This is a genomic window from Brevibacillus parabrevis (genome assembly GCF_022701015.1).
In the GTDB taxonomy this organism is placed as follows: Bacteria; Bacillota; Bacilli; order Brevibacillales; family Brevibacillaceae; genus Brevibacillus; species Brevibacillus parabrevis.
Genome location: NZ_CP064090.1, coordinates 5,544,434 through 5,775,119, shown reverse-complemented (window position 1 = coordinate 5,775,119; position 230,686 = coordinate 5,544,434). Strand labels below are relative to the sequence as shown.

202 protein-coding genes, 1 tRNA gene, 1 pseudogene, 1 riboswitch and 1 other annotated feature (2 of these 206 cut by a window edge) are annotated in these 230,686 nt (G+C 51.6%); of the genes and pseudogenes, 160 read left to right on the top strand and 44 right to left on the bottom strand.

Annotated elements, in window-relative coordinates:
* From IRJ17_RS26480 to IRJ17_RS26415, 14 genes are all read left to right on the top strand, one after another.
* A protein-coding gene (locus IRJ17_RS26480; protein WP_242772424.1) for an MDR family MFS transporter crosses the window boundary here: on the top strand, window positions 1-583 show its end. Its footprint begins 941 nt before the window's first position; the window shows 583 of its 1,524 coding nt (coding positions 942-1,524); the start codon falls outside the window, past its left edge; it ends in the stop codon at window positions 581-583.
* Window positions 584-596: 13 nt separating this feature from the next.
* Entirely contained in the window at window positions 597-1,115 is a 519-nt protein-coding gene (locus IRJ17_RS26475) for a PadR family transcriptional regulator (RefSeq protein ID WP_242772422.1), read from the top strand.
* 94 nt (window positions 1,116-1,209) lie between these two features.
* Complete coding sequence (locus tag IRJ17_RS26470) at window positions 1,210-1,500, top strand: DUF3817 domain-containing protein (RefSeq protein WP_122962782.1); 291 nt, start codon at window positions 1,210-1,212, stop codon at window positions 1,498-1,500.
* 114 nt (window positions 1,501-1,614) lie between these two features.
* The gene (locus tag IRJ17_RS26465; RefSeq protein ID WP_122962783.1) at window positions 1,615-1,812 is read left to right on the top strand and encodes a hypothetical protein; all 198 of its coding nucleotides are present in this window, start codon (window positions 1,615-1,617) and stop codon (window positions 1,810-1,812) included.
* Window positions 1,813-1,890: 78 nt separating this feature from the next.
* Window positions 1,891-2,817: an ADP-ribosylglycohydrolase family protein gene (locus tag IRJ17_RS26460; RefSeq protein ID WP_242772420.1), complete on the top strand. Its 927-nt coding sequence runs from the start codon at window positions 1,891-1,893 to the stop codon at window positions 2,815-2,817.
* 174 nt (window positions 2,818-2,991) lie between these two features.
* The gene (locus tag IRJ17_RS26455) at window positions 2,992-3,510 is read left to right on the top strand and encodes a DUF2179 domain-containing protein (protein WP_122962785.1); all 519 of its coding nucleotides are present in this window, start codon (window positions 2,992-2,994) and stop codon (window positions 3,508-3,510) included.
* 192 nt (window positions 3,511-3,702) lie between these two features.
* Window positions 3,703-4,431 (top strand): amino acid ABC transporter ATP-binding protein, encoded by a 729-nt coding sequence (locus tag IRJ17_RS26450; protein WP_122962786.1) that lies wholly within the window; start codon window positions 3,703-3,705, stop codon window positions 4,429-4,431.
* A 33-nt stretch (window positions 4,432-4,464) separates the two neighbouring features.
* Window positions 4,465-5,319 carry a glutamate ABC transporter substrate-binding protein gene (locus IRJ17_RS26445; RefSeq protein WP_122962787.1) on the top strand — a complete coding sequence of 285 codons (855 nt, stop codon included), beginning with the start codon at window positions 4,465-4,467 and terminating at the stop codon, window positions 5,317-5,319.
* An 83-nt stretch (window positions 5,320-5,402) separates the two neighbouring features.
* On the top strand, window positions 5,403-6,056 hold the full coding sequence (locus tag IRJ17_RS26440; protein ID WP_063228395.1) for an amino acid ABC transporter permease: 654 nt from the start codon (window positions 5,403-5,405) through the stop codon (window positions 6,054-6,056).
* Window positions 6,057-6,069: 13 nt separating this feature from the next.
* Window positions 6,070-6,720, top strand: a complete 651-nt coding sequence (locus IRJ17_RS26435) for an amino acid ABC transporter permease (protein WP_122962788.1) — start codon at window positions 6,070-6,072, stop codon at window positions 6,718-6,720.
* 80 nt (window positions 6,721-6,800) lie between these two features.
* Entirely contained in the window at window positions 6,801-8,069 is a 1,269-nt protein-coding gene (locus IRJ17_RS26430) for a sensor histidine kinase (protein ID WP_122962789.1), read from the top strand.
* A 3-nt stretch (window positions 8,070-8,072) separates the two neighbouring features.
* Complete coding sequence (locus IRJ17_RS26425; RefSeq protein ID WP_122962790.1) at window positions 8,073-8,990, top strand: response regulator; 918 nt, start codon at window positions 8,073-8,075, stop codon at window positions 8,988-8,990.
* Between the two features lie 149 nt (window positions 8,991-9,139).
* Window positions 9,140-10,645, top strand: coding sequence for a dGTP triphosphohydrolase (gene dgt / locus IRJ17_RS26420; RefSeq protein ID WP_173596029.1), 1,506 nt, complete (start codon window positions 9,140-9,142; stop codon window positions 10,643-10,645).
* A gap of 12 nt (window positions 10,646-10,657) precedes the next feature.
* The gene (locus tag IRJ17_RS26415; protein ID WP_122962792.1) at window positions 10,658-11,383 is read left to right on the top strand and encodes a nucleotidyltransferase family protein; all 726 of its coding nucleotides are present in this window, start codon (window positions 10,658-10,660) and stop codon (window positions 11,381-11,383) included.
* Window positions 11,384-11,501: 118 nt separating this feature from the next.
* On the opposite strand, the gene IRJ17_RS26410 is transcribed toward IRJ17_RS26415, so the two are convergent.
* From IRJ17_RS26410 to IRJ17_RS26395, 4 genes are read right to left on the bottom strand one after another with little or no spacing between them, the layout of a single operon-like run.
* Window positions 11,502-12,227, bottom strand: coding sequence for an ABC transporter ATP-binding protein (locus tag IRJ17_RS26410; protein ID WP_122962793.1), 726 nt, complete (start codon window positions 12,225-12,227; stop codon window positions 11,502-11,504).
* A gap of 4 nt (window positions 12,228-12,231) precedes the next feature.
* Window positions 12,232-13,038 (bottom strand): ABC transporter permease, encoded by an 807-nt coding sequence (locus IRJ17_RS26405; protein ID WP_122962794.1) that lies wholly within the window; start codon window positions 13,036-13,038, stop codon window positions 12,232-12,234.
* Between the two features lie 27 nt (window positions 13,039-13,065).
* Window positions 13,066-13,653 (bottom strand): nitrous oxide reductase accessory protein NosL, encoded by a 588-nt coding sequence (locus tag IRJ17_RS26400; RefSeq protein WP_122962795.1) that lies wholly within the window; start codon window positions 13,651-13,653, stop codon window positions 13,066-13,068.
* Window positions 13,650-15,038, bottom strand: a complete 1,389-nt coding sequence (locus tag IRJ17_RS26395; protein WP_242772418.1) for a right-handed parallel beta-helix repeat-containing protein — start codon at window positions 15,036-15,038, stop codon at window positions 13,650-13,652. The genes IRJ17_RS26400 and IRJ17_RS26395 overlap by 4 nt, the downstream gene beginning before the upstream one ends.
* Before the next feature lie 281 nt (window positions 15,039-15,319).
* Between IRJ17_RS26395 and IRJ17_RS26390 the strand changes: the two genes are divergently transcribed.
* Window positions 15,320-15,631 carry a hypothetical protein gene (locus IRJ17_RS26390; RefSeq protein WP_122962796.1) on the top strand — a complete coding sequence of 104 codons (312 nt, stop codon included), beginning with the start codon at window positions 15,320-15,322 and terminating at the stop codon, window positions 15,629-15,631.
* 93 nt (window positions 15,632-15,724) lie between these two features.
* On the opposite strand, the gene IRJ17_RS26385 is transcribed toward IRJ17_RS26390, so the two are convergent.
* Window positions 15,725-16,255, bottom strand: coding sequence for a peroxiredoxin (locus IRJ17_RS26385; protein WP_122962797.1), 531 nt, complete (start codon window positions 16,253-16,255; stop codon window positions 15,725-15,727).
* 213 nt (window positions 16,256-16,468) lie between these two features.
* On the opposite strand from IRJ17_RS26385, the gene IRJ17_RS26380 reads away from it, so the two are divergent.
* On the top strand, window positions 16,469-18,067 hold the full coding sequence (locus IRJ17_RS26380; RefSeq protein ID WP_122962798.1) for an FMN-binding glutamate synthase family protein: 1,599 nt from the start codon (window positions 16,469-16,471) through the stop codon (window positions 18,065-18,067).
* On the opposite strand, the gene IRJ17_RS26375 is transcribed toward IRJ17_RS26380, so the two are convergent.
* Window positions 18,047-19,291: a copper amine oxidase N-terminal domain-containing protein gene (locus tag IRJ17_RS26375; RefSeq protein ID WP_122962799.1), complete on the bottom strand. Its 1,245-nt coding sequence runs from the start codon at window positions 19,289-19,291 to the stop codon at window positions 18,047-18,049. The two genes, IRJ17_RS26380 and IRJ17_RS26375, sit on opposite strands and share 21 nt — an antisense overlap.
* Before the next feature lie 273 nt (window positions 19,292-19,564).
* Between IRJ17_RS26375 and IRJ17_RS26370 the strand changes: the two genes are divergently transcribed.
* The 21 genes from IRJ17_RS26370 (at window position 19,565) to IRJ17_RS26270 (ending at window position 41,666) form a co-directional block, all read left to right on the top strand.
* The gene (locus IRJ17_RS26370) at window positions 19,565-21,655 is read left to right on the top strand and encodes a TerD family protein (RefSeq protein ID WP_122962800.1); all 2,091 of its coding nucleotides are present in this window, start codon (window positions 19,565-19,567) and stop codon (window positions 21,653-21,655) included.
* A 180-nt stretch (window positions 21,656-21,835) separates the two neighbouring features.
* A riboswitch (cobalamin riboswitch) is annotated at window positions 21,836-22,057 on the top strand.
* A gap of 270 nt (window positions 22,058-22,327) precedes the next feature.
* Entirely contained in the window at window positions 22,328-22,867 is a 540-nt protein-coding gene (gene cobO / locus IRJ17_RS26365; RefSeq protein ID WP_173598470.1) for a cob(I)yrinic acid a,c-diamide adenosyltransferase, read from the top strand.
* Window positions 22,867-23,973, top strand: coding sequence for a threonine-phosphate decarboxylase CobD (gene cobD, locus IRJ17_RS26360; protein ID WP_242772416.1), 1,107 nt, complete (start codon window positions 22,867-22,869; stop codon window positions 23,971-23,973). The genes cobO and cobD overlap by 1 nt, the downstream gene beginning before the upstream one ends.
* Window positions 23,974-23,978: 5 nt before the next feature.
* Window positions 23,979-24,509 carry a bifunctional adenosylcobinamide kinase/adenosylcobinamide-phosphate guanylyltransferase gene (gene cobU, locus IRJ17_RS26355; protein WP_229049938.1) on the top strand — a complete coding sequence of 177 codons (531 nt, stop codon included), beginning with the start codon at window positions 23,979-23,981 and terminating at the stop codon, window positions 24,507-24,509.
* Complete coding sequence (cobS, locus tag IRJ17_RS26350; protein ID WP_173596038.1) at window positions 24,506-25,246, top strand: adenosylcobinamide-GDP ribazoletransferase; 741 nt, start codon at window positions 24,506-24,508, stop codon at window positions 25,244-25,246. The genes cobU and cobS overlap by 4 nt, the downstream gene beginning before the upstream one ends.
* Window positions 25,243-25,848, top strand: coding sequence for a histidine phosphatase family protein (locus tag IRJ17_RS26345; RefSeq protein ID WP_173596039.1), 606 nt, complete (start codon window positions 25,243-25,245; stop codon window positions 25,846-25,848). The genes cobS and IRJ17_RS26345 overlap by 4 nt, the downstream gene beginning before the upstream one ends.
* A gap of 13 nt (window positions 25,849-25,861) precedes the next feature.
* Window positions 25,862-26,821 carry an adenosylcobinamide-phosphate synthase CbiB gene (gene cbiB / locus IRJ17_RS26340; RefSeq protein WP_173596040.1) on the top strand — a complete coding sequence of 320 codons (960 nt, stop codon included), beginning with the start codon at window positions 25,862-25,864 and terminating at the stop codon, window positions 26,819-26,821.
* 87 nt (window positions 26,822-26,908) lie between these two features.
* On the top strand, window positions 26,909-28,693 hold the full coding sequence (gene cobJ / locus IRJ17_RS26335; protein WP_173598468.1) for a precorrin-3B C(17)-methyltransferase: 1,785 nt from the start codon (window positions 26,909-26,911) through the stop codon (window positions 28,691-28,693).
* Between the two features lie 50 nt (window positions 28,694-28,743).
* Window positions 28,744-29,769 carry a sirohydrochlorin chelatase gene (locus IRJ17_RS26330; protein ID WP_242772413.1) on the top strand — a complete coding sequence of 342 codons (1,026 nt, stop codon included), beginning with the start codon at window positions 28,744-28,746 and terminating at the stop codon, window positions 29,767-29,769.
* A 13-nt stretch (window positions 29,770-29,782) separates the two neighbouring features.
* Window positions 29,783-30,550 (top strand): precorrin-6A reductase, encoded by a 768-nt coding sequence (gene cobK, locus IRJ17_RS26325; protein ID WP_122962809.1) that lies wholly within the window; start codon window positions 29,783-29,785, stop codon window positions 30,548-30,550.
* A 57-nt stretch (window positions 30,551-30,607) separates the two neighbouring features.
* Window positions 30,608-31,258 carry a precorrin-8X methylmutase gene (locus tag IRJ17_RS26320; protein WP_063228372.1) on the top strand — a complete coding sequence of 217 codons (651 nt, stop codon included), beginning with the start codon at window positions 30,608-30,610 and terminating at the stop codon, window positions 31,256-31,258.
* A 4-nt stretch (window positions 31,259-31,262) separates the two neighbouring features.
* Complete coding sequence (locus IRJ17_RS26315; RefSeq protein WP_173596044.1) at window positions 31,263-32,399, top strand: cobalt-precorrin-5B (C(1))-methyltransferase; 1,137 nt, start codon at window positions 31,263-31,265, stop codon at window positions 32,397-32,399.
* On the top strand, window positions 32,362-33,591 hold the full coding sequence (gene cbiE, locus IRJ17_RS26310; protein WP_122962811.1) for a precorrin-6y C5,15-methyltransferase (decarboxylating) subunit CbiE: 1,230 nt from the start codon (window positions 32,362-32,364) through the stop codon (window positions 33,589-33,591). Before IRJ17_RS26315 ends, cbiE begins: the two co-directional genes overlap by 38 nt.
* Window positions 33,588-34,301: a precorrin-2 C(20)-methyltransferase gene (cobI, locus tag IRJ17_RS26305; RefSeq protein WP_063228369.1), complete on the top strand. Its 714-nt coding sequence runs from the start codon at window positions 33,588-33,590 to the stop codon at window positions 34,299-34,301. The genes cbiE and cobI overlap by 4 nt, the downstream gene beginning before the upstream one ends.
* Window positions 34,298-35,077, top strand: coding sequence for a precorrin-4 C(11)-methyltransferase (gene cobM / locus IRJ17_RS26300; protein ID WP_063228368.1), 780 nt, complete (start codon window positions 34,298-34,300; stop codon window positions 35,075-35,077). The genes cobI and cobM overlap by 4 nt, the downstream gene beginning before the upstream one ends.
* Window positions 35,074-36,216: a cobalt-precorrin 5A hydrolase gene (locus IRJ17_RS26295; protein ID WP_173596047.1), complete on the top strand. Its 1,143-nt coding sequence runs from the start codon at window positions 35,074-35,076 to the stop codon at window positions 36,214-36,216. Before cobM ends, IRJ17_RS26295 begins: the two co-directional genes overlap by 4 nt.
* The gene (locus tag IRJ17_RS26290) at window positions 36,213-37,592 is read left to right on the top strand and encodes a cobyrinic acid a,c-diamide synthase CobB (RefSeq protein WP_122962813.1); all 1,380 of its coding nucleotides are present in this window, start codon (window positions 36,213-36,215) and stop codon (window positions 37,590-37,592) included. The genes IRJ17_RS26295 and IRJ17_RS26290 overlap by 4 nt, the downstream gene beginning before the upstream one ends.
* Complete coding sequence (locus IRJ17_RS26285; protein ID WP_122962814.1) at window positions 37,585-39,102, top strand: cobyric acid synthase; 1,518 nt, start codon at window positions 37,585-37,587, stop codon at window positions 39,100-39,102. Before IRJ17_RS26290 ends, IRJ17_RS26285 begins: the two co-directional genes overlap by 8 nt.
* A complete protein-coding gene (gene cobT, locus IRJ17_RS26280) occupies window positions 39,099-40,151 on the top strand; it encodes a nicotinate-nucleotide--dimethylbenzimidazole phosphoribosyltransferase (RefSeq protein WP_173596049.1) in 1,053 nt (350 codons plus the stop codon). The genes IRJ17_RS26285 and cobT overlap by 4 nt, the downstream gene beginning before the upstream one ends.
* The gene (gene cobA / locus IRJ17_RS26275; RefSeq protein WP_122962815.1) at window positions 40,148-40,936 is read left to right on the top strand and encodes a uroporphyrinogen-III C-methyltransferase; all 789 of its coding nucleotides are present in this window, start codon (window positions 40,148-40,150) and stop codon (window positions 40,934-40,936) included. Before cobT ends, cobA begins: the two co-directional genes overlap by 4 nt.
* A 73-nt stretch (window positions 40,937-41,009) precedes the next feature.
* The gene (locus tag IRJ17_RS26270; RefSeq protein WP_173598463.1) at window positions 41,010-41,666 is read left to right on the top strand and encodes a precorrin-2 dehydrogenase/sirohydrochlorin ferrochelatase family protein; all 657 of its coding nucleotides are present in this window, start codon (window positions 41,010-41,012) and stop codon (window positions 41,664-41,666) included.
* Between the two features lie 39 nt (window positions 41,667-41,705).
* On the opposite strand, the gene IRJ17_RS26265 is transcribed toward IRJ17_RS26270, so the two are convergent.
* Window positions 41,706-42,011 carry a hypothetical protein gene (locus IRJ17_RS26265; protein WP_242772411.1) on the bottom strand — a complete coding sequence of 102 codons (306 nt, stop codon included), beginning with the start codon at window positions 42,009-42,011 and terminating at the stop codon, window positions 41,706-41,708.
* 85 nt (window positions 42,012-42,096) lie between these two features.
* Between IRJ17_RS26265 and IRJ17_RS26260 the strand changes: the two genes are divergently transcribed.
* Together IRJ17_RS26260 and IRJ17_RS26255 are read left to right on the top strand one after the other, a co-directional pair.
* Window positions 42,097-42,789 (top strand): hypothetical protein, encoded by a 693-nt coding sequence (locus IRJ17_RS26260; RefSeq protein WP_122962818.1) that lies wholly within the window; start codon window positions 42,097-42,099, stop codon window positions 42,787-42,789.
* A complete protein-coding gene (locus IRJ17_RS26255; protein ID WP_173596052.1) occupies window positions 42,779-43,345 on the top strand; it encodes a peroxiredoxin family protein in 567 nt (188 codons plus the stop codon). The genes IRJ17_RS26260 and IRJ17_RS26255 overlap by 11 nt, the downstream gene beginning before the upstream one ends.
* Window positions 43,346-43,446: 101 nt before the next feature.
* Here IRJ17_RS26255 and IRJ17_RS26250 read toward each other — a convergent pair whose 3' ends face one another.
* Window positions 43,447-44,676, bottom strand: a complete 1,230-nt coding sequence (locus IRJ17_RS26250; RefSeq protein ID WP_122962820.1) for a cation:proton antiporter — start codon at window positions 44,674-44,676, stop codon at window positions 43,447-43,449.
* A 2-nt stretch (window positions 44,677-44,678) separates the two neighbouring features.
* The gene (locus IRJ17_RS26245) at window positions 44,679-45,176 is read right to left on the bottom strand and encodes a cation:proton antiporter regulatory subunit (RefSeq protein ID WP_173596053.1); all 498 of its coding nucleotides are present in this window, start codon (window positions 45,174-45,176) and stop codon (window positions 44,679-44,681) included.
* A gap of 260 nt (window positions 45,177-45,436) precedes the next feature.
* Between IRJ17_RS26245 and IRJ17_RS26240 the strand changes: the two genes are divergently transcribed.
* From IRJ17_RS26240 to IRJ17_RS26185, 12 genes are all read left to right on the top strand, one after another.
* Entirely contained in the window at window positions 45,437-45,691 is a 255-nt protein-coding gene (locus IRJ17_RS26240) for a hypothetical protein (RefSeq protein ID WP_063228359.1), read from the top strand.
* A 244-nt stretch (window positions 45,692-45,935) separates the two neighbouring features.
* A complete protein-coding gene (locus IRJ17_RS26235; protein ID WP_122962822.1) occupies window positions 45,936-46,682 on the top strand; it encodes a stalk domain-containing protein in 747 nt (248 codons plus the stop codon).
* A 173-nt stretch (window positions 46,683-46,855) separates the two neighbouring features.
* Complete coding sequence (locus tag IRJ17_RS26230; RefSeq protein WP_122962823.1) at window positions 46,856-47,536, top strand: response regulator transcription factor; 681 nt, start codon at window positions 46,856-46,858, stop codon at window positions 47,534-47,536.
* On the top strand, window positions 47,526-49,010 hold the full coding sequence (locus IRJ17_RS26225; protein WP_242772409.1) for a HAMP domain-containing sensor histidine kinase: 1,485 nt from the start codon (window positions 47,526-47,528) through the stop codon (window positions 49,008-49,010). Before IRJ17_RS26230 ends, IRJ17_RS26225 begins: the two co-directional genes overlap by 11 nt.
* Window positions 49,007-50,377: a sigma-54 interaction domain-containing protein gene (locus IRJ17_RS26220; protein WP_173596054.1), complete on the top strand. Its 1,371-nt coding sequence runs from the start codon at window positions 49,007-49,009 to the stop codon at window positions 50,375-50,377. Before IRJ17_RS26225 ends, IRJ17_RS26220 begins: the two co-directional genes overlap by 4 nt.
* A 233-nt stretch (window positions 50,378-50,610) precedes the next feature.
* Window positions 50,611-51,540 carry a S66 peptidase family protein gene (locus IRJ17_RS26215; RefSeq protein ID WP_173596055.1) on the top strand — a complete coding sequence of 310 codons (930 nt, stop codon included), beginning with the start codon at window positions 50,611-50,613 and terminating at the stop codon, window positions 51,538-51,540.
* The gene (locus tag IRJ17_RS26210) at window positions 51,537-52,751 is read left to right on the top strand and encodes a M20 metallopeptidase family protein (protein WP_242772407.1); all 1,215 of its coding nucleotides are present in this window, start codon (window positions 51,537-51,539) and stop codon (window positions 52,749-52,751) included. The genes IRJ17_RS26215 and IRJ17_RS26210 overlap by 4 nt, the downstream gene beginning before the upstream one ends.
* 100 nt (window positions 52,752-52,851) lie before the next feature.
* Complete coding sequence (locus IRJ17_RS26205) at window positions 52,852-53,304, top strand: Dps family protein (protein WP_122962828.1); 453 nt, start codon at window positions 52,852-52,854, stop codon at window positions 53,302-53,304.
* Window positions 53,305-53,483: 179 nt separating this feature from the next.
* Window positions 53,484-53,975, top strand: coding sequence for an RNA polymerase sigma factor (locus IRJ17_RS26200; RefSeq protein WP_242772405.1), 492 nt, complete (start codon window positions 53,484-53,486; stop codon window positions 53,973-53,975).
* Window positions 53,966-54,952 carry a hypothetical protein gene (locus IRJ17_RS26195; RefSeq protein WP_242772402.1) on the top strand — a complete coding sequence of 329 codons (987 nt, stop codon included), beginning with the start codon at window positions 53,966-53,968 and terminating at the stop codon, window positions 54,950-54,952. The genes IRJ17_RS26200 and IRJ17_RS26195 overlap by 10 nt, the downstream gene beginning before the upstream one ends.
* Window positions 54,953-55,107: 155 nt before the next feature.
* Window positions 55,108-56,040: a type I pantothenate kinase gene (gene coaA, locus IRJ17_RS26190; RefSeq protein ID WP_229049841.1), complete on the top strand. Its 933-nt coding sequence runs from the start codon at window positions 55,108-55,110 to the stop codon at window positions 56,038-56,040.
* A 32-nt stretch (window positions 56,041-56,072) separates the two neighbouring features.
* Complete coding sequence (locus IRJ17_RS26185) at window positions 56,073-56,513, top strand: 2-thiouracil desulfurase family protein (protein ID WP_122962830.1); 441 nt, start codon at window positions 56,073-56,075, stop codon at window positions 56,511-56,513.
* A gap of 122 nt (window positions 56,514-56,635) precedes the next feature.
* Here the strand turns inward: IRJ17_RS26185 and IRJ17_RS26180 are convergent, their stop codons facing one another.
* Window positions 56,636-58,159, bottom strand: a complete 1,524-nt coding sequence (locus IRJ17_RS26180) for a glycine betaine uptake BCCT transporter (RefSeq protein WP_242772399.1) — start codon at window positions 58,157-58,159, stop codon at window positions 56,636-56,638.
* A 97-nt stretch (window positions 58,160-58,256) separates the two neighbouring features.
* On the bottom strand, window positions 58,257-59,126 hold the full coding sequence (locus IRJ17_RS26175) for a LysR family transcriptional regulator (RefSeq protein ID WP_122962832.1): 870 nt from the start codon (window positions 59,124-59,126) through the stop codon (window positions 58,257-58,259).
* A gap of 144 nt (window positions 59,127-59,270) precedes the next feature.
* Here IRJ17_RS26175 and IRJ17_RS26170 point away from each other — a divergent pair, with 144 nt between their 5' ends.
* Both IRJ17_RS26170 and IRJ17_RS26165 read left to right on the top strand, forming a co-directional pair.
* The gene (locus IRJ17_RS26170) at window positions 59,271-60,563 is read left to right on the top strand and encodes an NCS2 family permease (RefSeq protein ID WP_122962833.1); all 1,293 of its coding nucleotides are present in this window, start codon (window positions 59,271-59,273) and stop codon (window positions 60,561-60,563) included.
* Between the two features lie 203 nt (window positions 60,564-60,766).
* Window positions 60,767-61,243, top strand: coding sequence for a hypothetical protein (locus IRJ17_RS26165; RefSeq protein ID WP_122962834.1), 477 nt, complete (start codon window positions 60,767-60,769; stop codon window positions 61,241-61,243).
* A 732-nt stretch (window positions 61,244-61,975) separates the two neighbouring features.
* On the opposite strand, the gene IRJ17_RS26160 is transcribed toward IRJ17_RS26165, so the two are convergent.
* On the bottom strand, window positions 61,976-62,521 hold the full coding sequence (locus IRJ17_RS26160; protein ID WP_242772396.1) for a hypothetical protein: 546 nt from the start codon (window positions 62,519-62,521) through the stop codon (window positions 61,976-61,978).
* An 827-nt stretch (window positions 62,522-63,348) separates the two neighbouring features.
* On the opposite strand from IRJ17_RS26160, the gene IRJ17_RS26155 reads away from it, so the two are divergent.
* On the top strand, window positions 63,349-63,789 hold the full coding sequence (locus IRJ17_RS26155) for a GNAT family N-acetyltransferase (RefSeq protein WP_173596057.1): 441 nt from the start codon (window positions 63,349-63,351) through the stop codon (window positions 63,787-63,789).
* Window positions 63,790-63,941: 152 nt separating this feature from the next.
* Here the strand turns inward: IRJ17_RS26155 and IRJ17_RS26150 are convergent, their stop codons facing one another.
* On the bottom strand, window positions 63,942-65,000 hold the full coding sequence (locus tag IRJ17_RS26150) for a hypothetical protein (protein ID WP_122962835.1): 1,059 nt from the start codon (window positions 64,998-65,000) through the stop codon (window positions 63,942-63,944).
* Between the two features lie 357 nt (window positions 65,001-65,357).
* Between IRJ17_RS26150 and IRJ17_RS26145 the strand changes: the two genes are divergently transcribed.
* The 8 genes from IRJ17_RS26145 (at window position 65,358) to IRJ17_RS26110 (ending at window position 78,513) form a co-directional block, all read left to right on the top strand.
* Window positions 65,358-66,038 carry a queuosine precursor transporter gene (locus IRJ17_RS26145; protein WP_122962836.1) on the top strand — a complete coding sequence of 227 codons (681 nt, stop codon included), beginning with the start codon at window positions 65,358-65,360 and terminating at the stop codon, window positions 66,036-66,038.
* Window positions 66,039-66,208: 170 nt separating this feature from the next.
* Window positions 66,209-71,740, top strand: a complete 5,532-nt coding sequence (locus tag IRJ17_RS26140; RefSeq protein WP_242772394.1) for a chitobiase/beta-hexosaminidase C-terminal domain-containing protein — start codon at window positions 66,209-66,211, stop codon at window positions 71,738-71,740.
* Window positions 71,741-72,015: 275 nt separating this feature from the next.
* Window positions 72,016-72,747, top strand: coding sequence for an IclR family transcriptional regulator (locus tag IRJ17_RS26135; RefSeq protein ID WP_173596059.1), 732 nt, complete (start codon window positions 72,016-72,018; stop codon window positions 72,745-72,747).
* A gap of 19 nt (window positions 72,748-72,766) precedes the next feature.
* On the top strand, window positions 72,767-74,155 hold the full coding sequence (locus IRJ17_RS26130) for a hydantoin-5-propionate amidohydrolase (RefSeq protein WP_122962839.1): 1,389 nt from the start codon (window positions 72,767-72,769) through the stop codon (window positions 74,153-74,155).
* A 2-nt stretch (window positions 74,156-74,157) separates the two neighbouring features.
* Window positions 74,158-75,513 (top strand): MmgE/PrpD family protein, encoded by a 1,356-nt coding sequence (locus IRJ17_RS26125; protein ID WP_242775337.1) that lies wholly within the window; start codon window positions 74,158-74,160, stop codon window positions 75,511-75,513.
* 7 nt (window positions 75,514-75,520) lie between these two features.
* On the top strand, window positions 75,521-76,726 hold the full coding sequence (locus IRJ17_RS26120; protein WP_242772392.1) for a Zn-dependent hydrolase: 1,206 nt from the start codon (window positions 75,521-75,523) through the stop codon (window positions 76,724-76,726).
* Between the two features lie 114 nt (window positions 76,727-76,840).
* Window positions 76,841-77,044 carry a DUF3311 domain-containing protein gene (locus IRJ17_RS26115; RefSeq protein WP_122962842.1) on the top strand — a complete coding sequence of 68 codons (204 nt, stop codon included), beginning with the start codon at window positions 76,841-76,843 and terminating at the stop codon, window positions 77,042-77,044.
* The gene (locus IRJ17_RS26110) at window positions 77,041-78,513 is read left to right on the top strand and encodes a sodium:solute symporter family protein (RefSeq protein WP_173596062.1); all 1,473 of its coding nucleotides are present in this window, start codon (window positions 77,041-77,043) and stop codon (window positions 78,511-78,513) included. The genes IRJ17_RS26115 and IRJ17_RS26110 overlap by 4 nt, the downstream gene beginning before the upstream one ends.
* A 71-nt stretch (window positions 78,514-78,584) precedes the next feature.
* Here IRJ17_RS26110 and trpS read toward each other — a convergent pair whose 3' ends face one another.
* A complete protein-coding gene (gene trpS, locus IRJ17_RS26105) occupies window positions 78,585-79,568 on the bottom strand; it encodes a tryptophan--tRNA ligase (protein WP_242772389.1) in 984 nt (327 codons plus the stop codon).
* Window positions 79,569-79,635: 67 nt separating this feature from the next.
* Window positions 79,636-79,900 (bottom strand) — a binding site (T-box leader).
* Between the two features lie 133 nt (window positions 79,901-80,033).
* On the opposite strand from trpS, the gene IRJ17_RS26100 reads away from it, so the two are divergent.
* The 5 genes from IRJ17_RS26100 (at window position 80,034) to IRJ17_RS26080 (ending at window position 85,147) form a co-directional block, all read left to right on the top strand.
* Window positions 80,034-80,624 (top strand): TetR/AcrR family transcriptional regulator, encoded by a 591-nt coding sequence (locus IRJ17_RS26100; RefSeq protein ID WP_173596064.1) that lies wholly within the window; start codon window positions 80,034-80,036, stop codon window positions 80,622-80,624.
* A gap of 12 nt (window positions 80,625-80,636) precedes the next feature.
* Window positions 80,637-81,173, top strand: coding sequence for an HXXEE domain-containing protein (locus tag IRJ17_RS26095; RefSeq protein WP_242772387.1), 537 nt, complete (start codon window positions 80,637-80,639; stop codon window positions 81,171-81,173).
* A 72-nt stretch (window positions 81,174-81,245) separates the two neighbouring features.
* Window positions 81,246-82,544 carry a helix-turn-helix domain-containing protein gene (locus IRJ17_RS26090; RefSeq protein WP_173598449.1) on the top strand — a complete coding sequence of 433 codons (1,299 nt, stop codon included), beginning with the start codon at window positions 81,246-81,248 and terminating at the stop codon, window positions 82,542-82,544.
* A 130-nt stretch (window positions 82,545-82,674) separates the two neighbouring features.
* On the top strand, window positions 82,675-83,904 hold the full coding sequence (locus IRJ17_RS26085) for a Zn-dependent hydrolase (RefSeq protein WP_173598448.1): 1,230 nt from the start codon (window positions 82,675-82,677) through the stop codon (window positions 83,902-83,904).
* A gap of 58 nt (window positions 83,905-83,962) precedes the next feature.
* Window positions 83,963-85,147 (top strand): M20 family metallopeptidase, encoded by a 1,185-nt coding sequence (locus tag IRJ17_RS26080; RefSeq protein ID WP_122962850.1) that lies wholly within the window; start codon window positions 83,963-83,965, stop codon window positions 85,145-85,147.
* A gap of 78 nt (window positions 85,148-85,225) precedes the next feature.
* Here IRJ17_RS26080 and IRJ17_RS26075 read toward each other — a convergent pair whose 3' ends face one another.
* From IRJ17_RS26075 to IRJ17_RS26055, 5 genes are read right to left on the bottom strand one after another with little or no spacing between them, the layout of a single operon-like run.
* On the bottom strand, window positions 85,226-85,696 hold the full coding sequence (locus IRJ17_RS26075) for a DinB family protein (RefSeq protein ID WP_122962851.1): 471 nt from the start codon (window positions 85,694-85,696) through the stop codon (window positions 85,226-85,228).
* Window positions 85,697-85,724: 28 nt separating this feature from the next.
* Complete coding sequence (locus IRJ17_RS26070) at window positions 85,725-86,231, bottom strand: HugZ family pyridoxamine 5'-phosphate oxidase (RefSeq protein WP_122962852.1); 507 nt, start codon at window positions 86,229-86,231, stop codon at window positions 85,725-85,727.
* 25 nt (window positions 86,232-86,256) lie between these two features.
* Window positions 86,257-87,036 carry an ABC transporter ATP-binding protein gene (locus tag IRJ17_RS26065; protein WP_122962853.1) on the bottom strand — a complete coding sequence of 260 codons (780 nt, stop codon included), beginning with the start codon at window positions 87,034-87,036 and terminating at the stop codon, window positions 86,257-86,259.
* Window position 87,037: 1 nt separating this feature from the next.
* Entirely contained in the window at window positions 87,038-88,033 is a 996-nt protein-coding gene (locus tag IRJ17_RS26060; protein WP_122962854.1) for a FecCD family ABC transporter permease, read from the bottom strand.
* A gap of 19 nt (window positions 88,034-88,052) precedes the next feature.
* Window positions 88,053-89,060 (bottom strand): helical backbone metal receptor, encoded by a 1,008-nt coding sequence (locus IRJ17_RS26055; RefSeq protein ID WP_173596069.1) that lies wholly within the window; start codon window positions 89,058-89,060, stop codon window positions 88,053-88,055.
* A 246-nt stretch (window positions 89,061-89,306) separates the two neighbouring features.
* Between IRJ17_RS26055 and IRJ17_RS26050 the strand changes: the two genes are divergently transcribed.
* The 8 genes from IRJ17_RS26050 (at window position 89,307) to IRJ17_RS26020 (ending at window position 101,177) form a co-directional block, all read left to right on the top strand.
* A complete protein-coding gene (locus tag IRJ17_RS26050) occupies window positions 89,307-89,996 on the top strand; it encodes an ABC transporter ATP-binding protein (protein WP_122962856.1) in 690 nt (229 codons plus the stop codon).
* A 4-nt stretch (window positions 89,997-90,000) separates the two neighbouring features.
* Window positions 90,001-91,137, top strand: coding sequence for an efflux RND transporter periplasmic adaptor subunit (locus tag IRJ17_RS26045; protein ID WP_229049842.1), 1,137 nt, complete (start codon window positions 90,001-90,003; stop codon window positions 91,135-91,137).
* An 18-nt stretch (window positions 91,138-91,155) separates the two neighbouring features.
* Window positions 91,156-94,032: an ABC transporter permease gene (locus IRJ17_RS26040; RefSeq protein WP_242775335.1), complete on the top strand. Its 2,877-nt coding sequence runs from the start codon at window positions 91,156-91,158 to the stop codon at window positions 94,030-94,032.
* 4 nt (window positions 94,033-94,036) lie between these two features.
* Window positions 94,037-94,900 carry an ABC transporter ATP-binding protein gene (locus IRJ17_RS26035; protein WP_242772384.1) on the top strand — a complete coding sequence of 288 codons (864 nt, stop codon included), beginning with the start codon at window positions 94,037-94,039 and terminating at the stop codon, window positions 94,898-94,900.
* 160 nt (window positions 94,901-95,060) lie between these two features.
* The gene (locus IRJ17_RS26030; protein WP_242772381.1) at window positions 95,061-99,854 is read left to right on the top strand and encodes a polymorphic toxin-type HINT domain-containing protein; all 4,794 of its coding nucleotides are present in this window, start codon (window positions 95,061-95,063) and stop codon (window positions 99,852-99,854) included.
* Between the two features lie 11 nt (window positions 99,855-99,865).
* On the top strand, window positions 99,866-100,237 hold the full coding sequence (locus IRJ17_RS26025) for a hypothetical protein (RefSeq protein WP_242772378.1): 372 nt from the start codon (window positions 99,866-99,868) through the stop codon (window positions 100,235-100,237).
* Window positions 100,238-100,477: 240 nt separating this feature from the next.
* Window positions 100,478-100,597, top strand: coding sequence for a CPCC family cysteine-rich protein (locus IRJ17_RS28380; RefSeq protein WP_353772870.1), 120 nt, complete (start codon window positions 100,478-100,480; stop codon window positions 100,595-100,597).
* Window positions 100,598-100,769: 172 nt separating this feature from the next.
* Window positions 100,770-101,177, top strand: coding sequence for a hypothetical protein (locus tag IRJ17_RS26020; RefSeq protein ID WP_242772375.1), 408 nt, complete (start codon window positions 100,770-100,772; stop codon window positions 101,175-101,177).
* 811 nt (window positions 101,178-101,988) lie between these two features.
* On the opposite strand, the gene IRJ17_RS26015 is transcribed toward IRJ17_RS26020, so the two are convergent.
* A complete protein-coding gene (locus tag IRJ17_RS26015) occupies window positions 101,989-102,564 on the bottom strand; it encodes a hypothetical protein (protein WP_122962862.1) in 576 nt (191 codons plus the stop codon).
* 599 nt (window positions 102,565-103,163) lie between these two features.
* Window positions 103,164-103,760, bottom strand: coding sequence for a MerR family transcriptional regulator (locus IRJ17_RS26010; RefSeq protein WP_242772372.1), 597 nt, complete (start codon window positions 103,758-103,760; stop codon window positions 103,164-103,166).
* A gap of 290 nt (window positions 103,761-104,050) precedes the next feature.
* Between IRJ17_RS26010 and IRJ17_RS26005 the strand changes: the two genes are divergently transcribed.
* Complete coding sequence (locus IRJ17_RS26005) at window positions 104,051-104,245, top strand: hypothetical protein (protein WP_122962864.1); 195 nt, start codon at window positions 104,051-104,053, stop codon at window positions 104,243-104,245.
* Window positions 104,246-104,412: 167 nt separating this feature from the next.
* Window positions 104,413-105,108 (top strand): metal-dependent hydrolase, encoded by a 696-nt coding sequence (locus tag IRJ17_RS26000; protein WP_122962865.1) that lies wholly within the window; start codon window positions 104,413-104,415, stop codon window positions 105,106-105,108.
* Between the two features lie 82 nt (window positions 105,109-105,190).
* Here IRJ17_RS26000 and IRJ17_RS25995 read toward each other — a convergent pair whose 3' ends face one another.
* A complete protein-coding gene (locus tag IRJ17_RS25995; RefSeq protein WP_122962866.1) occupies window positions 105,191-105,415 on the bottom strand; it encodes a hypothetical protein in 225 nt (74 codons plus the stop codon).
* Between the two features lie 158 nt (window positions 105,416-105,573).
* Between IRJ17_RS25995 and IRJ17_RS25990 the strand changes: the two genes are divergently transcribed.
* Window positions 105,574-106,032 (top strand): TspO/MBR family protein, encoded by a 459-nt coding sequence (locus tag IRJ17_RS25990; protein WP_242772370.1) that lies wholly within the window; start codon window positions 105,574-105,576, stop codon window positions 106,030-106,032.
* A 19-nt stretch (window positions 106,033-106,051) separates the two neighbouring features.
* Here IRJ17_RS25990 and IRJ17_RS25985 read toward each other — a convergent pair whose 3' ends face one another.
* Window positions 106,052-107,350: an amidohydrolase gene (locus tag IRJ17_RS25985; RefSeq protein WP_242772368.1), complete on the bottom strand. Its 1,299-nt coding sequence runs from the start codon at window positions 107,348-107,350 to the stop codon at window positions 106,052-106,054.
* Window positions 107,351-107,566: 216 nt separating this feature from the next.
* On the opposite strand from IRJ17_RS25985, the gene IRJ17_RS25980 reads away from it, so the two are divergent.
* The 10 genes from IRJ17_RS25980 to IRJ17_RS25935 all read left to right on the top strand — a co-directional run bounded on the left by IRJ17_RS25980 (window position 107,567) and on the right by IRJ17_RS25935 (window position 117,761).
* Window positions 107,567-108,424: a MurR/RpiR family transcriptional regulator gene (locus IRJ17_RS25980; RefSeq protein WP_122963250.1), complete on the top strand. Its 858-nt coding sequence runs from the start codon at window positions 107,567-107,569 to the stop codon at window positions 108,422-108,424.
* A gap of 20 nt (window positions 108,425-108,444) precedes the next feature.
* Window positions 108,445-109,482 carry a serine hydrolase domain-containing protein gene (locus IRJ17_RS25975; protein ID WP_173596079.1) on the top strand — a complete coding sequence of 346 codons (1,038 nt, stop codon included), beginning with the start codon at window positions 108,445-108,447 and terminating at the stop codon, window positions 109,480-109,482.
* Between the two features lie 60 nt (window positions 109,483-109,542).
* The gene (locus IRJ17_RS25970; protein ID WP_173596080.1) at window positions 109,543-110,841 is read left to right on the top strand and encodes an ABC transporter substrate-binding protein; all 1,299 of its coding nucleotides are present in this window, start codon (window positions 109,543-109,545) and stop codon (window positions 110,839-110,841) included.
* An 84-nt stretch (window positions 110,842-110,925) separates the two neighbouring features.
* Window positions 110,926-111,858, top strand: a complete 933-nt coding sequence (locus IRJ17_RS25965) for a carbohydrate ABC transporter permease (RefSeq protein WP_122962871.1) — start codon at window positions 110,926-110,928, stop codon at window positions 111,856-111,858.
* Window positions 111,859-111,902: 44 nt separating this feature from the next.
* Window positions 111,903-112,727, top strand: a complete 825-nt coding sequence (locus IRJ17_RS25960; protein WP_242772366.1) for a carbohydrate ABC transporter permease — start codon at window positions 111,903-111,905, stop codon at window positions 112,725-112,727.
* Window positions 112,714-113,688 (top strand): N-acetylglucosamine kinase, encoded by a 975-nt coding sequence (locus tag IRJ17_RS25955; protein WP_242772364.1) that lies wholly within the window; start codon window positions 112,714-112,716, stop codon window positions 113,686-113,688. The genes IRJ17_RS25960 and IRJ17_RS25955 overlap by 14 nt, the downstream gene beginning before the upstream one ends.
* A gap of 8 nt (window positions 113,689-113,696) precedes the next feature.
* Window positions 113,697-114,599, top strand: coding sequence for an N-acetylmuramic acid 6-phosphate etherase (gene murQ, locus IRJ17_RS25950; protein ID WP_242772362.1), 903 nt, complete (start codon window positions 113,697-113,699; stop codon window positions 114,597-114,599).
* A 147-nt stretch (window positions 114,600-114,746) separates the two neighbouring features.
* Complete coding sequence (locus IRJ17_RS25945) at window positions 114,747-116,159, top strand: PAS domain-containing sensor histidine kinase (RefSeq protein ID WP_173596082.1); 1,413 nt, start codon at window positions 114,747-114,749, stop codon at window positions 116,157-116,159.
* A gap of 33 nt (window positions 116,160-116,192) precedes the next feature.
* Window positions 116,193-116,519 (top strand): DUF3870 domain-containing protein, encoded by a 327-nt coding sequence (locus IRJ17_RS25940; RefSeq protein ID WP_063229137.1) that lies wholly within the window; start codon window positions 116,193-116,195, stop codon window positions 116,517-116,519.
* A 27-nt stretch (window positions 116,520-116,546) separates the two neighbouring features.
* Window positions 116,547-117,761 (top strand): sensor domain-containing diguanylate cyclase, encoded by a 1,215-nt coding sequence (locus tag IRJ17_RS25935; RefSeq protein ID WP_122962876.1) that lies wholly within the window; start codon window positions 116,547-116,549, stop codon window positions 117,759-117,761.
* Here IRJ17_RS25935 and nhaC read toward each other — a convergent pair.
* Window positions 117,758-119,110: a Na+/H+ antiporter NhaC gene (nhaC, locus tag IRJ17_RS25930; protein ID WP_173596083.1), complete on the bottom strand. Its 1,353-nt coding sequence runs from the start codon at window positions 119,108-119,110 to the stop codon at window positions 117,758-117,760. The genes IRJ17_RS25935 and nhaC overlap by 4 nt on opposite strands.
* 356 nt (window positions 119,111-119,466) lie before the next feature.
* On the opposite strand from nhaC, the gene IRJ17_RS25925 reads away from it, so the two are divergent.
* The 14 genes from IRJ17_RS25925 to IRJ17_RS25860 all read left to right on the top strand — a co-directional run bounded on the left by IRJ17_RS25925 (window position 119,467) and on the right by IRJ17_RS25860 (window position 135,264).
* Window positions 119,467-120,390 (top strand): NAD(P)/FAD-dependent oxidoreductase, encoded by a 924-nt coding sequence (locus IRJ17_RS25925; protein ID WP_242772360.1) that lies wholly within the window; start codon window positions 119,467-119,469, stop codon window positions 120,388-120,390.
* A 28-nt stretch (window positions 120,391-120,418) separates the two neighbouring features.
* Entirely contained in the window at window positions 120,419-120,667 is a 249-nt protein-coding gene (locus tag IRJ17_RS25920) for a glutaredoxin family protein (RefSeq protein ID WP_122962878.1), read from the top strand.
* A 72-nt stretch (window positions 120,668-120,739) separates the two neighbouring features.
* Window positions 120,740-121,294, top strand: a complete 555-nt coding sequence (locus IRJ17_RS25915; protein ID WP_173596084.1) for a peroxiredoxin — start codon at window positions 120,740-120,742, stop codon at window positions 121,292-121,294.
* 512 nt (window positions 121,295-121,806) lie between these two features.
* Window positions 121,807-124,041, top strand: a complete 2,235-nt coding sequence (locus tag IRJ17_RS25910; protein ID WP_242772358.1) for a hypothetical protein — start codon at window positions 121,807-121,809, stop codon at window positions 124,039-124,041.
* A 24-nt stretch (window positions 124,042-124,065) separates the two neighbouring features.
* Entirely contained in the window at window positions 124,066-125,253 is a 1,188-nt protein-coding gene (locus IRJ17_RS25905; RefSeq protein ID WP_242772355.1) for a HEAT repeat domain-containing protein, read from the top strand.
* A 17-nt stretch (window positions 125,254-125,270) separates the two neighbouring features.
* Window positions 125,271-126,707 (top strand): glycosyltransferase family 2 protein, encoded by a 1,437-nt coding sequence (locus IRJ17_RS25900; RefSeq protein ID WP_242772352.1) that lies wholly within the window; start codon window positions 125,271-125,273, stop codon window positions 126,705-126,707.
* 2 nt (window positions 126,708-126,709) lie between these two features.
* Entirely contained in the window at window positions 126,710-127,501 is a 792-nt protein-coding gene (locus IRJ17_RS25895) for a response regulator transcription factor (protein ID WP_122962883.1), read from the top strand.
* A 22-nt stretch (window positions 127,502-127,523) separates the two neighbouring features.
* Complete coding sequence (locus IRJ17_RS25890) at window positions 127,524-128,885, top strand: nucleotide sugar dehydrogenase (protein ID WP_122962884.1); 1,362 nt, start codon at window positions 127,524-127,526, stop codon at window positions 128,883-128,885.
* Window positions 128,886-128,919: 34 nt separating this feature from the next.
* On the top strand, window positions 128,920-130,752 hold the full coding sequence (gene glmS / locus IRJ17_RS25885; RefSeq protein WP_242772350.1) for a glutamine--fructose-6-phosphate transaminase (isomerizing): 1,833 nt from the start codon (window positions 128,920-128,922) through the stop codon (window positions 130,750-130,752).
* 57 nt (window positions 130,753-130,809) lie between these two features.
* Window positions 130,810-131,016 (top strand): hypothetical protein, encoded by a 207-nt coding sequence (locus IRJ17_RS25880; RefSeq protein ID WP_122962886.1) that lies wholly within the window; start codon window positions 130,810-130,812, stop codon window positions 131,014-131,016.
* Window positions 131,013-132,035 carry a bifunctional UDP-N-acetylglucosamine diphosphorylase/glucosamine-1-phosphate N-acetyltransferase GlmU gene (gene glmU / locus IRJ17_RS25875; protein WP_122962887.1) on the top strand — a complete coding sequence of 341 codons (1,023 nt, stop codon included), beginning with the start codon at window positions 131,013-131,015 and terminating at the stop codon, window positions 132,033-132,035. Before IRJ17_RS25880 ends, glmU begins: the two co-directional genes overlap by 4 nt.
* Window positions 132,035-132,955, top strand: a complete 921-nt coding sequence (locus tag IRJ17_RS25870) for a hypothetical protein (protein ID WP_242772348.1) — start codon at window positions 132,035-132,037, stop codon at window positions 132,953-132,955. Before glmU ends, IRJ17_RS25870 begins: the two co-directional genes overlap by 1 nt.
* 5 nt (window positions 132,956-132,960) lie before the next feature.
* Window positions 132,961-134,640 (top strand): hypothetical protein, encoded by a 1,680-nt coding sequence (locus IRJ17_RS25865; RefSeq protein ID WP_122962888.1) that lies wholly within the window; start codon window positions 132,961-132,963, stop codon window positions 134,638-134,640.
* Window positions 134,641-134,721: 81 nt separating this feature from the next.
* On the top strand, window positions 134,722-135,264 hold the full coding sequence (locus IRJ17_RS25860; RefSeq protein WP_122962889.1) for a hypothetical protein: 543 nt from the start codon (window positions 134,722-134,724) through the stop codon (window positions 135,262-135,264).
* 215 nt (window positions 135,265-135,479) lie between these two features.
* On the opposite strand, the gene IRJ17_RS25855 is transcribed toward IRJ17_RS25860, so the two are convergent.
* From IRJ17_RS25855 to IRJ17_RS25825, 7 genes are all read right to left on the bottom strand, one after another.
* On the bottom strand, window positions 135,480-136,148 hold the full coding sequence (locus tag IRJ17_RS25855; protein WP_122962890.1) for a hypothetical protein: 669 nt from the start codon (window positions 136,146-136,148) through the stop codon (window positions 135,480-135,482).
* Window positions 136,149-136,558: 410 nt separating this feature from the next.
* A complete protein-coding gene (locus IRJ17_RS25850; protein ID WP_122962891.1) occupies window positions 136,559-137,404 on the bottom strand; it encodes a hypothetical protein in 846 nt (281 codons plus the stop codon).
* Between the two features lie 105 nt (window positions 137,405-137,509).
* On the bottom strand, window positions 137,510-137,992 hold the full coding sequence (locus tag IRJ17_RS25845; RefSeq protein WP_122962892.1) for a GNAT family N-acetyltransferase: 483 nt from the start codon (window positions 137,990-137,992) through the stop codon (window positions 137,510-137,512).
* 5 nt (window positions 137,993-137,997) lie between these two features.
* Window positions 137,998-139,311, bottom strand: coding sequence for a YheC/YheD family endospore coat-associated protein (locus tag IRJ17_RS25840; protein ID WP_173596093.1), 1,314 nt, complete (start codon window positions 139,309-139,311; stop codon window positions 137,998-138,000).
* A gap of 42 nt (window positions 139,312-139,353) precedes the next feature.
* Window positions 139,354-140,730, bottom strand: coding sequence for a YheC/YheD family endospore coat-associated protein (locus tag IRJ17_RS25835; RefSeq protein ID WP_122962894.1), 1,377 nt, complete (start codon window positions 140,728-140,730; stop codon window positions 139,354-139,356).
* Window positions 140,731-140,732: 2 nt separating this feature from the next.
* A complete protein-coding gene (locus tag IRJ17_RS25830) occupies window positions 140,733-141,824 on the bottom strand; it encodes a YheC/YheD family endospore coat-associated protein (RefSeq protein WP_122962895.1) in 1,092 nt (363 codons plus the stop codon).
* Between the two features lie 5 nt (window positions 141,825-141,829).
* A complete protein-coding gene (locus IRJ17_RS25825; RefSeq protein ID WP_122962896.1) occupies window positions 141,830-143,263 on the bottom strand; it encodes a YheC/YheD family endospore coat-associated protein in 1,434 nt (477 codons plus the stop codon).
* A 93-nt stretch (window positions 143,264-143,356) separates the two neighbouring features.
* On the opposite strand from IRJ17_RS25825, the gene IRJ17_RS25820 reads away from it, so the two are divergent.
* The 3 genes from IRJ17_RS25820 to IRJ17_RS25810 all read left to right on the top strand — a co-directional run bounded on the left by IRJ17_RS25820 (window position 143,357) and on the right by IRJ17_RS25810 (window position 146,888).
* The gene (locus IRJ17_RS25820; protein ID WP_242772345.1) at window positions 143,357-144,514 is read left to right on the top strand and encodes a DUF445 domain-containing protein; all 1,158 of its coding nucleotides are present in this window, start codon (window positions 143,357-143,359) and stop codon (window positions 144,512-144,514) included.
* Between the two features lie 214 nt (window positions 144,515-144,728).
* The gene (locus IRJ17_RS25815) at window positions 144,729-146,039 is read left to right on the top strand and encodes a DRTGG domain-containing protein (RefSeq protein ID WP_063229161.1); all 1,311 of its coding nucleotides are present in this window, start codon (window positions 144,729-144,731) and stop codon (window positions 146,037-146,039) included.
* A 210-nt stretch (window positions 146,040-146,249) separates the two neighbouring features.
* Window positions 146,250-146,888 (top strand): DUF2087 domain-containing protein, encoded by a 639-nt coding sequence (locus IRJ17_RS25810; RefSeq protein WP_122962898.1) that lies wholly within the window; start codon window positions 146,250-146,252, stop codon window positions 146,886-146,888.
* A 241-nt stretch (window positions 146,889-147,129) separates the two neighbouring features.
* Here the strand turns inward: IRJ17_RS25810 and IRJ17_RS25805 are convergent, their stop codons facing one another.
* Window positions 147,130-147,441, bottom strand: coding sequence for a YtpI family protein (locus tag IRJ17_RS25805; protein WP_242772342.1), 312 nt, complete (start codon window positions 147,439-147,441; stop codon window positions 147,130-147,132).
* A gap of 177 nt (window positions 147,442-147,618) precedes the next feature.
* Between IRJ17_RS25805 and IRJ17_RS25800 the strand changes: the two genes are divergently transcribed.
* The 9 genes from IRJ17_RS25800 (at window position 147,619) to nrdJ (ending at window position 161,127) form a co-directional block, all read left to right on the top strand.
* A complete protein-coding gene (locus tag IRJ17_RS25800; protein WP_242772339.1) occupies window positions 147,619-151,047 on the top strand; it encodes a DNA polymerase III subunit alpha in 3,429 nt (1,142 codons plus the stop codon).
* A gap of 168 nt (window positions 151,048-151,215) precedes the next feature.
* Window positions 151,216-152,460: an NADP-dependent malic enzyme gene (gene ystJ, locus IRJ17_RS25795; RefSeq protein WP_122962902.1), complete on the top strand. Its 1,245-nt coding sequence runs from the start codon at window positions 151,216-151,218 to the stop codon at window positions 152,458-152,460.
* Window positions 152,461-152,558: 98 nt separating this feature from the next.
* Window positions 152,559-153,230, top strand: a complete 672-nt coding sequence (locus IRJ17_RS25790; RefSeq protein WP_122962903.1) for a FadR/GntR family transcriptional regulator — start codon at window positions 152,559-152,561, stop codon at window positions 153,228-153,230.
* Window positions 153,231-153,312: 82 nt separating this feature from the next.
* Window positions 153,313-153,495: a glutamate decarboxylase gene (locus tag IRJ17_RS25785; protein ID WP_122962904.1), complete on the top strand. Its 183-nt coding sequence runs from the start codon at window positions 153,313-153,315 to the stop codon at window positions 153,493-153,495.
* Between the two features lie 21 nt (window positions 153,496-153,516).
* Complete coding sequence (gene accD / locus IRJ17_RS25780; RefSeq protein WP_122962905.1) at window positions 153,517-154,461, top strand: acetyl-CoA carboxylase, carboxyltransferase subunit beta; 945 nt, start codon at window positions 153,517-153,519, stop codon at window positions 154,459-154,461.
* Window positions 154,428-155,384 (top strand): acetyl-CoA carboxylase carboxyl transferase subunit alpha, encoded by a 957-nt coding sequence (accA, locus tag IRJ17_RS25775; RefSeq protein ID WP_063229170.1) that lies wholly within the window; start codon window positions 154,428-154,430, stop codon window positions 155,382-155,384. The genes accD and accA overlap by 34 nt, the downstream gene beginning before the upstream one ends.
* A 311-nt stretch (window positions 155,385-155,695) precedes the next feature.
* On the top strand, window positions 155,696-156,655 hold the full coding sequence (gene pfkA / locus IRJ17_RS25770; protein ID WP_122962906.1) for a 6-phosphofructokinase: 960 nt from the start codon (window positions 155,696-155,698) through the stop codon (window positions 156,653-156,655).
* Between the two features lie 45 nt (window positions 156,656-156,700).
* Window positions 156,701-158,455, top strand: a complete 1,755-nt coding sequence (gene pyk / locus IRJ17_RS25765) for a pyruvate kinase (protein WP_122962907.1) — start codon at window positions 156,701-156,703, stop codon at window positions 158,453-158,455.
* 410 nt (window positions 158,456-158,865) lie between these two features.
* On the top strand, window positions 158,866-161,127 hold the full coding sequence (gene nrdJ, locus IRJ17_RS25760; RefSeq protein ID WP_122962908.1) for a ribonucleoside-triphosphate reductase, adenosylcobalamin-dependent: 2,262 nt from the start codon (window positions 158,866-158,868) through the stop codon (window positions 161,125-161,127).
* A 30-nt stretch (window positions 161,128-161,157) separates the two neighbouring features.
* Here the strand turns inward: nrdJ and IRJ17_RS25755 are convergent, their stop codons facing one another.
* Together IRJ17_RS25755 and IRJ17_RS25750 are read right to left on the bottom strand one after the other, a co-directional pair.
* The gene (locus IRJ17_RS25755) at window positions 161,158-162,270 is read right to left on the bottom strand and encodes a GerAB/ArcD/ProY family transporter (RefSeq protein WP_173596097.1); all 1,113 of its coding nucleotides are present in this window, start codon (window positions 162,268-162,270) and stop codon (window positions 161,158-161,160) included.
* 11 nt (window positions 162,271-162,281) lie between these two features.
* Complete coding sequence (locus tag IRJ17_RS25750; protein WP_122962910.1) at window positions 162,282-162,515, bottom strand: hypothetical protein; 234 nt, start codon at window positions 162,513-162,515, stop codon at window positions 162,282-162,284.
* A gap of 138 nt (window positions 162,516-162,653) precedes the next feature.
* Between IRJ17_RS25750 and IRJ17_RS25745 the strand changes: the two genes are divergently transcribed.
* Complete coding sequence (locus tag IRJ17_RS25745; protein WP_122962911.1) at window positions 162,654-163,085, top strand: acyl-CoA thioesterase; 432 nt, start codon at window positions 162,654-162,656, stop codon at window positions 163,083-163,085.
* Window position 163,086: 1 nt separating this feature from the next.
* A complete protein-coding gene (locus IRJ17_RS25740) occupies window positions 163,087-163,482 on the top strand; it encodes an FxsA family protein (RefSeq protein ID WP_122962912.1) in 396 nt (131 codons plus the stop codon).
* A gap of 88 nt (window positions 163,483-163,570) precedes the next feature.
* Here the strand turns inward: IRJ17_RS25740 and ytvI are convergent, their stop codons facing one another.
* On the bottom strand, window positions 163,571-164,701 hold the full coding sequence (gene ytvI, locus IRJ17_RS25735; RefSeq protein ID WP_173596098.1) for a sporulation integral membrane protein YtvI: 1,131 nt from the start codon (window positions 164,699-164,701) through the stop codon (window positions 163,571-163,573).
* A gap of 369 nt (window positions 164,702-165,070) precedes the next feature.
* Between ytvI and citZ the strand changes: the two genes are divergently transcribed.
* From citZ to IRJ17_RS25675, 12 genes are all read left to right on the top strand, one after another.
* Window positions 165,071-166,183, top strand: a complete 1,113-nt coding sequence (citZ, locus tag IRJ17_RS25730; protein ID WP_063229179.1) for a citrate synthase — start codon at window positions 165,071-165,073, stop codon at window positions 166,181-166,183.
* Window positions 166,184-166,333: 150 nt separating this feature from the next.
* Window positions 166,334-167,617, top strand: a complete 1,284-nt coding sequence (gene icd, locus IRJ17_RS25725; protein ID WP_122962914.1) for an NADP-dependent isocitrate dehydrogenase — start codon at window positions 166,334-166,336, stop codon at window positions 167,615-167,617.
* 54 nt (window positions 167,618-167,671) lie between these two features.
* Complete coding sequence (mdh, locus tag IRJ17_RS25720) at window positions 167,672-168,610, top strand: malate dehydrogenase (protein ID WP_122962915.1); 939 nt, start codon at window positions 167,672-167,674, stop codon at window positions 168,608-168,610.
* Window positions 168,611-168,873: 263 nt separating this feature from the next.
* On the top strand, window positions 168,874-169,569 hold the full coding sequence (locus IRJ17_RS25715) for a response regulator transcription factor (RefSeq protein WP_122962916.1): 696 nt from the start codon (window positions 168,874-168,876) through the stop codon (window positions 169,567-169,569).
* A gap of 14 nt (window positions 169,570-169,583) precedes the next feature.
* Window positions 169,584-171,347 carry a two-component system histidine kinase PnpS gene (gene pnpS / locus IRJ17_RS25710; protein WP_173598435.1) on the top strand — a complete coding sequence of 588 codons (1,764 nt, stop codon included), beginning with the start codon at window positions 169,584-169,586 and terminating at the stop codon, window positions 171,345-171,347.
* Window positions 171,348-171,440: 93 nt separating this feature from the next.
* The gene (phoU, locus tag IRJ17_RS25705; protein WP_063229184.1) at window positions 171,441-172,097 is read left to right on the top strand and encodes a phosphate signaling complex protein PhoU; all 657 of its coding nucleotides are present in this window, start codon (window positions 171,441-171,443) and stop codon (window positions 172,095-172,097) included.
* 188 nt (window positions 172,098-172,285) lie between these two features.
* Window positions 172,286-173,374, top strand: coding sequence for a PRK06851 family protein (locus IRJ17_RS25700; RefSeq protein WP_122962919.1), 1,089 nt, complete (start codon window positions 172,286-172,288; stop codon window positions 173,372-173,374).
* Between the two features lie 65 nt (window positions 173,375-173,439).
* Window positions 173,440-174,378, top strand: coding sequence for a VanW family protein (locus IRJ17_RS25695; RefSeq protein WP_122962920.1), 939 nt, complete (start codon window positions 173,440-173,442; stop codon window positions 174,376-174,378).
* A gap of 142 nt (window positions 174,379-174,520) precedes the next feature.
* Window positions 174,521-174,949 (top strand): MarR family winged helix-turn-helix transcriptional regulator, encoded by a 429-nt coding sequence (locus IRJ17_RS25690; RefSeq protein WP_122962921.1) that lies wholly within the window; start codon window positions 174,521-174,523, stop codon window positions 174,947-174,949.
* 9 nt (window positions 174,950-174,958) lie between these two features.
* A complete protein-coding gene (locus IRJ17_RS25685; protein ID WP_122962922.1) occupies window positions 174,959-175,618 on the top strand; it encodes an efflux RND transporter periplasmic adaptor subunit in 660 nt (219 codons plus the stop codon).
* A 6-nt stretch (window positions 175,619-175,624) separates the two neighbouring features.
* Window positions 175,625-176,854 carry an efflux RND transporter periplasmic adaptor subunit gene (locus tag IRJ17_RS25680; RefSeq protein ID WP_122962923.1) on the top strand — a complete coding sequence of 410 codons (1,230 nt, stop codon included), beginning with the start codon at window positions 175,625-175,627 and terminating at the stop codon, window positions 176,852-176,854.
* 13 nt (window positions 176,855-176,867) lie between these two features.
* On the top strand, window positions 176,868-178,442 hold the full coding sequence (locus tag IRJ17_RS25675; protein ID WP_122962924.1) for a DHA2 family efflux MFS transporter permease subunit: 1,575 nt from the start codon (window positions 176,868-176,870) through the stop codon (window positions 178,440-178,442).
* A gap of 63 nt (window positions 178,443-178,505) precedes the next feature.
* Here the strand turns inward: IRJ17_RS25675 and IRJ17_RS25670 are convergent, their stop codons facing one another.
* Together IRJ17_RS25670 and IRJ17_RS25665 are read right to left on the bottom strand one after the other, a co-directional pair.
* Entirely contained in the window at window positions 178,506-178,646 is a 141-nt protein-coding gene (locus tag IRJ17_RS25670) for a hypothetical protein (protein ID WP_167470232.1), read from the bottom strand.
* Window positions 178,609-179,553, bottom strand: coding sequence for a DMT family transporter (locus IRJ17_RS25665; protein ID WP_122962925.1), 945 nt, complete (start codon window positions 179,551-179,553; stop codon window positions 178,609-178,611). Before IRJ17_RS25665 ends, IRJ17_RS25670 begins: the two co-directional genes overlap by 38 nt.
* Window positions 179,554-179,681: 128 nt before the next feature.
* On the opposite strand from IRJ17_RS25665, the gene IRJ17_RS25660 reads away from it, so the two are divergent.
* Complete coding sequence (locus IRJ17_RS25660) at window positions 179,682-180,440, top strand: N-acetylmuramoyl-L-alanine amidase family protein (RefSeq protein ID WP_122962926.1); 759 nt, start codon at window positions 179,682-179,684, stop codon at window positions 180,438-180,440.
* Here IRJ17_RS25660 and IRJ17_RS25655 read toward each other — a convergent pair.
* Window positions 180,418-181,215, bottom strand: coding sequence for a divergent polysaccharide deacetylase family protein (locus IRJ17_RS25655; protein WP_122962927.1), 798 nt, complete (start codon window positions 181,213-181,215; stop codon window positions 180,418-180,420). The two genes, IRJ17_RS25660 and IRJ17_RS25655, sit on opposite strands and share 23 nt — an antisense overlap.
* A 140-nt stretch (window positions 181,216-181,355) precedes the next feature.
* Here IRJ17_RS25655 and polA point away from each other — a divergent pair, with 140 nt between their 5' ends.
* The 5 genes from polA to IRJ17_RS25630 all read left to right on the top strand — a co-directional run bounded on the left by polA (window position 181,356) and on the right by IRJ17_RS25630 (window position 187,321).
* The gene (polA, locus tag IRJ17_RS25650; RefSeq protein WP_122962928.1) at window positions 181,356-184,004 is read left to right on the top strand and encodes a DNA polymerase I; all 2,649 of its coding nucleotides are present in this window, start codon (window positions 181,356-181,358) and stop codon (window positions 184,002-184,004) included.
* 59 nt (window positions 184,005-184,063) lie between these two features.
* Window positions 184,064-184,891, top strand: a complete 828-nt coding sequence (gene mutM, locus IRJ17_RS25645; protein ID WP_122962929.1) for a DNA-formamidopyrimidine glycosylase — start codon at window positions 184,064-184,066, stop codon at window positions 184,889-184,891.
* Between the two features lie 21 nt (window positions 184,892-184,912).
* On the top strand, window positions 184,913-185,521 hold the full coding sequence (gene coaE, locus IRJ17_RS25640; protein WP_122962930.1) for a dephospho-CoA kinase: 609 nt from the start codon (window positions 184,913-184,915) through the stop codon (window positions 185,519-185,521).
* Window positions 185,518-186,081 (top strand): lytic transglycosylase domain-containing protein, encoded by a 564-nt coding sequence (locus IRJ17_RS25635; protein ID WP_122962931.1) that lies wholly within the window; start codon window positions 185,518-185,520, stop codon window positions 186,079-186,081. The genes coaE and IRJ17_RS25635 overlap by 4 nt, the downstream gene beginning before the upstream one ends.
* Window positions 186,082-186,274: 193 nt before the next feature.
* Entirely contained in the window at window positions 186,275-187,321 is a 1,047-nt protein-coding gene (locus IRJ17_RS25630) for a glyceraldehyde-3-phosphate dehydrogenase (RefSeq protein ID WP_242772336.1), read from the top strand.
* Window positions 187,322-187,442: 121 nt separating this feature from the next.
* Here IRJ17_RS25630 and IRJ17_RS25625 read toward each other — a convergent pair whose 3' ends face one another.
* On the bottom strand, window positions 187,443-188,573 hold the full coding sequence (locus tag IRJ17_RS25625) for an HD-GYP domain-containing protein (RefSeq protein ID WP_122962933.1): 1,131 nt from the start codon (window positions 188,571-188,573) through the stop codon (window positions 187,443-187,445).
* A 137-nt stretch (window positions 188,574-188,710) separates the two neighbouring features.
* Between IRJ17_RS25625 and nrdR the strand changes: the two genes are divergently transcribed.
* The 3 genes from nrdR (at window position 188,711) to dnaI (ending at window position 191,744) form a co-directional block, all read left to right on the top strand.
* Window positions 188,711-189,199: a transcriptional regulator NrdR gene (gene nrdR / locus IRJ17_RS25620; RefSeq protein WP_122962934.1), complete on the top strand. Its 489-nt coding sequence runs from the start codon at window positions 188,711-188,713 to the stop codon at window positions 189,197-189,199.
* Window positions 189,200-189,350: 151 nt separating this feature from the next.
* Window positions 189,351-190,790 (top strand): replication initiation and membrane attachment family protein, encoded by a 1,440-nt coding sequence (locus IRJ17_RS25615; RefSeq protein WP_122962935.1) that lies wholly within the window; start codon window positions 189,351-189,353, stop codon window positions 190,788-190,790.
* Between the two features lie 15 nt (window positions 190,791-190,805).
* Window positions 190,806-191,744, top strand: coding sequence for a primosomal protein DnaI (dnaI, locus tag IRJ17_RS25610; protein ID WP_122962936.1), 939 nt, complete (start codon window positions 190,806-190,808; stop codon window positions 191,742-191,744).
* Between the two features lie 120 nt (window positions 191,745-191,864).
* Here dnaI and IRJ17_RS25605 read toward each other — a convergent pair.
* A pseudogene (locus tag IRJ17_RS25605) lies at window positions 191,865-192,356 on the bottom strand (YdcF family protein); the annotation flags it as partial.
* A 205-nt stretch (window positions 192,357-192,561) separates the two neighbouring features.
* Between IRJ17_RS25605 and IRJ17_RS25600 the strand changes: the two are divergent.
* From IRJ17_RS25600 to IRJ17_RS25575, 6 genes are all read left to right on the top strand, one after another.
* Complete coding sequence (locus IRJ17_RS25600) at window positions 192,562-195,186, top strand: Ig-like domain-containing protein (RefSeq protein ID WP_242772333.1); 2,625 nt, start codon at window positions 192,562-192,564, stop codon at window positions 195,184-195,186.
* 103 nt (window positions 195,187-195,289) lie between these two features.
* The gene (locus IRJ17_RS25595; protein ID WP_173598433.1) at window positions 195,290-196,375 is read left to right on the top strand and encodes an ankyrin repeat domain-containing protein; all 1,086 of its coding nucleotides are present in this window, start codon (window positions 195,290-195,292) and stop codon (window positions 196,373-196,375) included.
* 350 nt (window positions 196,376-196,725) lie between these two features.
* Window positions 196,726-196,801 (top strand) — tRNA-Ala (locus IRJ17_RS25590).
* A gap of 368 nt (window positions 196,802-197,169) precedes the next feature.
* Window positions 197,170-197,742, top strand: coding sequence for a MarR family winged helix-turn-helix transcriptional regulator (locus IRJ17_RS25585; protein ID WP_063229206.1), 573 nt, complete (start codon window positions 197,170-197,172; stop codon window positions 197,740-197,742).
* Window positions 197,732-198,691 (top strand): alpha/beta fold hydrolase, encoded by a 960-nt coding sequence (locus IRJ17_RS25580; RefSeq protein ID WP_242772330.1) that lies wholly within the window; start codon window positions 197,732-197,734, stop codon window positions 198,689-198,691. Before IRJ17_RS25585 ends, IRJ17_RS25580 begins: the two co-directional genes overlap by 11 nt.
* Before the next feature lie 622 nt (window positions 198,692-199,313).
* Window positions 199,314-199,748, top strand: a complete 435-nt coding sequence (locus tag IRJ17_RS25575) for a DoxX family protein (protein WP_242772328.1) — start codon at window positions 199,314-199,316, stop codon at window positions 199,746-199,748.
* 393 nt (window positions 199,749-200,141) lie between these two features.
* On the opposite strand, the gene IRJ17_RS28375 is transcribed toward IRJ17_RS25575, so the two are convergent.
* Window positions 200,142-200,282, bottom strand: coding sequence for a tyrosine-type recombinase/integrase (locus IRJ17_RS28375; protein ID WP_373926295.1), 141 nt, complete (start codon window positions 200,280-200,282; stop codon window positions 200,142-200,144).
* A 313-nt stretch (window positions 200,283-200,595) separates the two neighbouring features.
* Between IRJ17_RS28375 and IRJ17_RS25570 the strand changes: the two genes are divergently transcribed.
* The 12 genes from IRJ17_RS25570 to IRJ17_RS25515 all read left to right on the top strand — a co-directional run bounded on the left by IRJ17_RS25570 (window position 200,596) and on the right by IRJ17_RS25515 (window position 221,388).
* Window positions 200,596-200,928, top strand: a complete 333-nt coding sequence (locus IRJ17_RS25570; protein ID WP_242772327.1) for a hypothetical protein — start codon at window positions 200,596-200,598, stop codon at window positions 200,926-200,928.
* Window positions 200,929-201,341: 413 nt separating this feature from the next.
* A complete protein-coding gene (locus IRJ17_RS25565; RefSeq protein WP_217021890.1) occupies window positions 201,342-202,322 on the top strand; it encodes a DUF6602 domain-containing protein in 981 nt (326 codons plus the stop codon).
* On the top strand, window positions 202,319-203,920 hold the full coding sequence (locus tag IRJ17_RS25560) for a hypothetical protein (RefSeq protein ID WP_242772326.1): 1,602 nt from the start codon (window positions 202,319-202,321) through the stop codon (window positions 203,918-203,920). Before IRJ17_RS25565 ends, IRJ17_RS25560 begins: the two co-directional genes overlap by 4 nt.
* Window positions 203,917-206,118, top strand: a complete 2,202-nt coding sequence (locus tag IRJ17_RS25555; RefSeq protein WP_242772325.1) for an RAMP superfamily CRISPR-associated protein — start codon at window positions 203,917-203,919, stop codon at window positions 206,116-206,118. Before IRJ17_RS25560 ends, IRJ17_RS25555 begins: the two co-directional genes overlap by 4 nt.
* The gene (locus IRJ17_RS25550) at window positions 206,115-207,536 is read left to right on the top strand and encodes an RAMP superfamily CRISPR-associated protein (protein WP_242772324.1); all 1,422 of its coding nucleotides are present in this window, start codon (window positions 206,115-206,117) and stop codon (window positions 207,534-207,536) included. The genes IRJ17_RS25555 and IRJ17_RS25550 overlap by 4 nt, the downstream gene beginning before the upstream one ends.
* On the top strand, window positions 207,533-208,186 hold the full coding sequence (csx19, locus tag IRJ17_RS25545) for a type III-D CRISPR-associated protein Csx19 (RefSeq protein WP_217021894.1): 654 nt from the start codon (window positions 207,533-207,535) through the stop codon (window positions 208,184-208,186). Before IRJ17_RS25550 ends, csx19 begins: the two co-directional genes overlap by 4 nt.
* The gene (locus IRJ17_RS25540; protein ID WP_242772322.1) at window positions 208,164-210,125 is read left to right on the top strand and encodes a TIGR03986 family type III CRISPR-associated RAMP protein; all 1,962 of its coding nucleotides are present in this window, start codon (window positions 208,164-208,166) and stop codon (window positions 210,123-210,125) included. The genes csx19 and IRJ17_RS25540 overlap by 23 nt, the downstream gene beginning before the upstream one ends.
* 1,328 nt (window positions 210,126-211,453) lie before the next feature.
* Window positions 211,454-212,956 carry a TIGR02677 family protein gene (locus tag IRJ17_RS25535; protein WP_242772321.1) on the top strand — a complete coding sequence of 501 codons (1,503 nt, stop codon included), beginning with the start codon at window positions 211,454-211,456 and terminating at the stop codon, window positions 212,954-212,956.
* On the top strand, window positions 212,949-214,100 hold the full coding sequence (locus IRJ17_RS25530; protein WP_242772319.1) for a TIGR02678 family protein: 1,152 nt from the start codon (window positions 212,949-212,951) through the stop codon (window positions 214,098-214,100). The genes IRJ17_RS25535 and IRJ17_RS25530 overlap by 8 nt, the downstream gene beginning before the upstream one ends.
* A gap of 31 nt (window positions 214,101-214,131) precedes the next feature.
* Window positions 214,132-218,220 carry a TIGR02680 family protein gene (locus tag IRJ17_RS25525; protein WP_242772317.1) on the top strand — a complete coding sequence of 1,363 codons (4,089 nt, stop codon included), beginning with the start codon at window positions 214,132-214,134 and terminating at the stop codon, window positions 218,218-218,220.
* Window positions 218,210-219,607, top strand: a complete 1,398-nt coding sequence (locus IRJ17_RS25520; protein WP_242772315.1) for a TIGR02679 domain-containing protein — start codon at window positions 218,210-218,212, stop codon at window positions 219,605-219,607. Before IRJ17_RS25525 ends, IRJ17_RS25520 begins: the two co-directional genes overlap by 11 nt.
* A gap of 704 nt (window positions 219,608-220,311) precedes the next feature.
* Window positions 220,312-221,388 (top strand): D-alanine--D-alanine ligase family protein, encoded by a 1,077-nt coding sequence (locus IRJ17_RS25515; RefSeq protein WP_242772313.1) that lies wholly within the window; start codon window positions 220,312-220,314, stop codon window positions 221,386-221,388.
* Here the strand turns inward: IRJ17_RS25515 and IRJ17_RS25510 are convergent.
* The 3 genes from IRJ17_RS25510 to IRJ17_RS28370 form a co-directional block, all read right to left on the bottom strand.
* Window positions 221,381-223,837, bottom strand: coding sequence for a hypothetical protein (locus tag IRJ17_RS25510; protein ID WP_242772311.1), 2,457 nt, complete (start codon window positions 223,835-223,837; stop codon window positions 221,381-221,383). The two genes, IRJ17_RS25515 and IRJ17_RS25510, sit on opposite strands and share 8 nt — an antisense overlap.
* A gap of 44 nt (window positions 223,838-223,881) precedes the next feature.
* A complete protein-coding gene (locus IRJ17_RS25505) occupies window positions 223,882-224,436 on the bottom strand; it encodes a tyrosine-type recombinase/integrase (protein ID WP_242772309.1) in 555 nt (184 codons plus the stop codon).
* A 149-nt stretch (window positions 224,437-224,585) separates the two neighbouring features.
* Window positions 224,586-224,810, bottom strand: a complete 225-nt coding sequence (locus tag IRJ17_RS28370; RefSeq protein ID WP_423751939.1) for a site-specific integrase — start codon at window positions 224,808-224,810, stop codon at window positions 224,586-224,588.
* Between the two features lie 377 nt (window positions 224,811-225,187).
* Here IRJ17_RS28370 and IRJ17_RS25500 point away from each other — a divergent pair, with 377 nt between their 5' ends.
* The 5 genes from IRJ17_RS25500 to IRJ17_RS25480 form a co-directional block, all read left to right on the top strand.
* Window positions 225,188-226,027, top strand: a complete 840-nt coding sequence (locus IRJ17_RS25500) for an Ig-like domain-containing protein (protein WP_242772307.1) — start codon at window positions 225,188-225,190, stop codon at window positions 226,025-226,027.
* A gap of 483 nt (window positions 226,028-226,510) precedes the next feature.
* Window positions 226,511-227,326: a MerR family transcriptional regulator gene (locus tag IRJ17_RS25495; RefSeq protein WP_242772303.1), complete on the top strand. Its 816-nt coding sequence runs from the start codon at window positions 226,511-226,513 to the stop codon at window positions 227,324-227,326.
* Between the two features lie 30 nt (window positions 227,327-227,356).
* Window positions 227,357-228,556, top strand: coding sequence for an MFS transporter (locus tag IRJ17_RS25490; protein WP_242772300.1), 1,200 nt, complete (start codon window positions 227,357-227,359; stop codon window positions 228,554-228,556).
* Window positions 228,557-229,196: 640 nt separating this feature from the next.
* A complete protein-coding gene (locus IRJ17_RS25485; RefSeq protein ID WP_242772298.1) occupies window positions 229,197-230,243 on the top strand; it encodes a helix-turn-helix transcriptional regulator in 1,047 nt (348 codons plus the stop codon).
* Between the two features lies 1 nt (window position 230,244).
* On the top strand, window positions 230,245-230,686 hold the 5' end (the start) of the coding sequence (locus tag IRJ17_RS25480) for an ABC transporter substrate-binding protein (protein WP_242772296.1). The gene runs 554 nt beyond the window's last position; 442 of the gene's 996 nt are visible here — the first part of the coding sequence; the start codon lies at window positions 230,245-230,247; its stop codon lies off the right edge, out of view.

Below are 230,686 nucleotides of genomic sequence, written 5' to 3'. Positions count from 1 at the left end.
CAGCCAGGTCGGCGGTTTTCTCACGACGAAAACGAGCTTCCGCAACATCATGCTGCTGTCAGCGGTCTTTTTCGTACCGGGATTGTTTCTGCTCAGCACCTTGTCGCCTGACATGGCTCGCTCTACGGTGACGATCTTCATGACGATTACCGGATTTGGCGTCGGGTTCAATTTCTCGGTTCTCGGGATATCCGCGATTCATGGCTTCGACATGCGTCAACGTGGATCGGCCAGCTCGACGAACTCTTTTTCACGTTCGCTCGGCATGACGCTGGGGATTACGGTGTTTGGCATTTTGCAGCGCAACCAGTTTGAAAATGGCATGGCTTCTGCTTTCTCCGGTCAAGGTGCAGCTGGTGCGATCACCGATCCGCGCGCGATTTTGACGCCGGAAGCAAGAGCTGCGATTCCGGCTCCCGTGCTGGAAAAAATGACGGACATTCTTGCTTCTTCCATCGCTCACACGTTTTTGTGGGCGCTTGTTCCCGCTCTACTCGCGGTCGTCTTTATTTTGCTGATGGGCAATGAGCGAGTGGTAACGTCGGGAAAAAAGGCTCCGCAAGCCAAGCCTGAACGCGGGTAAGAGGGGAGTAGCCATGAGTTTGAAATTGCTTATTTTAGGGCTGCTGATGGAAGGGGAAAAGCACCCGTATGAAATCCAGCAGCAGGTGAAGACGCGAGGAATCGATTGCTACGTCAAATACGCCAAAGGCTCACTCTACTACGCCATCAATCAGCTTGAAAAGGGTGGGATGATCGAGATTACGCAAGTCATTCGCGAGTCTAACCGCCCGGATAAGACAATGTATCGCATCACCAAAACAGGGGAGGCGGAGTTTCAGGAGCTGCTTTTGCAGGAAATGCGCAAGCCGATGCAACTCACCAATCCGATTTATACAGCTCTGACCTTCGCCTCTCATGGCGATCCCGCAAAAATGGGGGAAGCTTTGGCCGTGAACATCCAGGAGGTGCAACGGCTTGCTGCCTTGCTCGAATCGATCATGGAGCAGCAGCTGAATTGGGGGGCGAAGACGATCCTGATTGGGGCGATCGAGCATTTGCATGCCGAGGTGCGCTGGATGGAACGCATTCGCGAACAATCATGGGGCCGCTGATTTTGAATTTATTATGAACAATGGACAATTCTCATCATTTAGATAGTTTTTCGTTTATAATGATGATAATTACAAGCAAGGATGGTATCCGCCCATGATGAATACCGCACTCGGACGTTTTCGCGTTATCGGCATTATTGAAGGAATTTCGTATCTGGTGTTGCTGTTGATTGCGATGCCGCTCAAGTACTACCTCGATTTTCCGGACGCAGTAAAAGTCGCAGGCTCATTGCATGGCTTGTTTTTTGTCCTCTATATTTTGGCCTTGGCTCATGTTACATTTAAGGACAGATGGTCCATTTTGAAGGTAATCGTGGCGTTTATCGCGTCTCTGTTGCCGTTCGGCAATTTTGTTCTGGATGCACGATTGAAAAAAGAGCAATAAAACAACAAAGAGCGCAGAGGAAAGGCGGGTCATCGTACCCGTCTTTGCTGCACCAGCAGATAAGTTCAATCGTAGGTGGGTTGTCTATATTTACCACGACGGGGGAGGATCTGTGTGGAGACCAGGATTTTGGCAGGTGTTCTTTTGTGGGATAACGAAGGGCAGTATGTGCTGGAAACCGTGATGGAGAATCGGTACAAGCTGGTAATGCCGCAGATTATTACCTTCACGCAAAGCGACGAGAAGGTGGCGTCTGACGAGCTGGACGAGCAGCATGTCGGCAAGAGTGTGATTGCCAGATGTTTTGTCTGAAGGAGGTAGGGTAGGCAAGAGCCTATTCTGACCTGCTGATAAATAGATTGATAATTCTGTTAAAAGGTGGTGTTGGCTATGGAACTGCGTGAGCGTTATGCAGGCAGTTTGCTCGGTTTGGCAATAGGGGATGCGCTTGGAGCGACGCTGGAATTTCGCAAGCCAGGCACGTTTGAGCCGCTTACGGAAATGATCGGCGGAGGGCCGTTTGATTTGCAGCCGGGTCAATGGACGGATGATACTTCCATGGCGCTGTGCCTGGCGGAGAGCCTGAGCGAGACGGGGAGGTTCGATCCAGAGGATCAAATGAACCGTTACTTGGCCTGGTATCGCAAAGGGTACATGAGCTGCAAGGATCACTGTTTTGACATCGGCAATGCGACAAAGGAAGCGCTGTGGCGGTATGAACAGACAGGACAGCCATACAGCGGATCGACAGACCCGAGGACGGCTGGAAACGGTTCGATCATGCGGCTGGCTCCTGTAGCGCTCTTTTTCGCAGGCGAGCCGAGGCAAGCCATCGACATGTGCGCCCAAAGCTCGCGCACGACACATGCGGCAGCCCAAGCGGTAGATGGCTGCCGTTTTTTGGGTGCGCTGTTGCTGGGAGCTTTGCAGGGCGTGCCAAAAGATCAATTGCTGGCGGGAGCCTATTCGCCTGTCGAGAATTTGTGGGCAGAGGAACCGCTTGATCCCGGCATTGCCCGCGTCGCTCTTGGTTCGTACAAAGGCAAAGCAGAGACGGAAATCAAAGGATCAGGGTACGTGGTAGAGTCGCTGGAAGCAGCGCTGTGGGCTTTTTGCACGACAGACACATTTGAGGCGGGCTTGTTTCGCGCTGTCAATCTCGGTGATGACGCGGATACGACCGGGGCTGTTTACGGTCAATTGGCAGGAGCCTACTACGGAGTCGAGGCACTGCCCAAGCGAATGCTCGATTTGCTGGCCAAGTGCGAGCTGATCGAGCAGATGGCTGACAAGCTGCTGGATCGGCGGGCAAACTGAGCAAATCTACCCAATTCTTTTGGTCATTAAGCTGTTTTGGGCTGTTGGTGAAAGGCGGCTCGCTGGGAAATTTTAAGCGTCCTTTTCCAGCTAGATTTTGCACGGCACATCGTTTATATTCGAGACGTGATTGGAAAACAGCAATGACCCGGTCTGGGTGGGGGTAGGGGAGAAATGGGCTTCGAGTTTGTGTGGATCATCATCGGGATTAACATTTTGTACGTGTCTTTTTTTACGCTGAGACTGTTGATGGTGATCAAAGGGTACCGCGTGTTGGCTTCGCTCCTGGCGATGGTGGAAGTGTTCGTGTATTTGAAAGGACTGGCGATTGTTCTGGATAACCTGGACAATCCGGTCAACCTCGCCGCTTACTGTATCGGGTGGGGAATGGGCGTGTACATCGGCAGCAAGATCGAGGAATATTTGGCCCTGGGCTATGTGACGCTCCAGGTGGTGGTCGATTCTGTCGATCTGGACGTTCCGGTGAAGCTGCGGGAACATGGCTTTGGCGTCACTTCCTGGGTAGCGGAAGGCCGCGATGGGCATCGGCTCATGATGCAAGTGCTGACCAAGCGCAGCAACGAAAAAAAACTGTGGCAGCTCATTCAGCAGATCGCGCCTAAAGCTTTTGTCATTTCTTTTGAGCCGAAACACTTGAAGGGCGGTTTCTGGGTGAACCGTCTGCGGGGATAAGGCGATCCAAAAACGAAGCCAGTTGACTTTTGTGCCGGGCAGGCATGGGGGCAACTGGCCTTTTTTGTGCTTAAATTCCGTTCACAATTTAGAAAATTATAAAGAGAAATAAAATTGATTTGTATTTTTCTGTAGATTCGGGTAGTTCGCCTTTACGATACAAACTATGAAAGAGAGCAAGGGGGGATCTGGTTGATCAGTTTTCATCAAGTCAACAAACATTACGGAAGCTTCCACGTCCTGAAAAACATCGACCTGCATATCAACCAGGGAGAGGTTGTCGTCGTCATCGGCCCGTCCGGTTCGGGGAAGAGTACGATGGTTCGTTGCATCAACAGATTGGAAACGGTTACAAGCGGAGAGCTTTTGGTGGACGGCGTAAAAGTAAACGACAAAAATACCGACATCAACAAGCTGCGCCGCGATATCGGCATGGTGTTCCAGCACTTCAACCTGTATCCGCACAAGACTGTTCTGGAAAACATCACGCTTGCGCCGATCAAAGTATTGGGTGTCTCCAAACAGGAAGCAGAAGAAACGGCGCTCTATTACTTGGAGAAGGTAGGGATTCCGGAAAAGGCGGAAAAATTCCCGACCCAGCTCTCCGGTGGGCAGCAGCAGCGCGTAGCGATTGCCCGTGGACTGGCGATGCGTCCGAAAATCATGCTGTTCGACGAGCCGACCTCAGCGCTCGATCCCGAGACGATCGGGGAAGTGCTGGACGTCATGAAGACGCTTGCAAAAGAAGGGATGACGATGGTCGTTGTCACGCACGAAATGGGCTTTGCCCGCGAGGTGGCCGATCGCATCGTGTTCATGGACCAGGGAACGATTTTGGAAGAAGCGACACCGCAGGAATTTTTCGCAAGTCCGCGTGAAGAGCGCGCGCGTCTGTTCCTGAGCCGAATTTTGAATCACTAGCCATTCACATAAAAAGAGATGAGGGGTAATCAAATGAAAACAAAAAACGTCTGGAAAAAAATTGCGGGAATGGGTCTTGTCTTGATGCTTAGCGCAACTGCTTTGGCAGGCTGTGGCGGGGCCAAGTCGGAGGGAGGAACCGCTTCGACTGGCGCTGGTGCGGCAGCTGGTACCGGAACATTGGCAAAAATCAAAGAAAGAGACAAGTTTGTCGTCGGCGTCAAGTACGACCTGAACCTGTTCGGTTTGAAAGATCCGGCGTCCGGCAACGTAGAAGGCTTCGACATCGATATCGCCAAAGCGATTGCGAAAAAAGTGCTCGGCGACGAAAACAAAATCGAGCTGAAGGAAGTAACCTCCAAAACGCGCATCCCGATGCTGAAAAACGGGGAAATTGACGCAATTATCGCGACGATGACCATTACCGAGGACCGCAAAAAAGAAGTAGACTTCTCCGACGTGTACTTCCTGGCTGGACAGTCTTTGCTCGTGAAAAAAGACAGCCCGATCAACGGACTCAAAGACCTGCAAAAAGGGATGAAAGTGCTGACAGCCAAAGGCTCCACTTCTGCGAAAAACATTCGCGCCAGCGCGCCTGATGTAGAAGTGCTCGAATTTGAAAACTACGCAGAAGCCTTCACAGCGCTCAAGGCTGGACAAGGCGATGCGCTCACTACCGATAACGCTCTCCTGTACGGAATGGCGAAGCAAGATCCGAACTACCGTGTAACAGAAGAAACGTTCACCGAAGAGCCGTACGGTATCGCGATCAACAAAGGCGACGCCGAGTTTGTCAAAGCCGTCAACGACCTGCTGAAAGAAATGAAGGAAAACGGCGAATACGACAAGATTTATGAAAAATGGATCGGGGAAAAACCAAAAAAATAAGCGGTTCTACTCCATGACGGATGAGCGGTTCACTTCGCCGCTCATTCCCTTATTTTCTTACGACTAGGGGGATCGCTACAGCTATGATCGATTTTTCCATCTTGTTTGATCATTGGGATATGTACCTCGAAGGCTTCTGGAACACGGTGCAAGCCAGCCTGCTCGCTCTCGTCGGGAGCTTTGTTTTGGGAACGCTTTTTGCGATTTTTCGGATTTCGCCGATTCGCCCGCTCAACTGGATCGGAACGGCTTACGTGGAGTTCGTCCGCAACATTCCGCTGATTCTCGTCGTGTTTCTGTTCTTTGTCGGTCTGCCTGCCATGGGCATTTTGCTGGCGCCATTCGTAGCCGGGACGCTTGGACTGACGGTGTACACCGCAGCATTCATTGCGGAGACTATCCGCGCCGGAATTTTGGCTGTACCAAAAGGGCAAATGGAAGCAGCACGTTCCTCGGGACTTACGTACGGACAGGCGATGCGCTACATCATTTTGCCGCAAGCGATCAAGGTCGTCATCCCGCCGATGGGCAACCAGTTTATCAACCTGGTGAAAAATTCCTCGGTGCTTGGCGTTATCGCGGGTCTTGATTTGATGTACTTCGGGGATTTGATCTCTGCCGACACATTCGTGACGTTTGACGTTTACATTTTTGTCGCTATCTTTTATTTGATTTTGACACTTCCGTTGAGCATGCTCGTCAGCTATTGGGAGCGACGCTTGGCTGGAAGCCGCTAAGGGAGGGGAAAACATGGACTTTATCGGAGCATACGCGCCCAGTCATTTGACCTTCCTGCTCGAAGGTTTCTGGCTTACTTTGCAAGTTGCCTTTTTAGCGATTGTGTTCAGCTTTGCTATCGCGATCGTCGTCGGGGTTCTGCGCTACGCCAATATTCCCGGTGTTTCCCAAGCTCTGGCTACAGTCGTCGAGCTGATCCGCAACCTGCCGCTCTTGTTGATTATATTTTTCACGTACTTTGCTTTGCCGGAAGTCGGCATCAAGCTCGACAAGTTTTATGCAGCTGTCCTTGCACTGGTCATCTTTGAAGCGGCGATGCTCTCGGAGATCGTGCGCAGCGGTTTAAAATCGGTGGAAAAAGGGCAAATTGAGGCTGCGCGTTCATCGGGCCTTACCTACGTGCAAACGCTGTGGCACATCATTTTGCCGCAAGCTTTGCGAAGAATGGTTCCGCCGATCGTCAGCCAGTTCATCTCGCTGCTGAAAGACACGTCGCTCGCCGTCGTAATCGCCCTGCCAGAGCTGATGAACCACGCGCAAATCATCAACGGGCGCAACGTCAACTACGTGATCCCGACTTTCCTGCTAGTAGCGGTCATGTACTTCGTCGTCAATTACGCCTTGTCGATCGTGTCCAAACGACTTGAAAACAAACACGCTTGATGCAAAAGCATCTGTTCGGATCTCCAGTTCTTAGTAAAATAGGAATGGGAGATCTTTTTGCGTAGGAAAGGGGGGAATCTATGCGCGAGCGCCTGTTGGTCCTCATGATTATTATGCTGGCAACGGCCTTTTTCGGAGAGATGAAGGTCAATCCGCTTGGAGGATCGTTTCGCTTCTCGCTGGGGATTGCTGCTTTTTCTTTCGGTCTGCTCTGGTTTTCATCCGTACCTGTGATCACGACAGGCTTTTTAACCGGGACGTTCATCCTCGGCTTTCGGGTCGGCATGGACATGCTCATGGGCTACGGCCCGTGGCTGGAAAGCGTGTATGATCACCTTCCCTCTGCGTTTTACTATTTCAGCTTTGCCATTTTGTTCCGGGTGCTGCGGGCAAGAAACTACGTGGAATTTCCGCTGAAAATGGGGCTGATCGGAGCTTCTGTCGACTTTGCTTCCAATCTGGTCGAATTGCAGGTGCGCGAGTTTTTGAACGGTTTTCCGCCGCTTACGTGGCAAGGCTTTTTCATGCTCTTGTTCTTCGGCGTATTGCGCAGCTTTTTCGCTGTCGGTCTGTACAACAGCGTCTCGATCCGGCAAATTCGGGCGGTTGGCGAGGTGCGCCAGCAAGAGCTGGAACGGCTGCGGATGATCAATACTGAGCTTTACGAAGAGGCGTTTTACTTGCGCAAATCGATGACGCAACTGGAGGACATCACCCGTGAAAGCTATCGGTTGTACAGGCGGCTGCTGACGTCGCAGCATGCCGAATCTCCTACGGCTTTGACGATTGCCGAGCATGTGCACGAGGTAAAAAAAGACTCGCAGCGCATTCTCGCAGGTATTTCCAAGCTGATCAATCAGGAGGGACTGGCTCCCCAGATGCCTGTCGGCGAATTGTGCGAGCTGGTGATGCGAGCGAATCAGAAGTATGCGGAGATGCTCGGAAAAGAAATCGAGTTTGCCTGGAGCTGTCAGGTCAGCCTGGCGACCAATCAAATTTATGCGCTGTTGTCTGTGCTGAACAATTTGGTGGCGAATGCCGTAGAAGCAATCGACGGATCGGGTAAAATTGAATTGAACGTCAGACTGGAAGGACGGCAAATCGTCTTTCAGGTGCTGGATACCGGGCCGGGAATCTCGCAGGATGAACGGGAGTGGGTGTTTGAACCGGGCTATACGACGAAATACGACGCGCAGGGCAACGCATCCACCGGGATTGGCCTGACACATGCTAGAGGCATCGTGCAGAGCTTGCAGGGACAGTTGCACATTTTGCGCGATCTGGGAGAGTGGACTCATTTTGAAGTGCGGATTCCGACTCATCAATTGCTGAGAGGGGAGGGAGGATAACCGATGATACGTTTCTTTTTGATTGAAGACGATGCCGTAGTGCGGCGCATGCTGGAGCGAATCATAGCGGACAGCGGCCTGGGCGAGATCGTCGGCCAGGCAAGCGATGGCAACTGTGTCTCCATCGATCAGCTTTACGGAGTAGATGTCGTCCTGATCGATTTGCTCATGCCTGGGCTGGATGGCATCCAGACGATCAAGAAGTTGCAAGCGGAAGGGTTCGCGGGCCGGTTCATCATGGTTTCTCAGGTGGAGAACAAGGAGATGATCGGAGAGGCTTATTTGCAGGGGATTGATACGTTTATCCAGAAGCCGATCAACCGCCTGGAGGTCATCGCAGTGCTCAAAAGGGTGTCTGATTACTTGACGCTGGAAGCCTCTTTGCAATCTATCCGCAAGTCGTTGCAAATTCTTGATGTCAAAGGAAAAGAGCAGCCGACGGGCGGGCTGAAAGCTCATTCCTCCGACGAGGAGGGCCTGGCGCAAAAAGCGAGACAACTGTTGTTGCAGCTCGGGATCGCAAGCGAGGCGGGGGCGCACGATTTGCTCGTCATCATGGGCTGGCTGGCGCAAAACGATCGGGAAGTGGACAAACTGCGGGATTTGCAACTGAAGGAGCTGTACACGCAAATTTTGCTCAAGTTGCACGGCAGCCTCGACGAGCAGGCGTTGACCAAAGAGGTACGGGCGATGGAGCAGCGGATTCGCCGCATGGTGCTGCAAGCGTTTACGCATTTGTCCTCGCTCGGTTTGACGGATTACGCGAACCCGACTTTTGAGCATTTTGCCCCGCGCTTGTTTGACTTCCAGGAAATTCGCCAACGGATGCAGGAGCTGGAAGCCGGAGAAAAGACGACGAAATGCCGCATCAGCGTGAAAAAGTTTTTATCTGTTTTTTATATGGAAGCGAAGGCGATTTGAGTAAGCGAGGATAAGAACAAACGAACGGAAGAGTAGGTAACTCTAGTTGGTTTTTAGGAAAAAAGTAATATTTTTTGTTTGTATAAAGAGACAAAAATACCAAATAATGCGTTTTTGTGTAGTAAAATAGAGAAGGGAGGGATGAGTAGATGCAGAACAGCACATTAATGCAGTGGGAACAACTATTGAGCGGAGTTCGCTTGCGAGATCGACAGGTAAAAGATCGCACAAAGGATAATGAATACGATTTGCGAAATGACTTTGATGATGATTATAGCCGATTGATTATTAGCTCAGCAGTTCGCAGATTACAAGATAAAGCGCAAGTTTTCCCTCTTGATAACAGTGACTTTGTGCGCACTCGCTTAACGCATTCTCATGAAGTGGCGACAATTGGTCGATCACTGGGCATCAGTGTGGAAAAGTATCTTTCGAAACGAAAACCGCAGGCATTTAAAGAGGAGTCTGTTGGAAAACTGAGCGCGCTATTGGCCGTTGCTGGTCTTGTGCATGATTTGGGTAATCCGCCATTTGGTCATTTTGGGGAAGCAGCGATTCAAACTTTCTTTCGGGATTGGTTTGAAAACGAAAAAAATCTCAGGCAACTGGCTGAGGGGAATTCGCAGTATGCAAAGCAGATGCAGGCTGATTTTGAACACTTTGAAGGAAATGCGCAATCGTTCCGCCTGTTGACCAAGCTGAATGGATTAGTGGATGAATATAGCTACAATCTAAGCGCCGCTTCTTTGGCAAGCATTTTGAAATATCCCCGTTCTTCGTTGGAAGGGAACAAAAGCAGAGCAGAGCGCAAAGCACAAGATCTCGGCGTTTCTTACAAAAAATTTGGATACATGACTTCGGAGCAGGAACGTTTTGAGCTAGTTCGCCAATATACCGGAATTATGGATAAACGCCATCCTGTCACGTTTTTGTTGGAGGCGGCCGATGATATTGCCTACTCAGCAGCGGATATTGAAGATGGGTGCAAAAAGAAAGTATTGGACTATTCGATCATTACAGATGTGTTCGCAGAATTTTTCAAAACAGAAGACGATAGAAAGCTTCTCGATTCCTTTGTAAGTGACTTTAAACAAAATACAGAGGAGCGGCGTTCAGACCGTTTAGACAATGCGGTGCAAAAGCTGCGGATTAAGGCGCAGGGAGCCATGATTCATGGAGTAGTGGAAAGCTTCCTCAAATTGCATGACCGCATCTTGAACGGCGACTTTGATGAGGAGATTTTGGAAAATTCGTCAGCAGCGAAGGTTCGGGAAGCTTTCCGAGCGCTTGCAGAGAATTATATTTTTCCGAATCGGGACATTATTACACGCGAGTTGGTAGGGGGAAAGGTGATTCGCGGATTGCTGGAAATATTCGTTTGCTCAGTGAGTACAGATAGCATCTACCAGCTAGCTGAACTGGAGAAGAATATTTTCAAAATCAATGATGAATTTGCCTACTCCGAAAAAGGCAAGAATTTCATGCTGATCTCTGATAATTATCGCTATCTCATGCAGCGCTACCCCTTTTCGCTGCAAGTTGATAAACAGCCAAGTTTGTATGATCGGTTATTGCTAGTGACGGATTTTGTTTGTGGCATGACTGACACTTATGCGTTAGAATTGTATCAAAAGCTATCAGGCATCAAATTGTAAGGAGGGCTACTTATGGGCAGTGCATGGAGATGCGCTCACGAAGACTACAATCAGACAGGCATGATCCTAAAAAGGATTGAACTGTTAAGAGAAGTCAGCCCACAAGTAGACCGCTTGCTACATGACCTTAGCTCCTACGGTAATTTGATTTTGATTGGTGGGGCTGTACGGGATCTGGCTGAGAGCAGAACACCACGGGATTATGACATAATTGTGGATGCTCCTGATACGAGGTTTGCCGAAGCTTTTTCCAGCTTTTCCTATAAACAAAATCGGTTCGGGGGATATAAGCTTAAGGTTGACGGCATTGAATTCGACATATGGGGAATCCAAAGCAATTGGGCTTTTCGCGAACGCTTATTAGCGCCGAACTTTGAGAATATATCTAAAGGGGTCTTTTTCAATTTCGATGCAGTAAGTTTTCATTTGCAATGGCAGAACCTTGATTGCACTTATTTCATGGAAGCGATAAATAGCAGAGTGCTTGATATTTTGCTTGATGATGAGGTCGTATGGAAAAACCCTACTCCAGAGGTTAATGTTGTTCGCGCTTGGAAGATTCACAAGACACGCGGATTGCAGTTTTCCGATCGGTTAAGGAATTATATCAGGGAGTGGGCTGCTACCGCTGACAATCCGCAAGAGAGACTTGTCGAGGCAGAACGAAAGCATTATGGGGATGGAAGTCAGCTATCGTACGATGATTATTCGCAACTGTTATCGCATGTTAAAGCTTAGCCTGAAAAAAAAGAAGTCAGTCGGCGGGATCAACCGTTGACTGGCTTCTTGCGTTTGGACGATAGCTGCGAATGAACAGCGGTGTCACTATCATGTCTGACTGTATGTTCTTCTTTGGCTATGAATGCGCCCGAGACACCAGCTCCGCGAACGCACCGTACAGCCCGACATTGCCGTACTGCTCCTGGTACTGATCAATCGTGTCGTCGCGGACGATTTGTCCGTTCATGAGGAAAATCGCGCGGTCAGCCACGGCGTCAGCTACTTGAAGCTGGTGAGTGGAGAAGATGACCGACTGTCCCGCCAGGCGCAGCTCGCGCACGAGATCGACGAAGGCGTCCATCCAGTAAGGGTCGAGGCCGTTTGTCGGCTCGTCCAGGACGACCAAGGCCGGTTTTGCCAGGATCGCCTGGGCGAACAGCAGGCGTTGCTGCATGCCTTTGGAAAAATGCGAAACGCGCTTGTTGCGGGCATCGTGCAGACCGACGGCTTTCAGCATCCTGTCGGCATCTTCTGCGGTCCGATTGCGCAACGCTGCGTAAAACTCCAATGTCTCGCGTGCAGTCAGACCAGCCGTGAAGGAGAAATGATCAGGCATGTAGCCAATCTGCTGCAAATAGTCGACGCGCTGCTCCTCCCAGCTCATGCCGTTGAGCTGAATCGTGCCTGTAGTGGGACGGAGAATGCCTACCAGCATGCGCAGGATCGTGCTTTTTCCCGCTCCGTTTCCGCCGCACAGAGCGACCACTTCGCCAGGCTCGATGCGCAGGCTGAAAGGATGGACAATCGTTTTGTCGTTGATCGTCTTGCTTACCTGATCGACGGTAAGGCCGAATGTTTGCATCGTGTTATCTCCTTTCCCATGCCCGGGTAGCGATAAACAGCGTAGCGCTAATCCACAGCAGACAGAGTGCGACGAAGCAAACGTCGCCGAGCGCCGAGTCGATCCAGTAAATCCACTTGTAGTATTCCGGCCCGAAAATGGCACCGCCGCCAAGCCGGGTCACAGAATAGACGCGGACAAATTCAGCTGGATTGAAAAAAGTCACGATTTGCAGCAAGGGCTTGATCCATGTGTACGGCACGAAGCTGAGCAAGGAAATCAACAGCGTCGGCCAGGCCAAGATGTAGAAAAACCAGATGCTGACGCCCATGGTCAAAGCTTGCCAGCGATTCCGGCACAGAGCGCCAATCAGCATGGCGATTCCTAAAAATAAAAGGATCAGACAAATCGAGAAGACGAGCAGGAACAGCAGGGTGGAAAAGGCAAAGCTTTTGCCGAGCAAAAGTCCAGCCACCCCGGAGATGCCGTAGCCAAAGCTGACGATGGCAATCAGGACGAGCGCCTGGCCGACGTATTTGCCGATGAGAAACGACGAGGTCGTCATCGCGTAGGTCGAGAGCAGTTGCCAGCTACCTTCCTCTTTCTCCGCAGTCAGGGAGAAAGAGGAGAGGAGCATCGTCATCAGCGGCAGCAAATACAAAATCAGATTGAGCATGGTGCCTGTCGTATACGTGTAGCCTTTCATGTAGGACTGCGACTGGATCACCAGCAGCCCCAGGCTAAACAGGGAAAACAGAGCCATGAAAGAGTAGGCCCATGGATTGCGGAAACCTACCTTCACTTCCCTTTTCGCAATCAGATTGATGTGCAAGGCTCGCCACTTCCTCTATTCGTGGTATTAGTGGTGTGTAGTCGTTGGCGTGCTTGTGCCATTGCCGTGTGCTGGGGCAGGAGTGCTCTCCGTACCGCCGGATTGATGTCCGCCCGAAGAATGTCCGTCTTTTTTCATATGCTCGCTCATGCTGCGTTCCCACGTGTGGCTTTTCAGGCCTTCCGCGTTCATGACGACGCCTTTCTTTTGTTCCGCCACGAATTTGTCCGCTTCCGCTTTGTCTTTGAACGAGTAGATACCGTAGCTCATTGGCGTTTTAAATTCTTTGTCGTAGGCAAAAGTTGCCGTATCGGCTTTTGTCCACTCTGCCGTATAGTAGTCGCGAACGTATTGCATGGCGACTTCGTCTGTTCCGTGTTCTTTCGTCCATTCATGCAAGCAGCCGATATCGTCGAACTTCAGCGCTTTGCCGTCTTTCAAAATGATTTCTGTTGCGTTGTGGTCGTTCGGCACGTGCATGTGGCAGAGGTCACATTTGTCTACGCCTTCCGCGATGTCTACAGGCTGTGCTTCTTCTTTTCCGCAGCCGACCATGAGCAGGCTGATTCCTGCGATTGCTCCCAGTGTGGTTACCCATTTTTTCAATTTCATCATGATTTCTTCACTCCTACGTATATGAATGTACAGCTTCCCAGTAAAAGAATGAGGCCAAGTATGCCAGCACCCCAGCCGCTGGTCGTTTGGGCATCGGCTGCCAAGACAGCGGATGTCGGCATCAGCGGCGAGTTGTCCCGAATCGGACTGCCTGCGCCGTTTGTGAACAAATTTTCCAGAAACACGAAGCCCGGCGACTGGAAAAACAGCTGATAGGCGGGAACGGCGTCAGTCAGGCCGAGGTAAAACGGGTTCATTTCGTACGGCAGATCGCTGATATGATCGCCGTCTACGTCAAGACCGAGCAAGTTGTCCCAATAGTTGCCGTTTATGTTGTCAGTGGCGCTGTCCTGGGCTTGCGCCGCGATGACATTGGAGATGAACTGGTTGTTCGTCCACGTGTTTTGCGAAGAGGACGTGAGCTGCATTCCGACGAAATTGAGCGCCAGTTGATTGCCTTTGACGGTAATCCCGGTCGAGCGCTCCAGGTACAGTCCGACCCGGTTCCCTTCGATGCGGTTGTCCGTGATGAGCGAATTTTGCACATCGTACAGCAAAATGCCTTGGGAGTTCGGGTTTTTCTGCTGCTTCAAAAATTGGTTCCCGATGACTGTGGCTTCGCTTGTTTCCATCAGCATGGCGCCCGTCACATTTTCGCTGCCGGTATTGTTTTTCAAAGTTGTATTCGTGGTGCCCATCAGGTGATAGCCGTAGCGCGACTTTTCCACCCAGTTTTGCTCCAGCTGATTGCCGCTGCTTTTCTCCAGGTAGATTCCGTCAAAGACGTTCGTCACCTGATTGTCGGTCAGGCGATTGTCATTCGAGTCGTACAGGTCGATGCCGTTTCCTTTTTGAGCCTGGACCGTCACCTTTGGCTTGCTTTGGCTTTTGGACAGATGAGCGCTGTGATCGTGGCCGGCATCACTCGTACTGCCCCTGTCTTTTACCTTGCCGATGACGAAAACTTTGTGCAGCGTATTGGAGTTGGCCCCTCGCAACTGAACGCCCGTTCCCATCGTATCCACGGTGACTTTTTCCAGCAGATTGCGGTTGCCCTTGACGATAATCGAGGCATCCTCGCTGTTGATTCTCCTGTCCACCACCGTAATGCCTTGCAAGGTAACGTCGTCTGCCGCGATGATCAAGGCAGCTTCCTCGCTCGGGTTGGTCAGCTTGACGTCTCCGTCTGCCACCAGTTTGAGCGGCTTCGTAATGCGAATCGGCCCTTCGTATTTGCCTTCCGGTATCGTGATAGTTTCGCCTGGTGCCGCCCGGTCGATCTGTGCTTGCAAGGAGTCTGCGGACTCTTCCGCCAGCGCTGTGAGGGCAGCAGGCATGACAAGCGCGATTGCCAAGGAAGCAGACAGCAGTTGGCGAAGCGCCATTTTTTTGTTCCTAGTACGAGTCAGGGTACGTTCCCCCCTTTGTAATGAGAGCTCTCGATAATTCCTCCTGAGGGAAGGGGCTGCCAGCTAAGACTAGGATAGCAGTCCCGATTCATTTGCGTATGACTCAAACGGGCTATAAAAGGTGTCAAAAATCGCAACGATTATAAAAAATGGAAGGGACTTGATCCGAAAGCGGAGGTGCCGGAAAGGCTGGAAAAGGGCAGCGAAAGCGGTCATACTAGCTAGGAAGAATACAGGAGCGAAAAGGAGGGCGGGGCATGGACGCGACGATCGAAAAAGCACTGCGCCAGACGCTGGATGCGTGGGAGCGGATGAAAAGAAGCCATGAGGATGACGCCGAAGATGACGCCAACCAGTTCGAGGCGTCGTTTTACAAGCTGATGGATGCGATTCGCGGCTGGTTCAATGAGCTGCCAGCAAAGCCCGAATCGCTGGAAGACGCGCTGCTGCTTCCCGATTTGGCAGAGGTCGCCGACCAGATGCCGGGCGAAATCGTGCTGAACTTCGAAACGGAGCTGGAGCTGATCGTGGACGGGCAAATACGCGTGGACGACGAGAAGTACGATTAGGCTGTTTGTTCGCCAAAAAGAAACCTCGACCGGAGCTGTCAACCAGCTCATTCGGTCGAGGTTTTTCGTTGCCTGTCAGTTGCTGTATGCCTGTTAAGAGATCGTTTTTTGCCCTGGCTTCCAGTCCATCGGACACAGGCCGCCGGATTGCAAAGCTTCAATGACCCGCAATGTCTCATCTACGCTTCGGCCCACTTTGGAGTTGGAGACAACCGCATACTGCAAGATGCCTTCCGGGTCAATGATGAAGCTCGCCCGCAGGGGTGCTTTGGTCGCTTCATCGAGCACGCCGTAGCTGTTGGTCGCTTCTTTGCTGTAATCAGAAGCCAGCGGGAACGACAGCGGCCCGATTCCGTCGCTTGCTCTCATCCAGGCTTTGTGCGTATGCACACTGTCTCCGCTGACGCCGAGCACTTCGACGTTCAGCTCACGGAACTCGTCAATTCGGCGATTGAGACTGAGAATTTCGGTCGGGCATACTTTGGAAAAATCAAATGGATAAAAAAATAGCAGCAGCCACTTGCCGCGGTAATCGACCAAGCTTTTCGGAACAGGGAAGCCGTTGTCAAACGTCACGGTGTCCATCGTAAAATCGGGTGCGGGAAGTCCAATGCGTGCGCTCATCGAGAATCTCCTCGTTTCTGTAGGCATGATGTATGGTTCTGCTATCAAATTATCATGAATGATATTTATAATCAATATCATTTGAAAGTTACTTTAAATAATATTTTGCACAAAAACAGGAGCGGAATTGCCCTAAACCGCCGTACTGTATGAGAGGAAGGATCAGGTAGCATCCTAATGAACGAAGATGCTCAATGCCGGAGGGGAAACAAGATGCAGTCGATACTTTTGATCATAGTGCTCGTGGTGGTGGTACTGCCGCCGCTTGTCTTTTTCGGATATATGTACGCCTTGTCCAAACAGCCGAAGCATTCGATTATCCGCTCGCACCCGTTTTTGGGCTGGGTGCGCTATTTGCTGGAAAAGCTCGGGCCGGAATTTCGCCAATACTGGTTTGACAACGACACAGACGGCAGACCGTTTTCCCGCGCTGATTTCGTCGGGTTGGTCTACGCGGCGAAATACCGCACGGATCTCATCTCGTTTGGCGGCAGACGAGATTACGAAAAGCCGGGCTTTTACTTGTCCAACGCCATGTTTCCCAAGCTGACGAGCGAGCTGCGGGTAGACAACGAGCAAGTGCTTGTGGGCAAAAAGTACGTGATTACAGATGAGGGCCTGTTCACTCGCCAGGAAAAGTTCATCGAGGAACAAGTGAAGCCGTGGCTGCTGGCTGATCAGGATGCGATTGTCGTGGGAGAGCGCCGCGAACACCCGTGGCGGCTCAAAGGCATGTTCGGGGCATCTGCCACATCGTACGGGGCGGTCGGAGAAAACTACATTTTGTCTACGGGAAGCGGAGCCAAAATGGCGGGCGGCTCCTGGATCAACACAGGAGAAGGGGGCGTGGCGGAAGTCCACCTCGCTACAGGCGCGGATATCGTCGCACAGATCGGGCCAGGCATGTTCGGATACCGCGATGACGAAGGGCGATTCTCGATCGAGGAATACAAGCGCAAGGCGAGTCAGCCTGCGATCAAAGCGTTTGAACTGAAATTTCATCAAGGGGCAAAAATACGGGGCGGCCATCTCGAAGGCTCCAAGGTGACAGAAAAGGTGGCGGCAGCGCGGCTGGTGCCTGTGGGCAAAACGGTCAATTCCCCCAACCGTTTTGCGTTTCTGACCAAACCAGAGGAAGCTCTCCGGTTTGTCGGCACGTTGCAGGAAGCGGGCGGAAAACCAGTGGGAATTAAAATCGTCGTCGGTGACGCCAAAAGGCTGGAGCCGCTGTTCGCCAAAATGACCGAGCTGGATATTTACCCCGATTTCATTACGGTTGACGGCTCGGAGGGAGGTTCTGGCGCGACTTTCAAAGCGATGGCGGACGGGATGGGGCTGCCGCTCTATCCTGCGCTGCTCATCCTCGACGATGTGGCGCGGACATTCGGCGTGCGTGACCGCTTCAAAATTTTTGCGTCCGGCAAGCTGATCACGCCTGACAAAGTGGCGATTGCTCTCGCCTTAGGGGCGGACGCTGTCAACTCCGCGCGCGGCTTCATGATGGCGAACGGCTGCATCATGGCGATGCAATGCCATACAGGCAAGTGTCCGACCGGAATTACGACCACGGACGCCAAATACCAGGAGGCGCTCGCCCCGGAAGAAAAGCAGTGGCGGGTCATGAACTACATTTTGCAGTTGCGCGAAGGCTTGTTTTCGCTCGCCGCAGCCTGTGGACTGGAAAGCCCGCGTGATTTTACGCGCGAGCATGTCGTCTACACGAATGAAAGCGGCCAGAGCGTGCGGGTAGCGGATTTGTTCCCGTATCCCGAGCCCGAGCAGCCCGGACACTCAGAAGCTGTCTTGCTTTAGTTTCGTCCAGTGGTTGTAGTCATGAATGGCAAAGCCTGCGTAGCTTGCGTGCTGAGCGAGCTTTTCCTTGGCGAGCTGAAGCTCTGTTTTCAGCACATGTGTCGGCAGCGAATGAAAAGTCGTATGGGCACCTTCCGCGCTGGGGGCGGTTTCGATTCCGACGATGACCTGCTTGCCCAATGTGCCCGCTTCCCGCAAAATCGGCTGGGCATTGGCGATGATTCCGTCATTGCCCAAAGCGGAGTTGCGGTAATCCATGATGACCACCGCATCGGCTTTTTCCAGCATCCACGCACTCAAACTGTAGCGGGTGTCGGGAACCTTGACCTGATGCAGCCAAAAAGGAATGTCCAGCGTAAGCCGCAGACCGTTCGCTTTTGTTCTGCGCTCGATCAGGCGTATGCTGTCCATCCAGTTGCTGACGACCCGTGTCTGATCGCTTTTCCATTCGGGAAGCACGTACGGTTCAATGTCAAAATGCAGCCCGGAAAACCTCTCCTCAGGGGCGACAGCCGCATTGTAGGCTTCGACCCAGTCGATAAAAGCCTCGATCTGGCTGTGGCCGGAAGGAAAAGCCCATCCGGGGCGGCCGTTCAATGCTTCTACTTTGATTTGCCTTTTTTGCGCTTTTTGCATGAACGATTGGTATACAGCTTGCGGAATGTCCTTGTCGATTTGCAAGTAAATGCTCGTCACTTGCTGTTCCGCGGCAAATTCAATCATTCGCTCCTGTTCCTGACCGCTCAAAAGCAAGGACGCATCCCACAGCCACGTGCTGTGCTGCTTTGGAGCGGCTGTCGCGATAACAATCAGATTGCGCTCGGCGTTCCAATCGATCCGGGCGTCAAATGATTCGCTGATAAAACGGAGCGGCACCATTGTCCGGCCATTGCGGAGCGCAGCTGCCGTATCCAGCTGGACTTGCTTGCCGTTCACGTGCGCAATGCTTTGACCGACCGTCAGCCTGATCGTGGTTGTCGCGTTTTGCAGCGTAACCTGTCCGGTTTTTGCATCCCATTGCGTGCGCAGCCCGAGCTTTTCAGCCACGAATCTGACGGGCACCAGCGTACGTTGCGAGCGTGCGTCTACATACGGCTGGACGTCGGGAAAGGCGACAGCTTGCCCGTTTACCGTGACGTCGACGGGCTGTGCGCAGACAGGAGTGCCGAAGGAAACAGCGCTTTGCAGTACAGCCAGCGCCATGATTTGCTGAATTTTTTTCATCTGTCATGTCCTCAATGTTTTTCATTTCAGGCAGGTGCTGTCTTATTGTACTATGGGGTTGTTTTCCAGTGCCTGATCGAAAGGATGCAAGGCCAAACAGACCGCCTGTGAAGAAACTCCTATTTTTCGGGAGAGCCTTTACAACCTATGGCAAACAGGATAATATGTATAAAAATGACAAAAGGAACAAAAAAATCAGGCTATTGTACACCTTCCTTCTACTCAACTTGGATATTAGGGGTACTGCTTTCCTGATTTTTTTTATTGCTGCCGATGAAAAATCAAATCTACCTTCGCCGGAAAAACAAACTGATTGTGAAAGCGGGACAGCATGAATTGCCTGTCTCTTACTTGGCTGCGGCCTTGCGCAATATGGAGAGCTTGGGCTACACGTTTTCCCTGGAGCTGATCGAGCGAATCCGCACGCTGTCCGAAGCGGAATTTTTCCCGCTCTACTCGGAGGTAGTGAGAGTTTTAAAAGACATGGTCGGTGCCTCCAGGCGCTTCAAGCCTTTTTATCCGAATTTCCCGCGCCAGGTCATGGAAGCGAGCGACGGGGAACTGTACCTCCAGGCGATTATCCATTACTTGACGTGGCAGCTTCCCGTGCATGAAGTGAAAAAGCGGCTGCCGCTCCTGAAAGAATCCCGTTTGAAAGTGATTCAACTGGGAACGGACGAAGAGCTGCTGCAAATAGGCATGAACATGCTGCGGGCGAACAGCTCGCTCTCCGCTCAGGACAAGGAAGACTTGAAAGGCTTGATTCACGGTTGCAAAGGGATTGCGGAAGCTTTGCCGCCGGAAATCCCGCACAAGGAAAATGCCGCTGTCGTGGCGAGCGTGTTGCTTCGGGCCGACAAAATGCCGCCTGACTTTTTTGCGAAGTATTGCAAGACGTCAACAGATGTTCTGCGACTGGCGACGGCTCTGTCCGACGGGGATGTCAGCCTGGCTGCCCCTGCGAAGTTTCGCAAGTTCAGACGGGCCGAGCGCAGGCTGTTGCTTCGATTGCTGGAAGCAAGCCCGAACCTGGCGGAAGACATGCAGCGCTATAAAAACCGCTGGATTCGCCTCGGGGAGATTTTGCATCCTTTTGAATACAAAGACCGTTATCCGCGGGCAGCGGAAGCGTTTGATATTTTGCGCAACAATCGGCGCATCGAGACTTTCAACAGTCAGGTCGAGCTGGCGATCCTGGCGTGCGATATAAAAGAAGCGACCAGATTGCTGATGCAACGGCCAGGTGAATTTGCCCGACGGCTGGATCACATGCTCCGCTTGACGGAAGCGGGCGATCAGGTGTTGCGCTCCTTTGAGCAGATAGCGACTTCTGTATCGACCCCCGTCCTTTTGCAGGTGATGAATCACTTTGACAAGCGGGAGCGATACGGTGAGTGGCGAACGTTCTTTCCAAAAGGAGAAGTGGCAAAAGTACAGGCGATCCCCAATATGCTTCCGCAGCTGGCGGATGAACAGCGCGCGCGTGCAGCCGGGATATGTCGCGAGGTATTGATTCGGCGCTTTTCTGCCTTGCCTACTCTCGGAAAAGTTTATATCGACCCGCAATTGCACGAGCAACTGGTGCCTTTTTCCCAAAGATCGGCAAGCAAGGCGTTGCGCACGATAGCGCGCGGCTCCAGACTGCCGATCCCCGAGGGGAGCACGATCCGCTTTTTCACCTGGTGGAAGGAAGGGATCGTCAACGATGTCCCTACCGGGCGGGTAGATATCGATTTGTCCGCTGTCCTGTATGACGAGAAGTGGACGTACATGGAGCATGTGTCCTACACCAATTTGCGGTCCGCGAAGTATCGCGCCTGCCATAGCGGCGATGTCGTACAGGCGCCGAACGGAGCGTGCGAGTTCATCGATGTCGATATCGAGTCAGTGCTTCGATACGGCGGGCGCTATGTCGTGATGTCACTGAACTCGTTTACGAGCCAGCCGTATTGCGATTTGCCGGAGTGCTTCGCAGGCTGGATGATCCGCAGTCAGCCCGAGTCCGGCGAAGTTTTTGAACCGTTGACAGTTCAGGATAAAGCCGACATCGCTGCCCGTTCGACGATCTGCCTCCCGGTCATTCTCGATCTGGCAGAGCGAAAAGTCATTTGGACGGACATCGCGCTGCGTTCGCATCCGCGCTTCGTCAACAACGTAGAGGCAAATGGCGGCGGTATCGAATGGATGGGCCGCGCGCTGACGACACTTGTGAAGCCGACCTTGCACGAGCTGTTCACCCTGCACGCACAGGCGAGAGGGACGATTACCGACCGGATGGAGGAAGCAGACACGGTTTTTTCCATGGAAGAGGGGATTACCCCGTTTGACATGGAAGTGATCTTGGCTGATTTCCTCGCTGGTTAATGATGGGAAGTTTAAAAGTCAGCTCAGGCTGGCTTTTTTCGTTGTTTGCAAGAATCGCTCCCTCGGATTTTCCGTGTTTTTCCATTTTCCCTCTCCGATTTGCAGCTTTTGCTTGAATCCACGGTAGCATTTGCTATTATTAAAACAAGTGAGTGTTATTGAAATGAATGAACGACATTTGAATAGGATAGAAAACAGGTCCTTGTGTTTTTGCGAGTGCTTATTTCGTGAAAGACAGGGTTAAAAGGGAAGTTTGGTGAAATGCCAACGCGGTCCCGCCACTGTAAAAGAGTAGCTCTTCTTCCTGGCAACGGCGCCATCCACTGCCCCACTACGAGGCGGGAAGGAGAAGAAGAGTGATGATCCTTGAGCCAGGAAACCTGCCTGTTTTGGTGTATGCACTGTTTTCCTTCGGGTCAAAGGAAGAGGTGAGGATTGTTTTTGTCAGCTATCCGCGCTTTGTTTTCCTTCTAGATTTTGGAAAACAAAGCGTTTTTTTGTGCGCCTGACAAGCAATCGCTGACACTTTTTGGACTGGACAATGGGGTCCCCGAAAAGTACCTGAAAAGGGCTGGAGAAAACTATCCTTTTTAGGTAACTGACGGGGGCCCTGAAAAGTATGTAGGGTCAAAATGACAGCAAGGTCTTCACTTCAATCTGGGGGTGTGCGTTGTGAGCAATAAACGTGGACTGTTTTTGGTCTATACCGGAGACGGAAAAGGAAAGACGACAGCAGCGGTGGGCTTGGCTGTACGGGCGACCGGGCGGGGAAAAAAGGTGATTATGATTCAGTTCATCAAGTCGCCTGAGCGGACGTATGGAGAGAAAATCATTTTTGACAAGCTCGGCATCGAGATCGTGCAAAAGGGCGTAGGCTTTACGTGGACGAAGACGCCAGAGGAGCATCGGGAAGCGCTCAAGGAGGCGTGGGCTTTTGCCCGGGAAAAGCTGTCTTCGGGAGCGTATGACGTCGTGATTTTGGACGAGCTGAACAACGCGCTGGCGATCGATCGTTTTCCCATTGACGATGTGCTGCCGCTGTCGGATGTTTTGGAAGCGATTCAAAACAGGCCGAGCCATGTGCATCTGGTCGTGACGGGGCGGAGCGCCAAGCAGGAAGTGATGGACATGGCTGATCTGGTGACAGAAATGAAGCCGCTCAAGCATTACTATGACGAAGGAATACCAGCAGTGCTGGGGGTAGAATTTTAATGAACGTGCTGGAAACGTATGGTCACGGTGGCGACTTGCTGACCGCCTCGCAACGCTTTGGCGTAAAGCCTGGAGAGTTTCTCGATTTCAGCGCCAATATCAATCCGCTCGGCATGCCGGAACGGGTCAGGGACATGCTGCTGGATTCGCTGTCTGCGGTGTTGCGCTATCCGGACCCGGGACACCGCGAGTTTCGCCAGGCGCTGGCGAAGCGTCTCGGACTGCCGGAAGCATATCTTTTGCCAGCCAATGGAGCGGCGGAAGCGATGGCTTTGGCGATTCTCGGGCTGCAACCAGAGACAGTCGGCGTCGTGTATCCGTGCTTTTCGGAATATGCAGAGCTTTCCGAGCAGTTTGGCGCGCGTGTCATTGGTTGCTACGGAAAAGCAGAGAACGGCTACAAGCCGGATCGCGCCGAGCTGTACAAGCTGTTTGAACAGGCTGATCTCGTATTTGTCGGCTCGCCGAACAACCCGACCGGGATCTTGTACGAGCCGCAGGAGCTGTTGCAAATGGCGGACTGGGCGGCAGAGACAGGCACCTGGCTGGTCGTGGACGAAGCTTTTCTCGATTTCGTGGCGGAAGAACGGCAGTTTACGCTGGCGAGTCGCCTGGAGAGCTTTCCATGGGTCATTTTGATGCGGTCGATGACGAAAATGTATGCGATTCCCGGCCTGCGTCTGGGATACGCGATCGCCCATCCAGACGTGATCGCCAACATGCGGCAAAAGCAAGTGAGCTGGAGCGTGAATGCGCTGGCCCTTTTGGCGGGGGAACTGTGCCTGATAGAGCAGGAGTACGAGCGAAAAACCCGCAGCCTGATCGCCGAAGAGCGGGCCAAATTGCTCGACTTCGTCGGCAAGGAGCTGGGATGGCAAGTGTGGCCGGGAGAGGCGAACTTCTTGCTCGTTCGCTCGCCGGGGGAGCTGCCGGCGGCCCAGTTGCAAGAATGGCTTGGCAAAAAAGGGGTGCTGATCCGCAATTGCGCGATGTATCCCGGACTGACTGCCCATGACGTGCGCATCGCGGTTCGCGGAAGTGCGGAAAATGCTCGCCTGATGGCGGTCTTGCGCGAGGTGCGGGATGAAAGGGGCGGCAAGCGTTGAGTCTGGTGTTGGTGACAGGCGGCGTTCGCTCCGGCAAGAGCCGCTTTGCCGAAGAGCTGGCCGAACAGGCTGGCGAGCGAGTTCTTTACGTAGCAACGGGGCAAGCCTGGGACGAAGAGATGAAGCAGCGGATCGAGCGGCACAAAGAGCGCCGTCCAAGTCAATGGGGAAGCGTCGAGGTAGGGGAGCGGCTTTGCGACTACGAGAGCGTTGCATCAGGCTACGGGGTCGTGCTGATTGATTGCTTGTCGACATGGGTGAGCAATCGGCTGATGAGCGTCGAGGAAGCGCAGTGGCGCAGCCAGGAGCATACCGAAGCGCTTTTGCAGGAACTGGAGGCGTGGCTTGCCCTCGTCAGCCGCTCCCCGCAAAAAGTGATCGCAGTCACCAGCGAGGTCGGCTTGGGCGGAGTGGCGATGAATCGGCTGGGCAGATGGTTCGCCGATGTGCTCGGGGATGTCAATCAACAGAGTGCACGGCAGGCGGATGCCGTCTACGCGGTAATGGCCGGAATCCCGTGGAGGATCAAAGGATGAATGCATTTTGGCACGCGATTGCCTTTTTTACGCGGATTCCCGTCCCGTGGCTGCGCCCATCCGATGAGGCGTGGAAAAAAAGCGTCAACTGGTATCCGGCTGTCGGGCTGGTCATAGGTATTTTGCTATGGGGTGTCCACCAGGCAGGGCTTTCGCTCTTCAGTCCGTGGCTTGCCGCCGTGTTGACGCTCGTCGTCTGGGTGTACATCACAGGCGGACTGCATCTCGACGGCTGGATGGATTTGGCGGACGGATTGGGCAGCAGCAGGCCAAAAGAACAAGTGCTTGCGATCATGAAGGACAGCCGCGTGGGTGCTTTTGGCGTGCTGGCGGCGCTTTTGCTACTGCTGCTCAAGGCGGGCGCTTTGGCAGAGCTGACACATCCAGGCTGGGGGCTGCTCCTCGTTTTTGTTCCCGCAGCGGCGCGGACCCATGTCCTGCTTGCCATTCGGTTCTGGCCGTACTTGTCGGCGGATAAAGGGATCGGCAAAGGCATCAGCGCCGGATTGTCGCTGTGGGCGATCGTCATCGGCTATGTGGCTTTGCTCGCAGCTGGCTGGCTGGCAGGCGGCTGGCAGGTCGTCGCGGCGATCGCTGGATCGTGCTTGTTCGCTCTGCTGTTCTGTCGTTCGGTTGCCCGCAAGCTGGGCGGGCTGAACGGGGATTGCTACGGGGCTGTCATCGAGAGCAGCGAGGCGGTCATGCTGCTTGTACTGGTCGGGAGTTGGTGGTTATGAGGTGGGTCTGGATACGCCATGGCGAGACTGACAGCAATCGGGAACACAGATATCTCGGGCATAGCGACGTCCCTTTGAACATAGATGGAAAAAGGCAGGCGAGTGAACTGGCAGAGCGCTTGTCCCGCCAGATCGAACGGCCTGATGCGCTCTACGCCAGCGATTTGCTCCGGTGCCTGGAGACGGCCCAACCGCTGGCCGACGTATGGGATGTGCCGATCATCTCTGTTCCGGCTTTGCGGGAGCTGTCTTTTGGCGACTGGGAGCTGCTGACCTACGACGAGCTGATGCAGGCGGATTGCGAGCGGGCTACGCGCTGGTACGACGATCCTTTTCACTGCTGTCCGCCCAACGGGGAAAGCCTGCAAGCGCTGGGCCACCGCGTAGACGGCTGGTTGTGCAAGCTGATGGATCGGCAACAGCGGGAACCAAACGAAACGACCGTATTGGTTGCCCACGGCGGAGTGATTCGCTGGTTCCAGGCGGCATGGCTTGCAAAAGATCCGCGCCAATACTGGCAAGTAGACGGGCTAAAGCACGGAGAAGCGCTGTTTGCGGAGTGGGATGGGCAGCGCTGGCACAGACAAAGGCTGGGAAGCTAAAGAGAGGGACAACATGACGGAAGTGTGGGTATTGTGCGCGGCATACTTGATTGATCGGGTGGTAGGCGACCCGCGCAGCTTGCCGCATCCGGTGGTGATCATCGGATGGTGGATCACGCGGCTGGAGCGTGTCATTCGCGCGGTCGTCAAGCGGGAATCGCATTTGAAGCTGGCGGGAATCTTGTTTCCGCTCCTGATCGTGTCAGGCAGCTATGCCGCCGTCTGGCTGATTTTGTGGGTGGCTGCTCTCGTGCATCCACTGCTCGCGTGGGTGGTTGGAGCCTGGCTCATCTCCACGACGATCGCGACAAAAGGCTTGGCGGACGCCGGGCTGGAGATTGCCCGCCATCTGCTGGCAAATGACATGGCGGCGGCAAGGCGCTCCTTGTCGATGGTGGTAGGGCGTGACACGGATCAGCTCGATGAGCCGGAAATTTGCCGGGGGGCGGTGGAGACGGTAGCGGAAAACATCGTGGATGCGATTGTTTCCCCGCTGATCTACGCCGCATTGGGCGGTGCGCCACTGGCGATGGCTTATCGGGCGGCCAACACGCTTGATTCGATGGTCGGCTACAAAAATGAGAAGTACAAAAACTTGGGCTGGGCGTCCGCGCGTTTTGACGACGTGATGAATTACATACCAGCTCGCCTGACCGCGCTGCTTTTGGTCATGGCAAGCTGGTTGCAACGACTGGACTGGAGACAGTGCTGGGCGATGATCAAAAGAGACGCGCACCTGCATCCAAGTCCAAACAGCGGATTGCCGGAAGCGGGGGTGGCTGGCGCACTTGGCGTACAGCTTGGGGGTCTTAACTACTACCAGGGTGTGCCGTCCAATCGGGCAAGGCTCGGGGACCCGCATCGGCCGTTGGCTGCTGCCGATATCACGGCAACCATTCGTCTGATGTATCTCACTTCCTTGCTGTGCCTGCTTTTATGTTTGGGGATTGCAGCAGTTCTGACACTTGTCTAGCCGGATGATGAGCGAAAAGACACCGTAAGAGTAAGACCATATAACGCCTGCATGCGACACGTATGCGATGGAAAGGGGAGGGGCCGTATGAGCGGCAAGTTGTTTGTGATCGGGTTTGGCCCGGGAAGTTTTGAACATATCACCAAGCGTGCGCGGGAAGCCCTGCAAGAATCTGACGTCATTATCGGTTACTCGACGTACGTGGATTTGATCCGCGGACTTTTGACCAATCAGGAGATCGTCAGCACCGGGATGACCGAGGAAGTGACGCGTGCGCGCGAAGCCGTGCGCCAAGCGGAAGAGGAAGGCAAAAAAGTAGCGGTGATCTCCAGTGGAGACTCCGGCGTTTACGGGATGGCGGGTCTGGTCTACGAAGTGCTGGTCGAGAAAGGCTGGACAGAGGCGACTGGCGTTCCGATCGAAATCGTTCCGGGCATTTCGGCGATCAACTCCTGTGGCGCTATTCTCGGTGCTCCGATCATGCATGACGCCTGCACGATCAGCTTGAGCGACCACTTGACGCCATGGGAGCTGATTGCCAGACGGATCGATGCAGCCGGGATGGCTGATTTCGTCATCGCCTTGTACAACCCGCGCAGCGGTCGACGCACGCGCCAGATTGTGGAGGCGCAGCGCATCCTTTTGCAATACCGTTCGCCTGATACACCTGTCGGAATCGTGAAAAGCGCCTACCGCGAGCGCGAGACGGTCGTGGTGACGACACTTGCGCAAATGCTGGAGCACGACATCGGCATGTTGACGACGGTCATCATCGGGAACTCTTCGACGTTCGTGTACGATGGCAAAATGATTACGCCGCGCGGCTACCAGCGCAAATACACGCTGTCGGCAGACGAACAGCCGCTCAAACCGCATCAACGGCTGCGCGTGGAAAATGAACCGTGGTCATTGGAAGCAGGCGACGAAAGCGTGGGCACGACTGCCCCAAAGACAGTAGAGCCAGCAAGTGAGCGACCTGTGCTGGCGACTGATGTGGAAAGTCCGTCGGCTGCTGGTCAAGCCGGACTAGCCGGAAGTGCAACGAGTACGGCTGTCCTGGAAGCTCCTCCGGTGGAACAGGCAGCGCAAACGGTTGCTCACCAGGCAGAGCGCTCGCCGCTCGATTGGGCCATGCAAGCGCTGAGTGCCGTCAATACGGCAAAAGGCATCGAAACGAAGCCTGCCCAAACAAGCGCTGTTCGTACGGCTTCATCGTTTCAGCCGGAAATGATTTTTGAGTTCGCCGTCAGTCCCGGTGTCGCCAACAAAAAAATCACGCCGATGCAGATGATGGCGATCGCCGAAGTCGCAGGAGAAAAAGGCGAGATCGAATATACCCCGCACCACCAGATCATCATGCGTGTGCCGACTGCTGATCCGGAAAGTGTGACCAGCCGTTTGCGCGAGCTGGGGCTTATCCTCAGCCCGATCGGGGATGTGTTGCAGGTGAAGGCGTGCGATTTTTGCGATGGCGAGAAAAAAGACAGCATCCCGTACGCGGAGGAGCTGCACCAGCGGCTGGGTGGCAAGGAAATGCCCAAAGAGCTGAGAATCGGCTTTAACGGCTGCGGAATGGCCTGCTATGGAGCTGTTCAGGAGGATATCGGAATCGTGTTCCGCAAAGGCAAATTCGATTTGTTCCTGGGCGCGAAAACGGTGGGACGTAACGCGCATTCCGGCATTCCGGTTGCGGAAGGCATTGATAAAGAGGCGATTGTGCCGCTTGTCGAGCGAATCGTGAACCGATTCAAAAAAGAGGCGTTTCCGAATGAGCGCTTCCACAAGTTTTTCCAACGGGTAGGCGAGCTGGAGGGGTATGCCTGGTACGAGCCTGCCAAAGCGGAAATCGAGAACGCCGCTTGCGGAGATTGACAGACGGATCAATAGGTAGCGGAGTTGACCGAAAACGAGGGGGAAACGAAATGGACGCGGTTTTATTTGTAGGACACGGAAGCAAGGACCCGGAAGGCAACGAAGAGATTCGCCAGTTTGTCGCTTCCCTTGCGCCTGAGCTGGATGTGCCGATTATCGAGACGTGCTTTCTGGAGTTTGCCAGACCAGACATGCTGCAAGGATTGAATACGTGTGTAGCGAGAGGAGCGACGCGGGTAGCGGTCATTCCGATCATCCTGTTCTCTGCGGGGCATGCGAAAATCCACATCCCGGCGGCGATTGACGAAGCGAAGGAGCTGCACCCGCACGTACAGTTCATCTACGGTCGTCCGATCGGCATTCACGAAGAAGTGATCAACATTTTGTCTACACGCATGGCAGAAGCGGGCTTCGCTTCCGGAGAAGATTACGACGATCTGGCTGTGCTCGTCATCGGGCGCGGCAGCAGCGACGCGGATGCCAACAGTGATATTTACAAAATGTCCCGCCTTTTCTGGGAGCGTTACAAGGCGCCTTTGGTCGAGACAGCTTTCATGGGTGTGACCTACCCGCTGTACGACGAGGGAGTGGAGCGCTGCCTGAAGCTTGGCGCCAAGCGCATCGTGCTGTTGCCGTACTTCCTGTTTACAGGTGTGCTGATCAAACGGATGAGCGATCAACTGGAGAAGTTCCGCGCGCAATATCCGGATGCCCAGTTTGAGATGGCCGAGTATTTCGGTTTCCACCCGTTGCTGAAAGAAGTGCTCAAGGATCGCGTCGAGGAAGCCTTGCACGGGGAAGTGAAGCTGAACTGTGACACCTGTCAGTACAGACTGGCAGCGATGGAGCATATCGACCACCATCACCACCACCATGATGACGATCACGGACATGGACATCACCACCACCATCACGGGCATCATCATGATCACGATCACCACCATGACCATGATCATCACCATGACCACGATCACCACCATGCTCACGATCATAACCATGACCACGATCATCACCATGATCATGACCACGACCATGATCACAAACACGACCACAAGCATGACCACGTAACCAAGTAGGAGGAGACACAGCATGATTCTCGTATTGGCTGGAACGAGCGACGCGCGTGAATTGGCCTTGTTGATCAAGGAAAACGGCTACGATCTGCTGACCACCGTCGTAACGGACAACGCAGCGAAAAGCATGGAGGAGGCCGGTGTGCCCGTCCAGGTCGGACGCTTGACTGCCGACGACATCCAGCAGTTGATCCAGGAGCGGGGCGTGCGCTGTGTCGTTGACGCGAGCCACCCTTTTGCGGAGGAAGCCTCGAAAAACGCGATGGCTGGCGCACAAGGAGCGGGTGTTCCGTACATCCGTTACGAGCGTGAGAGTCTGGATGCGCCAGGCAGCGAAAAGCTGATCATCGTCGAGGATTACGTGCAAGCAGCCGAGCTTGCGGCTGACAAGCGCGGCGTCATCATGCTGACGACTGGCAGCAAGACGTTGAAGACGTTCACGGATCGTCTCCTGGGCCTGCCGGACACGACATTGGTTGCCCGCATGCTGCCGCGGCTCGACAATATGCAAAAATGCGAAGAACTCGGCGTGGAGCAAAAAAACATCGTCGCCATGCAAGGGCCTTTTTCCAAAGAGCTGAACAAAGCGCTCTACGCCCACTATGGCGTGACGCTGATGATTACGAAAGAGAGCGGCAAGGTAGGCGCTTTTGACGAAAAAGTGGAAGCAGCGCTGGAAATGGGCATCGAGACAATCGTCATCGGGCGTCCGAAAATCGATTACGGCACCAAGTTTTCCGACTACCAAAGCGTGCTGAACCAGCTTAAAGAGGTCGTGCAATAACACGGCATCCCGCCTGTATAAACAAGCATCCAAACAAGTGACTGGAGGAAACCAACCATGGACTTCAAAACCGAATTTAAGCCTTTGACTGTACAACCGCAAGAGATCGAGGACATGAGCTTTCAAATCATTACCGACGAGCTGGGCGAGCACCCGTTTACAGAGGAACAATACCCTGTCGTGCAGCGCGTCATCCACGCTTCCGCCGACTTTGATCTCGGACGCAGTCTCGTTTTCCACCCGGATGCTGTCCAATCCGGTATTCAAGCGATTCGCAGCGGAAAAATCGTCGTAGCGGACGTGCAAATGGTTCAAGTCGGCATCAGCAAAAATCGGATTGAGAAATTCGGCGGCGAAGTGAAAGTATACATCTCTGACCGCGACGTCATGGAAGAAGCAAAACGCCTCAACACCACTCGTGCGATTATTTCCATGCGCAAAGCTGTGAAGGAAGCAGACGGAGGAATTTTCTGCATCGGTAACGCACCGACAGCTCTGTTGGAGCTGATTCGCATGGTGAAGGAAGGGGAAGCGAAGCCAGGACTTGTCATCGGAATGCCAGTAGGCTTCGTATCTGCGGCGGAGTCCAAGGAAGAGCTGGCGAAGCTCGACATTCCTTTCATCACCAACATCGGGCGCAAAGGCGGAAGCCCTGTAACTGTAGCGGCATTGAATGCCATCTCCATCATGGCGGAACGGTTGGGCTAAGCAGATGGCAGCCAAAGCAGCATCGGACGAAAAAGAGGCGAAACCCCTCCGCCACGGCTACACAACTGGATCATGCGCAACGGCGACGACCAAGGCTGCTTTGCTAGCGCTGATAACCCAGGAGCCGCAAAGGGAGGCTACGATCCGCCTGCCGATCGGGGAAGACGTGACTTTCCAGATGGAGAGCTGCGAGTTTTCGCCGGAAAAAGCGACAGCAGCCACGATCAAGGACGGCGGTGACGACCCGGATGCCACGCATGGGGCGTTGATTCTTTCCACTGTCGAATGGTCAGACGAGCCTGGGATTATTTTGGACGGTGGCGTCGGGGTAGGACGGGTGACCAAGCCAGGGTTGCCTGTCCCGATTGGCGAGGCCGCGATCAATCCCGTTCCGCGCAAAATGATTCGCGAGACGGCTCAGGCGGTACTCGATGAGTACGGGATAGAGCGCGGGATCAAAATCGTAATTTCCGTGCCTGCGGGCGAGGAAATTGCCAAAAAAACATTGAACGGACGACTCGGCATACTCGGCGGCATTTCCATTTTGGGGACGCGCGGAATCGTGGTGCCGTTTTCCACTTCTGCTTACAAGGCAAGCGTGGCTCAGGCGATCAACGTCGCCAAAGAAGCGGGCTGCGATCACATCGTCCTCTCCACGGGCGGAAAAAGTGAGTCGTATGGAATCGCTACCTACCCGGAGCTGTCCGAGGAAGCTTTCGTGGAGATGGGCGATTTCGTCGGGTTTGCGCTCAAGCAGTGCAAGGTCAGGAAAATGCGCAAAGTGACGCTTGTCGGCATGATGGGCAAGTTTTCCAAAGTGGCGCAAGGTGTCATGATGGTTCACTCGAAAAGCGCTCCTGTCGACTTCGGGTTTTTGGCCCAGATGGCGACGGAAGCAGGTGTTTCCCAAGAGCAAGTGGACGAAATACTGGGAGCAAATACAGCCTCGCAGGTCGGGGATATGATGGCGGAGACGCCTGCCTTTTTCGAGATCATGTGCGCCAACTGCTGCCGTGCCGCCCTGAAAGAAGTAGGCGGCGGCATCGTGGTCGAAACCATCATCATTACTATGAAAGGGTCCCTGCTGGGAAGGGTGACGATCGATGACACAAGCGATGAAAGTGATCGGGATCGGGGATGACGGACAGCAAAGCTTGCTGCCGCTGTACCGGACCTGGATCGAAGAAAGTGAGCTGTTGGTTGGAGGAGAGCGGCATCTTGGCTTTTTTCCGGAGTACAAAGGGGAAAAGCGAGTTTTGAAAGGCGGCTTGACCGCGATGGTCGAGGAACTGCGGTCAGAGACGCGCAAGACGGTCATTCTCGCTTCCGGCGATCCGCTCTTTTACGGGATCGGCAGCCTTTTGGCGAAAAAGCTCAACGTGGACATTTACCCGCACCTCAGCTCCATTCAGCTCGCTTTTGCCAAAATGGGCGAGGCGTGGCAAGATGCGACATTGCTCAGCGTACACGGCCGCAGCATCAAAGGGCTGGCGCAGCGGATGGACGGCAAGGACAAAGTCGCGCTGCTCACCGATCGGGAAAACACGCCTGCGGCGATCGCCAAGTATTTGCTGTCGTTTCAGATGACCGAATACGATGCGTTCGTGGCGGAAAACTTGGGCAGCGAAGACGAGCGGACAGGCTGGTACGCTTTGCAGGACATGGCTGACGGCGTCTTTTCCGATTTGAATGTCGTGATTTTGAAAAAGCGTCGGCCAAGCCCGGTCTGGCCGTTTGGGATTGCGGACGAGGAGTTTTCCCAGCGCAAGCCGGACAAGGGACTGATTACGAAAAAAGAAGTGCGCATTTTAAGCATCGCCCAACTGCAATTGCACGCCAAAAGCATCGTTTGGGACATCGGCACCTGCACAGGCTCCGTCGCGATCGAGGCAGCGCGAATCGCACGCGAAGGCGAAGTGTACGGCGTGGAGAAAAATGCGGACGACCTGGAAAACTGCCGCCAAAACATGGCGAAGTTTCGCACCGATCTGACTGTTGTGAATGCCCGCGCGCCAAAAGGACTGGATGAGTTCCCCGACCCGGATGCCGTCTTTATCGGGGGCAGCGGCGGAGAATTGCGCGAGCTTTTGAATATTTGCTGCACGCGGCTTCGGGCAGGCGGACGCATCGTGGTCAACGCAGCGACGATTGAGACGTTGTACGAAGCGACGCAAGCTTTTGCAGAGGAAGGCTTCGAAACATCGGTCACGCTGGCGCAACTGTCGCGCAGCAAGCCGATTTTGTCTTTGACCCGTTTTGAAGCGTTGAATCCGATCTACATCATTACGGCCTGGGCCAAGCAGGCAGAGGAACAAGGAGGAGACAGCAAGTGACCAAGATCGGAACATTGTACGGGCTGGGAGTCGGCCCTGGCGATCCAGAATTGATTACTGTAAAGGCATTCCGCCTGCTGCAGCAATCCCCGGTAGTTGCGTACCCGAAAAAACGGATGGGCAGCAAAAGCTACGCCCACCAAATTGCCGAGCTGTACGTGCAGCCGCAAGACAAGGAAATGCTCGGACTCGTCTTCCCGATGACACGCGACAAAGAAATTTTGGAGCGCGAGTGGAACAAAACGGTCGAAATCGTCTGGGAGCGTCTGTCCGAAGGCAAAGACGTCGCGTTTGTCACCGAAGGCGATCCGATGTTTTACAGTACGTTCATCCACATGATGCGCGTCATGCATGAAGAGCACCCGGAAGTGCCTGTCGTAACCGTGCCGGGCGTATCTTCGTTCCTCGGAGCTGCTTCCCGCTTCAACATGCCGCTCGCGGATGGCGACGAGCAAATCGGGATCATTCCGGCTACAGAAGACAAGGAAGCGATGCGCAAAGCGATTGAAGATCACGATACCGTCGTGTTTTTGAAGGTAGCAAAAGTGCTGCCGATGATCATCGGTTTGCTGAAAGAAATGGGACTCGCAGACAAAGCCGCTGTTGCGACAAAGGTCACTTCTTCGGAAGAAATGGTCTGGACGGACATGCGTGAACTGGAGCGGGCAGAGCTTAGCTATCTAACACTGATGGTGGTGAAAAAGGGATGAAACTGTACATAGTGGGAGCGGGTCCCGGCGACCCGGATTTGATTACCGTAAAAGGCATGAAGCTGCTGCAAAAGGCAGACGTCATTTTGTACACCGACTCGCTCGTCAACGAAGAGCTGGTTGCGCTTGGCAATCCTGATGCAGAGGTGCTGCACAGCTCCGGCATGGCGCTGGAAGAAATGGTAGAGCTGATGGTAGACCGCATCAGCAGCGGAAAAACAGTCGTGCGCTTGCATACGGGCGACCCGTCCGTGTACGGAGCGATCATGGAGCAGATCGCTTTGCTGAAAGCAAAAGGCATCGAGGTAGAGATCGTGCCAGGCGTCAGCTCCGTATTTGCGGCAGCAGCAGCAGTAGGCGCCGAACTGACCATCCCGGAGCTGACCCAGACGCTCATCCTCACCCGCGCAGAGGGGCGCACGCCTGTACCGGACAGGGAGAAGCTGCGCGCGCTTGCCGAGCATCACTGCACACTCGCTTTGTATTTGAGCGCGACTTTGACGAAAAAAGTAGTGCGCGAGCTTGTCGAGGCAGGCTGGAGCGAAGATACGCCAGTCGCTGTCGTGCAACGGGCAAGCTGGCCGGATCAGCTGATCGTGCGCACGACCTTGAGAAATTTGGACGAAGACATGGGCAAAAACGGCATTCGCAAGCACGCGATGATTTTGGCAGGCTGGGCTTTGGACCCGGATATCCATGAAAAAAGCGAACAGTACCGTTCCAAGCTGTACGATAAAACCTTCACGCACGGGTACAGAAAAGGTGTGAAAGAATGATTATCGAACTGGTTGAAGGGGAAATTCCAGCCATCCGCCAGCGCGGGGAATATGCGATCGTCGCCATCACGAAGCACGGGGTAGAGATGGCACGCGATCTGGCGCAAAAATTTCCCGGGGCAGACTTGTACTACATGAGCAAGTTCGCCCGTGGAGACGAGGAAGCTCGCGGCATCCAGCTGTTTTCCAACAGTGTGCGCATGCTGTTTCCTGCGCTTTGGCCCGCTTACAAAGGGCTGATTATCATTATTTCGCTCGGGGCGGTTGTGCGGATGATCGCTCCTTTGCTGGAAGATAAAAAGAAAGACCCGGGTGTCGTCGTCGTGGACGATCGCGGGGAAAATGTGATCAGCGTCCTGTCCGGCCACCTCGGGGGAGCCAATGAGCTGGCTCGCGAGGTAGCGGCGATCATGGGCGCTCGTCCGATCATCACGACTGCTTCCGATGTACAAAAGACGATCCCTGTCGATTTGTTCGGCCGCCGTTTTGGCTGGGAGTGGGATTCGGCTGACAAGCTGACGCCAGTGAGCGCCTCTGTCGTCAACGAGGAGCATGTAGCGGTGGTCAACGAATCAGGCGAGCGCGACTGGTGGATGCACGACACGCCGATGCCGCCGTCGATCAAGGAATACAAGACGATTGCCGAAGCGCAGGCAGCCAATCCGCATGCCGCGCTCGTCGTCTCTCACCGCTTGCTTGCGCCAGAGGAGCAGACGATTTTGGACAATGGCGTCCTGTATCGTCCGAAAGTAATCGTGCTCGGAATGGGCTGCAACCGGGGAACATCTGCCGAGGAGATCGAGGCGGTCATCAAGGAGACGCTGGATGAATTGCAGTTCTCCATCAAAAGCGTCAAGGCTCTTGCGACGATTGAACTGAAAAAAGACGAGGCTGGACTGATCGCCGTGTGCGAGAAGTACGGCTGGCCTTTTGTCTGGTATTCCCCGGAGGAACTGAACAAGGTGGAGATCAGCGATCCGTCCGAGACGGTATTCAAGTTCACGGGAGCGTACGGGGTAAGCGAGCCTGCGGCGAAGCTGTACGCAGGTGTCGACGAACTCGTCCTGACCAAGAAAAAATCGGGCAACGCCACTATTTCTGTCGCTTTAATGCCTTATCGTGAGGAGGAGCGCGTATGACGGATAACAGCCGCCGTATCGTAATCGCCGGAACGGGCAGTGGGGCAGGCAAGACGACCGTTACCATCGGACTGATGGCTGCCCTGATCCGCAAAGGCCATGTCGTCCAAGGCTTCAAGTGCGGCCCTGACTATATCGATCCCACTTACCATACAGCCGTAACAGGCAGAGCGTCGCGCAACCTCGACAGCTTCATGCTGGAGCATGAGGTGGTCAAAGAGATTTTCGTCCGCGGCAGCGAAGGCGCGGACATCTCGATCATCGAGGGCGTCATGGGCATGTACGACGGCAAGGAAGCGACGAGCGACAAAGGAAGCACGGCTGAAATCAGCATTTTGACAGCTTCGCCTGTGTTGCTCGTGGTCAACTGCCAAAGCATGGCGCGCAGCGCGGCTGCGATCGTCAAAGGCTTTCAGCTGCTCAATCCGCAGGCGAAAATCGTCGGTGTGATCGCCAACAAAGTCGGCAGCGAAGGGCACCACAAAATCGTCAAGGCGGCGATTGAGCAGGAGTGCGGGATTCCGGTTGTCGGCTATTTGAAACGGGAAAACGAGCTGGAAATTCCCGAGCGTCATCTCGGACTCGTGCCATCCGTGGAACGCGGCGAGCTTGCGCCTCTGTTTGCGAAGCTGGCAGACTTGATTCACGAAACGGTAGACCTCGATCTGGTTTGGGAACTGGCGAAAGCAGAGCCGCTGCAAGTGGAGCCAAAGCTGTTCGCGCCGCGTCAAGCGAACTACGACGTGACGATCGCGGTAGCGAAAGACCCGGCGTTTCATTTTTACTATCCGGAAAATTTGGAACTGCTGCAGGCGCACGGAGCGAAGCTGGCCTTTTTCTCGCCGCTGGCAGGAGAAGGCGTGCCGGAAGCAGCGGACGGCCTGTACATCGGCGGAGGCTTTCCAGAGGAGTTTGCTGCCGAGCTGTCGCAAAACGAGCTGGTGAAAGACTCGTTCCGCAAGGCGATTGCCAAAGGCTTGCCGACCTTGGCCGAGTGCGGCGGGTTCATGTTTTTGACGGAAGCGATTGTGACGACAGACGGCGAGAGCTTCCCGATGCTCGGGATCGTGCCCGGGAAGGTGACGATGCAGAAAAAGCTGGCCGCGCTTGGCTATCGGGAAGTGCGCGGCAAGGCAGGCAATTTCCTGATCGGCCCGGATGAACAGGCAAAAGGGCACGAGTTCCATTATTCGACTTATTCCAGCGAGCAACAGCTTCCTGCGGCCTATGAGACAAAAGGGCTGCGCGGAACCAAGCCAGAAGGCTTCGCAGAGGGCAATCTGGTCGCAGGCTACACGCACTTGCACTTTGGCTCCAATCCAGAGCTGGTGAAGCGGTGGCTGAGTCTGTGCGCGGAGGTGGCGGCTCGTGCCTAAAGCTCTCCCGCTGATGGTTCAGGGAACCAGCTCAGACGCAGGGAAAAGTGCGATCGCAACGGCACTTTGCCGAATTTTTGCGCAGGATGGCTACAAGACGGCCCCGTTCAAATCGCAAAACATGGCGCTGAACTCCTACGTCACGCTGGACGGGAAAGAAATCGGGCGGGCGCAGGGCGTTCAGGCGGAAGCGGCCGGGATTCTCGCCACGACCGACATGAATCCGATCCTGATCAAGCCGACGCGCGATTCCGAGTCGCAAATCGTGGTGAACGGCGAGCCGTACGCCAACATGAAAGCGATGGCGTATCGCCAGGAGTTTTACGAGGAAGGACTGCGGATTATCGGCGAGGCTTACGAGCGGCTCGCCGCCGCGTATGAGCGGATCGTGATTGAGGGGGCAGGCAGTCCGGCAGAAGTCAATCTCAACGATCGCGAGCTGGTCAACATGCGGGTCGCGCGACTGACGAACGCTCCGGTCATTTTGGTGGCTGACATCGAGCGCGGCGGCGTTTTTGCCAGCCTGGTCGGCACGCTGCAACTGCTCGAACCCGAAGATCGCGACCGGGTGATCGGCGTCGTCATCAACCGTTTTCGCGGCGATTTGACGCTGTTGCAGTCAGGCTTGGACTGGTTTGAGGAGTATACGGGCAAGCCTGTGCTTGGCGTGGTGCCGTTCATTCCCGACTTGTGGATCGATGCGGAGGACTCGCTGATTTTGCATCGCTACCAGGGGCAGAGAGAGACGCCGCGCGATCTGGACATCGCGGTCTTGCGCTATCCGCGCATTTCCAATTTCACAGACGTAGACCCGTTTTTTGTGGAGCCGGATTGCCGGATGCGCTTTGTGACCCGTTTGGAAGAGCTGGGCGAGCCTGACCTCATCGTGTTGCCAGGCAGCAAAAATACGCTGGAAGATTTGCAGTTTTTGCGCGAGTCAGGGCTGGCAGACGCCGTGAAACAGCTCCATGTGCAAAAAAAATCGTACGTAGTCGGTCTGTGCGGCGGCTATCAAATGCTGGGGCTGACGATTTTGGACCCGGATGGCGTGGAATCTCCGTTGCAGCAGCTTGACGGGCTGGGGCTGATTCCGATGACGACGACGATGGAGACAAAAAAGACGACGGTTTTGTCGAGGGGCGAAGCGGTGTTTGCCGGAGAGCGGCTCGAAGTGGAAGGCTACGAGATTCATATGGGCCAGTCCGCTTATGAGCAGGTGGATGCCCCCTTTATCCAGATGGGAGAGCGCACGGAAGGCTACTGTCAGGAGGAGCGCCAACTGATCGGGACGTATTTTCACGGGTTGTTTCACAACGACCGCTTTCGTACGCTGCTATTGAACGCAATCCGTGCGAAAAAAGGGTTGGAGCCAATCGTGGAGCGTCCGTCCTTCGTGGCGCTTCGCGAGCAAGGCTACGATCTGCTGGCAGATACGGTACGCCGTCATGTGCGGATGGATGTCATTGAAGAACAGATGAAGGCTTATCAGGAAAAAGAGGTGCGTATATGATGGCAGGCTTGGAAAAGCTATTTCCGGCGATTGAGCCGCGAAACCATGAGGCAAGTGAGCAAACGAGACAACATGTGGATCAGCTGACCAAGCCGCTGGGAAGTTTGGGACGCCTGGAGGAACTGGCTGTGGAGCTGGCAGGAATGACAGGAGAGACGTTTCCGGTCGTCACGCCGCCTGGCGTACTTGTTTTCGCGGCGGATCACGGCGTCGCTGCTGAGGGAGTGTCGGCCTATCCCCAGGAAGTAACGGCGCAAATGGTGCTGAACCTGGTGAACGGTGGCGCGGGGATCAACGTGTTCGCCCGGCAAATCGGCGCGATCCAAAAATTCGTGGATGTCGGCGTGGCTGTAGAGGTAGAGGCTCCCGGAGTGACCAGCAGACGTATCCGCTCTGGCTCGGGCAACATGCTGAAAGAAGCGGCGATGTCGCCGGAAGAAGCGCGGCAGTCGCTTGCGGTCGGCATCGAGCTGGCGCAGCAGATCATCGATGAAGGAGCCAAGGTGCTGATCGTCGGTGAAGTAGGGATCGGCAACACGACAGCGAGCAGCGCGATTTTGTCCGCTTTGACGGGCGCAGACCCGGATGAGATTGTCGGGCGGGGCACAGGCTTGGACGACGCTGGCTGGCAGCGCAAAAAAGCCGTTGTCCGCGAAGCGCTCGCGCTGCATCGCCCGGATGCGGATCAGCCGCTCGACGTGCTGGCAAAAGTGGGCGGACTGGAAATCGGCGCGATGGCAGGGGCCGTGATTGGCGCTGCATCCAGACGCGTTCCGGTGTTGCTCGACGGCTTTATCGCCACCGTAGCAGCACTTTTGGCGGTGCGGTTGGAGCCAGGCGTAGCGGACTACTTGATTGCCGGTCACCGTTCCCAGGAGCCGGGACATGCTTTCGTACTGAACGTACTGGGCAAACAGCCGTTGCTCGATTTGAACCTGCGGCTTGGCGAAGGCAGCGGAGCGGCAGTGGCGTTTTCCATCGTCGAGGCATCGGCACGGATGGTGCGCGAGATGGCGACTTTTGCTTCGGCGGGAGTCAGTGACCGATGAGCGGCGCGGGAAAAGTGTACCTCGTCGGCGCTGGACCTGGAGATCCCAAGCTGATTACGGTCAAAGGGCTTGAATGCTTGCAAAAGGCTGATGTGGTCGTCTATGACCGCCTGGCTAACCCTGAATTGCTCGCTTATGCGCCTGAAACGGCAGAGCGTATTTATTGCGGCAAACTGCCTGATCATCACACGATGCGCCAGGAATCGATCAATGAAGTCCTCGCGGAGAAGGCGCTGGAAGGCAAGATCGTCGTACGCCTGAAAGGTGGCGACCCGTGCGTGTTCGGACGTGCGGGAGAAGAAGCCGAGCATCTGGCTGGGCGAGGAGTCGCTTTTGAGATCGTGCCAGGCGTCACGGCGGGAATCGCGGCTTCCGCATACGCGGGAATCCCGGTGACTCATCGCGATCACGGTTCATCTTTTGCCGTAGTGACAGGTCATCTGCGCGAAGACAAGCCGGAGCTGGCTGTGGAAAAATGGCGGGCGCTGGCGAGCGGGATCGACACGGTTGCCTTTTACATGGGCGTCGCCAATTTGCCGCTGATCCGCACGCAATTGATCAAGCACGGCCGCGACGCAGAGACGCCTGTCGCTGTCATCTCCTGGGGGACGCTGCCCAAGCAAGCGGTCGTAACGGGCACTTTGGCAAACATCGAGGAACGCTTGGCAGAGAACAGCCACGTCACCAATCCGGCGATCATTTTGGTCGGCGATGTCGTGAAAATGCGGGAAAAAATCAACTGGTTTGAGGCCACGCTTGGCGTAAACGATAGTCTTGCCGAGTAAAGCGCAACGGCTGGGCGGCTAGGCTAGACGGTTTGCTGCCGCGAATATGTAGTATTGCAGGGAGGGACGGCGGATGCCGCACTATGCGATGATGGTCAATCTGGAACGTAAACGTTGCGTCGTAGTCGGTGGCGGACAGGTCGCAGAACGGAAAATCGCCAGTCTGCTTGCCGCTGGCGCGGATGTCTGCGTCGTCAGTCCCACCTGTACAGAAGCGATTCACGCCTGGGGGCAAGCGGGCAGGCTGACGCTTTGGCAGCGACCGTTTGCTTCCGCTGATGTTTCTTCTGCTGTGCTCGTTGTCGCTGCGACCAGCGATTCTGCGGTCAATCTGGCTGTCTACGAAGCGTGTCAGCAAGCCGGGTGCCCGTGGATCAATGTAGTGGATCGTCCCGACCTGTGCTCGTTTACGGTTCCGTCCGTAGTCGAGCGCGGCGACCTGACTGTGGCCATCTCGACAGGGGGCAACAATCCGGGCTTGGCGAAAAAACTGCGCCGCCAGCTGGAAGCGTGGATCGGGCCTGAGTACGAAGACTACACGCGCTTTTTGGGAACGATGCGCAAACGGGTGCTCGCGCTGGACGAACTGGACGCTGCAGGCAAACGAGCCGTTTTGGCCGAGCTTTTGGATGACCGTTTCCTGGAATGGACCCGCAGCGGGGAGGTCGAGCGAAGGGATCGGGAGGCAGAGGCGGTTGTAGCTGAATGGCTGGGCTGTGATCGATCATAGGCAAAAAAGGAACAACCTAAGTCTGATCGGGATGTCGACTTAGGTTGTTTCTTTTTGTGCGCGATCCGCGATGAGAAGCAGGCAGCTTAGCTCGTCCGAAAAAGGCAAGGAGGGATGCAGTGTTGCTTTCAGACGTCCCAGCCCTCGTTCTTTGGCGTCCTGTAGCTGCCTGGCTATGTAGCTTTTGATCCAGTCTTCACCCGGCGCGTCATAAATTTGGCTGAAATTGCTGGAATACATGTCTGAAATGTTCTCGTCCCGGTAGTGATGAACGTGGGGCACGGTCGTGCGTTTCGAGAAGGAGCAGTCAAAGCTCTCTTGCAACGCAAAAATTTGCTGAAGCATTCCATTATTCTCCTTTTCCTGATATGGTGATAGTTGGTACGTATACCCTCTAGCGTAAGTCATTTTTTTCAGGGAGGAAACCTCTTTGTGGGATGCTGTTCAAATCGGCCCGTTTTTATTGAAAATGAGCACCTTGGCCGTCATCGTTTCCATTGCGACGGGCTTTCTTGCAATCACGTTTCTTGTCAAAAAAGACAGGGCGACAAGAGGGGCGCTCACGGAGCTGCTAAGCAACGCCGTTCTCCTCGGCTTTTTGGTTTGGAAGTTCAGCTATGCGCTGTTTCATCTGGACCAAGTCGTGCAAAATCCTTCGTCGCTTTTGTATTTTTCCGGCGGCGAGCGTGGAGCCTGGCTGGCGGCGCTTGCTGTGCTGGTATATTTTTCGCTGCGTCTGCGCAAAAAATCGGTTCCGGTCGACCTCGTGGCCTGGGCGGTGGCTACTGGTTCGTTGGCTGCGACAGGCATGTATCAGCTATTGACGGTGCTGCTTGAACAAAGCGGCTTTTTGTACGATGTTCAGCAGATCGTTTTATGCCTGTTGTTCCTTGTCTGGCTCCAACGCGCGCGAAAACAGCTGAACGAGCTGGCTGTCTGGCTTATGCTGCTGATGTGGTTTGCGATTGGACAAGTGTACGTGCAGTTTTACGTTCAACCGCGCGAAGCCGCCTTCGCGGGACTTTCCTCCGAGCAGCTTGTCTACTACGGGTGCGCGCTGTTGCTGCTCTTTTTGTCCAGACGCATGACCAAACGGAAAGGTGAGAACGCAGATGAAGTTTAATCAAATAGCGGCGTTTGTCGTGTTGATCGGCTTGCTGGCGTGGGGAATTGTCGATGCCTCGATCCTGTCGCCAAAAGGGAAAAATGCCGCGACGAGCGGGCCGGGGGCGACTAGCACAGCGCAGGTCGGCACGGAAAAAGGAAACGCGGCTCCCGATTTTGAACTGCAACAGCTGGACGGCAAGAAAGTAAAGCTGTCCGATTTTCGCGGGAAAAAAGTGATCGTCAATTTGTGGGCTACCTGGTGTCCGCCTTGTCGGGCAGAAATTCCCGACATGCAGCAATACTATGAAGCAAACAAAGACAACGATGTCGTCATTTTGGGCGTAAACTTGACGACGACGGAAACAAAACCGGAAGATGTCGGCGTGTTCGTAAAAGCGTACGGCATGACGTTCCCTGTCCTGCTGGATGAAGACAAGCAAGTCACCAACGAGTACAAGGCGATCTCGATTCCGACCAGCTACATTATTGATTCGAATGGCATCGTCCAGCACAAGTACATCGGGCCGATGAGCTACGAATGGATGGAGGAGACGCTGGCAGCGATTCAGTGAGGAAGCATGGGGGCGGAAAGCGGCGAGCACGATGATGGACGGAACGGACGAAAAAGGCAGCCTGTACACGCAGCGGCTGCCTTGAATCACCTATCAATACACTATGAATCGGACTGGTTTGCAGGAGGCTGCTTGACACTGCCGCGCTCCAGTGGAAGGACGGCATTCAGCAACTGGTAGATGCGCTTTGATTCTTTCGTCAGCAAAGGGCCTAAAATGGCGAGAATCAGCACGTACAAAGCTGCGAACGGCTGGAGAATATCCATGAGTGCGCCCGCTTTTCCCAGATTAGCCATGATGATGGAAAACTCACCGCGTGAAACGATTGTCAGTCCAATGTTGGTGGAAGCTTTGGGCGGCAGCCCGGCGCTGCGTCCTGCCAAAAGTCCGGCAGCGACGTTTCCGATGAGGGTGATGACGACCGCAGCGATGGACAGCCAGACGGCTCCCCCCAATGACAGAGGATCAATCGTTAAACCGAAGCTGAAGAAAAACATGGCGCCGAAAAAGTCGCGAAATGGCAGTATCAGATGTTCGATGCGTTTCATATGTTGTGTTTCTGCTAATACGAGCCCCACGAGCAGCGCGCCGATGGCTTCAGCTACATGGATTGTCTCGGAAAAACCCGCAATCAAAAACAGGGCGGCAAACACCGTAATCATGAACACTTCGTTTGATTTGATGTTTAGCGCGCGATTCAAAAAAGGGACGAGCCTGCGGCCTACGACGATGAGCAGGAGCATGTAGCCGAGAGCAATCAGAGCGGAGGAAACCACGCCTCCGAGAGAAGTTGCTCCGCTGAGGACAAGCCCCGATACGATCGAGATGTACACTGCCAAAAAGATGTCCTCGAACATGATGATCCCAAGAATCATCTCGGTTTCGCGATTGGCTGTCCGTTTGAGATCGACCAGGACTTTGGCGACGATGGCGCTGGACGAAATCGTAGTGATTCCGGCGATGATCAGCACTTCTTTCAGCGGAAAGCCGCAGACCCAGCCAAACAGCACGCCGAGAGTAAAGTTAATGGCGATGTAGATCGTCCCGCCGATCGCGATAGAGCGTCCGGCCTTGATCAGACGCCCTACCGAAAACTCAAGGCCGAGGTAAAACAGCAGGAAAAGCACCCCGACTCTGCCCATAAATTCGATGAGCGGCGCACTGTCGATAAAGCGCAGATCGAACAGGCCGATATCGGGGGCGTGCGGACCGACGACCATCCCGACCAAAATGTAAAAGGGAACGATGGAGAACTTCAACTTGATGGAGAGGAAGCCGGCGATGGCAATCAGAGCGAGCGCCAGGCCGACTTCAAACACGATGTGCTCCAAGGTCAATCACCCCCGTTGCTGAGAATAGTCTTGAGCGCTTTCACCTGCTTTCGTTCACCTGCTACTACGAGGGTGGAGCTTGCACGAAGCACATACTCCGGTCCCGGATTGATCGTTTGTGTGTGGTCTTTTTCAATGACAGCGATGATCGTGGCACCCGTCTCCTGACGCACGTCCAGCTCGCCGATCGTCTTGCCGACGGCGCGTGAGCCAGCGTCGATTTTGTACCATTCGATCATAAGCTTGTCCAAAGCGACCTCAACTGTTTCCAGAGCGGTCGGCGTGTACGTCAGGCCGCCGACAATCGCTGCAATTTGCCGCGCCTCGTCGTCATCCAGCGTAACCATCGAGATGTTCTCATCCGGATCTTCGCGGTCAAAATGGTACATTTCCCGGCGGCCGTCATCGTGAATGACGATGACAAGCTTGTCGCCGCCTTTTGTTTCTACCTGATATTTTCTGCCGATTCCCGGCAAATCCGTCTCGCGAATCGAGAACATGCAACAACCTCCTTCTACGTCTGCCCATATGTATATAGGTAACCACTCTTATGCACGAAAGAGCGCCCTGCATGTCGCGCAAGATCATTTGGAATTATAACCATTCCGGTGTTACTTTAGTAATAATTCCGGATCATCCTTGGAAGCATTGTCGACATACGTACCCATTATCCATTATTATACACGAAGCGGCTTTCCCTTTTTGGCATAACCGAAACAAATTCGCATAGATTTGACACATTTTTTAAGGGTGATGAAGCGTGGCTAACAAGCAATATCGTTTGACAGAAGCAGAGTGGAACTTTATTTCGGACATGCGCTCCATGGAGATGGATGAGCTGCTGGACATTGTCATCGCTCTGCGCAATGAAGTGCGAGAGCTGGAAAAGAAAGCGGAAATCATCCGCGAACGGGAAAAAGAAGGCTGGGAAGCCGAATACCAGGCTGCCAAGAAGCGAATCAATCACCTTCGCCAGTTTGAGCAAGACTTGCGCAAGACGTGGCCGCATGATTAACCAGGCAGCCCGGCATGGCTGGCGCTTGCCAAAAGCATCCATAAGGAAACAGCAGAACCTGCGCTCAGCGGGTTCTTTTTTTTGTCCGATGGAATAAACTTGGAGGTGCGAAACAGGATGTCTCCGGAATTTGGCAAGGAAAAAATGCGATGTTGACATACTCTCGACACGATCAATAGGTAAAGTAAGTTATGTACATAGCGACATGATAGGAAAAAGACAACCGGGAGAAGGAGGACTTTTCATGTTCAAAAAACAGTATCTAGCAGTTTTCTCAGCGGTGGTTCTTGCGACGAGCTTGCTGCCGACTGGCTCTCAGGCAGCGACTGGAACAAAAAACTTGCAGGCAAAGTACAACAATATCAAGGTCTTGTATAATGGTGCTACTGTTCCGACTACGATCGAACCATTTATCGTAAACGGAACCACTTACATCCCGCTTCGCATGATGGCAGGCGTGTTCAACAAGGAAGTCGAGTGGAATGGCACGTCCTACACCATCACGGTAAAAGATCAGGCAGATGCGCAGCATGCAGCCGAGTTGTCCGCGCGTGACGCCCAGATTCGCACCTTGCAAAGCAAGATCGACACGCTGAACCAACAAATCTCTGATCTGGAAGACGATTTGGACGATGCGAAAAACAAAGACGATGACGACGATGTAGATGACCGTATGGACGATCTGGAGGATGCCCTGAATGACGACTACGGAGATTTCCGTGGCGTTGAATGGGATATCACCCTGAGCGGCGACGAGGATGACATCGACGTAGAAATCGCGCTTGACTTCGATGAGTACGAGGATGAACTGGATCAATCGGACTTCGAAGACCTCGTGGAAAATGTCATCGAAGACATTTGGGATGAGTTTGAAGACGCTGACGTAACAGGCGAAATCGTAGACTCCAGCAACAACGACAAAACGGAATACGACTTTGATGGCGATGCCAGCGATGAAGAAATCAGCTTCGAAGACGATGTTATCAACTAATCTTTTCTAAAGAAAAGCCTTGCTTCCCGAAAAATGGGGCAAGGCTTTTTTCCTATTTTCCAAAAACCGCAAATCCAAATATAAAAAGAAAGAGGTAAACTGATAGTATTAGGAGTACGTATTGGAAAGAGAGGAACCATGCGAGCAATCGCGAATGGGAGAAAAGGGAGCCTATGAAAAGCATTTTGTTGGTAGAAGATGAACTGGTAATCTCGCGCGTTTTGAAGGCGTACCTGCAAAAGGAAGGCCATCAGGTCTGGCAAGCTGACGATGGAATCGCCGCCATTCGGCTTTTTGACGAGAAAAAGCCGGATCTCGTTCTTTTGGATGTCATGCTTCCGGAGCGAAGCGGCTGGGAGATTTTACAGTATATTCGCGAAAAGAGCGCCTGTCCCGTGATCATTTTGACTGCGCTGGGGCAGACCGATCAAAAGCTGAAAGGGCTGAACCAGGGAGCCGATGACTATATAACGAAACCGTTTGTCGCTGAGGAAGTAGTGGCGCGGGTCAATGCTGTGCTGCGGCGGTCGGCGATTTTGGTAAAAGATCAGGAGACGCGTTTTTTCGGCAGTCTGAGAATCAACTTCCAGTCTCACCACGTAACCTTGCATGGACTGGAGCTGGTGTTTCATCCTCGCGATCTGTCGCTGCTGCTGTTTTTGGCCCAAAATCCGAATCAGACGTTCACGCGGGAACAATTGATAGATCAAGTGTGGGGAATCGACTTTGCAGGCAGCGATCGCGCTGTGGACCTCGCTATCAAGCGAGTGAGAAAAACATTGGAGAACTGGCCTGCCCAAGAAGGCGAGATCAAGACGCTCCGAGGGGTGGGGTATCAGTTCTGTGTTTACTAAAAAAAACGAGCCTGTCTCGCTGCTGCGCTACTGGACGACGCGCTACCTGCTGACGTTGGTAGTAGGACTGCTCATCGTCGGAGCGGTTTCCGCCTACTGGATCAAATACGCCGCCGTGGAGAAGCAGATTGAAGTGACCAAGCTGTTCGCCGAAGAAGTAGCGGATCGGGTCGTAGACGACGATGGCAACATTTTGGTAGGCGGCAAGCTTCATCAGACGCTGGACAATCGGCGAAAATTTATGGGGGTGGATCGCAACCTCGTTTTGTTCATCAAAGACAAGCAGGGCGAAGTGATCTACAGCCGACCGGGGATGGGCATGCTCCCTCCCGAAATTCAGAAGGTGCTTCCCGGTTTGCTCCAGCAAGCAGACGAGGCAGACAAAATTCGGCAGCCGACAGGAGATACGCTGTACGTCATCAGGAAAAATTTGGAATATAATGACGGCGTAATCGGGAAGGTCATTTTGCTGTTTCCGGAAACAGACATCAAGATCGGCAGGGAGCAGCTACAGTATTTGGTCATCATGCTCGGCAGTCTCGGCGTGCTCGGTTGGGCCGTCATCTACTTCCATTCCAGAAGGTTGTCTGAGCCGATTCAAAATGTCGTGCTGTCTGCGCGCAAAATCGTGGAGGGCAACTACGATGTGACGATTACGAAGCCGATCAAGGAGCGGGAAATTCACGAGCTGGTGTATACTTTCAAGGAGATGGCGGATCGGCTTCGTCAACTGGAAAGCATGCGCACGGAGCTGTTGGCAGGTGTGACCCACGAGTTGAAGACTCCCGTCACTTCGATTAGCGGATTGGTGCAGGCGGTTAACGACGAGGTCGTTTCGGGAGCCGAGCAGAAAGAATTTCTGGAGATTTGCCTGCGTGAAACAAAGCGTCTGCAAAAAATGGTCGAAGACTTGCTCGATTTCAACTCGTTTGCGGTCGGAGCCATTACAGTCCAGCAAGAAGAGCAAAACATCAGCAAGCTGGTCAAAGAAATTGCTTCGCAATGGCGAATCGTCCAGGAGCTGGAAGGAATCGTGTTTGAGATCGTCGTCCCGGAAAAGCAACTGCTGCTGTTTGTTGACTCTGGCCGCGTTCAGCAAATCTTGACGAATTTGTTGAACAACGCAAGACAGGCAGTAGGCAAAGCAGGCGCGCGCGGGAACATCCAATTGGTGATGTACGAGACAGAGCACGCGGTGTGCATCGATGTAAAAGACAATGGCAACGGGATTCCCGTTGAGGAGCAGCCGCTCGTTTTCGAGCGCTTTTTTCGGGGCAGCAACAAAAAAGACAAAGTGCGCGGATTGGGATTGGGGCTGTCCTACTCCCGTCTGATGGCAAAAGCGCTCGGCGGGGAGCTGGTGCTTGCATCCAGCAGTGAGCAAGGCTCTGTTTTTACCCTTGCATTGCCATTGCCCAAGCGAGCGGAGGCAGGCGCAAGCGAGCACGAGACTGGGGGTGGCAAGCGGATATGATCGATTACGAAGCCATTTTGGGGGCGCTTTTTGATATCGTGCACGTCACCGACGAAAAGGGACGGACACTGTATTGCTCCGGGCGCTACGAGGAATTTTTCGGGATTGACCCGCAGGAAATGATCGGGAAGCCTATCGAGGAATTTTATCATTTGGGCTATTTTTCTCCGACCATCACGATGCGGGTCATTCGCGACAGAAAAAAGGTGCATACGATTCAGACGACGCGCAACAACCGCAGATTGCTGGTCGAAGGCACTCCGCTGTGGGATGCGAACGGAGAGTTTTGCGGAGTCGTCAACACGTCGCTTGATATTACCGATCAGGAGCAGCTACAGCAGGTGCAGAACGAGAGGAAGTACGTCGGCGGCATTTTGCAAAGCGAGATGACCAAGGAGAACAGCAGGAAAAAAAGCAAAACGAACCTGATCTACCGCAGCCAGTCGATGGAGCAGGTGACCACGATGGCAGAAAAGCTGGCGCAGGTCGAGTCGTCGATGATTTTGCTTGGCGAGTCAGGCGTTGGGAAGGGCGTCCTGGCGAAATACATACACGAGTGCAGTCCGCGCTCAGGGAAGCCTTTTATCCACATCAACTGTGGTGCGATCCCCGAGACTTTGCTGGAGTCCGAGCTGTTCGGGTACGAAAAAGGCGCGTTTACCGGAGCGGACAAGGACGGCAAAGCAGGCTTGATCGAAAAGGCGAACGGCGGCACGCTGTTTTTGGATGAAATCGGCGAAATGCCGCTATCTTTGCAAGTCAAACTGCTCAATGTGTTGCAGGAAAAAACGATTACGCCTGTCGGCAGTGCGGTCCCGCGAAAAGTCGACGTCAAGCTGATTACCGCCACCAATCAAAATTTGCGGCAGATGGTCAAAGAGGGCAGATTTCGCGAGGATTTGTACTACCGGATTCACGTCGTGCCGCTGGAGATTCCGCCATTGCGGGAACGCCGCGAAGAAATTCCGGTGCTCGTCCATTACTTTCTCCATGTTTTTTCGGAAAAATATTGTTTGGACAGACGGCTGGCCGATGTGTGCTACCGGATTCTTGCGGAGTACGAATGGCCTGGCAATGTGCGTGAATTGGAAAATGTAGTGGAGCGGCTTGTCGTGACTTCACCGGACGTCCTCATCACGCCGAGTCAAATTCCGCGCTATATCCACGGCCACGAGGGCAGCCCTTCAGGGGGAATCAAAGTGGAGCGGGTGATGCAGATGCAGGAGGCGATGGAGGAAGTGGAGCGGCAATTGCTTGAGCGCGCCTACGAGCAGCATAAGACGACGACAAAAGTAGCGGAAGTGCTTGGCATCAGCCAGCCGTCAGCGAGCCGGAAGCTGCGAAAATGGCTATTCACGCGTGAATAAACGCTATTCAGCTGCGAATAGCACGCGAGCCGATGATTTCCGCTTTTAGCGACTCCGATATGCAACGGTGAATAGAGGAGGAGCGAATCGCGAGCAGCCAACGTATTGGCATTGTTTTTGCAATATTACGAAAGTCATCAACAGCATAGTGGCAGCGTACGCGGAGCGTGCCAAGTTGCATGCAACAGGAAGCTGTGAACGGGATCAACCATCGAAAAAGGGAGACGGGTCGGATGAACAAAGGAAAAGCGTTGCGTGCAGGAGATACGATCGGACTGGTTGCCACTTCAAGTCCGGCTACGGAAGAAATGTTGAACAAAGCGATTGCCGGGCTTGTGGAGCTTGGCTTCAAGGTAAAAGTCGGGGAAACGTGCTATGAGACGTACGGCGGGTATTTGGCCGGGACGCCGCTGCAGCGGGCTGGCGAGCTGAACGCGATGTTTGCCGATGATGAAGTGGACGGAATCATGTGCATGCGTGGCGGATACGGGGCGCCGCAAATTTTGCCGATGCTCGATTACGACCTGATTGCGCAAAATCCGAAGCTGTTTGTCGGCTACAGCGACATTACAGCGCTGCACACCGCTTTTGGGCAGCAGGCCGGGCTTGCGACTTTGCACGGCCCGATGGCGACTTCCGATATTGCACACGGGCTGGATGACTGGTCCAAACAGTATTTGCTGCGGGCGATGACGCGACCGGAGCCGCTCGGACCGATCATCAATCCGCCGGGAGAGGACGTTGTCTGTCTCGTAGAAGGGCAAGCGTACGGGCCGATTGTCGGCGGCAATCTCGCTTTGATCGCCACTTTGATGGGCACGCCTTATCAGCTGGATACGCGAGGAAAAATCTTGTTTTTGGAAGATATCGACGAGGAGCCGTACCGCATCGACCGCATGCTGACACAGATGGCGCTCGGCGGGCTGTTCAACGATTGCGCGGGCGTGGTCATCGGTACGTGGACCAACTGCGAGCCGAAAAAACGCGAAGGCTTTTCCGTGTGGGACGTCTTCCAAAACATTGTCGTGCCGTACGGGAAGCCGACCATCTGGAACGTGCAAATCGGGCACGGCGCTTTCAACATGGCTCTGCCTTTGGGCGTGGAGGCTACGCTTGACGCAACGCACGGGGTGTTGGCGATTGAGGAGAGTGTGACGGTATGAGTACAGGGCTAAACGAAGCGTTGCTGCAACGTGCACAAGAGCTGCTTCCGTGGCTGACGGAGGTTCGCCGCGATTTTCACCGATATCCCGAGTTCGGGATGGAGGAGTTCCGTACCCAGGAAAAAATCAGCGCCTACTTGAACGAACTGGGCATTCCGCATGAAAAAGTGGCGGGCACAGGTATCGTCGGAATAATCGAAGGGGCGCATCCGGGTGGTGTTGTCGGGCTTCGCGGCGATATGGATGCCTTGCCGATCTGCGAGGAAAACGCGGTGGAGTACCGCTCCCAGATCGCGGGCCGGATGCATGCCTGCGGTCACGATGCCCACATGACATGCTTGCTTGGCGCAGCGCGGCTGCTCGTAGCGCAGAAGCATCAACTGGCAGGCAGCGTGAAGCTGTTTTTCCAGCCAGCAGAAGAGACGGTAGGCGGGGCGTTGCCGATGATTCGCGAAGGCGTGCTGGACAACCCGCGTGTGGACGCCGTCTTTGGCTTGCACGTATCCCCGGAGCTTGCCGTCGGCAGCATCGCGGTCAAATACGGACAAATGAACGCCGCGTCTGACGATGTACACATCGTCGTCAGGGGAGAAAACGGGCACGGCGCCTATCCGCACAACGGAAGAGACGCGATTGTGATCGCCGCCCACGTCATCACCGCTCTGCAAACGATTGTCAGCCGAAACGTCGATCCGCGCGACTCGGCGGTGCTGTCGCTCGGCATGATTTCCGGCGGGACGGCGAGCAACGTGATCGCTTCGGAAGTGAAGCTGACCGGAACGATTCGGACGCTGGACAAAAAAGTCAGGACGATGGTGAAGGAGCGCGTGCGCGAGGTGGCAGAGCTTGCGGCGCGAAGCCTCGGCGGGGCGGCTGAGGTCGTGTTTGAGGAAGGCTACACTTCCTTGATCAACGACAGCGCCATGGTTGACCTCGTAAAGCAGTGCGGCGAGCAACTGCTGGGAACCGACAAGGTTAAGGTGAATGAGCTGCCCAGTCTGGGCGTAGAGGACTTTGCCTTTTTTGCCGAGCATGTTCCCAGTGCTTTTTACCACCTGGGCGTGCGCAATGAGCAGGCGGGCCTCGTTTATCCCGTTCACCACCCGCGCTTCGACCTCGATGAGCGCAGCCTGATGATCGGCGCAGCCATGCAAGCCTGTAACGCCATGACCTTTTTGCAAAAACAGGCGGCGCAACGCCAAGCAAAATAGCGAGGAAGCTGAATCCGTGGGACGGGTATAGGATATCGCGAGCGGCGGCACAATACAGACGCATATCTTTTTTAGGAAAGTGAAGAGAGGAGCGTCTTTCATGAGCATGACAATGAGTCGGCCCGTCACCGATGTGTTGAATAAGCAGGTTGCCAACTGGTCTGTGTTGTATGTGAAGCTGCACCATTTCCACTGGTATGTAAAAGGCCCGCATTTCTTCACGCTCCATGCCAAATTCGAGGAGCTGTACAACGAAGCCGCGACGTATGTGGACGACCTGGCTGAACGACTTCTCGCTGTCGGCGGCAAGCCTGTCTCGACCATGAAGTCCTGTATCGAGCAAGCTTCCATCAAGGAAGCGGCTGGCGGCGAGTCGGCCGATCAGATGGTGCAAGCAGTCGTGAGCGATTTCACGACATTGATCGGGGAGCTTGAAGAGGGCATCACGGCGGCGGAAGCGGCAAACGACGAAGCGACAGGCGACATGTTTTTGGGAATGAGTGAAAGCTTGCAAAAGCATGTCTGGATGCTGCAGGCGTACTTGGGAAAATAAACGAAAGCAGAAGCAAGCTGATGCCTTTGGTGTCAGCTTGTTTTTATATGAAAATATTTACAAAATAGCTGTAAGAAACAAGCAGATGTTGTATCTAACAGGAGAAGGAGGCGAGAAAGCTGAGGAATAAAGAGCTGCTATCGTCCATCTCGGTTCTCCATGCTACGGCGGAAGTCTCGTTGGAACAATTGGTTGATGACCATCTTTATCGCGTGTATCGCCTGTGTTGTTGGCTGGTCCAAGATCGGCTGGTTGCGGAAGATATCACGCAGGAAGTGTTTTTGCGTGCGTATCAGCATCTGCCGAACTTTCGGGGCGATAGTAAAGTCGAAACCTGGCTGTATCGGATTGCTGTCAATGAATGCAAAAGATATCGACGATCATGGTCATTCCGAAATTTGTTTTACCAGGCAGATCCGCTTGTTCCGGGGTTTACCGAATTGGAAGAGGAAGTCATGCAAAAAGAAGAATGGCGTCAATTGGTTACAACTGTATCCAAACTGCCCTATCGGCATCGACAAATGCTGATTCTCTGCTATTTTGAAGAGCTTAGCGCGGAAGAGATCGCAGAGGTGCTTGGCATCTCGACTGGTGCGGTGTATACGCGATTGCATCGTGTCCGCGAAAAGCTAAAGGCACTTTTGCTAAAGGAGGGAGAGGATTGGACATAGAGAAAGGACTGCGCCTGTTGGCAAAGCGCGAGCAGAAGGCATTCAAGGCGGATGCAGAACACTTGAAGCAAATCGAACAAAACATTTTCGCCCAGGTAAAGGGAAGGAAAAAAAGCGGGTCAGGCCGGATCGCAGCCATTTTGGCGTGCTCGGTTCTCATTGCCGTGACAAGTGCAGGCGTTACGAGCGAGTTTGGCCAGGAGAGCAGCAAAAATTGGTCGCAGGAAAAAGAGAGCGTTCCAGTGAGCGATTATTTCGTTCAAAGGCAGCTGGAAAGCATGAAAGAGCTGCTGTGGGTATATGGAGGGGTGAACATCGAGAAAATGTCACGTTCACCACTGGACGGTGTCTTCCTCGATGCCAAAGAAGCGCTGCTGTTAGAAGACAAGCGCAGGAAGCTTCATGTCGTTTTGTTCCCGGAAGGCTATCAGGCAGACCAAATCAAGATTAAAGAAGACTTCACGCGATCGCACGATATTACGTATACGTTCCAGAACGCCCGTTTGAAAGCAGAACGGCTGCCGCTGCGAGCCAGTGGGCCAACTTATGTGTATGCTTTTCAAAACATTCTTTTTTTGACGAACAACCTGGAATTTCAGGCAGATGTGAAGTATGCCTATGAACTTGCGCAAAAAAAAGCAGCGATGCTCCAGTCTTTTTCTCTTGAGCCGTCTGCCTTTATTTACCTCAGCAATGACAAGCAGGGTCGTATCTACGCTGATTTGGGATGGAGGGAAGAGGCGTTAAAACAAATCGCTCGCCTCTCCATGCAACCAGTTTTCGAGAACAGGCCGTACAAAGGGAGCCTTCCTTCCGTATTTTTAGCAAGGCATAATCCTACCGCAATCGTGATTTACAATGACGGAAAGGGCAGCGATCAGTCTGTTCGCTACCGTTGGGTGGAGCAAACGAAAACCTGGGAATTGGAGGAAAAACAAAGCTTGCCAGCCAAAGACTTCGCGAAACAAGAAAGGTGATATTGCTGTGGGAATGTACTCATTTTCGCAGGGGGAAAGTGTCCGTGATTTGCTTCGGGACATCCCTCTTGTTCCCAAGAGCGGCATGCTAGTGTAAACTTACTTTGTGATGAAACAAAGAAAGCACTTTCATGATGGAAAGGATGTACATTCCCATGGCATCACCCTACGTTACTTTCAACCGCGAGCAGTGGAGAGCACTGCGTGCTTCCACACCGCTAACCATATCAGATGAAGAGCTCTCCTGTTTGCAGGGACTGAATGAAAATATATCTATGACCGAGGTCGCCGACATTTATTTGCCGTTGTCCCGACTGTTGAACTTGTATGTCGGCGGCATGCAGGAGCTGTATCAGGCTACGCATACGTTTTTGGGCAATCAGGACGGCAAGGTTCCGTTTATTATCGGGATTGCCGGAAGTGTGGCTGTAGGCAAAAGCACGACGGCCCGGATTTTGCAGACGCTCTTGTCGCGTTGGCCGAACCATCCCAAGGTCGATCTGGTCACGACAGACGGCTTCCTCTACCCGAACCGCGTCCTGGAAGAGCGGGGCATCATGAAGCGCAAAGGCTTCCCGGAGAGCTACGACCTGCGCCGTTTTATCAATTTTTTGGCCGATGTGAAATCAGGGTTGCCTGAAGTCAAGGCTCCTGTTTACTCCCATCTGGTCTACGACATCGTTCCGGGGGAATGGCAAACCGTTCGCCAGCCGGATATTCTGATTGTGGAAGGATTGAATGTTCTGCAACCGCCAAAAGGCGACGAGCCGCGCATATCCGAAGTCATCGTCTCCGATTTCTTCGATTATTCGATTTACGTGCATGCAGAAGAAAAAGACATTTTGGAATGGTACGTCGAGCGCTTCAAGCTGCTGCGGCAAACGGCGTTTTCCGATCCGAACTCGTATTTCAGACGGTATGCGAGCTTGTCCGACGAAGAAGCGACAGAAGTGGCGACAGGCATCTGGACGGAAATCAACGGGGCCAATTTGGTGCAAAACATTTTGCCGACGCGAGTCAGGGCGCAGCTCATTTTGAACAAAGGGCAAGATCACATGGTGCAAAGCGTCAAGCTGCGCAAACTGTAACGAAAAGCGAATCGCAACGGGAGGGATTGCTTGTGAAAGTGATCAGTGCGTGCCTGATCGGGTGTGAATGCCGTTATGACCAGAAATCGTGCCTGGACAGCGAGCTGGAACAACTGCTGAGGGAGGGCAAAGCAATCCCTGTCTGTCCTGAGCAGTTGGGTGGTCTGCCAACTCCCCGTCCGCCAGCGGAGATTGTCGGGGGAGACGGATACGACGTGCTGGATGGCCGGGCAAAAATTATCGACAACACAGGCCGCGATGTGACGGCCGAATTTTTGGCGGGAGCACAGCAGGCGCTCAGGCTGGCGACAACTGTCGGGGCAACTTCTGCCATTTTGAAGGAAAACAGTCCGTCCTGTGGCAGTTCGTTTGTGTACGACGGCCAATTTTCGGGAAAAAAGGTGTCGGGCATCGGCTTGACCGCCGCCTTGTTCCGCAGAAACGGGATAGAAGTCCAGTCGGAGCGGGACTAAAGCGAAACAGAAGAACAAAGCGGGTGGAGAAAACTTTTGCCTGCGATGCCATGAAAAGCCCGTGTACGCAGCGATTGCTCTGTACGCGGGCTTTTTGTGCTGGCTGACTCCTCATGAGCCATTCACGATTTTTCCAGCAAGCGCTCCAACTTTCTTTGCTGTTCCTTGCGCTGCTTTTTGACAAGCTGGTCTTCTTCTTTGAGCGCTTTTAGCAAGGAGTAGCACATCAAAACCATGATGACGGCAAAAGGCAGGGCAGCGACGATCGAGGCGGTTTGCAGCCCTTCCAATCCGCCGCTGAGCAACAGTACGACGGCAATGGCCGATTGCAGGATGCCCCACGTAATTTTGACGCGATTGGACGGATTCAGCTTGCCGTCCGACGACAGCATGCCCAGGACAAAAATAGCCGAGTCCGCCGAAGTGATAAAAAAGGTGATGACCAAAAGCGTTGCGACTACGGCCAAGATGTAGCCCATGGGAAGCTGCTCCAGAGCGAGAAACAGGGCAGTGGAAATATCGTTCTGCACAGCTTGCCCGATCTGGGCCTGATCAAAAATCTCCAAATGCAGCGCGGTTCCCCCAAACACGGAAAACCAGATGAAGCTGAGCAGGCTCGGCACGAGCATGACGCAGATGACGAACTCTTTGATTGTGCGCCCTTTGGAGACACGGGCGATGAACATGCCGACAAACGGTGCCCAGGCAATCCACCAGGCCCAGTAAAACAACGTCCAGTTCGCCACCCATGTTCCTTGCGTGAACGGGGTGAGTCTGAGGCTCATGGAGACAAGGTTGTTCAAGTAGCTGCCAAGGGTGCTTGTGAAAGTATCGAACAGAAACGAGGTCGGCCCCAGGACAAGCGTGAGGAAAAGCAAGGTCAATGCCAAAATCAGGTTGGTGTTGCTGAGGTACTTGATCCCTTTGTCCAGTCCGGTCGTTGCGGACACGAGAAACAGCACGGTAATGACTACGATAATGGCGATTTGCACGAACAAATTGGAAGGCAAGCCGAACAGGTGAGTAAAGCCTCCGTTAATTTGCAGCGTGCCCAGCCCGAGGGAAGTGGCAACGCCAAAAGCAGTCGCAATGACAGCGAGCACATCAATGCCTTTGCCGATCGGGCCGTTTACTTTGTCGCCAAGCAGGGGGAGAAAAGTCGAGGAGATCAAGCCTTTTGCCCCTTTGCGGAACTGAAAGTAGGCGAGGGCAAGCGCAATGACGGCGTATATTCCCCACGGATGCAAGCCCCAGTGGAAAAAGGCGTAACGCAAGGCCGTCTGGGCGGCTTCGGTCGTTTGTCCGGTCACGCCCGCCGGGGGAGCAAAGTAGTGCGAGATCGGCTCTGCCACTCCCCAAAAAACAAGCCCGATGCCCATTCCGGCACTAAACAGCATGGCAAACCAGGTCGGCAAGGAATATTCCGGCTCGTCGTCATCGCCGCCGAGCGGAATTTGTCCATAGCGGCTAAACGCGAGAAACAGGCAAAAGATCAGAAAACCGAATGTGACGATCAAGTAAAACCAGCCAAAGTTCGTCGTGGTCATCTTCAGCACCTGCGCGGCTGCGCTGGCAAAAAGCTCCGGCGAGATAGCGCCGAACAAGACGATCAGCACCACGATCACGATAGAAATGAAAAAGGTCATACGGTTCCTCCCGGGACAGGCAATATGGCGATAGTTTATCGTCCCGCGAGATTTCCGGGATTATTCCAATGAGATGGCATTAGACATACGGCAGCCTCTATGAAAACGTCTCAATGAACCGCTTGGCGGCTTTGGACAAATGCCGCCCGGATTGCCAGACGACAGCCGCGGACGAGTAAATAGAAGTTCCCGCGAGCCTGATTCCGCGGATTTGTTCGCTCTGATGCGTCTCCCAGGCGGAGATCGGGACGATCGACGAACCGACGGAAGCGGCGACCATGCTGACGATCAGCGAGATATCCGGACACTCGCAGATGACGTGCGGCTCCACGCCCAGCCGGGAAAATTCTTTCACGATCAGATCGTAGATGCCCAGCCCGGGAAGGCTTGGCATGATCAGCGGCAACTGGGCGATTTCACGCATGTGAATCTCGCTGCGATCTGCATAGGGCGAGTCTGCCGGGACGATCAGGACGAAAGCTTCCTCTTCGAGCGGAATCATGGTGCAGTTGTTGAGCGAGTGGGGCAGCCGGACGATGGCGACCTCAATCGTGCGTCGCTCCAGCCATTGATTGAGCAACTGGGTGTCGCCTTTCCAGACTTTATACGTAATGAGCGGATATTTTTGCTGGAACAGGCGAATTTGCCCCGGCAGGCGATAGGCGGACAGAGCGCTCACCCCGATGGACAGCGTCCCGCGAATCCCTTCCCCCGTTTCTTTTACTTCGGACAAAGCTTCTTCCATTTGGTGCACGATATTCAGCGCCTGTCTGTACAGGGTGAGTCCGGCTTCCGTCAACTCCATCCGTTTTCCGGAGCGCTCCACCAGTACGACTCCCAGCTCGTCCTCCATTTGCTTGAGCTGCTGACTCAGCGGCGGTTGGGCCATGTTCAGCCGCTTTGCCGCCCCCGTAATCTGCCCTTCTTCCGCGATCGCGATAAAGTAGCGCAACTGCCGTATATCCACGTAGCTTCCTTCTTTCTGTTGTCATCTATATGATTTCGATATGAAAAGCAGATTTTCTTGATATTTTTCATATTGTTGTCGCTATGATAGCATATTTTTTACGTGAAAGTTGGAGAAGACAACGAAGAAAGAAGGGAAATATACGTGCGTACGTGGCTGGAAAAACTTTTTCACTTGCGCGCTTGCGACACGACGTTTCAAAGGGAACTTATCGCCGGATTTATCGGCTTTGTCACCATTGTCTACATTGTTGCCGTAAACGCTTCGATTTTGCAGGATGCCGGAATACCGATGGAAGCGGGCATTCTCGCAACGGTACTGACCGCTTTTATCGGCTCGCTCTTGATGGCCTTCTGGGCGAATGCGCCGATTATTCTCGTCCCTGGTATGGGAATTAACGCGCTGTTCACTTATACGCTTTGCCAGTCGATGGGGCTGTCCTGGCAAGAGGCGCTGGCAGCCGTATTCGTTTCCGGGTTGATTTTTACCGTCATCGCCTTTACCCGGGTGGCGACGATTTTGTCCAATGCGATTCCTACGTCGCTGAAAGAAGCGATTACCGTGGGCATCGGTCTGTTTTTGACCTTTATCGGGCTGCAAAAAGGCGGCCTGATCGTCACCAACCCGTCCACATTCGTGGCGCTCGGCGATTTGTCCAGCCCGCACGTGGTAGTGACGCTGGTCACGTTGTTGCTTACGCTGATCTTGTTCGTGCGCAATGTCCCGGGCAATTTTTTGATCGGGATTGCGGCGGGAACCGGATTGGGTTTCTTGCTCGGGGTTGTTTCGCCGGGTGAAGGCGGCAGCTTCTCGTTTGCGCAGTACGGGCAAGTTTTTGCTGGCATGTCGTTTTCCGCCATCTGGACTTTGCCATTCTGGATCGCCACTTTTTCGCTGGCAATGGTGATCGTGTTTGAAAATATCGGATTGCTGCACGGGCATACAGCGATGTTCGGCCAGCCGCAAAAGTTTCGCCGCTCCTTGCAAGCAAACGCCTTGTCGGCAGCCATCTCGGGGATTATGGGAACCAGCCCGACGGTCGCTACGGTTGAGACAGCCGCAGGTATCGCCGCAGGTGGGCGCACAGGCTTGACCACGCTCGTGACCGGAACGCTTCTGCTGTTCTCGCTCGGCCTGATTCCGGTCGTGAAAATGATCCCGGATGGCGCCGTTGCTCCTGTGTTGATCATCATCGGGGCGTTGATGCTGCAAAATGTGCAAAACATCAACCTGAAAGACTTTTCCGAGGGCTTCCCGGCCTTCCTGATCATCGCGATCATTCCGCTGTCCTACAGCATTGTCGACGGAATCGCTTTTGGCTTCGTGGCGTACCCGCTGATGAAGCTCGCGCTGGGCAAACGCCAGGAAGTGCCTGCTCTGCTCTACGTGATCGCCGGACTGTTTTTGCTCAACCTGATGCTGCCGATTTTGGCGTGAGACAACGATACCCTGACGTAAATAGTCGGGGTATTTTTTTGTCTCGTTTGGGCGTGATGAAAAATTGCCTTTTGATAAAGATGAAATTACATAAAAAAGAGAGCATGCCTGTGTTAAGAAGAGGTTTCTATACGATATTACTTATTTGTGATATAATTTTAAAATGTAAATTTTATACAAAAATAGAAAGCGGGTAGATTCTAATGAGAAAAATTATTTTAGTTTTTCTGATTATTATTGCTGTTGTCTTAGGATTGCTTGCTAGAGATTTGTATAACTATAATTCTGCTACTGAAGCATTAAAAAAGATAAAAGTTGAGTATGAGGAAGATGGAACTACGATTAATGAAAGGGATAAAATAAGCATAAATTTAAAAATATCAGGAGTACCTCAAACAGGAGAGACCAAAATAATTATTCATGCAGACAATAGGTACTTAGAATTAGCTCCAGAGAGTTTCAAGCAAGCCGAAGGAGTCAGTTTTGAAGGGATGAAAGGAGGATATGAAGAGTCTGTATTTTCAGTTAGTCATGATGTGGAAATTCGATTGACATACTGGAAGAAAGGAAATAACTCTGCTCCACTCACCTCAGTTTATTCTTCCTTTGTGACAGAAGTGGATAACTACATTCTGAGCGATACAATTCTTTTTAGTGATATGTATCCATTTTCCTATTAAAAAAGTTACATAACTTAAATAAAAGAAGCTAAAAGCAAAAATAGCGGTTAGGTTATATAGCCTAACCGCTATTTTTGTGCAAATAAGATTATTTAATTATTTTAATCGTGTAGTAATCACTATGCGTTATTTCTGTATAATAATTGAGTAGTAGAGAATAGGAGTTGTATTTTGATCTGTATTTAAAATAACCATTAAAATTAACTTTTTTGCTTCCAGTGCTTATTGAAGAGGGCGTATCCATAAAATATTTTACAACAAAACCTGGAGCGGATTTAGGATTAACATCAAATTTTCTTTCATCTAGGTAACCAGAAGGGGAATAGGCTGAATTCCATGTTAATTTGTAGAGTAAGTTATCTGTACCTGATCCTGTTATTGTAACATCGTGAGCTCTCACAGTAATAAATTGTGTACCCACGTATTGTCCTAAGTACATTGGGATTTGGAACTCTGTTGTTGAATTGCTAATTGGCTCTACAGTGTTAAATACAAGAGGCGCATTAGTGTATACTCTTGTTCTGAAATCAACAATATCATGGTATCCAGTGTAATCAATCCCTTCTTTTTTTAATTTTGTTTCAATGTCCTTAATTTTTGTACCCCATCTAAATGCGTAATTATTACCAGCGTCTATATGTGTTGTCTCAGGCCCTTGAATTAAGTATCTATAGCCTTCTCCAGACCCACCTTGTAAATCGCTATAATAGGAGTCTTCTTCACTAAAAGATTTTAGAGCATTATTAGATAAGCTAAGTACAATAGGTTTTCTTTCTGTTTCAATTCTATATTTTTTATCTCAGAAGAATTTCCATCAAATATAAAAGTATTTGCATTTATTGGTTCTTCATTGTTTTCCAAGTATTCATAGATGTTAATGGTTGATTTATAGTCATTGTCTGATACTTTTTCTACTATTGCTTCAAATTGAATCAAGTCATTATTAGAATCTTTTCCAATAAAATAGTAAGCTTGATCTTCAGACAATACTTTATCTAATTCTCCTATTAAATTGTAGGAAATCCCTTGTTCTAAATTCTTAATCTTGGCTGAAAACAATTTTTCATTCACGTTAAACATTCCTTTTACATCTACACCGTGTTTTTCAGTTGTTATTTCTTCCCCTGTTGCTTCATTGTACTCCGTTTCTGAAGTGATTGACTCAAGGTGACCTACTGTCCTTATATTGAAATTTTTTTCTGCTGCCATACCACTAGGTGTAACCACTAAGGAAGATACAAGAGCAAAAGCTATAACTAAACTACTTATTTTTTTCATACTTATTACCTCCTTTATAATAAGTGAAATATTACCATTAATTATTTTTGTTGTAAAATATTGTTTAGGAGTTCATTTCCAATTATTAATATTTTGAAACTTTTACTTTGGCTTTCATACGTCTCTTAATAGCTATCTTTAAAATAAATAGGGTGCATAGTTTTCTAAAGCGTTTTTCATAGATGAGTCTTTGACAGGTTCTTGAGACCTTTGGTATCAAGGGCTAGAAAAGCATAAAAAAGACTTCACCTTCTTGGAGGTTTTCAAGCGACCAAGCACGAAAACTTCGAGAAAGGTGAAGTCACTTGTGCCAATACGTAAAAGAATTAAGAAGCATTCCCCCCAAGGTGCAACGGGGCACAGCCGCGAAGCGATTTTACGGGCTTTGTTGATGGCGCCGCGCGAAGGCACTTTTTAATTTATTGCCCTTCACCTGAGATTTATCAGTGATTTACGTTTGCGTTATCAATGTGGGTTTCCCATCGATCATCCGGTTCCATCCATTGCAACATTTAGATTTGAAATGGCGTACGCAGGCGACGACAGAAACGATCTCAAATTTCACTGCCCTCATGTGATGGGAAAAGTAAAGTTTCCACACGGTTCGAACTGGTGCTCCTCATCCAAATACGGAATGGTAGTAAAAGTGAACGGCACCGATGATCTCCACAAATTTTCATTGTCACATCGGGACACAAGAAAATTGGAGGAATCTGTATAATGAACGAGCAGGTGTAGAGCGATGCAATGCCTGTTTCAAGGAAAACCTGACAGCCAATGATTTTTATGTCGGCGGCATTCAAAAAGTGAAAAAGGGGAGGAAACAAATGCTCCAGCTAAAACAAATCCATGAACTGACGGATGATGTCGCGTCCGTCATCGCAGCGAGCATTTTCAACCCGACCGAGGAAAAGCTGAACGTGCTCATGCGGCTGTACAAGTCCGACCCGAACCGGATTTTGTACGCTTTCGCAGAGGGCGAAAAGCTCGTGGCGATCATTGGACTCAAAATCAATCGCACGGAAAATACCGCCGTCATTTTACATATCGCTGTCGAAGAAGCAAAAAGAGGAAAAGGAATTGGCCGCAAACTGATTGACGAGGTATTGCAGCAGCATTCGTTTGCTGCCCTGCAAGCGGAGACAGACCAGGACGCAGTCGCGTTTTATCAGGCGTGTGGCTTTGCCGTGGAGAGCCTGGGAGAGCTGTACCCCGGGACGGAACGTTTTTTCTGTGTCAAACCAAACAGTCATGACCGTGTCGTTTGAGCGCAAGCCGTCACACCCCATTGCATAAAAAAACGCCGAGACGTTGTTCACAGAAAAAAGACACCTGCTGCACCTGATCGGGCAAAAGGTGTCCTTTTCTTTTTCATGGCTCACGAAGTCTAGAGGCTCGGCTGGCTCAGATGCTTGAAAGCTTAGCGCTTCACCAGCACGAACGCTTTTTTCACTTCATCCAGCGTCATGACCAGCGAGAGAAACTTTTTGCCTTGGTCTGTTGCCGGGTCGAATACGCTGTCCTGAGGCAAAGCAGCTGCATAGACCGTGTTGGTAGCGGGATCTTGCGCGATTTCGTAGCCGACTGGCGGCTCGTCAGGGTTGTTCAGCTTTTTCCAGTCGTTTTTGTCAAAAGCGTAGATGACGACGACAGCCGCCTGATCTTCCGTTTTGCTTGCGTTGAACTGGAAGGAAGTCACGCTTTTGGCTTCCGGCAAGTAAGGGTCTGCGTTCGGGCCTGTCCGCTCGTCAATCAGGATGTTGCCGTTCCAAGACTTTGGCGCGAGAAAAGCATACGCGGAGTCATGGCTTTTAAAAGAACCTTGGTACACTTGCTTTTCCGTTTTGGTCGGCTCGAAGTGGGCGCTCATCAATTCCCATTTGTTTTGGCTCCATTTCCATTTCGACTGGAGGTAGCCGCGAACGTCCGCATTGTAATCTCCGGTCAGGCGCTCTGTGCCTTCCAGAACGTACAGGCCGTTTTTATTGTTGTCGATCGGTTTCAGCTGGACGAATCCGCCGCCGAGCACACCTGCCTTGTTTTTATCCAGTCCAGGCAAGCTGAGCTTCTCGGCTTTACCGTTTTTCAGCGTGTAAATATAGTTGGTGGTATAGCCGCCGCTGCCGCCTGTATCAGCCGAAACCATGATTTCGCCTTTTTTGTCGTAAGTGAAATCTTGCACGGACAGCTTTGGCTCATAGCCGCTGTCTTTGAGGTCAATCGTCACGGACTTTTTCGTTTGGCCGTCTGTCACTTTGACAGTGAGATCGCTCACGTACGGGCTGTTTTTCTCCTTTTTGCCATACAAGGCGATCGTGTCGGCTTTGTTGTCGCCGGTAACGTCTGCCGTTTTTTGCGAGAGCACCTGCAAGTTTTTCGGTGCAGAGCTTGTGCTTGCGGCATCGGCAGTCAGGGCTTGTCCGGTGAAAAGCACCGAAGTGAGCACCGTTCCGGTTACGATTTTGTTCCAGTTGTTCATGATGAAAATCCTCTCCTGTCCAGATGTTTGTTCGTGGTGTGTGTGGTGAGTGAGCTCGTGTCTTGCTATGCGTTCATTATGTACGAAGCAGATAGCGAAATGGTTACAACCGGATGACATCGTGCTGACAAAGGAGTAACAGGACATGCTTGAAGGATCGTTGTCATGAAAAATAGCACGTGGAAAACGACAGCGGGCGACATGCGGCGCGGCAAGCCGGAGGGGGAGGGGGAGGGAGTGGGAACCTCGCCAAGATATCATTGCGAAAACAAGCAAATCCAAGTACAATGTTGGAATGCCCAAAAAGGGCCGCGGTTCGCAAAACTCCCGCGTTATCAAAACTAGGAGGCATTATATATGTTTAATCTTACACTTGGAGTCTTTTTCGCTCTGGTGAATTTCGGGCTGTTTCTGCTCTGCTACCGCCTGTTCGGCCGCATGGGGCTGTATGCCTGGATCGGGATGGCTACGGTGCTCGCCAACATACAGGTGGTGAAAACCATCGAAATGTTTGGACTGGTCATGACATTGGGCAACACGATTTACGCGTCGATTTACCTCGTGTCAGACCTGCTGAACGAAAAGTATGGGGAGAAGGCAGCGAAAAAGGCAGTCTGGTTCGGATTTTTTACCTTGATCGCGACGACGATCATTATGCAGCTCGTGCTTGTATTTGAGCCGCAAGAGACAGACATTTCGCAGCAATCGCTGGAGACGCTGTTCGGTTTGATGCCGCGGCTTGCGCTGGGCAGCCTGTGCGCGTATTTGCTCAGCCAGTTTGTCGACGTGAAAATTTACTCCTGGCTGAAAAAGAAATGCCCGGGCCGCAATCAGCTGTGGATTCGCAACAACGGAAGCACCTTGTTTAGCCAATTGCTCGATTCCGTTACTTTTTGCACGATTGCTTTTCTCGGCGTGTACCCGATGGAAGTATGGTGGCAAATTTTGCTGACTACCTACCTGATCAAATTTGTCGTATCGGCCGCTTCCACGCCGGTTCTCTATATCGCCCGCAGTATGAAAGTTCCGGAGGATTAAGTGAAAAGACAGAAAAACCGCCAAAGCATCGTGCTTTTTGGCGGTTTTTGTTGTGTGCATAATGGAAGGATTATACATTGTTTACATCAAATTTACATACAGTTCAGATTGATTGTTTACGATGTTCATAGCTTTCGTTTCGTATTTTGGAGAGGAGGAATGAAGAAAGAATGTCACACAAAAACCAAGGTTTTCGCCGTTTGCCCAAGCTGGCGCTAATCGCAGCTGTGGTTGCGGGCGCGGTTTTGCCGACGGGATGGCTGCCGCAGGCAAAGGCGCAGCATGCCGATCATATCGTGATCAGCGAGGTGTACGGGGGCGGAGGAAACAGCGGGTCCCATTACAAAAATGACTTTATCGAGCTGTACAACCCGACTAGCACACCAGTATCTCTTAACGGCTGGTCGGTGCAATACGGTTCTGCCAAAGGAACAGGCGCCTGGCAAAAGTCCAGTTTGACTGGCACGATTGCCCCGTATGGCTTTTATTTGGTCAAACAGGCGGCAGGCACAGGGGGCATAGCAGAGCTTCCCGCACCAGATGATACAGGGACGCTGAACTTGTCCGGCACGGAAGGAAAGGTTGCGCTGGTCAGGAGCGGAACCGTTTTGACCGGAACCGATGTGTCATCCCCTGATATCGTCGATCTGGTCGGCTTCGGAGCAGCCAATGCGTATGAAGGCGCAGCACCTGCTCCGGCTACGACGGCCTCCACCAGTGTCTCCCGCAAAAGCAACGCCGACGGCATCGCGCCAAACGGCGGAAACGGCTGGGATACGAACGATAACAGCGCCGACTTCATCGCGGGTGAGCTGACGCCAAAAAACACGGCGAGTCCGGCGGAAACTCCGCCTGCGACAGATGTCACCGAGAAGCCGAGCGGCAGAGGGCTGCTGTTTGACAACACGAATCCGGCGGCAGCCACCATTCGCGGCTATGTCCGCCCGAATGTCACGATCAAAGTATACGCAGCCCAGCCTACGGGAAGCGAAACAGCTCTGGCTGAACAAGCAGCAGACCAAGCCGGGCAAATCGATTTGACTTTTGCCAATCCCAATCCGGGGGCAACGGCTGTCTATCTCACGGCAAAAGAAGGCAGCAAACAGGAAAGTCAGGGCGCGGAACTGGTTCCAGCAGCCACAAGCCCTGCCATCGCAGTAGACAAAGTCAGTTTGCAGCAAGGGGGGCAGACAGCCGAGCTGAAGGGCCAGGCAGGAGCGGCAGCGGGCAAGGCGATTCTTCGCGCGTATGACGCTCCCGGCGGAAACAGCTTGCTGCTCGGCGGCAGTCCGACAGGAAGCGCAGCGGACAACGGGGCCTTTTCCTATTCGGTTCAAGTTCCCGATCAGCTGGAAAAAGTGTACGTGACGCAGCAGCTTGCGGACGAGCGCGGCCAGATGTTCGAAAGCGAGCCTGTAGCCGTGGCGAAGGCTGTGCTTGCGCCGAGCGCGATTGCCGAAGCGAGAGTTTTGGCCAAAGGGACAACAGCCATGATTGAAGGAACCGTCACAGCCATGTTCGAGGCAGGCGGGCAGTTCAACGTCTACATGCAGGATGACACAGCCGGGATTGTCCTGCGCGCGCCAGGACTTGCGGGCAAGATCGAGGTCGGAGACAAAATTCAGGCGATCGGAAAACTGAACGACTACTACGGGCTTGCCCAGTTGGAAGCGGCTGCCGATCAGGTCACGGTCGTAGAAAAGCAGGCAGGCGTGCCAGCACCGCAGTTGGTTACCTCGGCCGATTTTGCGGCAAGCACGGGAGAAGCAATCGAAGGCAAGCTGGTCACAGTTCACCAAGTTACGGTAAAGTCCGTACAAAGCGGAAACTACACGCTGCAAGACGCGCAGGGAAGCTTTCTGTCGCGTCCATCGCCAGCGCTTCTTTTGGAAAAGGACGTGACCTACGCCAGCATCACCGGGGTCGTCAATTACGATTATAACGAGTACAAACTTGTGCCGCGCACGGCGGCTGATCTGGTAGAGGATGCGACCACAGTGCCGACTGTGACAGCGTATCCGCAAGGGCCGCTGATCGCCGCAGGCACCAAAGTAACTTTGTCTACGTCTATGGCCGATGCGAAAATTTACTACACGACAGACGGTTCGCCGCCGACTCGCGCCAGTGCCGTCTATACAGCCCCGCTCCAGATTGATGCGGACACGACGATTCAAGCGCTTGCAGTCAAAGAAGGCTTTACGGACAGCAAAGTCGCCACGTTCCGTTACACGATCCAAAAAGACAACATTCGCATTCATGATATCCAAGGAGCTTCGCACCAATCGCCGATGGCGGACGGCACGGTAAAAGCCGTTGCGGGAATTGTCACGGCGGTCGTGAAAAGCGGCGGAACGGTCCAGGGCTTCTACATGCAAGACACAGCTCCCGACGATGATCCGCGTACATCAGAAGGAATTTATGTGTATGAGCCGAAAGCAGCCGTCAAACCGGGCGATGAAGTGAGCGTCGACGGGACTGTGAAGGAGTATGTGCAACAGAGCAGGGCGGCCACTGACCTCACGCAGACGCAGATTGATGCTGCGAAAGTCACCGTGACGAAACCGGATCAGTCCTTGCCAGACCCGATTGTGCTCGGAAAAGGAAATTACCGCTATCCAAAAAGGGTCATCGACAACGACAGTCTGGGCAAGTTCGATCCGGAGGAGGACGGCATTGATTTTTGGGAAAGCCTCGAAGGGATGCTGGTTCAGATCGACAATCCAGTCGTGGTCGGGGAGACAAAAGTTTTCTCCAACCCGGCAAGCGTTGAGTTCGTCATCATTGACGACCAGGCGCACCCCGATCAGCCGCGCACGCCAGCGGGCGGAGTTTTGCTGCAAGCAGACGATTTTCACCCTGAGCGCATTACGGTAGCGGACAAATTCGAGCCGATCTTGGATCATCCGAAGGTTGGCGACACTTTTTCCGAACCGTTGGTAGGAATTGTCGATTACAGCTTTGCGAACTACAAGCTGTATCACACCAAAACGTTTTCCGTACAGGCAGGCGAAAGCGAGCCGACTGTGACCAAACTGTCTCCGAAACCGGATAAGCTCGTGATCGCTTCCTACAACATCGAGAACTTTTCCGCCAAGACGGATTCAGACAAAATCGGGCGCATCGCGGAAACGATCGTGGAGAACATGAAAGCGCCGGATATTATCGGTGTCGTAGAGATGCAGGACAACAACGGGCCGACAGACAACGGTGAGACGGATGCTGCCAAATCGGCGCAAGCGTTGATTCAGGCCATCGGGCAAAAGAACGGGCCTGCTTACCGCTACGTCGATATCGCTCCGCAAAACAACCAGGACGGCGGCCAGCCAGGCGGCAACATTCGCGTCGGATTTTTCTACAACCCGGATCGCGTGCAACTGGCAGACGGCGCAGCGGGAACAGCAACAGAAGCGGTGCAGGTCGAGTCGCGCAACGGAGCGCCGCACCTCACACTCAATCCGGGCCGGGTCGATCCGAACAACGAGGCGTTCGCGTCCAGCCGCAAGCCGCTGGCAGCCGAGTTTGTATTCCAGGACCAATCCGTGTTTGTCATCGCCAACCATTTTAATTCCAAGGGCGGAGATGGGGCGCTGTTTGGCAAAGATCAGCCGCCGAAGCTGGTGAGTGAAGCACAGCGGATGAAAATCGCCGGCGTTGTGAACCGCTTTGTCAAACAGATTCACGCAGCAGACGCCAAGGCAAACGTAGTTGTTTTGGGTGACCTGAATGACTTCCCCTTCTCCAACCCAGTGAGAGCTTTGGCGGATGGAGCTTTGACCAACATGGTCGAGACGCTGCCGCCGGGCAGACAATACACGTATGTGTACCAAGGCAACTCGCAAGTGCTCGATCAAATTTTGGTCAGCCCGCATCTGGAATCGAACGCGAAGGTCGATATCGTGCATATCAATGCCGGGTTCACAGAGCGTCAAGGCCGGGTAAGCGACCATGATCCGGTGCTTGTGCAGCTCGATTTGCAAAATCAAGGCGAGTACGAAACGACAGCGCAGGAAGTAGCAGACAGTATCACGCGCATCGCCCAGCCAGCAGCCGGAGCGACCAGGCTCGCTCTGCCGCAAGTGCCGGCAAAATTTGCGGTGGCGATCAAGTCGTCGAGCGACACCGATGTCGTAGCGCTGGATGGCACGATCACGCCGCCGAATCGCGCGACGAGTGTAGAGCTGATTTTGCAAGTGACCAGGCTGTCAGATCAATCGACTGCCCTGACCCAAACGCTTGCGGTACAAGTGCCTGCCAAACCGACAAGCCCGTCGATTCCGCCAGTCACCCCGCCAGACACGACACCGACGCCGGAAAAGCAGAGGGAGTTGAACAAGCAAGCGGAAAACGCGATTTTGTCTGCAACCGACGAGGAAAGCATTGTGAAACAGGTGGGCCTCGTTCTCGGCAGTTTGGAAAAGCTGCTCCAATCGAAAAAGCCGGAGCCAGCGGACAAGTGGGATACAGTTTCCGATACGATTTCAACGGTGCTGGCTGCTGTAATGGAGCAGGCCGAACGTGACGTCATCCGGGAAGCGACACTGCGTGATTTGACCGAATCATTTTTGCAAAAAGCGTTTGATCCTCTTGTCAGCGAAAAAGGGGAGGACGAAGAGCTTGCCAGACTCGGGCTTGCTGCCTTGACGAACTTTGCCAAAACGGCGCTCGCCCCACTCGATGCAGAAGATATCTCAAAAGACGCGGCGAAACGCGTTCGCGTCCTGGCTGAAACGCTGCTGAAACAGGCTGGCACAATCGAGGTCGAGTCTGGAGCCGAGATCAAGGCGTCAGACGAGCAAGTGGAGGAATTGCTGGAAACGCTCGGCGATTTCCTTGTGGCAATCAAGGATGTGAGGGAAAAAATCGGCTTCACGCCTGCGTTGTTCATCCAGATCGAAGAGGAGGCAGTAGAGGCACCCGAGGAGGATGATGCCGATACAGAAGATCGCTTCCAGAGCAAACAAGCAAGGCAGGAAGAGCAGCAGATTTCACTGGATCAGCAACTGGTCGAAGTGTTGAAGAAAAAGGAGATCGGTGCAAGCCTGACCGTACCTGGCGGGGCATGGGTGGAAGTGCCGGGAGCGTATTTTGCGGCGGAACGGGCCAGAAAATTCGCCCTCTCCTTGACGGAAGCAGAAGGAAACGGGTGGCAAGGCGTTCCCAATCCGGGCGAAGCCTACCTGTTGCAAGCGTGGAGTAACGGAAAAGAACTGACCAGCCTGGGCAAAGCAGGCTTCACGCTCGGATTGCCCGCTGCAACTGACGGCGACGACAAGCGGCAAGTTTACACGTACCGGAACAAAAAGTGGAAGACGGTAACCGGAGCCAGGGGCAAGCCGATCAAGGTGACGCAAGAGGATGACATGGCTGTGTTCCCGGTGCAATCCGCTGCGGCTTACGTCGTCGGAGATGCCGCTTTGGACAAACTCGAAGTCAAGGCAAAATCGCTAAAGCTCGTACCTGGAGAGGAGCTGCAGCTTGAAGTCCTCGCTACTTACGGCGACGGAAGTTCAGAAGAAGTGACGGATGCAGCAGGAATCCAGTTCGAGTCGAGCGTGCCCGAGCAGGTGGAGGTAGACGAGACAGGACGGATTCGCGTCTTGGCAGATGCCTCTGGGGGTACAAGGGCAACGATCACGATCCAGTATGAAGGCAAGACGGTGAAGGTGTATGTGTTTGTGCGAAATGTAGAAACTAGCCAATGAGCGAAAAGCTCCTCTGTCAAACAGGGGAGCTTTTTCTTTTTTGCTGCGTACCAAACAAAACCCGCTCGTATCAAGCATTTATGGCCGGGAGAAAAGCTTTATTTTCAGGCAAATGAAAAAATGAGTTGTCTTCAGCAAACGAAGTGCGCTATAGTAAAAACATAAAATTTAATAAATGATAATCAATTATCAAATGTTGATAATGGAACAAGAGTCAGTCCTATGCTAATCTGTTAGGAGGGATATCACACTACGAAAGAAGGATACAAGATCAGATGAGTGCAGAGAAAACCTTGGACATTTTGGATTTGTTCGATTTTGACACAAGAGCGTTGAACGTACCGCAAATCGCCGAGAAGTTGGGACAGCCGCAAAGTTCTGTCTATCGTCATCTGCGTTTGCTCAAAGAAAAAGGCTATATCATGGAATCGGCCAACGGGTACTACAGCCTGGGCTACCGTTTTTTGAAGCTGGCGAAAATCGTCCGCCTGGACATGAACATAACAGCCATCGCGCAGCCTGTGATGAGGCAATTGACCAAGGAGACAGAAGAGACGTCGATTTTGCTGGTGTACTCCAACATGCAGGCGGTCTGTCTCGAAACGATTGCGTCTCATCAGCCCATCAAAGTTTCGTCGGAGCAAGGACAGATTGTTCCGTTGTACGGCGGGGCATCTTCCAAGGCGCTGCTTGCCTTTCTTGCAGAGGAGATCGTGGAAGAGCTGTACGGGAAAGGGTTTGTGCGCAAACATACCGAGCAGACGATCACCGATCTCGCCGTCATGAAACAAAATTTGGCTGAAATCAGAGAGAAGGGGTACGCCTTCTCGGATGGGGAGATCGATGAAGGCGTCGTTTCTTACGGTGTACCCATCCATGATTCCGATCAGCAGGTTGTCGCTTCTTTGAGCATTGCCGGACCTCGTGGACGGATGCTGGAAAAAGACGAAAAGGAACTGGTTGCCCATCTGATGGCAGCGGCAGAGTCGATTCAGCGCTATCTGTAAAGATAGGTGGGAGAATAGAATGGAAAAATACGATTTGGTTGTTCGCGGGAAAATGGTACGAGAAGATCAGGTGACTTTGGGACAGATTGGAGTCAAGGACGGGAAGATTGCCGTTATCGAGTCGCCGGATGCGGTTCTTGTGGCGGATAAGGTGCTGGATTTTGCCAACGCCTACGTGTTCCCGGGAACCATCGATGTTCACGTTCACTGTTTCAGCAATCCGAACGAAGGATTTATCCCGACGAGCATGTCTGCGGCAGCAGGGGGAATCACGACATTTCTGGACATGCCCTACGACCTGCCAAATCCGATTTCGAATGTAGAAATCTTTGAAAAAAAGGTAAAACAATTGGAGCAAGAAGCGGTCGTGGACATATGTCTGTGGGGCACCATTTCCAAAACGAACGGGACGGATCAGATCGTGCCGCTCGCGGAGGCTGGCGCCGTCGCTTTCAAAATGTCCACGTTTGAGACCGATGCGTACCGTTTTCCGCGCATCCCGGACCCGGAAATTATCAAGGCGATGGAGCTGATCAAAGAAACGGGACTGCGCGCAGCTTTTCACTCCGAAAATGACGAAATCATCGTCGACATGATCGAGGAGTATAAACAGGCAAACAAAGTGTACCCAAAAGCGCATAATGAGACGCGCCCGCCTGTCACCGAGACAAGCGCCGTGCTCAAGCTGATGGAATTTGCCTATTGGACAGGCGTGAAGCTGCACATCGTCCATGTCAGTCATCCGCGTACGATCGATTTGATCAATGCTTTCAAGGCGCAAGGCGTCCAGGTGACGAGCGAAACTTGTTATCCGTACTTGCTGCTGGACGTGAACGCACTGGATCAGTTCGGACCGAAAGCGAAAAACAATCCTCCGCTGCGCGAGCCAGAGGAAGTGGCAGGGTTGTGGAAGCACCTCCAGGACGGGAATATCGAACTGATTTCCTCCGACCATGCGCCATGGGGAGCCGAGCACAAAAATCCGGGCAATGACAACATTTTCAAAGCGGCATCCGGTTTGCCAGGCGTGGAGATCATGACGCCGCTGATGTTTGCTGCGACGGTAGCAAAAGGCACGATGACCCCTGTCCAGTTCGCCAAAGTAATGGCGCAGCATCCGGCAGAAGTGTTCCAGATTCCGGGCAAAGGGAAAATCGCGGTAGGCTACGATGCCGATTTTGCCGTGATTGATCCTGACCAGACATGGGTAATTGACGAGACTCGCTTCCGCTCTCATTCGAAAATGTCGCCGTTCCACGGCCAGGAAGTGAAGGGCAAAGTCATTCAGACGATTGTGCGCGGGACGACTGTGTACGACGGCGAAGAGGTCACTGTCGAGCCGGGCTTCGGTTCGTTTGTTCCCGGTTCCGCTTACAAGGGAGCGGCTGTTGGGGGGCGCAACCATTGAGCATGGAGCGATTTACAGACATGTTGAGCGAACTGCTCGACTTGCGGCCGGAAGACATCCCTGACGAGACGATCGAGCGGGCTACGTGGATGATTGCGGATACGCTGTTTGCTGCCTGCTACGGCTTCGCTTCGCCAGAGCTGAGCGCCTATTTGGAAAACGTGGCTTTTGCCGAGCGGGACGAACTGCACGCCGTTCCCGTATTTGGAACCGGATTGTATACGACGAGTGCGCAGGCAGCGATGCTGTACGGCACTGCGATCGTAACGAATGAGCTGGATGAGGGCAACCAGTTTGCAAAAGGGCATCCTGCGGCGCACATGCTCGCGCCTGCCCTGATTACCGCCCTGGAGCACAAGGCGTCAGGCGCAGAACTGATCCGTGCCTTTGCCATTGGCTATGAAGTAGCAGCGCGTCTGGCTTATGCGAGCAACATGAATGACGACATGCACCCGCACGGAACGTGGGGAATTGTCGGGGGAGCGGTTGCCAGCGGCCTTTTGCAAAAAAAGTCCAGGCAGCAAATCATCGAGGCGGCGCTGCTCGCTGCCTCGCTCCCGCTGGCAACGTCTTGGGAAGCAGCCGTCACGGGGATGACGGTTCGCAATCTGTATGCCGGGATCGGCAGTTTTCTGGCGTTGCAGGCGTGGGAGTTCCAGGCGGCCGGTTTTGCAAGCAGCGAGCATGTCGTCGACCATCTGTGGGGAACGATTTTGTCCAAAGGCATCCGGTATGAGCTGTTCCAGACGGATTTGTGGGCACCGCCCTTGTTGAACAAAAATTACTTCAAGCTATACCCGTCTTGCCGTTTTTCCCATTCCGCAATCGATGCCCTGCTTGCTCTCCAGCAAGAAATGGAGCTGCATGCAGCGCAGATCGACTTCGTGCAAGTAGAGACGTACGGTTTGGCGGCCCGCCTGGACGATCCAGATCCGGCGAACGCTTTGGCGGCGAAGTTTTCCATCCCGTTTTTGCTCTCCGTGCTCATCCACGGCCATTCGCTGTACGATTGCTTCTCTGGGGCCCTGTTCCAAGACCGTTCTGTCCGCGAGCTGGCGAAAAAAATACGCGTGACGGAAAGTGCGGAAATGACGGCGCTGCTGCCAGCCAAGCGTGCGGCGAGAGTGACGGTTGCGACGCGCGAAGGCACAACGAAAAGCGTCTACGTCGATGCGGCATCGGGGGGATTCGATCAGCCGTTTCCAACAGAATTGCTACGCGACAAATTTACCAGCATGCTCGGTCGATGGAAGGCGGATGTATCCAGCAAGATGATCGCAGAAGCCTTGCTGCTGCCAGAGCGAACGTCCGTCAGCGAATGGCTGGAGCGGATCGAAAGTTGGTCAGTGGAAGGATGAAGACAACATGACACGAATGCGCATCAACCTCGAACGGTTGAAAAACAACTTGATGGAAGTGGGCGCGGTTGCCAATGCAGGAACAGCAGGCTATACCCGGCTGGCCTACTCCGCCGAGGAAAAAAGGGCGCTTGCCTGGCTGCAAGAAAAGATGTCCGCACTGAAGCTGACGGTAAACGAAGACAGCTTGGGAAACGTGACTGGTCGGTGGGGAGCTGCGGGAGTACCCGCCATTGTGTTTGGCTCCCACCTCGATACGGTGCCAAACGGCGGATTGTACGACGGAGCGCTCGGCGTCATCGTCGGACTGGAATGTATCCAGACATTGCAGGAAGCAGGCAGCCTGCCGGAAGTGCCGCTAGAACTGGTTGGTTTTGTAGGCGAGGAAGCCAATCTTCTCGGAGGCACATTTGGCAGCAGAGCAGTCGCAGGATCAATCGAACAGTCGGAAGATTTTGACGAAAAATTGCGTCAGTTGAACTTTACATGGTGCGACGTTGCAGGCGCCAAGCGCAGTAAAGACGACTACCATTGCTATCTGGAACTGCACATTGAGCAGGGCGCCCTTTTGGAAACCAATCAAAAGCGAATCGGCATTGTGACAGCCATTGCGGGAATCCTGAGACTAGCCGTGAAAGTAAAGGGGCGGGCCAGCCACTCCGGCACGACACCGATGCATCTGCGCCATGACGCCTTGCTTGATGCGGCGCGCTTGATCCAGGAGGTCAACAGGCTCGCTGTCGCAGCGAACAGCGATATTGTGGCAACGGTTGGCGAAATAGCTATTTCGCCCAATCTGGCAAACGTCGTGCCAGGCGAAGCCGATCTCAACATTGAAATTCGCGGCAGCAACTGGGAGGAAATGAAGGGGATTGAGGAGCAGATTCGGAACTGGTCGCAAGCCAATATCGCGGCCCGGATCGAGGTGGACGTGGAAAAGCGGCCAAATGCGCTCTCGCCGCGGATTCAGGCGAACATAGAGGCAGCGTGCCAGCAACTAGGCGAGTCTTACCAGTACATGTTCAGCGGGGCCAATCACGATGCCAACTCGCTGACGGCTGTTACCGACGTCGGCATGATTTTCGTTCCCAGCAAGGACGGGGTTAGCCATCATCCGGATGAGTTTACGTCTTGGGAAGACATTGAGGCTGGAGCCAATGTCATGCTGGAAACGCTGCATTTGTTGATGAAAACATACGGACAGGCCCAATAAAAACAGTCACAGAGCAGGCGAACGGAGCGCTGGCCATTTTTACCGGAACGGCTGTAAACGACCGGACCGGGCGGCTGGTCTCCTGTTGCCTGCCACGAAAAGGGGGCTACATCGATGAAAGTGTATTATTTGCTCGGCTTGCTGCCGTTTCTGGCAATTCTTGTCGGCACAGGATTTGTCAACCGAATGGAACCATTCGTTTTCGGACTTCCTTTCCTGCTGTTCTGGTTCTTTTTCTGGACGATTATGTCCTCTGTCATCATGTGGATCATTTTCAAGCTCGATCCGATTAACAAACAAGAGGAGGAAACCGAATGAACAGCGCGATGTGGATCATCTTCGGGGCGTTACTCGTCAGTCTGTTGCTGGGCATCATGGCCCGCAGGGGAAAAGACATGAGCATGGAGCAATGGGCGATTGGCGGCAGGGGATTCGGCAGTATTTTCGTGTTCCTGCTGTTGGCGGGTGAGACGTACTCGATTTTTACCCTGCTCGGCACGAGCGGTCTGGCTTATTCCAAAGGCGCAGTCGGCTTTTATCTGATCGCTTTCACGACTTTGGGCGCGATTACGTCCTACTGGCTGTTGCCCCCGATCTGGCGGTTCGCGAAGAAACACAACCTCGTGTCCCAATCCGAATTTTTTGCCGTCAAATACAACAGTCCCGTGTTGGGCGTGTTTGTGACGATTGTCGGCGTAGTCGCCCTTGTCCCTTATATTGTTCTGTTGTTCAAGTCGATGGGTATACTGGTGTCCGCCACTTCGTACGGAGCGATTTCTCCTACCGTAGCGATCTGGATCGGGATGATCGCCTTGGTCGTTTACGTCATGATTTCCGGCATCCACGGTTCTGCCTGGACTTCCACGGTGAAAGACTTTCTGATTTTCTTTGTCATCCTGTTCCTCGGTATTTACTTGCCCGTGCATTACCATGGCAGTTTTCAACATATGTTTGAAACGGTCAGTGCGGCCAAGGAAGGGATTTTGACCTTGCCGGACAAAGGCATGAGTCTCTCCTGGTTCATCTCCACCGTAGCGATCAGCGCTTTCGGCTACTTCATGTGGCCGCATAACGCACCGACGATTTTCGCAGCCAAAAATGCGCGGACATTCCGTACCAACGCCATTTTGCTTCCGCTCTATGCGATCATGATTTTGTTCGTCTACTTTGTCGGCTTTACCGCCATCGTTCAAGTGCCTGGACTTACGGGGCCAGACGGCGATTACGCGCTTTTGCGCCTGTCGATGAAGACGTTTGATCCGTGGTTTGTGGGCATCATCGGTGCTACAGGCTTGTTGGCTACCCTCGTGCCCGGCTCCATGATGCTGATGTCTGCGGCTACGATGCTGACGAAGAATGTATACGGTTACATGTTTCCCAAGGCCGAAGGGGCCAACTCTGCCCTGATTGCCAAAAGCTTCGTGATCGTCCTGTCCCTCGTGTGCACGATGATGGCTTTGGGCGAGAACAACACGCTTGCCACTTTGTACCTCACCTCGTTCAGTTTGGTGACCCAACTGGCTCCGGCCCTGTATTGCAGCTTGATGAAGCGTAACCAGATTACGAAGCAAGGGGCGTTCCTGGGCATTTTCTTCGGGGTAGGAATCGTCTTGTACATGACGTTCACCAAAACGACCATGGCCATGCTGTTCGCGGGCTTCCCCCAGTGGATTCAGGATTTGAACAACGGGGTCTTCGCTCTCGTGGTCAACATATTCGTCATGGTTGCTGTCAGCTTCGTTACCAAAAAGGCGGCCGATGCGAAGCAAGTAACGCAGTATTCGTAGTCGCTTTTGCCAAAAGAAAACGGGTCGGGAGATATATCCCGGCCCGTTTTTTGCGTGGTTCTTGCTGTCGGTTAGCGAGCCATGCCCATCGCTGTTTCGACTTTGTGCAGCATCTCGTTGGCAGCATCATTGGCTTTTTTGGCTCCGGCAGAGAGAATGTCATCCAGCTCGGAGGAGTGGAATAGCTGCTCGTAGCGCTCCTGGATCGGACGCAATGTTTCCACCACGACTTCGGCCAGGTCGGTCTTGAAAGCGCCGTAGCCTTTGCCGTCGTACATCGCTTCGATCTCTTGCAGCGATTTGCCGGAGCAGAGCGAGTAGATGGTCATCAGGTTGGAGACAGCTGGCTTTTCTGTCTTGTCATAGCGCACAGCGCTGTCGGAATCGGTCTGCGCACGCTTGATTTTTTTCGTGATCGTAGCCGGGTCATCCAGCATGGAGATGAAGCCGCCCTGGTTCGGATCGGATTTGCTCATCTTTTTCGTGCCATCGGCGAGCGACATGATGCGTGCGCCCGTTTCCGGCAGGCGAACTTCCGGAATGGTGAAAATTTCTCCGTAACGGTTGTTGAAGCGGGTTGCCAGGTCGCGTGTCAGCTCCAGGTGTTGCTTCTGGTCTTCGCCGACCGGAACGAGGTCAGTGCCGTACAGGAGAATGTCTGCCGCCATCAGTGGAGGATACGCCAGCAGTCCGGCAGGGATCGACTCGCCGCGTCCGTCCGATTTGTCCTTGAATTGGGTCATGCGCTCCAGCTCGCCGAGGTACGCCGTGCAAAGCATGATCCAGCCGAGCTTGGCGTGGGCCGGAACTTCCGATTGGATGAACAAGGTCATTTTGTTCGGATCGAGGCCGACTGCCAGGTAGAGGGCTGCGAGACGACGAATGTTTTCGCGCAAAACAGACGGCTCTTGCGGCACAGTGATCGCATGCTGATCGACGATGCAGTAATAGCAGTTGAACTGGTCCTGCAACGGAACAAAATGCTTCATGGCGCCCAAATAGTTGCCGAGGGTCAAGATGCCGCTGGGCTGAATACCGGAAAAAATGGTTTTCATGATAGATGCTGCTCCTTTCCAAATGGGGAAATAAATGATGGAAATACAAAAAGGTCCATCCGCCCTGGACAGGGACGAATGAACCGTGGTGCCACCCTTGTTATTTTGCACAGGAAACAATCATGCGCAAAATCGCTTTGTTCCGTACCGTTTTGATACGGTGTCCTTTGTAACGTACGGACGTAACGCCAAAGCCTACTGCCGCTGCGAACAAGCCGGGTTCGGTTTGGAGCTCGGAAGCCCATTCATCATTCCCTCAACACTGATTCGCACCAACCATCAGCTCTCTGTCGTCTCGAAAAATGACTACTCTTCTTCCTCATTGCCATTAAAAAGATACCCTTTGAGCAATCATTTTACGCAGTGCCAATCAAAAAAGCAAGAGGGGATTGACAAAATAAGCCAAAAAATGTAAAAGTAACTCATGAGTTATATAACTGTTGAGTTACTTTTGGGGGTGGGGAGATGGAGGAGAGCAAATTGCCAAAAGGCGAGCAAAGCCGTGGCCGACTGCTTGCGGCGGCAGCTTCTGAATTTGCGGCGAAAGGGTTTCATCGCGCGCGGGTGAGCGACATCGTCAAGGCGGCGGGGCTGACGCAAGCTTCTTTTTACCAGTATTTCGAGAGCAAGGAAGGGCTGTACCAGCAGCTTATGGACGAATTTTTTTCCCGGCTGTGGGAGCTTGCTGACGGAGGGAGCAAGGTAACGGCGTTGGGCAAAGCAGACGTCTTCGACCAGGTGCGCGAAAATCTCGTCGCTCTGTTTGGGTTCTTTCAGGAGCGGCCCGAATTGACGCAGATTGTCCTGTATCAGGCGGAAGCAGGAGAGGAGCTGCACCGCAAGCTGGCAGCGATGGTAAGCGCCAACTTGCGGCAAAATCAGGCTGCCGGACACGTCCGCGCCGCTTTGTCGCCTGAAGTGGCCGCAGAAGCGATGGTCGCCGTATGCTACCGGCTGACGGCCCGCTTTTTGCTGACCGGGGAAAAGCCGCCCGAGCAGCTCGCCGACGAAGCCGTATGCTTTTTGGCGCACGGAATTTTGCAGGAAAAGCGATGAGGAGGATGGCGCATGGGTGAGTTGACGCATCTCATTTGGCTGTTGCTGGTTGTGTTTGTCTTTCACGATCTGGAGGAAATCATCATGGTCGAAAGCTGGCTCCGGGTGAAGCGGGAGCAGATCATGCAAAAGGTTCCCCGCGGCCTGCAAAAATGGCTGGAGCCGTCTCTGTCCATGAGTACCGCACAGTTTGCCGTGGCAGTCGCGTGCATTTTCGCTGTCCTCTCTGCTGCGGTCGTGCTTGCGGCTGCCACACTGCCACAGGGAACTTATTTGCCGTTGTTCCTGGTCTGCCTGCACGTCATGTTTCTGCATGTCTTCACCCATCTCGGGCATACAATTGCGCTGCGCACGTACACACCTGGCGTGGCAACTGCCGTGATTTTGGTTCTGCCCTACAGCGTGTACACGTATGTCCACTTGTTCGAAGCGGGTCTGGTCACATGGTCGCTCGTCTGGAGCACGCTGCCTTACTGTTTGCTGGTCGTGCCCATTTTGTACGCGGCGCACCGGATCGGGCAGGCAGCAGGCAGTCTGGTCGCCCGTTAACGGAAGGCGGTGGCTGTTTGCCGGCGCAAATTTTTGCTATTCTAGGAAAAAAGCGTGAAAGAGGGACGAGTATTGAGGCTGCGACTAGGCGTGATCGGCGCGGATGATTCGCTTGCGATCATCGAATCGGCTGTGCAGGAGTTTCCCGAGATTGAATGCTTGCCGATTGTGTATTGGAGAGAAGAAGACATTCCGGATTTGCTGCTGCCGCACCTGGACGAGGTGGACATGTGGCTTTTTTCCGGCCAGGTTCCGCATGCGATGGCGAGCCAGACGGGCAAAATCCAGGTGCCGACAGCCTATGTGCCGCACATTGGCGCGAGCTTGTACCGAACGTTGCTGCATTTGTCCCACCAGCTCGGGATTCGCGTAGACGAGGTGAGCTTCGACACGTTCACTGCGGAAGAGCTGGGACACTTTTTGCAGGAAGCGGGCATAGCAGAAGGCTTTCGCTGGCTCAAACATTACGAGGGCGCGATTTTGGCCAGTGAGCTGGCGGATTTTCACGAAAAGCTATGGCAGGAAGGCAAGACAAAGGCAGCGGTCACTTGCCTGCGAACGGCTGAGCTGGAGCTTTTGCGCCGCGGTGTCCCGGTACATCGCGTCGTGCCGACAAAAGCGGGGGTGCTGTCTGTCATCCACATGCTTTTGCGCACGCACGAGATGCTCCACTTCAAGGATACGCAGATCGCGGTGCAGATGATGGAAATCGATCCGTTCCGCGAGCTTGCGGGCGGCAATTTTTCCACGGATGAATGGCAAAATGCCGAGATCAAGACGATGGAAAAGCTCTTGCGCTACGCCAAGTATTTGCAAGGCTCGCTGAAGACGGCCGGGCCGGGGCGCTACGTGATTTTTACCACGCGCGGAAAAGTGCAGGAGGTCACGTCTGACTACGCCACGATTCCCGATCTGGAGGAGCTGTTCGGGATTCGCCCCGATCTGGTCACGTGCGGCATCGGCATCGGCAAAACGGCTTACGAAGCGGAAATTCACGGCGGCACGGCACTTCTTCACGCCAAGGAGCGGGGAGCTGGCAACTGGATGGTGTTTTTGGACGACAAAAGCGTCCTTGGACCACTGGGACGGGAGGAGCAGATCGCCTATCGCTACGACTCGGAAAAGTTGCAGGAACTGAGCCAGTTGACGTCGTTAAGCGTCATGACTTTGTCCAAGCTGGAGTCGATTTTGAAAAAGCGGGGCAAGCAAGAGATCAACGCGCATGAGTTGGCTTCGCATATGCAAATTTTGCCACGCAGCGCCCGCCGGATATTGATCGAGCTGGAGTCGAAAGGCATCGCGCAAGTCGTCGGCGAGGAGAGTCCGAATCCGCGCGGCCGTCCGCGCAAAGTGTACCGGATTTCCTTGTGATAAGTGCGTTATTTGGGAGGCGTGGCGACACGCTTTTTTCTTTTCAAAATAGACAGACTATTATACAATTAGGGACATAGCCGTAAATCAACCGTTAATAAGCGGTTGGATAAGGGAGGAGTCACTCGTCATGATCAATGCGGATCGGTTGTGGGATCGACTGGGGCAGTTGGGCAAGATTGGCGCCCAGGAAGCTGGAGGGATAACGCGGCTGTCGTTTACCCCCGAAGAGCGTGCGGCAAAAGATCTCGTAGCTTCCTTCATGAAGGAAGCAGGGCTTGACGTTCGCGAGGATGAAGTAGGCAATCTGATTGGACGCAAAGAAGGGAAAAATCCTTCGGCACCTGTTGTTTTGGTTGGCTCGCATATCGACTCCGTGCCGAATGGCGGAGATTTTGACGGGCCTCTTGGCGTTTTGGCAGGCGTGGAAATTTTGCAGACGATGAATGAGCAGGGAATTGAGACGGAGCACCCGATTGAGGTGCTTGCTTTGACGGACGAGGAAGGAACGCGGTTTGGCTACGGGATGATCGGAAGCCGGGCGATTGCCGGACTGATCAAAAGAAGCGAGCTGGAGCAGGCAGACAAGGACGGAATCACCATAGCCGAGGCGATGCGCCAGGTCGGGCTTGATCCTGACCAGACGGGCCTTGCCGCACGCGCGCCTGGCAGCGTCAAGGCGTATGTGGAGCTGCATATCGAACAGGGCAAAGTGCTGGAAAGCCGCGGTTTGTCCGTCGGAATCGTCACAGGTGTAGCGGGGCCGCTCTGGATGAAATTCATTTTGGAAGGCGAGGCAGGGCATGCCGGAGCTACCCCGATGAATTTGCGCCGTGATCCACTGGCTGCGGCCGCACGCGTGATGCTCGCCATCGAAGACGAAGCCGCCCGGACGAGAACCAGCGTCGGGACAGTCGGACAAATCCAGGCGTTTCCTGGCGGGGTCAACGTGATTCCGGGCCGGGTAGAGTTCTCGCTCGACTTGCGCGATGTGGACGAGTTGATTCGCGATGACGTAGAACGGCGCATTTGCGATCGGGCCAAGGCGATTTGCGCAGAGCGCAACGTGACGCTGAAAGTGGAGTTGTTGCAGCGGATCGCGCCAGCGGTATGCTCGGACAGCATTCAGGAGGCTGCGGCGGACGGCTGTGCAGCGGAAGGCTTGGAAGTGTTCCGACTCCCTAGCGGAGCGGGGCACGACTGCATGCAGCTGGTCGATTTGTGTCCGGTCGGGATGATTTTCATCCGCTCCAAAGACGGCATCAGCCACAATCCGGCGGAATACTCGACTATGGAGGATTGCGCGGACGGAGCGAAGGTGTTGTACCGAACCGTTTTGACTTTGGCAAAGCAAATATAGAGAGCAGGCAGGCGGACAGGCGCTCCAAAGCCGTTCGCCGGGCGAGGAGGAGACAACGATGACAGCGACAGTGACAGATTTAAACCAGGCGGCCGGAGCGGTCAAAGAGCAAGTCATAGCGTGGAGACGCTACTTGCACGAGCATCCCGAGCTGTCCTTCCACGAAGAGAAGACAGCGCAATTCGTCTATGAGACGCTTTTGTCTTTTGGCAACCTGGAAGTGAGCAGACCGACGAAAAACAGTGTGATGGCGCGGCTTATCGGCTCCGAGCCGGGAAAAGTGCTGGCGATGCGCGCGGACATGGACGCGCTCCCGATCACGGAAGAAAACAGCTTTGAATTTGTCTCGAAAAATCCGGGCGTGATGCACGCTTGCGGGCACGACGGACATACCTCGATGCTGCTTGGTACTGCGAAAATTTTGTCCGGCATGAAAGAGCAGATCAAGGGCGAAGTGCGCTTTTTGTTCCAGCACGCCGAAGAAGTGTTTCCAGGCGGTGCGGAGGAGATGGTGCAGGCAGGTGTAATGGATGGCGTGGATATCGTCATCGGGACGCACCTGTGGGCGACGATGGAGTTCGGGACAGTCGGCATTTGCCCGGGACCAATGATGGCAGCGCCTGACACGTTCTGGATCACTGTGGTGGGAAAAGGCGGCCATGCCGCGCTTCCGCATGAAACTATCGACAGCATCGCCGTTGCGGCACAGGTCGTAACCAATTTGCAGCATATCGTCTCGCGCAATGCCGATCCGCTCGACAACCTGGTGCTGTCCGTCACGCAGTTTGTCGGCGGGACTACTCACAACGTCATTCCTGGCTCGGTAGAAATTTGCGGGACGGTGCGCAGCTTTGACCAAACGTTGCGGGAGTCCATTCCCGGCCTGATGGAGCGCGTGATCAAAGGGATTACCGAAGCACATGGCGCGAGCTATCAGTTCAAGTACGAGTTCGGCTACCGTCCGGTAATCAACGATGCGGAAGTGACGCGTCTGATGGAAGAGGTCGTCGTGGAAGCGCTGGGCGAAGAGTGGGTCGAGCATATGCGTCCGACGATGGGCGGCGAAGACTTTTCCGCCTTCCAGCAAAAAGCTCCGGGCTGCTTCTTCTATGTCGCGGCCGGAAACAAGGAAAAGGGGATCACTTACCCGCACCATCATCCGCGCTTTACCATCGACGAGGATGCGCTGGAAATCGGCGTGAAAATGTTTTTGAACGCAGCCAGAAAAATCGTCATGTCCTGACGCAATTGCCAATGAAAAAATCGCCCTTTCGTCCGTTGGATCGTGACGAGGGGCGATTTTTTTGTGTAGAGCGGCGCTTTAATGCGTGCGCTCTTTTTCTTTTGCATGGAACGCTCGTTGAATTTGCGAGATTTGTCCGGCGTGGATGCCTGTGTGGTACATGAGGCGTCCCAATGCTTCGAGCGGGGTCGACGTACCGAGCGGCGTCGTCACAGGCGTCGTCCACGCTTCTTCCGACATGTTCTGCATTCCGGCAAGCAGATGGTCGTTGGAGGCTGTCATGAAATCGGCAAGCTCGCGCATGTTGGTAAATTCTTTTCCCTCGACAGGCCCGTTTTTCGTCAAAAGCTGAACGTCTGCCGGGATGCTTTGCCCGAAATACCAGTCGGCAAACATGTATTCCACCTCGGCGTTATGTCTGAGCATATAGCCGATGGATGCCGCGCCCATGCGGAGCTTCAAATCTTCTTCCGGCATGCTTTTGGCTGTTTTGTGGAATCTCTCCTGGATGGTGAGCCACAGTGTCAATGCAGTTGAATATGTAGTCATGAAAGTGCCCTCCTGTTGGCGTGAATGTCTATTTGGCTGATTGGGAATGGCCGTCCCGGTTGACGTGCACGAATTTGTCCGCGGCCAGGTCGATGTCGTACGCCTGACCAAATCCGGCAACGTAGCGGCCTTCCGATGGCTCAAGCTCGAACAGGGAGAAGTCGAGGCCGCGCAGCATATCCATCATGCTTTTGCCGAAGCGCTGTTCGAACTGGGCGAATATCTCATCATGTCCGGTGTTGCCGATGTTGCGGGCTGTGCAGACGAAGCGGGCGCGCTGGCGGGCAAACAGATTCGCTGTCTTGGATTCGTCTTCAATCAGCATCGCATCGACTCCCGGCTGTTCTTCCAGGTAACGGTAGTGATTGGCGATTTTGCTGATGTAAATATAAAAATTTCCGTTGTGCTTGACGAACGGGGCATAGGAGATAAACGGCGTTCCATGCTCGTCGATTGTGCTGAGCATGAGTGTTTTCATACCGGCCGCAAACGTCTGGTACTGAACCTTCATCGCTTCTTTGTCCATTGCTTTCATACGAGCATCCCTCGCTTTTCGTAAATTATTGTGCTTTTTTCAGGACGTGGATACGCGGGCTTTTGCTGTCTGGCGTATATTGAATTTCCGTGTCGACGCCGTAGACGCTGCGAATCAGCTCCATCGTAAAGACATCCTGGGGCTTGCCGAATACGCGAATGTCCCCGTCCTTGATGACGCAAATCTTGTCGCTGTAAGTGCTGGCGTGGTTCAGATCGTGCAGCACCATCACAACCGTGAGCTGTAATTCCTTATTCAGCTTTGCTACCAGCTCGAGTACGTCCAGTTGGTGGGCGATGTCCAAATACGTTGTCGGTTCATCGAGCAAGAGAAGCTTCGGTTTCTGGGCCAAGGCCATGGCAATCCAGGCTCGTTGGGCTTCCCCGCCGGACAGGGAAGCCAGATAGCGCTTCCGGTAGCTGTCCATGCCTGTTTGTTGCAAGGCCCAGTCGACGATTTCAAAATCGTTTGCATCGAGTCGTTCATACCACTTTTTGTGCGGAACACGACCATATCCGACGAGTTCCTCGACGGTGACATCCGAGGGACAGGAGTTGGATTGGCACAGCATGCACATGACGCGGGACAGCTGCTTCATGCTCATGCTGTCCGCCAGTTGGCCCGCGATGCGCACACAGCCGCTCTCGCAAGGAATCAGGCGCGAGATCGCTTTGAGCACGGTCGATTTGCCTGAGCCGTTTGGTCCGATGATCGAAACGATTTCCCCTTCCTCGATCGTCAGGGAAAAATCGTTGACGATTCGTTTGCTCCCGTAATTTATATTCAACGACTGTACATGTAGCACTTCACTGTCCTCCTTTTCGCATCAGGTAAAGGAAGTAGGGGCCGCCGACAATCGCCATGACGATCCCTGCCGGAATTTCGAGCGGTGCAAAAAGCGTCCGTCCCAGCGTATCCGCTACGAGCAGGACGAGAGAGCCGAGGACAAGTCCGAAAGGCAGGTTCATCCGGTAATCGGAGCCCATCAGCATGCGCGCCATGTGCGGGACGATCAGCCCGACAAAACCGACCAGTCCCACGGTCGATACGGAGATGGCAGCGAGGTAGACGGCGATCAGGGACAAGGTGAAGCGGAGCCGATTCAAGTTTTGCCCGAGATTGTGCGCGACCTGCTCGCCCAGGCGCAAGATGTTGGCGGAGCGAATGCATAACAGAGCGGCGATCCACCCGGCGACCGAGTAGGGGAGGATCGTCAGCACATCGCTCATGCTTTTCCCGGACAGGCTCCCGTTCATCCATTGCAGAGCCGCTGGCAGCTTGTCGCTGTACAAAATGGACAACAGGCCGATGACGCCGCCAAATACGGCATTGACGGCGACACCAGACAGGATGATGCGCACAGGAGTGAAGCCCCCCTGCTTTTTCCAGGCCCATATGTAAACCATCAAGGCAGCGACCCCGCCTCCGAGGATGGCAAAAAGCGGGATGAGAGCGGAATAGCCGGGCACCACCAGCATAATGAACAAAACCGTGACGGCTGCACCGCTGGATACTCCGGTCAGCCCGGGATCGGCCAGCGGGTTTTGCATGACAGCCTGCAACAGCGCTCCGGATGCGGCGAGATTGGCGCCAATCAAGAGCGCAAGGAAAACGCGGGGAATCCGAATGTCCCACAGGATGGTATGGTTGGCCTCAGTCCCTTGCCCCAGTACCGTTGTCATTGTTTCCCACAGCGATAGCTGCACACTCCCGAGCCCGACAGAGAGCAGCGTAGCCAGCAGAAGCAGCAGGCAGGCGATTCCCAACACGACTGTTTTTTTGTTTGAGTGGTTCTGGCTCACGGCAAAAGCTCCTTATTGCTTACTTGTACAGGATGTCCGCAAGCTGCTGATAGGCCGCAGGGGCGTTGACGAGAGAAGCCGTGCCGAACGTACTGAAATCAAGCGACTGCATTTTGCCATTTTTGAAGGCGTTCATTTTTTCCCAGGCGCCGTTCTTTTTCACGTCTTCTTCGAATTTTTTCGCTACAGCATTCGGATCGCCGTGCGCTACAAGCAAGATGGCATCCGGATTGGCCGCGATGATGCTCTCCATGTTCAAAGGAGCGTAGGTTTGCGTTTGTTTGAGTGTATCGGCAGCTACGTTGACAGCCCCCAGGTTGCGGGCGATGCTTCCGGCGAACGTGTTTTCATTCATGACCATGAGCGCTTCAGCCGAGCCGAACAAAAACAGCACTTTGGGAGCCGGCTTGCCCTTCGTCGCCTCGATGGCGGTTTTTTCCTGTTCCGCGATTTTGCCGAGCAGTTGTTCTGCTTTCGCTTCCTGTTTGAAAAGGCGTCCGAGCACGACTGTGGACAGCTTCAGCTCATCGAGGGAATCGACGGGCAAATAAGCGGTTGGCGTGCCCGCAGGCTTCAATTTTTTGTCGACACTGTCTTTGATGGAGCTGGGGCCGAGGACGATTTCCGGCTGGAGCTTGGCGATTTGCTCCAGGTCAGGCTGGTGCGACGTCCCGATCCGGGGCACGCTGTCCAGAGCAGCAGGCAGCTTGCTGCTGGTCGTAGGCACTCCGATCGGGGCAATGCCTAGCTCGTTCATGATTTCGGTAATCGCGACGGAGATCGTTACGACTTTGGCAGGAGAGTGACCCTGGAATTGCGCCAGCAGCTCTGCTGCCTGTTTCTCGTCCACGCTAATTGCGGCAGCCGCTTTCTCTGTTGAGGACGAGGTTGTCTGTTGTTCTGTAGCTGGTTGTTGTGCGGTTGCGCTTGAATCCTTCGCCGGTTCGGCAGGTTGCGTGTTGCTGCACCCGACTGCACTTGTCAACAGCAACGCCATCATGCCCATTTTCCATCCTGCTTGCTTCACGATGTATAGCCTCCCGTTACTTGATAATGAGAATCAATATCTTTGTCTTTTGGGATGATTATATTAGAGAATGATTACTATTATCAATAAGAATTTTGAATAGGAATAGAACTGGAAACAAAAAGAAATAAAGTAACGGTTTATTTTATTTTATATTGCTTTATTACATTTTCATGGAAAAGAAGTCATTATTTTCGTTACTATAATATTCTATCTATTTAAAAATTTATTTTCGGGGGTGTCATCGTGACTTTGATTGCAGAGACAAAAAGCGTAGAACGCATATTTGGCCGAGGGGCGGCTGCCGTTCGAGCGCTGCAAGGTGTAGAAATGCACGTGGAAAAAGGAAGATTGCTAGTTTTAAAAGGAAGATCAGGGTCAGGCAAGACGACTCTTTTAAATCTGCTGGGCGGCCTTGATCGCCCGACGTCAGGCAGCGTTTATTTCGAGGGCCGTGAAATCGGCAAGCTTCCTGATCATGCGCGCACCAAAATCAGGAAAAAGCACATGGGCTTTATTTTTCAATCGTTTGGCTTGCTTCCACTCATGTCAGCGGCGGAAAACGTCGAGTTTGGGCTGCGCCTGTCCGGAGCGTCTGCTGCGACATGGAAGGAGCGTGTTGGTGAATCTCTTGACTTCGTGGGATTGTCCAAACGGGCACAGCATCGGCCGTTCGAGATGTCCGGAGGAGAACAGCAGCGATGTGCGATTGCCAGAGCGATTGCGAGCAGGCCGACACTGCTTTTGGCAGATGAGCCGACAGCCGAGCTAGACAGCAAAACAGGGCTGCAGATCAGCCGTTTGTTTCGCCGCTTGGTGGATGAAGGCGAAATGAGCATCGTCATGACCACACACGATCCTGGGGTAATGGAGGTGGCGGATGATGTCTATGAATTGGAGGACGGTCGCATCAAGACGGTACGCGGTTCGAGGTAAGCAGATGAAGTGGCTGTATGTATCGTTGGCCGTGATGTTGACAGGCTGTTCCCTGTTGCCAAAGGAAGAGGAAGCTTTGGCGCCGCCGCTGGTGGAGCCATCTCCGATTACGTACGAGGTTGCCGAAGTGACGCAAGGATCAATCGTGAAAAGCGTCAAAGGCAACAGTACGTTTACGACCGCGAATACGGTGGAGCTATCTTTTCCCGAGACAAAAGGACTGCGCCTGAAGTCGTTTGCTGCCCAAAGCGGGGAGCGGGTGAAAAAAGGGCAAGTGCTGGCTGAGCTGGATGCCGCCGATCTGGAGCGGGAGATCGAATCCGCCCGCTACGAGGTGGAAAAAGCCAAGCTGGAGCTGCTGGATGCCCAGCGCGACAATCATTACGAAGTGGAATCGGCCAAGCTGGATGCTCTGAAGGCGGAGATGAACGCCAAGGCGAGTGAGACGAAGCTGGCCAAGATCGAGTGGGACAAGGCTCTTTTGGAGCTGGCAAAATTGCAGGACCCGCAAGAACGCAAGTACGCCGTGGAGCGGGCGAAGCTGAATGTGAAGCAAAAGCAAATGGAGCTGGACAATCTGCAAAAGCGCTGGACGCAGACCAAGCTGGTGGCGCCTTTTGACGGAATCGTCATCTTCGTCAGCAACGAGCAAGTAGGCGATGAGGTGGACGCGCACCAAACGCTCGTCACGGTAGGCGATCCGAGCAAGCTGTACGTCATTTACACTGCTCCGGAGCGAGAGGCTCTGAAAGATGTCAAGGAAGGCATGAACGTCATTATCTCTGTTAACGGCGGAGATAAAATAGAGGGAACAGTCGTACAGACACCGCTTCACGTCCCGGAAAATTTGCCGGAAGATTTGAGCAATTTGTATCAGCGAAGCTTGCTCATCTCCCCGAAAACGTTTGCGCAGGGACTGGAAATCGGAACGGGAGTCAGCATTGAGGTTATCGTGGACAAAGCGGAGCAGACACTGATTATCCCGCGAAAAGCGCTGCATGAAATAGCGGGCAGAAACTACGTGCGCGTCTTGGACGGCAAGAGCAAGAAGGAAGTGGACGTGGAGATCGGGATCATGAACCAGACGGAGGTCGAAATTCGCAAGGGTCTTGTGGCAGGCCAACTGATTATTTTGGAATAGGGGGACAATGTCGTGGCGATGGTGCAGATGATCCTGCGAAAAATGATAAATAACCGCTGGCTTGTCGGCAGTTTGCTGATCGGGCTAATCGTCGCTGTAGGATTGGTTTCCAGCATTCCTGCCTTCACGTCAGGGGTTCTCCAGCGTTTGCTCACAAAGGAGCTGGAGGAATACCAAAACAAGGTGAAGCACTTCCCTGGCGGCCTGCTCGTCTCTGTCAATTTGAACAAACCAGTGGAGAATAGCGCAGCCCTTTTCGACAATATGGCCGTCCATTTGCAAAACGAGGTAATTGCTCCGCTGGGTGTGCCTGTACTCGAACATGTCACCGTTTTGCGGACAGTCCCTTTTGACGCTGCGCCATCCCGGCTGCAAGGAACAAAGGCTGCCAGCCCCGATAGTACGCCGCTCTATTCCTTGAGTGAGCTGGAAAAGCATATGACTCTGGTCGATGGGCGAATGCCGGCTGCAACGCAAGTAGATGGCGTGCTGGAAGCGCTTGTGACGGAAAAAGCTTTGCGGGATAGAAAAATGGTCCTGGGAAGTTTGTATGAGCTGACGACAGATAAGGTAAAAGGGCTTACGGTACGAGTCAAGCCAGTTGGCGTATTCAAGGAAAAAGAGGGAAACGATCCGTATTGGTTTGTCACCGCGTCCGAATACGAAAAAGGCTTTATTTTGGACGAGCAACTGTTGCGCAGCGCTTTTTTGCAGGAAAAGAATCTCGTTATATTTGCCCAGATGTACGTGGCCATGCAGTATCAGTCGTTTCGCATTCCCGATACGGAACAGTTGCTTTCTGTCGTAGCGGGGATGGAAGCGTATTTGAAGCAGCAAGGTTTGAAGGGGGCGGAGTACGGCATCCAGTTTCCAGCAGGCAGTATCGCGAAAAAATACGAGGAGCAGGCGAAGCAGTTCAAGCTGATTCTTTGGTCGCTCTACATCCCGATTTTTCTGATGCTCGGTCTGTATTTGGTCATGGTTTCCGGCTTGATTGTGGAGAGGCAGCGCACAGAGATTGCAGTGCTCGGGAGCCGTGGAGCGAGTCGGCTGCAAATCTTTTTTATCTATTTAATGGAGATAGGCATTCTCGGATTGTGCGCTTTTCTGCTCGGGCCTTTTGTCGGGGTTCAGCTCAGCAAAATATTGGGCATTTCCAACGGGTTTCTCGAATTTGTCGATCGCAAAGGGCTGGAGATCGCCGTAAACAGCGAGGTTTTTGCTTACGCGGCGTGGACGGTGCTTGCATGTATCGGGCTTTTGCTGTTGTCGGTGTTTTTCGCTACGAGACAAAATATAGTGACGCATAAGCAAAGTCTCGCGCGAATGAGTGGCTCGGCGGTCTGGCATCGGCTTTTCCTCGATGTACTGCTGCTTGCGATATCGTGGTATGGCTGGTATTCGCACCGACTCGCCGTGGAAAACGCCGCCAAAGTGACGGAAGGGGCTTCGGACATCTCCGTAGACTTCCTGCTCTTTTTTGTGCCTGTTCTGTTTTCTCTAGGCTTTGGCTTGCTCTGCCTCCGGCTGTACCCGTGGTTGCTGCGGTTGCTGTCGTGGGCGGGGCGCTCGGTCTTTCCGCTCTCGCTGCATACTACGCTGGTCCAGGTAGGCAGGTCGCCGCGCCAGTATCATTTTCTCATGCTCTTTGTGACGATTACCGTTGCAGTCGGGATGTACAGCGCAAGCACGGCGCGGACCATTAATCAAAATGCGGAAGAGCGAATCCGCTACGGAACAGGTGCCGACATCCGGCTGAAAACCGAGTGGGAGAGCGACAAGCCACCTGTCATGGTCTTTAGGCGGGGCAACAACGCAGAGGAAGGCGAGAGCGCGGAAAAAGAGCCTGTAGCGCCTCCTGTTCAGTATATCGAGCCGGATTTTCAAGTGTTCAAAAACTTGCCGGAAGTGGAGCATGCCGCGAAGGTATACGTAAATGGACTGGCCGAGGCCGCTTTTCAGGGAGATCCGGTGTCCGATGTTACCTTGATGGGGATCGATCCAAAAGAGTTCGGACAGACGGCCTGGATCAAGCCTGGTTTGCTGCCGCACCATTTTCATGAATATTTGAACTTGCTGGCAAAAGAACCGCAGGCGATTTTGTTGTCCCGTTCGCTCGCCGACAAGCTGCATGTTGTGGAGGGGCAAACGATCCTGATGGGATGGGGCAATTCGCGCCGGGTTGAGATGGTTGTATATGCGATCGTCGACTACTGGCCGGGATGGAGTCCGGCGCCAGTCAAAAGCACGTATACAAGCAAAATGCAGGAACAGTACCTGGCTGTGGCCAACTTGCCTTTTGTCCAGGACAAGATTCGGCTGGAGCCTTATGAGGTCTGGATCAAAATGAAGGCTGGGGCATCCTCCGAGTCGCTCTACAAAAGTTTGGCCCAAGGCGGGGTCAAGCTCGCCATGCTGGACAATGCCAGGCAGCAGCTGATCACGGTGAAAAACAACGCCTTTTACCTCGGACTGAACGGCTCGCTGACGCTCGGATTTTTGCTGTCGATGCTCGTTACTTTTATCGGGTACGTGATGTATTGGGTACTGACACTGGGAGCAAGGAAATTGCAATACGGCGTGTTCCGCGCGATGGGCATGCCGTTCAGGCAGCTTTTGTCCATCCTGGCCTGGGAGCAGCTGTTGACGTTCGGCTTTGCTTTTGCGATCGGAATGGCGGCAGGCAAGCTGTCCAACATCTTGTTTTTGCCGGCACTGCGTCTCTACTTGCATGCAGACAAGCAAGTGCCGCCCTTTACCGTCGTCTCGATGCCGCAAGATGAGCAAGTGATCTATACGTTTATTGCGGTGACGCTTGCGATCGGAATCGGCATTGTAGGGTTTTTGCTGTCGCGCATGCAGATTCACCAGGCCGTCAAGCTGGGGGAGGACTAAGCAGATGATTGTGTGCGAAAACTTGGTTAAAATCTACAAGGCTAACGATCTGGAAGTAGTGGCGCTGCAAGGATTGGATCTGCGTGTGGAGAACGGGGAATTGATGGGAATTATCGGAAATAGCGGGAGCGGAAAGTCAACGCTTCTGAACATGCTGGGGGGACTGGATCGTCCCTCGGCCGGAAAGCTGTCGGTCGCGGGAGCGGATTTGTTTCGGTTGACGCCGAGAGAATTGGTGCAATATCGTTTGCAGACGGTCGGCTTTGTCTGGCAAAACAACGCGCGCAACCTGATCCCGTATCTCTCGGCTTTGCAAAATGTAGAGATGCCGATGCTGCTTCGCGGCATGCGAAAACGTGAGCGGGCGCACGAACTGCTAGAACTGGTCGGGCTGGGCCATCGCAAAAAGAACAAGCTGAGCGAGCTGTCCGGTGGCGAGCAGCAGCGAGTGGCGATCGCCATTGCTTTGGCAAACAACCCAAAGCTGCTGTTGGCTGACGAGCCGACGGGAAGCGTAGACACCCGCACAGCGGCGATCATTCTCGACTTGTTTCAGGAGCTGAACCGTTCGTTCGGTCTTACCGTCGTGATCGTGACGCACGATCTGGAGCTTGCGCGCAAGGTGGATCGCGTCGTAGCGATCCGGGACGGAAAGACGTCCAGCGAGTTGTTGCGGCGAAAAGGAACAGAAGAGGACAGCGGCGGTTCAGCAGGAGAAGAGGCGGATTCCCATGAAGAATGGGCAGTGCTTGACCAGGCTGGACGGCTGCAAATCCCGATGGAGTACCTCCAGGCGATCCAGGCAGACGGCAAGCTGCGGATCGAGTTGCAGGATGATCGAATCGTTCTCTTCCCGCCGCGGCGGTAGATTTTGGTTTGGGGGCAGGGGTTTTTTGGAAAACAGACACGTACATGTGACGTGTCTGTTTTTGATGTGAAAAGCTAATCATCTTGCACTCAGATTCATTAAGCGTATAATCAAGTTTGCATATCAATTAATTGGAAAAAGAGGAAGGGATGTGTAAGGTTTGGTTCACTTAAAACGACTTTTATGCTGCTTTGTTATGTTTTGCCTATTGCTAGAACCAATCGGTATTTTTAGCCAGCCACTCATTTTTAACAATACGGCCTTGGCTCAGGAAGTTGTTTCATCCGTCGATGAAAGCAAGACGAATCCGGGCACTGCCCCTCCGGAAGAACCTGTCCAGACTGATACAGAAGAAGAGATTGCTGATGGCACGTCATCAGAAAAAACACCCGAAGCAGAGCCTGCTAATCTTGAAGAAGAAGCCTCGGTAAAAGGGGAGTTTGCACTAGCAGCAGCTTACGATGGATCCATCACCTTATCAAAGGGTGAGTCTTATAAATTCACGAACATCCATACGAATGCCACGTACATAAAATCTAACGCAACGAGTACAAATACGTACGATTACGCCATCTACCTGCCAGACGGATCCGGTTACGATTATGATACGGATTCAAAGTCTACTTCCAGGTCCGTTCGTGCCGGTGGGCACATGGTTGTTACAGTTACCTCGTCAAACCCCGTTACTTTCACTTTTACTACCAGTCAAGTCATCTCTGAAGCGAGCACTACTCCGGCATTAGTAAAAAAAGAAGTGTCGTCAGGAGAGAGTTTCTCGTTTGTAAATACCGGGGAGGTTAACAATTCCATCAAGGTGGAAGGTGTAACAAAAGAGTTTAGTTATCAAACGTATAAAGAAGATGGTACTTTATCAACCGAAGCCTATGATTATGCTTCCAGTACCGTAACGATACCCGCAGGTGGGAAAATCATCGCTACAGTGACAGCCGACGATCCCGTTACGTTTGCTGGATATTATGACTTTAACGACGAAGAACCTGTAAGCGATGCATTACTTTTCGTAACTTTGGAAGCAGGGGAATCCTATCTTTTTGAAAATCTTGATGATACGGCTACCCACGTCATTAAAACAAACGCTTCAAACTCGTCCAGTGCCAAGAAGACATACGATTCAGCCATATATAAAGCAGATGGTAGCGCTCATGCCCAGGATGCCGATGCAACGGTTACTTCCAAAACGATCCCTGCTGGCGGGAAAATGGTCGTTACTGCCACGTCAGCTATTCCCGTTACCTTTAAGGCTTTCACAAGCTACTTTAGTGGGAAAAGAAACGATCATCCGGCATTAATCAAAAAAACACTCAAAAAAGAGGAAACCATTCAACTATTCAATACGGCAACGGAAAGCACGACCGTTTTGGTAAACGGCTCCAGCAGCAGACGCTACAGTTACCAGTTGTTAAAAAGTGATGGATCTACTTATCAACAGTCCTATGACTCTGGAAATACCTCTCTCTCCATCCCTGCTGGTGGCAAGCTGATCGCAACTACAATCAGTGATACGCCTGTTACCTTTACCGGCTATTATGATATTTTGCAAGACCTTACTTCGGCGGATTCGATCATTACGAAAACGTTGGACAATGGTCAATCTTATATTTTCGTAAATACGTCAGGTTCTAACCAAAGCATAGATACAGATGGCACCTTAAATTCGTCCGGTAAAAGAACTTTTAACTATGCCATCTATAGCGGCAGCGGGGACCCGTTATATCAGGATATTGATTCAGGCGTATCTTCCAAAGTTGTCCCTGCAGGTGGAACGATTGTCGTTACCGCAACATCAGAGTTGCCTGTAACCTTCCGGGCATTCAAATCTTATTTTATCGGGCAAGATACATCGAGACCTGCTCTATTTACACAGAAGCTCAGCAAAGGAAGCAGTATCTCGGTAACGAACATCGGCAAGGCGAATGCAGACTTGCTCACCATGAGCAGTGGAGGCAAGTTTAGTTACCAGTTGATGGAAAACAGAACGGTTACCTCTGCTCATCATAATGCCACTGTTTCCTATCGAAACATCCCTGCGAATGCAACTATTCTTGCTACAGTCACATCAGAGGAGCCCGTTACCTTTAGCGGATACGAACAAATATTTCGGCCGGAATTGCAGAGTGCCTCCTCTATCATTCAAAAGACTTTGGAGAACACTCAATCGTATGAGTTTGTGAATCAAACCGATCAGCAACAAAGTGTAGATATCCGTACCAATGGAGCAAAGTCGTTTGATTTTGTGACCTTGAATCAGGATGGGTCTATCCGTTCACAAGATATGGATGGGACCATTTCTACCATGCAAGTTCCGCCGCGTGGCAAATTGATCATTACGAATCATTCCAATGATCCACTCATGCTAGAAGCCTTCACCTCGGATTTTGTTGGCTTGGAAAGAACACAGCCTGCAATTATTAGAGAAACCGTTGTTCAAGGCCAGAACCTTACATTTAAAAACAAATCTTTGCTGGAGAGCCAACTACTGAGATACGATGCGATCAATGTGGTGGAGAGATACGACTACGAAATCTACGATAGCGCGGGTTCCCTGGTTTCCAGCGAGTTAAACTCAGCGCTTACTTCGCATCAAGTTCCGGCAGGTGGAGCGATTAAAGTAACCGTAACATCAGCAGCTCCGATCACTTTTTTTGGTTCCTACGATCATATTCAAATCGCAAATGACAGCGGCAATGAACCGCAGTTTGAGAACTTGAGTGTCGATGCATTTACGGATGTAAATAAAAATAATCGCACAGCGGCTTTCTTTAAAGTAACGCCGGACCATTCTGGTAAGCACCGGATCTTTTCGTCTCCGTATTTAAATAATGGACTTGAACAAGATACAAGACTGTATATTTATTCGGATGTAAATTTGCAGAATGAAGTGACAAGCAACGACGATCACGATGGTCCTTTTGGCACCAAATTTTCAAAAGTCGAATGGGACGCAACAGCGAATACAACATACTACGTTAAACTTGAAACAACAGCATCTGCCTTGCAGTCTCGACTTACATTTGAAGAAGACTTGGACAGCACGAGAGAAACAGCCATTCCGGCTGAATGGGATGAAATTTATACGGACAAATTGTCTTCTCCCTATGACGTTGACTACTTTGTGCTCACGGCTGAAGAAATGGCTTACATGAACCTTTATGTGACAAATAACATGCTCATCTTGGAGGACTCACAAGGAACAGAGCTTAAAACCTTCCACGCGAATGAGGAAGACACGTTGTTTGTTACAGAAGTGGCTGGGACCTACTATGCAAAAGTAGTTTGGAATAAAAGCCAGATGCAAGCCCAATTAAAGTCTGGCATTTCGCTATTGTCCACCGAAATCGGTGGAAACTATCAGGCAGGCTTTCATGGCCCAAAACGAATTTCCAGTAATTTCGCAGTGGATACAACACCAGGTTTTGAAAAATCAGTAACTGTACAATGGAGATTTTCAAATCCGCATCCAAGCGTAACGATTCAGGTAATCAAGCAGGGAAGACCTGTCTATGAAGAAACCAGAACAAACCAACCAGCAGGATACAATACGTTTAGTTGGAATGGCATCTACACAAAAGTGAATCCCGGACAACGGGCTGAAAGTGGCGTCTACTTTGTTAAAGTCGTAGCTTCCGATGCACAACAATATCAAATTCTTGTGCCAATAAGCGTTGTGAATACGAACCCGAATGAAGAGCTTGATATCCAATATTTAATCTCTCGCTACAATAGCACCATTCCAAGCGCAACGATCCGTCAAGCACAAGAGAACCTACAGGCGATGCTGTTCTACGATGGCCCGATCACGGGTGCGTACAATGAAGACTTCTTGATGTCTGTCATTGCTTTTGAAGTGATTCTGAACAGAAGCGTGCATGTTTCTCTCAACGTAAACGTTGGCGGTGGAGAAGTGCTAGAAGAGAAAGGGGAGTTAACGAATCAGTTAGTTTATTACATCCATTCAAGCAAAGCGACTGGGCGTGATAAATACGGAAAGTTTGCCGAGTTTCTCTTTAACGGAGATATAGTAATTTATGAAACTGGTGCAGCCGCGGTTCCTGTGCTTCGCTTGACCAAGAGTGGTGGAAAACTAGTCAAGAAAGCGGTTAAGACCATTGATGATCTATTTGAATGCAACTGCTTTACAGCAGGCACAAAGATTTTAACAGACGCAGGGGAGAAAAATATCGAAGACATTGAAGTCGGAGATAAGGTTCTTTCCAAGAACGAAGAAACTGGTGAGCAGGCTTACAAGGTAGTTACGCATCTGTATCGAAATGATAAGGAGATCATCTATGAACTCACTGTAGGCGACCAAGTCATTGAGACAACCGATAACCATCCGTTTTGGGCAATAGGCAAAGGCTGGGTACTGGCGGCAGACTTGAAGGTGGGGGATAAGTTACAGCAGAGTAACGGAAATACCTTGACGATTGACAACATCAAGATTGTTAAGCATGATGAGCCAGTTGAGGTATATAATTTTACTGTTGCTGACTTCCATACCTACTTTGTAAGTGACTTGGGCATTTGGGTTCATAATATTGGATGGTGTGATATAGCTAAAAGTGTTTACAACATTATGACTACCTATGTAACAAAAATTAAAAAGCTATATCCCGATGCAAAAGTTGGTTATCGAGGGTCTCTTGCAACTGGCACCAAATATTCCACTGGGGGCCCTTTTGACCCGAATGATTTTGACGTAGATGCTTTCATCGTAAGTGATAAATTGGCTTCTCAGTTTGGCCCTAACGTTGTTTTCAGGGATGCGAGAAGGTTTAAGGAATTAGGTGCTATATGTGATGACTTGGAGAAGGTATTTAAAAAATCCTTTGATGGATATCGCACGGAACCTGGAAAACCATTTACATTTAGGGTTTGGACAGAGGCAGAGTTCGAACAAAAGGTTAAACCGTATGGATACAATTTATTTAAATAGGGAGGACATGAATGGATAAATTACCTTATCTCGTGGGCGATGTTACAATAAAATCGAACTTGGAAATAGAGGAAGTAGGAAACGTTATTTCTAAGGAAATATTAGGGGGATTAAAATTTGGAGGGAAGGAGAAGAGAATTTATGATGAGGTACCAGCATTATTCATCTCATCTCCATTATTAGGTCTGAGCGTGGTATTACAAGGGTATAAAGGATTTGGTGAAACAGAAGGTTATGTATTATCAATTTTGCCAAATGACAATATATGTGATGTTGAACGAGAGGAGTTTAAACTTGATTATTATTTAACCATGCTGCTTAAAAGTGTACTTAAAAATCATAACGAAATTGAAGTGTTGGATGTAGACATAAATAGATGTTAAAGAATAAGCAATGAACAAATAATTACAAGAGGGTGGTAGCTGAATAGTTGCCACCTTCTCTATCCCCCCTTCACACCCAGTGCCAAATGAATCGGGCGGCACACTCCGAAAGAACTTAACCCTCATCACCTCCGCATGATATTCCTCTAATATGCTTGTACGTACTTAAACGCTTGAATTTTATAACCTATATAACACTTTAGGTTACACCTAGCAGGTTGATTATGGTCAGATACTACCATGATTGACCTGTTTTATGATATTTGCCCAGTATGCTTTTGGGAAGATGATGGAAGGAAGTACAGATCCAAGTTACTAGAGTTCTCCAACCACATGACACTTGCTCAAGCCCCTGTTTAGTGGACATTGAAAAAAGCACTGGGCAGCAAGCTGATGTCGATACTCAGCTGGCGTCAGCTTCTGAGTCCCTCCTGATGGTCCAAACCGACTTTAGAACAAGCACAAGTATTATCAAATGTCTTCACAAGAGTTCCGAATAAATGGAAAACAAAATAATTCCAGGAGAAAATCCATGAAACTCAAATCCATCCTTATCGACACAAATTTTTGTAACAATACGAACGGCGAACCTGCCATATCACCCGTTGTTGTTGAAACTTTTGCTTTGAAAGCCGGCGAAAAAGTAATCGTGTATCAGGATGAAGACGAATGGCAAGGGATCGTCAGGTTTGACTCTTCGCAGGAGACAGATAAACAGTGGTTTATTGAAATCGCGAACGACTCGCATCAAGAAATATCACCGGAGAGACAGCGGGGGCAAAACGAAGGTTTTCTGAATGGAAGTTGGAGCGGCAAGCTATCGACTAGAATAGAAATAGCGGAAGAAATGATTCGCGACGGATTTGACCTTGCATACGTCCATAAATACACCAAATTATCTAAAGAGCGACTGGAGATCATGCGAAATCGCTTATCATGACTAGCCCAATAACCTAACAGACAAAACAAATGACACTCTACTGCCCTTGAGCTTCCCCCTTAGAATTGACATTGGAAAAACCTTTAGGGAATCCGATGTAATTCAAGGGGGCATTATTATGGCAATCAAAAGAAAAGTGGACCGATCGGCAGATTACCGAGCATTTTGGCATTCAAGATAAAGACCGTGTAAAGAAATGGGTGAGAGAGTATCGACAATGGAGAGAGTTGGCCTTCTGGATCAGCGAAGCCGATATGTCCAAAGGGTGAAGAGGGGGAATGAGATGCTAAAAAAGTGTTTGGAAATCTGGATGCAGGAGGTGTCAAGCACAAGTACAGAACCATCAAGGAAGTAGCTGGCCATACAAGCGTCACGGCCAAATCCATAAAAAGGTGTAGGATGTCATGATGAGTAAATATATGTGTGCAGTCTGTAGTCTGTGGTTACCATGAGCTGAATTACCCGCAATGGGACAAAAATGGTTTTCCAACGCACGAAATATGCAATTGCTGCGGATTTGAGTCTGGGTTCGATGAGGATGCAAAGGACAATCCAGAGTCAATTGAAGAATATAGGAGCAGGTGGCTTCGTGAGGGGGCTAACTGGTTTAGTTCATCAAAGACAAAACCTTTGAATTGGGATTGGGCAGCACAGCTAAAAAGAATCGATGTGGATAGTTCTTAGACGTTTCTGCGAGTTTGAGATCGCACTCCATTTTCTCCACAAGCGCGAGTTCCGGTTCGGGTGCGGGGAGTTGTTGCAAGAAAAACAGACACGTGCATGTGACGTGTCTGTTTTTGCTGTGGCAAAACTATTCAATGGAAAGCTCTCTTGCTTCTATTACTGGAACAAGGGAAGAGCCGATGTTTTCGTATTTTTCGCCGTTCTTTTTGTATATATGGTTGGGAGTTGTCAGCTGATAAATTTCTTTCCCGTATAAATCTGAGTGGGTGCTTTTAAGAAAGAGTAAATATTCTCCTGCCTCCAATTTTATTTTTTCTTCTTCGACAAGAGGAAGAAATTTACCGCTTTTCTTTTGTTTCAATCCAACTGGAACGTAAAGCTCAATCATTTCGTCTTTTTTGAGAGCGTGACTGCTGTTGTTTTTGGCGGACTCTGCTACTTTGACTTCGTACACGCGTGAAATTTCATAAAGCCCTTTTTCGTCAGGCAGTTCTACTTCTACTTCCGTATATTGTTCGGGAACAAAGCCTGTCACAATCAGATCCGATTTCTTCATCAGCTTGTCTTTTTCTTTATAGGCTGGGCTTAAAGCAGTAGTTTCCTGACGATCGCTTTTTTTGTATTCGTTCAGAGCGACAACAGAACCCACTCCCAGTAATACAGCTAACATACTTGAAAGTACCGTTATGGAAAGCTTTTTCATTTCTTTTCTCCACCTGTCTTTTGGTATCTGAATAGGTCGAGTTGTGGTCAAGCCCTGTTTAGTGGACATTGAAAAAAGTCCTGGGCAGCAAGCTGATGTCGGTACTCAACTGGCGTCAGCTTCTGAGTCCCTCCTGGTGGTGCCAAACTGGCTTTAAAACATTATCAAATGTCTGCACAAGAGTGCCAAATAAATGACAAGGGATCGTCAGGTTTGACTCTTCGCAGGAGACAGATAAACAGTGGTTCATTGAAATCGTAAACGACTCGCATCAAGAAATTTCACCGGAGAGACAGCGAGGGCAAAGGGAAGGCTACCTGAATGGACGATGGAGCGGCAAGCTGTCTGCCAGAATCGAACTGGCGGAAGAGATGAAAAATACACCCAATGATCAGCAACGCGCCTGAAGCGCATGCGCAATCGCCTATCATGACCAGCCCCACAACGTAACAGTTAACGACCAAAACTAAAAACACTCTACCGCCCCTTACGCACCGAGGCGAGTCAGAGTGTTTTTGCATTTGCCTCACGAACAAATGAACGAAACCGCAGAACCGTCCCCCGCCAGCTTGCCAAGCAGCAGCTATCTACCATCACACTTAGTTCAGCCGAAACAGCTTATGCCAAATAGAAGTTTTCCGCTCGGCGTCCTGCATTTTTGCCAACTGTACCTTGGCGGCCATGATGTCGCTCATTGCTTTGGTCAGGCGGCGGTCGCGCTCCTTCAAGCTGGTGCGAATGTACGCTTCCTGCTTTTCCAGACGGGCGAGCAATGCCTGCTGGTTCTCGTCCTGTTGCTTCACGTGGAGCGCCAGTGCGTGCAGCTTTTCATCGATGGCTTCCAGTGCTTCCAGGGCGTCTTCATTTGTGGCAGGGTGAGTGACAGGAGCGAGGGCAACCGCGACAGCCGTTTCGTTTCGGGTCGTTTCCACCTGGGTTTGGCTGACGATCATTTGCGCCGCTTCTTCCTGGGGGATGAGCTGATCTTTGGTCAGCCGATAAAAGCGTTTCATGCAGGATACATCCAGCTGGCGATACTCGCGGCGGTTTTGGCTGTCCCGCAGGAACCAGTAGCCGTGCTGTTCTAAGAGCATGCTCCATTTGCGCAAGGTGCTCGCGCCAATTCCCAGCATCTCGGCGACTTCCCTGCCGCTGTAAGTCCGTTCTCTGGCAACAAGCTCAATGACGTCTCCCATGTTTACCCCTCCTGACGCAGAGTGCGTTCGTACGTTTTCTAACCCTTTTCTGTGCGCCAAAAGAGAAATCCTTTTGGAATCGTGCGACAAATTCCAGCAGCGTTCGAAACTCGTGCACGACTGTTTGTCCGGCTCTGCCAACTGGCGGAAAAACTTGTCTATCTGACGGGAAAAGCGGCAATCGGGACAAATGACGGACGGGTACAAGTACATTTTCTGTTTGTCTGTGCATCTGCTCAGTAGGGCTATGCCAAACGTACATAGGATGCTTACAGAAGGAGGGATTGACCATGGCATTCAGAGACCAGGTGAAACGATTCGAAGGGAAAAATGTAAAGGTTGAGACTGTGAATGGCAACTTTTTCGGCAAGCTGGTTGAAGTGAAATCCAGCACGATCATCCTGCGTGAACACGATAATAATCGCCGCACTATCATCCGTGATTCGAAAATCATTGCCGTTACAGAACACGACCACGATTGCTAAGCTTCCAAGGAAGTCTTGGCAAGAAAAAAGTTGTTCCTCAGGCTGTCGAGCAATCGGCGGCCTCTTCTCTTTTTGGGCAGCAACTGTTCAGGTGGATTTTATTCCCACCCCTGGACGTGGTAACATGATAGAGTACAAAACGATAATGAAAGAGGGCAGGGGATACCATGTTGGAAATCCGGTTTCACGGACACTCTTCCGTGCAGTTGACCAGTGAAGGTCATTCGATCATGATTGACCCGTTTATTTCGGGAAATCCGCTGGCAAAAACAAAGCTTGAAGACATCCACGTCCAGTACATCCTGCTGACGCACGGACATCAGGACCACATTCTCGATGCGGTGGAACTGGCAAAAGCGAACGATGCCACGATCGTTGCGACGCATGAGCTTGCTACATACCTTGGCTGGCAAGGAGTAAAAACGATTTCCATGAATCTGGGCGGATCGGTGACGCTGCCTTTTGGCAAAGTCAAAATGACACAGGCGTTCCACAGCTCGGGCGTGGTGCTCGATGACCAACAGCAAATCGTCTACATGGGCATGCCGGGCGGATTCGTATTCGAGCTGGGCGGCAAAACGATCTATCACGCGGGAGATACAGGCTTGTTCGGGGATATGAAGCTGATCGGCGATTCCCACGACATCGATCTGGCGTTTTTGCCGATCGGAGACGTGTTCACGATGGGGCCGGAGGATGCCGTGAAGGCTGCTGAGTGGATCGAAGCCGACTACGTTGTGCCGATTCATTATGACACCTTCCCGCCGATCAAGCAGGATGGAGACGCCTTTGTTGCGACATTGGCCGAAAAGGATATCAGAGGCAAAGCGCTCAAGCCGGGAGAGATTTTGCGTCTGCCGTAGCTTGAGCACTTGTTTTGCGATTGCAAAAAACCGCTCGTCTCGAAAAAGGGACAAGCGGTTTTTCTTGTTTTGCCAGGAGTTATCAGAAACCCCATTTTTGTAGCCGCATGTAGCCATAGACGCCGATCAGAGCAGCAATAGCCACGATCACTCGAAAAAGTTGTTCCGGGAAGGGCGAGACGCCAAATCTGTCTGCAAGCCCGATTTCACTGGCATCTGCTTGCCACATTACGGCTGTGACGAGCAGCACGACTGCACCAAATATGTAAAAATAGCCGATTAAGGTTACTCCGAGAGGTCTGTTCATTTGCTTGCCTCCTTTTATCAGGCAATACGCATTCTAAACTTGACGCTGAAAAAAGAGCAAGGGACTATCTTTGAAAATACGGCATGAAAATGGTAGCGACTCTCATAGACATAGAAACATAGGAAAGGCAACTTGGCAAAAAGGAGAGGGTTGTCTGAATGAGTACGCTGCATCATGTTTTGCTATTTTTCACTGTCATTGTCCTTTATTCGCTGGCGAGCTTCGCCTTTCCAGTAGGTGGGGCTTGGTATGCTTCATTAGCCAAGCCTGACGGAACGCCACCCGACTATGTGCTGGGAACGGTTTGGTTTCTTTTGCATGCGCTCATCGCCGCTTCTGTCGTTCTTTCGGTTCGGCGCAGACAAATGAACCGGGAGCTGCTTCTATTATATGGAATCAACTGGTTTTTTCATCAGTTGTTTGCGCTTTTGTTCTATGGCTTGCAGCTCCCGTTTCTTGCCGCTGTCGACACGCTCCTGATTTTGTACTCGACATGGGTCCTGATCAGAGCGATCCGTCCTCTGGACAAAATCGCTTCCTCGCTCTTGATTCCGTATTTGCAGTGGAGCGTATTTGCCATCTACTTGGCTGTTTCGTTCTGTGTGCTGAATTTGTGAGCGCTGAGCGTTGCTTGGCTTACAGTCCTTCGACGAGTCGCTTGGCCCGCACAGCGGCTTCCCGCTGGATTTCTTCCCAGGAAATGAGCGTCAGTTCGCGGTTGCGCATCAGTATTTCCCCGTTGACGATGGTCGTATCGACATCTGCTCCGGTAGCGCTGTAAGCGATGAGCGAATGCAAGTCGTGGAGGGGAGAGAGATGCGGCTTGTTCGTATCGATCAGGATGAGATCAGCCCGCTTGCCGACCTCAAGTGTGCCCACTTCGTGATCGATGCGCAGCAGCTTGGCGCTTTCAATCGTCGCCATGCGCAAAACTTGCTCGGCAGGCAGGACAGTCGGATCGCCGTAGTGCAGCTTTTGCATCCATGATGCCGCCTTGATTTCGGCAAACATGTCGAGCGTTGTGGCGCTTCCCGCTCCGTCCGTACCCATTCCGACGGTGACACCTTGCGAGAGCAGTTCCGTCACAGGCGCGATGCCGCAGCCGAGCTTGAGGTTGCTGACCGGATTGTGCGCGACACCGCCGCGCATGCCGCGAAGCCGTCCAATGTCTTCCGGATCGAGATGGACAGCGTGGGCGAGCAGGACGTGATTGTCGTGGAACACCCCAAGCTCGTGCAAATACTCGGTAGGAGTCTGGTTGTATTTTTCGCGGACTTTGACCACTTCTTCGCGCGTTTCCGCGAGGTGAATATGCAACGGGATTTGCCTGCTTCTGGCCAGGGCGGATACTTCTTGCAGCGGTTGCGGAGGGCACGTGTAAGGTGCGTGCGGCCCGAGCATCGTCGTGATTCGGCCGTCTGCTGCACCCGACCATTTATCAATCAAATCGAGGGCTTCTGTCATGCGGCGGCCGCCGTCATCTTGCAAAAAGACGAGCCCGCGAGTCAGGGAAGCTCTGATTCCGCTGTCCTGCACCGCTTCGGCGACAGCATCCATGTGCACGTACATGTCGGCAAAAGCAGTCGTGCCGGATGCGATCATCTCGGCAATGCCAAGCAACGTTCCCCAGTAGACGTCTTCTCGCGTCATGCGCGCCTCGGCAGGCAGCATTTTTTTGTCCAGCCAATCCATCAGCTTCAGGTCGTCGGAAAAAGCGCGCAACAGCGACATGCTGGCATGGTTGTGCGCGTTGATCAGCCCTGGCATGGCTATCCTATTTTTCGCCTCGATCACGGTGCCGGTGCTTGCACTCGCCTCAATCGCTTCCGCCATCCGGACGATCCGGCCATTCTCGATCAAAATGTCTCCGATCCACGGCTTTTCCTTTTCCACCATCGTCATGATGTGGCAGCCTTTAATCAGCAATGTTTTCATTTCCGCTTCCTCCTTGGTATCTTGTTCGGTTGTTAGCGTAAAGCTTCACGCCACGGCAGAGTCAAGGACGTTTTGCCGTGAAAAAAACAGCATCGGGCGGAAAAGCAGTGCTGATTTGCAGGTTTCTGTAATATTGTTTATTAGATAACAATTGACGCAGGAAATAATGCTACATAAAATGGAAGTAAGATTCGGAGGAAGAGAGCGGTGGCGCATATGTTAAACGGAGGACTTGTCAGCTTGCAGGCGATTTTGGATGAGTTGAAACCATCCGAACGCAAGGTGGCAGAGTATATAGTAGCTCACCCGGAAGACGTGGTGAAGCTGTCGGTGCAAAAACTGGCGGAGCTGAGCGGAGTGTCCGAGGCGACGATCATTCGTCTGGCTCGCTCGCTCAATATGAAAGGCTATCAGGAGTTGAAGCTGCGAATCGCGGGCGATCTGAACAAGCAGACGACTCCCACGAGCTATCAGGAAATCATGATGGAAGGCTCGGTAGAATCGATCATGCAGGCGGTCAGCTGGAACAACATCCAGTCGATCCAGGACACTCTCTCGGTTTTATCAAGCGAGGAAGTGAAGCGAGCGGTCGAAGCGCTGTCTACAGCGAGAAAAATAGATGTATACGGCGTGGGAGCTTCCGCCGTCATTGCCGATGACATCAAGCAAAAATTTTGCCGGATCAATCTGTGGTGCGAGGCGTACTCCGATTTTCACGCCCAATTGACATCGGCAGTCAATTTGACGCCAAACGATGTAGTGATCGGCATCTCCTATTCCGGGCAGACAGAAGACATCATTCAGTCGCTGACGGAAGCGAGACAGCAAGGGGCTACCGTCATTACGCTGACCAAGTTCGGCCCTTCTCCCGTAGCGGAGCTGGCCCACATTCGGCTCTTTACCAGCTCGGTCGAAAAAAGCATTCGCAGCGGAGCGATGGCATCACGCATCGCACAACTGAATGTCATCGATATTTTGTTCATGACCATGGTCAGCAGAAAGCAGGAAGAGGTCATACCATTGCTGGAAAAAACCAGGCTGGCTGTCAGCCGTACGAAGCGTTCATCCAATTGACAGCGGACGGAGGGGAAAGCATGAAGGCGATCGAAACATTGTTGCAAAGCTGGATCGACGAGAAATTGTTGCCAGGAGCCGCCCTGCGCATCGTACGGGAAGGGCGGACCTGCTTTTCTCTCGATGTTGGCGCCACGAGTGTAGCTTGCGGCCAACCGATTACAAAAGACACGTTATTCGATTTGGCGTCCCTGACGAAGGTGACGGCGACATTGCCCGCCGTGCTGCTTTTGATGCAGGACGGAAAGCTTGCGGCTGACGACCGGATTGGCGCCTTTTTTGCGGATTGTCCAGCAGATAAGGCTGAGATTACGATTGGGCAATTGCTCACGCACACATCCGGTTTGCCCGCTGATCTGGAGGTGCGCACAAGGAACAGCGACATTGACCTGCCGGGGCTTTTGTATCGCCAGCCGTTGCTTCACAAGCCAGGCGAGCAGGTCGTTTACAGCGATCTCGGCATGATCTGGCTCGGTTTGCTCATTGAAAAACTGGCAGAGAAGCCGCTGGATGAGTTTGTCACGCAGCGCGTATTTGCTCCTTTGAAAATGGAACGCACCTGTTTCCGTCCAAGCGCCAGTTGTTTTCCGAATATTGCGCAAACAGAGTATTGTTCGCTCACAGACGCGTACATCTGCGGGGAAGTGCACGATGAAAAAGCATTCGCCATGGGAGGCGTCGCAGGTCATGCCGGATTGTTTTCGACGGCTGACGACTTGTGCCTGTACGCCAAAAGCTGGCTGTACGCCGACCCTCCCTTGCTGGCAAAGCAGTGGCGCGATCAGGCTGTCCGCAATCATACGGCGTACGCCAATGGCAGTCGCGGTTACGGCTGGGAGCTGAATCAGTCGGGAACGTTGCTCAGTTGCGGCCAAAATTTTCACTCTACCAGCTACGGACATACAGGCTTTACCGGAACAAGCATCTGGCTCGATCCGGTACGCGAGCTTGCTGTCATTTTCCTCACCAATGCCGTTCACCTCGGGCGCAATCATCAGCTTAGGCAACTGCGGCCTATTCTGCATGACGCTGTCACGACCGCTTTGCAAACGGTCTGACTGGATAAAGCGGGAGCAGCAGGAAGGATCGGTTCGAAGAAAAAGGGGGAGGGTTTGCGGATGAAGCAGTTCCGTCTTCACAAGGTGGCATCTGTCTGTTTGATTGCAGCCATGGCGCTTGTCGGTTGCAGCTCGCAAGGAGGGGAGAAAGCCGCGCCAGGCACTCAGCCAGGCGCAAGTGAAGGGAGCGGACAGCAAGTGACGCTGTCCATGCATAGCTGGCGCGTCGAGGACACGGAAGGCTACAAGGCGATTATCCAAGCATTCGAGGCCGAAAATCCGAATATCAAGATCGACTTCAAGCCGTTCAAAGCGACGGAGTACAACACGATTCTCAACACAGCGCTGCAAAGCGACAGCGGGCCGGACATTCTCCAGTTGCGGCCATACGCCCCAGGCATTTCACTTGCGGAAGCAGGGTATTTGGAGCCGCTGGACAACATCGCAGGCATCTCGGCTTTCCCCAAAGACGTCCTCGCAGCAGCGACAGGCAAAGACGGCAAAGTCTACGGCGTCCCACTCTCCCTGAACTCCACGCAATTTTTCTACAACAAGAAAATTTTCGAGCAAAACGGCCTGAAGGAACCGAAAAGCTGGGATGAACTGATTGCAACGGCCAAAACGTTGAAGGAAAAAGGAATCGTTCCGATTTCGTTTGGAGCAAAAGAAGGCTGGCTGCTCTCCTTGAGTCACGGCGTCATCGCGCCAGCGAGCTACAGCGGCAGCAGTTACATCGACAAGCTGCTAAAAGGCGAGAGCAATTTGCAAAGTCCCGAGTTTCTCCAATCCATTTCACGAATGCAGGAACTCATCCCTTATTTCCCGGAAAATTATGTTGGCCTTGAGTTGAATGATATGCGCACACTGTTTGCGACAGAAAAAGCGGCGATGTTCATCAATGGCAGCTTTGAGCTGGAAGGACTGAAAAAGCTCAACCCTGACTTGCAGCTCGATTTCTTCCCGATGCCGACCAACGATCAAAAAGCAGTCATTACGACTTGGGTAGACGGCTCTTATGCGGTGAACGCCAAGTCGAAGCATAAGCCGGAAGCGTTGAAGTTCATGGAGTTTATGGCGACGAAAAAATTCGGGGAGCTGTTTGCCAACCAATTCAAGCGGATCAGTGCAGTGCCGGGCGTGTCGACTGATGATCCGTTGGTGAACAAAATGGCGGAGCTGTCCCAATCCAGCTCGACACCGTATTTGATGGTCGTTCATTTTGCCGAGGGCAAACCGACGACGAAGCAAGCGCTGGAAAATGCACTGCAAGGCATGTATTTGGGCAAGCTCACACCGGAACAGGTTGCAGAGGAAATTCAAAAGTCAGCCGCTACCTGGTTCCCTCCATTTAAAAAGTAGGCTGTGATGACAACAGGCGGGAGGCAAAGGCAGGGCAAAACTCCCGCCTGTTGATTTGTTAAGGGGGTGGAGAACATCGGTACGATGAACAGGCACACGATTCAACCGAAGGGGCGGGCTCGCTGGTTGATCCACCTGTTTCCTTTGCCCGCGCTGATCATTTACACGCTGTTTGTCCTGTACCCGATTGTGAGCGCCTTTTTGTACAGCTTGTACGATTGGGATGGGATCAAGCGCGGAGTATTTGTCGGGCTGAAAAATTTCGTCACGCTGTTTACGGTGGAGCCGTTTCATGAAATGTTCTGGAATGCTTTCGGGCACAACGTCTACTATTTTGTCATCGAGATGATCGTGCAAAACGGCATCGCCTTTGGCCTGGCTTTTCTCATCTACCGCAAAATTCGCGGCGCGGCTTTTCTCAAGATGGCGTACTTCATGCCGAGACTTCTGTCGGTTATTGTGATTGGGTTTTTGTGGAAATTGATTTTGAATCCGAATTATGGCGCGTTGAATACGCTGCTGACAGAAATCGGGCTGCAACAATGGGCCAAACCGTGGTTGGGCGACCCGGATACGGCGCTGCTCGCGATCATTTTGATCAACTGCTGGTTCGGCATCGGCTTTGCCATGCTCATATTTTTGGCGGGGCTTCAGGCGATCCCGGAGGAGCTGATTGAGGCAGCCAGGCTGGATGGCGCTACGGGCTTCCGGCTGTTGTGGAAAATCATCCTGCCGTTGTGCATGCCTGCGATTACGATTATGACCATTTTCACCTTTATCCAGGCGTTTGAAGCTTTTGAGCTGGTGTATGCGATGCAAGGCTCGATGGGCGAGCCGTTTCGGTCGACGGATACGCTTGCCGTCTATTTTTACCGATTGGCGTTTTCCAGCGCGGGCGGGGCGGGAGACGTGGCAGTCGGACTCGGTTCTGCCCTGGCTGTCGTGCTGTTTTTCATCGTCGCATCCGTATCGGCCGTCTCGCTCTACTTGATGCGCAAGCGTGAAGTCCAGCATTGAGCGATCAGGCGTGTGGCAAATGGAACGTGAAGGGAGGGATGCGGGTGAAAACGAACGTGGGCAGCAAGGCGATCTCGTATGTCGCCGCGTATGTGTTTGCATTACTGTCGCTGTATCCGATCGTCCTGATGATTCTTTCTTCCTTGAAAACGAACATGGAAATATTTTCAAGTCCCCTGTCTCTTCCCAACTCTTTCAGTCTGGATACGTATAAAAAGCTGTGGGAAGCCGTGCCTTTTGCCGACTTTTTGCTGAACAGTGTTTTCGTCAGTGGCATGTCGGTCCTGCTCATCACCGTTTTTTCCGCGATGGCGGCCTTTTACTTGTCCCGCTTTTCCTACAAATGGACGGGGGCGCTCTACTTCTTTTTCATTATCGGGCTGATGATTCCGATTAAACTGGGGATTGTGCCGTTGTTTTTGCTGATGAAAAATATCGGGCTATTAAATTCGCTCTGGTCGCTGATTCTCATCTACACAGCAAGCGGGATTCCCATTTCCGTGTTTATTTTGACAGGGTTTTTCCGGACCTTGCCTGTGGAACTGGAGGAAGCGGCGCGAATCGATGGCTGCAATCATCTTCAAGTGTTTTGGCGGGTGCTTTTGCCGTTGATCCGGCCAGCGCTTGCGACCGTTGTGATCATTAATTTCATCCACGCCTGGAACGACTTCTTTTTCCCGCTGATTTTCATTCAGGAAGAAGCGCTGAAGACGATTCCGGTGGGGATGATGGTTTTGTTCGGAGAATACGAAACAGATTGGAGTCTGCTTTTTGCCGGATTGACGTTGTCTGCTTTGCCGATGATCGTCGTATTTTTGCTGGCGTCGAAGCAGTTCATGGAGGGGTTGACCGCAGGTGCTGTCAAATGACGAAAAAAAATGGTTTATCGGGATAGATGGAGGGGGAACAAAGACAAAAGCGGCGATTTGCGATGAGCGAGGTCAGGTGCAGACGATCACGACAGGCGATTCTTCCAATCCGTTGTCGCGTCCTTGGGCTGAGGTGGAAGCGACGCTCAAACAGCTCGTCACAACCGTATGCCAAGAGGCCCGGATCAGGGATGAAGAGGTTTCGGGCCTGTTCATCGGCCTGGGCGGTGCAGATCGCCCGTTTGTTCGGGAAAAAATCGATGCTGCGTTTGCCGAGGCGTGGCAGGAGCGGTTGTTCTTTGACAACGATGTGATCCCGGCGCTTTACTCCGGGACGTGGGGGCAGCCGGGGATCGTTCTTATCTCAGGTACAGGCTCGATCGCGTGTGCGTTGACGAGCGAAGGAGTGCGGCATCGCGTAGGTGGCTGGGGCTATTTGCTCGGGGATGAAGGCAGCGGCTTTGATCTGGGAAAAAAAGCGGCCGCGGCCGTTTTGCGCGCACATGACGGGCGCGGGGAGCCGACGGTTTTAACCGAGCTGTTTCTTGCCCATTACCATGTGTCCAGTCCGGAAGAGTTGATCGCATTCATTTACGGTGACGACAACCCGCGCATGCAGCTTGCCCGGGCCAGTGAGCTGGTGGAGCAGGCGGCAAGGCAGAAGGACCGTCTCGCGAGCGGACTGATCCGGGAAGCGGCGGCTGCGTTGTGCGAACTAGCGCATACTTGCTTGAAAAAGACGCAGGAAGCGCTCCCGGTTGTCCTCGCTGGCGGGGTGCTTGCACAAGACACGCTGGTCAGACAGCGCGTGCTCGCAGAAGCTTCATTTCCGGTTGTGATCCCTGAGGTTCCGCCTGTGATCGGGGCGTTGATTGCAGCCATGACCCGCGCAGGCCACCGGGTGGACGAAAGCGTGGCAGAGCAGTTGCGAGAAAGCGGTACAGCCTTGGAGAAGAGGTGAGCCTCACCATGGATGAGAACTTGTATCAGCTTCAGACCGAAAAGCGCAATGCGGCAAGCGAGCGGCTGGATCAGATGAGTGCGCTGGAAATCGTCACTTTGATGAACGAAGAAGATCAAAAGGTCGCCTTGGCCGTGAAGCGTGTGCTGCCACAAATAGCTCAGTCCGTCGACATGATCGTGCGCTCCTTGTCCGGCGGAGGGCGGCTGCTTTACTTCGGGGCAGGTACGAGTGGCAGGCTGGGGATTCTGGATGCGGCAGAATGCCCTCCGACTTTTGGCACGGAGCCTTCTGTCGTGCAAGGAATCATCGCGGGCGGAGTCAAAGCGATGACAGAGGCGATCGAAGGAGCCGAGGATTCCCGCGAGCTGGGCTGTCAAGATGTGCAGGAAGCAGGAGTGAGCCAAAAAGATGTCGTGGTCGGAATAGCCGCCAGCGGGCGGACACCGTACGTATGGGGCGCGCTTCAGGAAGCAAAGACGCGGCAGGCGGGAACGATTTCGCTCTCCTGCAACTCTGACCCGGATATTGGCAAAAGCGCGGATATTGCGATCAATCTCGCAGTCGGCCCGGAAGTGGTGACAGGCTCGACAAGGCTCAAGGCGGGCAGCGCGACGAAGATGGTGCTGAACATGCTGACGACAGCCAGCATGGTGAAGCTGGGCAAAGTCTACCAAAATTTGATGGTCAACGTCCAGGCGACCAACCAGAAGCTGCGCGAGCGGGCCAAACATATTGTGATGCAGGCGACGGGTGTCTCGTACGCGGTTGCCGGCCGACTGCTTGCGGAAGCGGCGGGCGATGTGAAAGTGGCGATTGTGATGCAAAAAACAGGACTGGCAGCCAAGGCAGCACAAGAGCGTCTGGCGCGTGTCGGCCACAAGGTCAGAGAAGCAATCGAACTTATATAAAAGAAGATTTATGTGCATTTCGCAAACCCAAGGGTTGGAAACGACCCAGGGAATAGGGTAAAATTGGGTATGAATAGCATTTGAGAACGGTTAGGCTATTTCCGGAGTGGAGTAGCCGTTTTCTCGTCCCAGGAGGGGAGGGGCACAATGAAAGACTTGGTAGATAATGAATGCAGGAGCAGTCTTCTCTATCGCTCCTTCTTTGATCAAATGGTGCAAGCCGCTTTTTTGCTAGATCAATCAGGAAGCGTTTGCAAGGGAAATCCGGCTTGCGAAGCACTGACAGGCTTTTCAGCAGACGAGTGGGAAGGCGACCCGTTCTGGAAGCTGGCAGTTGCAGAAGAACAGGAAAGAGTGCGTCTGCAAACGCAGTGCGCGGTAAAAGGGGAGCCGAAGCCATTTTGCACCTATTTTTCCCGCAAGAATGGCCCGCCTGTTCATGTACATATTACATATGGCGAGTTTTTTTCCGAAGGGACAACGATCGGATACTACGCGATGGTGCAAAAGATGTCGCAAGCCATGGCAGAGGCCAGCGAGGTCAAACAGTGCAAAATACTGGACCTGTCTCTGGAAGCGGCTTTTGTCTATGAAAAGGGCGTGCTGCGCTATGTCAACCAGTCTGGCATCAGGCTCATCGGGGCACAGCGTTTCGAGGAACTGTTGCCGTATCCTTTCACATCCTTTTTTCATCCGCGAGACATGCCGTTGATTCGCGAGTTGCAAAAGCGGCTGGAGTGGGGAGAGACAGCGGCTCCGATCGAGGCGGAGCTGATCCGGCTGGACGGGGCGCGCATTGAAGTCGAGGTCTGCGGAACATCTGTCATGATTCAGGACAAGCTGTGCAAATACATACTCATTCGCGATATGACCGAGCGGAAAAGAGCGCATGAATTTTTGCAAAACTCGGAAAAACTGGCATTGGTTGGGCAATTGGCTGCCGGGATCGCTCATGAGATTCGCAATCCGCTGACTTCCTTGAAAGGCTTTGTGCAGCTGATGCAAGAAGATGGCATGAGAAAGCAGGAGTATTTTTCCATCATGAGCTCGGAGCTGGCCCGGATTGAGTTGATCGTCAGCGAACTGCTGGTGCTGGCCAAACCGCACGCTTCCGCCTTCGAGGTACGGGACTTGACCAACTTGATGAACCACGTCGTGACGCTTTTGGAAACGGAAGCGATCCTGCAAAAAGTGACGATTCGCATGGTCATGGAGTCGCCGCTGCCGATGGTGCATTGCGATGAGAACCAGCTGAAGCAGGCATTCATCAACTTTTTGAAAAACGGGATCGAAGCCACATCCGGCAGCGGAGAAATCGTCATCCGGCTGTGGTGCGAGAGGGACAAGGTCGTCATCCGTTTTGAGGACAATGGAGTAGGGATACCCGAGGAGCAGCTTGCTCGTCTGGGCGAGGCGTTTTTCACGACCAAAGAGTCAGGAACCGGACTGGGATTGATGGTCAGCCGCAGAATCATCGAAAACCATCGCGGGACATTACGGCTCATGAGCACCCAGGGCAGAGGTACGACGGTAGAGGTATGTTTGCCCATTATCAGTTAACAGGGCGCGAGCGGCGAAGGGGAGGACAAGCAAATGGCTGACTGGAAAAACAGAAATACGGTGCTGACAGCGGGGTTTGCCCAAATTCCCAAAGGGACGACACTGTACGAGGTGTCGACGATGGTCGGCTGTGTGCTCATCATCGACGCGGATGACGGTGTGATATGCGATGCCAGCTTTACTTTTGTGATGGACAAGACCAGTGAGTTTTTGGTCAGTTTGCTCGTGGGCAAGTCTGTGGCAGCAGGGATGCAGGAAATTACGCAGACGATTCAGGAGCGTTTCCTCGCCCCCGGCCAGGGAGCTGTTTTGCAGGCAATTCGTGCAGCTGTCGATCGATATCATGAGAAAAAATCGTAAGACTACCCAATAGTCGGAGGGTTGTTCATGCATGAAGACCACGCCGTAAAAGAAGCGTATGCAAAGCAGTTGTTGGAGCGTTACAGCGACTGGCTCAGCCGTGTGGAATCAGTAGATCCGCAGGAAATCGAGGCAGTCGCTGTCGAGATAGACGAAGTATTTTCCGCAGATGTCGGACAACTGCACAAGGAGCTGCTGGGCAAAATCAGCGCCTTGCGCGACAAAGTGTCCGAAATGATGTGGATGTCGGAGCACATGAAGATTTTGCACGACTTGAGCCACATTTTTGCGAAGACGTTTGAAGAGGACAAGATTTTGTGGAAAGCGTTCGAGCTGGTTTCGCGCGTGATGCGCACAGATGCGTTTTTCATTGCGTTTTTTGACGAGGGCGACAGTGAGATCAGGATTCCGATCAGCATCGACGACGGTGTCAATTACGGGCCGCTTGTCATTCCGTACGGACAGGCGCTCATCTCCAGAGTGATCGAGACGAAGCAAACGATCCACATCCGAACGATGAAGGGAGAGCCGAGCGAGCCGGAAATGATCCGCTGGGGCAGCCCGGAGATCGACACCAACACTTGTATTTTCGTTCCCTTGATGCTGGGGAATCAAATCAAAGGCGTGATCTCGGCCCAGTCGTATCTCGAATTTGCCTATAAAAAAGAGCACGAGGAGCTTTTGAAAATGATCGGCTTCCAGGTGGCGAGCGCGATTGAGACGGCGCGTCTGTACGATCGCATGTACCAAATGTCTTTTCAGGATGAATTGACCGGGCTTGCCAACTACCGGGCGTTTCACCGCGATTTGGAGCAGTTGCTGGGAGAAGAGGATTCGGCGGTTGCCTTGATCATGCTCGATTCGGACAGCCTGAAATCGGTGAACGATCTGTACGGGCATCATGCCGGGGATGAGCTGATCCGCAGAATTGCCCAAGCGATGCGGACGGTGGCGGACAAAAAAGAGAACGCCTATCGTTATGCAGGAGACGAGTTTATGCTGCTGTGTCCACAGGCGAGCATGAAAGAGGCGGAAGAAAAGGTGAGGGCGATTCGCGACTTTTTGCGTTTGCATCCCTTGCTTCAGGACAATTGCTGTATTCCAATCGGGGTCAGTGTCGGCATCGCCCGGTTTCCGGACGACAGCAACACGGCGGACGGCTTGAAGCGGGCAGCCGATGAGGCACTGTACCGCTCCAAGCGCAGAGGCAAAAACTGCACGACCGTGTATGCGACAGGCTAGGCTTTCGGCTGTCGCAGGGCAAAAAGGAAAGTGAGCAGCGGCGAAATCCACAGGTAGATCACATACGGCAAGTAATCGATCGTCGCTACGTGCAACGTAGAGGTGAAAAAGGCTCCGCTGACGCCCCAGGGGATGAGCGGGTTAACCAATGTACCGCAGTCTTCCAATGTGCGGGAAAGACGTCGGCCCTCGATTCCTTGCTCGGCAAACGCATCGCGGAACATTTGTCCCGGCAGCAGGATCGACAAGTATTGCTCCCCTGTCAGCACATTGACGAGGATGGAGGACGATCCGGCCAGTCCGACCATGCCTGCCGCTTTTTTGATCCGTTTGATCATGCCTGCGAACAAGGCGTGGAACACACCGCTGTATTGCAGGATGCCGCCGAGAGACAGGGCAATCAAAATCAAGGCGAGGGACCAGGTCATGGACAACAGCCCTCCCCGGTTTACGATAGAAGCAACGGCTTCGTTGGCGATCTCGCTGGCGAAGCCGTTTTGCATGACGTTCATCCATTCGACAGGGGAATGAACACCTTGCATCAGGGCAGCTGTGGCGATTCCGCTCAAAATCCCGAAGACGAGCGTCGGGAGGATCGGCTTGCGCAGGGCAGAGCAGACGAGCACGACGGCAGCAGGCAACAAAGTCGCTATGCCAAGCGAAAAGTTTTGTTCCAAAGACAACTGGATCGCTTGGATGGCATCGAGGCTCACGTTCGCGGACTGCCCTTGAACGACGAAGAAAATCGCAGTAATCGCCAGCGCCGGAATCGCGGTATGCGACATGAATTTGACGTGATTCATCAGCGAGACATTGGCGATAGCCGCAGCAAAGTTGGTCGTGTCCGACAGGGGAGACATCTTGTCCCCAAAACAGGCTCCGCAAATAATCGCTCCGGCGGTCATCAACGGATCAAGCCCAAGCGCAGTGGAGACACCCATCATCGCCACGCCGATCGTGCTGATCGTCGTAAACGAGCTGCCAGTGACAGTCGAGACAATCACGGTCAAAAAGAGGGCGCTGATCGTAAAATATTCCGGCGAAATCAAGGAAATGCCGAGGTGCAGGATCATCGGCACAGTTCCGCTCATCATCCAGACGCCGATCAAAATGCCGATCAGGCACAAAATCAGCATCGGCGCGATCGCGGTTTGAATGCCTTTGACCAAGCCTTCCTCCATCTGCTTCCAAGGCACGCCGAACAGGCGCAGCAGAGTGGCTGCCGCAATCGTGGCGGCAAAAAGCGGCATGTGTGGTTCTACTTTCCCCCAGAATAAGGCGGGAAACAGGATGCCGAATATGATCAAGAGCACCCAGAGACTTTGGGAAAAGGAAATAGTTTTGTTCATGATGGCAACTCCTTGCAAAGACTGGCAAGCAAAAGCGGACAAGCTGCACGGCTTTCCACTTTTGTGCTTTGTCGCTTTTTGGCTTTTTTGCTTTTGTGCGTTCAAGCGATAGGCTGACTTTATCCTGAATGCCCAGCTTCGTCAACGCGTTCAAATAAATTCGGAATCGCAAAATAATACGGAGTAGTAGCACATTTCTTGCGATCATAAGCCTGGCTGGCATATCGCTCCATGGGAAAAAGCTTATTTAAAATGATTACAAAAAGATATTGACTTTTACTTTATATCTAGTAAAATGAGAAATGTTCCTAGTTGATAATAATTATAATTTGGATGCGAGAAAGGGGGAGCCATACATGTATGATGTCATCATCATTGGTGGCGGTCCGGCTGGTACATCCGCTGCCATATACACAGCCCGGGGAAATTTGAAAACACTCGTAATCGACAAGGCACCCGGCACAGGTGCGCTTGCCCTGACACATAAAATCGCCAACTACCCTGGTGTAGAAGGCGAAATGACCGGAAAAGAACTGCTGGATAAAATGCGCAGACAGGCAGAGAGCTTCGGCGCTGAATTTATCCAGACGACGATTTCCGCTGTCGATGTCGAAGATGAGGTGAAAAGCATCTTCACAGCGCATGGCACTTTTGAAGCGAAGGCTGTCATCGTCGCTACCGGCTCCAAAGGCCGCAACCGGATGCTGCCAGGCGAAGAGGCGCTGCTCGGTCGCGGTGTCAGCACATGTGCGACATGCGACGGCGCTTTTTATGAAGGAAAGCATGTCGCTGTGATCGGCGATTCGGAGGAAGCGTTGGAAGAAGCGCATGCGCTGACCAAATTTGCAGATAAAATTACTTTCCTCGTACCGCGTGGCGACCTGCAAGGAGTCGAAGAAGTGCCTGAGCTGCCTAATACGGAAATCATTTTCCGCTCCCGACCTTTGGAGATTGTCGGTGAAAAGGCAGTAGAGGGCTTGCGCGTCCGCACAGCGGAAGGCAACGAAGAGCTGCTTGCGGTAGACGGTGTGTTCGTCTTTTTGTCCGGCAGCAAGCCCGGGACGGATTTTCTGGACGGACAGGTTCCGCTCGACGACGATGGCTTCATGATCCTCGACGAATACATGCAGTCTTCTGTTCCGGGCGTGTTCGGAGCAGGAGAGGTTCGCAAAACTCCGGTCAAGCAAGCTGTCGTGGCTGCGGCTGACGGAGCGATTGCGGCGATGGCTGTCGACAAGTACATCAACAAACGTTCCAAAGTGGTTCCCCAATACAAATAATCGACGACTATAAAGGAGAGATTTTCTCATGGCACAAGCAATCGTATACTCCAGCACAAACTGCAGCTTCTGCAAACAACTGAAAACATATTTGACGGAACAAAACATCGCTTTTGAAGAGCGCAACATTGACGAAAAAGAAGAATTTGCCCAAGAACTGAACCGTCTCGGCGTGATGTCCGTCCCTTTGACGGTCATCGGTGAAAAGCAAATCCTCGGCTTCAACCCGACCCGCATCAAAAAAGCGCTGGCAGCTCTGGAAGAGACTGCACAGTAATTCATCGCCGCTGTTTCGATCACTTACGCCCACTGACTATAAAAAGCGCAACAGGAAAAGGAGCGATTGATGATGACAACGCAACAAACTGTACAACTGCAAGTAGGAAAACCGGCACCAGACTTCAACATGCTCTCCACGAAAAACTTGGAGACATTGGAAGAGCGCGTGACGCTGGCTGATTACAAAGGCAAATGGCTGATCCTGTTCTTCTGGCCGTTCGACTTCACATTCGTTTGCCCTACCGAAGTCACTTCCTTCAGCGACAACATGGAAGAATTTGAGGATCTCGATTGCGAAGTGCTCGGCGTGTCCACAGACAGCGTACACACTCACCGCGCATGGATCAAAACGCCGCGCGACCAAAACGGAATCGGTCCAGTCAACTTCCCGATAGCGAGCGACTTCAACAAAGACACAGCGCGTGCGTACGGCGTACTGGATGAAGAAACAGGCGCAGCTCACCGCGGACTGTTCATTATCGACCCGGAAGGAATCTTGCGCTATCAAGTCGTTACAGACATGAACGTAGGCCGCAGCGTCGACGAAACAACTCGCGTGCTGCAAGCTCTCCAGGCAGGCGGACTGTGCCCTGCAAACTGGAAGCCTGGCATGAAAACTTTGTAATTTCGTCTGGCCAAACAGCATAAGCGTGAAAAAAGAGGCAATCTAACCGTCCTGGTAAGGCGGAGATTGCCTCTTTTTTTGCAGTCTTCCTTACCACGAAAAACAGAAGAGTAGGGCTATTCGCCGATTCGAAACGGCTTTTACAACTTTTCTCCTGTAATTTTTATGTAAAGATCAGACGATATCGGCAAAAATCAGTCATTTCCAAATAGTAGCAACCTACTATTTTTCCTGCCTTTCCCAAATGGAAAACTTCAAGCACATATACCTAATTGTCAGAAAAATATGGGTCAGATGGACGGTCGGGTTGCAGGACTTCGCACCAAAAAAAGTAGGCCGATGGGGGCGAATATGCTTTTGCATTACATTTTCATGACAAATAGGCAAAAGAGACATTAGTGAATTTCGTCTATGGGAACCGTTTGCCCCCTATGTTTACAATGACAGTGATGTTGGGCGAGAGAGCTGGCAGCCGCTCGCGGCAGCGGCAGCTTATCGGAGGTTGACGGGAATTGGAACCAAAAAAGAATAGACGCAAGCGTTGGGCGAGTCTCATGGCCCTGATGGTGATAGGCGCAAGCGCGGTGTGGTGGTTCTGGGACGCAGACCGGGTCGAGAGCATGGAGACGACGTCTGGCATCCAAATCAAGTTTCGCACAGAAGGCGATCAGCTCCAGGTATTCCAAGCGGAAAAATGGCAGCCGTTCTTTGCAAAAGGCGTCAATCTGGGGGCGTCGCTGCCAGGACATTATCCCGGAGAGCTGCCCATTCAAAAAGAAGACTACTTGCGCTGGTTCGCAATGATCGACGAGATGGGCGCGAATGTCATCCGCGTATACACGATTCACCCGCCTGCTTTTTATGAGGCGCTCGTTGAGTTCAATCGCAGCAAGACAGGATCACCGCTCTATTTGATGCAGGGCATCTGGAGCCCGGAGGAGTTGTTGATCGAGAAAAAAGACGCGTATTTGCCAGAGATTCGCGAGCAGTTTCGCCAAGAGATCAAGGACGCGGTCGGGGCTGTTTACGGCGAGGTCACTCTGCCGGAGAAGTCAGGCAAGGCGAGCGGCAAATATGCGGCGAATGCAGGCAAATACTTGATTGGCTGGCACACCGGAACGGAGTGGGACCCGGTCATGGTGCAAAACACAAACCGTTTGCACCAGAAGCTGCCGCCGTATCAGGGGAAGCATTTTAACGCCACGGCGGATGCTACCGCTTTTGAGACCTGGATCGCCGAAATGGTCGATACGGTCGCAACAGAAGAAAGCAAGTACGGCTGGCAGCATCCGATGACGTTTACCAACTGGGTGACGACCGATCCGCTGTCGCATCCGGGAGAACCGTTGCATCACGAAGATTTGGTCAGTGTGGACCCTATGCATATTCAGCCAGTGAAATGGGAGGCGGGCTACTTCGCGTCCTACCACGTCTATCCGTACTATCCGGATTTGTTCCGTTACGATCCGGCCCTGCAACAAGTGAAAAACGACGCAGGGCAAATCGACACGTACAAGGCATATTTGCGGCAATTGAAGGCGCATCACAAAAACATGCCAGTCATGGTCACGGAGTTCGGTGTCCCCGCGTCAGTCGGAATCGCTCACCTGGGCAATCTCGGACGCAATCAGGGCGGGCACTCCGAGCGGCAGCAAGGCGAGATCGACGCGGCGCTCATGCGCGAAATTCATCAGGAAGGATACGCCGGCGGCATCCTGTTCGTCTGGCAGGATGAATGGTTCAAGAAAACGTGGAACACGATGCGCTTCGAACTGCCGGAAGATCGCCGTTCCTTTTGGCTCAACGTCCTGACCAACGAGTCGTTGTTCGGCGTCCTGGGGATGTATCCGAACAAAGAAGGCGTGCTCGTCATGGATGGCGATCGTTCCGACTGGGATCAGCTCAAACCGGAGGAGAAGCAGAAGCTCGACATCCGTGTTCCCGGTATCGACGAAATCTGGATGACGCACGACGAAGGCTATGTGTATATGCTGGCGAAGCTTGCGCACCCTTTTGACCCGGAAAAAGCAAAGCTGTATTTCGGTGTCGATACGATTCAGGGAGGCAACAAGCACACGGCACAGCTGCCCGGACTTACGCTGGACGAAGGATGGGAGACGCTGATCGAGCTGGGCAAAGCCGAGGAGAGCCAGATTCAGATTGCGGCAAACTACGACTTCCACACGCGGCTTTACGGGAAACGGTACGGAATGCTTGAGGTGAAGGAAGAGGAACTGCGCGACGATTCCGGTGTATTCAAGCCGTGGAAACTCGCCGTGGGACTGGAGATGGAGCCGCCCGACAGCAAGACGTACCATCCGCTGGAAGAAGTGCTGGTCGGGAAGCTTTTGCGGGGAACGACCGATCCTGAGGACCCGCAGTACGACTCGCGGACGGCCTGGCAGGCAAAAGGCGATGTGGTAGAGCTGAGAGTGCCGTGGATGCTGCTTGGATTCACCGATCCGAGTTCGCTTGCGGTCATGAGCTACAAGGACGCTGGCAAAAGCTTTTCATCAGAGACGAGCAAAGGAATCCGGCTTTTGCCCATTCTCGTCGAGCGCTCGACGCAAAGCATTGTCGGGAAAAACGAGCTGCCTTCCCCTTATCCGGTGTCGCAGCTTCCGATCTACTCTTGGCCGACTTGGGAACAGGTAGGCTACCACGAGCGGAAAAAGCAAAGCTATTCGATCATCCAAAAAGCATGGAAACAGATACAGGCTCCCGTGACAGACAAAGCTCAACCTTAAACGTTGGACAGGAGAGTGGCAAATGTGCAAACACCTTTGGCGACAGCAATTGTTTTTGTGTACACGCTAAGCGGGATTACCGTGCTGGGATTGCTTGCCTTGTTCGCACTGAAGCTGCGAAATTTATCGGCAGAGAAGCAGGCACGCATGTGCGAAGAAAAATACCGCGATTACTTCGTCTACTTGCAAGCTTACGGCGAAGAGGAAGAACGCCTGAAGGTGCCCTACGGCGAGGTGACGCAAAAGGAAAAGCAGCTCATTCAAAAAAAGCTGTTTGAACTGATGGAACGCTTTACGGGCGTCCACAGGCAGAAATTGATCCAGCTCTGCGAAGATATGGGACTCGTTGCACACGATCTCGAACGGCTGCGGAGCGGCTGGAAATGGACGCGAGTCGACGCCGCCTACAATTTGGGGGTCATGCGATCCGGTCAGGCAGCGCCTGATTTGCTCGTTCTGTTGCAAAAAAGCGGGGCAAACGATCCGAGCCTGTTCATCTTTGCCAGGGCGATTGCCAAATGCGCCCGAGACGCGGAAGACCTGCGGCAGATGGCGGAGTATGTCGTGCGGATGAAAAAGAACGTTCACCAGCTCATCGTCGACATGATCAGCGACTCGCAGCTGGACACGACTTCGTTTTATACCGAATGGATCCGCGACAAAAATCCGGAATTGGTCAAAATCGGGTTGATCGGCTTCGCCGTGCACGCTCAGCTCGAACTGGAGCCGGGATTGTCCAGGCTGGCGCTCTCTGCTGACAAAGAGGTGCGGATCAAGGCCGTGAAGCTCATGTGCCGCGACATCCGCTATTTGAACGACCAGACGATCAAAGACTTTTTGAACCACAAAGATTGGGAAATACGCGCCTTGATCGTCAAAGCAATCGGGGCGATGCAGCTTGCGGACTATGTGCCCGCCCTGAAAAAAGCGGTTGGCGATGCCAACTGGTGGGTGCGGCATCACAGCGCCCGCAGCTTGACGCAGCTGCAAGCAAAAGGCTTTTCGGCTCTGTGCGACATATTGCGGGAAGAGGGCAGCAATCCGAAAAGCGAGATGGCTCAGCAAATCATCCAGGAAGAGCTGGAAAAAGCAGAGCGCAGCCTCGGTGGCGAGCCAAGCACAGAAAAGCTGTTGGATTACAATGAAAAGCTGCATTTGTACCGTAAGTCGTGCAAAAAAACCATTTCCACCGTTCAGGCGATGGAAGGATAAGCAGAAAGGAGGCCCGCATGAGAGAGTTTTTGCTGTACTACGGAATGTTTGCCATCTACTACGTCATGGCGATCAATTCCTTGTATTTCATCATCATGCTGTTTTCGTTCAAAAGCATCATGGGGATTTTGAAAAGCTCGATTTATTCGCGCTTCCAGGCATTGTCCGGCTCGGAGCACGTACCGCCGATTTCGATTCTCGTGCCTGCCTATAACGAAGAGCTGACCATCATTGAGAATGTGCGATCGCTGCTTGCGCTGAACTATCCGCGGTATGAGGTGATCGTGGTCAATGACGGCTCCAAGGATGATACTTTGAAAGTGTTGATCCAAGAGTTTTCCTTGACGATATCCAAACATTTGCCAGTTCAGCCGCTGCTGCACACCTCACAGGTCAGGGGCATTTACCACAACCCGGATTTTCCCAACTTGTACTTGATCGACAAAGAAAACGGGGGCAAAGCGGACTCGCTGAACGCCGGAATCAATTTGTCGCACTATCCGCTGATCGCTTCGATTGATGCCGACTCGTTGCTGGAAAAAGATGCGCTCATTCGCATTGCCAAGGTGTACATGGAAAACCCGGAGGAAACCGTGGCGATCGGCGGCGACATTCGGATTGCCAACGGCTGCAAAATCGAGAACGGCGTGGTCAAAGAAATTCGCCTGCCGGACAAATTTTTGCCGATGATGCAGTCGGTGGAATACTTGAAGGCGTTTCTCGGCGGACGCATCGGCTGGAGCGCGATCAACGGCCTGATCATCGTCTCGGGGGCGTTCGGCGTCTTCCGCAAAGACTACGTGGTCAAAGTCGGCGGCTATCGCGAGGGGTATCCGGGCGAGGACATGAACATCATCATCAAGCTGCACAAATACATGCTGGAAAACAAGCTGCCGTACCGGGTAGCGTTTTGCCCGGACGCCGTCTGCTGGACGCAAGCGCCCGACTCGTTGAAAATTTTGGGCAGTCAGCGCCGCCGCTGGGGGCGAGGCAACCTGAAAAACATGATCGAATACGGCAAGCATATGGTACTGCGCCCGAAATACAAGCTGTTCGGGATGCTAACGCTGCCTTTCAACATTTTGTTTGAGACATTGAATCCGTATTTTCGCATTACGGGACTGCTGGCGCTGATCGGCTATACGCTTTTGGACATGACGAACAGCCACGTTCTTCTGATTTACGGCTTGCTCAACGTGCTGTACGGCGTACTGCTCGGCATCGGGTCCCTGTTGCTAGAGGAAATCGCATTTCGACGCTATCCCCGTTTTCAGGACATCGTCAAAATGCTTTTCTATACCATACTCATGTTTTTCGGCTACCGGCAAATCGGCGTCATCTGGAGATTCCTCGGACACATTGAATATTTGCGGAACAACAATTCGTGGGGAACGATGACCCGGACGAGCTGGCAGTCGAAAAGCAATAAAAACATTTCCAGTCTGGAGGCTTGATCATGAGTAATCTCGTACCTGCTTTTTATGAGCTTCTGAGCAAAATGGAAGAGCGAAGCGTGGCGTGCGGCGTCATTTTGGCTGCTTGCAAAAACGTTTCGGCGGAGTCGCTGGAGCTGGTCAAACGGGACATGGAGGCACAGCTAAAAGACGGGCTTACGTTGCATGCCGCATACGACAAAAACAAGCAAATTCTCGGTATTTTGCTAGAACAGAAGAAACTGGCAGATACCCATTTTTACGCCCTGCAAATCAGGGATTACATGCTCTCGCGCAAGCTGCTGACTGGCGGCATGTACATCGCCAGCTTCCCGGAAAGCTCCCGTTCCACAGCGCAAATGCTGATGCGAATGATCCAGGAAATGAAGGAGCAGAGCGAGCCGGGCAGCATCAGCGTATACGAGCAGCACGGCAATCAGAGACAGCAGGAGCAGGCGAGCATCTTGCTCGTCAATCCGGATGAGACGGTCAACGAGTTTTTGCGCATCTATTTGCAGCGCAAAGGCTACCAGATCACGGTCGCCCACGATGGAGGAGACGGCGTGGAAAAGCTGCGCCAGGCCGCTTTTGATCTCGTCATTACCGATCTGAATTTGCCTGTATTAAACGGCTACCAGCTGATGGAAAAAATTCGCCATCTCGGTCAGGAAGCGATGAGCAAAATTATGGTGCTGACGGACAAAAAGCTGGAAGAAGACGTGCAAAAATCGTTTGCCCTCGGGGCGTCCGACTACATGACGAAGCCATTTTCGCCAGTAGAGCTGGAAGCCAGAGTCAAGCGCTTGATTTCATAAAGAAAAAGGGAGAGAAACCGGGATGACTAGATACGAGGAGCTACAGAAAAAAATTGCCGACAAAACAGCGAGAATCGGCGTAATTGGACTTGGCTACGTCGGGCTGCCGCTCGCAGTGGAAATTGTGAAAAGCGGGTACACCGTAGTAGGAATTGATTTGCACGAAGGAAAAATCGAGAGCTTGAAAAACGGACAGTCCTACGTCCAGGACATCGCCAATGAAACGTTGCAGGAGTGCCTGGCAACCGAGCGCTTTTTGCCAACGAGCGAATATCGCGTCATCGGGGAGCTGGACGCGATCAGCATTTGCGTTCCGACGCCGCTCAGTCCGAATCAGGACCCGGACACGTCCTACATCACGAATGTCGTGGAACAAATTAAAACGTACATGCGACAAGGGCTGCTCATCACTCTGGAGAGCACGACGTATCCGGGAACGACCGACGAGCTGATTGGGCGCGAGCTGGAGAAGCTCGGCTATGTCACAGGTGTCGACTTTTTCCTTTGCTACTCGCCGGAGCGGGTCGATCCGGGCAATCGCAAGTTCAACACGTACAACACGCCGAAAATTATCGGAGGGACAACGGAGCGTTGCATCGAGCTGGGAACGCTGTTGTACGGCAACCTGGTGAAAACAGTGGTTCCGGTCTCCTCGCCAAAAGTGGCGGAAATGTCCAAGCTTTTGGAAAACACGTTTCGCAGCGTCAACATCGCGTTCATGAATGAAATGGCGATGATGTGCGACAGAATGGGCATCAACGTCTGGGAGGTAATCAAGGCCGCATCGACCAAGCCATTCGGGTTCATGCCGTTTTATCCGGGACCTGGGATCGGTGGGCATTGCATACCGCTCGATCCGATGTATCTGTCTTGGAAAGCAAAAGGTTATCGCTTCCACAGCCAGTTCATCGAAATTGCCCAATCGATCAACGACAATATGCCAGACTACGTGCTGAACAAGACGGCACAAGTGCTGAACATTTACGCCAAGGCGATCAACAGCTCGCGCATCCTCATTTTGGGCATGGCCTACAAGCCGGATATCGACGATCTGCGCGAGTCCCCGGGCCTGGAAATTTACGAGTTGTTCAAAAAGAGCGGTGCGCAGGTGGACTATTTCGATCCGTACGCGCAAAGCTTCCTCGACAAAAAGGGGCAAGTTGTTTCTTCTATTAATAATGACTACGACTTGTTCAAAACGTACGATTGCATGGTGCTCATCACCAACCACAAATGCTTTGATTATCAGGAGCTGGCTGATTTGGGCATCGCGATTATCGATACACGCAATGCCTTCGACGGAATCAAGAATCCGAATGTGTATCGCATCGGCACCTCGGTAGCGATCCAGGAGGAAAAACAGATTGTAAGCTTGCTGGCGTAAACAGCGCCGGGCAGCAGAAGGAGGAGTTACGAACATGTGCGGAATCATGGGATACATCGGGTACAGACAAGCACAACCCATTTTGATCAACGGCCTGAAAAAGCTGGAATACAGAGGCTATGACTCGGCTGGCATCGCGATTTGCGATGGAGAGTCTATCGCCGTGCGCAAGGCGAAAGGAAGAATCGACGCGCTGGTGCAAAAGACCGAGCAATCCGGGCTATCCGGCTCCATCGGCATCGGGCACACGCGCTGGGCTACGCACGGGCGTCCTTCCGATGAAAATTCACATCCTCACTTGGATGCGACCAACAAGTTTTCGATTGTCCACAACGGCATTATCGAAAACTACCTGGAGATCAAGCAGGAGCTGATCGAGCAGGGTGTCGCGTTTCGCTCGGAGACAGACACGGAAGTGATCGCCCACCTGCTGGCGCGGGAATACGCTGGCGATCTGGTCGCGGCGGTACGCGCAGTGGCAGGGAAAATTCGCGGAGCGTTTGCTCTCGGAGTCATGTCGGAATACGAACCAGACAAGCTCGTCGCGGTACGCGTGGCGAGTCCGCTGATCATCGGAGTGGGGGAGAACGAGAATTTTATCGGCTCTGACATTCCCGCTATTCTGGAGCATACGCGCGATGTGTACGTTTTGGAGGACGGCGATCTGGCTGTGCTGACGAGTGATTCTGTGCGGGTCATGAGCCTTTTGACAGACGATCCTGTCAAGCGCGAACTCGTCCGCATTGACTGGAACAAGGAGCAGGCGGAAAAAGACGGGTACGCCCATTACATGGAAAAGGAAATCCATGAGCAGCCGCGCGCTCTGCGCAATACGATGACAGGGCGGATCGACGAGACAGGACAGAAGGTTATTTTTCCTAATCTTCAGTTATCGCCTCGATCTGTCAAGCAAATCGAGAAAATATACATCGTCGCATGCGGTACCGCCTACCACGCGGGCTTGATCGGCAAGCACGTCATCGAGAGTCTTGCCCAAATCCCGGTCGAGGTGGATGTCGCTTCCGAGTTCCGCTACCGCCGACCGTTGTTTGCGAAAAATACGTTGACGATTGCCGTCAGCCAGTCCGGGGAAACGGCGGATACGCTCGCTGCCATGCGAGAGGCGAAGCGCAACGGATCGGCTGTCCTCGCCATCACCAACGTGGTCGGCAGCTCGATTGCCCGTGAAGCAGACGATGTGATCACGACCAATGCCGGGCCGGAAATCGCCGTCGCTTCCACGAAAGCGTACACTTCCCAGCTGATCGCCTTTTATTTGTGGGGAATGTATTTGGCGCAACAAAAAGCGACGATGGCCCCGCAAGAGATTGCTGCGCTGCTCGGGAAGCTGAAAGAGTTGCCAGAGCAAGTCGCAGAGATTTTGACCCATGCCAAGCAGTTGCGGCATTTTGCCGAGTCGATCAAGGACGAGCGCCAGTTGTTTTTCATCGGGCGCGGAATCGACTTCGCCGTTTCCATGGAAGGCTCGCTCAAGCTCAAGGAAATCTCCTACATCCACTCCGAGGCGTACGCGGCGGGAGAGTTGAAGCACGGCACCTTGGCCTTGATCGAAGAAGGGACGCGGGTGATCGCGCTGTCCACGCAGGACGCGCTGCATGAGAAAATGATCAGCAACATTACGGAAGTAAAAGCGCGCGGCGCCAACGTGCTCGGCATTACGCACGAAGACCATCTCGACTTGCATCGGACAGTGGATGATGTGTGCCTGATTCCGAAGACAGATGCGCTGCTCTCCCCTGTGCTTAGCGTCATTCCGCTACAGCTTATCGCTTACTACACGTCAGTCGTCTTGGGCAATGATGTAGACCGTCCACGCAATTTGGCCAAAAGTGTAACAGTTGAGTAGGCTGGTCCGTCCATGGTTAAGAACCACAATACGGGACTGACTGGGAGGAACGAGCGAATGAGCACCTCGAAGCCGGAGTTGAATCAGGAAGTATTGCTTGCGATCATGCTCCAAGCCTATCAGCTGGGCGTGCAGAGGAAAGATGTTGATTTGAACATGATGATCCACACATTGACGTATGAATTGAAACCGTATTTGGAACCACAAATCCAGCAAGGCCCGCTTGCATCCAGTCAAGGGGCCAAAGTGGAGGCGACAGGATGAACATACACGCAGTAGTGCTTGCAGCAGGAAAAGGCACCCGAATGAACTCATCGCTCTACAAAGTGATGCATCCGCTGTGCGGAAAGCCGATGATTGAGCATGTTGTCGATGCGCTTGTTCCATTGGCATTGCGAAATCTGGTAGTGATCGTCGGCCACGGAGCGGAAGCGGTGAAAGAGCAGCTGGGCAACCGCGTGCAGTACGCCTTGCAAAAAGAGCAGCTTGGCACAGCGCACGCCCTCTGGATGAGCAGCGGCATTCTCGGGGAGCAAGAAGGTGTAACGATTGTCCTGAACGGCGATACACCTCTCGTCCAGAGCGAAACATTGCAGGAGCTGCTCGACTGCCATCAGGCCAAACAGGCTGCGGCGACCGTGCTGACCGCCGTCGTGGACAACCCGACAGGCTACGGGAGAATTATCCGCGATGAGAATGGAGCCGTCCGCAAAATCGTCGAGGAGAAAGACGCGACGCTGGGACAAAAAAAGGTGAACGAAATCAGCACAGGAATTTTTTGCTTCGACAACCGGAAGCTGTTTGCCACTCTCCCGCATGTTTCCAACGAGAACGCCCAAGGTGAATATTACTTGCCGGACGTCCTCGCATTGTTGCAGGAGCAAGGCGAGCTGGTGGCTGCATCGGTGGCAGCGGACGCGGAAGAAGGCGCGGGAGTCAACGACCGGGTGCAGCTCGCCTACATGGAGCAGCTCATGCGCAAGCGGATCAACGAGCGCCACATGCGCAGAGGGGTAACGATGGTTGATCCCAACGCCACCTATATCGATTCTACCGTGACGATTGGCCGTGACACGGTGCTCTATCCCGGCACCGTTTTGCTGGGACAAACCCGGATCGGGGAAGGCTGCCAGATTGGGCCGCATGCCCAGGTAAAAGACATGAATATCGAGGATTACACGAGAGTTCCGCCTTTTTCGGCGTTTGACGGGAACAGGCACACAGACAGGGCATTGGCATATGCAGGGGCGGCGACAAGCGGGCAGAGCTACGAGCAGAAATGATGCGCGCACTACGCAAATACGGCCCGCTCTGGGCAGGCGTTGTGCTGCTCGTGGCAGCCTCCATTCTCATGCTCACACTCGCAAATCAAACCCGTCAAGCCCTGACGACAGCTACCTGGATATGGGATGCCAAACAGATCGAGACACAGACCGACGAAATGATCGACTTCGCCAGGCAAAATGAGATCAATCTGATTTACCTGCACATTGAACCGACTGCGGTTGCTCCGCACACGTACCGCTCCTTCGTCCGCAAAGCGGGACAGGCTGGCATTTTGGTGGAGGCGCTTGGCGGCGATCCCAACTGGGCGCTGACCAAGAATCGCCAAAGTATCGATGAGCTGATCTCCTGGGTGAAGGCGTACAACAAACAGGCGAAGGCAAACGAACGCTTCTCAGGCATCCATGTCGACATCGAGCCGTATTTGCTGCCGGACTGGAAGGAATCCCGGCAAGAAGTCGTCCGGGAGTGGCTGAAAAATGTTACATACTTGGTGGCTGAGACGAAAAAAGACACCGATTTGACGGTCAGCGCGGACTTGCCGTTCTGGATCGACTCCGTGTCGGTTCCGGGGAGCGAAGAAAAGGTGAGCAACTGGATGGTGGAACGGCTCGACAGCATCACGCTCATGGCGTACCGCAATCGTGCCGAGGGAAACAACGGCATTGTGGAGCTTGTCAAAAAGATCGTCGCCGATGCCAATTCCCGAAAAAAAGGCTCCGTCATCGTCGGGGTCAACATCATGGAATCGGCGGAAGGCGCACATGTCAGCTTTTTTGCTGACGGCCCGACGGAGATGAAAAACCAGCTGGTCATTTTGCAAGCAGTGCTGTCAGGCAATCCTGCCTTCGCGGGAAGCGCCATTCACGACTACGAAAGCTGGAAGCAAAGTATAGAAGCCAACGAGAGGAGTAGCTAACATACATGAAAGCCGCGCCCATCTACCTTAGTGCACTCTGCCTGACGCTCGGCTTTCTGTTCGGCTTTTCCCCAGCGGAAAAAAAGAGTAAGGCCACGTGGATTTGGCAATCCGAGATGATTGGAGACGAGAAACGGGAAATTCTGGCCTTTTGCCAGGAAAACGAGATCAATTTGATTTACTTGCGGATCGAAATGAACAAGCCGTTTGATTACTACCAGGCTTTTATTCGCGAAGCAAGTGCGCTGGGGATCGAGGTTCACGCTGTCGCTGGTCATCCCGCCTGGGCGCTTGCCAGCAACGAAAAGCGAATGCTCAACATCGTCAAGTGGGTGAAGGCATACAATCTGGAGGCGACTGATCAGGAGCGCATCCGCGGCATTCAACTGGATATCGAGCCGTATTTGCTGCCGTTTTGGGACACCGATCGCGAACGGGTGCTCCGCGAGTGGCAAGCGAACATGCAGGCATTCACGCGGGAAGTGAAACGGCAGCCCGACCTTGTGGCGAGTGCGGCGATCGCTTTTTGGCTCGACGATATATCCATGCCGGATCAAAAAGATGTTTTTGTGTCCGAGTGGATGATCGAGCAGTTTGATACGGTGTGCATCATGGCGTACCGCGATACGCTCGCCGGGAACAACGGCATCCTTGCGCTGGTCGAGGATGAGCTGAGAGAAGCGGACAAGCTGGGCAAACGGGTGATGGTGGCAGTCAACATGAAAAAGCTCAGCGACGATCACGCTTCCTTCGCCGAAGAAGGTGCGATGGAGATGAACCGCCAGCTTGCGCTTTTGCCGGAAAAGCTGGGAGATCATCCCTCCTTTTCCGGTGTGGCGATCCACGATTATCGGCATTGGAAGGAGGCTGCGCCGTTGGAGCCGGTTCCGAAAGCGCGTTACAGAGGCACCTATATATGGCGAGCCGAATTGATCGGCACAGAAAAAGCGGAAATTCTCGCCTTTGCCAAACAGAACGGGGTCAACCTGTTGTACGTCCGGCTTGATTTGGAACAGCCGCCTTCCTATTATCGTGATTTTGTCCGCCAAGCTAAAGCTGCGGGGATCGAAGTGCACGCCATGGGCGGTCATCCGATCTGGGCGCTGGCTGAGAGCAAAGGGAAAATCATGAAGCTCGTCAACTGGGTGAAGGCGTACAACCGCTCCGTCAGCGAGGACGAACAGTTTCACGGCATCCACCTCGATATCGAGCCATATGTCATGCCTGTCTGGCGGGAAGACAAGGACGAGGTATTGCGCCAGTGGATGGGCAATATTGAAGCGTTCGTGGAGGAGACGAAGCGAGACGGCGAACTGGAAGCAAGCGTCGATCTCGCAGCGTGGCTGGATCATACGCCAGTGCCGGGACAGCCTGATCTGCCGTTTTCCCACTGGATGATTCAGCAGATGGATCATACGACCTTGATGGCTTTTCGCGATTCAGCAGACCGAATCGTCGGACTGGTAGAGCAGCAGCTGGCGTACGCGCAAAGCATCCAGAAAAATATTGTCGTCGCCGTGGAAACGAAGGAAAGTCACGAAGGGAGCGGCATCTCGTTTTACGAGGAAGGGATGACCGAGATGGAGCGGCAGCTAAAGCAGGTGACGAAATCGCTTGCGCCGTACGAATCGTACATGGGCCACGCCATCCACGCTTACGATTACTGGAAAAACGGGAAAGAGTAAAAAGCAGGCAAGACGCGCTACGAGCTGGCGAGTGTTGTACAATGAAGAGAGGAAGGTCGGTGGAAGAGAGGGGAAACGATCATGCGTGACAGTTCCAACAGACATCGGGGTCTTCCGCCTCGCACGCCTGAGCTTTTGTACAACGTCGTTCGCAAGTTTTACCGCGGTGCCGTCAGCCATTACGACCTGATCCAGGAGAAAAAGCAGGAGGCTTACGCCTGTTTTGAACAGATGCAAGCTACTGGTGACGATCAGCCGTTGCGTGCCGCTCTTGCGACTCTGTTTTTGGAATTTCATTTTTACACGACTTGCTGGCTGCAAATCGAGTTGGCGCTGTACCGCTTGGCCCGTCAGGATGAGCGGCTGGCGAAGGTGATGGATACGTTTCGGACCGCACTGGAAACGCATGTGGCTGTCCGCGAGCAACTGGAGCAGACAGAGGCATGTGTAGCCGCCCAATTCGCAGCGGGAAGCTCCGGCTTGTCCTGTGTCGGGGTGGAACGCGACGCCTATTTGTTCGACCGCTTCACGTTCACAGTCGACGAGACGAGCCTGGCACAGTTGCACGCCCTGTTTGCCGCCGTCGAGGAACAGCGCACCATGTCTACAAGTGAAAAAGCGTGACCGTCTGTAAGGGCGGTCACGCTTTTTTTGATCGACAGGCTTGCGGTCTGTTGATGCCAATGTGAGGGGACGGTCTGTATAGTTAACCTTGCTGGTTCCGTTTCAGGTGGCAGTAGTCCTTTTATTCGGTTCATTGATTGTCGTGTAATTTGCATTGTTTCGTTATAGGCAAGTTGAACCTGGTGTTTTACGTTTCTCGTAGTTAAAGGCACACTTTAGTCAGATGTAATTTCTAATTCACCATCTTCTCCACTTACAGAAGCAACAACATCAATTGTAAGGTAAGCTACACTCCCGTAAAAAACTCGATCTAAAGTATATGTCCAAGATTTTTTCTTGCTCTTTGTCCAACCACTTGTGTAAGTCTCGTCAACAGTTTTGCCAATATATGTACCGCTAGTACCAACAACACCGTATCCCACAATCCGTACATCTGTTTTATAGGAGTCAGGAGTTCCGCTGGTCACTTTGGTGGTTATATCTCCTTCAATAGTATTTTGCCAAATGCCTAGAGCTGTTTCGAGAGTACCTTTTATAGAGCCAGCGAACACGTCATTGTCGGCTGCACCTTTTACTTTGTGTGTTTTTACCGAATCAGTAACAGCTTTTGCTTGTATTTGGTTACTGGTGGTTTTTTGGGGGACTGAAATAACTCTAGTTCCGTACGTCTTGATAAATTCCAGATCCTCACCCTCAATTACTTCGTTAATATCATATTTATTAGCAATTTCTATAAGCTTTTGTTTAATCATTTCGTTACTTACGGTTGAATAATCTATGCTAGCAGAGGCTTTTGTAGAGGGTGTTTCGGCAGCAAAAGCGCTTCCTGTTAATAGTGCTAGAGACAATGTTGTTGCAGACATAACTGAAAAAATCTTTTTCAAATTAATCATCCTCCTATGCATGAAAATATTTCCATTTACAATATTAACCTTAATTTTATTTATTTGTAAATAATATAGTTAATTTTTGTTAATTATTAATTGATAAAATATAATGACAACTTTACTTTCTAGTATTTTTGGTGAAAAATGGTATTTATAAGGGCTGTGAAAGGAGGGGTATGAATGTCGGCTATTGGGGTGCCAGGAATCATAATCCTGATCCTATTTATAGCAGCAATTGTAGCTTTGATTGTGAAACTGAACCGTCCCAAGTAATAAGTAACGGATTACTTTAACAAAAAAGAATGCTGCACGTAGAAAGTTACGCCAGCATTCTTTTTGTTATTTTTCGTTCCTATACAATGTTTAGCTGATTGTTACGTTTCTCGATAGTGTGAAGAAGTCGCAGTCTAGTAAGATCCCGGGAAGATCGAACCTGTATGTGGCGCTGCTGCCTGACCAGGCGCGTTCAACTGACGAACTTCTTGCACGTTGGTTCCGGCGAAGCCAGGAGAGAAAATCGATTGTGCCCCAAGGCCGATCGAAGGCTGGTGTTGCTGATATTGCTGCGGCTGGTTGTAGTTTGCCTGCATGCCATATCCGCCTTGCGCGGTTGGGGAAGCATAGCCGCCTTGGTTGAGCTGACGCACTTCCTGAACGTTTGTATTCGCGAATCCAGGAGAGAAGATGCTGCCTGTCAGCGCAGGAGGATAGGAAGTTTGTGCAGCATAGTGCTGCTGACCTGTGTAGCCAGCGTATCCCGGTTGATTTTGCTGGCGCACTTCCTGCGCGTTTGTTCCGGCAAAACCGGGAGAGAAAATCGAATTGATGCCGGCGCCGTACGATTGCTGGTACGCAGGCTGAGCCGGAATGTAGCCTCCCGATTGGTGCATGATGGATTGCAATGCCTGGTTTTGTCCATAGCCTTGCTGTTGCTGACCATAAGCTTGTTGCTGGTTGTAGCCTTGTGCTTGCGGAGCCTGATAGCTGTGGTTCAGCTGTCTGACCTCCTGTGCATTGGTGCCCGCGAAGCCTGGAGAGAAAATGGACTGTCCTTGGCCGATACCGCCGCCCGCAGGCATGCCGTATGTAGGAGTCCCGATCGATTGGGCATGTCCACCGTGATTCCAGTGTTGTACCTCCTGAACGTTTGTTCCGGCGTACCCTGGTTGAAGCATAGCCCCTGCTGGAGTCATCGCTCCGAGAAATTGTTGTTGTCCAGATTGCATTTGATTTTGGTTGTTTGTGTAGGTCATGGGTAAGACCACCTCCACGAGGTATTTTTACCAAGGTGGTTTTACTCATGCACGAATCGATGAAGCAAAAGAATTCGCATTAGGAAGAAAAAACATGCCGGACCATCAGCCGGCATGTTCCTGTAAATCGGTGAGAGTCCAATGGCCATAGGCGAGCCAAAGCGTAGGTTTGCCCGCTGGCCCGATGCTCGCTTTGACAGGCTCAAAGCCCAACGTTCGGAAAAAGGAAAGACTTGCCTCATTATCCAGACCTACGCGCACATACAGTTTGGGCAGACACTGACAGATGTGTTCCGTCAGTGCCTTGCCGATTCCGCGATGGCGGTAGCGCTTATCTACAACCAGGAAGGAATGACCCAGTCCACAGCGAGAAACAGCGAACAGTCCGACTACGTGCTTCCCGTTCATGGCAAGAGCGACACTGGTTTCCTGTTTGGAAAGCATCTTGGGGGTCAGGCGCGCGAGCCATTCGATTGCGTGCTGGGTGATGCGCCGCTCCCCTTCCTGACGGGCAAATCTCACCAAGGTTGCCTGAGATTCGGCCAGTGCTTGTGGAGGCAGGAGTACGTATTTCAACGATTTTATCATGGCGATTACCCTGCGGCGGCTTCACGCCCGTTTTGCAATCGCGACACGTACTGAGCGTAGTGGATGAGGTTGGACAAAGACAATCGCCTGATGGAAGGCTCATCGAACTTCTCCGGTTTGGCATTGGCTTCAAAAAACCACAGACTGCCGTCTTCTGTCAGGCCGAGGTCCATCGACATTTCCGCCAGATCCGGGATTTCCTCATTCAAAGCGCGGGCGATGGCAAGTGCTGTCTCGTGAATCGAGTTTTCCATCTTTTCCGGATCTGCCTTGAACAAAGACTGGAGAACGGAAGACAAAGAGTGGATGGAGCCGCCGCGAGGCACGTGCGTAGTAATGCTTTGCGACCCGGAACGCCGGATGCCGACCCCGGTTACGCCCCATTCGCCTTTGCCGTCTTTTTGCACCAGCACCCGAACGTCAAACGGCTTGCCGTTGAAGCGTGCCCTGCGTATCCCCTGCTGCATGATGTACCGCTGCTGCCGCACATGGCTCTTCACATGCTTCCATAAATCGTCCAGATTGGAAAAACGGCGCGTGACGGCCTTTTGTTCCTTCAGCCGCTGAAGACGCCAGCCGTCATTTTTGTATTCAATGCGCATGATTCCTTCTCCGGCTTTGCCGCGCACGGGCTTGAGGTACACAAAGCGATGCTCGTTGCAAAAGCCTTTGAAGCGGGCGAGCGTATCGAGCTTTTTCGTCTCCGGCAAATAGGTCTGCACCTCAGGGTGTTTTTTCAGCATGGAGAAAAGCTCTTGCTTGTCAAAAAAGCAACGGTTGAACAAGGTGACGTTAGGCAGTTCGTCGATGCGGGCCAAAGCTTTTTTGACGTCGGGCCGCTGCTCGGCTTTGCGGGTTGGGATGCGGTTGTAGACGACATGCGGGAAAGGAAGGATGACTTCTTGCCACAAATTTTGCTTTTGGTTGTACAAATAGCCGCGAACCTTCTTTTTCTCCCAGTTGATGCCTTGGGGAGTGAAGACGTACACGAGTGCGCCCCATCGCTTGCCGGATTGTGAGATGTCTTTGAAGTTTTCGCGATTTCCCACAAAGGCCGTGCCTTCACCAACGGTCAAAATGCCGATGAGCGGACCTAGCTTCAGTGACTCGCTGTTGATCATTTTCCAGTTGATTCTCGTTCGAAAACGTCCTGGCTGCATCGCCGGCAAGCCGGTGTACACCCGTTTGTGATGGGAAAAGGGGCCGAGGCTTGCGAATAACTTTTTTTGCGACCGCTTGCCTAGAGCTTGCCGAGGTAGCTGTATGAACCATTTGCCGCTTGGGAGGATGGTCAGCCACCCGGAGCGCTGCTGAAGCATGGGTGTTCCTCCTTCCTGAAAAACGGTGCTAGTTGCATGCGCCTAGAAATTGGCCAAATAACAACTGTAGTCGACGAGAAGCTTGCGGGATTCCTGGTCTGCCTGCCTCAGTCTGGAATGCTTGAAGATGGAGCGTCCCGGCTTGGAGTTGGCTTCGAACATCCAGACATGGCCGTGGATGTCGATTCCCATGTCCAGACCGAGTTCGCCAAGGTCGATTCCTTTTGCCTGCTCAATCGCGGTAGCGAGGCGGATGGATGCTTCGCTGACCCGCTCGGACATCAATTCTTTTTGTTTTCCGTACAGATGGTGCAGCAATTCGTCGCCAGGGATGACGGTTCCGCCTGTGCGCACGTGTGTCGTCACGCTGCCGGAACCGGCTACTTTGGCGGCCGTGCAGGACACGACCCATTCGTTTTGCTGGTTTTTATGCAAATGGACGCGGAAATCAAACGGGCGTCCGTGGAATGTTTTGAGCGGGATGCCTTGCTGCGCCAAATAACCGCCTACGCGACGGCTGCGGAACACATGCTGGTACAGGCTGGACAGCTTGGAAAACTGCCGTTTCACATTTCCGCTGCCGTTGTGGTAAGAAGCGGTATAGCCGCCGCCGGATTGTCTGACGACCTTCACGATGCCGTAACCGAGGCTGCCGTTTTTCGGCTTCAAATAGACGATCGGATACTTGCGCAGCAAATTGCGCACAGTGGTGAGAGACGGGGAGGTGTACGTTTCCGGGATATGCTCATTGACTTCCGGGTTCGGATAGAGCAATTGGTGAACTCCCCACTTGTTGAAAAAGCCCTGGTTGAACATCGGCATGTTCGGGTAGCTGGCGAGCTTGTATTTGAACTCCCTGACAGCTTCATGCTTCTCCGCTGAACGGGAAGGGATTCGGTCGTAGACCACATCCGGCATGGCTGTGACCATCTTTTTCCAGAAGTATCCGCCTGTTTTGCCCTTGCGCAAAAACCAGGCATTGACGGTATTCGTGCTCCAGTCCACGTCGTGCGGGGAGAAGATGTAGTAAAAGACGCCTTTTCCTTCCTGAGCTTGTAGCAGCTTGTAGAAAAAAGAGGTGCGCGGGCCGATTGGCTGCCGCGAGTCCCTGCGGATTCCTGTGGTGACAATCCCGATAGCCGGACCGATGCGCAGCGCCGAGTCTTCTTGCTTGAGCTGGATCAAGCCGCCGTGAGGAATGCCAAGCTCGGATTGCAACAGCGTCGTCACCTTGATGACGTTTGCTTCCGGATTCCGCTTGTCTTGCAGTACGGTTGCGACGACTTCCTTTTTGCCCAGCATGACCTTGATTTTTTGCCGATGGCGCAGCTGTAGCTTGGAGAAGAGATTAGTCGGCAGGATGATCCCGCTGACACGGGGATTGGAAAGGAAGCGGAGTCGCATTCTGAACGTTTCCATGCTTAGTAACCTCCTACGCGCTCTTTCATGAGATAGTGGGCGTATCGAACGGGCTGGGTAATCGAGTGACGTTTGGCGATCGGGTCGTCAATCAAGCGAAAGACAGTCCTGCCGGGCCTGCTGTTGACTTCGATAATCCAGACGTTTCCGGATGTATCAATCCCGACATCGATTCCCAGCTCCACCAGTCTGCCGTGGCACTCCTCCAAAAAGCGTGGCAATTTTTCTGCCACTTGATTGATGGTCGTCTCGATTTTGGAGTGGACGGCAGGCTTGAAATGACGGGATAGGAAAGCGGAGAGCGGCTGTGCTTTACCGCCTCCGTGCAGGTTGGAGGTGATACTTCGCTTGTCGCCCAAGCGGACCGCCTTGCCGGTTGTCTCCCAATCACCCTGCCCGTTTTTTTGCACGAGCACCCTCACATCAAAAGGGGTGCCGTCCGGTGTGTGCAGCTTCAGATAGGGCTGTACAAGGAACTTGCGACCAGAAGTGAACGAGGCGATAAAAGTTTTCAATCCGGCGGAGTCGCGGATCAGTCTGCGGAACGGCTGGTTCTCCCGGTTCCGCCCTGTGGCCTCGTAGCCGCTTTTGGTTTCCTTGATGCGCACGACGCCGATTCCATGCGTTCCCGCCATTGGCTTGATGACGACGGCGCCGTATTGTTGCAGCATGTCGTTCACCGTGGCGAGCGATAAAATTTCGGTCGGCGGCAACAGGGAAGCCAGTTGCGGCGATTGGGTCAGCATCTGGTGCACCTGCCACTTGCCGGACAGGCCATGCCCCAAAAATGTAATGTTGCGATCGTTTTGCAACTTTTCCACAAATGGTTTATAGTGGCGATAAGATGGGCCAACGAAGCACCGATCGTAGATCAAGGCGGGGAGCGGGAAAGTGTTCGGCTGCCATGATCCGTTGCGGTACTCGAAGCCTCTTACGGTTCGCGAGGAAAAGTTGACCTGACGCGGCGAGAACACGAAGACACGCATCCCGTGCTTGCGTCCGTAAAGCGTCAGCTTTTTGTAATAGCCTTTGTCTACAAAGTGGGAGCCTTGGCAGCGCGTCATGATGCCAAGACTTCGCTCGTCTGCTCTCATGTGGGTCACCTTCGCCTGTTTTTCTTGCTCTTCGGTTTTCCTGCTGCCGTTCTGGTTTTAGTTTTGGCTGACCGGGGAAAACCACTAATGTATGATGCGTATTCCAGCATGCGTACGACGGAAGGCCGGGCGCGGCGGGGCGGTTCTTCCACGCCTTCAGGCAAAGGAACGGTATTGGCCGTTTTGGACGGCTTGCTGTTAACCTCCAATAGCCATACTTGCCCGCGGACATCGACGCCGAGATCGACACCAAATTCAGCGTAATGGCCGGGCAGCGCCTCTTCGAGCAAGACAGACAGCTTCAACGCCACAGCTTTTAGTGTGGCTGGGGATGGGCGAACCGAACTGGCCCAAGGCCCACAGGCACGCAGAGCCTGGAGGGGCGTCATCATCTGGCCGCCTCTGGATATATTGGAAACGATGCGATTCAATCCCAAACGGGCAACCATAGATGTAACGGCCCATTCGCCTGCCCGGTTTTTTTGCACCAATACACGAAAATCAGTCGGCCGTCCGTGAAGGCCGATCAATGGTAAACCTTGTTGCAGCAAATAAGGTTTGCCTTTTGTCTGTTTGCTCAAATATTGATGCAAGCCCGTTATGCTGGAAAATGTTTTGCCAAACCCGCCCGGGCGAGCGAGCTGATATCCCTCCTGCGTTCGGCGCAGCCGGATAATCCCTCGACCCATGCTGCCGTTTGCCGGCTTTGCATAAACCGTCCGGTGCTCGGACAGCATCGTCCGCAAATCTTCCAGACTTTGATAGCGAACCATGGCTGGAAGATGTTCGGAAGCACTCTCCTGATCTTGCAGAGCGGAATGCACGTGCCACTTGTTTAAAAAGTGTTCGTTGAAAAACGGAATGTTGGCGTCTTTGCACCGTTGCAACCAGTTGGCCATCTGCTCGCTGCGCTCCCGCTGACGGGATACGAGCCGATTGTAAATACATTGGGGCAACGGCAAGACTCTTTGGCGCCACACTCCGCCCCGGCGAACAAGACCGCGCACGATCCCGGCATCCCAGTTGACGTCCTGTAGGCGGAATGCGCAGATAATCCCTCCGCGCTTGCGGCAAATATCGGCTACTTCGTTGAAAAAAGGGGACAATGGTCCAAACGGGGATTGCGGAAATTGGGCATTGTAAGAGGATACGAGAATCCCTACATACGGCCCGACAACAAGAGTTTGCTGATCTGCGTTGTAGCGCACAAGCATGGGCCCTCCTGTAGGCAGCCGGAGCGACTGGGCCAAGGCAGGCCGGATAAGCGTTTGGTTGCTGCGATCAATGCCGCTGATACGGGCGCGAACCGTTTTGCTTCCGAATTGGACAGTAGCTGTGGGCGAAGAAAGATTCCATTTGCGCATTTGCGCCTGGGGCAGGTAAAGGTCTACTTCCGTCTTTGGCTCGTATCCGACGACGATGGTTGGAACGTAAGACATGGCTATCCCCTTCCCATCAGGCATAAAGTTAGTCTATGGTATGAGTAGCCAAATCGTTTGGTGCCATGCAGAGAAGAAAGGTTGTTAGTATTTATGAACTTGTGGATAGTATTAGTGAATATCGGCGTAGGCTCTGTGATCGGCGGCGTTACGAACGAACTCGCCATCCGCATGCTGTTTCGACCGCTCAAGCCTTGGTATATCGGCAGTTGGAAGCTTCCGTTCACCCCGGGACTGATCCCGAGAAGGCGGGACGACATCGCGATACAAATGGGCAGATTAGTGGAGGAGCATTTGCTTACGACAGAAGGCGTCAGGCGGGCGCTGGCCCAGGGCGACCTGGAAAATACGCTGGCGGGCTGGATGAACAACCTGGCTGCGGACTGGATGGCGGATGAGCGTACGTTGCGCCAAACGCTGCAACGGGCAGTGCCCCAGCTTTTTACCGAGGACGGAGGATGGAGCGAAGCGGTACGCGTCCCTGTCCAGCAAAAATGGCATTCTTTTGTCCAGCAGCTGTTTACACAATATGAAGAAACAAAACTGCGCGATCTGCTTCCACAAGCAGGCATAGATCGCCTGGACGGGGCGGTGACTTCGGCGAGTCAGCATATGCTGGGCCGGATTCGCGAGTATTTGTACTCCCCGCAAGGACAGCAAACGTTGCAAGGCATGGTCAAAGGCATGCTCGGCGGAGGCGGGGGCATGTTCGGTGGGCTGGTCGGCATGTTTCTTGGAGACGACAAGATCATTGGCAAAATTGTTCCGCATCTCGATGAGCTTTTGCAAAGCCCGGAGATGGCTGAGCGCTTGCAACAGTTTTTGCGCAAAGAGGCGGACAAGCTGCTGGATAAAACGGTCGGGGAACTGGTGGAGTGGCTCGGCCACGATCAGCTCGACGACTGGTCCCGCGCGCTTTTTGCGAGAATCGAAGCGCAGAGCCTGCAACTCGTGGATCAGCCTATGTCGCGCCTGACCGCGCCGATTCAGCAAACCGTCACAAACGATCTCGTTCCGCGCCTGGCGAAATGGATGGTAGAGTCTTTGCAGACAAACGTCGAGAAAATCTTTTCCCGTCTAGCGATTCGCGATATTGTTACGAGACAGGTGGAAGGCTTCCCGATCGAACGGATCGAAGAAATGGTGGTCGGCATCTCGGGAAAAGAGTTCCGGATGATTACGGTCCTCGGCTTTATTCTTGGCGGGATTATCGGACTGGTTCAGGGACTTTTGGCGAATTGGCTGGGATAGGAAAACTGAAACGAAACTGTAACGGCTCTGTAATAATCCTGTAATATTCCTTGGGTAAGATAAAAGCACGATGAAAACCCCCTTAATGATATACTTTCTGAGTTGGTAGCTTGAAAAAAGCTACCCTTTTTTTTTGTCGCGCCTTCGGGTATATTGGTCGAAGGAGCGCACGTACATTGGAACGGGTGGGAGACCAGGAAGGGGGATTAGCAATATGGCAACGAAACATGAACAAATCTTGCAACATATTGATCGCCTTCCGATCGGTTCGAAGATTTCCGTGCGGCAGATCGCCAAAGACCTGGATGTGAGTGAGGGTACGGCCTACCGCGCAATCAAGGAAGCGGAAACACAAGGATACGTCAGTACGATCGAACGTGTCGGCACAGTGAGAATCGAGAAGAAGCACAAAGAAAACATAGAGCGGCTGACTTTCGCGGAAGTGGTGAACATCGTCGACGGCCATGTGCTTGGCGGACGGGAAGGGCTGCACAAGACGCTGAACAAATTCGTCATCGGTGCGATGCAGCTGGAAGCGATGATGCGCTATATCGACGCGGGCAGTCTATTAATTGTAGGAAACCGTTATCAGGCGCACAAAATTGCCTTGCAGCAAGGAGCGGCCGTCCTGATCACGGGTGGCTTCGATACGAGCGAGGAAATCAAGCAGTTGGCGGATCGTTTGGCTTTGCCGATCATTTCGTCGAGCTACGACTCTTTTACAGTAGCATCGATGATCAACCGGGCCATCTACGACCGTTTGATCAAAAAAGAAATCGTCATGGTCGAGGATGTGCTGAAGCCGCTGGCGGAAACGCCCGTGCTGCTGCCGTCCGACACAGTCGCCAAATGGCACCAGTACACGGAGCTGTATCAGGATACGCGCTTTCCGGTTGTCGATGAGCAAATGCGGCTCATCGGGATCGTGACTTCGAAAGATATTATCGGCCACGAGGAGACGGCGACGATCGACAAGGTCATGACGAAAAATCCGATCACGACCTCGCCGCGCGTGTCTGTCGCTTCGTCGGCGCACATGATGGTGTGGGAAGGGATCGAGCTGTTGCCGGTCGTGGACAATTATCGCAAGCTGGTGGGCGTGCTGAGCCGCAACGACGTGTTGAAGGCGCTCCAGTTTACGGCGAAGCAGCCGCAGATGAGTGAAACATTTCCGAACCTGATCATGTCGCATTTCCGCGAGGAGCGTCAGGCAGACGAGCTGATTTACTTGGGCGACGTCACGCCGCAGATGACGAATCACCTGGGAACGATCGCCAGTGGCATCATGACGACAGTGATGGTCGAAGCGGCCTGTAACTTGCTGCGTCAGCATCGCCGCGGCGACATGGTGCCGGAAAATATTACGGTGTACTTTTTGAAGCCGGTGCAGATGGAGAGCCACATACAGGTGCAGCCGCGACTTTTGGACATCAGCCGCCGCTTCGGTAAGGTCGAGGTGTCGGTTTACCACGGCGAGCAGCTTGTGGGGCAGGCTATGATTACGGCGCAGATTATTGATCGGTAATTGTGGATCGTTGGTGAGGGCAGTCTCTTTGGGGGGCTGCTCTTTTTTGCTTTTTGATTGGGGAAGTGGCCGCAGTGCAGGGCTTCGCGAACCGCGGCGTCTTTCCCGCCCTCCTGATTGACAAACCAAACAAAAATAACCTATCATCTAATTAGAAAAATATCTAATTAGAACCGAAAGCACATTTTCCCGAAGAAAGGAGCATCTCTTTTGCAACTCGATAAACTCGTCACCTTTTACAAAGCGCTCGGCGACCCGACTCGCGTGCGGATTTTGGCGATGTTGGCAAATGGACCGCTGCACGGGCAGGCGCTGGCAGGGAAGCTCGGAGTGACGCCGCCGACGATTACACACCATATGGCGAAGCTGCGCGATGCAGGAATCGTCTACGAGCGGCGTGACAAAAACACGATTTACTTTTATTTGCACGAAGCGAACATGAAGCGGCAAACCCAGGCGATTTTGAATGTGTTGGAACGGGCGAAAGGTACGATGGAGGAAGACCTTTTTGCAGATGAGGAAACCAAAACGATCCAGGAGCAGAGGAGGTCCCAGATGGCAGCGGATCAGATGCACGTAATCAAAAGCTTCCTGACCCCCGACGGCAAGCTCAAGCAGATTCCGGCCCAGCGCAAGAAAAAGCTGATCGTGTTCGAATACATGGTGCGGGGGCTGGAGTTTGGCCGCAAATACAAGGAACAGGAAATCAATGACTACATCCGCCAGTTTCACGACGATTACGCGACGATTCGCCGCGAATTTGTCATGAACCACTATATGTACCGCGAAGAGGGCATCTACGAGCTGAATCCGGAAGAGATGTGGGCCAAGGCAGAAGAATTGCGCTAACAGGAAAATGATTCCTTTTGAAAAAGCATAAAAAAAGACAACCGTCGGCACTGCGCTCAGGTTGTCGGAAACAATAGAATGTCACACAAACTGATTATAGCGAGAACTAATTGCGTTTAGCCATGGCAAACGATTGGGAAAACAGGAAAAGTATTTCAGCATGCTGCTTCTTCGCTTAATGCTGCCCCATACAGAAAAAAGCATGTGGAACAATCGCTCTGTTCTCATGCTTTTTTAGCTCTCAGATGCCTTTTTTCAATTCTGCCTGCCAAGCGCTGCGATAGTGCAAAAAGTTGCGGGTTCCCAGGTACAGGTTCAGCACACCGACGATCAGCATGATGATCGCGACCACGATGCGGATCGTATCGAGCGTATCAAACGTAAGCTGGTTAAGCCCGAACAAAGATACGAGAATGCCGAGTGCGATGTTCATTTTGCCCAGCGTCATTCTGGATTCCAGCGGGTGGATGCCTCTTCTGCGTGCGTGGATGCTGAAGTATACGCTGGCTACAAGTGAAGCGAGAACGCCGGTCAAATAAAAGGCCGACCACATAGATGGCTTCATCCTTTCCAACAAATCTGGTATTATCCTACCAAATCAAAGCAAGAAAGGTCAAATTCAAACAAGAACGTTCGTTCTTGTTTCCCCACGATCCTCTTACTTTCGGTATAATGATAGAGAGAAAGCTACTACACGATTCGAGTCGTAAACAGGAGAGGAAGGAACCAGATGACCTCCTTTGTCCATTTGCATGTTCATACGGAGTACAGCCTGCTAGACGGAGCGGCGCGGATTGATGCGCTGGTGGAGCGTGCCAAAGAGCTGGGCATGACTGCGCTGGCGATTACGGATCACGCCAATCTGTATGGCGCTGTCCCTTTTTATAAAGCATGTACAGAAAACCAGATCAAGCCGATTATCGGGATGGAATTGTACGTGATCGAAGGAAATTTGCAAGATCGCGTGCGCAATGCGCCTCCCCCGAGCCATTTGATCGTGCTTGCCGAAAATGAGGCGGGCTATCGCAATCTGTTGAAGCTCGCCACGATCGCCAATACGGATGGAAACTACATGATTCCCCGCCTGAACAAAGAAGTGCTGGCCCGGCATGCGGAAGGGTTGATCGCCCTTAGCGGCTGCCAGCAGGGCGAGGTTGCGCAGCTTTTGCTGGCTGGCGAAGCCGAGGCAGCGAAAGAAGCAGCCTTGTGGCACCTTCGCGTTTTTGGCGAGGCGAATTACTTTTTGGAGCTGGCTGACCACGGCCTGGAGAGCGAGCGCAGACTCAATGCCCGTCTGGTCAAGCTGAGCCAGGAGACGGGCATCCCGCTGGTCGTCACGAACAATGTGCACTACGTGAAGCAAAACGAGCATCGCCAGCACGATATTTTGCTCGCGATCAAAGAGGGCAAGACCATCGACGAGGAAAACCGCTTCCGCTACGAAACCGACCAATACTATTTGAAAAGCGAAGCAGAAATGGCCGCCGCCTTTTCTTACGTACCCGAAGCGCTTGCCAACACGGGAAAAATCGCGGACAGATGCAACCTCACATTGTCGTTTGGGGCGCACATTTTGCCGGAATTTCCCTTGCCGGAGGGCCAGGATTCGACGCAATATTTGCGTTCGCTATGCGAGCAAGGCTGCCGGGAGCGGTACAAGACAATCACGCCGGACATACAGGCGCGTCTCGATCACGAGCTGTCGATCATTACAGGCACGGGCTTTACCGATTACTTCCTGATCGTCTGGGACTTCATGCGCTACGCCCATCAGCACGGGATTCCGACCGGACCAGGGCGGGGTTCTGCTGCCGGAAGCCTCGTCGCCTACGCATTGAAAATAACGAACGTAGACCCGCTTCATTTCAATCTGCTGTTTGAACGGTTTCTCAATCCGGAGCGGGTGACGATGCCCGATATCGACATCGACTTTTCCGTGGAGCGGCGCGACGAAGTCATCCATTACGTGGCGAAAAAATACGGTCACGACCGTGTGGCTCAGATTATTACGTTTGGAACGATGGCGGCTCGCGCTGCGGTGCGCGACGTAGGCCGGGCACTCGGCCTGTCCGTCGGGATCGTCGACCGGGTAGCGAAAATGATTCCGCAATCTCCCGGCATGACGATTGACCGCGCCATGAAGCTCATTCCGGACATCGGCAAGCTGTGCCAGGAAAACAGACAGGCCGCCCTTTTGATCGAGACGGCAAAAGGCGTGGAAGGTTTGCCGCGCCATGCTTCGACACATGCGGCGGGCGTCGTGATCTCGCGGGAGCCGCTGACCAGCTACGTTCCGTTGCAGACGGGCAGCGAAGGCTTGGCACTGACGCAGTATCCGATGGAGGTGCTGGAGGAAGTCGGCCTGTTGAAAATGGATTTTCTCGGCCTGCGCAACTTGACGATCATTCAGGAGACACTTCGCCATTTGCATGAACAGGGGATTGCGATTGAACTGGAGAGCATTCCGACGGATGATCCGAATACGTTCCGCATGTTGTCGCGCGGCGAGACGACAGGGGTATTCCAGCTGGAGTCTGGCGGGATGCGCAACGTGCTCCGCGACCTGAAGCCGACCAGTCTGGACGATATTATCGCCGTGCTGGCCTTGTATCGGCCGGGACCGATGGAAATTATCCCGCAGTACATCGCCGCCAAGCACGGCCAGAGCGCTGTGCATTACGCGCATCCGGTGCTTGAGCCGATCTTGCGCGAGACGCACGGCTTCATGATCTACCAGGAGCAAATTATGCAAATCTCGTCTACGCTCGCTGGCTTCAGCTTGGGTGAGGCAGACATTTTGCGCCGGGCGGTCGGAAAGAAAAAACGCGAGCTGTTGGCCGAGCAGCGGGAAAAGTTCGTGGCTGGTTGCGTCCGTCAAGGCTACGGCGAAGAGCTTGGTCATCAAGTGTACGATCTGATCGTCCGCTTTGCCGATTACGGCTTCAATAAAGCGCACTCTGTCGCCTACGCGGTCATCGCCTACCAGATGGCGTATTTGAAAGCGACCTATCCGCTTGCTTTTATGGCAGCCCTTTTGTCGCTGTCGATCGGCTCGCAGACGAGAATCGCCGAGTACACGGAGGAGGCGCGGCGCCTGGGGCTTCGCGTGCTGGGGCCGGATGTCAACAAAAGCACGGCGTCCTTTGCAGTCGAACAAGATGCGATTCGTTTCGGGCTTGCTGCCGTCAAAAACGTCGGCTATGGAGCGATCGAATCGATTGTAAAAGAACGGGCTGTGCGTCCGTATCGGGACGTTTTCGATTTTTGCGCCAGAGTAGATGCGCGTCTCGTGAACAGACGAGTCGTAGAATCGCTGACGCTCTGCGGGGCGCTGGATTCGCTGCCTGGTCACCGCAGCCAGTTGCTGCTGCTTTTGGACGAGGCGGTCGGCAAGACGAATGCGAAGCGGATCGAGCGCGACGCGAATCAGCTCGACCTGTTTGCGGGAGAAGAACAAGCGGCGCCATTGCGCGAGCCGGCTGAATATCCGGAAGTGCCGCCGATGTCACGCGCCCAACAACTGAAAGAAGAACGGGAACTGATCGGCGTGTACATTTCCGGCCATCCGCTCGACCAGTATGCGCACGTGGCTGCCCGCCCCGAAGTGACGGCTGTTTCAGCGCTCAGCGAGCTGGCCCGCGACAAAACGGTGAAAGTGTTCGGAATGATTGCGGAAGAAAAGCGCATCCAGACGAAAAAGGGCGACCCGATGGCGTTTTTGGTGCTGGAGGACAAAACCGCGCAGGTGGAGCTGGTCGTCTTTCCGCAAGTGTTTGCCAAGTACGGCGACTTGCTCGGCAAAGAGCGGATGGTCGTAGCCGAAGCGCGGGTGGACCATCAGGATGACATGGTGAAGCTGCTCGCATCGCGCTTTTGGGATGCCGAGACACTGCAAGCGCCGACCGCCGAGACGGTGTTGTTTGTCAAAATTTCCGCCCAGCAGGAGCACGATTCGACACTGCAACGTTTGCAACGACTGTTTGTCGAAAAAAAAGGAACGATTCCTGTGATTCTGTTTTACGAGGGAAAAAGACAGACAATTCGCCTGCCGGAGGACATTCGGGTCGAGGTGGACGAGTCATTTTTGGAGCAAGCGCGAGATATTGTGGGACGTGACAGCGTAATCCAGAAAGAATTGCCCATAAATTGGGGAGGATGAGGAATGTCCTCCCTTTTTCGCCGTTTTCGGCAGGTTTACAGGATAACAGGTTTTGCTATATATTGAATTCATAACTCGTTAAGTGGTCAGACCACTTAGGGCTTTCAAGCAATAAAGAGGCTGTTCAGGCAATCATAGAAAGACTATCGTGAAATGGAGTGGTAATGGATGTCTAGTTTGAGAGAGGAAGCGCTGGAACTTCACCGAAAAAATAAAGGGAAGCTGGAGGCAGTGACCAAGGTTCCCGTTCGCAATGCTCGCGATCTGAGCCTTGCTTATTCTCCTGGTGTTGCTGAGCCTTGCAAAGACATTTTTGACGACAAATCCAAAGTTTACGAATACACCATGAAGGGCAACCTCGTTGCAGTCGTGAGCGATGGTACCGCTGTTCTCGGTCTCGGCAACATCGGACCGGAAGCCGCTATGCCGGTGATGGAAGGAAAAGCCGTACTGTTCAAATCGTTCGCAGGCGTGGACGCATTCCCGATCTGCCTGAACACGACTGATGTAGACAAAATCGTAGAAACTGTGAAGCTGCTCGAACCGACTTTTGGCGGTGTTAACCTTGAAGATATCGCAGCTCCGGCATGCTTCGAGGTAGAAGAGCGCCTGAAGCGCGAAACAAACATTCCGATTTTCCACGACGATCAGCACGGTACAGCAATCGTAACGGCTGCGGGCCTGATCAACGCCCTGCGCGTGGTTGACAAAAAGCTCGAAGATATCCGCGTGGTAGCGAACGGTGCGGGCGCTGCTGGTATCGCGATCATGAAACTTTTGATTTCCATGGGCGTAAAAGAAGTGATCATGGTTGATACAAAAGGAATCGTGTACGAAGGCCGTCAATTCGGGATGAACCCGGTAAAAGAAGAGATGGCGAAAATCACGAACCGCAGCAAGCTGCAAGGCGACCTCGCTGACGCGATGAAAGGCGCTGACGTCTTCATCGGCGTATCGGTAGCAGGCGCGGTAACTCCTGACATGGTTCGCTCCATGAACCGCGATGCGATCATCTTCGCGATGGCGAACCCGACTCCGGAAATCATGCCGAGCGAGGCGAAAGAAGCAGGGGCAGCCGTAGTCGGTACAGGCCGTTCCGACTTCCCGAACCAGGTGAACAACGTACTTGCCTTCCCGGGCATTTTCCGTGGGGCGCTCGATACGCGCGCGACTGAAATCAACGAGGACATGAAGCTGGCAGCCGTGTACGCAATCGCGGACCTGATCACGCCAGAAGAGCTTTCCGCAGAAAAAGTCATCCCTGCTCCGTTTGATCCGCGCGTCGCTCCAAATGTGGCGGCAGCCGTAGCCAAAGCAGCGATGGAGAGCGGCGTTGCCCGCATCACTGTCGATCCGGAAGCAGTAAAAGAGAAAACAGCCAGTCTGGCAGCCATTTCCTATCAGCAAGTGTAAGGAAGTGCAGTCAAACACCCTCCACGAGCATCTGTATCAGACGTGAATATGTGGGGGGTGCTTCACTTCACCAGTAGCAGCCATTAAGGGGGATCATTGTGCTCGACTCGACTCAAGATCGAAAGGTTTACGAAGGCATACTCCTGCAATTGCATGCAATCATTCAGGAGCAAAACTTACGGCCTGGCGACAAGCTTCCGTCGGAGCGAGAGTTGTCTGAGCAATTAGGGGCTGGTCGCTCCTCTGTACGCGAAGCCCTCCGTGCGCTGGAGCTGCTCGGGCTCATCGAGACGCGCCGCGGGGAAGGCACTTTCCTCAAGCATTATCGGCACAACCGACTGATCGATATTCTTGGCTTTTTTATCCTACGGGATACGAAAACCAAGAAGGACTTGATCGAAATGCGCAAGATGCTGGAGATCGATGCTGTCCGTCTCGCCTGTAGACGGGCCACGCCCAAGCATTTCGAGGAAATGGAACGGATTCTCGCGATCGCACAAGAGCGGGTAGAGAGAGGTGAGGTTCCTACAGAAGAAGACTACCAGTTCCACCGCGTGATTTGCCGATCCAGCCGCAACTCCATTTTGCACCGCATCTGGACGCCTTTGGTAGAGTACAGCAACAGTGTGCGGATTGAATCGTTGTCGCGGGAAGGCAGGGCGCGCATGGCATTGGAGGAGCATCGCGAGATCATGGAAGCGATTCGCGAAGGCGATGTCACTGTCGCGGTTGAGAGAATGAGGCACCACTTGGAGAACAGCAAGCTCTAGATTTTACTCCTATTTGCGAGGGGCGCTGGCGCTGTGATATGATGATGCAGACCTGTATTGGACGATGAAGGAGGAAGCCAGCATGTGGACGGTCATCTACATCGCTCCTAGCGCTAGAATAGCTGAACGGATACAGCAACGTTTGACAGATGAAGGATTTTTGGTCAAGGTTCGCGAGGCGAGAGTTTCGAAGCAATACGAGATTCTTGTGCCCGAAGGCGAACTGAACGAAGTCCGGGATGTACTCGGCTCGATCCTTCACTGATGAGAAAGGTGGGGTGTACCTGTGCTAAAAGATCTTTTTGGGAAAAAGCGCAAATTTGCCACTGTCCCTTCCGAGACGCTGGCACGTGTCCCTGCTTCCACCGACGCTAGCAAGGAAGCGGGTACGAAGGAGAAGGAAGTCCCTGAGGGATTGATGAATAAATGCCCACATTGTGGGACGATCCACTACTCGAAGGATTTGGAAAAAAACTTGCGCGTATGCAAAGGCTGCCAGTTTCACTATTCCATGTCCGCGCCAGAGCGGTTGCAATCCCTTTTGGATGAAGGTGTCCTGACAGAGGAGTTTGACGCGAACCTGATCGCGTCCAATCCGCTCGGGTTCCCTGACTATCTGGAAAAGCTGGAGCAGGATATGGCAAACACGAATTTGAACGAAGCGATCATCACTGGCGAGGGCTTGCTCGGCGGCAACCGCATCGTGATCGGGGTTATGGATTCCCGCTTCCGCATGGCCAGCATGGGCTCGGTTGTCGGGGAAAAAATTACGCGTGCAATTGAGCAAGCGATCGAACGGCGTCTGCCTTTCATCCTGTTCTCCGCATCCGGCGGTGCGCGCATGCAGGAAGGCGTACTGAGTCTGATGCAGATGGCGAAGACCAGTGCCGCTTTGTCCAGACTGGACCGCGAGCGCTTGCTGTTCGTTTCGGTCATGACGAATCCTACATATGGCGGTGTATCTGCAAGCTTCTCTTCCCTTGGCGACTACAATATCGCAGAACCGGGAGCCATGATCGGCTTTGCGGGACGTCGCGTCATTGAGCAAACGATTCGCCAGGAGCTGCCAAAAGACTTCCAGACTGCGGAGTTTTTGCTGAAAAACGGTCAGCTCGACATGGTCGTACATCGCAAGGACATGCGTCAAACGCTGTCCAAACTGGTAGAGATGCACACGTCACGGGAAGGAGTGGAAATATGGCAGGCGAACTCCCCTTTGAAAAGCCATTAGTAGAATTGCAAGACAAGATTAAGGAATTGCGCCGCTTTACCGAAGAAAAAGGCATTGATTTCTCCGACGAAGTAAAGCGTCTGGAGCAAAAGGCAAAAGAGCTTGCCGAACAAATTTATGGCAACTTGACGCCGTGGCAGCGCGTCCAACTGGCCCGTCACCCGGAAAGACCAACGACTTTGGACTATATTCAACTTCTTTTTACTGATTTTATAGAAGTACACGGGGACAGGTTGTACGGGGATGACCATTCGATCGTGGGCGGCATCGCCAAGCTGGACGGTCGTCCGGTGACTGTGATCGGCCATCAAAAAGGCAAAGACACCAAGGACAACATCAAGCGCAATTTCGGGATGGCGCATCCTGAAGGGTACAGAAAAGCTCTGCGCATCATGCAGCAGGCCGACAAATTCGGACGTCCGATTATTTGTTTCATCAACACATCGGGAGCGTATCCGGGCAAAGCGGCAGAAGAGCGCGGCCAGAGCGAAGCGATTGCTCGCAACTTGCGGGAAATGGCTACTTTTCGCGTGCCGATTATTTGTATCGTCATCGGCGAAGGCGGCAGCGGCGGTGCGCTGGCGATCAGCGTCGGCAATCGCATCTATATGCTGGAGAATTCCTATTACTCCGTGATTGCACCGGAGAGCGCGGCGGCCATTTTGTGGAGAGATTCCAGCCTTGGCATGCGCGCAGCGGAGTCGATGAAAATTACGGCTCCTGATTTGCTCGCGCTCGGCGTGATCGACGGCATCATTGACGAGCCGTTCGGCGGGGCGCATCGAGACTTGATTGCGCAGGCAACAGCGGTCAAGACGGTGATTGCCGAGCAATTGGAACAGTTGGGTCGTTTGAGCCCGGATGAACTGATACAGGACCGATATGAGAAGTTCAAACGAATCGGCGAATACGCCTCCCTGTAAGTCACAGGGGGCGTTTTTTGTGCGGTAAAAAGACTGAGTCTATTGATGGACGATAGTATGGTCTGAACACAGACCGCAATAAAATCATGGCACAGCCAAGTTTTCTTATCTTTTTTTGGCACGGAAAATCTGCTACAATCGATTTCGAACAAGCGAGTTATCAGAGCTTTCAAAAAGTATGGCACATTTCTGTTCTGTGTATAACAGATATACGAAATGGAGTAATACAGCATGTTTCATAGTCGTTATGGTACATACTGTTTCCGTTTCATGACATGCTAAAGACGAAATGGATTGGAGAGGTGGATTCCATGCAAAAGCTTGCGGTTCTGACCAGCGGAGGAGATTCGCCCGGCATGAACGCCGCGGTGCGTGCGGCAGTTCGTCGTGCTGCTTACCACGGAGTGCAAATGTACGGGGTGTATCACGGCTACGAAGGTCTGATGAATGGCGATATCCAGGAAATGACACTGGGCTCCGTTGGGGACATTATCCAGCGAGGAGGAACCATCCTTTACTCTGCCCGCAGCCAAGCCTTCAGAACAGAGGAAGGGCAGCAAAAAGCAGTGGAGCAGCTGCGCAAATTCGGGATTGAAGGGCTGATCGTCATCGGTGGAGACGGGTCGTTCCGCGGCGCACAGAAGCTGACGGAAAAAGGCTTCCCGACCATCGGCGTGCCGGGAACGATTGATAACGACATTCCGTGCACCGATTTTACGATTGGGTTCGATACCGCTCTGAATACGATTGTGGAAGCGATCGATAAAATTCGCGACACGGCAACCTCTCATGAGCGCACCTACATTATCGAAGTAATGGGCCGGGATGCAGGCGATTTGGCACTGTGGGCAGGACTTGCTGCTGGGGCCGAGTCGATTATCATCCCGGAAGAATCCCAGGACATGAGCGATATTATAGAACGCCTGCATGCCGGACAGCGCCGTGGCAAAAAGCATTCCATCATTATAGTGGCGGAAGGCGTAGGCAGCGCTGCTTCGTACGCGGAAGCCATCACCAAGGAAACAGGCTGGGAGACGCGTGTGACCGTGCTTGGGCACATTCAGCGCGGAGGCTCACCTACCGCGATGGACCGCATGCTGGCGAGCCGGATGGGAGCAGCCGCAGTCGACTTGCTCCTGGAAGGCAAAAAAGACCGGATGGTTGGCATCCAGAACAACACAATCGTCGACGTCGATTTCAATGAAGCATTGTCCCAGAAACACCAACTGGATTTATCCGTATATCAACTGGCGCGCACACTGTCTATTTGATCAGGCAAAGCCTGGATAGCAGTGTATAGAGGAGGCATAATTCCTATGTTAAGGAAAGCAAAAATCGTGTGTACAATCGGACCGGCGAGTGAGTCCGTTGAAACGTTGAAAAAGCTGATTCATGCGGGGATGAACGTAGCCCGTCTGAACTTTTCCCACGGAAGCCATGAAGAGCACGCAGCGCGGATCGTGAACATTCGTCGTGCGTCCGAAGAGACAGGCAAGCCGGTGGCGATTCTTTTGGATACAAAAGGGCCGGAAATTCGCACAGGCACGCTTGCTACAGATTCGGTCGAGCTGGAAGAAGGCAAGACGCTGATTTTGACGACAGAAGAACTGGCAGGAACGGCAGAAAAAGTCTCGATCACTTATTCGGAACTGCCTCAGGATGTCAATCCGGGCGACACGATTTTGATTGATGACGGCCTGATCGGGCTGACGGTTCTGGAAGTGCAAGGCAACGAGATCGTTTGCCAAATCAAAAACGGCGGAACGCTGAAAAGCAAAAAAGGCGTCAACGTGCCAGGCGTCAAAATCAATTTGCCGGGAATTACGGAAAAGGACGCACAAGATATCGAGTTCGGGATTGCGCAGCAAGTCGATTTCATTGCGGCTTCTTTTGTCCGCAAGGCGAGCGACATTCTCGAAATTCGCCAGATTTTGGAGCGCCACAACGTGCGCATTGACATCATCGCGAAGATCGAAAACCAGGAAGGCGTCGACAATGTCGATGAAATCCTCGTCGTAACAGACGGCATCATGGTAGCGCGTGGCGACCTCGGCGTGGAAATTCCAGCAGAGGAAGTGCCGCTCGTCCAGAAAAAGCTAATCAAAAAATGCAACGAGCTGGCCAAACCTGTCATCACGGCGACGCAAATGCTCGATTCCATGCAGCGCAACCCTCGTCCTACTCGCGCAGAGGCAAGCGACGTAGCCAATGCGATTTTTGACGGCACAGACGCGATCATGCTGTCCGGTGAGACGGCTGCGGGCAAATATCCGGTAGAATCGGTCGAAACGATGGACCGCATCGCGGTACGAGCAGAGCAAGAGCTTAACTACCGTGAGATTTTGTATGCGCAAGCGCAGCTCAAGCAAGTGACGATTACCGATGCGATTAGCCAGGCTGTCTCCAATGCAGCGCTCGATCTCGATGCGACAGCGATCATTACGGCGACAGAGAGCGGTCATACGGCGCGCATGGTATCCAAATTCCGTCCGAAAGCTCCCATCGTAGCGGTCACACCGCACGAAGCTGTCATTCGCCGACTGGCGCTCGTAAACGGCGTATATCCGGTCAAAGGCGTGCTGGCAAACACAACCGATGAGATGCTGGAGATGTCTGTCCAGGAAGCAATCGACGCAGGCTTCGTGCGCCACGGCGACCTCGTAGTCATTACCGCGGGTGTGCCTGTGCGTGAAGTAGGGACAACCAACCTCATGAAGATTCACGTGATCGGCGATGTCGTGGCAAAAGGCCAAGGCATCGGTCGCAAAGTCGTGACGAGCAAAGTCGTCATCGCCCGTTCGGCAGAAGAAGCGCTGCAAAAAGTAGAAGACGGCGTGATCCTGGTGACGATCGGAACGGACTCGGACATGATTGAAGCGTTCAGCAAGGCAGGAGCGGTCATTTGCGAAGAGGGCGGGCTGACATCCCATGCAGCGATCGTCGGGCTCAATTTGGGCGTCCCAGTGATCGTAGGCGTGCAGTTTGCCACCGACTTGCTGAAGGAAGGCCAAATCGTTACGGTTGACTCCGAGCGTGGGCATATTTATTCAGGGCAGACGCGGGTTCTGTAGGTCATCAGACTCATTTTTATAGCAAAAGCACTTTTTGGGGGTGGCATCTTGTCACCCCTTTTTGCATTGGGCAGACTGGTGGCAACGCGATTTTCGCTGATAGCATTTTCCAGAATACGGTGTTTTTTAGGTGGTGCAAACGGGGAGGGAATCTGATAAAATCGATCAGGTGTTCGTCTGAGCAAGCGCCGGGAAAGTGTCGAGTTTTCACTGTAATGGCCTGTTTGCAAGGAGCGAAAACACCGAAAATCGCTTCCCGTTGCAGGATGAGCGATGTCAAGAACTATTTTTAAGCAAAACACAACATATAGTGTTGTCGAATTTTATTGCGTACAACATATAGATAAAACTATTGAGTTTTTCCCATAAAGATAGTTAACTAGAGAGGAACCATTCGAAGGAGGAACGTTATGCTGGCGACCGAAACTGTATCCCGCACCGCTTTCTTGAGGGATGAATTTTTAGCACAATACAAAGACTTTCCCGATCATATGAATCCTCTGGGACAATTTGTGTACTATCGGACTTATTCTCGTTTTATCCCGGAAAAAGGCAGACGGGAAACATGGAAAGAAACATGCCGCCGTTCGGTGGATTACAATATGAAGCTTGCGTATCAACATTTGCAAAAAATCGGCCTGTACCCGGATGAGCGTGCGATGGAAGCAGAAGCGGAAGGTCTGTTTGACAACATGTTCAACCTGCGTCAGTTTTTGTCCGGCCGGACGCTGTGGGTGGGCGGAGCTGAAAACGGCGTGGCCGATTTGTACCCGCTGGCCAACTTCAACTGCTCTTTCCTGAACATCAAATCGTGGGACGACCTTGGCGATTTGTTCTACCTGCTGCTGGTAGGAACAGGTGTCGGCTTCAAATGCACGAAAGCGATGGCAGCAGGACTCGGTCCGATCCGGACCAACGTGGCCTTGCTTTCTTCCGAGTACCGCCCATTGCCCAAGCATCAGCGACTGGAGCGTTCCGAGCTGAATGTGCTGGATAACGGTTTCGCCAAAATTTACGTGGGAGACAGCAAAGAGGGCTGGGTAGAGTCGCTGCGCTTGTACCTGCAAATTTTGACCGACGGTTCCTACGAGCATATTCATACAGTGAAAATCTCCTACAACAGCGTGCGTCCAAAAGGAGAGCGACTGAAGCGTTTTGGCGGTACAGCAAGCGGACATGAGCCGCTTCGCGAGATGTTTGAAGGCATCGACAAAGTGCTGAAAAACCAGATCGACGAGCATCTGGCCCCGATTGAAAGTGACGAAAAAGGGTACGGCAAGATTCGCCCCGTACATATTCTCGACATTGGCAATCTGATCGGAGCAAACGTCGTAGTTGGGGGCGTGCGCCGCACAGCGGAAATTTTCCTGTTCGATCACGACGACTACGAGTGCATGCTGGCGAAATACGGCATCAACGGCTTCTGGACGGAAGAGCAGTTGGCGCATCACCGCCGCGTCGGCGAACTTTTGGGCGAGCACAAGCCTGTATGGTTTGACAGCATCGAAAAGGTAGGGGACGGACGATTCGGCCTGGATCACCGCCGCATGTCCAACAACTCCATCGCCTTTACGAAACAACCGTCTAGAGAGTTTTTGCATCTCGTGTTCACCTTGATGCAACTGGAAGGCGAGCCTGGCTTTATCAACCTGGAAGAAGCCAATCGCCGTCGTCCAAATGCGGAGGGCTTGAATCCTTGTGCGGAAATTTTGCTTGATTCGTATGGCGTTTGCAACTTGACTACGGTCAATCTCGTTCAGTTTGTGCGTGAGAACGAAGACGGCTCCAAGTATTTGGATCTGGATGGACTTTTGGATGCGCAACGCAAATCTGCCCGTGCAGGACTGCGGATGACGCTCGTTACACTGGAGCTGCCGCATTGGGATACGGTGCAGCAGCGCGACCGTTTGCTCGGAACGTCGCTGACTGGCTTGAAAGATGCGCTCGCGTCTCTCGGCTATACGGAGGAGCAGGAGCTTGAACTGCTGCGTCAGCTCGGAAATGCTGCCCGCGACGAAGCGAACCGCTATGCGTACGAGCTGCGCGTCAATTCGCCGCTGCTGGTCACGACAGTGAAGCCGGAAGGAACGCTGTCACAGGTGGCTGGCGGGGTTTCCAGCGGCTTGCACTGGTCGCACTCGCCGTACTACATCCGCCGCATTCGCATCAACGCACAAGACCCGTTGGCAAAAGCGGTACAAGCTCTCGGCTGGACGGTTCACCCGGAGGTCGGCACACAAGGGGAGACGCACGAGGAGCGCATGGCGAATGCCCGCACGCTCGTGATTGACTTCCCGGTAGCGTCGGGTGCGCAGGAAACGAAAAACGAAGTGAGCGCCAAGCGCCAATTCGATACGTACTTCCGTTTCCAAAAGGAGTACACCGAACACAATTCTTCCAACACGATTACCGTTCGCAAGGAAGAATGGAACGAAGTGGAAGAGATCGTCTATGCAAACTGGGACAATTTTGTCGGCGTGTCTTTCTTGCAGCTCGATGGCGGAAACTACCAGTTGGCTCCGTACGAGGAATGCAGCAAAGAGCAGTACGAAGCGCTCAAGCAGTCGATGAAGCCTTTCGACCCTGCTATTTTGCAGCAATACGAGACAGGCACAGATGCAGACCTGTCGACCGCAGAATCTTGCGAAGGCGGCGCTTGCCCGATTCGCTAATCCAGTCAGTCATCAACCAGGGAGAGACCGTTACGATGGGTCTCTCCCTGGTTTTGTTTTGGCCCGGATCAGGCCGACGATGAGCAGGAGCAGCGGGTAAAACAGTCCGAAGATCAGGCTGTAGGGAAACCAGGCATCGACATCCCATTTTGCCATGTACGCTGTGTTCGGGTAGACAATCAGCGAAAAAACGGCTACGACGAAAGCGGTCGGGATGATCAACGGTTTGTAGGTGCGGAGCCGAAAGACGTGGGTCATGCTGATTAATCCGGCGTAAAAGTACATGCTCAGTTTGACGAAGATGGTAAAGAACCAGAGGATGGCGACGATCGCCTCCACCCTCTGCAAAAAATTTCCAATGCTGATCCGCTGGGCCAGCGTATAGCTGGGATAGGCGTAAAGGATCGAGCCATCCGGCCCCAGTACCAAAATGCTGACCAGGATGACCATGGATAATTTCAAACCGGCAATCAGCCCTCCGGCAATAAAATATTTGCGCGCGGAGCGGGGATCAGTGAGGCAAACGGGAAAAAAGACGAGCAAGGTGGGAAGTGTCAAATACGTCATACTGGCAAACGTCAAGGTTCCTTTTACGAGGCTTTTCCCGTCCGCTTCCAGAATCGGCTGGATATTTTCGATCTCCATGCTCGGAAAAAGAAAAAAGATCAGGGAGAAAAACAACAAGAGCAAAAGCGGCACAAACAACTCGATGCTTCGCGCAAACGTCTCCAGTCCCAGGTGGGCAGCGAGCATGACGACGAGCAAAAAAAGAATGTGCAGCGCGATGATGGGCGTCTCCGGGAACATGTTTGTCTTTAAAAAATTGCCGATGTAAAAAAGCACCTGAGCGGAGGAGAGCAGCATGGTGAACAGAAAGAAGCACGAAACAAGCCAGCCGAGCCATTTGCCCAAGATCCGTTCGTTTATTTCCAGCAGGTTGTTTTTTGGATAAAACAAGCCGACGGAGATGTACAGCCAGGCCAAGCCCAAGCCGACTGCATTTCCCAAGAGGGCGCAAATCCAGGCGTCCTGTTGTGCGTTCGCAGCCAGAGTGGAAGGGGCGACCAGAATCGTCGTGCCGATGCTGAATAGGCAAGTAATGATCGTCATTTGCCGATTCGAGATTTTGACTGTGGACAGCACCTGACGTCCTCCTATTCGAACAGTTTCTGCAAAAATTCTCCGAAGGGACTCAAGATGACTTTCACCCAGTCGCCCGGATTGGGGACAGGTACGTCCAATATCTTGAGCGTTCCTGTAATGGCGCCGAGCAGAAGCAAGAGGGAAAACACGACGAGCTCCCGATGATAGCGTCTTCGAACAAGCTTCGGGACTTCAAACCAGGCGATGATGGCCGCTGTGACCAAAACAAACGCTGCTCCCCACATTCCCTTTTTTCCTACTTTCCTGATTTAGGCAGTCTTTTCTTCGAGTATTGACCGAATGAAAAAATGCCATACCATCGTCAACCGCAAGCGCAGTTTGTCTATGGTACAATAGCCTTAGAGAGAAAGGGGCGATGGTTTGTGAGTCCAATTATTCATACTCATCAATTGCGAGTGCGCTACGGCGAAACCGATCAGATGGGTGTGGTCTACCATACGAATTACTTGAACTGGTTTGAGGTGGGGCGAACAGAGTTGATCCGCCAAGCGGGACTCACCTATCGCGAGCTGGAGGAAAGAGGTGTGCTTTTGCCGGTTACGGATGCCGCCATCTCGTACAAAAAGCCTGCTCGTTACGATGATATGGTGGAGATCAGGACGCGGGTCAAAGAACTGACTGCCGTTCGCCTGACGTTTGCTTACGAAGTTATTCGCGTGTCGGATCAGGAGCTGCTTGTGTCGGGGGAGACGATGCACGTCTTCACGAACAGCGAGCTTAGACCGATACGCCTGGCCAAAACGGAGCCGGAAGTTTACGCTTGGCTGGATGCCCAGCACAAAGGAGGGGAATAGCATGTTGCGCTTTCTCGTGATCCTGTTTGTGATCGGATTTGGTTTGGAGCTATGGGGATTGATTACAGTAGGTTCGCTGATCGGCGGATGGAACACCGTTTTGCTGGTCATTGTTACGGGGCTGTTGGGCGCTTGGCTCGCGAAGCAACAAGGGGTTCAAGTGTTTCGCACGCTTCAGTTCCAACTGTCTCGCGGGCAGATGCCGACAGAGACGATCATCGACGGTGTGCTGATCTTGGTTGGCGGCATTTTGCTCTTGCTCCCAGGGTTTGTGTCGGATGTGATCGGTTTGATTTTTCTCATCCCTTACACCCGGATGATGCTGCGGCACTTGCTGAAGCAATGGCTGTGGTATTTGATTTCTTCGGGACGGATTCGCTTTTTGTTCCGTCGCTAAGTCGCTAGGTAGAAGACAGACAGGTTATGGCAAAAAAAGAACCGCTTCGAGCTTTGCGCCAGCAGGCAGCTCGCAAGCGGTTTTTTCTTTAGGTGCGTTTTCCCTTGATGTACATCCAGATGTCGACGAACACATTGGCTTTGACCAGGGCGTTGATCAACACGAGGGAGACGGGGCCGATGATCAGTCCGAGGAACCCGAACAGCTGCAACCCGACGAACAGGGCGACCAGCGTGAGCAGCGGATCGAGGCCGACGCTCTCTGCTACAACCTTTGGCTCGATGATCTGGCGGAAGATGAGCACGACAGCGTACAAAATCGACAGACCGATGACCATGGTGTAGTTGCCTTTGAAAAACATGTAGATGATCCAGGGAACGAAGACGGTTCCCGTGCCGAGATACGGCAGGAGATCAACCAATCCGGTAATCAGGCCGATCGTAATCGCGTATTCCACGCGCATGATCAACAGTCCGATGATCACGATCGCCGCAGTCAGGGAAATAAGCGTCACCTGAGCTTTGATGAACCCGAACAAAGCGGCGCGCAGATCGCGAAAAATCTGGTCCAGGCGATTGTTGACCCCGCTTGGCAAAAGGCGGCGGAAGCGCGATTCCCAGAGGAAGAAATCTTTTGAAATAAAGAAAGCGCCCATGATGGAGATGACCGAGACGGTAGCCATGTTCGGCAAGGAGACGAGCAAGTTTTTCAAGCCGTCCAGGAAGCTGACAATCAGATTTTGTCCGGCGTGTGTGATCGAAGTGATGCCGCTGCCGACCGTGTTGCTGATTTTGTCCTTGTAGTTCGGATCAAGCTGGTCGTAAATCCATTGAACCTGGTTGTAGATGCCGAGCAAGAAGTCTTGGGAAATCGTCCGCTGCAAATACTCGGACAGCTCTTGGGCAAACACCGGCAGCCGTTTTGCCAGTTCGCCGATCTCTACGACCGTTTCCGTTACGACCAGGGTAGCCAGGCCGATGGCGAGAAGCATCAGTACAAGCAGGGCGATCGTAACCGACAGCCAGCGGGGAATTTTGAACTTTTTCGTGATGAAAGTGACGGGTCTGTGGATCATGAGCGCAATGACTAAAGCGATTATAAATGGGTACAGTAATGGTGTTGCAAACTGAAACAGCCAGATTCCTACATAAACAAGCAGGCATACCCAGAAAAAGCGAATGATCTGAAAGACGCGCTCCACCCAGTTTTCCTGATTCAAAAAGGTCTCCTTTCTGCCAAAAAACAGCAACAAATGCTTATGGAACTATTATGCAGCAATCGGGACAAATGGAGCAAGCGCGCGAAAAAACAAAACTGGGTTTCATCCTTTGAAACATTTTTTCGCCAATCTTATTCACAAAATCGCAATAATCTTTTATAATTGGGTCGACTTATAGTGGATTCTTTTCTCTCGCCTCTCCCCCTTGGCATGCTCAAGGATTTGCGTGGATATATTTCCTGACAAGAGTGGTGGATGAAAGAAACCGCTGCTATCAATTTCTTTAAGAAGAGGTCGTTTATCAGTCACGAGGACAAGCGAAGGACTGGATAAGCACTATTACTTGAGTGGAAAAGGAGAGGGAGTTCTATGACAACAACACGTGGACTTGAAGGCGTCGTTGCCGCTCAATCATCGATCTGTTCGATCGTCGATGGGGTTCTTTGCTATGGCGGGATCAACATCGATGAGTTAGCAGAACATGCAACTTTTGAAGAGGTTGTATACTTGCTCTGGCATGGAGCGTTACCGAAGCGTGATCAGCTGGACGCTTTGAAAAAACAATTGGGTGAAAATGCAGCAGTAGCAAAAGAAGTGCTGGAAAGCATTCGCCATTACCCAAAAGGCGTGCACCCAATGGCGGCGTTGCGCACAGCTGTCTCTTCGTTAGCGCTCTACGACACAGAAGCGCAAGATATGTCTCCTGAAGCCAACTATCGCAAATCCATCCGTCTGATGGCTCAAACTCCTACTCTGATTGCTGCTTACGAGCGCATGCGCAAAGGATTGGAGCCAATCGCTCCTCGTGCAGATTTCACCATTGCCCAAAACTTCCTTTACATGCTGACTGGCGAAGAGCCAACAGAAACAGCTGTGAAAGCGTTTGATGTTGCGCTGGTTCTGCACGCAGACCATGAGTTCAATGCTTCTACTTTTGCTGCTCGCGTAACCGTTGCGACCCTGACAGATATCTACTCCGGTATCGTGTCCGCAATCGGCACGCTCAAAGGTCCTCTGCACGGCGGTGCCAATGAAGCGGTTGCGAAAATGCTGGTGGAAATCGGCGGACTCGACAACGTGGAATCCTACATCCGCAGCAAGCTGGACAACAAAGAGAAAATCATGGGCTTCGGACACCGCGTTTACAAAGATGGCGACCCGCGTGCGAAATGGCTGAAGCAAATGTCCCAAAAGCTGACGGCGCAAATCGGCCGTCCTGAGCTGTATGAAATGTCCGTGAAAATCGACAACATGATTACATCGGAAAAAGGACTGAAGCCAAACGTTGACTTCTACTCCGCATCCGTGTACATCTCTCTCGGCCTGGAAACAGACCTGTTCACACCGATCTTTGCCATCAGCCGCATGTCCGGTTGGACGGCACACATCATGGAACAGTATGAAAACAATCGTCTGATCCGTCCTCGCGCGGATTACATCGGTCCGGTCAACCAACATTACGTTCCGATTGACCGCCGCTAAAAACCCGCTATTTTCGAGCGTGGAGGGCCATGTGCAGCCATGCTGACCAGCCCTAAGTGCAAGCTTGAGAACTACCACAAGAAGTGGTAGTTCTCCTACGTCTGGAAATATTCATAATCACCCAATATCTTCAACACTGGAGGGATTCTTGTGTTCAAAAACCTTACTCAACCAACTGCTGGTGAAAAAATCACCGTAGATAACGGCAAACTGGTCGTTCCAAACAACCCGATCATTCCTTTCATCGAGGGTGACGGTACTGGCCCTGACATCTGGAACGCTTCCGTTCGCGTTCTGGATGCAGCAGTAGAAAAAGCGTACAACGGCGAGAAAAAAATCGCTTGGTTCGAAGTGTTCGCAGGCGAAAAATCGTTCAACCAATACAACGAGTGGCTGCCAGAAGATACGCTGACTGCTGTTCGCGAATACTTGATCGCAATCAAAGGTCCTCTGACTACACCAGTAGGCGGCGGTATCCGCTCCATCAACGTAGCGCTGCGTCAAGAGCTGGATCTGTACGCTTGCGTGCGTCCTGTTCAATACTTCGATGGCGTTCCATCCCCTGTCAAACATCCTGAATTGACAGATATGGTGATCTTCCGCGAGAACACAGAAGACATCTACGCTGGTGTTGAGTGGGCAGAAGGCACTCCAGAAGTGAAAAAAGTAATCGACTTCCTGCAAAACGAAATGGGCGTGAAGAAAATCCGCTTCCCGGAAACTTCCGGTATCGGGATCAAGCCTGTTTCCAAAGACGGTACAGAGCGTCTGGTTCGCGCAGCGATCAACTACGCGATCGACAACAAACGCAAATCCGTTACCCTCGTACACAAAGGCAACATCATGAAGTTCACCGAAGGCGCGTTCAAAAGCTGGGGTTATGCAGTGGCTGAAGCAGAATACGGCGACAAAGTGTTCACTTGGGCACAATACGACCGCATCAAAGCAGAAGGCGGCGACGCTGACAAAGCGCAAAAAGAAGCAGAAGCAGCTGGCAAAATCATCGTAAAAGACGTGATTGCTGACGCGTTCCTGCAACAAATCTTGACTCGTCCGGCTGAGTACGATGTAGTAGCTACCCTCAACCTGAACGGTGACTACATCTCCGACGCTCTGGCTGCACAAGTAGGCGGTATCGGTATCGCTCCGGGAGCGAACATCAACTACCTGACTGGTCATGCGATCTTCGAAGCAACACACGGTACAGCTCCTAAATACGCTGGTCTGGACAAAGTGAACCCATCCTCCGTGATCCTGTCCGGAGAAATGATGCTGCGTCACCTGGGCTGGAACGAAGCAGCTGATCTGATCATCAACTCCATGGAAAAAACCATCTCCGCGAAAACAGTAACGTACGATTTCGCTCGTCTGATGGATGGCGCAACTGAACTGAAATGCTCCGAGTTTGCTGACGCGCTGATTCAAAACATGTAAGATAGAGATAGTTTGGCAACTATTTACACTTACAGTTTGGAGGGGAGTTAAGTCATGGCATTCAACCGTAAAAAAATCGCTGTTATCGGTAGTGGCTTCACTGGTGCAACCACAGCATTTATTTTGGGGCAAAAAGAATTAGGCGACGTAGTTTTGGTTGACATTCCGCAACTGGAGAACCCGACAAAAGGGAAAGCGCTGGATATGATGGAGTCTTCCCCTGTGCTTGGCTTCGACGCCCAGATTACAGGTACTGCAAGCTACGAGGATATTCAAGGCGCTGATCTGGTGATCATCACCGCAGGGATTGCCCGCAAGCCAGGCATGTCCCGCGATGACCTTGTAAACACCAATGCAAGCATCATGAAGTCGGTTGCGGAGCAAGTGAAGACATATGCTCCCAACTCGATCGTGCTCGTCCTTTCCAACCCCGTTGATGCAATGACTTACACTTTCTTTAAAACGTCCGGCTTCCCGAAAGAGCGTGTCATCGGGCAGTCCGGCGTGCTGGATACGGCGCGTTTCCGTACCTTCGTGGCCATGGAGCTGAACGTTTCTGTTGAGGACGTGACAGGCTTCGTGCTCGGCGGTCACGGCGACGACATGGTTCCGCTGGTTCGCTACTCGTATGCGGGTGGCATTCCACTGGAAACGTTGATCCCGAAAGACCGCCTGGACGCCATCGTCGAGCGCACCCGCAAAGGCGGCGGCGAGATCGTCAATCTGCTTGGCAACGGCTCCGCTTACTATGCGCCGGCTGCTGCTCTCGTACAGATGGCGGAAGCGATCATCAAGGATAAACGACGTATCCTTCCATCCATTGCGCTTTTGCAAGGCGAGTACGGCTATCAAGATATTTACCTCGGCGTTCCGACCCTTCTGGGTGCAAACGGAATCGAGAAAGTCATCGAGCTGGAACTCACCGCAGAAGAAAAAGCCGCGCTCGACAAATCGGCCGACTCGGTGCGCAATGTCATGGCTGTATTGAAATAGTTTGTCTGATCGGAATACGAAAGACGCCTTTCTTCGTGAAGGGCGTCTTTTTTCATGCCAAAGCCGATTTCGAGGAATACTACAGTCCAAAGCAAATTTCATGCCCAGAGTAGCCTGTCGCTAAACACCTTTACAAAAAAATTACTTGTCTTCCGGTTTCAGCATTGGCAGACTGAGTAGTGTAGAGAGAAGAAACAAATCAGAGGACGAAGGTCTGCAACATTCAATCTGTAGCATCGCATTGGTAGGGGGAAACGGACAAAATGATCAAGGTTTTGGTAGTGGATGACGAAGCTTCTATCGTGAAGCTGCTGCAATTCAATCTGGAAAAATCGGGATTTCAGGTCGTTACTGCATTTGATGGCAGACAGGCATTGGATATGGTGAAAAGCGAGCAGCCTGACTTTATCATTCTCGACTTGATGCTGCCAAAAATGGACGGCATGGATGTCTGTAAAACATTGCGGCAGGAACGCATCAATACACCGATTCTCATGCTGACCGCAAAAGATGACGAGCTGGACAAGATTCTCGGCCTGGAGCTTGGGGCTGACGACTACTTGACCAAGCCATTCAGCCCGAGAGAGGTAGTGGCACGCGTCAAAGCCATTTTGCGACGAATCCAATCGACACCGGAAGCGGCTACTGCTCCTGAAGACGTCGTGCTTCAGTTTGGCGACATCCGCATCTATCCGGAAAAATATGAAGTGTTTTGCAAAGACGCCAAAATCGAGCTGACTCCGAAAGAATTTGAGCTGCTCAACTACTTGGCCAGCCACCAGGGACGTGTCCTGACGCGCGATCAACTGCTGAATGCCGTCTGGAACTACGATTTCATCGGCGACTCGCGGATTGTGGACGTACATGTGAGCCACCTGAGAGAAAAACTGGAGGAAGACACGAAAAATCCGCGCTACATTAAAACAGTCCGCGGCTTGGGATACAAACTGGAAGGATAACAGGAGGCACGACCTTGACTCGCTTTCGTATCAAACTCACCTTCACTATCTTGGGATTAATCTCATTGGTTCTCCTTTTGATGGGAATGTACTTTGCGAAGGTACTGGAGAACTCTTACCTGCAATCTTTGCATGAGCTTTTATCCCGCGAGTCCAAGCTTGTTGCCCAGGCTGTTCGCTTCCCGACGGTTTTTGACAATCAGGTTACGCTGGCGGATCGCGTCAAGCAAGTGGCTCCTTCCGACGAAGTCCGCCTGACGATCATCAACCGCGAAGGTCAGGTGCTGTACGACAACTCCTCCCATGTAGAGGAGATGGAAAATCATCACGACAGGCCGGAGATGAAGGCTGCGCTGCGGGGCGAAACAGGCATTTCCCGCCGGTTCAGCGAGACGCTCGGCTATGACATGATGTACGTGGCGGTGCCAGTCGAGCAAGGCACAAACATTGTCGGGGCTGTTCGCTCCGCCATGTCGATGAAAGACATTACGGACACGATTCACAACATGTGGTACAGCTTGCTTACAGGGCTTTTGGTCACACTGGTGGTCGGCTCCATCGTGGTCTCACGCATTTCTTTTTCCATCATCCGTCCGATTGAGGAAATCACCAGGGTAGCCCGTAACATTACCCAGCGTCAGTACGAGAGCCGGGTACGGATCAAGGCCAAGGACGAGATCGGTCAGCTCGCCGGGGCGATTAACTTCATGGCTTCCAGCTTGGAGCAGCAAATGTACGAAATCTCCGAGAACCAGCAGAGGCTCGCCGGGGTTTTGACCAACATGACGAGCGGTGTGATCTTCATATCGGAGCAGCGCAGAATCATGCTCGTCAACCCTGCGGTCGAGAAGCTTCTCGGGACGGCTGGGCATGAGCTGGTAGGCAAGCTGCACATCGAGGCAGGCAAAAGCTTTGGACTGTCCCAGTACATCGACAGATGCCTGGACAAGAGCGAGAAGTTTCGGCAGGAGGTTCACATTTACTACCCGCAGGAACGCGTGCTCGACGTCAATTTTGCCCCGTACATCAATTTCAAGGGCGAGTCGCGAGGAGTAGTCGTCGTCCTGCATGACATCACGGAAATCCGCCGTCTGGAAAAAATGCGCAGCGACTTTGTCGCCAACGTGTCGCACGAGCTGCGCACGCCGATTACGTCGATCAAAGGGTTTACCGAGACGCTGTTGGAAGGCGCGATGCAAGATGAGGAGACATGCCGCAACTTCCTGCAAATCATTTCCGATGAAAGTGAACGGCTGTACCGGATGATCCGCGACATTCTCGATTTGTCCAAAATCGAGCAGAAGCGCATTCCGCTGCATCTCAGCCACGTGCACGTACAGGAGCTGATCCGTTCTGCGGCCGCGATCATGCACGATCAGGCGCAAAGAAAGCAGCTGAAAGTGACGCTGCCGGAGAGCCAGCCGGACATTTGGCTGATGACGGACAAAGATTGCCTCCAGCAAATCGTGCTGAACCTGATGACAAACGCGATCGCCTACACGCCGGAAGAGGGCGAGATCACGATCAGGACAGAAGCGGACGACAAGCAGATCACCATTCAGGTGGCAGATACAGGGATCGGCATTCCGGAAAAAGACCTGGCAAGAATTTTCGAACGGTTCTACCGGGTGGACAAGGCTCGCAGCCGCGACTCGGGCGGCACAGGGCTTGGTCTGGCCATCGTGAAGCATCTGGTCGAAAACTTGCACGGCCAGATCAAGGTAGAGAGCGTGGAAGGAAGAGGCTCCACCTTCACAGTCATCTTGCCGCTCACCTGAAATATTTACACAAACAAAATAGTAGCTTTACCCGCAGACTACAATCCCCTTGTACTATTTGTCGTGTCAGACAAATGAAGGGGGACGAGGAACATGTCGCGGCACGCTTTCGAAGAGCAGCTGGATGTACTGCATCGCAAACTCATGTCCATGGGAACATTGGTTGAGGAAGCGATTCATAAATCGATTAAAAGTTTGGTAGAACGGGATGTCCATCTGGCGGAACAAGTGATTGCGGCCGATCCGGTTATCAATGAGCTGGAGCAGGAAATACAGAGCGAATGCTTCCGCCTGATCGCCTTGCAGCAGCCTGTCGGGAGCGATCTTCGCCGCCTGGGAACCATGCTGAAGCTGGTGACTGATCTGGAGAGAATGGGCGATCATGCCGTGTCCATCTCCAAGACGACACGTCGCCTGATGGCGGAGCCATACGTCAAGCCGCTGATCGATATTCCGTTGATGGCGGATCATGTGAAAGCGATGGTGAGGGATTGCCTGAATGCCTATATCGCTCGCAACAAAGAAGCGGCAGAAGAGATCGCTGCGCGAGACGATATTGTCGATAAGCTATTCGCTACGATCTTCCGTGATCTGATCGAGGTCATGACGAAAAATGGCAATGCGATTTCCCAAGGCACGCATCTGCTCCTGGTGGCGCAATATTTGGAACGGATTGCCGATCACGTCACGAACATTTGCGAGTGGATCATCTACATGTCCACAGGCAAAATGACGGACTTGAACAAATAGGATCGAGGACGCTCAAAGCTTTTGCCAGCGGGCGCTCTGGATACGGAATAAAAGTCGCTGTGAGCCGTTCGCGCTTGCAGCGGCTTTTTTCCTTTTTCCTGTCGTGACAGATGCCCATTTCCTCCTCGCTGCATACAATACATCGATCCGATCCATTTTCGATCAGTGAGTGACTGGAGGGAATGTGCATGGCTAAAAAAGTGCGTCACATATACGCTGCGGGCAACACGGCGCGAGGATACAAAACATTTTACGACTCGGTCTTGCAAGGCATGGAGCGCGTATACATCCTGTCAGGAGTGGTGGAGGGGGTTACATCGCCGCTCATCGAGACGATTGGCAAGGAGATGTCTCGCAAGACCGATCAGGTGGAGTGGATTCATTCACCGTTCGTGAACGGGCAGTACGATGGTGTTGTCTTTCACGAATGGCGGGTAGCGATTATGGACGGCAGCTATCCCCGCATCTGGAGACCGGCTGCGCCCGGCGTTACCGAGATTCACGTCAACTTGCAGTCGGCGCTCGATACCGATCAGCTGGCTTTGTACAAAAGGCATATCGCGGCGTGGTACGAAGAGATTTTCCAAAAGAGCGAAGAAGCTTATCAGGCATTCGGGGAGGCGCTGCGCATCCACGATGAATGGGAAGCCCCCTACATCGAGAACCTGAACCGGGAGGCAGCCAATCTCGTCACGCAAGAGGTCGTGGAGCTGTTTTTCGGAGAGGAAAAGCAGAACAAGCGGGCGCAGGTGCGCAGAATGTACCTTGGCGCCGCCACTCCGAACGGTCCGGTGGATCACATCATGAAGCTGACCGATTCGCTGCAGAAGCGCTATTTCATCAAAGGCCGACCGGGATCAGGCAAGTCGACCATGCTGAAAAAGCTGGTGACAGAGGCGGAGAATCGCGGCTTCGATGTGGAGGTATACCACTGCGGACTTGACCCGCACAGCCTGGACATGGTGATCGTGCCGGAGAAAAGCGTGGCGATTTTTGACAGCACGGCTCCACACGAATACTTCCCCAGCAAAGAAACAGATGAAGTGATCGACATGTACGCACGGGCGATCGACCCTGACACCGACGAGCTGTATCACGATGAGCTGGCTGAGATCAAGTCGCGCTACACGCAAAAAATCAAGGAAGCGACAGCATCGCTTTTGGCTGCCAAGGAACTGCGCGATCAGCTGAACAATGTGTACGCCGAACTGGCAGATGAGTCCAGGCTCAAAGCGGTTGCCCAAGCGATCATGAGCAGGCTGGCGCGGATGGGATAAACCAATATCGACCCGAATGAAACCTGTTCGGCTGCTCATACTACAAGAAGGAGGTGAGCGGCCGGATGGGTTTTGCTTTGACGCTGGCTTTGCTGTTGCTAGCCAATCCCCTCGATCCGACCAACTTTTTGCACATCGAGTTGGGAGAGAAAACAGTAGCCATCCTGGACCGAGCGGATTATACCTTGCCTGTTGACGGTGTCCCAGTGGCAGATGACTACCGTTTGCAAAAAGTAATAGACGATGTCGCCAAACAGGCGTATGTAGAGCCGATCAATGCGACGATTAATGCGCAAGGGTCCATCGTTGCCGAGAAAAAAGGGCGCAAGCTGGATGAAGCTGCTTTTTTGCAGCAGTTTTACCAGTATTACTACGGCGAGGGCGCTTCGACTCTACAAGTTTCCTTCCAGGAAGTCCATCCAAAAGTGGACAAGGCTCTCATCAGCCAGGTCCGGAAAAAAGTGATCGGGCAGTATGCCACCTATTTCAATTCGCGGAACAAAAACCGCTCTCACAACATCAAACTCGCTTCCCAAGCGATCAACAACTACGTCGTCTTGCCGGGAGAGATTTTTTCTTTCAATAAAGTAGTCGGCCAAAGAACGAAGGAAAAAGGGTACATGCAGGCACCGATCATCGTCAGGGGAGAGCTGTCGGAGGGAATTGGCGGCGGGATTTGCCAAGTATCCTCGACTTTGTTCAACGCCGTGGACAAGGCTGGATTGCATATCATGCAGCGCTATTCCCATAGCAGAAACGTCGCCTACGTCCCGCCTGGCCGGGATGCGACCGTGAGCTGGTACGGGCCGGATTTTGTGTTTCAGAACAAATACGCCTACCCGATCATGCTCAGGGCTATCGCAGGAAACGGAGCGATGTATGTGACCGTGCATTCGTTTCCCGAGATTGAATACGAGCCTCGACATGTTCCAAGCGTGCGCCAGAACACACCGGAAGAAGGGCCAGCCAGCCCGGAAACCATCACGGAACCAACACTGCCTTGAGCTTGACGGGCATGTTGGTTTTTTTATTACCTAGTTAAAATTTAATGTAAAGAAATAGTTGCCACGGAATAAAAAAAGTCGTATAGTATTTTCTGTGATAAAAATTTCGTGTCCGAAATATTAGTTAGGAAAGGAGTGCATCATGAACAAGCCGTTGCATATACGGGACTTGCTGAAGCGTCTGAACAAGACCTTCGCGACGATGGCTACCAAGGAACTGAGCAAATACGGTTTGACCGTTCCCCAATTGATGATCATTCGGCAAATTCATTGCGAGCCCAAAACGATCGGCCAGTTGAGCAAAGCTGTCGATTTGTCGTACAGCACCGTTTCCGGCATCATTGACCGACTGGAAAGGGAGCAGCTGGTCGAGCGAGTGCGTGATGAGAAGGACCGCCGAGTTGTCTGGATTCAGAAAACGGAGAAGATTACCGAACTGTTTGCCAAGGTTGACTTTTTCTCGGAAGAATTTTACAAGCGGATTTTCCATGGTTTTTCGGATGAAGACCTAGATGGCATTATTTATTCGATGGAAACGTTGATTACGAAACTAGAAGAGAGAGAAAGTTGAGGAGAAATCATGAAGCGAAAACTGGTTTTGTATGTCATTTTGCTCCTGTTTGTCGCAGGGGGCGGGGGCATCGGTTACTACTACTGGTATCAAGGTGAACACTACGTTACGACGCAGGATGCCAGAGTCGCAGGGGATATTTATCGGGTTATGCCTAAAATGACAGGCAAGCTGACCGGACTCGCTGTAAAAGAAGGCGACGCGGTTGTAGCAGATCAAATTGTCGGACAGCAAGATACGAGCAACCTCGCGACTACTTCGCTGGAAAACAGCGTCCTGCGTTCTCCGATTACAGGAACCGTGATCAAAACGCAGGCGAAGGAAGGCGAAATTGTTTCCACAGGGCAATCCGTTGCGCTGGTGATTGACGAGAGCAAGCTGTACATCTCCGCAAACCTGGAAGAAACCGAGATCGAGCGGCTGAAGCTGGGCCAAAAGGTAGAATTTTCGCTGGATGCCTATCCGGGCAAAAAACTGACTGGTCATCTGATGGAGATCGGAAAAGCGACTAACTCCACGTTTTCCTTGATGCCAGCCGTCAACACAAGCGGGAACTTCACCAAAGTCACCCAGCGTATTCCGATTAAAATTGCCATTGATGACACAGCAGGTCTTCATTTGGCTGCCGGTTTGAACGCCGAGATCAAAGTGCAAGTGAAGGAGATGTAATCTGGCATGAAAAAAACAGCTCAATGGAAGTCCATCGCCGCTGTATTGATGGCGATTTCGCTCATTACAGCAGGCTGTAGCGATACATCCTCCGCGTCTTCCGGAGGCGAAAGCATTCCGGTTGTGAAGACATGGAAGGTGACTCCTTCCCAGACAGGAGTCATTGCGAACGGTAAAATCGCCGCTTCGGATGAAATTCAGGTCGTGTCCAAAGTGTCCGGCAAAGCGGCGAGCGTCAACGTAAAAGAAGGCTCTGTCGTCAAGCAAGGCGATGTATTGGTTACGCTGGAGGCGGCAGACTATCAGCAACAAATTAATCAGGCGCAGGCGGCTATTGCCGGAGCAAGCGCCAAGCTGCGCGATACAAAAGCAGGCGCCCGCAACGAGCAGCTCACACAGCTGTCGAGCATCGTGACGCAAGCGCAAGCCGGCCTGAAGGTGGCAGAGAGCAACTACAATCGCATGAAAGCTTTGTTCGATGCAGGGGCGCTGTCACAGGCTGAACTGGAAAGAGTCTCGCTCGATCTGGAAAAGGCGAGAACAGGACTGGAGCAGGCGCAAGCGCAGTACGATCTGGCAAAAGCAGGCCCGACCGCTGACACGGTTGCCGCGCTTCAAGCAGAGGTAAGCCGTCTCAATTCCAGCCTGGAGCTGGCAAAAAGCAGCTATGACAACACGATCATTCGCGCGCCAATCAGCGGCATCGTCGCGAAGCGTTCCATCGATCCGGGCGAAATGGCTGGAGCAGGCACGCCATTGCTCGTCCTCGTCAACATGGCTGACGTGAAAGTAGAGGCAAGCGTACCGCAAGATCAGATCAACAGCGTCAAAGTTGGCTCTGAAGTTGACGTAAAAGTCGGCAGCCTGGGCGGAAAAGTGTTGAAAGGTACGGTAGAGTTCGTCTCCCCAGTCTCTGACCCTAACAGCAGCTCGTTCCCGATCAAGGTGAAGGTGAGCAACCAAGAAGGACTGCTGCGCGCCGGGATGGTAGCTGAAGTGGCCCTGCAAGGTCAGGCGACACAAGGAATGAAAATACCGACGACAGCTGTTCTTGCCAAAGAAAACAAGCATTACATCTACACCGTGGACAACGACGTCGTTCACCAGGTGGAAGTTTCTGTAGACAACGCAAGCGGTGACTGGACAACTGTGACCCAAGGTGTGAAAGACAACGATCAGATTGTTTTGAACCCGACAGACAAGCTGTCCGAGGGCACCAAGGTGATCGCAAACTAACGGGGGTGATGACATGGCGGAAGCGGTGGCACAGCGGGAGGAAAAGAGCGGCAACGGCAGCATGTGGCTGTCATTGATCGCGATTCTCTCGGGAACCTTCGTTGCGATTTTGAATAACAGTTTGATCAACGTTGCCCTGCCCACCATGGTCAGTATTTTTGGCTCCACGACAGAGACCATGCAATGGGTTTTGACAGGATACATGCTGGCAAACGCCGTCATGATTCCGATGAGCGGTTCGCTGTCAGCCAAATTCGGGGCAAAGAAAATATTCGTCCTGTCATTGTCTGCCTTTACGATCTCATCCGTCCTTTGTGCGCTCGCCTGGAGCGATTCTTCCCTGATTGCGTTTCGCGTCGTGCAAGGGGTGAGTGGCGGGATGATCATGCCGATCGGGATGTCGATGATCTACATGATCGTTCCCCGGGAAAAGATCGGGATGGCTCTGGGGATTTTCGGGATTGCTTCGATGACGGCGCCTGCATTGGGCCCGACTCTTGGCGGTTACCTCATTGAGTTTTTGAGCTGGCAGTTTCTGTTTTTGGTCGGTGTTCCTTTCGGGATTTTTGCGGTAATCATGAGTATGGTTTTGCTCAAGGAAACACCGAAAAAACCGGAGTTGAAGTTCGACTTTCTCGGCGCTTTTCTGGCGATTGTCGGCTTTGGTGCCCTTCTGCTCGCGTTCAGTAAAGGACAGGCGGAAGGATGGACGTCCTTTTTTATTGTCAGTCTGTTCTTCGTTGCCATCACGAGCCTTGCGCTGTTCGTCTGGGTGGAACTTGGAAAAGAACAGCCGCTGCTTGACTTGCGCTTGCTGAAAATCCCTGTCTTTTCCATCAGTATTCTGACGTCCGGTTTTGTCATGATGGGGATGATGGGCGGGATCTTCCTGATGCCGATCTTCCTGCAAAACATTCAGGGGATGACGGCCATGGAGTCAGGGATATTGCTGATGCCGCAGTCGATTGCGATGGCAGTCATGATGCCGATCAGCGGCAAGCTGATGGATAAATACGGCATCGGGCCAATCGGACTGGTCGGACTGACGATCATGACCATCACGACTTATGAGCTGCACAATCTCGCGGCAGACAGCATGCATTCCTGGATGGACATGATTTTGACCATCCGCGGTGTGGGTATCGGCCTGTGCATGATGACGCTGTCGACGGTCGGGATGAACGCGGTGCCGCGGACGAGTGTCGGGGATGCTTCTCCGCTCTCGAACGTGCTGCGCCAGGTCATGAGCTCGTTCGCGATTGCGATTTTGACCGTGATCATGCAGGCGCGGCAAACGTTCCACATGTCTTCCATTGCCGACAACCTGAACTCGGATATGGCTACGCAGTTTATCGGCGGAATTTCCGGCTTGTACGTTCAGGCAGGGGTAGATACAGCGAGCGCAACAGGCGGAGCGAGCACGATCCTGTACGGGATGATGGCAAAAGAAGCGCTGGTGCAAGGGATCGGAGACACGTTCCTCGTCTCTGTCATCCCGATTGCCTTGTCGATCCCACTCTTGTACTTTTTGCATAAAAAACCGAAGAAAGCTCCGCAGGCGCCCGAGCAGCAAAAGGCGGCTGCCTAAGAAGAAAGGGTCACTCCTGCAAGCCTTGTGTCAGGCTGCGGGGGTGACCCTCTTTTCATCCAGTCAGGAAGTAACCTTCCACAACCAGTACACGATCCTTCCGACGATGTAGCCCAAAAGAATCGTCCAGCCGATCTTGGCCCAGACGTTCAGTCCTTTGACAAATTCACGCAAGCTTTTTCGGTGTTGGGGGTGCTTGTTCACCTTGGGACACTCCTTTAGCTGGTTGGTTATAGCGAATGAACAAATAAATACCTGCGATGATGACAAGGCCGCCTACCCATTGTGGCACCGTAACGATCTCTCCCAAAATAAAGTAAGCCAGGATGGCCGTCCCGATCGGTTCTCCCAAAATTCCCATCGAAATCGTGGTCGTACTCAGCCACTTGATCACCCAGTTGAAGATCGAGTGCCCAAGCAAAGTCGGGAACAGGGCGAGGCAGAAAAACCAACCCCAGTCTTGCGCGGGATAGCCGACCAGTGGATAGCCCAGTGCGAGATCGTACGCCACGAGAATCACGCTCGTCGCAGAGTAGACGACGAGTGTGTAGGAGAACGAAGACATGTGCTGGCGGACGTATTGGCCGACCAGCCAGTAGCCTGTAACGGTCACCGCTCCGAGCAAGGCGAGGGCATCGCCAAAAAGAGCCATCCCCCCGACTTGAAAATCACCCCAGCCGATGACGAAGCTGCCCACGATCGCGAGCAGTCCGCCAGAGAGCGCGAGCAGCCGCACGCGTTCCCCGAAGAAGAAGTAACCGCCGATAAAGGCGAACAAGGGCTGCAACGTTACGAGAACCGTAGAACTGGCTACAGATGTGTAGTTCAACGATTCGAACCACAACAGAAAGTGGCTGGCCAAAAATGCGCCAGACAATAGACAGAGTAGCCACACTTTTTTGCTCATTTTTCCGATCTCGGCGATGGCACCGCGATTCCAGAGCAAAAAAGGAAGCGTGAGTACGACAGAAAAAATCAGCCGATACGTGGCGATGATCGGTGCAGGTGCACTGGACAGTTTGACGAAAATCGCGGACGAAGAAATCGCAATCACCCCGATCAACAGCGCGAGATACGGGGGAAAAGGCGGCTTTTCCAATGAATGATTCATGAGTACACCTTCTTATATCTGCTAAAAGTCACGATGTTCTCTATTGTAACGTCCGCCTGAAAAATTCACAATGTTATGCTTACCCAGTTGCCTGAAAGGTTTTTTTTCAATCAGGCAATCCTACAAGCATGAGATATCTACCTTTCTTTTTCCGTGTTGCTGTCCTGCTGTTCCTGTTCGTCGTCGTCAGTTTTCCGGCCCGGACAGAAGCGATCCCGCTGACTCCCATCCACATTTTGATTGACGTCGGTCACGGAGGGATTGATTCCGGCACGTCGTATGGCGACCTTTACGAAAAGGACATCAATCTGCAAATCGCCAAGCGCTTGTACGAGCAACTGACCAAAGCGGGGTACAGCGTCGCGCTCAATCGGTACGAGGATATCGCGCTGAGCGACGACAACCGCTGGCTGGGGAATCGCTCCCGGCACATTCGCGACCTGGCCCAGCGCAAAAACTTGGCGAAAGAAATGGTGCCGCAAATGATGCTGAGCCTGCACGTCAACTGGTCAAAAGATGCGCGCCGCCGCGGCCCTGTCGTGCTCTACCAGAGCAACGAGCAGAGCTACATGCTGGCGGATCTTTTGCAAAGCTCCCTCAACCGTCTGGCGAACACCAATGACAAACCAGTCAAAGGCAAAACGTACTACGTACTTCGCCACCAATACTGTCCGTCCGTCATTGTGGAAATGGGGTTTATCAGCAACGCGTCTGACCGACATATGCTTACCCATCCCCAGTCACAAGAAAAAATCGCCCAGGCGATCAGCGATGCCGTGAGCGAGTACGTGACCTTGACGGGAAATTTGAAAATGGAGGCGTCCACAGAAGAAAGCTGGTGGCAAGAGCCATTGATTGAGCAAATCAATGGCCGGATTGTTGAATAAGCTTCGAGATAGTTACAAATTCGGCCTCCTTCTGAATCCGCGGGATGTACTGGCGCAGAACGGAGGCTGTTTTCTTGCCAGGAGGGCCGACATGCCCGATCGCGATGCAAACCGGGTGGTTATCGATCAGCTTGCATATTTTCTCCATTTGTTTGGTGATGTGCGGCACGGTGTACTGGTCGTCGAGAAAAATCCGGTTTTCTGCATGGGGAACCCCCATTTCAGCCGCGACCTTGCCTGCGACGCTCTTGTCGGTTGTTTTGCTGTCCAGGTAAACCAGACCGCGCTCTTTGATGACGCTCATCACGATGCGCATGATTCGCTCGTCCGCCGTCACTTTTGAGCCCATATGGTTGTTCATCCCGATCGCGTGCGGCACGTCATCAATCGCCTTTTCCACGCGCTTGCGGATTTCTTCATCGGACAAATCCGTGGTGAGCGCCCCGGGGCCGAGCCAGGAGCGTTTGCCTTTTACCGGCTCCATCGGCATATGGACGAATACGTCGTGCCCTTTTTGGTGGGCAAGCTCGGCGTCCTGCTTCGTACTGGGCATAAACGGCATGACCGCAACTGTCAGCGGTACGGGCATGTTCAGCATTTCTTCTGTTCCCGCCATGTTGTTGCCAAAATCATCGATGACAAAAGCAATCAGGTGCTTTGGCTTCGGCTTTGGCTGTTCGGGCGAAGGCGTATCATTTGCCGTTGTCGCCGTGGAAAAGGCAAAACACGAGAGCAGAAGCGCTACAATCAACGGGATTTTTTTGAGCAGTTGCATGCAATCGCCTTCCTTGTCATTTTTTTCATAGTCTGTTCAACCATGCCCGTGTTTACCCGCGACATCTGCGGCTTGGCTTATGCAATCGCCCTATGTTACGATAAAAGATAGTAGTTTCGCCACGAGAGGGGTCGGATTCCTTGAGTCATTTTGTGTTGATTGATGGAAACAGTGTTGCTAACCGGGCGTTTTACGCGCTCCCTTTGTTGTCCACGTCAGCTGGACTGCATACGAACGCAGTGCTCGGTTTTACCACCATGCTGCTGAAAGTGCTGGAAGAAATGAAGCCAACGCATATCATGGTTGCTTTTGACGCCGGAAAAGTTGTGTTTCGCCACAGCGAATACGCAGAGTACAAGGGTGGACGCAGCAAGACACCACCTGAGCTGTCCGAGCAGTTTCCGCTGATTCGCGAGCTTCTGGACGCCTTTTCCATCAAGCGATTTGAGCTGGAGGGCTACGAGGCCGACGACATTATCGGTACGCTGACCAAGCACGCGGACGAGCAGTCTTGGAAAACGACCGTCATTACCGGGGACAAAGACATGCTCCAGCTCGTGTCCGATCACATATCGGTCGCGCTGACTCGCAAAGGCGTCAGTGAAATCGAGCTGTACACCCCGCAGGAAATTCAGGAAAAATACGGCCTTGCGCCGCTGCAAATCATTGATCTGAAAGGCTTGATGGGCGATTCGTCCGACAACATTCCGGGCGTTCCCGGAGTCGGCGAGAAAACAGCCCTGAAGCTGTTGCACGAATACGGCTCTGTCGAGAAGGTGCTGGAAAACATCGATCGCATCTCCGGCAAAAAGCTGCAAGAAAACTTGCGCGAGAACGTGGACAAGGCCAACATGAGCAAGGCGTTGGCGACGATTTTGCGCGAAGCTCCGGTCGAATTGCAAGTCGAAGAGACAGCGTACGACGGCTATGACGGAGCGCTCGTCAGCGATTTCTTTAAAAAGATGGAATTTAAGTCGCTGCTCTCCAAAATCAAGGTGGCACAGCCAGGAGAAGGCAGCGAGCAAGCAGAGGCGAAGCCGTTCCACTTCGAAGTGGTCACGGAGGAAAATGCCGACAAGCACGCAGACAAGCTGACCTCGCCAATGGCGCTGTACATCGAAATGGATGGGGAGAACTACCACCATGCGCCGATTCTTGGCTTCGGTCTGGCGTCAGAAGAGAACGTCCTGTTCGTACCGTGGGACGTGGCACGCGAATGGAAGGCATTCTGTACGTGGCTGGCTGACCCGGCGCAGGAAAAGTGGGCGTTTGACGGCAAGCGCGACACGGTCGGCCTGGCCTGGCATGAGCTGGAGGCAAAAGGGATCGGCTTTGACGTGTACCTCGCGTCTTATTTGCTCAACGCTGCGGAGAGCAACCCTACGCTTGACAGCATCGCTTCGCAATATGCCCACGTACGCGTACTGTCCGACGAAGAGGTATATGGAAAAGGAGCCAAACGGCTTGTTCCGGAAATGGATGTGCTCAGTGAGCATGTAGCGCACAAAGCCGCCGCGATTTGGCAAAGCGTGCCCGTCCTGCGCGAGCAGCTGGTGGAAAATGAAATGGTGGAGCTGCTCCGCGATCTGGAAGCGCCGCTCAGCATGGTGTTGGCGCAAATGGAGAAGCAGGGCATCAAGGTCAACAGCGAGCGCCTGGCACAGATGGGGGAAGAGCTGGACAGAAAGCTGGCTGATTTGACCACCCAGATTTACGACCTGGCTGGCGGTTCGTTCAACATCAACTCGCCGAAGCAATTGGGTGAAATTTTGTTCGACAAGCTGTCTTTGCCTGTGATCAAAAAAACGAAAACAGGTCCGTCGACCAGCGCAGACGTGTTGGAGAAGCTGGCACCGTATCACCCGATTATCGACGCGATCCTAAACTTCCGCCAGCTCGGGAAGCTTCGCTCTACGTACATTGAAGGCTTGATTAAAGAAATTCATACGAAGACGAGCAAGGTGCACACGTTGTACAATCAGGCCACTACCGCCACAGGACGTTTGTCGAGTACGGAGCCGAACCTGCAAAACATCCCGATCCGCATGGAGGAAGGCCGCAAAATCCGCGAAGCGTTCATCCCGTCTGAGGAGGACTGGTACATGCTGGCGGCGGACTACTCGCAGATCGAGCTGCGGATTCTCGCCCATATTTCCGGCGACGCCAATCTGATCGACGCGTTCCAAAAAGGGATGGACATTCATACGCGGACAGCGATGGACGTGTTCGGAGTGAGCGAAGACGAAGTGACTTCGCTGATGCGCCGTCAGGCCAAAGCGGTCAACTTCGGCATCGTTTACGGGATCAGCGACTACGGATTGTCGCAAAACTTGAACATCACCCGCAAGGAAGCGGCCGATTTTATCGAGCGTTACTTCGCCGTTTTCTCCGGCGTGAAACATTGGATGGAAGAGATCGTTCAGCAGGCCAAGCAGGATGGCTACGTGACCACTCTGCTGCACCGCCGCCGTTATTTGCCGGACATTCGCAGCAGCAACTTCAATCTGCGTTCCTTTGCAGAGCGCACAGCGATGAACACGCCGATTCAAGGGACAGCGGCGGATGTCATCAAGCTGGCGATGATTCGCATGCAAGAGAGTCTGGTGGAAAAAGGGCTGTCCAGCCGCATGCTTTTGCAGGTGCACGATGAGCTTGTGTTTGAAGTGCCAAAAGACGAGCTTGAGATCATGCGCAAGCTCGTGCCGGAAGTCATGGAAGGGGCGCTTGCGCTCGATGTTCCGCTCAAAGTGGACGTGAGTGACGGACGCAGCTGGTACGAAGCGAAGTAAGCAGGCGTGTCGCCGTAAACAATAGAGTAAGCAAAGAGACAGCGAGAGGAGGAGGCACCATGCCGGAGTTGCCAGAGGTAGAAACCGTTGTGCGCACACTGCGCAGTTTGGTGCTGGGAAAAACGATTGAGCGGGTCAGTGTCCATCTGCCCCGGATCATTCGCCAGCCGGATGATATCGAACAATTCAAGGCCCAATTGGCGGGACAAACGATTCAGGACATCTCGCGCCGGGCCAAGTTCATTCAATTTTTCATGGATCAGGATGTGCTGATCTCCCATCTGCGGATGGAAGGAAGGTACGGATTGTACCAGTCGGAAGAGCCGATGGAAAAGCACACGCATGTCGTGTTCCATTTTACAGATCAGTCGGAGCTGCGTTATCGGGACGTGCGCCAGTTCGGGACGATGGATCTTTTTCCAAAAGGAATGGAAACAGCGACCGGGCCGTTGGCAAAACTGGGAGTAGAGCCGCTTGAAGAGAGCTTTACTCCCGATGTTCTCGCCAAGCTTTTGGCAGGGCGGTCAACAAAAATCAAACCGCTCCTTCTGAACCAGGAATGTATTGTCGGGCTGGGGAATATTTATGTGGACGAGTCGCTGTTTAAGGCAGGAATCCACCCGGAGAAGCTGGCAGGAGAATTGACCCGCGAAGAGGTCGAACGACTGCACGAGAGCATCGTCGCTACTTTGTCCGAGGCTGTCGAGCAAGGAGGCAGCTCCATCAAGTCCTACGTGAACGGCCAGGGCGAGATGGGCATGTTCCAGCAATCGCTTACGGTGTATGGACGGAAAAACGAGGCTTGCGTCCGCTGCGGAGCCGAGATCGTCCGCTTTGTCGTGGGTGGCAGAGGAACCCATATTTGTCCGGTGTGCCAGAAGAAGTAACATTATTGCCGAGGGAGGAGGATGGATATGATTTTAGGATTGACAGGCGGGATCGCCACTGGCAAAAGCACAGTCACAGGGATGCTCAGAGAACGCGGGATTCCCGTGATCGATGCGGATCAGATTGCCAGAGAAGTCGTAGAGCCGGGGAAACCAGCCTATGAAGCGATTGTGCGTCATTTTGGAAGAGACATTTTGCTGGAAGACGGTCAGATTGATCGAAAAGGGCTGGGAGAAATCGTGTTCTCAGACGAATCCGAGCGACAAAAGCTGAATGCCATCGTCCATCCTGAGGTACGGAGAGTCATGCGGGAGGAAGCGGAAGCAGCAGAGGCCAACGGGGCTGACATCGTGTTTATGGACATCCCGCTGTTGTTCGAGAGCAAGCTGCAACACATGGTCGAGAAAATCGTCGTGGTCTACGCGCCAGGCGATATGCAGCTCGCCCGCATGATGGAACGGGACGAGTTGGAAGAAGAACAGGCGCAAAAACGGCTGCGAGCGCAATTTCCGATTGACCAGAAGAAGCTGGAAGCCGACTTTTTGATCGACAACTCCTTTTCACGCGAAGAGACAGAGCGACAAGTGGAAGCCCTTCTCGCCGAGATTCGGGCGGAGCTGCGATCATGAAATCAGGCAAACGCGCAGCATTCATCCTGCTCGTCTTGATGAGCGTTTTTTTGCTGCAAGGCACGCCTATGGTTTGGAAGTGGATGTACCCGATCAAGTATCAGCAGGAAATTTTGACAGCAGCGATCAAATACAATGTGGACCCTTATCTCGTGTTGGCCGTCATCCGTTCGGAGAGTGGCTTCAAGACTGATCGCGTCTCGAAAAAGGGCGCGGTTGGCTTGATGCAAATCATGCCCGACACCGCTGAATGGATCGTCACTCAGGCCAAATTTCAACCGAAAGACGAGCAATACTTGTACGATCCGGTCATGAACATCGAGATCGGAACATGGTATTTGAACTTTTTGCTCAATCGGTATGAGGGCGATCTGATCAAGGTCGTCGCCGCCTACAACGCCGGCCCGGGAAAAGTAAACGGCTGGCTGACGACCGAGCAGTGGAGCGGGCACCGCGAGACGATTGAAGACATTCCGTTCGGAGAGACGCGCCAGTACGTGCAGCGAGTCCTCTATTATCATGACCGTTACAAGCGCATATATGACTTCCAATTGAGGTAAAAGCCGCTTCTCGTGTATGAGGGCGGCTTTTGTTCGTGTTTAGGGCAGGCTAAGAAACAAAACGGACAAAAAATAGGAGGGGAAAATCGTCCAAATATTTATTTTTCAGTAAAACACATTGATAATTGTGTTATACTTATTATAATGAAAGTAACAGATGAGCGTAACTTAATCGCGAAAGGGGTTTCTATTTATGACAATCAAAATTGGTATTAATGGTTTCGGCCGTATCGGGCGCATGGTATTCCGCCGCGCTATTCAGGACCCCAACATTGAAATCGTAGCGATCAACGCTAGCTACCCAGCGGAGACGCTTGCACATTTGCTCAAATACGATACCATTCACGGACGCCTGCAAAATAAAGTAGAAGTACAAGACAACAAAATCATCGTAGATGGCAAAGCGACAGTTGTCCTGTCTGACCGCGACCCGCTGAAACTGCCTTGGGGCGAACTGGGCGTGGAAATCGTCGTAGAAGCGACAGGCAAATTCAAAGACCGCGAAGGCGCTGGCAAGCACCTGCAAAGCGGAGCGAAAAAAGTAGTCATTACCGCTCCTGCCAAGGAAGAAGACGCAACGATTGTAATGGGTGTAAACGACTCCATCTACGACCATGCGAATCACCATATCGTGTCCAACGCTTCCTGCACAACCAACTGCCTCGCTCCTGTGGCAAAAGTGCTGAATGATGCATTCGGCATCGAGCAAGGCTTGATGACAACCATTCACTCGATTACGAACGATCAGGTAAACATCGACAACCCACACAAAGACCTGCGCCGTGCCCGCGCTGCTGGCGAGTCCATCATCCCGACCACTACAGGTGCTGCCCGCGCGGTAGGCAAAGTGTTGCCTGAGCTGAACGGCAAGCTGAACGGCTTCGCGCTGCGTGTCCCAACTCCTAACGTGTCGGTTGTGGACCTGGTGATCAACACGAAAAAGCCTGTAACGGTCGAAGAAGTGAACCGCGTGCTGCGCGAAGCGAGCGAAGGCCATATGAAAGGCTACCTGGAATTTTGCGACGAGCCGCTCGTATCCAGCGACTTCAACGGAAACGACAACTCCTCGATCGTAGACGGTTTGTCCACCATGGTAATGGGAACCAACCAAGTAAAAGTGATCGCTTGGTACGACAACGAGTGGGGCTATTCCTGCCGCGTTGTTGACCTGGTTCGCCACGTATCTGAGATGCACAACCAAACAACTGTGAAAGAAGCGGCTACAGCTGGTGTAAACTAAGTTGCCGCTATGGAGAACCCTCTGTCCCGATTGAACGGGCAGAGGGTTTTTTCATGACATGAGAAGGGAAAAGAAAAAGCTTCGCCGCAAGTGGGCGAAGCCGGATATGTTTGCAAGCAAGTCACGAGGATTCGGATTCAGACAATCCACTGATGTTAAACAACTGGTCGTCTTCGAACCCGATGATAAACAGCCTGATGTTCTCCTTGAGGTTGAGATCGTAAGGAGCGATGACATCGTTGCCGCGGCCGTCTCTCAGGATACGCACCGTTGGCCGATGCGAATAGTCCGGGTCAACACGGCTGACTACCCCTGTCTCGCCTGTATTGAGAACGACGCTGCTTCCGATCGGGAAGATGGCGATATGCTTGATAAAGGCGTTCACGAGATGGTGCTCGAACAGGTGACCGCCCGAGCCGAGCAAGTATTCGACGGCATCTTGCGGCATGTATCGTTTACGCCAAGGACGAGGCGAAGTCAATGAATCGTAAATATCGCAGATGCCCACGATTTGAGCAAATTCGTGAATCTGCTTTCCGACCAGTCCTTGAGGATATCCGCTTCCGTTCAGCCGTTCGTGGTGCTGCAAGCAGACGTGTGCGGACATCAAAGAAATGTCATGCTGCTTGCGGAGCAGATTAAATCCGAGCGTGGTATGCTGCTTGGCAATCTCTTGTTCTTCCGCGTTCCAGCGCTCTTTTTTCTGCAACAACTCTTCAGGCAAGCTGACTTTGCCGATATCATGCAGCATGGCCCCAACGCCCAGGTTCATCAGTTGTGTCCGGTTGTAGCCGATCGACATGCCGACGGCTGTCGCGAGCACGGCCACGTTGACCGAGTGATGATACAAGGACGGAGAGTGAGAAGAGATTGTCGTCAGGTGGCCGACCATTTGCTTGTTTTGCATCAGGTCGTCCAGAATGGAGCTAAAAGCCCGTTGAAAATGCAACCCCATCTCTTTCAAGGAGATTTTACGGGCGAGCTTGTTTGAGTTGGTGATCTGCTTGATCGTCTTTTCGATGACTTCGACCGCGATTTGTCTAGTCTGGGGGCGAATGACTTCCTCCACCACGATGTCTTCTGTACGCGGATCATCGATGTACACAGAGTCCACACCAGATCGCTGGAGCCCAGAAATCAAGCGCTCTGTCAATTGCATACCGACGCCAAGCAGCACTTTGCCATCTTCCGTGAAAACGGTACGGCCGAGCTTCATTCCCGGCTGGACTTGTCTTAAAGAAACTAAACGCATTGCAATCCCTCCAACAGTACCCATATTGTACTCCAAACGACTTATCATATAAATAGGTACAAGGATTGACTTGACTTCTGACTGGAATATGAGGGACACTGTAGACATGTATTGTCAATATTGGAGTTGATTCTGATATGCGTTGTCCATTTTGTGAATACAACGGGACTAAAGTCCTGGATTCACGTCCGTTTAATCATAATAAATCGATCCGTCGCCGCCGTGAGTGCGAATCGTGCGAGCGTCGCTTTACTACATTTGAAATGGTCGAGGAGACCCCGCTGTTGATTGTGAAAAAGGATGGCACCCGCGAAGAGTTCAGCCGTGAAAAGGTGCTGCGCGGATTGGTGCGCGCCTGCGAGAAGCGGCCCGTTCCTTTGGAAGTCCTGGAAAATGTGGTAAACGACATCGAAAAAGAATTGCGCAGTTGCGGCCAGGCCGAGATCCCGAGCAACGATGTCGGGGAAAAGGTCATGGAACGTTTGTACCACGTAGATGAAGTCGCTTACGTCCGTTTCGCGTCCGTTTACCGCCAATTCAAAGATATCAATGTATTCATGAAAGAGCTGGAGGAGCTTCTGACGCAGGCGAGGGGCAGCCAGCCATCATCCCCAAAAGAATCATAGAGAAAGGCGGACGCGTCCGCTCCTATAGATTTCTCCTCACGCTCTTGCGAAAAAACGCCAGGGCTTCTTTGCTTTCCAGTTATTTTTCTACGCACATTCGTTTGCCATGCTATAATAAAAGAATCGAATTTTGTCAGGAAGGAAAGATCGGATGCGCCGTTTAGTCTGGAACGAATTGTTGCCCAAGGATCGTTATTTGGTGCGGCTGGCAAGACCTCTCAGTTTTTCGGAAATGGGGTTTGTCACGCAGTTGTACTTGCCGATCATTGGCGTCGAATCGTACGCCCTCTACCAAATGCTTGTCCATAGCATGCAGGAAGCGAGCGGGGCCTCTGCGGAGGGAACCCACCGCAGTCTCATGCTTGCGTCTTCCTTGTCCCTGGATCGTTTGCTGGATGCGCGTGAACGTCTGGAGGCCATCGGACTTGTAGAAGTGCGCCGCCGCGAAAACCAGCAGCGCGATTATTACTACGAATACTTGATCAAACCTCCGCTTGCACCCGGAGAGTTTTTTGCCGATTACGTCCTCTCGCTAATGCTGCTCAACAAGATCGAAAACGTCCGCTTCTCCCAGCTGCGCCAGCAGTATGCGGATGGGCTGGGCAGCCAGTTGGCGGAAGAATATTCGCAGGTCGAAAACATAACGAAAGATTTTCATGAAGTGTTCCAATCGTTGAAACCGTCGGAGCTGGAAGTGAAAAAAGGTTCGGAGCGCGAGCGCTTTTTGAGCGAGATGGAGACGAGCTTCCCGCAGGCTGCGATGAAATCCGGCTTCGAGGCCCAGGTGAACCACTCGCTGAGCGTGTCGTCGCTGCGGCTTTATTTGCCGGACAATGCCGATCCTGCCAAGGTTCTGGATGGCAAAAGCATGGAGCTGTTGTTTTCCCTCTGCCATTTTTATCAGTTGGACAGTTGGGGAATGGGGCAGGAACTGCGGGACTGGACGTTGTACAATACGGATCGGAGTTTGGACGGGGATGTGCTGCGCAAACGGCTCATGCAGCGCTACACGGAAGACAAGCTGTACCGCAGCGATTCGGCGCCTGCATCGCTGGATGACGACTGGGGGCCAGGCAAGTTGCCCGAGCCGGGCAGCGAAGCGTTTGTCCGTGCATGCCGCTTGCTTTCCCCGCTTGCGCTGCTCGAAAAGGTCGTGGGCGGCCGCGTGAGCAAAGTGTACTTGGAGCGGGCGGAGACGCTCGTTTTTGCAGACGGCATGTCCGCTGAAGTAGTGAACGCACTGCTTTTGCACACGCTCGCCAGCATGCAAATGGAGCTGCCAAAAGCGTACATGGAGACGATTCGCGACAGCTGGAAGGCCAAGCGGATCGCCACGGTCGATGAAGCGGTGAAGCAGATCGTAGAGCGCTCCGAGCAACGGGCGCAATCGGCCGAGAAAGCCAAGACAGCGAAAAAGGAAACGACGCCAGTCAGACGCAACGGCAGGGCGATTTTGCAAGACAAGCTGCCGGCTTCGGTGGAGTGGCAAATGTCGCAGGAAAAGGCAGCGCCAGACGTTGCCAAAGGACAGTCGATTCAAGATTTTCCGGACTTGCAGAAGAGACTGGAAACACTGCGAAAACGGAAGTAAGGAGCGTGAGGGAAAATGGAATCTATCAGTGAGTTCATGCAGGAGCTTGCCAAGCGAACACCGCGTCAGCTGCTGACACCCGATCAGCAATTGGATAAAATGTTTCGTTCGTCCGCCTATCTGAAAGCATTTCAAGCGGAGCACCCGGCATTGACCCGAGACGATTACCTGCGCTCGCTCTCCAGTATATATACAGCGGTCAAAGAACAGTATTGGTGCGAGCGTTGTCCAGGGCTGAAAGAGTGCCCGAATCTGGTCAAGGGCCACAGCACGCAGCTGGAAGTGGCCCACCAGAACATCGTCAGCTCCATCACTCCCTGTTCCAAGCAGCTTGCCCATGAGGAAGAAGTGCGCCGCCGCCGCCTCATGCGCAGCTACTACGTGTCAGAAGAGACATTGAACGCGAGCTTTGAAGGAATGGTCATCGACACAGACAATTTGGCCTCGGTGGAAGCGGCCGTGCAGTTTTGTGAAAAGATCGGCACGGGCGAGCGGGTAAAAGGTCTGTATTTTCACGGCCCGTTCGGCGTAGGAAAAAGCTACATCATGGGCGCGATCGGCCGCGAGCTTTCCGAGAAGAACGTGGCTTCCCTGCTCGTTTACGTTCCCGACTTTATCCGCGAAATGAAAGACTCGATCTCGGATCAATCGTATGCCGGAAAGCTCGAGTTGCTCAAAGAAGTGCCCGTGCTCATCCTGGACGATATTGGCGCGGAAAACTTGACGCCATGGGTGCGCGACGAGATTTTGGGAGTCATCCTGAACCAGCGGGCGAACAATCACCTGCCGACTTTGTTTACATCGAATTACTCGCTGGAGGAACTACAGGAGCATCTGTCTATCTCCAACGGCAACCGGATTGAACAGACGAAAGCGGCCCGGATCATGGAGCGGATTCGCCATTTTGTGGACGTCTACGAAATCCGCCGCCAGAACCACCGAGCGGGCAACTAATGAGAACAGGCTGGAAACCTCCCAATAGGAGAGAGCCAGCACTTCTCTGCCGCGATGGTACGGTCCAAACAGGACGTGCGAATGGACGGCGACGGGAGAGGCGTTGATTCCCAGCGATTCAGCCATCGTCATCGCCCGCGCCAAATGATAGTCGTGGCTAATGATCAACACATGTCGAATAGAGTGCTTTTCCAAAACCTGCTGGCTATTCAGCAGGTTTTCGTATGTACTGGTAGATTCGTCTTCCATGAGAATCTGCCCGGACGGAACGCCGTGGGCGATCAAATACTCGCGGCTGACCTCTGCTTCTGTTCGCGTCTTGCCTTCACCAAGCCCGCCAGTGACCAGCAAAGTGGAAACGTACCCATCTTCGTACAGCCGGACGGCTTCCTCCAGTCGTTCGCGCAGTCCGGGACTGGGGCCTTCCCCCCACACAGCAGCGCCGAGGACAATTCCGATATCGGCATGGCGAGGAATCGCCTGTGCGGCTGCTTGTTCAATCCGCCACCAATGATAGCCGATCCACACTCCGCCGATCAGAAAAAGGATAGCCAACGCGACCAAAACTCTTCGCGGAAAAAATATTTGCAGTCGTTTTGCTAGATTCTTCATTTTTTTGCTGCTCCCTTGTATCTCTCTTTTTCGCACAAATGCTAGTTCTTTCTCTTTCATTAGACGTGGAAACAGCTGTCTAGTTACACCCTTCGACACATGGCCGACATAAATCACTGGTAAATTATTTCTCGCAAATGCCGATATAGTAATGGTGGAAAGGTTTCGAAAAACAGCAAATGTCATACTTGCGAGGAGGCTGGCAATGTTCTGGAAAAAAACAATGCTCTTGTTTCTGGCCGCCCTGCTTTTTGTGGGAACCGGGAGCGCAGGGGGCGGATTGGCTGCGGAAGTAATCAACCGCCTGGTGCTGACCAAAAACGAGGTAACGGTAGAGTTGGGTGACACGGTATCCGTAGGAGCCACAGCCCTTTACGAGAGCGGAAAAACAGAAGATGTTACGGTAAAGACGAATTGGCAAAGCCCTGACCAGGGCAAAGTGATTAACGTCTACTCAGGACAAATTACGGCCAAGGCTGTTGGAAACGCCGTAGTTACTGCGGAATATATGGGCCAGACAGCCATCGTCAATGTAACCGTCACGAAAAAAGTCAAGGCGCTGTCGTTGAATCAGCAGTCGGTCAACACTCGCATCGGGGAAGAGAAAACGGTTGAATTGACTGCGTATTACAGCGAAGGCGAACCGGAAAAAGTAACAGAAAAAGCAGACTGGTCGATCGACAAGCCGGCCGTCGCCACCGTGATCAACGGCAAGATCAGAGGGCTTAGCTCCGGTACGGCAACGATTACTGCCAAGTTCGGCAGTCAGTCTACAAGCATGCAGGTAAGCGTCGAGATTGCGCATCGACTCGACCCGGACAAAACCCAACTGTCGCTGCTTTTGGGAGAATCGCAAAACATCGTGCTGACCGCGATTTATCCGGATGGCTCCGAAGATAAGGATGTCGCTGCAAAAGCAGAATGGTCTTCTGACAACGCTGCAGTAGCAGACGCCATCAAAGGAAAAATTACCGCCTACAGCGCGGGTACTGCCACCATTACCGCCACATACGGGACAAAAACAGCTACGATCAAGGTGGATGTGGACAATACGCAACGACTGGTCGTTTCGCCACAAAACGTCTTTTTGAAAGTTGGCGCAGAGCAGACGGTCAAGCTGGAAGCTACCTATGCCAACTCCACCACTCCTGTCGACGTGAAGGACAAGGCAGAATGGTCCTCGGACAAGGAAAACGTCGCTTACTACAGCAACGGGAAAATTCATGCTGTAGCTTCAGGCGAAGCCGTCATTACGGCGAAATACAGCAACAAAACGGTGCAAATTCTCGTTGATGTAGAAGTGCCGCGCTCGCTGGATATCATTCCGTCCTACCTGACGATGCAAAGCGGCAAAAGCGTGGAAGTAGGAACGGCACCAAATGGCAACAACGTAGTGGTAAAAGCTTATTTTGCAGATGGACAAAGTGAGTATATTACGGACAAGCTGGAATGGTCCTCGGATCAACCGGACATCGTGTTTGCCAGCGGGAAAACCATTACGGCTTACAAAGCGGGCTCCGCGACATTGACGGCGAAATACGGCGGCAAGACAGCGAACTTCGTGGTAGACGTGGATGTACCGCAAAGCTTGACGGCGAATCCTTCCAAAGTGGCAATTCAGGTAGGCGACGTCAAGCAGATCACAGTAACGGCTGCCTTCCCGAACGCAAGCAGTGAAGATGTGACACAAAAAGTCACCTGGACATCCAGCGCGCCAGCAGTTGCAACCGTGCGCCAAGGTCTGGTCACAGGTGTAGCGACGGGTGCCGCAACGATCACAGCGACGTTTGGCACACGCTCGATCACCATTCCGGTATCGGTCGGTGTCCTGCAATCTTTGACGGTAGACAAAAAGTCGGTGGTCTTAAGCAAAGGCGACAGCCAGGAAGTCAAGCTGACCGCCACTTATGCGGATGGAACAGTCAAAAACAACATCAATGAGCAAGCGACTTGGACGTCCACTTCTGCGGCAGTAGCCGAAGTGAACGCAGGCAAAATTACAGCAATCGGCTCCGGGAAAGCGACGATCACAGGTTCTTTTGAAGGCAAGAGCGTGACCGTGACGGTCGAGGTAGACCAGGCACAGACCTTGACTATCAATCCGCGAATCTTGATCATCAACGTCAATGACACGGCCTCAATCGAATTGAAAGCGACAGACGCTTCCGGCGCCACTATCGATGTATCCAAAACTGCAGATTGGACCTCGACCAACCTGAAGGTAGCCGATGTGGAAAACGGCAAAGTGCGTGGGCTTGCCAACGGTCGCGCGACAATCACTTTCAAATACGGAAGCAAGTCTGTATCGCTTCCGGTAGAAGTAGGCATTGTGACCAAGCTGGAGGCGGACAAGCGCTTTGTCAGCCTGAAATCAAACGGTGGCGGGGTACAAATCACCCTGACCGCAACCATGTCAGACGGCCGCACGATGGACGTCACGAACATGGCAGACTGGAAGGTCAGCAACTATAAAATTGCCGATGTATCCAAAGGCTTGGTCAAAGGTCTGGCTTTCGGCAAAGCGACAATCAGCGCCAAATACAGCGACAAGAGCGTGAGCATCCCGGTCGATGTGGACACGCTGAAATATTTGAAAACAGACGTCGTTCAAGTCGTCATGAGCAAAGGCGAGTCGAAGCAAGTCAGCGCGATCGCTACTTACATGGACGGCACGGAAGCGAACGTCACGAAGCCAGCCCTGTGGACCACCTCTCGCCTGCTCGTAGCAGACGTGAAGGACGGGATCATCAAGGCGACTGGCTCCGGCAAAGCTACCATTTACGTCAGCTACGGCGGCAAGAAAACGCCAATCGTCGTAACCGTACGCTAGATCTGATCTATAGAAGCATTAGCTCCAGGGGGTGTCTCATCAGCCGAGTATTCGGCAGGAGACCCCCTTTTTTTAGGGAAAAGAGAAAAGGGAGGGGCCACACATGCCCAAGATCAAGGACTTAGGGAATTTTGAGGTGTTGCCAGAGATTGCAGCGCACATTTACGAAGGAAATGTCGACGCTTTGCAGGCAGCCTTGGCAGCCGGCTGGGATCTGGAAAAAGAAATCGTCTTGAGCCAATACACGACAGTAAGCCCGCTGGAGTTGGCGTTAATGGCGGAGAAGCTGGAAGTAGTCAAGCTTCTCGTCGAACACGGCGCCAACCTCAATGCGAAAGAGAAGCCTGCTTTTTTGCTGGCTGTCCGCTATTGCAAAGAAAACATCGTTCGCTATATCGCAGAGCAAGGCGCCCGCATGGATATGCTGAATCGGGTCAAATCCGGCGCATATGAGCAAGCCTACTACGGCCAAAAAAGCAATATCCCGCTGATCCACGAGCTCGGTCTGGACATCAGACAGCACGCAGGAGAGGTGCTGCGCAAGGCCGCAGCGGACAACGACCGCAAAACAATCGATTACTTGCTGGAGCATGGCGTAGACATCAACTACAATCAGCCAGACATGGTCTATCCGTACAAGGCAACACCGCTGACCGTCGCAACCCGCATGGGCAACGTCGGCATGGTCAAATACTTGGTCGAGCGCGGCGCAGACGTCACCCTCGCGGAAAAAGGCGGCGAGCGCCCTTACACGATTGCCGTCAGCAACAAGCAGGACGAACTGGCCGCCTATTTAAAATCGTTGGAGCCCGCCGAGCTGCATGATCTGGAGAACAGAAAATACGAACTGCAAAAGCACAAGCTGTCCGCCGAGCTAATCGCCTTCCTCACCGGAGACAACTTGCACGTGAAGCTTGCAGACAATGATTTCGAGATAAAGCACATCGATTTTTTGTCCCTGACAGATACAGTCGAAATGAAAATCGGCCGCAAAAAACTGCTGCGCATCTCCGCCTGCGTCGACAACTACTCCGGTTTGGTTTTGGTATGGAACCCACAGAAAAAAGGCATGATCGGCTGCTACGACGAGGAGCACCAGGAATATGCCGACCTGGCCAGCTTTGCAGAATTTATGAAGCGGCCGGAGGTTTATTTGATGAAGTTTATGGAGGGGGAGTTGGGAGAGTAGGGCGTGGGAAGAGAGAGGGAGGCAGGTAAGGGGTCTGGGGAGTAAATGTTTGCGGCTTGGTGGGGTGAGTCAGAGAGAGCAACTGGGGCGGAAGGGTCACCCACCAGCTTTGCCCCCTATTCCTCTTCGCCACTCGGCTGCTCCCCAAAAAGAAAGCACGATTAGCACAGCTGACACACCATCAGGCCATCAAACTAACGACTCCCTTCTTTAAATGAAAAGGCGAAGGAATGGCCGAAGGATTTTTCAAAAGGAGTGGGAATTTTTCCTGTTTTTTCGCTTGCAGTGTAAACGGGCGGTGTGCTATACTTAGAGCACTGAGGCGGTAATATCGCTGAAGAATACATAATGGGGCATTAGCTCAGCTGGGAGAGCGCTACACTGGCAGTGTAGAGGTCAGCGGTTCGATCCCGCTATGCTCCACCATATGAAACACAGGAAAACGGCAGAGATGCCGTTTTTTTATTATAGTGAGGTTGCCTACTTACACAGCACAGTGTAGTGAATCAAGTGTTTATTGGGGAAAGTAGAGAATTCTCGAATGATGTATCAACTTTCACCACGGAAGAATGCTACACTGGGGAGTGAAGAGATCAGAGCTTCGCCCCCCGCTATGTTCCATTATATATAAGAATGTAGAACCCTTGAGAAATCATGGGTTTTTTGCTGTTTATGGAAGACGGAGTCCCACTCAAAATTTCACTTACCCACAAATAAAGACAATATATTGACTTAACTTCCCTTCCTTGATATGATCCCATTAGACTATATATTGTCTAATGGGAGAGGTGCTTATGGATATTTTCAAAGAGTTATTTTTAATGCAGCAGACCTATGCCACCCTGTTTTCGCTTGCAAATAAGATTCAGATAACAGGCGATCAATACCTAAAGAGTCTGACATCCAGACAGTACATGGCGATGTTGGCAATTGCTCATCTGCAGGAAGAAGATACAACACTCAACAACATCGGAAAAAAACTTGGCACCAGCAAACAAAATGTGAAACAAATCATCTCGATATTGGAAAAGAAAGGATACGTACACATTACACCCAGCCGAAAGGACAAGCGCGCTGTCAATGTCCAAATCACGGAATCGGGAAAACAGGTGTTATTGGAAGCGGCCGAAAGAGGAATCTATTTTTTTACGGATCTTTTTAGAGAATTTACGGCAAAGGAACTGGAACAAACATGGGGCTTGTTGAAGAAAATGTACCGATTTGACGGTGAAGATCAGGACGGTTTTGAAGAGGAAGGCTACTTGGAACACGTTGAAAATCAAAATGAAATACAAGCAAGAGTGTTGATGGAATTCGAAAAACGAAGAAAACAAACAAAGAAGGCGGATGCAAAAGATGAAGAATAAATCGGAGAGGACGATTTGTCTTGAGGAATATGTAACCATAAATGGCATCAGTCAATTTTTGTATCACATGGGAACAAACAATGAGAATCCCGTTATGCTGTTTTTGCACGGAGGACCCGGATCGGTCGAATCCTTATTCACGAAGAAATTTCAGGAAAAATGGGAGGAAATTTATACTGTTGTGCATTGGGATCAGCACGGGGCTGGGAAAACATTGACGAAGAATCCAGATAAGTTGCCTACAATTGAATTGCTGCAACAGGATTTGTATGAAATCATTCAGTACCTGAAAAAGAAATATGACAAGCAAAAGATCGTAATTCTTGGCCATTCATGGGGCAGTGTTTTAGGATCGATATTTATCAGAAAACATCCCGAAGAGGCAGCTTATTTCATAGGCGTCGGGCAAGTTGTCAATATGCTGGAGAATGAGCAAGTTGGCTACAACAAACTTCTCGAAATGATTGAGCTATCCGGTGACCAAAAATCCAAAAAAATGCTTCAGTCAATCGGTGAATATCCAGGTAATAAGATCGTTTTTGACAAAGAGTTTTTGAAAAAGTGCGAAAAGGTCAGGAAGCTTCAAGGAAAATATAACTTGGGCATAAAATTTGATCTTTCGGTTTGGATAACGATGTTCAAGAGCCCCATTTTCAGATTTTCGGATATTGTCGCGTTTATGAAGATTTTTCGTGCAAATGCACATCTTCACAGGTTTCTGGGAGATTTCAACTTACGCAATGAAAAGGCAGAGTATAAAGTACCAATCTATTATGTTTTGGGCGGGAATGACTGGCAGGCCCCATATGTCATAGCCCAGAAATACTTTGAAGAAATAGAAGCTCCGAATAAAGGTATATATATTATTCCCAATGCCGGACATATGACGATGATGGATCAACCTGATCTGTTCTTTGATGCATTGCTAGAAATAAACAAGAAAGAATAACTGTGGCAATAACACCATTGGTCGGTGTGGGTAGTGAAACTGACCACTACGGGAGAGGGCTACACTGGCGGTGATGAGGTCAGGGGTTCGATCCCGCTATGCTCCACCATATGAAACGTAGGAAAAACGGCAGAGGTGCCGTTTTTTGTTGTGAGATTCAAACATTATATGAGCATGTCTTATTGACTAAAAATAGCATAGTTTCCTAAAGACCCCCCATTTTATGGAAATGAAAAAAGCGCAAGGATAAATATTTCCGAAAAAAAGATCGCCCATTTACAAACCGACGGTCGGTATTTTATAATTGGCATAGAGACACCAAGTGCCCGGCATAAAGATAAAAACTAGCCTGGTTAGCCGTACTTATTCCGTTGCAGCTCAGAATGATTCGCTACGGCTTCCACCACATCAAAAGCAGCAAAATCTCCAAGGAGTATCGTGAGACTGCTCGCTCTTGGGCAGTTTTCGGCATCGCCATTACGGCGACCGCCCATCGTGATGGTTGATGGTATACCTCTTGGCAGTGACAGGCTTCTAAAAAGCTGGGACAACAACGAATAGAACAAGGGTCTGACCCTCGTCACGTTCCTTAGTAAGCAGATTCCTAAAGGGAGAGATGAAAATGGTGCCTTTTTACGTGCTTGTCGGAGCTTTTCTGCTGTTCAAGATTCTCGGGCTAATCGGCTTGTCTTATTTCGAAGGGTGGCATTCCTCGCTTCAGGGAGCGGTAGCCGTTATGCTGCTGCTTACCGCTTCTGCCCACTGGGGGGCAAAACGTCCTGACCTAATCCGCATGGTTCCGCCGATTTTTCCGAAGCCAGGTTGGATCGTGACAGCTACCGGGTTGCTGGAAATTGCCGGAGCCATCGGCATTCTGTTCCCTGCCACCTCTAAGGCGGCTTCCATAGGCTTGGCAGTGCTGCTGGTGGCGATGTTCCCAGCCAATGTGCGTGCGGCCAGGGAATCCTTAACGATTGGGGGGAGACCTGTACCTAAGCTACTTCTTCGTACAGTGCTTCAGTTCGTCTTTTTAGCAGCAGTCCTGTTGGCGGGGTAAACATGTGGCTTGCATAACTTTCTCACCATACTATAATAAAACGATGTTCCAGGTGCATCGTTCATTATGTGTCGTTTAGTTTGTTTCGGAGCTATGAGCAATGAAACAAACCATTGTGGTAGAGCGCTACACTGGCAATGTAGAGGTCAGTGGTTTAATCCGGCTATGTTCCATCATATAACAACACTTAAAACCCTTGAGGAATCAAGGGTTTTTGATTATTACAAAGCTTTGATTACGAATGATACAGCAGCAATCGATTATTGAGGCTGTTTATGGATTGTTGACGTAATTAGCTAATTTTCTGCTTTTAGATCGCGGAATGCACATGCTGTACATCTATTCATTTCTTTGATTGAAGTGAGTAGTGCTGGACAATATGCGAGCATACTGTTAGTATACTGGGTTCAGCCGGTTCACCAAAAAAGTTACAATCTGAGTAGTTTTTATCTGGTTTATCCGTAAGGGACCAAAAGAGGGTAATATATGACTTTTCAAATAGGTGTCACGGCTATCTAAAGTAGTGAGAGACATTTTTTTCTCCCCTTTTTTACAAAAGAGCTAAAAGTCATTTTCACTGTAGCAATATATTCGCCTGTGCCCACTTCAATAACAAACTTCGCTAACCTCTTATCCGCTCCAGGCTTGCCATTACTTCTACAGTTTTGGTCTTTTATTCGTTTGCAATCGCAGCACTCATAGGGCTCACCACTTATTCAGAACGTTCGCTCCTTCTGTGTTCTTACTCCTTTATTAATCATGTGTTGCGTTATTTGAAACAAAAAGCCAATAGTCTCGTATTACTAATTGTAATTTTTTATCAAATCGACTAAATGGAGGTTATTTTTTGAATCAGGAAAACATTGATAATCCAACTGTAGAAGCATTTAGGGTATTAGTTTTCTTCAAAAGCGCTCAAGAACATAGAGATGTAGAGCAAATGATTGAGCATTCCATAGATATTAGATACCAGGATGATGATGCACGGAGAAGAGATTATCCCTCTCTCTTGAGTCAAGACTCTACTTCAATGGCCAGCATTGGAAAAATGATAGAAATTGATAATAATCTCGTCATGGCTCAAGTTAAATTTCAAAAAGACGGAAATTGTCGTTACTTAACAGTGCCAATCTATAGAAAAGATGGCCAATGGAAAGTGATAATGGGCGCAAGTGTATAAAATACATATTCAATTTTTTCACGCGCACCTTGCGCGTTTCTTTATTATTACTGATCTGTTATTGCAGTTTCTTCACTGCCTCCATACCGACATTGCAATCGTGTCGCTCTTTCAATTTGTTGCATACAGATGACCATCCTTTCTAGTTAAAAGCAAAGATCGGCAATGCGCTTGATTTTTCTCTAATTGGGATAATCAGGGAGGAGTTTGTAATAATGAGTCGAAATTTTGGGATAAGGGCATGATTCTTATGAACTATGTCAAAAGTTTGATTTCACTTTAATTGAAGCTTGCATTGAATTTTGTGGTCGCCACACGAAGCCTTATTGAGAGAATGTCAGCATCATGCCATCCAATCAGATCAGCACATCACTTTACAAACAATGATCAGAAAACTGGGAGGGACATAAAGAATGGACAAGGAGACGAAGCAGAAGGAAGAACGAATCAAAGCAGAAAAAAATACAGTTCGTGCCATCATTGACAACTATAAAGGATTGGCTGGTTCACTTGCGCAGCAGTTGACCTTGAAGACGCCGAATCATCATGTGACGACAGGAAGTCATCGTGAAGAAGTATGGAAGAGCTTGTTTGTGCAAATGGTGCCTCGCAAGTTTCATATCGAGCAAGGCGTGTTCATCATTGACTCCGAGGGGCACATTTCGGATGAGGTGGATTTGGCTATTTTTGATGAGAACTACACCCCATATATTTTCAAGTTTGGCAAAATCAAATTCATTCCGATTGAAGCGGTTGCAGTAGCTGTGCAATGCAAAAGCTCGAATATTAATGGCGCAGAGGATTGGGCGAAATCTATAAAGCGGTTGTTGCCAGCTTTTGATTCAGTCACCCGGCTTTTTAGCGGGTTGAATTACAGTAGCCTGAAAACAGTAACCCAAGAGCAAGCTCAAACCGCCACGCGGCCAATATTAATTTTGTGTTCGCTGGTAGGAACAGGGAATCCTGCGAAGCCGAGCAGGGAGGATACCAAACAGCATGAGAATACTAAAGACTTCGACATCATCCTGAACGTTGATGAAAACAACCAGTTAAGCAAAGTTATTCCCAATGAGAAGTGGGACTACAGCAAGTGGTATGAGGAGCTGAATCATTATGACTTGGATCGATACGAGGAGGAAGAAAAATCTGTTTACAAGAAACTGGTAAAGAGGTCCGGTGCTTTCGGCAAAACAATACAAGAACTGGAGATCGATAAGGAGGGCGAAAACGTCATTTTGTCGCTCACCTTCCAATTGAACCAACTGCTGATGCTCATTAACAACCCGATGTTTTTCCCGCACCAATCTTATGTCAATATGTTCCGGGAGCATTTAATTAACACGGATCGTGTAGGTAAGGAGCAAACGGGAGCAAAATCAGGAGGCACTAAATGATACTTGCCAACTACGATGTGAGCGGCATACAGGAATACATTTTTCAGTCGAGGCGCATGAAGGAAAATATCGGCGCATCCCGGATTGTTGGAGATGTACTCAAAGTGCATCTGCCAGACATTTTGAAGCAACAGTATCCTGACGATGCGGGGCAGCGGGTGATTTGCAACTGGAGTGGGCAGCCGTTTTCTCTCCAGGCGAATCAGGCTGTCATGATCGAGGTCATTTACGTTGGCGGAGGCAATGCTTTCGTCGCTTTTCGGGATGTAGACGACTTTCACGCGGTCAACGAACAGTTGGCAAAACGCTTGCTGGAACGCAGCCGTACGCTTTATTTGGCGGTGGCGGCCGTTGAATCGAATGGGCAGAGCTTTATCGAAGACAAGCAAAGGCTGGTACGGCGCATGGCCAAAGTGAAGGCACAGATGCTGCGGCCCCAACCTCCCGGAGCTTTTCCCGTATCGGAACAGGAAAACCAAAGCGGACTGCCGATTACCGATTTCAGTGAGGGTGTAAAACAAAACGTTTCCAGACTGCAATGGCTGAAGCTGGAGGCAATTCCAAAGGGTAACGCACAGGAGATTGTTCCTTTCCCATCCAATGTGGTCGGCTATAAAAACTGGACGCTTGAACTAGACCATATGATCCAGGGACGAGACACGGATAGCTTCATCGCCATCATACATATCGACGGAAACGGGATGGGTGAGCAACTGAAACAAAAGGAAAAGGAAATTAAGAGGAAAAATCTTCCTTATTCTGGTGAGGTACAGGCAATGCGGAGGCTGTCCGAGCAAATTTCCAGCGGCTATTCCGAAGTGTTTGAGCAGGCGACGATCAGCCTGATGGAAGCTCAGCATTCGGAATCCGGTTCCCCTAAATCACATTACTTGCCCATGCGGCCGCTCATTATGGATGGAGACGACCTGACCATCGTGTGTCTTGGCGCCTGGGGAGTTCCGTTTGCAGCTCGCATGTTGGAGGAGTTGGAAAAGGCATCCCGTGATGTGCCAAGCGATGGTATCTCGTTGTCAGCTTGTGCCGGTGTTGCGCTTATGCATAGCCATTTCCCATTCAATTTGGGTTATGAAGTTGCGGAAGCCTGCTGCAAGAGGGCGAAGCGGAAGCGGGCAGACGAGGGTGGAAGCCATGCCTATCTGGATTTTGAAATGGTAAGAGACAGCATTCCGCAAAATTCAAATCGTGAACAATTGCAGGCAGGTCCGTATCGCATTTCTTTTGGGGCGGAAAACTTGCTTGCGCAGATGGCATCGAGCCGTAAGCAACGTTTGGACGACTTTTCCATATTGGCAAAATGTATAGCCAGGATTACCGAGAGCAAGTGGCCGAACTGGAGGTTGGAAAAGCTGTATTCCGCTTTGTTGGGCAATTCAGAGCAACTGCGGTTTTACTTGCAGGAATGCAGGTCGCGCGGCTACGAGGTGGATATGCTTTTGCCTGTTGATGAAGTCGGCTGTTTGGATAACAAACAACAGGATATTCCAATCGATGTGCGCAAGCTGTTGCTCGACGCACTGGACTTGTACCAGATGTTTGACCAGAAGGTGTGGACCTGCGGCAAGGGGGGCGCCGAATGAAAAGTGGATGGCTGGATATTGAACTGAGAAGCGAATTGACAACGGGGACGGGAGATACATTGAATGGGCTTGTTGATATCGACATTGCCCATGTACACGGACTCCCTGTCATTCCGGCGAAGCGGCTGAAGGGTGCGCTGCTCGAAGTAGGCAAAGAGATGGTGGACTGGGGCCTGCTGAAAGCAAGAGATTTATATGCGGTATTTGGCAAGGCCGGGCTTGACGTCAGCTCGCCGCTGCAAATTCATGATGCCCATTTGTATCAAATCCCGGACGGCTCGTCGACACAAGTGGTTGAACATGTTCCCGAATTGCTGCGTCAGCTTCGGGAGAGCGAGTGGCAGGGGCAGGAGGTACTGGAGGCGTTTACAGATTTGCATACCCGTACTGCGATTGATGAACAGGATGGTTCAGCGAAGGAAGGGAATTTGCGTACCGTGAGAGCGGTAAACAAAGGAATTGTATTGCGCAGCTACGTCGAATTAGACGAAGAGGTCAACTCCGAGGTGCTGGAGAATACGCTGCAAATGTGCGTCAAGGGGCTGCGTCACCTTGGATTGGCAAGTACGCGTGGCAGCGGCGAGGTTCGCTGTAAATTAACAAAGTTTTCCTATCCTAAAGAAGAACTCGTTCAATCAGGTACTGCTGTCATGAAGGAGCTAGGCGATGGCAGGGTAGAGCTGCCCTTTCACCTTGAACTGGAGCAGCCGCTTGTCATTGCAGGACGCAAAGGGCTTGCGGACAGGAGCGAGGAATGGATTCCGGGCAGTACGCTGCTCGGTGTCTTCGCTGAGTTGTACATCCGCGAGTATCAATGCGGTCAGCAGGCACATGAAGATGAGCGCTTTTCACGAATATTTCTCAGAGGCGGGGTTAGCTTCGGCTATGCCCTGCCATTGGTTGGCAGTCGGGTATTTGCGCCCAGTGCCGCCATGTGGCAGCAGCAAAAGAATGCAAATGATGGCTTTGATCTGATGCGCGGCTCGGAGCCAAAAACTGACACGGTCTTGCGAAATTTGGACGGAATGGTGCACATGGCGTTGCCAACGTCGCATACAGAACAGGCAAAACCGACCTTGTACAAGTATAAAGTTCGCAAACAAGTACGCATGCATCACGCTCGGGCGAGCAACCGAGCCATTGGACGAGCGCTTGGCGAGAAGCAGCCGGCAGATGCACAAAAGCAGGGAGTACCACTGCAACAAGATTCTGCAAACCGCGGGCAACTTTTTCAATATGAAGCGATAGAGGCTGGCCAGCGGTTCTATGGAGTGTTGCAAGGTAGACGCGAGGATGTCCAACTGCTGGTTGATTTGGCCGCAAAGTACCGGAACCGACTGAGAATGGGACGTTCACGTACAGCAGAATACGGCAATGTCCACTTCGTTCCTCGTCACGATTTTTGCCCGGTGCTGCTATCGGGCGAGCCAGCCCGAGAACCGTCTGCTTTCGTCGCGTTATCTTTTGTCACACCGATGTTGCTATTGGACGAGAGCGGCCGTCCTGACCCAGCCCCAAGGTGGCTGCAAAAGCAGATTACTGACAAGCTTGGTTGCGATGTTGAAGTGAAAGCGGCGCAGCTACGTTACACGACCTTATCCGGCTACAACGCCAAATGGAGGCTGCCGAAACCACAGAATGCAGCACTGGATGCTGGCACAACCCTAATTGTAAAACTGACGCCGCCGATCGCTGCCGAGAAACTGGAATCGATGTTTTGGGGATGGGATACAGGAGAGGGCAACGGACAGGTTCGGGCGATTCCTCTTGCTGAAGAGCAACTGCAGCAGGCACAATCGTTTACATTGTCTGCGGTGAAGCTGGAAGAATCACAACCTGTCGAAGAGGCGTCAGCCCACCCGCTACTGATCTGGCTTGCCAAACGCAGGCAGGACAAGCTGTGGATACTGGAACAACAGGCGGCGGGAGTCGAGTGCGCTGAGAGGACTGTGAGCAATTTCGCTGATGCTTTTAAAAGCGTGGGGCTTACCAAGATCCAGCAGATGAGGTTATGGGCGAAAACAACTAACGACAACCAGAGCAGCTATGAGACGCTGCAGAAACAAGTCGAGGAAATCGAGCAATCGCAGACGAACCAGGCTTGTATGAAACTGATCCAGCCTTGCGAAAACAAAAGCAGTGTGTTTATTCAATCGTATTTACGAGCGTTGGAGCTGAAAGCGAGGGGAAGAAAATGAGCAATCCAATTGTCAAACGTTATTGTCTGCTGCTGGAGGGCTGCCTGGCTTCCCCGCTGTTGGCAGGCTCAGGCAAAGATATCGTAACAGATTTCGATGTGATCGTGGATTCCGCTGGACGTCCTTATTTGCCTGGCAGCTCGCTGGCAGGGGCAAGTTTGCATTATTTAAAAACGTCTTTTCCCGATCAGACAGATGCCTTGACGAACTTGTTCGGATCAAGGGAAGGGTATCGCAGTCGACTGCATTGTTATCACACAGAGCTGTTTTCGCCAGACCGGGGGGAAAGGATTTTTTCTCGCAGGGATGGAGTGAAACTGGATGAATTTAAAACGGCCGAAGATCAGGCAAAGTATGAGCTGCAAATCGTGGAGAGCGGCAGTTCGTTCCGGATGAGGCTGGAGTGGATTTTGCGCGAAGACAGTGTGATACAGGAGGAGAAGGAGGAGGCGCTGTTGTGCATGCTGTTGGACGGCATCGCCCGGGGCGAGCTGACCTTCGGTGCCAAGAGCAGGCGAGGATTCGGGCGTCTGAAGCTGGAGCATGTGTCAATCACTGCCTTTCAGCATTCGAAAGGCATGGAACGGGACAACCTGCGCTGGCTGGATTGGGACTGGCAGCAGAATGACTTCGACTACTCCATAGACTGGCAACCAGGCGAGAGTACGCTGCGGCAAACGGAAAACGGTTGTCTCCGTTCCTTGCGAGCGAACTCCAGATGGCATGAGCTTCGGATTCCGCTTGCTGTCAGACAGACCATGATGATTCGCCAGTATAACACCTCTTCGTCCGGGAAAGTCGATTACGAGCAATTGACCGGAGGAGCGAAAAATCTTCCCGTTATTCCAGGTACGAGCTGGGCAGGGGCCATTCGGCGTCATCTGCTGCGAATCGTAGAGGAAATAAGTGCGGACCGGAATCTGGCGGCTTTCAAAATCAGTCAGTTATTCGGCTCTTGGACAGATGGGGCGCCAGAAAATCGAAATCGGCTGGAAGCGTCACTGTTGCGCATAGAAGAAACAGAAATCGTGGGGGGCACGGCGCTGCTGACCTCGCGAACAGCAGTAGACCGCTTTACAGGTGGTGTCAAGAGCGGCGCATTGTTTACGACTAGACCATGGGTACATGGACATGTTGAACTGGTCATTCGCTGGCTGGACAAGAAAACAGAAGTGGACGCGCATGGGCTGGCCTTGTCACATGAGGTAATTTGTGGTTTGCTGCTGTGGATGGCGCGGGATTTGCAAGACGGTCTGTTGCCGATTGGCGGCGAAACAGCGATTGGGCGCGGTGTCATGGAAAAGGCAGGAGAAATTCAGCTGGACGGCAAGGCTATCGATCCCGGGTTCGAGTCCAGATGCAGCCGCCAAGCACTGATATGGTGCGATCCGCAACATCAGGAGGAGAATCAGGCATGAAACGGACAGTAGATGAAACTGTGTTTTTAAAACGCCAGGTACAAAGCGATGTTGATGAGCAGACCGTTATGAAGCTGGCGCGGGAAACAGTTGATTCATTCGCTGAAGCCTTCGCGTATGCGATGATGGATCATGCAGTTGCTTTCGGTTGGTACCGCGACGGCGAGATTACGTTGATCGTCGATGGTTTCCCGGTGGTGCTGGATTCGCTGCGTTATGTGCGGGAACTGCGGCTGTTTGACAAATTGGCCGAGTTCAAGGCTGTTCGCACAGGAGAAGCTTTTTGCTGCCGGGTGCTGCAGGAAGACGAGGACGCAACCAGCAAGCCATATACGGTTTACGAAGAGACGCACAAGCTCTGGGGCTCGGTCGATACAAGCGGCAGAAACGGAAGGACGACTGTGCCAGAATGGTGTCTGCTTTCCTCTGAGCGTGGGACGCGTCTCTATGTGCCGGAACCAAAAGGACGGGCAAGGAGCAAGGGACTAATTGTGCGCAGCTATATCGAATTTTGCCGACAACACCCGGGTGTCGAAGAAACGGACATTGATTACTCCGGTTTGTATCGATTTATAGATGAACGCTTTGTCAAATTTGTCGATTGGGGCGAAAGGGGAGTGGAAAATCGTGAAAGGTTGGAAGGAAACTAAAAAACGATTCGTAAATCCGTACAACTTCGTTCCGCTGGATGGGAGATGCGAACGTCATCCTGCTGAATATTATCGGGAAGGGGAGCGGTTGACGGGCTATATCGAATGCTCGCTCACTACCTTGACACCGCTGATTATTCCCAATACATCGAATGACAAGGCGCTGCATACTCCCGAGACGCAAATTAAGCAGAGTTACAGTTTTTATTCCTATACAAATCTGGAAGAAGTCAAAGATGAAGCTGCGCTGAAAGCTTTTCACGAGCCGGTTATCCCTGGCTCCGAGCTACGCGGAGTCATACGCAGTGTATATGAAGCGGCATTTAAAGGTTGCCTCTCGACGGCGGATGTTGGAAGACCGTTGTATCGGAGGGCGATGAGACCTAAGGAGCCTGGAATTTTGCGGAAGGTAGAAGGGAAGTGGATGATAGAGCTTTGCGAGAGATATCGGCTTTCTATTTCGCCTGCAGGGAGCGAGAAAGGCAAGATCTCTCGAAAGACCTACGATCAATGGGAGGAGGGAAAAGAAGTCTCGATCAAGCTAAAAGGAAGTAGAGTTTTAGAGATACGAAGTGGCCATGTTACAAACGATGGTTTCCAGCCGGGTTATTTGCATAAGGGAGAAGCTTTTCCAACCAAAAAAAGCGAGTCGGTTTTTGTGCCGAAGCGCGACGAAGATCATAATAAAACGTTGATTCCTGTACAGGACGACGAAATCACGCGATTGAATGAGGTATTGTCGCAGTATGCGGATGTCAAGCTGAATCGGCATATCGGCAAAAGGCATACCGACAAAAGGCATACCGGATATGCTGCGTACCGAAAAGTATTTGATGAGTTTCAAAAAACAAGCGGTCAGGGGCGGTTACTTGTTTATTACAGCACATACAAGTTGGGAGAAACTGAGCAGGCTACATATTTGACACCGGCGATGATCTCGAGAGAAGTGTATCGCAAAACAGTCGGCGATCTGTTGAAAGCAAATGGAGAGTATCAACCGTGTACAGACCGGAACCATGTGTGTCCTGCTTGCGGTTTATTCGGAATGACGGGGAAAGAGCCAAAATCCTCACTCGGCTCGCGTATTCGCTTTTCAGATGCTGAATATGTGCCTAATGATTTTGAAGGGTCAAGCAGAAACATGTATCAGTCAATATTGTTGCCAGAATTGGGAGAACCAAAGCCGGGGGCAGTCGAGTTTTATACAATGCCCCCTGTGAAGATGGATTCTGGTTACAAGATATGGACGTATGATGATGTCTTGGAATCTTCAAAAGATATTCGGCCATTGGATTCACATGAACCTCGATTAAGAGGGCGAAAGTTTTATTGGCATCACTTGCCCAAATCGGGAGAAACAAATAGCGGTTTGAGTCCCTCGGACGGAAACGCAGCGATGCAAAAAATAGTTCGGGCAATCAAGAAAAATAATTCTTTCCAGTTTCGTATTTATTTTGACCAGGTAACAAAAAAGGAACTCGCCCAGCTTTATTGGGCGCTGACAATGGGTGGCGGCAACAAATACGCACATAAAATCGGTCATGGCAAGCCACTTGGCTACGGGAGTGCGCGAATAAAACCGGAAAGCCTGCGGATTCGTCGAATCGATCCCGAGAGCGGAGAGAGGTCTTTGTCCCTTTTTGATTCAAGCGAGCTGAACGATCATATGCCGAAACGGTCAGAAGCGATGAAGCAACTTCAACTTATGGCGGATTTTGAGTCTCCAGTATCTGGTTCCGTTTCTTATCCGAAAGTGGTAGTGAGAGAGGGAACGGATAAGATCAATGACGGTGCTTCCCATCAGTGGTTTAAGGCAAACATGAGCAGCGACAATAAGTTTTGCAAGGTGCTTCCTACTGTTGAACAAGAAATAGAAGGTAAGCAAGCTGTTCATTTGTTTGAGGTTTGCAAGAAGAACTCAGGCTCGAAGCCCAAATAAGATAGCATGTTCTTTTGCTGTGTTGAGACGAAAAAAGGAAATGAAGGCCGTTACGCGTTGAAGAACTGTTACGTGAAATGGAATGTCGCTGGTGAAAAAGAAACTTACGTTTAGCCAGATCGATACCCGTGGCAACCGTTCGGCAAGTTCCGCTTGTTTTTGGGGCTGTGAAACTGACCATGTAGGGAAGGCACTACACTCGCAGTATGTAGGTCATCGGTTCGAGCCTGATAGAGTTCACAATATGGAAGCATAGGAGTTCACAGTTTTATTACGCTTTTGGATCTGCTAATGCTGCTTACTAGAGAAGAAGGGATAAAACCAAACAGTTTATAGAAAAAAGCTCAAACTAGAAAATGCTTGCGCATAGCATTTTCTGTAAAATTACTTTTATTGTGATTTTTTACAACCTGATGAATTCCATCTCTTCTTTTCAGCAGAATATGTTTTTTATGTCGCTTGAAATAGATCGATTGTGAAGAAACCGTAGCTCGTTCAATCTGTTTGTATTTTTATCAGTTCCAAGTGAGCTTACGCTGAATAGAAGGTTACACTCAAAATACAACTTCCCAATGTCCCCCATCTCTCAGTTTGAGAAAGCTTAGGGCTTCTTGTCACCTGGGCGGAAGGCAGCACAAGGCCGGACGCCCGGTGAAGGACAACCGACAGATACTCAATACGTTTTCTTGAAGTGGTCCGCGTAGAAGCTGGTTCCGCGACTGGGGAAGCGGGCTTGTCGATCAGATGCTCGAAGTACTGTCCGCTGAATCACGATACTGAAAGCGTCAGGATCGATGCCTCTATCCCGATCCACCAGAACGGGGACGGAGTAAAAGGGGGCAGTAATTCAAAGTGATCGGAAGTCACGGGGGAAGTTTAATCCCCAAGGTCCAGTCATTCAGCAACTCGAAGAAAGAGGAAGAACCATTGGCAACGTGGGGACGATTTTGTAACGGACTATAATATTCTGAAAAAATAGATATCGACGGCAAGACGTTATAGCAGACTTAGGGTATGCGATGAGCAAGATTCTCGCACTGGTGGAAGAGAAGCAGTCCTAAGGGGCATTTGCAAGCATCGCATCGACCAAGGTCCCAACGCTGGAAGGCTGTCAAATAGCGTCACTTGGTTAAGAGCTTGTCCAACTAGCAGAAGCATAATTGCCGACTGGCGACTAGATAGGGTAAATTGCCTTGAACTGATGTCGCTTTATTAAAGCTCGCCTATGATTTGGTTAACTTAACCTAGAAAACACACTTAAGAAATACGAAAAACACTAGTGATTGTTATCAGAAAAGTTAGATTGATGTTCGAAAGGAGGTTGCCAAATGAGCTTTCAATTAAATTCTGTAAAAGAAGCGACGTATCTTTCTGTACCTAAAGCAGACAGATACCGTCCCATCTGCTACGTTTTCTATCAGAAGTACCGTCAAGAATACAACTCGTATATGTTTCTGGATGATGTATATCGAGAATTAGTAACGTCAGAGCAGTTTGGCGCTCACTTTAAGGATTACTCCGAAAAAGAATTGGAAGAAGATCTTAAAGCGCTCGTGAAATGGAACAATCTGATTGTCCATCAAGACGAATCTCATGCACAGCGCATTGAGGATTTTTATAAGCGCAAGAATTATTATGAGGTCACGCAATATACCATTTCACTCGAACGTACGATGGAGGAGATGCAGTACAACCTGCAGGCGATCCGAGGTGGATCGTTCGAGCGCGTTTTGGCAGACCATATTTTAGAGGACCTGACCAAACTTCGCAGGTGGAGGCCTTCGAACAACGGAACGTTAGGCGATATCCGCAACATCTGGCGGGATCTTATGTCCCGATTTGAAGCTCTTCGTAACGGTACCGCTGACTTTTTGTCGCACGTAAACAGCGAACCATATGAACGCCTGATCCGCACGGAGTCTTTTCTGCCATATAAAGAAAAATTTGTACGTCTGCTAAGCGACTTCGTGGTCGGCATCATGGAGAAGAAAGATTTGATCGAGGAGCGCCTCGGGTTTATCGATGACAGTGAGATCGAGCAGATTATTGCCGCGATTGTTTCTTACGAAGCGGAGCAGCAGATTGACGATAAATTTGAAGCGGAGCTTGCCTCTGAGCGAAGAAGGGCAGAATGGTTTGGTTTTAAAGGGTGGTTCGTGGAGATCAACGGGCGCAAAGCGAATTCTCGGTTTTTAATTGAACAAACTCGCGGCACTATTCAAAAAATTGTAAGGATTGCGGATCAGATCAGCGATAAATTCAACTATTTTAAAAGCCGCAAGAATGACTATTTGGAATTGGCTCGTATTTTTGCGAATACTTCCGATTTACGGGATTGTCATGTTATTGCTGGCGCAATGTTTGGCGTATCCACTGCCAAACATTTCTTAGTGTCACGCAAATCTGAGGATGATAACTCTAAGCATGTGTGGGAATGTGATCCATTCGAAATGCCACTCAGCAAAAAGACACCAGGGAACCGCAACGGACGAACTAAATTACCTGTATACGAAGATCCTCTAGTACAAATGTCTCTAATTCAGGAGCATCTGGAGAAAACACGGATGGTGCAGGAGCAATTCAACAGCCTGATCAAGGACGGAAAAATTACGCTGGAGGAAATCGGTGTGGTGTACCCTGAAGTGCGAGATCTGTTGCTTGAATTATTGGGACAAGCCATGATTACAAAAAGCTTAACAAGCCGAACAGAAGACGGGCGTCAAGTTTCTCTTATATTACGTTCAAGAAAGCGTATTCGCCTGCGTTCCACTGATGGTACACTGACGATGAACGATTACGAATTCGTGTTTATGGAGGAACAGAATGGATAAAGATCGGTTGGTGCTTCAGGAATGCATTGAAGCCCTGTTTCATTACCACTGGATCCATCGAGACACGCAGGCGGATCTGTATTTTCAGATACTCGCTCGCAAAACGGATATTGCCGATATGCTGCGCGAATACTTTGGATATCGTTTACTCCTGCGTAATGAGTTTATCAAACTAGAGAAAATTCCCGTCTCGCCAAAGCCGTTTATGGGAATTGACGACTTTACTACATCACTCCACTATTTGTTTTTTTGCTGCTTCCTTGCCTTCTTGGAAGACAACGGGGAAGACAAGCAGTTCACGCTTCATAATGCTTGTGATGCCATCCGTATGTATTACCCTGAAGAAGCTGTTCCTTTTGCTTGGGAGGAGCGTTCCCACCGCAAGGCCTTTGCAGATGTCCTGCAGCATTGCGTGAAAATGAGGCTCGTCCATGTCGTAGACCGTGACATTGACGGGTTTCGAAACGATGAAAGCCATGATGTTTTGCTTCAGACCACGCCTTATTTTCGTCACTTCGCACCACTTTACTTCTTTGATCTCAGCAAAATCCAAAATCGTAGCCAGTTGGAAGAGTACATTGCCAAAGAGATTGAAAATGGCGCAACCCCGAGACAACGACTCCTGCGCAGATTGTTCTTGGAAGCGGTGATATATGATGACGAATTGTCAGCAGAGGAAATCAAGCTTCTGGAAGGGGGGGAAGAGCTAGAGAGACTGAACGAAATGATTTCAGGACCATTTGAGTATTGGCACCTAGAACGATATCATCGCACCACGATGCTCACCCATGCAGAAAACCGTTACGGAGACTATTACCCAATAGATGAGCAGATTTCAAATGCAGCGGTGCAATATGCAACCCTGATTTTGAATAAGGTAAACAGCCAAAAAGTAGCTATCGATCATAACGGACGTGTTCTGTGTTCGGAGTATGAGGCTATCATATGGTTTCAAGAGATCAAAGATCTGTATAGCCATGGATGGACTAAATCGTTTACAGAACGGCCCATCACCGTCATTTGGAGAGAAGTTATGGAATATATGTCGGACTTTCATATGGCGGATACGCTGCCGGACAAGCAGATTGTATTTTATTCCTCAGCGGGCCGCGTTACAGGAGAATACGTATCGCAATCTAAATAAACGAAGGTGATAGATGGTGAGTAGGTTTCATTTGAATCGCTTCGGTCTCATAAATTTCTGGTATCACGGTGATACGATTTTTGAGTTTAGCAATGGACGCCTCTTTGTCCGCGGTGCCAATGGTTCTGGTAAATCGGTATCCACTACCATGGCAGTACCGTTCTTGCTCGACGGCGATAAGCGACCATCGCGCCTTGATCCATTCGGCTCGCAAGATCGGCGGATGATTGATCTTTTGCTCGGCAATAAGCATGTATCCAAGCGTGAGGAAGGTATTGGATATCTCTACATGGAGTATCGCAAAGGAAATACCTTTGTGACCGTTGGCATCGGCTTAAATGGAAAGCGGCGGGAAAGCGACAATACCATGCGCACGTGGTATTTCATTCTCCGGAACAAGCGTGTTGGGTATGATATTCAGTTATATGATGAAAAGTTTGTAAGCGGGGAAGCTAAAAAATTTCCTCTTACCAAGGGGGACTTGGCAGACCGCATTGGCGGCGACGGAGAAGTCACCGACAGCCAGCAGCGTTATGTGGAGATGGTGAATCAAGAAATCTATCGGTTTAAAACCACTCAGGAATTCAAAGAACTGATAGGCGTGCTGCTCCAACTCCGCAGCCCGAAGCTTTCGAATGCTGTGAAAGCGAGCGAGGTGTCCAATGTTCTCTCTGATGCTCTTCCAGAATTGTCACAATATGAATTAGCCCCACTCTCCTCGTCGTTGGAGAGCATGGATAACCTGCAAGAAAAGAAAACTCGCCTTGGCCACGAACTTGTTTTCCTAGCGAAGTTGGCAGACGCATACGACACATACAACCAGTTCTCTCTATATGAGAAGGCGAAACATCTCGTATCCAGTGAAAAGCGGTTTAATGAATCTAAGAAGCGCATGAAGGATTTTAAAACTGCCGAAACTGAGGCATTGGCAACCAAAACAGATTTAGAGCGACTATTGACGGAACAGTCCAACACCAAAGAAACCCTTCAGAGAAAAATAGCATCCCTGCAAGGACATTCCCTTTTTACACTAGAGGAAGAGTTAGACAAGGTAAAGGAAGCTCTGAAAGATTCAGAAAAAAAACTCAAAAGTAAAGACGAAGCCATAGAGAATAATAAAACACAGCAACGCCAAGTGGAGAAGCGTATCAAGCAAATTGAAGGAGAGAAAGTCAAAACTGTCAAAAACCGCGAGGATGCGCTTTTGGAAATGGAGTCGCTTGCGGGTGAGGCCTATTTCACATCTCACACCGTCTTGCGTCAGTACTTTGAAGCCACTCTCGAAACATTCTCTGACGCAGGATTTCAAAATTGGCATGAAGCCCTTCAGGAGTATTACAGCAAGGTGGAGGACATCGCGAGTAAGCTTCAAATATTGCAATCTCGCCTTGAACATGAAGATCAAATGCAGCGAAATGTGGCGGCCGAAGAAGAAAGTGTAAAAGGAATCGAGGCAGAGATACGTGCCTTGGAGAAAGAAGTTGCCGAAGGTGCCGCTTCGGTTGAACATGCCGTCAGTGAGTGGGCGGAAGGAGCCCAACAATTCCAGGTTCAGGCTAGTGAGCTTCGCGAAGCAAAGGAAATTCTGCAAGGGATTGGCGACCTTTTGGATGACTCATACCCTGTGATGGTAAAGGATTGGCTAAATGGTTTGTACAACCAGCGTCTAGGCGCACTGCAACAAGAACTAGCGAATCTAACGGCATCCATCGGTTTTCTGCAAAAGCAAATTGAGGAAACGGAAGGAAAGGCAAAAGAACTGTCTGCGCAAACCGAGATGGAGCCCGAGTTTACAATTTCTGAGATGGTGGAAATGGAACGCTTGCGCGCACAGAATATCCGTGCCGCTTACTTTTATGAATCAATTGAATTTATGGAACACATAGAGCCGTCTGTGAGAGAAGCCATCGAAGGCGCTATTACCCGCGCCGGTCTTCTAACGGCTCTTGTGGTGCATGAAAGCGATTGTTCGATGGTTGCTTCTTCCATGACCATTATACATAAAGGCAGCTACAAAAAAGAAAATTTGTTGACTTATGTGCGCCCGACACCGACTAACGGGCTCTCTGAGGCAGACATTAGCGCCGTGCTGCAAACCATATCCATTGTTCCACATCAGGAAGGATATGTGCTTGAAACAGGTGAATTCCGCAGTGGCATGATCGGGGGGCTGGCACCTCGATACGAGGATGCATACATCGGAAAATCTGCGCGGGAACAAATTCGGGCGCGCAGGTTGAGAGAATTGCAAAAGCTACGTGAAGAATTCATAAACAAAAAAGACGATCTGGAATCTGAACGCTTTTCCGTGGAAAAGCAACAGCGCTTGCTTCACATGGAACGGGATGTGTTCCCGTCACTCGAGGGGCTAAAGGCTTCCCTTACTCGTCATGCAGACAAGACTCAGGAGCGCAACATCCGGCTTACCTTAGTGGAACGACTTCAAACTGATCTGCGCATGTATCGCAACGAGACCCAGCTTAGGCGCAATGGGCTCCACTATGCAGCGCAGGGACTGGAGCTCCCACTTACGCACGCTTGCTACCGGCAGGCGCTCGATGATCTTGTAAGCTACAAAGAAATACTCACTGAGCTCCGCCTGGCCCATACCGCATGGCTTGGTGCGATTCAATCGCTTTCTGACTTTGAGGCGCAGAAAGAACGCTTGATGGGTGATTATGAGCTCCTTATGGATGAGAGGATGGATCATGAGCGGAATATTGCAAAAAACAAATCGCTGGAGGCGATGTATCTCAAGAGGATTCAGGATCTTGGCGATACGGACGTGAAGCGGGAGATCGAGGAAGCTAGAAAGGCGATTCAGACAGCAGATAAGCTGCTGGAAACTTATCATAAACAAATCAATGAGACAGATATTAAGATCCATGGGCATGCTGAGAGCTATAAGAAAGAACAGCCGCAAATGGAAAAGTGGTTGAGGCTATTGGATATGTGGACGAAATTGTATCAAGAGGAGTTGTCTCTCGGTTTTGTTTGTCCTCCGCAGAACGCTTCCCAGGTTATGAAGACACTGGAGGAAACATGCGAGGCACTTTCGCCGGATGTGGTGCTTTCGGAACTTAAAGATGCAGAAGGCTACGCACAGCGGGAACTTGTCGATTATAATCTGAAACAATCGCGGCGCACGATTTCGCTTGAAATTCAGGCGAAAGACAAGGAAGATCCGTCCTGGCAGATCCTTCAACAGCATTGTTCGCGGCAATTCCTGGTCTTTTCGCTCCAGCATGTGGAGAGCACACCTCGGGAAGTGCAACGTGATGTAGATGATCAATTAAAGCGCATATCAGCGCATATTCAGGAAGAGGAACGAAACTTGTTTGAAAAGGTGCTCATTGACGTTGTGGGTACTGCGATTCAAGAGAAAGTGCGGGCCGCGAAGCGCTGGGAACAAGACGCAAACGTGATGCTCCAGCGTGTGACGGGTACTATCCAGATACGGCTCGAATGGGTTCCTCTCGGAAACAAAGAAGAAGACCAAATTTCGACAACGGAGTTGCTATCGTACTTGTCTAAGGAATCCATCTATTTGACGCCTTCGCAAAAGGAAAAAGTGCGTCTACACTTCATGTCCAAAATCAATGAAGCCCGCAAAAAGTGCAAATATGACGCGAGCTTCTCCATGTTTGAAGAGATGAAAAATGCTTTGGATTACCGCAGATGGTTTCGCTTTGAAATGTTCATCACTCGCAAGGGTATTCCCGAGGAGCGCTTTACGAACAAGGTGTTCGGGGAGCTCAGCGGCGGGGAAAAGGCGATGAGTATCTATTCGCCTCTGTTTGCGGCGATAGCAGCCAAATATTCGTACGCTGAGCCTGATGCGCCCCGAATCATTTCATTGGATGAGGCGTTTGCGGGCATCGATAGTGAAAATATTGCACAGATGTTCCAACTCGTGCATGACTTTGAATTCGATTATATTATGAACTCCCAGGTGCTATGGGGCTGTTACGAAACAGTAGATGAACTCTCCATTGCCCAAATTCTTCGCCCTGTAGACTCCCCTGTGCTTGCTGTTGCACGCTACTATTGGGATGGCAAAGAAAAACATCAACTATCGCTAGAACAAAGTATCGAGGGGCGTTCTCACAATGCAGGATAACAAGCAGCTTATTGAGATTTTTCGGCGTAGTGGCGGCTTTGGCCGCCTTTTCGCCTTGTATCGTAAAAAATTTGAAAGCTACGGGGCATTCGGCACGGTGCAAATGCGGCCCACCGGAGAAGAGGAAAAAGCATTGCGCGGTTTTCTTGGCGTTCGTTATAAGGGACCTCGTTTCCCAGCCGCCGACTTTGAAAAAGCAGCCAAAGAAGCAGGATACTCGGTTTCACTGCTTGAATTGTTGGAGCTATACTATGGCTGTCAACTTTCCACTAAGCGAGAACAAAAAGAGTTAAGACATTCGGCTTGGACTAATCTTTTTGTTCAAGTAGAACTAGATTTTATTACCCGATTCAATATCTCTAATACTGATTTTGAAAAGTTTACTCAAAAGACATTTAACTGGTTTCATAGATTGAAGGATGGAGATGCCAAAGGTTATAGGGTTTTGAGAATTGTTTTTGACAGAGGCACAAATGCTTATTCAGAATTGTTAACATGTCTGAGTGCTTTATGGCATTTACTTATGAGAAAAGACGAGATGTTTAAAGAACGTGGAATTTCTACTGGCAAAATTAGATTGCCTATGTTCGCTGCTTATGTTACTGAGGATTCACACGCCTTTGATAAAACCAATGCATTAGGGAGATTATTATGGAGTGCCCTTAATGATATAAATAGCCAAAGTGTAAAACTAAGCAGAAATGTTGATAACGATATGATAGGCATGCCAGAGTATTTGTTTGAACGTCAAATTTATAGGAACTTCGACGTTCTAGACGATGATCTTAGTTCGATTTCACATGTTTTTGTTCCTCATCTCGTTAAAGGCACATCTCCTCGTACGTTAAACTTACGGGAAATCGAAGAGATTAAGCAATTTCCAAAATACTCATCATTATATATAATCGAAAATCCGTCTGTCATTTCTTATTTAGTTGATGAAACTATTCATTTTCTTAATCTAAACAAATTTTCATTAGAGCAACTTCCATCAGATTTTCCAGTTCTACTTTGTACTATTGGACAGGCCAGAACTGCTTCTAAAGTATTTATAGAAAAATGCCTTGAAGCGAACCCACGCTGCGTTATTTACTATTCTGGCGACCTTGATGTTCCAGGCATTCAAATGTTAAACAATATGAAGGAGCAGTTCTTAGCAGAATTTTACGCTTGGCGTATGGAAACTGCTATATATCGTAATTATGTGGCCCCCAAAAGCAAACCTTTATCCGATGCAGATTTAAAAATCCTTCAAGGATTAGAAGGAAGCTTAGTAAAAGAGATGATACATATTAAAGCAAAAGTTTATCAGGAGTCATTTGGAAGGGAACTGAGAAGCAATTGGATTAAAGAAGTATCTAAAGGTCTTTTGCCGCCTGAACAGTAGCTGTAAGACCGATTGAGGACATCCGGTAGAGGATAAATACGATGATGTGCCGCACGGGATGACTGAGACGTGATTTGCTGAAACATTACGGAGGTATTTCGATAGTAAAACCGATTTACACTGCAGCGCGATAAAATGGTGAGGTATAGGTTGTCGATTTGATCCCGATAGGTGCACCATAATTAACCCTACAGAAACGGTAGAAATACCGTTTTTTATTTTGCTTATTGCCAATCCTTGCTTACGATGGCAATCCCGGACTTTCTTGAAAGCTTATCTGTACTTTTGTTTGAGGAAATATGACTTGTGATGTCTTTTAGCGAGGGAAGAAGTAGGAGAGCAATTGTCGGGTTGTATCTGCTCGAATTGTAAAACTAATCAGTTGATTGCACAACATAAAAAAAATCAGTAAGAAGGCGTACTTGGTTTTGATGTGGACAACAAAGGGTACTAAAGTTTATAAGGAATTTTTTGCAAGCAAGCATCAAGCAATTCTCTCATCTAGGAAATTTCATCTGATCTACCAATGACTTTGTCACCCTATGCAAAAGGAAGAAGAACATCTTAGAACAAGGATACCATTCACTATTCTCTATAGGGCAAGGTGGTTAAACTAGATGAACTGGTAGATTTATTGAACGGCTTTCTCTCTTATATTAAGATAAAAATATCCTAATAACTATAAATTATTTGGAGGTCATAAAATGGACGAAATTAAAAAGCTTGTTGAACAATCGAAAAAAAATACTAAGGAAATCCAAAAAAAATATCAAATTGCACTGGTATGTAATTCTCGCTCAAAAACTAGGCCAATCAATCATCAGCAAGTGGAGTTCTCCGATAATAACGAATTTTTCTCAGATGAAGAGTACGATGAAATATTTAGCGCTATCCAGTCATCCAATTTTTATGTTGATACTTATTTTAATGAACTTACTTTTATCACAAAAACATTAGAAGAGTCCTACTTTAGAAACAACAAATTAGTTTACAACCTATCACGGAATGGTAGCCATGTAGGAAAAAAATCGTTGATTCCATCATTTTGTGATTTAATGGGCATCCCTTATACAGGTTCTAATGCTTTTGTTACCTCACTTTGCAGAGCGAAGTACACGTATACTAAATATTTGGAAGCACACAACATTGCTACACCAAAAACATGGATATATTTCGGAGAAGAAAAGTGGCTTAATCAAGAGCCGCCTGCCCTTGAGACAAAAGTAATCATCAAGCCCATGCACGAATCAGCAAGTATTGGTCTTGATACAAATTCAGTTTTTGTTTTTGATGAAGCTATGTTAGCAATGCTTGAGGAACTGTATTTGTCAAAAAAAGAACCAATTTTGTTGCAAAAATTTATTGAAGGTTACGAATGTGAAATCCCTTTGTTTATATCCGATAAAGTATATGCTATGGAGCCGGTTGGGATCTCGATTAATGGAAAGAGAAAATTAAACTATGACTTTTTAACGTACACACATTCTTATGAAAACAACTATGGGTTTTATTCCTTAGCGGACGAACTCTCTGCTTCTAAGATTGCACTTGTTAAGGAGTATGCGCTTCAAATTGGCAAGCTGACTAATCTGACAAACTATGGAAGGATAGATTTTCGTATAACGGATAATGGCGATCCTTATTTGATCGATATTGCAACTTCTCCTTACACAATCAAGCACAGTTCATTTGCCTATTCTTTCAACAAGCTACAGCTCGCTTATGAAGATATATATCCTACGATTATTAATTTGGCGTACCAAACTTTTAAACCTAAATAGAAGTAAATTGTAGATCCGAGAATTTAAATAGTCGGCAATAGAAGCTTCCGGCATTATCTAGTGGATTGGCATGTTCATAGACCCATTTATCCAATTGCTCAGGACTCATCCAAACTTTATTTTCAACCAGTTTGCTTATAGCATCATTCCGACTATGAATTAGGTTTTCTTGCTTTTTATAAAAGTTAGGGAAATTATCTTTCATTTCGTTTAGATATTTCTCAGCTTCTCCCCACTCGTTCTGCATAACGCTAATTGATAAGTATATGTTTGAAATATGATAACGATAGAAGCTGTCGTCATTGTTACGTAATATTTTATTCTTTAAAATATCTAGCATCACATAGCTCGAATCGTAATCCCCACTCATAACATATAGATTTATCAGATTTATATAGAGGATGGCATTGCTTTCACGAGAGGAATCAGAAATTTTGCTCTTGAATTCAGCAATTGCATCTTTTATTACTGCTTTATCAAAGGTCTGCATGTTGTGATATTTTTGGAGAAACGTTGCTAAAATTAGATTGTTATAGATTTTTTCTTGTGATGGAAATTGAATAAGCGGATATTCTTCCACTAGATCTAAGCACTTCTGAAGACATAAGATAGCATTGTCATACTCACCAACGACAAGTAAACTACCCGAATGATTGCAGAGTGCCAAATAATACTGTAAATGATCTTTTCTTTTCTCAAAATAAGCTACGCTGTCAGCAGTGTAACGTTTTGTTAATGCTGCAGGGTTAAAAACACATGCTTTTCTGGAAATAATCTTCCCCATATATTCAAATAGCTTATTGTGATAGTTCTTGTTAATAAAAGAAAGAAGCTCCTTAACGATAGAATTACTGCGATCATAGTCATCAAGCTTATTAGAGTAGGTAGAAAATAATGTAAATGCACACTTGCACCATTGTTCCTTTTCTTGCTCTTTCAAATCGCCTAATATATCCTGGAGCTCCATTGCCAACTGTCTGACATTTTCGGTATTCATATCACGCATTAAAGCAACGACAAGCTTCATCCGTTTTATCTCTGACATCAACAGCATTGGTCCAGCTAGTGTAGCCTGATTCAACTCATTGCTTGCTTCATCATATTTTTCTTGAAAATACAGCTCATAAGCATTCTTCAAATAAAGAAAATTGTTATATTGCACTTGTATCTCGTATCTGTTTCCGCAACTTTCAACTTTTTCTTTAATTAATTTTTCGATTTTCCTAGTCTCAGCATCTTCAGTAGAACCTTCAATGTTGCGGCAGTAAGCAAGTGCAAACAATCCAATAATCTCAAAGATATACTCGTTTTTACGATCGCCTATAGACAAATAGTAAGCTCTGCCTGCGTAGTTTTCAGGCTCATGTTCCTGTAAATATTTCGCATACTCTATTTCGAATTTGAAATTGTTACCGCTCTCTTTAAGCCTTTTATAAAAGAGCTCTTGTATAAAAACATTGGAAAAAATGAAGTAGTTGCTTTCTTTCAGGATGTCATTTTCACAGGATTCTTTTAGCAAGTTATCTATATCTGTTCTATTTTTGAGGAGATATTTAATTTGCTCGACCTTGAAATCTCCATTTAAAATAGATGAGGCCTGTAAAACATCGGAAATGCCACTCTTCTTTTCCCCAAATCTATCCAAACGGTATTCTAGCATCTTCATTACATCTATTAGGCTGGTGTCGGTAGACAATTTTCCTTGTTTGGAATAATAAAAACCCTCAATAAACAGCTTAATGGAGTCTAGATGCCCACCCGTGATGGACATGATAATGTCCAAATCTTTTTCCTTTATTTTTAACTTTGAATATCCCAACAGGTAAAGCATCTCACGTAATTCTTCTCTTCTCATTTGATCAAACTTTACTTCCATGCCTTCAGAGTATAGTGTCGTAGGATCAACATATTCGGAGGCATGTTTTTCGTTATCATCCGTGACAAGCAGTACTTTCAAACTTTTGTTTCCAAGCAAATTTTGTTGATGATTTCTTAACGTCATTAAAAAATTTCGGGAAGATAAGTCCCAGTATTGCAGGCTATCAGCAATAATCAAGATGTTGGAGGACGAGTTTTTCCTCAGAACATCGACTACAAAGTGCGCTTTAGGATCTAATTTAGGCTTTTTCTGAAAAACACCTGCAACACCCACATTGAATAACTCTGAAAGCCTAAAGCCAAAGCTTAGGTTAAAACCAGAAAATTCATATTCAGGACGGTTCATTCCTTCCGCCAGGGTGATCGTTGCATAAGCTTCCACAGGATTTTTCTTACCCTCAATGTAATAAACTGCCCAATCTTCAAATTCTGAAGCCACCAATTTGGCATATTCCTTTACAAGAGTTGTCTTCCCTCCACCAGCTGGGCCATGTAAATGAATGATTGTGCTGTTGTTCTCAAACCCCTGTTTTATCTTGCCTAAGGCAGTTGTCTGCCGTCTGGATAACAACAATACCACCTCCAAATAATTTATAGTTATTTGGAGGTAAAACATCATAACTGAAATGAATTACGTGGGTTAAATTTGATCAATACTTCTTTTTTTCTCTCAGTTGAAACCTCGGTGTATATCTGAGTTGTACTAATGTTAGAATGACCTAAAATCTCTTGGACTGCTCTCAAATCTGCACCATTGTCCAATAATAATGTGGCGAATGTATGCCTTAAGAAATGTGGTGTTGATGTTTTATTTATTTTAGATAGATCACGATATTTATAGAAAATATTTTCTACTGAATAAATACTTAATCTATTTCCATACTTGTTTACAAACAATGCTTTGGTAGTAGGTTCAAAAAATTCTCTCATCTGTATCCACTTGATTAATTTGTTGAGAACGTCATTATTAGAGAGATAGAGCAATCTTTCTTTGCGACCTTTGCCGAAAATTAATAATGTACGTTCTTCCATATTGATGTCTTCTATATTAATGCTAGTCAACTCGCCGATTCTAATTCCTGTAGAAAATAACAATTCCAAAATCGTGCAATTTCTGAGACAGATGCACATTTTGAATTGTGTTTTCGCTGTAGATAACTCATCTTGCATGTAGCTCAACAAACTTATGATTTCATTTTGAGAGAGTGTTTTGGGGATTTTTTGAGATTTTATATTTTTTTGAAATTGCTTATAGGCAATTCAGTTATTATTTTTTGAATTAAAAAGTGAAAAACGATTTCAGTGTAACGTATTTTCTTTTATCGTAGTATCTTTAAGTCTGCTTTCGTATAGTACTTTTTCAAAATAAAAATATATGCTCTCGGTGGTAACAGCTTGATATTCTGATTGCTCCAGACACTTTTTAAGTGCTGTAAATCAGAATAATAGGCTTTCAAAGTTTTTTGTGATAAATTTCTCTCAAATGTAAGATAGTTAATATACGCATTGATATGTATTTTTATTTCATCAACTAACAATCCCATTCTTATACGCCCTCCCAAGTGGGAAAAATCGAGATACCATCACATTATAGCTGCTTATGTAAAATAATGGACGAGTTTCAAATAGCTCTGTATGCGAATGACAACTTGTCCATTTCACTTTGATAAGCAGTGATTTGATACAGGTATCTCATTTGATCTGCTGAGGCTCGATAATTCGAAAATGATAGAATAATTACACGAACTCCTCACGCCTAGCCCCCAAAACTGATTTTTCAGTATTTACTTTTATAGCCGATGAAATCTATGATACAATCAAATTGCCCGTTGTAGGAGTTCTAAAGTCCTAGGAAAGGAGTCCTTCTTTAGTGTTGATGGAACGCCGTGTGCGTTGAAAGGCGCCTGCACGGTGTTGGTCTGTGCGAAAGCCCGTTTTTGGGTTAGCCGGAAATAGCGGACAAGCAATTACAGGAGTAGGTACATCTGCAACAGTTTTACAGATTGGCGAGACAATTACGAGAACAGCAACAACAACAGAACCAGGAACCAAGATTTGGTCATCGAGCAATCCGTCAGTAGCGACTGTGAATGCTTTCACTGGAGTGATCACGGCAGTTTCACCTGGAACGACAACGATCCAATATACAAGTTCTAATGGAGCTGTAAACAGTGTCACTGTGACAGTCTACGCTACAGCGCAAGAAACCAACCCTTCATACTCGGGTACTGGAACGAATGGAAACCTTGCTGAAGGCGATACGGCTATATCCCCGGATCAAACGATCACGGCAGGTTCCGGACAAACCATTACTTGGACATCAAGCAATCCAAGCAAAATTTCAGTCGACACAGAGGGCAAGATTTCGAGGCAAGGTGGAGGCTCGGCAGTGATTAGCTACGTGATTACTGATGATGCTGATCATCATGTGGTACAGAAGGGTTCTGTGACCGTTACCGCTGATTTTGCCATCAACAATGATGTGACATTGACTGCGAAACCTACTGCGATGTTCACAATCGACAGTGCCGCAAAAGTGATTGATGGAAGTGCTGTCTTCTTCAGTGGTTCTACCTATGTCGGATCTGCATTGATGGGTCATCTTGAAGGCCCAGACGGCGCAACGGTCAAGCTGTTCTCTGCTTCTCACGTCGAAAAAGGTTCCTTCGACCTTTTGGAAACAGGAGATTATGTACTGGTTACAGCAACGGACGGAACGACAACAGCCACATACACGATCTTGTTTGTCACTACCCCATAGTTCTGTTGCATGCACCACAATTCCCCAGGAGAAATCCTGGGTTTTTTCATTTCAAACCGCAGCCCTCAAAACGTTTTAGCATCCAGAAAACGCATGAGTGAAGGAGGCGCTAGTAGGTTAACCATACTTAAACATCCAAAGCAGCCAAAATGAAGGCTGCTTTTTTCTGTATCGGGAGCGGCCTGTTTACTTTCAGATAAATGCAGGGGCAATCGCGATACGTTAGAGCAACGAAAGACTCGCGAAAAGGATTCTCCTCTGAATGATGCAGGAATCTTGTTGCCAACCTAGTGTCTTCTACTAAAACGGTGAGACGAATGACAGGTTCAGCGGCTCCAGGTAGAAATGGCGAAGACGCAGAAATTCCGGTTTACACGAAAAATTTCTCCTAGATCGCTTCCCTTGACTCTCCCCTCAACTGGAACGTTATACTCGGAAAAGACCAGGGAGAGAATAGAATGACCCGTGCAAGGAGATGGATGGATGTTTAAAATCAGCGAGTTTTCAAAAATCAGCCAGGTGTCCGTGAAGACGCTTCGTTACTACGACCAGTTAAATTTGCTCAAGCCGAATCACACCGACCGATTTACAGGTTATCGGTATTATACGGCTGACCAAATGTTTCAACTCAATCGGATTTTGGCCTTTAAAGAACTGGGCTTCTCGTTAGAGCAAATTCGCCAGTTGGTAGGAGAACAAATCTCGCAAGAACAAATTCGGGGAATGTTTCGGTTGAAGGAAAGCGAGATTTTGTCAAATTTGGCTAAGGAGCAGGCAAAGCTGGCGCAAATTAAGGAACGGCTGTCTTTCATCGAAAATGAAGGCGAGAATCAAAAGTCGCACGACGTTATTGTAAAGGAAGTCGGGCCTCAACTGGTGCTGTCTTACCGCCAAAAAGCTTCGCTCAAGCAAATTCCGGAGCTTTTCCAACAGGTGGATGATCAATTGGGAAATTCCGTTCAGCCATCTACGCCTCAAATTGTACTTTGGCACGGTTGTGAAGAAAGCGAGGACGAAATTGACATGGAAGTGGCACGGCCTCTGACTCTTGATATGCCGAGCCGGCCTCCTTTTACGGTGAAACAATTGCCGGAAGTTCCGATGATGGCTACGCTTATCCACCTTTGCCGGACGACTCGCCCCTGTAGTGCAAGCGCGGTATTGGCAGCGTGGATTGAACGGAACGGATATCGCATGAAAGAGAATGAACCGCGGCGCGAAATTTGTTTGCCGCATGAAAAGTCAAACGATCCGGAAGCTCACGTTGCCGAGTTGCAGGTTGCCATAGAAAGAGCATGAGGAAGTTCATCTGGAGAGGAGATTCAATGAATGGCGAAACAACATAAGCGACTGATTTTCAATTTGTTTTTATTAACTTTCGTCTTGGGAACGAGTGAATTTGTGATTGTCGGGTTGCTCAATGAAGTGTCAACTGATTTGAAAATAGCGATATCAACGGCGGGTTCGCTTGTCTCGGTCTTTGCCATCACGTTTGCCATAAGTACGCCGATCTTGACGGCTGTTTTGAGCCGATTTTCCAAGTATCCGCTGATGCTTGCCCTGATCGGGGTGTTTATTGTCGCAAATGTCATTACGGCTTTATCGGGATCGTTTGCACTGCTTGTTGCCAGCAGAATCGTCACGGCGGTAGTTACCGGGGTACTGATCGCACTTGCAATGAGTGTGGCGAATGAAACGATGCCTGCCGACAAGCGGGGGCCGGCTATATCGATTATTTTTGCGGGGTTTACGATAGCAAGCGTAGTCGGGGTGCCGATCGGAACGTATATCGGGCAATGGAGCGGCTGGCAAATGGCTTTTTGGTTTACCAGCGTATTGGGTATCGTATCCTTAATCGTAAGCGCTGTGACCATTCCCAAACAGCTGAGGGGAACGAAGAGTTCCTTGCAAAAACAAATGGGTCTCATAACCAATCCGCGTATTGTCATCGGCTTTTTTATTCCCGCATTAAGTATTGGGGCTACCTATACGGTATATACGTATTTGGCTCCTTTGCTGCAAGAAGTGCTATTCGTGCCTGAGCGTTACATCGGCGTCATTTTTTTGCTGTACGGTGTTGTTTCCGTTTTTAGCACGCTCATTGGCGGGAAGCTGGCGATCCGTAACGGGATTGGCAAGTTGAGATATGTGTTTCTGATTCAAGCTGCTATCCTTGCTTCGTTGTACTTTTCTTCCCGTTCCATTGTGGCGGCCTTGATTAGTATCGCACTCATTGCTCTTGTTGTTTACATCATGAACTCGACCATGCAATTGTATTTCATTGATGTAGCACATAAGTATTATCCGGCAGCGAAGGAGTTGGCTTCGTCGTTGGCTCCTGTATCTATAAACGTCGGAATCGCGTTTGGAGCGGCTCTCGGGGGAATCGTCACGGTGAACAGGGAACTTATCGACGTATCCTGGGCAGGCGGGATCGTTGCGGTGGCTGCATCATTGTTGACCTTTGTCAGTTATCAGCTGGACCGTAAAGCCAGCCGCTACCGCAGTCGCATGAAAGAAACGTTTTGATAGATCTTGCAAAAACGGCAGAAGTGCCGTTTTTTTGTTGGATATGACGGCTTCCGCGAATGATCTGCGAACAATGTTTTAACCAAACGATTTTCCGTGCCAGGCACTAAAGTCGGCAGCCTAGCTGACTATACTAGGTTATGCTACTATGAGGAAAACTTTTGATAGATTCTCCTGTGTAAAAGTGTGGCCGATCCTCACTTTGCCTGAATCAGTCATGAGCTATTTGACGCCAAGTTACCGTTGGCGCTCTTTGATACGGCAATCGCTATGCAGAATTGCTTTGCTGAAGAAGTAGCCTTATGCAGTTGGGAGGAGAAAGATGGACCAAAAGACTCAAGCCCAATGGAAAGCGGTGTTTTTTCATCATAAACAACAGCAGCCGATGCGTGCGTGTAGCGTCGGCTGTTTTTTGTATGCGCAATGTGTACATGAGGAAAGACGGCTGAATAGGAGCTGCAGATTCGTTGAATGGAAGTGGCATGTAGCTCTGTCACAGTCCTGACACACGGGAAAGCAAGGGATAGCCAATCACTCGAAATACCCCGCATTGACACCGTCTAGTGCTTTTCGCTATCGTTGACATCAAACTATTAGTGAGAATTATAATCACCAACCCGGTCTTTTGGTTACATACTCTGTGGGAGGAGCGAGTGACGGACTGGCTGGCTCAAGTTCGTTACGCCGCATTTTGATGAACATAAACGAGCAAATTCAACTGTGGAATCAAGTCATCGTTCGCGTGCTGGATATTCGGATCAAACGGGTCGGGCATGGCGACGAAATTCGCGATTATGTAGCGCCGACAAGCATGTTTATGTATTTGGCTAATGGGAGCGCAGAGCTGTGGGCAGACGGCGACGTGTGGCTGGCTGAGCGGTTTCATTTGCAGCATATCGGCAAAGGGAAACGGGTATCGGTTCAATCCGCCAGCTCGCTTGACGCCTATATGATCTTATACAAAGCATCGCTGCCAGCTTCTGCATTGTGGGAGTTTCACATGATGATGCAAACCGAGAATCCGTTTATGGAAAGTTGGGGATTGGCGCCTTCCGAACCGCTCGTCTTGCTGGAGATGCTCCAAGCGATGGTTGACGATTGGAAGCAGGCAGACGGCGGGGGCAGAGGGCAGTTCGACGAAGAGAAGAGCAGCGGGAAGGACGACGGATTACGGTGGCTGAAGGCCAAAGGGGATTTCATCCGGTTCACCCATGCGGCGTTGCGGGAGCGGGCGGAGCATCCGTGCGTCCCGTCGTTGGCTGAGCAAGTGATCCGTTATATGGCAAGGAATTATCGCGGGGTGATTTCCGTGGAACAGCTGGCTCAGCAAATGAATTACACCCCGCAGTACGTTTCGAGAAAATTCAAAGAGCAGATGGGATGCAGTCCGCTCGAATATGCCATTCGTCTGCGCATGGATATGGCGCGCAATTTGCTGCGTGATACCGCAGCGACGCAACAGGAAATAGCTGCTTATGTCGGTTATCCTGACGTGATTTATTTTAATCGTGTGTTCAAGAAGCAAACAGGCGTAACTCCCGGCCAATACCGCCAAAAATATCGGGATGCAGTTTCGAAAGATACAAGAAATCGGTCAAATTCATCCGTTGTTGCTCCTCATCCGGCAATGTATCATGTTGATAATAATGATATTCATTATCATTTACTGGTCAGATGGGGGAAATGATATGGCAAGCAGCAAAAGAAAATGGTTGGCCACGGCTCTGCTGTGCCTGACTATGGCAGCATCGGGATGCGAGACAGCACCGGAAGGCACAGGGGGAAAGAATAACAGCGCAACGAACCAAACGGCGAATAACACAGGGGATCCGAGTCAAGCAGAGACAAAGGCACCTGCCACTGCCGAAAAACGAACGATTACAGCGGCGACCGGAGAGGTGGAAGTGCCTGCGCAGCCAAAACGCGTAGCGGCACAGGCTTTTTTGGGAACCGTGCTGGCGCTCGGCGTCCAGCCAGTTGCCTCGGAAACTTTTTTGATGAATAGTCCGTACTTGGAAGGCAAGCTCGACGGTGTGACGGATGTGGGCGATTCGCTGGAAGCATTGCTTGAAGTGGAACCGGATTTGATCATTACCCAAATCGCCCAAGCAGAAACAGTGGACAAGTATG

What these genes read in the sequence shown, in the direction of transcription:
- IRJ17_RS25665 (WP_122962925.1), bottom strand. Translation starts at nt 179,553, where the DNA reads ATGAATCATTCATTGGAAAAGCCGCCTTTTCCCCCGTATCTCGCGCTG.
- IRJ17_RS26375 (WP_122962799.1), bottom strand. Translation starts at nt 19,291, where the DNA reads ATGAAAAAAATTCAGCAAATCATGGCGCTGGCTGTACTGCAAAGCGCT.
- IRJ17_RS26455 (WP_122962785.1), top strand. Translation starts at nt 2,992, where the DNA reads ATGGGCTTCGAGTTTGTGTGGATCATCATCGGGATTAACATTTTGTAC.
- IRJ17_RS26035 (WP_242772384.1), top strand. Translation starts at nt 94,037, where the DNA reads ATGATTGTGTGCGAAAACTTGGTTAAAATCTACAAGGCTAACGATCTG.
- IRJ17_RS26210 (WP_242772407.1), top strand. Translation starts at nt 51,537, where the DNA reads ATGAGTACAGGGCTAAACGAAGCGTTGCTGCAACGTGCACAAGAGCTG.
- IRJ17_RS25935 (WP_122962876.1), top strand. Translation starts at nt 116,547, where the DNA reads ATGCATGAAGACCACGCCGTAAAAGAAGCGTATGCAAAGCAGTTGTTG.
- IRJ17_RS26235 (WP_122962822.1), top strand. Translation starts at nt 45,936, where the DNA reads ATGTTCAAAAAACAGTATCTAGCAGTTTTCTCAGCGGTGGTTCTTGCG.
- IRJ17_RS25915 (WP_173596084.1), top strand. Translation starts at nt 120,740, where the DNA reads ATGACAACGCAACAAACTGTACAACTGCAAGTAGGAAAACCGGCACCA.
- IRJ17_RS26395 (WP_242772418.1), bottom strand. Translation starts at nt 15,038, where the DNA reads ATGGCGCTTCGCCAACTGCTGTCTGCTTCCTTGGCAATCGCGCTTGTC.
- phoU (WP_063229184.1), top strand. Translation starts at nt 171,441, where the DNA reads ATGTCGCGGCACGCTTTCGAAGAGCAGCTGGATGTACTGCATCGCAAA.
- IRJ17_RS25805 (WP_242772342.1), bottom strand. Translation starts at nt 147,441, where the DNA reads ATGTGGTCGGCCTTTTATTTGACCGGCGTTCTCGCTTCACTTGTAGCC.
- IRJ17_RS25695 (WP_122962920.1), top strand. Translation starts at nt 173,440, where the DNA reads ATGGGTTTTGCTTTGACGCTGGCTTTGCTGTTGCTAGCCAATCCCCTC.
- IRJ17_RS25900 (WP_242772352.1), top strand. Translation starts at nt 125,271, where the DNA reads ATGAGAGAGTTTTTGCTGTACTACGGAATGTTTGCCATCTACTACGTC.
- IRJ17_RS25505 (WP_242772309.1), bottom strand. Translation starts at nt 224,436, where the DNA reads ATGCAAGATGAGTTATCTACAGCGAAAACACAATTCAAAATGTGCATC.
- IRJ17_RS26230 (WP_122962823.1), top strand. Translation starts at nt 46,856, where the DNA reads ATGAAAAGCATTTTGTTGGTAGAAGATGAACTGGTAATCTCGCGCGTT.
- IRJ17_RS25535 (WP_242772321.1), top strand. Translation starts at nt 211,454, where the DNA reads ATGAGCTTTCAATTAAATTCTGTAAAAGAAGCGACGTATCTTTCTGTA.
- IRJ17_RS26400 (WP_122962795.1), bottom strand. Translation starts at nt 13,653, where the DNA reads ATGATGAAATTGAAAAAATGGGTAACCACACTGGGAGCAATCGCAGGA.
- IRJ17_RS26140 (WP_242772394.1), top strand. Translation starts at nt 66,209, where the DNA reads ATGTCACACAAAAACCAAGGTTTTCGCCGTTTGCCCAAGCTGGCGCTA.
- cobJ (WP_173598468.1), top strand. Translation starts at nt 26,909, where the DNA reads ATGAGCGGCAAGTTGTTTGTGATCGGGTTTGGCCCGGGAAGTTTTGAA.
- IRJ17_RS25830 (WP_122962895.1), bottom strand. Translation starts at nt 141,824, where the DNA reads ATGAGAGCAGACGAGCGAAGTCTTGGCATCATGACGCGCTGCCAAGGC.
- cobT (WP_173596049.1), top strand. Translation starts at nt 39,099, where the DNA reads ATGATGGCAGGCTTGGAAAAGCTATTTCCGGCGATTGAGCCGCGAAAC.
- IRJ17_RS26380 (WP_122962798.1), top strand. Translation starts at nt 16,469, where the DNA reads ATGCAGTCGATACTTTTGATCATAGTGCTCGTGGTGGTGGTACTGCCG.
- IRJ17_RS28380 (WP_353772870.1), top strand. Translation starts at nt 100,478, where the DNA reads ATGATTGACCTGTTTTATGATATTTGCCCAGTATGCTTTTGGGAAGAT.
- IRJ17_RS26150 (WP_122962835.1), bottom strand. Translation starts at nt 65,000, where the DNA reads ATGAACAACTGGAACAAAATCGTAACCGGAACGGTGCTCACTTCGGTG.
- cbiE (WP_122962811.1), top strand. Translation starts at nt 32,362, where the DNA reads ATGACACAAGCGATGAAAGTGATCGGGATCGGGGATGACGGACAGCAA.
- IRJ17_RS25880 (WP_122962886.1), top strand. Translation starts at nt 130,810, where the DNA reads ATGAGCACCTCGAAGCCGGAGTTGAATCAGGAAGTATTGCTTGCGATC.
- IRJ17_RS25920 (WP_122962878.1), top strand. Translation starts at nt 120,419, where the DNA reads ATGGCACAAGCAATCGTATACTCCAGCACAAACTGCAGCTTCTGCAAA.
- IRJ17_RS25560 (WP_242772326.1), top strand. Translation starts at nt 202,319, where the DNA reads ATGATACTTGCCAACTACGATGTGAGCGGCATACAGGAATACATTTTT.
- IRJ17_RS25940 (WP_063229137.1), top strand. Translation starts at nt 116,193, where the DNA reads ATGGCTGACTGGAAAAACAGAAATACGGTGCTGACAGCGGGGTTTGCC.
- citZ (WP_063229179.1), top strand. Translation starts at nt 165,071, where the DNA reads ATGACAACAACACGTGGACTTGAAGGCGTCGTTGCCGCTCAATCATCG.
- IRJ17_RS26165 (WP_122962834.1), top strand. Translation starts at nt 60,767, where the DNA reads ATGAGAAAAATTATTTTAGTTTTTCTGATTATTATTGCTGTTGTCTTA.
- IRJ17_RS25835 (WP_122962894.1), bottom strand. Translation starts at nt 140,730, where the DNA reads ATGGAAACGTTCAGAATGCGACTCCGCTTCCTTTCCAATCCCCGTGTC.
- IRJ17_RS25985 (WP_242772368.1), bottom strand. Translation starts at nt 107,350, where the DNA reads ATGAAAACATTGCTGATTAAAGGCTGCCACATCATGACGATGGTGGAA.
- IRJ17_RS25520 (WP_242772315.1), top strand. Translation starts at nt 218,210, where the DNA reads ATGCAGGATAACAAGCAGCTTATTGAGATTTTTCGGCGTAGTGGCGGC.
- IRJ17_RS26085 (WP_173598448.1), top strand. Translation starts at nt 82,675, where the DNA reads ATGATCAATGCGGATCGGTTGTGGGATCGACTGGGGCAGTTGGGCAAG.
- IRJ17_RS25815 (WP_063229161.1), top strand. Translation starts at nt 144,729, where the DNA reads ATGGCAACGAAACATGAACAAATCTTGCAACATATTGATCGCCTTCCG.
- IRJ17_RS26430 (WP_122962789.1), top strand. Translation starts at nt 6,801, where the DNA reads ATGCGCGAGCGCCTGTTGGTCCTCATGATTATTATGCTGGCAACGGCC.
- IRJ17_RS26020 (WP_242772375.1), top strand. Translation starts at nt 100,770, where the DNA reads ATGAAACTCAAATCCATCCTTATCGACACAAATTTTTGTAACAATACG.
- IRJ17_RS26160 (WP_242772396.1), bottom strand. Translation starts at nt 62,521, where the DNA reads ATGAAAAAAATAAGTAGTTTAGTTATAGCTTTTGCTCTTGTATCTTCC.
- IRJ17_RS25980 (WP_122963250.1), top strand. Translation starts at nt 107,567, where the DNA reads ATGTTAAACGGAGGACTTGTCAGCTTGCAGGCGATTTTGGATGAGTTG.
- IRJ17_RS26010 (WP_242772372.1), bottom strand. Translation starts at nt 103,760, where the DNA reads ATGGGAGACGTCATTGAGCTTGTTGCCAGAGAACGGACTTACAGCGGC.
- IRJ17_RS26025 (WP_242772378.1), top strand. Translation starts at nt 99,866, where the DNA reads ATGGATAAATTACCTTATCTCGTGGGCGATGTTACAATAAAATCGAAC.
- IRJ17_RS25595 (WP_173598433.1), top strand. Translation starts at nt 195,290, where the DNA reads ATGCCCAAGATCAAGGACTTAGGGAATTTTGAGGTGTTGCCAGAGATT.
- IRJ17_RS25845 (WP_122962892.1), bottom strand. Translation starts at nt 137,992, where the DNA reads ATGATAAAATCGTTGAAATACGTACTCCTGCCTCCACAAGCACTGGCC.
- IRJ17_RS26345 (WP_173596039.1), top strand. Translation starts at nt 25,243, where the DNA reads ATGAGGTGGGTCTGGATACGCCATGGCGAGACTGACAGCAATCGGGAA.
- IRJ17_RS26435 (WP_122962788.1), top strand. Translation starts at nt 6,070, where the DNA reads ATGGACTTTATCGGAGCATACGCGCCCAGTCATTTGACCTTCCTGCTC.
- IRJ17_RS26460 (WP_242772420.1), top strand. Translation starts at nt 1,891, where the DNA reads ATGGAACTGCGTGAGCGTTATGCAGGCAGTTTGCTCGGTTTGGCAATA.
- IRJ17_RS25965 (WP_122962871.1), top strand. Translation starts at nt 110,926, where the DNA reads ATGAACAGGCACACGATTCAACCGAAGGGGCGGGCTCGCTGGTTGATC.
- IRJ17_RS26220 (WP_173596054.1), top strand. Translation starts at nt 49,007, where the DNA reads ATGATCGATTACGAAGCCATTTTGGGGGCGCTTTTTGATATCGTGCAC.
- mutM (WP_122962929.1), top strand. Translation starts at nt 184,064, where the DNA reads ATGCCGGAGTTGCCAGAGGTAGAAACCGTTGTGCGCACACTGCGCAGT.
- IRJ17_RS25490 (WP_242772300.1), top strand. Translation starts at nt 227,357, where the DNA reads ATGGCGAAACAACATAAGCGACTGATTTTCAATTTGTTTTTATTAACT.
- IRJ17_RS26390 (WP_122962796.1), top strand. Translation starts at nt 15,320, where the DNA reads ATGGACGCGACGATCGAAAAAGCACTGCGCCAGACGCTGGATGCGTGG.
- IRJ17_RS25740 (WP_122962912.1), top strand. Translation starts at nt 163,087, where the DNA reads ATGTTGCGCTTTCTCGTGATCCTGTTTGTGATCGGATTTGGTTTGGAG.
- IRJ17_RS26385 (WP_122962797.1), bottom strand. Translation starts at nt 16,255, where the DNA reads ATGAGCGCACGCATTGGACTTCCCGCACCCGATTTTACGATGGACACC.
- IRJ17_RS26125 (WP_242775337.1), top strand. Translation starts at nt 74,158, where the DNA reads ATGGAGCGATTTACAGACATGTTGAGCGAACTGCTCGACTTGCGGCCG.
- IRJ17_RS25625 (WP_122962933.1), bottom strand. Translation starts at nt 188,573, where the DNA reads ATGCGTTTAGTTTCTTTAAGACAAGTCCAGCCGGGAATGAAGCTCGGC.
- IRJ17_RS26410 (WP_122962793.1), bottom strand. Translation starts at nt 12,227, where the DNA reads ATGCAAACATTCGGCCTTACCGTCGATCAGGTAAGCAAGACGATCAAC.
- mdh (WP_122962915.1), top strand. Translation starts at nt 167,672, where the DNA reads ATGGCATTCAACCGTAAAAAAATCGCTGTTATCGGTAGTGGCTTCACT.
- IRJ17_RS26215 (WP_173596055.1), top strand. Translation starts at nt 50,611, where the DNA reads ATGAACAAAGGAAAAGCGTTGCGTGCAGGAGATACGATCGGACTGGTT.
- IRJ17_RS25585 (WP_063229206.1), top strand. Translation starts at nt 197,170, where the DNA reads ATGGATATTTTCAAAGAGTTATTTTTAATGCAGCAGACCTATGCCACC.
- IRJ17_RS25565 (WP_217021890.1), top strand. Translation starts at nt 201,342, where the DNA reads ATGGACAAGGAGACGAAGCAGAAGGAAGAACGAATCAAAGCAGAAAAA.
- glmS (WP_242772350.1), top strand. Translation starts at nt 128,920, where the DNA reads ATGTGCGGAATCATGGGATACATCGGGTACAGACAAGCACAACCCATT.
- accA (WP_063229170.1), top strand. Translation starts at nt 154,428, where the DNA reads ATGGCAGGCGAACTCCCCTTTGAAAAGCCATTAGTAGAATTGCAAGAC.
- IRJ17_RS25690 (WP_122962921.1), top strand. Translation starts at nt 174,521, where the DNA reads ATGAACAAGCCGTTGCATATACGGGACTTGCTGAAGCGTCTGAACAAG.
- IRJ17_RS25850 (WP_122962891.1), bottom strand. Translation starts at nt 137,404, where the DNA reads ATGACCTACACAAACAACCAAAATCAAATGCAATCTGGACAACAACAA.
- IRJ17_RS26145 (WP_122962836.1), top strand. Translation starts at nt 65,358, where the DNA reads ATGTTTAATCTTACACTTGGAGTCTTTTTCGCTCTGGTGAATTTCGGG.
- IRJ17_RS26180 (WP_242772399.1), bottom strand. Translation starts at nt 58,159, where the DNA reads ATGACCTTTTTCATTTCTATCGTGATCGTGGTGCTGATCGTCTTGTTC.
- IRJ17_RS25615 (WP_122962935.1), top strand. Translation starts at nt 189,351, where the DNA reads ATGCGCCGTTTAGTCTGGAACGAATTGTTGCCCAAGGATCGTTATTTG.
- IRJ17_RS26470 (WP_122962782.1), top strand. Translation starts at nt 1,210, where the DNA reads ATGATGAATACCGCACTCGGACGTTTTCGCGTTATCGGCATTATTGAA.
- IRJ17_RS25550 (WP_242772324.1), top strand. Translation starts at nt 206,115, where the DNA reads ATGAGCAATCCAATTGTCAAACGTTATTGTCTGCTGCTGGAGGGCTGC.
- IRJ17_RS28370 (WP_423751939.1), bottom strand. Translation starts at nt 224,810, where the DNA reads ATGGGATTGTTAGTTGATGAAATAAAAATACATATCAATGCGTATATT.
- IRJ17_RS25675 (WP_122962924.1), top strand. Translation starts at nt 176,868, where the DNA reads ATGGCGGAAGCGGTGGCACAGCGGGAGGAAAAGAGCGGCAACGGCAGC.
- IRJ17_RS26425 (WP_122962790.1), top strand. Translation starts at nt 8,073, where the DNA reads ATGATACGTTTCTTTTTGATTGAAGACGATGCCGTAGTGCGGCGCATG.
- pfkA (WP_122962906.1), top strand. Translation starts at nt 155,696, where the DNA reads ATGCAAAAGCTTGCGGTTCTGACCAGCGGAGGAGATTCGCCCGGCATG.
- IRJ17_RS26445 (WP_122962787.1), top strand. Translation starts at nt 4,465, where the DNA reads ATGAAAACAAAAAACGTCTGGAAAAAAATTGCGGGAATGGGTCTTGTC.
- IRJ17_RS26080 (WP_122962850.1), top strand. Translation starts at nt 83,963, where the DNA reads ATGACAGCGACAGTGACAGATTTAAACCAGGCGGCCGGAGCGGTCAAA.
- IRJ17_RS26155 (WP_173596057.1), top strand. Translation starts at nt 63,349, where the DNA reads ATGCTCCAGCTAAAACAAATCCATGAACTGACGGATGATGTCGCGTCC.
- IRJ17_RS25580 (WP_242772330.1), top strand. Translation starts at nt 197,732, where the DNA reads ATGAAGAATAAATCGGAGAGGACGATTTGTCTTGAGGAATATGTAACC.
- IRJ17_RS25630 (WP_242772336.1), top strand. Translation starts at nt 186,275, where the DNA reads ATGACAATCAAAATTGGTATTAATGGTTTCGGCCGTATCGGGCGCATG.
- IRJ17_RS25990 (WP_242772370.1), top strand. Translation starts at nt 105,574, where the DNA reads ATGAGTACGCTGCATCATGTTTTGCTATTTTTCACTGTCATTGTCCTT.
- IRJ17_RS25975 (WP_173596079.1), top strand. Translation starts at nt 108,445, where the DNA reads ATGAAGGCGATCGAAACATTGTTGCAAAGCTGGATCGACGAGAAATTG.
- murQ (WP_242772362.1), top strand. Translation starts at nt 113,697, where the DNA reads ATGGATGAGAACTTGTATCAGCTTCAGACCGAAAAGCGCAATGCGGCA.
- IRJ17_RS26000 (WP_122962865.1), top strand. Translation starts at nt 104,413, where the DNA reads ATGTTGGAAATCCGGTTTCACGGACACTCTTCCGTGCAGTTGACCAGT.
- IRJ17_RS25530 (WP_242772319.1), top strand. Translation starts at nt 212,949, where the DNA reads ATGGATAAAGATCGGTTGGTGCTTCAGGAATGCATTGAAGCCCTGTTT.
- IRJ17_RS25995 (WP_122962866.1), bottom strand. Translation starts at nt 105,415, where the DNA reads ATGAACAGACCTCTCGGAGTAACCTTAATCGGCTATTTTTACATATTT.
- ystJ (WP_122962902.1), top strand. Translation starts at nt 151,216, where the DNA reads ATGTCTAGTTTGAGAGAGGAAGCGCTGGAACTTCACCGAAAAAATAAA.
- dnaI (WP_122962936.1), top strand. Translation starts at nt 190,806, where the DNA reads ATGGAATCTATCAGTGAGTTCATGCAGGAGCTTGCCAAGCGAACACCG.
- IRJ17_RS25575 (WP_242772328.1), top strand. Translation starts at nt 199,314, where the DNA reads ATGGTGCCTTTTTACGTGCTTGTCGGAGCTTTTCTGCTGTTCAAGATT.
- IRJ17_RS26110 (WP_173596062.1), top strand. Translation starts at nt 77,041, where the DNA reads ATGAACAGCGCGATGTGGATCATCTTCGGGGCGTTACTCGTCAGTCTG.
- IRJ17_RS25870 (WP_242772348.1), top strand. Translation starts at nt 132,035, where the DNA reads ATGCGCGCACTACGCAAATACGGCCCGCTCTGGGCAGGCGTTGTGCTG.
- IRJ17_RS26100 (WP_173596064.1), top strand. Translation starts at nt 80,034, where the DNA reads ATGGAGGAGAGCAAATTGCCAAAAGGCGAGCAAAGCCGTGGCCGACTG.
- IRJ17_RS26205 (WP_122962828.1), top strand. Translation starts at nt 52,852, where the DNA reads ATGAGCATGACAATGAGTCGGCCCGTCACCGATGTGTTGAATAAGCAG.
- coaE (WP_122962930.1), top strand. Translation starts at nt 184,913, where the DNA reads ATGGATATGATTTTAGGATTGACAGGCGGGATCGCCACTGGCAAAAGC.
- IRJ17_RS26370 (WP_122962800.1), top strand. Translation starts at nt 19,565, where the DNA reads ATGAAAAATCAAATCTACCTTCGCCGGAAAAACAAACTGATTGTGAAA.
- csx19 (WP_217021894.1), top strand. Translation starts at nt 207,533, where the DNA reads ATGAAACGGACAGTAGATGAAACTGTGTTTTTAAAACGCCAGGTACAA.
- nrdJ (WP_122962908.1), top strand. Translation starts at nt 158,866, where the DNA reads ATGCTGGCGACCGAAACTGTATCCCGCACCGCTTTCTTGAGGGATGAA.
- IRJ17_RS26330 (WP_242772413.1), top strand. Translation starts at nt 28,744, where the DNA reads ATGGACGCGGTTTTATTTGTAGGACACGGAAGCAAGGACCCGGAAGGC.
- IRJ17_RS25555 (WP_242772325.1), top strand. Translation starts at nt 203,917, where the DNA reads ATGAAAAGTGGATGGCTGGATATTGAACTGAGAAGCGAATTGACAACG.
- trpS (WP_242772389.1), bottom strand. Translation starts at nt 79,568, where the DNA reads ATGAAAACCATTTTTTCCGGTATTCAGCCCAGCGGCATCTTGACCCTC.
- IRJ17_RS25655 (WP_122962927.1), bottom strand. Translation starts at nt 181,215, where the DNA reads ATGCAACTGCTCAAAAAAATCCCGTTGATTGTAGCGCTTCTGCTCTCG.
- coaA (WP_229049841.1), top strand. Translation starts at nt 55,108, where the DNA reads ATGGCATCACCCTACGTTACTTTCAACCGCGAGCAGTGGAGAGCACTG.
- IRJ17_RS26295 (WP_173596047.1), top strand. Translation starts at nt 35,074, where the DNA reads ATGATTATCGAACTGGTTGAAGGGGAAATTCCAGCCATCCGCCAGCGC.
- IRJ17_RS26415 (WP_122962792.1), top strand. Translation starts at nt 10,658, where the DNA reads ATGGGCAGTGCATGGAGATGCGCTCACGAAGACTACAATCAGACAGGC.
- IRJ17_RS26440 (WP_063228395.1), top strand. Translation starts at nt 5,403, where the DNA reads ATGATCGATTTTTCCATCTTGTTTGATCATTGGGATATGTACCTCGAA.
- IRJ17_RS25700 (WP_122962919.1), top strand. Translation starts at nt 172,286, where the DNA reads ATGGCTAAAAAAGTGCGTCACATATACGCTGCGGGCAACACGGCGCGA.
- IRJ17_RS25715 (WP_122962916.1), top strand. Translation starts at nt 168,874, where the DNA reads ATGATCAAGGTTTTGGTAGTGGATGACGAAGCTTCTATCGTGAAGCTG.
- IRJ17_RS26005 (WP_122962864.1), top strand. Translation starts at nt 104,051, where the DNA reads ATGGCATTCAGAGACCAGGTGAAACGATTCGAAGGGAAAAATGTAAAG.
- IRJ17_RS25825 (WP_122962896.1), bottom strand. Translation starts at nt 143,263, where the DNA reads ATGTCTTACGTTCCAACCATCGTCGTCGGATACGAGCCAAAGACGGAA.
- IRJ17_RS25785 (WP_122962904.1), top strand. Translation starts at nt 153,313, where the DNA reads ATGTGGACGGTCATCTACATCGCTCCTAGCGCTAGAATAGCTGAACGG.
- IRJ17_RS26045 (WP_229049842.1), top strand. Translation starts at nt 90,001, where the DNA reads ATGAAGTGGCTGTATGTATCGTTGGCCGTGATGTTGACAGGCTGTTCC.
- IRJ17_RS25685 (WP_122962922.1), top strand. Translation starts at nt 174,959, where the DNA reads ATGAAGCGAAAACTGGTTTTGTATGTCATTTTGCTCCTGTTTGTCGCA.
- IRJ17_RS26070 (WP_122962852.1), bottom strand. Translation starts at nt 86,231, where the DNA reads ATGAAAGCAATGGACAAAGAAGCGATGAAGGTTCAGTACCAGACGTTT.
- IRJ17_RS25945 (WP_173596082.1), top strand. Translation starts at nt 114,747, where the DNA reads ATGAAAGACTTGGTAGATAATGAATGCAGGAGCAGTCTTCTCTATCGC.
- cobS (WP_173596038.1), top strand. Translation starts at nt 24,506, where the DNA reads ATGAATGCATTTTGGCACGCGATTGCCTTTTTTACGCGGATTCCCGTC.
- dgt (WP_173596029.1), top strand. Translation starts at nt 9,140, where the DNA reads ATGCAGAACAGCACATTAATGCAGTGGGAACAACTATTGAGCGGAGTT.
- IRJ17_RS28375 (WP_373926295.1), bottom strand. Translation starts at nt 200,282, where the DNA reads ATGTCTCTCACTACTTTAGATAGCCGTGACACCTATTTGAAAAGTCAT.
- IRJ17_RS26255 (WP_173596052.1), top strand. Translation starts at nt 42,779, where the DNA reads ATGAAGTTTAATCAAATAGCGGCGTTTGTCGTGTTGATCGGCTTGCTG.
- IRJ17_RS26040 (WP_242775335.1), top strand. Translation starts at nt 91,156, where the DNA reads ATGGTGCAGATGATCCTGCGAAAAATGATAAATAACCGCTGGCTTGTC.
- IRJ17_RS25820 (WP_242772345.1), top strand. Translation starts at nt 143,357, where the DNA reads ATGAACTTGTGGATAGTATTAGTGAATATCGGCGTAGGCTCTGTGATC.
- IRJ17_RS25495 (WP_242772303.1), top strand. Translation starts at nt 226,511, where the DNA reads ATGTTTAAAATCAGCGAGTTTTCAAAAATCAGCCAGGTGTCCGTGAAG.
- IRJ17_RS25750 (WP_122962910.1), bottom strand. Translation starts at nt 162,515, where the DNA reads ATGTGGGGAGCAGCGTTTGTTTTGGTCACAGCGGCCATCATCGCCTGG.
- glmU (WP_122962887.1), top strand. Translation starts at nt 131,013, where the DNA reads ATGAACATACACGCAGTAGTGCTTGCAGCAGGAAAAGGCACCCGAATG.
- IRJ17_RS26245 (WP_173596053.1), bottom strand. Translation starts at nt 45,176, where the DNA reads ATGTTCTCGATTCGCGAGACGGATTTGCCGGGAATCGGCAGAAAATAT.
- IRJ17_RS26095 (WP_242772387.1), top strand. Translation starts at nt 80,637, where the DNA reads ATGGGTGAGTTGACGCATCTCATTTGGCTGTTGCTGGTTGTGTTTGTC.
- IRJ17_RS26475 (WP_242772422.1), top strand. Translation starts at nt 597, where the DNA reads ATGAGTTTGAAATTGCTTATTTTAGGGCTGCTGATGGAAGGGGAAAAG.
- nhaC (WP_173596083.1), bottom strand. Translation starts at nt 119,110, where the DNA reads ATGAACAAAACTATTTCCTTTTCCCAAAGTCTCTGGGTGCTCTTGATC.
- IRJ17_RS26120 (WP_242772392.1), top strand. Translation starts at nt 75,521, where the DNA reads ATGACACGAATGCGCATCAACCTCGAACGGTTGAAAAACAACTTGATG.
- IRJ17_RS25970 (WP_173596080.1), top strand. Translation starts at nt 109,543, where the DNA reads ATGAAGCAGTTCCGTCTTCACAAGGTGGCATCTGTCTGTTTGATTGCA.
- IRJ17_RS25680 (WP_122962923.1), top strand. Translation starts at nt 175,625, where the DNA reads ATGAAAAAAACAGCTCAATGGAAGTCCATCGCCGCTGTATTGATGGCG.
- IRJ17_RS26315 (WP_173596044.1), top strand. Translation starts at nt 31,263, where the DNA reads ATGGCAGCCAAAGCAGCATCGGACGAAAAAGAGGCGAAACCCCTCCGC.
- cobA (WP_122962815.1), top strand. Translation starts at nt 40,148, where the DNA reads ATGAGCGGCGCGGGAAAAGTGTACCTCGTCGGCGCTGGACCTGGAGAT.
- nrdR (WP_122962934.1), top strand. Translation starts at nt 188,711, where the DNA reads ATGCGTTGTCCATTTTGTGAATACAACGGGACTAAAGTCCTGGATTCA.
- IRJ17_RS26320 (WP_063228372.1), top strand. Translation starts at nt 30,608, where the DNA reads ATGGACTTCAAAACCGAATTTAAGCCTTTGACTGTACAACCGCAAGAG.
- IRJ17_RS25895 (WP_122962883.1), top strand. Translation starts at nt 126,710, where the DNA reads ATGAGTAATCTCGTACCTGCTTTTTATGAGCTTCTGAGCAAAATGGAA.
- IRJ17_RS25890 (WP_122962884.1), top strand. Translation starts at nt 127,524, where the DNA reads ATGACTAGATACGAGGAGCTACAGAAAAAAATTGCCGACAAAACAGCG.
- IRJ17_RS25800 (WP_242772339.1), top strand. Translation starts at nt 147,619, where the DNA reads ATGACCTCCTTTGTCCATTTGCATGTTCATACGGAGTACAGCCTGCTA.
- IRJ17_RS25865 (WP_122962888.1), top strand. Translation starts at nt 132,961, where the DNA reads ATGAAAGCCGCGCCCATCTACCTTAGTGCACTCTGCCTGACGCTCGGC.
- cobM (WP_063228368.1), top strand. Translation starts at nt 34,298, where the DNA reads ATGAAACTGTACATAGTGGGAGCGGGTCCCGGCGACCCGGATTTGATT.
- IRJ17_RS26075 (WP_122962851.1), bottom strand. Translation starts at nt 85,696, where the DNA reads ATGACTACATATTCAACTGCATTGACACTGTGGCTCACCATCCAGGAG.
- IRJ17_RS25660 (WP_122962926.1), top strand. Translation starts at nt 179,682, where the DNA reads ATGAGATATCTACCTTTCTTTTTCCGTGTTGCTGTCCTGCTGTTCCTG.
- IRJ17_RS26115 (WP_122962842.1), top strand. Translation starts at nt 76,841, where the DNA reads ATGAAAGTGTATTATTTGCTCGGCTTGCTGCCGTTTCTGGCAATTCTT.
- IRJ17_RS26135 (WP_173596059.1), top strand. Translation starts at nt 72,016, where the DNA reads ATGAGTGCAGAGAAAACCTTGGACATTTTGGATTTGTTCGATTTTGAC.
- IRJ17_RS26130 (WP_122962839.1), top strand. Translation starts at nt 72,767, where the DNA reads ATGGAAAAATACGATTTGGTTGTTCGCGGGAAAATGGTACGAGAAGAT.
- IRJ17_RS25840 (WP_173596093.1), bottom strand. Translation starts at nt 139,311, where the DNA reads ATGCTTCAGCAGCGCTCCGGGTGGCTGACCATCCTCCCAAGCGGCAAA.
- IRJ17_RS25600 (WP_242772333.1), top strand. Translation starts at nt 192,562, where the DNA reads ATGTTCTGGAAAAAAACAATGCTCTTGTTTCTGGCCGCCCTGCTTTTT.
- IRJ17_RS25925 (WP_242772360.1), top strand. Translation starts at nt 119,467, where the DNA reads ATGTATGATGTCATCATCATTGGTGGCGGTCCGGCTGGTACATCCGCT.
- IRJ17_RS26265 (WP_242772411.1), bottom strand. Translation starts at nt 42,011, where the DNA reads ATGCTTCAGCAAATTTTTGCGTTGCAAGAGAGCTTTGACTGCTCCTTC.
- cobD (WP_242772416.1), top strand. Translation starts at nt 22,867, where the DNA reads ATGAACGTGCTGGAAACGTATGGTCACGGTGGCGACTTGCTGACCGCC.
- cbiB (WP_173596040.1), top strand. Translation starts at nt 25,862, where the DNA reads ATGACGGAAGTGTGGGTATTGTGCGCGGCATACTTGATTGATCGGGTG.
- IRJ17_RS25860 (WP_122962889.1), top strand. Translation starts at nt 134,722, where the DNA reads ATGCGTGACAGTTCCAACAGACATCGGGGTCTTCCGCCTCGCACGCCT.
- cobK (WP_122962809.1), top strand. Translation starts at nt 29,783, where the DNA reads ATGATTCTCGTATTGGCTGGAACGAGCGACGCGCGTGAATTGGCCTTG.
- IRJ17_RS26015 (WP_122962862.1), bottom strand. Translation starts at nt 102,564, where the DNA reads ATGAAAAAGCTTTCCATAACGGTACTTTCAAGTATGTTAGCTGTATTA.
- pyk (WP_122962907.1), top strand. Translation starts at nt 156,701, where the DNA reads ATGTTAAGGAAAGCAAAAATCGTGTGTACAATCGGACCGGCGAGTGAG.
- IRJ17_RS26270 (WP_173598463.1), top strand. Translation starts at nt 41,010, where the DNA reads ATGCCGCACTATGCGATGATGGTCAATCTGGAACGTAAACGTTGCGTC.
- IRJ17_RS25635 (WP_122962931.1), top strand. Translation starts at nt 185,518, where the DNA reads ATGAAATCAGGCAAACGCGCAGCATTCATCCTGCTCGTCTTGATGAGC.
- IRJ17_RS25515 (WP_242772313.1), top strand. Translation starts at nt 220,312, where the DNA reads ATGGACGAAATTAAAAAGCTTGTTGAACAATCGAAAAAAAATACTAAG.
- IRJ17_RS26290 (WP_122962813.1), top strand. Translation starts at nt 36,213, where the DNA reads ATGACGGATAACAGCCGCCGTATCGTAATCGCCGGAACGGGCAGTGGG.